This window comes from Niameybacter massiliensis (assembly GCF_001282685.1).
GTDB classification, from domain to species: Bacteria; Bacillota; Clostridia; order Lachnospirales; family Cellulosilyticaceae; genus Holtiella; species Holtiella tumoricola.
The window spans coordinates 2,027,672-2,258,357 of record NZ_LN875035.1; the positions used below are offsets into that span (position 1 = coordinate 2,027,672).

A 230,686-nucleotide genomic window follows, 5' to 3' on the forward strand; every position below is an offset into this window, starting at 1 on the left:
GTATATCTTCTAAAGCTTCATTAACTAAAGCTTCTATTGTATAATCAATACCTCTTTGTATACAGTATAGTCCTACACTACGATACATTGCACCTGTGTCAATGTATGTACAACTTAATTCTCCCGCAATACGTTTAGCAATGGTACTTTTACCTGCACCTGCTGGCCCGTCTAATGCAAGAGAAAAAGTTGCAAGGTCTGGACGTAATTTGCAGGCTTCACCTAAATATTGGTGCCTTGCAGTTTTTTGTGTTACTATGCTGCTTGTACAAATGAGTGCAATACGGATGCAGTGTTCAAGTGAACCCACTACCTCCATCTCTTGCATACACATAAGTGCAGCTTCTGTAATACCTAACTCACGTGCTGCAATAGCTGGATAAGCTGCATCCAAATCTTTTGTGCAAGTAAATGTAATTTGTATAATTTCTTCTATTTTTACCTGATTGGCCATTAATACAGCTTCTAAGAGTGCTTTTGTCTGGCATAGAATAGACTCTCTTGTATTTTCAGCTGTAATAGCACCTCTAATGGCAATAGTATTATTCATCTTATCCCTCTCTTTAATCGCATTTTTCCTTAACTGTTGTTGGGGTCGTATAATGTGGTGTATTCACTTCCCTTGTATCATCATAAACTTCATATTCCATCCAAACTGTTTCAAGATTATCTAAGTTGGTTGAAATTTCATCTTTCATACGTAAGCTGACTGCAACAATAATTGCATTAATGATACTAAGTGGTGCTACAAGTGAGTCTACAAAAGATACCATCTCACTACGTCCAATTAAAGTATGCTCTGCGTATTGTGCAATCGGTGAAATATAACTATCTGTAATCGCAATGATACCAGCCTGTCTTGAGCGTGCATATTCTAATGCTTTGAGAATACGTTTTGAATATCTAGGGAAACTAATACCAATAATGACATCGTTTTCACTAATATGATGTAAAAGCTCAAAGATCTCACTAATACTATTTGTATTAATCACTTTAACCCTTGGGAAAATAATATTGAAGTAAAATCCTAGGAAACTTGCAAGACCTGCACAGCTTCTTACCCCTAAGATATAAATCGTGTCTGCTGCTAGTATCTTATCAATTGCCATATCAAAAGTTTCTTCATCTATTTGTTCAATGGTATATGCAATTTTTTCTTGATCTGTTTGAAGTACACTTTTCAGAACGTGATTCACATCAATACGATCTGTAGTAACTTCTAATCTTTGCATCGCAGTTAATTTGCTCTTTACAAGCTCTTCTAATGCGTCTTGGAACTTAGGGTACCCGTCATATCCTAATTCGTTTGCAAAACGTACAACTGTTGACTCACTTACCCCCACTATTGTTCCTAGTTTTGCCGCTGTCAAAAACACTGCTTTTTCGTAGTGTTCTAAAATATAATTAGCGATGAGTTTCTGCCCTTTGCTGAGTTTAGGCATACTTTTCTTAATGCGATGAATTAAATCATTATTCATATTCATTTCCTTTCAAATACCTTCTTTATCTTTTATCTAGTATCATTATATATTATATTTTACTTTTTACAACGATATTTTATGAATTAACGCATAAAAAGACTACAGGATAGGTATTCCTGTAGTCTTTTTGGCATTTTACTACTTACACTGGATAAGCTTTGTTCTTTTTGTCCGCAATTGTTGGGTCAACTTTCTTCCCCTGTGCTTCACGATACTTAAAGAAGTCCATTGCAACTTGTGGGAATAGAGCATAAGAAAGGATATCTTCATCTTGTTGTTTATAAATAGCCATTTCTTTTTCAAGTTTATCAAGTTCTGGAGTGAGTAAGTCAGCAGGTCTACAAGTAATTGGCGTTTCATCACCGATAATTTTTTTAACAATTTCTTCTTTGATTGGTACTGGTGTACAACCATACTCCCCACGTACAATCCCTTTAGATTCTTTAGAAACCATTTTGTAACGTTCGCCTGCAAGTACGTTTAGTACAGCTTGTGTTCCTACAATTTGGCTTGTTGGTGTTACAAGTGGTAAGTAACCAAAGTCTGCACGTACTTTTGGAATTTCTTGTAATACTTCATAGTATTTATCTTCTGCATGTTGTTGTTTTAATTGAGATACTAAGTTAGAAAGCATACCACCTGGTACTTGGTAACGAAGTGTATTAATATCTACAGCTAATACTTTTGTATTCATAAGACCGCTTGCAAGTGCTTCTTCACGCATTGGTCTAAAGTACTCAGTGATTTCACTTAATGCTTCTGTATTAATACCTGTATCATATGGTGTACCTTTAAATGTTTCAACTAAAACTTCTGTAGCTGGTTGAGATGTACCCATAGCAAGTGGTGACATAGCTGTATCAATAATATCACATCCTGCTTCAACTGCTTTTAGGTAAGTCATTGAAGCAACCCCACTTGTATAGTGTGTATGAAGTTGAATAGGAAGATTTGTATTTGCTTTTAAAGCTTTTACTAAACGTTCTGCTTCATAAGGTACTAAAAGCCCAGCCATATCTTTAATACAGATAGAATGTGCACCGATATTTTCAATATTTTTAGCCAGTTTAATATAGTATTCCAAAGTATGTACATCACTTAATGTATAAGAAATCGCAACTTGAGCATGACCATTTTCTTTATGTGTAGCCTTTACTGCTGTTTCTAAGTTTCTCATATCATTTAAAGCATCAAAGATACGGATAATATCAATACCATTTGCAATACTTTTTTGTACAAAGTATTCTACTACGTCATCTGCATAATGACGATAACCTAAAATATTTTGTCCTCTAAAAAGCATTTGAAGCTTTGTATTTTTAACTTCTTTACGAATTTTACGAAGTCTTTCCCATGGGTCTTCATTTAAGAAGCGAAGGCAAGCATCAAATGTTGCGCCGCCCCATACTTCCATTGCATGGAAACCAATTTGGTCCATTTTAGAAGCAATTGGTAAAATCTCTTCAGTTGTCATACGTGTTGCAATAAGTGATTGATGCGCATCACGTAAGGTTGTATCCATTATTTTAACAGGTCTTGCAATATTCTCTGACATGTAAATGTGCCTCCCTTATTAACCGTAAATTGATAGTAGTACACCCGCTGCAATCGCTGATCCAATAACCCCTGCAACATTTGGACCCATTGCATGCATAAGTAAGAAGTTTGTTGGGCATTCTTCTTGACCCGTTTTTTGAACAACACGTGCAGCCATTGGTACAGCTGATACCCCTGCAGCACCAATAAGTGGATTAATTTTCTTACCACTTGCATAGTACATAATCTTACCAAAGAGTACGCCACCTGTTGTTCCCACGATAAATGCAAATAAACCTAAACATAAAATACCAAGTGTATTCATGTTAAGGAACTTCTCTGCACTTGTTGAAGCACCAACTGAAAGTCCTAATAAAATAGTAATAATAGACATCATTGCATTACTTGCTACATCCGCTAAACGATTTGTAGAAGCAACTTCTTTTAATAAGTTACCAAACATAAGCATACCTACTAAAGTGCCTGCTGATGGTAAAATAAGAGATACAACGATTGTAACAACAATTGGGAACACAATTTTTTCTATTTTAGAAACGGGACGGAGTTGTTCCATCTTGATCATACGTTGTTCTTTAGTTGTAAACAATCTCATAATTGGTGGTTGAATAAGTGGTACAAGCGCCATATATGAATAAGCAGATACTGCAATTGCTCCAAGTAAGTGTGGTGCAAGCTTTGTTGCTACGAAGATAGATGTAGGACCATCTGCGCCACCGATAATACCAATTGATGCAGCTTCTGGACCTGTGAATCCAAGTAAAAGTGCACCTAAGAAAGCTACGAAAATACCAAGTTGGGCTGCAGCACCTAAAAGTAAGCTTTTAGGATTGGCAATAAGTGGACCAAAGTCTGTCATCGCACCTACACCAATGAAAATAAGTGGTGGGAAGATTCCTAACTCTTTACCCATACCTATGTAGTATAAAAGTCCACCTGGTTCTAATTTACCTGTTACCTCATTCATTGCATCATGTGCTGTAATGCCCACGCCTGGTAAGTTAACAAGTAACATCCCAAATGCAATAGGTACAAGTAAAAGTGGTTCAAAGCCTTTTGCAATGGCTAAGTAAAGTAATACACAGGCAATAATAATCATGGCTGCATATTTCCAGTCCATTTGCGCAATACCCGAACTCATGCAGAATTCTTTGACCGCGTCTACGAAGACATTCAATATATTCATTTTTGTTTCCCCCTCTATAGCGTTAGGTCAAAAGATTAGTTAATAGAAACAATCACATCGTTTGCTTCTACCATAGCACCTGAAGATACATTTACAGATGCAATAGTACCTGATGCAGATGCAAAAACTTCATTTTCCATTTTCATAGCTTCTAAAATAGCAACAAGATCACCTTCTTTAATAACTTGACCTACTTTAACTTTTACATCTACGATTTTACCTGGCATTGGCGCAACAACTTTATTTTGACCTGTTGCCGCTGGAACTGCTGGTGTCACAGGTGCCGCTGCTTTTGGCATTGCTACTGGTGCCACTGGTCTTTGAGCTACTGGCGCTGCTGATGTGCTTACACCTGCACCTAATTCTTCAACTTCTACCTCGTATGTATTCCCATTAACTGTTACTTGAAATTTTCTCATTTTTGAACCCTCCCTATTTTCTTATGCTCTATGTCTGTTAATTTGTCTTAATGAACGAACTTGTAACTGATCTGCTGTTGTACCAAGACTTGCTGCAATAGCTGCTGTAATCACAGCAACAAGTTCAAGCTCTGAAGTTTCATCTACTGCTTCTACAACAGGTACTTCTTCTTGTACTACTGTAACTGCTACTTCTTTATTAGTATCCTTCTTACTCTCAATTGTTGCAACGATCATACCTGTTACTTTGATTAAAGCAATTAATATAAGAAGCACTACGAATACCATTGACACACCGATTAAGAAAACACTTAATCCATCTACCATGGCACCAAAATTCAAACTAAATTCCATTTGGCTCACCTACCTTATACTGTTGGGTGCTTTTTAAGTGTACTTGCCACTTGTTTTGTATAAAGCACTTCAAGGGCAGCAATAACGCGTTTTCTTGTTGCAGCTGGTTCAATAATATCATCAATGTAGCCATGTGCAGCTACTGCATAAACACTACTATGAGTTGCTTCAAATTCAGCAATTTTTTCATTCATTACTGCTACTTTATCTGTAGCTTGTTCAAGTTCTTCCCCATACATGATTTTAACAGCACTTTCACTATTCATTGTAGAAACTTCAGCTGTTGGCCATGCATAAACATAGTCCGCACCTAAATGTTTACTATTCATGAGGGTGTATGCCATTCCATAAGCTTCTTTTAAGATGACATTGACTTTAGGTACAGTGGCATTTGCAAAAGCAAAAGCTAATTTACTAGCTGCCTTAATAATACCCGATTTTTCTGTTTCAACTGTGGATTCAATACGTTCAATTTGAGAGAGGGTTACTAGTGGAATATTGAATGCATCACAGAAATTTACAAACTGAGTTATTTTTTCTATTGCTTGAAGATCAACAGTTTTTTCTGTATTTGCAATCATACCAACTGTTACACCATTCATTCTTGCAAACGCTGTTAAAGCTTTTGCACCGTATTCTTTACTTACTTCTACATATGTACAGTCATCTACAATTGAAGTTACAATGTCTTTGGCATTTGCTACTTCAAAGTCAAATTGATTAAGTGCTTCGTCTACACGATTTAAATCATCCACACATTGATAACAAGGTGCTTCATCGTCACTATTTGCAGGTAAGTAACTCATAAGGTTACGTACTTCTTCAATTAACACCTGTTCATCAGCTTGGCCAAAATGTGCAAGTCCGCTTTGACTTAAATGTACATTTGATGCTGCTACTGTATCAAACGATGCTTTTTTATCTTCAAGGGTATTAGGACTATTTAAGTACATCTGTCCATTTTTAGTTGAGATAAATGTAAAGTCAGATAATCCTGTTATAAAGGAAACACCACCTGCACAATCTCCGCATACTACTGAGATTTGTGGAATAAGCCCTGAAGCTTCTGACATTTTACCAAAAATCATTCCATACCCATTTAGTGCTTCAATACTTTCTTCTAGGCGAAGTCCTACTGTATCAATAAAGCCTACAACAGGTGCACCCATTTTGATTGCATCATCATATGTTTTAACAATCTTTTTCGCATGCATTTCCCCTATTGATCCACCTAATACAGCTGGATCTTGGCTATATACATAAACAAGATTGCCTTCGATTGTACCATAGCCACATACTACACCGTCTGCTGGTGCTTGTACTTTTTCCCCTTTACAAGCTGTGGTTTTACTTGTAATGAAAGCACCAATTTCAACGAAACTATTTTCGTCAAGTAAATGTGTAATTCTGTCTCTAGCAGTTAGTTTACCTTTATCTAAAACTGCCTTTTTAGCTGCTTCATCATAACCATTTTGAATGGCTGATTTGTGAGCTTCCAGTTCAGATAATTTTTGTAATGTGCTCATCTGATACCCTCCAATTAGTAAAAAAATTTGAAAAACTAAGTATAAAGATTGCCAATTACAGTATACTAAACAAAAATATAATATACAATATATTTTTATATTATATATTATATTTTGTGACATTTAACTCGACTTTTCAAACAAATCGTTATTTTTTTCTCAAAATTAAGAAACAATTAGGACAAGGCTTTTTTACATTCATTACATTCAAATGTAAAATAGAAAATTCCCTAACATGATAACTTTGCAAAAAGGTTTCAATATGTTCATGTTCATTACGGCCTTCCTCATGCCCTGGATAAGTCATAACAGCTAAAAGGCCACCATCTGATAGTTTGTCCATTACCTTTTGTAAGGCTTCTAAAGTGGTTTCTGTATGAGTCACAACACCCTTATCTGCTCCAGGCAAATACCCTAAATTAAATACGGCTAAATCAATTTCGCCTTCTATATACTGCTCTAAATGATGATGAGAATCTAAAATAAGATGTACTTCCTTTGTAGAACTAACTATTTTCTCTCTACTATTATCTAAGGCTTGCTGCTGTATATCAAAGCCATAAAGGGTTGAAACCTGTTCTTGACTATGCAAAAACTCTAGGTCATAACCATTACCTAGAGTTCCGTCCATTGCTGTTAAATTTTGTTTCCCCCACATTTTGAGGTGTTGTTCAATAAGAAGATGTAAGTTATTGGTCATATTACGACTGAGCATTTTATTCACCTAATCCTTTTAAATAATTAACCTCTTGTCTGGTCAGTGGTCTATAAGATCCTGATTCTAAATCGCCAAGTTCAAGTGATCCCATAGATACACGTGTTAAACGTAGGACATCATAACCTACTGCTGCACACATTTTTCTAACTTGTCTATTACGACCTTCATGTATAGTTAAACTGAAAGTTGTTGTTGCACCATTTTGTCGAATAACTTTTGTTTTTGCTGGTGCTGTTAAATAACCATCAATGACTACACCTTGTTGAAGCTTTTGAAGTGTTGATGGACGTATATCACCTTTTACTTTAACAACATAAGTTTTATCTACATGGTGTTTTGGATGTGTGAGGGCATAAGTAAGCTCTCCATCGTTTGTTAAGATAAGAAGTCCTGTTGTATTATAGTCAAGACGTCCTACTGGAAAAATACGATAAGGAATGTTTTTTACTAAGTCTAAAACTGTTGGACGATCTTTTTCATCTGCTACAGATGTAATATAACCTGTTGGTTTATTAAGTAAGTAATATACTAATTGTTCTTCTTCTTGTACAGGCTGATTTTCAAAGAGGACTTCATCCCCTTCCTCTACTTGTACGCCTTGTTCAGTTACAACTTGTCCATTTACTTTTACTTTACCTTCTGCAATATACTGCTCACATTTTCTTCTTGATCCAACGCCACATTGGGCTAAATATTTTTGTAGTCGCATAAATCTACCCTTTCTTTTGTTACCTACTATTTTGTCTGTATTGTATGTCTATGTTATTAGGGTTGTTGCCTATTTATTCTGTGTTTATACCTTTATTTATCTTCTATATTGAAAAACTTCTTGATTTTATCCATCAAAGTAGCCTTCGCTATACTGCGATTTGCTAAAAGCTCTGTTTTTTCAATAATAGTATTGCCACATACCACTTCTAATTTACCTATCACTTGATTTTCTACAATAGGTGCTTCTATTTCATTTGGAAGTGTTTTTTTGATTTCCACACTTGCTTTTTCTTCTGCTGATAATGGCAAAATAATATCTTCTTTTGGATGCACTTCAATTTGTTCTTCTTTTCCTTCTATAACAGGAACAACACCGTAGTTCTCACCATCTTCAATAACTTGATACTTTTTATAGTTATCAAAACCATAATTCATTAATTTGATCACATCTGTATACTTACGTGATTTACCTTTATCATTCCAACCTGCCCCCAGTGCAACACCAATAAGCTCCATACCATCTTTTTTAACGGCACCTACAAAACAGTGACCTGCTTTGTTTGTAAATCCTGTTTTAACACCTTCTGCACCTTGGTATTGACTTAAAAAGCGATTTTTATTTCTAAGTTGATGAGGTTTGCTTCCTTCAACTGTTTCTGTTGGAATGCTTTTTTCAGGTGTTGTAATAATCTCAACAAATTTTGGATTTTCTAAGGCATATGCTGCAATAAGGGCCATATCATAAGCTGTTGCATGATGATTAGGACCATCTAAACCGTTAGGTGTTTCAAAACAAGTATCTTCAGCACCTAATTCTTTTGCTTTTTCGGTCATCATTTCACAAAAGCCTTCTACACTTCCGCCTACATGTTCTGCTACAGCTATAGCTGTATCGTTATGTGATTCTAACATAAGTGAATAAAGTAAGTCACCTAGTTTTTGTTTTTCACCTGTTTGAAGGTTTAATTTTACTTTAGGCGCACGTGCCGCACGGCTAGATACTGTCACAATCTCATCTAATTTACCTGATTCAATGGCTACAATACAAGTCATAATCTTTGTTGTACTCGCCATAGGAAGTGGTTCATGTGCATTTTGTTCATATAAAATACGCTTACTATCTTTCTCTATTAAAACAGATCCTTTTGAATAGATTGTTCCTGGACCTTCACTCGCATAAACACATTGTGTCATTAAAAGTGTTAACGCAACGATACTTTTAAGTCGTTTTTTCATTCTAATCGTCTCCTCAAAACCAATGTATATTCTATGATTCAGCATACCTCATACTATTCCATTTTATACATTTTAATAGGTTTATTAGAGCTTATTCTTTATCGTTTGCATCTGTTTCCTCACTATTTTCTAGCTCATTCTTTAATTGTTCATTGGCTGTTTCTTCAGAAATATAATTCATTTCTTCCTCTATTTCTTTTTTAAAACGCTCAATTAACTCTTCCTTCACTTTAGGAAGTTCTTCAATGTTTTTAAAGCCGAAGTGACGTAAGAAGCTGGTTGTGGTACCAAACAAAATAGGACGTCCAATAACATTGAGCCTTCCTACTTCTTCAATCAAATCATATTCTAAAAGTTTACTAACAGCGTGCTCACATCTTACACCACGAATATCCTCAATTTGTGCCTTTGTAATCGGCTGAGAATAGGCCACAATTGCCAATGTTTCAAGCAAGGCTTGGGTAAGTAGCTTCTTCACTGGCTTTTGCTTGTAGCGTTGAATATAACCAATATTTCGTGGTACTGTACACATTTGATAACCATTGTCTACTTCTATGATTTCAATGCCACTTCCTGTCTTTTCATACCATTCATTTAGCCTGTAAATTGCCATATGAATGGTAATTTCTTCTGCTTCACAAATTTCTGAGAGCTTGCCACTTGGCACACTATCACCTACATAAAAAAGAATGGATTCTAATGCACTCTCAAGTTCAGTCTTTTGCATCTTCTTTCACTCCTGTAATAATAATATCTGCCAAAGGCTTTTCCTGTACAATTCGAATTTGTTTTTTATGTACTAATTCTAAGATGGACATAAAAGTTACAATACGTTCTACTTTTGGCATACTTACTGTACACAACTCAAAAAAAGATACTCTTCCATTTAACTCTAATAAGTTTAAAATGTAGAGTGCTTTCTGCTCAATTGTATAGGTATCCTTTTTTAATATAGAAGAATCAATTTTCTTAGATTTTTGATGCACCAAAATTTGCTTTTGCTTCATTAAGTTCTGAAAAGCTTCATAAAGTTGCTCAAGGGTAACATCAATTAAGATATCTTCTGTAGTTGGTACGGGTACTTCTATCTTATCGTTACTTTCATGATTTCTAAAACAGAAATCTGAAGAACCATTTTGGCGTTCATCTAATTCATGAGAAACGTACTTAATCTTTTTGTATTCTAATAGCTTTCTAATTAATTCTTCCCTAGGGTCTTCTTCGTTAACCTCTTCATTTTTAGGAGGCTTAGGTAAAAGCATTTTAGATTTAATATAGAGTAAAGTTGCCGCCATCACGATAAATTCACTCATTTGTTCTAATTCAAGTGTATTTGAACTTTCTATATAAGCTAAATACTGGTCTGTAATAGAAGAAATTTCTATATCACAAATACTCATTTTGTTCTTTTCGAGCAAATAAAGGAGTAAGTCCAGAGGACCTTCAAAATCTTCTAATTTAAATGTTACACTCATTCATTTTCTCCTTACTGACAACAATCTATTAACAGTTTAAGCTATTTCGACACCATATTGCAAGATAAACTATAAAAAAGGTAGAGACCTTTTGTTTAGTCTCTACCTTCTAAGGCATATTTATCTAGCTTAATCTGAAATAACGCATCGCCATATAAGGGAGCATATCATTAAATTTAGCTTTACCCACATCAAAAGCTGCTACAAGAGGTGCTTCACCCACCACTTCACCATCTAAGCTATAAACAATGGTTCCAAGCTTTTGATTTTTATAGACTGGTGCGATGACATTTTCATCATCATATTTGATTTCATATGAAAATTCTTTTTCTGTACGATCTTTTGGCACGACAAAGGCCATAGAGTTTTCTATTGTAAGCTCTACTGCTTTCATATCACCTTTTTTAACTTTCATACTACCAAGTACTTCACCTACTTCTGGGCCCTTTTTAACTTTGTAGTTTGCAAAACCAAAATCTAAAAGTTGTGCTGCTTCACGGAATCTAATTTTACCATCTTGAGACCCCATAACAACAGCGATTAAGTTCATATCATCACGATTTGCTGTTGCACTTACACAGTGTTTGGCTTGTGGTGTATAACCTGTTTTAAGACCAGTAAGACCATTATACCATTTAATCATTTTATTTGTATTTGTAAGACCAAATTCTGTATCACCTTTACGTGTATGGTGTGTAATGGTGTCCATCCATGTTGTAAGTGTTTTAGAAATCTCTGGGAATTTGCTAATAAGTTCTCTAGACATAAGTGCAACATCATGAGCAGAAGAAACATGTCCATCTACATGTAAACCACAAGCATTTTTAAATGTTGTATGTTCCATACCAAGTTCTTTTGCACGTGCATTCATCATATCTACAAACTGGCTTTCACTTCCACCAATATACTCTGCCATTGCAACAGCAGCATCATTTGCAGATGCAATACATATTGCTTTGACAAGGTCACGTACAGGTTGTTGTTCGCCTTCTTCCATGAAGATTTGAGAACCACCCATACCAGCAGCATGGCTACTTACTGTTACAGGGTCATCCCAATTAATTTTCCCTGCTGCTACTGCTTCATGAATGAGTAAAAGCGTCATAACTTTTGTAATACTAGCAGGTGGAATTTCATCATCCATATTTTTTTCTAGCAAAATTTTGCCACTACTTGCTTCCATAAGTACATAACTTCTAGCTGTTTCAGCCATACCAGCTCCAGTTGCTGCTGGTTCTGCATATACGCTAAATACGCTAGCAAGGGATGTAAGAAGTAGTATGGTAGCAATGATTTTTTTTCTTAACATCTTTCTACCTCCTTACAATTTATTTCTATTATTTGTTATTTACGTCAAAATATACTATGTATTGTAAGAAATTAGTCTACATTTATAAAATAAATATTTTCCCCCTTTCACTTTTGCTTAAATGGATTAAGAATGTGTAAACTCCTATTCAGTTAGAACACGTGAAAACTCGCTATCACTCACACACTCGCATAAACCCTTCCTTCATATTCGTTAACACATTCTAAGTCCATTCTGGAAAAAATCTACATGGAGATCACCTACCCATCACCGTACTTTTCTACTCAGTTAGGTAAGTTTTCACTTCCAGTAGTACACCGTGGTGAAGAGATAGAAGTAAATGTTTCTTCTTAGAAGGCAAAACCTTCAAGCATGTGATAAGATCACCTACACGCCCTTACACCTAACCAAGTATTTAATTGATTAAAGGGTATACAAAAAGAGAGAAGATTTTACTCTTCTCTCTGCTTGTATCCTAACGGATAGTTGTATAAATAAGTTGTGGTTTTTCCACTTTATCTTGACTGAATTTATAAGCTTCATAGATGTAACGCATTGCGCCTTCTGTATTAGATTGGTCACTGTAGTAAAGTGTTGCTAGTGAATCACCAGCTTCTACTTGATCACCAATCTTCTTATGCATAATAAGGCCTACACCTAAGTCAATAACACTTTCCTTATTTTCTCTACCTGCACCAAGTACTAAAGCCGCTTTTCCAATAAGCTCTGTTTCAATACTTTCTACAAAACCTGCTTGTTTTGCCACAACTTCCATGTCTTTTGAAGCTGATGGTAAAAGGCTATAATCACGTACTGAATCTGGATTGCCTCCTTGTGAGGCTACCCATTCACAAAGTTTATCCATGGCTTTACCTGAAGCAATAAGTTCTTCTGCAAGTTGAATACCTTCTTCTAATGTTTCAACACGATGTGCTAAAAGGAACATATTTGCTGCAAAAGTCACTGTTAAAAGTGTTAAGTCTTCTGGTCCTTCACCTTTTAATGTTTCAATGGCTTCAATAACTTCTAGGCTATTACCAATGGCGTTACCTAAAGGTTGGTTCATATCTGTTACAATACCAATTGTATCACGACCTACTGCTTTACCAATACGCACCATCGTATCTGCAAGTAATTTAGCATCATCTAGTGTTTTCATAAAGGCACCACTTCCACATTTTACATCCAGTACGATTGCATTAGAACCTGCAGCAATTTTCTTAGACATAATAGATGCCGCAATTAAAGATACATTGTCCACAGTTGCTGTTACGTCGCGAAGAGCATAGATTTTTTTATCAGCTGGTGCTAAGTTACCAGTCTGTCCTACAACTGCAACACCATGTTTATTCACATTATTAATAAAGTCATCTAGACCGAGTTCTACTTTGAAACCTGGGAAAGATTCTAATTTATCTACCGTTCCACCTGTATGTCCAAGACCTCTACCTGACATTTTGGCAACTGGTACACCTGCTGCTGCAACTAAAGGTGCAAGTACAATCGTTGTTGTATCACCTACACCACCTGTACTATGTTTATCCACTTTAATACCAGAGATAGCTGATAAATCTAGCATTTGCCCACTTTTAGCCATGCATTCTGTTAAGTGAGCAGTTTCATCATCGTTCATACCTTGGAAGTAAATGGCCATTAAAAGGGCTGACATTTGATAGTCTGGTATGCTTCCATCTGTATAGCCTGTTACAACAAACTGAATTTCTTCATGGTTTAAAGTACCACCTAATTTTTTCTTTTCAATAATGTCATAAATTCTCATGGAATCCTCCCCCTCTTATTTAGATAGTTGTGAATAGAAACTTTCACCAATTTTAAGTGGTTGTAATCCAAAGATTTCGCATACTGTTTGACCAATATCTGCAAAACTATTACGTGTTCCTAAATCACGACCTTCTTTAAGTTGTTTGCTATAAGCAAGTAATGGAACATATTCTCTTGTATGGTCTGTTCCTGGGGTTGTTGGGTCACAGCCATGATCAGCTGTAATGATTAGAAGGTCATCTTCTTTCATTGCAGCCATGATTTCTGGTAAGTAACGGTCAAATTCTTCTAAGCCTTTACCATAGTTTTCCCAATCATTACGATGGCCCCACTTCATATCAAAGTCAACTAAATTTGTAAAGATAAGTCCATGACTATCTTTTTTGATTAAATCAATCGTTTGTTTAATCCCATCTTCGTTTGATTTGGTATGTGTTGCATAAGTTACACCTTGACCTGCAAAAATATCTTCTATTTTACCAACTGCGATTACATCTAAACCTTTTTCTTTAGCATAAACAAGTAAGTTGTCTGCTGGTGGTGTCACTGCATAGTCGTGACGGTTAGGTGTACGTGTAAAGTTGCCTGGTGTTCCTAAAAACGGTCTTGCAATAACACGAGATACTTCGTGCTCACCTTTTAATAGGTTTCTAGCGATTTCACACATTTCATATAATTTTTCAAGTGGAATAATTTCTTCATGTGCAGCAATTTGGAATACACTATCTGCTGATGTATAAACAATAGGATATCCTGTTTTCATATGTTCTTCACCAAGTTCATCTAAAATCGCTGTTCCCGATGCTGTACAGTTTCCAAGTGTTTTAGTACCAATAGCTGCTTCAAAAGCATCCATAATTTCTTTTGGGAAACCATTTGGGTAAGTTGGGAACGGTACTTCAGTATGAATACCAACCATTTCCCAGTGTCCTGTTGTTGTATCTTTTCCTTTTGAAAGTTCACCAAGTCTTGCATAAGTCCCAATAGGTTGATCAGCCTTATCGAGTTCTTGCATCCCTTCAATATTACCAAGTCCTAATTTTGTAAGGTTTGGTAAGCTAAGACCTTTATTCATATTATAAACATGACCAAGTGTATTTGTATCCACGTCACCATATAAATGGGCATCTGGCATAGCACCCATTCCAACACTATCTAAGACAATCCAAATAACTCTGTTCACGTCAATCACATCCTTATCCATATATTTCAATTATTTGGTTATAGTCGTATTGTATACCAAATAACAAAAAAATAACAGGGTTTTATCCCTGTTATTTTCTATTTTATAGTTTATTTAGCTATATGAGTATAAACTTGTGTTGTTGAAATATCCGAATGCCCTAACATTTGTTGAACGGATTTTAAATTTGCCCCATGTTGAATAAGGTGTGCTGCAAATGAATGCCTCAGCATATGTGGTGTAATTTCTGCTTCAATATGTGCATTCTTTGCATAGGTTTTTAATATTTTCCAGAAGCCTTGACGCGTTAATGGTAATCCATTGCAATTAACGAAAAGTGCTTCTTCATGCTGATCGCGAATCATAGCATATCGTACATCTGTTAAATAATTTTTCAATGCAGTAATGGCTGGTTTGCCAATTGGTATACAGCGTTCTTTATTTTGATCCCTACAAATAATATACCCTTGATTGAGGTTAATATCAGTCACCTTTAATGTAATGAGTTCTGTCACTCTTATCCCCGTTGCATAAAGGAGTTCTAGCATGGCTTTATCACGTATTCCTTTAATATCTGTTGTATGTGGTTCATTTAGTAATACAGATATATCATTTTCAGATAAAATTTTCGGCACCTTTTTTGTTATTTTTGGCATTTCAATAGCAACTGCTGGATTTTCATAAGCTTTACCTTCTTTAATGAGATAGAAAAAGAATGCTCGAATAGAAGCTAAGGTTCTTGAAATAGTAGATGAAGATTTATTCAAACTTCTCATATAATCTAAGTATGTTTGAATCCATTCACAACTAATTTCATTCACTTGATCAATTTGATGTTCACTTAAAAATTTAAAAAAATATTTTAAGTCACGCTCATAAGATTGAATGGTATTGACAGATGAATGTTTAACATCATTCAAATAGGATAAGAACAAAGCTAATTCATTTTGCATAAATGTGACCCCCCCTTGTCTATAATATTATTTATATATAGTATAAATATAAATTATTATGTATACAGTAATTATATCTAAAATGATTTTTTTTGTCTAGTAAAATTCATTTTTTTTATAAATTACGCATTATATTTATAAATCTCTATAGGATTTATAGTATTTATAACAATGTGCAATAAATACTTTTATTCAACCTAACTAATTATTCAGAAATTTATAGTCCTGTATTCAAGAAATTGCATAAAGTTTTTTCTACCTCTAAAACTTAAAAGTATAAGTATTAAAGTTATTCTTTTGCAAACTTTTTAAACAATAAAAAAGAGTCTAAGGCTAAATGCCTAAGACTCTTAATCATTTTATATTATTTTTTAAGCTTGTTTAATTCTTCAATTAAAGCATCATTTAATACTTTAATGTATGTTCCCTTCATACCAAGAGAACGTGATTCGATTACACCAGCACTTTCAAACTTGCGAAGTGCATTAACGATAACTGAACGTGTAATACCAACTTTATCAGCAATTTTACTTGCGATAAGTAAACCTTCTGTTCCATCAAGTTTTTCAAAGATGTGGAAGATTGCTTCAAGCTCTGAGTATGATAATGTACCAATTGCAGATTTAACAACTGCGATTTTACGAGCTTCTTCATCTGTTTCATCTTTAAGAGATGTAAGCATTTCAACAGCTACGATTGTTGCACCATATTCAGCAAGAATCATATCTTCTGTTGCATAGCTTCCTTGATTTTTTTGTTTGTAAAGTACGAATGTACCAAGTCTTTGTCCACCTGCTACGATTGGTACAACACACCCAATGTAATTTCCGCTATTTGCACTATCTGCAAAAATAGTTTCCATAGAAATGTTATCTCTTACGTCCATCATAGAGATAAGTTGGTCATTAATTGCATAACCGATATATTGTTCTTCATTAACAATGTCATTTGCAAATAGGTTATGAATACCTAACACCTTGCTTTTATTGCTAATTACTAATACGTTTGATTGAACTACATCACTGATTACTTCGCAAATATCTGAGAAGATTACGCGATCTGATCCTACACGTTGTAATAATCTATTCACTTTGCGCATTTTTTGTAGTAATTCCATTGACATAAATATTCCTCCTTAATAGTTTCTACCGTTAGTATGTTCGAAAAATTTAAACACTATACACTTTATACATTTATCTCCACTAAAAAGACAAAGTTGAATATTCAACTTTGTCCCCCCAAAAAATCATCATTTACACATAAATCATAATATCATAAATAAAAAGAAAACTCAACCCTTTCTTTTACAAAGAATTACATAAGTTTACATTTTTTCTTGTGCATTTTGTTCATTTGTCACTTGTTGACCTTTTTTTCCATAATTACAAGTGTTATTTCGACAAACTACGTGTTTATTTTTGGCTGAACCTTTTTCAATGAGTACATCACCACATACTGGACACTTATCTCCTGTCGGACGTTGCCAAGACATAAAATCACAATTATCAGAATTGTTCTCACACCCATAATAGGTACGGCCTTTTTTCGTTTTCTTAAGGATAACTTCTCCTCCACAAAGAGGACATTTTACGCCAACTTCTTCATACCATGGTTTTGTAAAATTACATTCTGGGAAATTCGGGCACCCTAAGAACTTACCATACTTTCCATAACGTACAACCATATGTGCACCACATTTATCACAAGGAATATCTGTCACTTCTGTTAAATCAATATTTTCTATTTCTGCTTCTGCTTTTAAAACAGTTTTTGCAAAGTTTGGATAGAAGGCTTTTATGATTTCTTTCCATTGTACATTTCCAGATGCAATCTCATCTAATATTTTTTCAAGTTGTGCTGTGAACTCAACATCTACAATTTCATCAAAATGAGAAAGCATAATATTATTTACGACTTCACCAAGTTCAGTTGGATAAAGTACCTTATTTTCTTTTGTTAAGTAGCCTCTTGCAAGCAGAGTGGTAATAGTTGGTGCATAGGTACTTGGACGACCTACCCCATTCTCTTCTAACGTTTTTACAAGACTCGCTTCTGAGTAACGTGCTGGTGGTTGTGTAAAGTGTTGATTAGGTGTGAGTGTAATGCATTCTAATTGATCACCTACATTCACTTTAATCGTAGTAACCTTACCGCTTTGCTCATTTTCAAGTGCATATGCTTTTAAATAACCATCAAAAAGTTGTACAGAGTAAGTTGCTTTAAAAGTATATTCACCATTTTTAATATTAATTGCATGTGATTCATAACGTGCTGGTGTCATCTGACTTCCCACAAATCTACTCCAAATCATTTGATACAGACGATATTGGTCACGGCTTAAATATTCTTTAATTTCTTGTGGCTCATACGTAATATAAGTTGGACGAATTGCCTCATGGGCATCTTGAATCTTAGCTGCTTTAACTTGCTTCTTTGCTGTTCCGTCTTGTACGTACTCTTTACCAAATTTAGATGTAATGTACTCTACTGCTTGTTCTTTAGCTGTTTCTGAAATTCTTACGGAGTCTGTACGGATATAAGTAACAATACCGACTTCCTTCTTACCTATTTTAACCCCTTCATAAAGCTGTTGGGCAATATTCATAGTTTTTTGTGTTGAAAATCCTAAGTGTTTTGCAGCATCTTGTTGCATTGTACTTGTTGTAAAAGGTAATACTGGATTTTTAACACGTTCTGATACTTTTGTTGAAATAACTTCAAAAGGTTGATTCATACAAGCATCCACAATTTTTTGGGCTTCTTGTTCATTTTTGATATCAGCTTTTTTATCACCTATTTTATCAAGTTTTGCTTCAAAACCTTTAGTTTTCCCTTGTTTAAATAAAGATTCTATCGACCAATATTCTTGTTCAATAAACTCTTGAATTTCCTTTTCTCGGTCACAGAGCAGACGTAATGTAACAGATTGAACACGTCCTGCACTTAGACCTTTACGGATTTTCTTCCATAATATCGGGCTAATTTTATACCCTACTAAACGGTCTAGCACCCTTCTAGCTTGTTGTGCATCTACTAGGTCCATATTTACTTCACGTGGATGTTTAATTGCTTCCTTTACAGCTTGTTCTGTAATTTCGTTAAAAGTAATACGGTAAACTTTTTTTCCTTCTAATTTTAAGGCATGATATAGATGCCATGAAATCGCTTCCCCTTCTCTATCGGGGTCAGTTGCGAGATAAATACATTTTGCAGCTTTAGCTTCTTTACGTAATTTTTGGAGTAAGTCCCCTTTACCACGAATGGTAATATACTTTGGATCAAAGTTATTTTCTACATCAATACCAAGTTGGCTCTTAGGTAAATCTCTAACATGTCCAATAGAAGCTTCTACTTTATAAGTTTTCCCTAGGAATTTACTTATTGTATTTACTTTGGCAGCTGACTCCACAATAACCAAGTTATTTGCCATAATAACCTCCTAATACTCTAATTCAAACGAACATATCGCCTACCAGGTAGACGCATAATAATTCCTTTTATCTCTAATTTTAATAAGATTTTTTCTATCGTTATTTCTGTCATATTCATTTGATTTGCAATATTTACTAATTCTTTAGGTTGCCAACTTAAGTAATCATATACCATTATTTCAACTTTATCAAGTATTTGTGTAGGAATCTTTACACAATTATTTGTAAAATTGGTCATATGAATCGATATTTGAGGCATAATTTCCTGTACAATATCACTCCCACAAGTGACCAATTTCGCACCTGATTGAATAAGTCTATGACTGCCTTTACTCAGTGCACTGTTAAAATTCCCAGGCACTGCAAAAACTTCTCTATTTTGCTCTAAAGCTAAACGTGCAGTGATCAAAGACCCACTTCTTTCAGAAGCTTCTACTACGATCGTACCTAACGTCATTCCACTAATAATGCGATTCCTCTTAGGAAATTGATATGCCCTTGGTTCTGTCGGGGGTACAAATTCTGATACGACACATCCTGTATGCAAAATATCTTGATATAACTTATAGTTTTGCTTAGGATAACAGATATCTACGCTAGTGCCTAAGACTGCTAGTGTCTCTCCTATTTTTAAAGCACCTTTATGTGCTGCTTCATCAATACCTCTTGCCATACCACTTACTACTAAGAAACCTGCTTTAGTCAATTCATATCCAAGTTCTATAGCTGCTTGATAACCATATTCTGAACATTTTCTTGAACCCACAATTGCAAGTGCTGGTTTATTGATAAAAGTATTTCCTTTCCAAAATAGAACAAAGGGTGGGTCAACAATCTCTTTTAGATAAATAGGATACTCACTTTCATCTATACCTATGACATGAATTTCTTGTTCTTGTATACTTGTATAGAGTTGTATAACAGTTTTATGATTTTCCTTAGTTGCTTCTATCATGTGTATATTTTCTAAATCTATGCCTAATTCTATATAAATGTTACTATCTGCTTCAAAAAAATTTTTACAACTACCTGTTTCTTGCCACCATTTATATTTGATCTTTTCACTTATTGGTAGTAGATGAAACCATAGGCAATACATCAAAACTTCATTCATTCTATTTTCCATTCAAAAAACTCCTTTAATAAATCTCTAAAAATATGATAAAGATGATTAAAACTCTAAATTTTGGGTTAAAGCTTTAATAGTAATTTTTAGAAAGGATACCCTTATGTTTTGCAAATTAATCAGTTATTGTTTAAATGGTTTAGAATCTGTACAGATGGGAGTAGAAGTTGATCTATGTGACGGGCTCCCTTCTTTTGATATTGTCGGTCTACCTGATAGTGCCGTTCGGGAATCTAAAGAACGTGTTAAAAGCGCTATTAAGAATAGTGGTTATGAATTCCCCATTAAACGCATTACCATAAATTTAGCTCCTGCTGATATTAGAAAAGAAGGAAGTCTTTACGACCTTCCCATTGCTCTTGGAATTTTAGGGTGTATGGGTATCATTGATCCCCTTCATTTTGAAAACAAAATCTTTTTAGGCGAACTTGCTCTAGATGGCACTCTAAGACATGTAAGCAGTGCTATTCCTATTGTTTATGGCAAGGCTCATACACTTCCTTATATTCTCCCCTTTGAAAACGCCTCTGAACTTCAAATTGCTAAACACCAGACTCTACTTTATTTTCATACTTTAAAAGAAGTCGTCGATTATTTATCTAGAAATATACTTCCTACCCAACCACTTCCTAGTTCTCAACTTTCTCCATCTCATTCCTCACTTGATTTCTCACTAGACTTCTCTGATGTACATGGACAAGAAAATGTTAAAAGAGGCTTAATGATCGCTGCTGCTGGTCATCATAACACACTACTTATCGGTCCTCCTGGCTGTGGCAAAACAATGATGGCTAAACGTCTTCCAACAATCTTACCACCTCTTACTGAATCTGAACAAATTGAACTCACTAAAATTTATAGTTTAGCTTCCTATTTGGACGTATCTCTTCCTATTATAAAGCGTCCTTTTAGAGCACCTCATCATACAGTTACTCTAGCCGGCCTTGCAGGTGGAGGCAGGCACCCAAAACCTGGAGAATTAAGCCTTGCCCATTTAGGCGTACTCTTCTTAGACGAACTCCTTGAATTTAATAAAAAGACTTTAGAAACTTTACGACAACCACTAGAGGATGGTTGTATTACTTTAGCACGCTCTAATGATCACATGACTTTCCCTGCTCATTTTCTCTTTATTGCAGCTACAAACCCTTGTCCATGTGGTTATTACCCTGATACAACAAGATGCCATTGTGATGTTCCTACTATTAGACGCTATCTAAGTAAATTGTCTGGCCCTCTCTTAGACCGTATTGATTTACATTTAGAAATACAACCTGTCTCTTTCTTATCGCTAAAAAAAGGTTCTTGTCTTTCTTCATCCCAAATTCGTGAGTCCGTAAAGCAAGCCCAGGCACGCCAAGAAGAACGTTATAAAGGTGAATCCTTTACTTCTAATCACCAAATCCCTACTCATCTTCTTAGTAAATACTGTCCGCTTGATTCTGATGCAGAGCGTCTTTTAGACCACTGGTTTCAATCCGTAGGTGCAAGCGCTAGAAGCTATGCTAGAATTCTGCGTATAGCTCGAACTATTAGTGATTTAGAAGATAAAGCACTAATTGACGAAGATGTTATGTGTGAAGCCATTGGTTATAGACTACTTGATCGCAAGTTTTATTAAATTCCTTCTATATAAATAGGGAACTATTTCATTAATGAAATAGTTCCCTATCAATCACCTTATTTATCATGTCTTACATCTCTTGATACCTTTTCAACACCTTTTGTAATTGCTGCAATCACGTCAATTTCCATTTGTGAACTTAGTAAATGACTTTTAGCGATAACTTCACCCTTTTTTGTTGATCCATAATAAGTCGGTAAACTATTTAAAGCAATAGCAGCAATATCCCTTTTACAATAATCACATTTACATATATCTTTATATTCATCTAATACACTATTTAATATTAACTCTACAATATCTTCCGTATAATTTTTTATCCCTTCCATTAGTTCTCCTTATATTATGTATTTAACAACTACCTTCTTAGTATACTAAGAATGACTTAGCATATTTTTTATATTAACCATTACATGATATAACATATTAGATAATAATGCAAATCCTCCCTAATTAGACACAAATAAAAAGAGCTATGCATTAAGATGCAATAACTCTTTTTATTTGTGCTTTTTCTTTTTAATATTTTCAAGTTCTACTATAAATTCATCAATATCTCTAAACTTCTTATAGACTGAAGCAAATCTAATATAAGAAACTTCATCTACTTGCTTAAGATACTCCATAGCAATTTCACCTATTTCAGATGAACTTATTTCTTTTCGTTCAGATGCATAGATTTGGTTTTCGATTTCACTTACCATTGCTTCTATTTGCTCTAAACTAATATGACGCTTATTGCAGGAACGTAAAATACCCTTGAGTAGTTTATCACGGTCAAAAGTTTCTCTTGTTTGGTTAGATTTAATCACCATAATAGGCATACTTTCAATCTTTTCATACGTGGTAAATCTACGCTCACATTTTTCACACTGTCTTCTTCTTCTTATTGACTTATTGTCCTCAGTAGGTCTTGAATTAAGTACTTTAGACATAGCATATCCACAAAAAGGACACTTCATAGGTTATCCTCCTACACATGTATTATACTTTAACATAACATATGTATCTTATTAAAGTCAATATTCATCTGACTTAATTGGCATGCTACCCTGAAGTTCAACCAGTATAATATCTTCTCCGATTTTCTTAATATTTTCCCAAGGAATTAAATATTCTGTTTCTCGTCCAAATAAGCCCATTACTTTTCCTGGTCCAGGTACCACTAATTTTTTAACCTGTCCTGTTGTCCAGTCAATCTCTACGTCACAGATATAACCTAATCTTGCTCCATCTAACGTATTAATAATTTCTTTGTGCTTCATATCACCTATACGCATTCGCTAATTCCCCCTCTACTCTTTTATATATATTTCTTCATATGTTTAAGTGCTGTTTTTTCAAGTCGAGAAACCTGTGCTTGAGAAATACCAATTTCATCAGCAACTTCCATCTGAGTTTTTCCTGCAAAGAAACGTAAAGTTAAAATATGTTTTTCTCTATTATTAAGACGTTTCATTGCTTCTTTTAAAGAAATATTTTCGAGCCAAATATCATCTTGACTCTTCTCGTCACTTACTTGATCCATAATATAAAGGGCATCACTTTCATCATGATATACAGGTTCAAACAAAGAAATAGGATCTTGTATTGCATCTAATGCAAATACAACATCTTCTTTTGGTATACCAAGTTCTGCAGCAATCTCTTGTATATTTGGTTCTTTTGCATTTTGTTTTGTAAGTCTTTCTTTTGCCTGTAAAGCTTTATAAGCCGTATCTCTTAATGAACGACTAACGCGAATAGAGTTGTTATCTCTTAAATAACGTCTGATTTCCCCTATAATCATAGGTACTGCATACGTGGAAAATTTAACATTTTGTGTAACATCAAAGTTATCAATTGCTTTAATGAGCCCAATACAACCGACCTGGAAGAGGTCGTCAACATGCTCTCCCCTGTTGTTAAAACGTTGAATCACACTGAGTACTAGTCTTAAATTTCCGTAAATATACTCTTCCCTAGCGTGTAAATCACCTTCTTCAATGAGTTTAAAAAGGATTTCTTTCTTTTCATTGGAAAGGATGGGTAATTTTGCTGTGTTTACACCACAGATTTCTACTTTATTAATAGCCATGCAGATTCCTCCTAGTCATACCATTAAGTATTACATAAGCATATAAATAAGCATTTCCATCCCATATTATTTTATTCATCCAATTAACTCATTCTAGTTATTTCCTTTTTTAATCTGGATATAATCTTCTTTTCTAATCTTGATATATAAGATTGAGAAATTCCCAGTAAATCAGCAACTTCTTTCTGTGTCTTTTCTTTACCTTGAGTATTAAATCCAAATCTAAGTTCAACAATTTCACGTTCTCTAGAGGATAACTTCTCTAGTGCCTGCTTTAAAAGCGCCTTATCTACTTCATCTTCAATATTACGATAAATAATATCTGATTCCGTTCCCAGAATATCTGATAACAGCAGTTCATTTCCATCCCAATCTACATTAAGCGGTTCATCAATAGAAATTTCTATTTTTAATTTATTGGTACGACGTAAATACATTAAAATTTCATTTTCAATACACCTTGATGCATAAGTTGCTAACTTAATTTTCTTTTCAGGATTGAAAGTATTAATTGCTTTAATAAGACCAATAGTTCCTATAGATATTAAATCTTCCATACCAATACCTGTATTTTCAAATTTTCTAGCTATGTATACAACAAGTCTTAAATTTCTTTCTATGAGTACATTTTTAACATGCCCTAAAGTTTTTAAATCATCTTTGTATTTAGTAATACACATTACTAAGGATTCTTCTTCTTCTTTTGTAAGAGGTGGTGGTAAAACTTCACTTCCTCCAATATAGTGAACAGGTTGTTTTCTACTTATTATAAACCGTCCAATTATCTTATTTATCCAACCTTTACATTTTGTTAAAAACTTATTCCAAATCATTTTCTGCCCCCTTAAGATACCATCATATAATCAGGATGAATCAATGCTTTATAATCTTGTCCTCCAAAAAGTTCGTGAGATACAATACCTACTACACAATGATCTAATGTCTTTTGAAACATCCCCTTTTCCAAAATAATTTTTTCCATCATAAAGCCTACTAAGATATCTGATTTACAGCCCACACTTTCATAAGGAATGAGATATACTTTTTCATGTCCTCTCTTTTCTAACAAGCCTTCTATGCCTTGTGTCTGGTATATCTGTATCAATTCTTTTTCTTTTGTAGATAAGAGTTCACTCGCTGCCTCATAAGTCATTACTGTAACAGGTTTATGGGTTGTAAGTGTATAGAGACAGTTTCCTGAATCTAAAAATCCATTTACACAGATTTGCTTTCCCTTATGGCTAAGTGTCATTATATATTCAAAATGTGGCATTATAAATCGCCTTCTAATATAAGCACTCATGCCATATAACATCATCAAAACTAATGTACCTATTCCTAAGACAAGTACAAGAGATAAGTTTTGATCTTTACCTTGACTTAGAAACATATAGTAACCATTCCAAATCGCTCCGCCTATCAAAAAAGAAGCAAAATGACATGCAATAAAAGTTTTGAAAAATTCCTTATAGTTTTTTACCTTATATATAATCACAATAGGTATAATAGGAATTAAAAAATCATAAATATAAAATGGTAGTTGACTAAGTATGGGTACCAAGATACTTAAACAATAAAGTAATGCTGCGATAAAACCTCCTACTAGAAAGCGTATTTTAGAAGGAGATTTATTTAGGAAGATAGCAGCACTCATAAAGATCATGCAATCCATTACAAAATTAACTATAAATAACACATCTAAATATATAACTTGCAAGACCCTCCCTCCTTACAGCACTATTGTATAGTATTCCCCTTACAAATTTTGTAAAAACAAAGAAAAGTATAAAAAAAAGATACGACAATTATCGTATCTTTTTTCGTGATTATCTAGATCTTCTTAAGAAGTGTGGAATTTCCACTTGAACTTCTTGTGTTCTACCATATTCTTCTCTTCTAGCTGGAGCTGGTTCTTCTGCTCTTACACGTTGAACTGGTGCTTCTTCAGCTTGTTTTGGTTGTTCAAAACGTTGAGGAATAATTTCTTTATTGTGGAAATCTGTTGCAATAACAGTAATGATAATTTCATCACCAAGTTCTTCATTAATAGATGTACCAAAGATGATTTCTGCATCTGGGTCAACACATTCACAAATAAGGTTTGCTCCCATATTTGCTTCCATAAGGCCAAGTGATTCACCACCTGCCATGTTGATAAGTACACATCTTGCACCGTCAATTGTTGTATCAAGAAGTGGACTGCTAATTGCTTGTTTGATCGCTTCTTCAGCACGATTTTCACCTGAAGCACGACCAATACCCATATGGGCAACACCTTTGTTATTCATAATTGTGCGTACATCGGCAAAGTCAAGGTTGATAACACCTGGATTTGAAATAAGGTCTGCAATACCTTGTACACCTTGTTGAAGTACATCATCCGCCTTGCTAAAAGCTTCAAGCATTGTTGTTTTCTTATCAATAACTTGAAGAATTTTATCATTTGGAATAATTACAAGTGTATCAACTGATTTTTTAAGTTCTTCAATACCTTTTTCAGCATTGAGCATACGTTTTCTACCTTCAAAACCAAAAGGTTTTGTTACAACACCTACAGTTAAGATCCCTTGTTCTTTTGCTATACTTGCAATAACTGGTGCAGCACCTGTACCTGTACCACCACCCATACCAGCTGTAATAAAGAGCATATCTGTTCCTTTAATAGCTTGGATAATTTCTTCACGGCTTTCTTCGGCTGATTTTGTTCCTATTTCTGGATTAGCACCTGCACCTAATCCTCTTGTCATTTTCTCACCGATTTGAATTTTTGTTGGTGCTTGAGAACGTGCTAACGCTTGATGATCTGTATTAATTGTAATAAAGTCTACACTTGCAAGACCTTTTTCGATCATTCTATCTACAGCATTGTTACCACCGCCACCAACACCTATTACTTTAATTTGCGCCCCTTGGCATTCATTTTCCATACAAAATTCGAGCACAACTGACTCCCCCTCTGCTAATTTCTCTTCACTATATTAAGGTTCAATATAATTCAACTTTATGTAGGATAAAAAGTCGTATTAGTCTAATGGTGTAAGTACAGCTTGTCCATGTGCGATAGATGTTAAATCTAATATACCCATAGAATACCCATCATTTACCTTTACTAACCATTTTACCTTTTTGTCAAAATCTCTGATATTACCAATTATAACATCTAATTTATCAACATACAAGTGGATTTCTTCTAGATTTGAAAGGTCTATGCTCGTTACCTTCTCTGTAAAACCATATTTATCCAATACACCCATCATTTCATTCATAGTACTGACCTTTTCTGCATTCTCTGTACCTAGTTTTTCCCCTAACACAAAGTACTCAAATTGTAACCCTTCTAACACTGGAAGCTTAAGTCTTTTTTCTTTACTTTGTTCTAAAACAGTCCCATCTCCGTTAATACATAAATAACTATCATGAAAAGCTACATAACCTAATGGTCTTTTTTCATTCACTTCTACTCTAAGTGTATTCGGAAATTGATATTTTACATTTGCATGTTCTATAAAAGGTAAGCCTTCAATAGCTTTTTTTGCATCCTTTGTATCAATACTTAAAGGATGCATCCCTTTATCCAGTGCCGCTACCTTTAAAATTTCATTTCCATTATAATAATAGTTTCCAACAAGCTCAATCTCTTGAATATACCATACTGGTAAAAAGAGAATAATAACTACAAATAATATAATTGCTCCAATGCCATAAAGCCATTTAGTAAATTCTACTGTCTTATATTTCTTCATAAGTCCCTCCTCTACTTATCTTAAGTTTTTTTAAAGGGGTTGTTCCACTATAAAACTAGTGTAACAACCCCTTTATTTACTTACTCTTTCGGTTTGCCAATCGCTGACGTTCTCGATATATTAACCAAGATCCCTAAAGATCCTAATAAAATCAAAAGAGCTGTACCACCATAGCTGACCATGGGCAGCTGCATCCCTGTTGTTGGTACGGTATTTGTATTTACGGCTACGTTAATGAGTACTTGTACAGCAATCATTCCTGATATGCCTGTTGCAACAAGTGCACCAAAGAAATCCTGCGCATGTGCTGCAATACTAAATCCTCTTAAAACGAGTACACCATATGCAAGTAAAAGTAATGCCGCACCTACAAGTCCTAATTCTTCACAGATAACTGCAAAGATAATATCATTGTGAGGCTCTGGTATAAAGCCTAGCTTTTGGATGCCTTGCCCAAGCCCTGTTCCAAAGAGTCCACCTGAACCAATAGCATAAAGGGACTGAATTGGCTGATAGCCCCCTCCTACGGGATCGATCCATGGATCTTGCCAAATACGTATACGTGCAAGACGATAAGGTGCTAAAATCTCACCTAATGGTCCTTCAAACTGTACGTTATTTACGGCTATGTAATATACTGCAAATACCACTACGGTACCTACTATAACTAACGCTATGTAATACCACCATTTAGGCGTTGAGATGAAAATAATTAAAAAACCTACAAAAGCAATAACAATTGCAGAACTTAAGTTTTCTTTTGCAACAAGTAATGCCGGAATACCTACAAGTGCAAATGCACCAATAACATAACTCAATTGATCCATCTTCTTACGGTATTTCATAATATAAGTCGCAAGCATAATAATAACCGCAATCTTAACAATCTCTGAAGGTTGGAATTGAATTGGTCCAAGGTTAATCCATCTAGAGGAACCATTAACCTCTGTACCAAATACATAGGCACATCCTACTAAAATCATAGACACCACATAAAGTATACTTGCTAACTTAATATTAGCTAACATACGATAGTTGAAGAAATAGGTTACAAACATCATAGCTCCTATCCCTACAATTCCAAAGATTAATTGCTTTTTAGCAAAATGAAATGCATCTCCAAAGTTTGTCATTCCATGGTAGTGACTGGCACTATAAACCATAACCACTCCAAATCCTACAATGAGCACAATCATTGCAATAAGTAAATAGTCCGGTGAATGCTTGACCGGTGGCTTTTTTCTTTTGGTAAGTGCTTTAGATGTTTCCATTTACATCACCCTTCCAAATGATTCACTATTTCTTTAAATAAATCTCCTCTTTGTTCGTAACTTTCAAACATATCCCAACTTGCGCAAGCTGGTGATAAAAGGACACATTCTTCTTTTTGTGCTTCGCTATAAGCCGCTTTAATCGCTTGTGCAAAAGTTTCATATGCTTCATAAGCTATGAAACCTTGTTTGTTACACTCATCTATAATTTGGTCTTTACATTCACCAATTACGTAAAGCTTCTTAACACGTCCATCAAAAAGTTTTACCCACTCTTCGAAGGAAATCTTTTTATCCATTCCTCCACCAAGTAAGTGAATTGGCTTACTCATTCCTAAAAGACCACGTATAGCAGCATCTACATTAGTTGCTTTTGAGTCATTGTAATAATCTACACCTTTTTTAGTACACACATATTCCAAACGATGTTCTACACCCATGAAGCATTTAAGTTCATCTATGATAATAGAACGTGGTACTCCAAAAGCTGTACATATTGCAATCGCCGCTAGGGCATTTTCTATATTATGCGCCCCAACAATTTTTAATTCTGATACTGCACAAATTCTTTCAGTTTGTTGCCCAATATTTTCATAAAGTGCATCTGCTTCTTTATAAGCCCCTTGTGCTGTTTGCACATCACTATTGAAGGTAATCACATTTGAAGGTGCAAGTTTTTTTGCCTCTTCAAAATAAGGATCTTTTTCATTTAATACAATAGTATCTGCCACCGTCTGATTTTTGAATACATCATACTTGGCCTGACAGTAGTTCTCCATTGTTTTATGTCTATTTAAATGATCTGGTGTAATATTTAAGATAGCAGCCACTTTAGGATGAAAAGTTTTGGTTGTTTCTAATTGAAAACTACTTACTTCCGCTACAACAATTCCATCTTCCGGAATATCTAGTACATCTTCACTAAAAGCTCTACCAATATTACCAACCACATAGGTATGTTTGTTATAAGCTTTCATTATTTCACCAACAAGTGTTGTTGTTGTTGTTTTTCCATTTGTACCTGTAATAGCTACAATAGGTGCTTTACAAAAAGTTGAAGCATATTCTAATTCACCTATAATGTTTTTACCCCTATTTCTTGCTTCTTCCAAGAATGGTAGATCAGTTGGCACTCCTGGGCTTAAAATAATAAGATCATAATCTAAGAGTGATATATTTTCATCCAATTTAAATTGAATGCCCATTGCTCTTAAATCATCAATATCTTGTTGTACGTCTTGGTGGAAATTGCTATATGCCTTTTGGTCATAAACGGTCACTTCACATCCATTACGTTTTGCAAGCTTGCTTGCTGCAAGACCACTTCTTGCGCACCCCACAATAATTACATTTTTATTTTCCATCATCTATGCCCCCTATTATAGTGCAATTAAACCAATTAAACATAACATAGCTGTAATAATAGAAAAAACTGTTACAACCTTTGTTTCTGGCCAACCTGATAACTCAAAATGGTGGTGAATTGGTGCCATTTTGAAGAAACGTTTTTTAGTTTTCTTGAAGTAAGCCACTTGAATAATAACAGATAAGTTTTCAATTACGTAGATGAGTCCTACAATTAAAATAAAGAGTGGCATTTTCATAACAAAAGCCGTTGCAACAACAAAGCCTCCTAAAGCTAATGAACCCGTATCACCCATAAATACTTTTGCCGGATACGTATTAAAGAGTAAGAAGCCAAGTAAGCTTCCTACTGCTGCTCCTGCAATAGGTGTCACTTCACTCAATGTAACAAATGCTACTGCTGCAAAGAATGTCGCTACAAGAACAGTAACACTTGATGCTAGACCATCTAATCCATCTGTTAGGTTAACCGCATTAACTACTGCAATGACACCTACAATAAGAAGTGGCCAATATAAAATACCAACATCTAACATACGTCCATTTGTAAAGGGTAATAAAATTTGAGTGTCTATACCTACATAGAAGTATAATAAGTATGCAAAAATAAAAGTTACTGCAAGCTGACCTATAATTTTCTGCATAGGTGTAAGACCTAAAGAACGCTTTTTAACAATTTTGATGTAGTCATCTAAAAAACCAATAAATCCAAACCCAAGTGTAACAAACAAAATAGTTTGTAATGATTTGTTACCACTTATGAAAAGTAAACTTGTAAGTGTCATACTTATCAAAATAATGATTCCACCCATTGTTGGTGTACCTGATTTTTTAAGATGAGTACTCGGTCCATCATCTCGTACATTTTGCCCAAATTTCAGTCGTTTTAAAAACGGAATGACAAATGGACTGATAACGATGTTTAATAAAAATGCAATAATAACTGCATAAAAAACTTGATTATTCATTATCATTCACCTTTCCTATTGCTTTCACAATCTCTTCAAATTGCATGCCACGTGATGCCTTAAGTAACACGACATCTTCTGATTGAAGAATATTATGAAGGTCAAGAATTAAATCTGTTTTGTCTTTATAGTAGTTTACTATTAAAGTATCTTTTTTATGTTTATTTGCACCATCTGCAATATATTTTGCAAGGTCGCCTACTGCGTAGAGGACATCAATTGGAAGCTCTGCCACATAGTCACCAACTTGTGCGTGAAGCTCTGGAGCAAATTCTCCCATTTCAAACATATCTCCTAAAATTGCAATTTTTCTTCCTTGTGATTCGTATTCAGCTAAAACTTTTAAAGAAGCACACATAGAGTCCACGCTAGCATTATACGCATCATCTAGTACAGTAATACCATTTTTTGTCTTAGAAATATTCATACGCATCTTACTCGGTGTATATAACTTAAGACCTTCTTTAATTTCATCTTGTGTCATACCTAATTTTTCAGCAATAGCAATGGCTACTAAACTGTTATAAACCATATGAATACCAAGTGTTGGTATCACTACATCATATTTGTCATGTGGTGTAATAATCGTTGCATAAGTATCATGTCCCTTTGCTGAAACATTTTCACAACGATAATGGTTGTTTTCTCCTTCACCAAATTTAATCATTGGCCATTTAGTCACTTCTACTTGACTTAATAAATCATTATCTCCATTTAGACAAAGTAACCCATTTTCTTTTAAGCCATCCAGAATTTCCAGTTTAGCTTTTAAAATGCCTTCTCTTGAGCCTAAATTTTCAATGTGGGAAGTTCCTACATTTGTAATAACAGCTACATCTGGTAGTGCTGTAACACTTAAACGATGAATTTCATTAAAATGATTCATTCCCATTTCAATAACTGCTACTTGGTGTTCAGGTCTTAAATTAAATAATGTAAGTGGTAAACCTATCTCATTGTTAAAGTTACCTTGTGTTTTTAAAACATTAAATTTTGCACTAAGAACTGCAGCAATCATATCTTTCGTAGAAGTTTTACCAACACTCCCTGTTACCCCAATAACCGGAATTTCAAATAAACTTCTATAATATGCCGCAAGATCTAACAATGCCTTCTTGGTATCTGCAACAAAAATATGTAACAGACGCTCATCCCTAACTGTTAATTCCTCTGTCAACGTTGCAGTTGCACCAAGTTCTGCCACTGACGTAATAAAGTCATGTGCGTTAAAGCGTTCCCCCTTTAAAGGAACAAATAAGCTTCCTTCTTTTACTTTTCTTGAATCTGTTTCAATGGCTGTTATAAAGTTATTGCCATCAGGAGGAGTGTTTAAACATCTCCCCCCAATAGCGGCAATAATATCTTGTAAAAGCAGTTTCATTACTCTTCCCCCTGTATAAATGCGCGCACGATTTCTGAATCATCAAAGTGAATAATACGTTCTTTCAAAATTTGATAATTTTCATGTCCCTTTCCTGCAATCAATACAACATCATCTTTTCCTGCACGGTTTAATGCATGGTAAATTGCTTCTTTACGGTCTTCCATTTTAATATAGTCTACTTGATGACGCTTTACGCCTACTTCAACTTGATCTAAGATGGCAAAGGGATCTTCACTTCTTGGATTATCTGATGTAATGATGACTTCATCAGAGTATTTCGCTGCTACTTCTCCCATGAGTGGACGTTTTGTATTATCACGATCACCACCACAACCAAATACTGTGATAATACGACCTTTTGCAAATTGCTTGATGGTTTCAAGTACATTTTCAAGTCCATCTGGTGTATGTGCATAGTCTACAAGTACACTATAGCCTTTTGGTGAAGTGAAAGATTGTACACGACCTGGTACGCCTTTTACACCTTTTAAGTGCTCTACAATAAAGTCCATTGAAAGACCTAATTGTCTAGCAGCACAAATCACTGCAAGTGTATTATAAACTGTAAACTTACCTGGAATTGGAATTTCTACTTTGAACGTTCCTTCATCTGTTGTAAGTGTATAGGTTACACCCTGAGCTGTAATATGAATGTCTGAAGCTCTATAGTCTGCAGGATGATCAATACCATAGGTAATAACTTTACATGTTGCATTCTCCTTCATTACTTGAACATATTCACTATCTTCATTGAGAATACCTACTTCACAACGGTTAAATAATAAAGCTTTCGCTTTTGCATATTCATCCATTGTTTTATGAAAATCTAAATGGTCTTGTGTTAAATTTGTAAACATACCTACTTTAAAAGCACATTCATCTACTCTGTGAAGGGCAAGAGCGTGAGAAGATACTTCCATTAAACAATGACTTACTTCCTCATCTACCATTGTAGCAAGAAGTTTTTGTAGATCTGCTGATTCTGGTGTTGTATGTTGTGATTTTAAAATGGTGCTACCGATACGATTTTCAATGGTACCAATAATACCAATCTTCTTATTGTAAGCTTCTAATAATTGACCAAGTAAAAATGTAATACTTGTTTTACCATTTGTGCCTGTTACCCCAACAAGACTAAGTTTCTTAGAAGGATTGTCATAGAAATTCACTGCAAGACGTGCCATTACAGTACGTGTATTATCTACCTTAATCACTGTAATACCTTCTTTTTTAATTTCTACTTCATCTTCTACCACAATGGTTTTGGCACCATTTTCAATCGCTGCATCAATGTACTTATGTCCATCCGTACTAAACCCCTTAATAGCAATAAAGAGCCCGTTTGTTGTCTTAATACGTGAGTCATATATGATTGAATCAACTTCTTGATTAGGCTGACCCATAATCAAGTCGTAGGAAATATCTTTTAATAACGTTATGAGCTTCATAATGTCCTCCTCATGTAAATATACAAATATCTTAGTTATTATACCATGACTTGCTAGGATTAAAAAGAGAAGTTACTCTGTATATAGAAGAATTTTACTATTTTTATTAATCTCTTCTCCTGGAAGTGGGAATTGGTTAAGCACTAAGTCTCCAGAACCAATAAATTCTACTAAAACTTGTGATGAATTTGCTAAAATTTTGGCATCTTTCAAAGGTAGTGTTCTAAAGTCAGGTACTTTTACTTTTTGAGTCTCATCTAACTTAAGTTCTGCTTCATTATAGACTGGCTCAATACCTAAGTAAGGAAGCGTATTTGCCATAATTGTTTGCATAACTGGACCAGCTACAGCACCACCATAGTAAACACCTTTAGGTTCATCAATCAGAACAAGCCCTATCACTTGAGGGTCATCTGCTGGTGCAAATGCCATAAAGGAAGCAATATATTTTCCAGAACCACGAGGTAATTTTTGTGATGTGGCTGTCTTACCACCAATACGGTAACCTGGAATATAAGTTTTGCTACCTGTTCCTTCACTTACTACACTTTCTAAGATAACACGCATTTGATCACTGGTTTTAGTTGAAATAATTTGTTCTCCTTTATCATACTCAAATGCCTGTAAGACGTTTCCAGAATCATCTACAATTTCTTTCCCAAAATGAGGTGTAATAGTGTATCCACCGTTGATAATGGCTGATGCAGAACTCAGAAGTTGAAGGGGTGTAATTTGAAATGACTGACCAAATGACATAGTTGCAAGTTCTACTGGCCCCATCTTATCTGCTGAGTACATAATACCTACAGCTTCTCCTGGAAGATCAACACCTGTTTTCTTTTTAAATCCAAATTGGACCATATAGTCATGGAATCTAGTTGCACCGATTCTTTCACCTACTTCCATAAATACAGGGTTACAAGAATTCTGTACGCCTTGTACGAAAGTTTGATGTCCATGATTCCTTGGACTTCTCCAACACTTAATCGTACGTCCACCTACTACTTTACTTCCATTACAGTTAAATTCACTTTCTGGTGTAATAACACCACTTTCTAGTCCCATAGCTGATGTAAATACTTTAAATGTAGAACCAGGCTCATAAGTATCATTAATCGTAAAGTTACGCCACATTGCATTTAAGTAATCTTGCTTTTCTTTATATGTATATGTATGCCAGTTGGCAGAAAGCTCGGGATCATTAATGGTAAAAGGTTCATTAAGATCATATGTAGGATAGTTGGCCATTGCATAGATTTCGCCATTTTGAGGATTCATCAATACAATACTACCACGTTTGGCTTGTTTCTCTGTTACAACTTTTTCTATTGCTTGTGCTGCATATTCTTGAAGGGTAACATCTAGTGTGGTTACTAAATTAGTACCATTTTCAGGGTCAATACGTACTTCTACTTCTTCTTCTCTTCTTTCTCCATGTCCATTTGTCTCCATTAAGATTTTACCTTCTGTACCTTTTAGGTAAGAATCATATTGAACTTCTAGGCCTACAATACCTTGGTTATCTTTTCCTACAAATCCAATAACTTGTGCTGCAAGTGAGCCATATGGATAATAACGTTTTGAGTCTTCATCTACTTTAACCCCTGGTAAATTCATATTTCGAATTTCATCTGCAATATCTTTATCTACTTTAGTCTTAATACGTTCAAATGCCACACGCTTGGTAACCTTTTTGTACACTTCGTCATAGTTCATCTCCAGTTTCTCGGATAGAATTTTTGCTACCATTGCAGGGTCTGTTATTTGAGCATGTACGACACCAATAGTGGATACAGAACCACTTTGTGCAAGGACCTTCCCTGTTCGATCGTAAATTGTTCCTCTTGTTGGTGAAATTAATCGGTCCCTTGTATGTTGTTCAAATGCCTTATCTTGTAAAAAGCCCCCCATGCCAATTTGCACATATCCTAGCCTTACAATGAGAGCAATTAAAGCCACGGCAAATAGAACACTACAGATCATAATACGCTTTTTAATCGTTGTTGGTACTTGTTTTTTCACTGCAAAAGCCTCCCTTATAAAAATACATCTTCTATTAAATGTATTTTTATAAGGGAGGCTTTATGCTCATTTATTGCATTGTTTGTACAATTATTTTACTACCCTTTTCAATTTTGGTTCCTGCTTTAGGTACCTGATGGCTAATTGTACCATCGGATGCCCCTTCTAAACTAAAGACACCATCTACTATACGCCTTGCTTCATCTACTGTTAAACCTTCTAGCTCTGGAACAAGAGAAATTTCTTTTCCTTCTTCCGCTTCTAGATAAAGTTTAACTGTATCCTCTAATGGAAGCTTCGTTCCTTCTACTGGATATTGGTTGACGATTTTATTTCCTACCCCTATCACTTCATAGTTAAGGTTTTCAACTTCTAGACGTTTAATACCATCATATAGATCTAAATCTACAACACTTGGCACAATTGACATATCTACAATTGGAAGACTATCATCCCCTGTTGGTTCAATGCCTAAGTAAGGGAGTACATTTTCCATAATCTCTTTAAATGCCAATTTAGGTGTCGGATCTGTTTCTCCAATCTCATCAAATAAGACGAGTGCAACTACTTCCGGGTCATCTGCTGGTGCATATCCCATAAAGGATAAGATATGCTTTCCTTCACCACGTGGTAATTTTTCCGCTGTACCTGTTTTACCCCCAACGGAGTAGCCTGGCACAGCAGCTGCCGCACCTGTACCTGTCTTTACTACTGATTCCATATACTGCTGAACTTGACTTGTTGTCGCATCTGAGAAAATTTGACGTCTTACTTGAGGTATTGCCTCACTTAGTACATTGTTTTCATTATCAATCACTTTAGAAACAATATAAGGCTGCATTAAGTTCCCGCCATTAAGTAATGATGAAAATGCCGTAATAAGCTGAACCGGTGTCACTGTAAAAGTCTGTCCAATAGAACTTGTTGCTTTTTGAACTGGTCCTAATCCATTTAAGCTATGAATCATCCCTGCTGCTTCACCTGGTAAAGTAATCTGTGTTGTTTCACCAAATCCAAATTTTACAAAATACTCATAAAAAATCTCATCGGGAATATGTTGACTAATTTCAATCATCGCCGAGTTACAAGAGTTTGCAATAGCTTGTTCTAATGTCTGTACACCATGTCCTTGTCGTTTCCAACATCTAATTTTATCTGGTCCTACTTGACTTACGCCCGTACAGTTATAGTGTGCGCTTAAATCAATCAATCCCTCTTCTATAGCTTCTCCTACTAGAAGAGGTTTAAATGTGGACCCTGGTTCATATGGAATTTGAATATTGTAATTCTTCCATGCACGGTTTAAGGCTGCAGCTTGTTCTTCACTTGTTAGTGCATCCCAAGCCGCTTTACCCATTTGTTCAGTTAAATTAGTATATGTATTAGGGTCATAGTATGGATAAGAATACATACTATAGATTTCGCCTGTTTTAGGATTCATAATAATTGCTGCAGCATTAAGTGGTTTAACCTCTTCTACATACTTATTCATAGTTTGCTCAACATATTGTTGAATCACCTCATCTAAAGTAAGTACAATTGTATCTCCCTTTTGTGGTGCAGCTACTTCTGTTGTCACAATACTTTCCTCTTGTAACTTAGAATAGATACGCCCAGGTTTCCCTAGCATTTCTTGATTATATGCTTGTTCAATTCCATATTGACCTTCCGTCTTGTTGTAAAACCCTATAGTTTGAGCTGCTAAGCTACCTTTTGGATAATTACGCACAAAACTTTCTTCAAAATAAATACCTTTTACTTTAGCATCTTTAAGCATCATCATATCTTCTGCACTAATATCTTTCATCAATATACGATAATGACTATCCGGTGCACCTTCAACAATAGCTTTAATATCCGCTACACTCTTCTTACTATATTCAGCAAGGGTATTATAAGTATGTTCCTGTTGCTCATCTACTAGCTTCAAAATGTTAATCGGATCTAAAATAACATGATAAGAAAGCATACTTGTTGCAATCGTCTTATTATTACGATCTACAATACTTCCTCTTAGAGCATCTACTTCTTTTTCTGTACTCATTAACCTTGATCTTACTTGCTTTTCAAACTCTTCCCCTTTAACAATCTTAAAGTATCCAATACGGTATACTAAAAGTGCTACGCAAAAAAGCATCAGTCCTTTGACCCACCTCATACGTATTTGCATACGTTTCATATAATCTGATTGCTTTGTTCCATAGACGTTTTTCTTCTTTTTGTTTACTTTTTTACTCATTTTCTAGCCTCTTATTCATCATAAACCGTATAACTTTCCTGATCTAAACTTAGATAAACCACTTGATGTGGAAGTGGCTCAGACATATTAAGTTGCTCTTTTGCTACTTGTTGAATATGTTCTAAGTTAAGATTTGCCGCAATTGTAGCTTGTACACTATTGATAGCGCTTTGTGTTTCACGTAACTCCGTATTAATAAGCTTTAACTCACGCTGCTTAATAGCTAAATCTGAAGTTACGCTTACAAAACAAAAAGCGCCTACAAATAGAACAAGTCCACATACAGACATTTTACATCCAAAAATAATATCTTCTTTTGAACGTTTTTGTGGCTTTGGACGTTTTAACGGTGTAGAATCTGGTTTCGTTTCTGGTAAACGATAAGGTGAGTCTAAATAGTTAGGTGCTTCAGATCCGTATTGATAATGATATCTTCGTTTTGGATAGTCAGCCATCTAAATTCCCTCCCGATACTCTATTTTTATAATTTCTCTATAATTCTTAATTTCGCGCTTCTTGCTCTAGGGTTAAATTCAAGTTCTTCTTCTGATGGTAGAATAGGTTTTCTTGTAATCACGCGCACTTGTGGTGTCTTACCACATATACACATTGGTATATTTCTTGGGCATGTACAAGGGTCTTCTAATTCTTTAAAAGTGTGTTTTACAATCCTGTCTTCAATAGAGTGGAATGTAATGATACAAAGTCTTCCACCTTTTTTCAAGTAAGGTACTACATCTAAAATAGTAGGTCTAATAATATCTAATTCTTTATTTACTTCAATACGAATAGCTTGGAATGTACGTTTAGCTGGATGTGGACCGTCTTTACGTGCTTTTGCTGGAATTGCTCTTTTGATGACATCCACAAGTTCATGTGTTGTTTCAATAGGCTTTTCTTGTCTTGTCTCTACAACAAATTGCGCAATACGTCTAGCCCAATTTTCTTCACCATAAGACTTAATTACTTTAAAGAGTTCATCTTCGCTATATTCATTGACCACTTCATAAGCTGAAAAATCACTTTCCTGATTCATACGCATATCAAGTGGTGCATCATGCATATAAGAAAAACCACGAGAAGGTTCATCTAATTGATGAGAAGATACACCAAGGTCAATAAGCATCCCATCTATTCCGTCTGGAGCATGCTCTTTTAAAATTTCTGCCACCTCTGAAAAGTTATTATGAACCAATGTAACTTGTGGTTTCACATGTGCTAACCTTTCTGTTGAAGCTTTTAGTGCGTTTGTGTCCTGATCGATGCCAATAAAGTGTCCCTTTTCACTTAATCTCTTGCATACTTCTCCAGCGTGTCCAGCACCACCTAGCGTGCCATCAGCATAAGTGCCATCTTCTTTAATATCAAGTCCTTCTATACATTCATTTAATAATACTGATACATGTTCAAAATTCATTGTCATTCACCTCTATATTCCTAATGATTCCATTTGTTCTGCTAAGGCATTTGCATCAAAAGCATCGTCATTATAGGCATCCCACTGACTACTACTCCAAACTTCTATGCGATTTCCCATACCTATAAATACTATGTCTTTTTCTATACTGGAATATACTTTCAAATGACTAGGAATTAAAATTCTTCCTTGTTTATCAGGTGTACATTCTACAGCTCCCGCTAAGAAAAATCGTACAAATTTACGGGCATTCGTATTCGTTAAAGGAAGTTCCTTTAACTTTTGTTCAAAGCTTGTCCATTCATCTTGGGGATAAACAAATAGACATCCATCTAAGCCTTTTGTAAGTATAAAGCTTGTTCCTAGTTGTTCCCTATATTTAGCTGGTACGACAACTCTACTTTTGTCATCTAAACTATATTGGTACTCACCAATGAACATGCCCCACTTCTCCCCCTTTATTCCCCACTTCGAACCACTTTCAACCACTTTCTTCTATTCTATTGCTTTCTAGCTAACATTTCAAGTCATTTTGATTAAAAGATAAAAAAAAACTAGTGCCTAAGGCACTAGTTTAAGCTTTATATTCTCTATAATATCTTACAATTAATTCATCTAGTTGTTGACTGACCTTATAAAGTTCAATCATATCATCTGTATAAGCCGAACTGTTCTCTACTAAACCATTTAGACGTACTTGTAGGTCTACGATTTGTCCTTGTGTTGTATTCATTTTTCAATCCCTCCAAAAGTAAATATTTCTCTGTTTTTCTCTTTATCTCTCTCTATATGTTTTATTATAGTCCTACTTTTGGAATTAATCAACATTAATTTACATTTTTTTGAATTTAATTTTAGATTTATTTCGACACCAAATGATTCCAATAATTCCAGCAACTATAGAAAAGACTGCTACAATTTGTGATGCTGCAATGTTAATACCCGGTACAACCAGTTGGTCTGTTCTAAGTCCTTCAATCCAAAGACGCCCCACACCATAACCAGCTATATAAAGGAAGAAAATCTCTCCATGAGCTTTTTTATACTTCCTATAAATAAGTAAAATAATGAGTAATACAAAATTCCAACATGATTCATAAAGGAAAGTTGGATGTACTTGAATAAACTCTACTCCATTTCTTATAACTGCATTATCAAGCATTGTCTGTGTTATACTTGTCGCTGCCTCATCTCTCATAATCTGCATTGCAAAAAGATTATCGGTGTAGTCACCAAAAGCTTCCTTATTAACAAAGTTACCATAGCGACCAATGGCTTGTCCTACTAATAAACCATAAGCTGCAATATCACCAAACTGCCATAAGTTAATGTGCTTCATACGTGTATAAATGACTGCTACTATAAAAGAAGCAATAATAGCACCGTAAATAGCAATACCTCCTTGTCTCAGATTAAAGATTTCACCTAAGTGTTGACTATAGTACTCCCAATTAAATGCTACAAAGTATGTCCTCGCTCCAATAATGGCAAAAACAATATCATATAGAAGAAAGTCGAAAATATGATCTGGTGAAACACCTTCTTTCTTAGCTATATACATACTGATTGCCAGCCCTAGTAATATTCCTGATGTTAAAATAATGCCATACCAGTAAATTGGAATTCCAAATACAGTAAAGGCAACCTGGTCAATATGAAATGATAGATTTAAATACGGAAAATAAATATTTGGCATATGTTTCCTCCTGTCCGCTTTTTACTTATTATATGCCTGAATAAACATTCTGTAAACAGATGGCTTGCATATTTTCATCTCTTCTTTCCTATAATATACTAATGAATAAGCGTTTAATTCATTGGATTGGAGGGCTAATTATGGCACAGTCAAAACGTCATTACCGTGTAGCAGAACGTACTAAAGAATTAGAGAACCAAGATTTAATCCTTACAAAAGACTCTTTAAGAGAAATGTCATTTTTATTTGGACTTATTTATATCTCTAGTATTTTACTCAGTTTTGCCGTAGGTTATTTTGTCGGAAATAATGATTAAACCCTAAAAACTGCACACTGTTGCAGTTTTTTTCTTATAATCGCCATTGCAACCTCATTCCATATCCTTTATAATTTAAAATTAGTGCAATAAGCCATTTATACTTCGGTATACACATAGAAAGGATGAAACAAATGAAATTAGGGATTGTAGGACTACCAAACGTTGGTAAAAGTACATTATTTAACGCACTTACAAAAGCAGGTGCTGAATCAGCAAACTACCCATTCTGTACAATTGAACCAAACGTAGGTGTTGTAGCCGTACCAGATAAAAGATTAGATGTCTTAAAAGAAATGTACAACTCAGAGAAGATCTTACCAGCTGCTGTAGAATTCGTAGACATTGCAGGTCTTATTAAAGGTGCAAGTAAAGGTGAAGGTTTAGGTAACCAATTTCTTTCACACATCCGTGAAGTAGATGCTATCGTACAAGTTGTAAGATGCTTCGAAAACGACAATATTATTCACGTTGACAAAACCGTTGATCCACTTCGTGATATTGAAACAATCAATTTAGAACTTATCTTCTCAGATATGGAACTTATTGAACGTCGTATTGCTAAAACAAAAAAAGTTGCTAAAAACGACAAAGCATTAGCTGCTGAACTTGTTATTTTAGAAAAAGTATATGCAACTTTAGAAGAAGGACAATCAGCACGTAGCCTTATGGGTGAAGATGCTGATCAAGATGCATTTATTGAATCACTTGGTCTTATCAGTGCAAAACCAGTACTTTATGCTGCAAACGTATCTGAAGACGACTTAATTAGTGGTGAAGATAACGAGTACGTAAAAAAAGTTAAAGCGTTTTCTGCTAGCGAAGGCTCAGAAACATTCGTAATCTGTGCTCAAATCGAACAAGAGCTTGCTGACTTATCTGACGAAGAAAAAGCTGTATTCTTAGAAGACCTTGGCCTCCACAATACTGGTTTTGATCTTCTTGTTGCAGCAAGTTACAAGCTTCTTGGTCTTATCAGCTACTTAACAGCAGGTCCAAAAGAAGTACGTGCTTGGACAATTACAGAGGGTACAAAAGCACCTGGTGCTGCTGGTAAAATCCACTCCGACTTTGAGCGTGGTTTCATCCGTGCTGAAATTGTTAACTTCCATGACTTAGTAGAAGCAGGCTCATACAATGCTGCTCGTGAAAAAGGTCAAGTACGTCTTGAAGGTAAAGAGTACGTTGTTAAAGATGGGGATATCATCCTATTCAGATTCAACGTATAATCTTAATATAAATAAAAAGAGAGGTTACATCATGTAACCTCTCTTTTTATTTATTTATCCATGTGATGATATTTATCTTCTTGTACTTCTGGTGTTCCACCTTTATTGGTAAACTTAGATAATGTATCTGGTAAATTTGAAACAATACCTGGAACCATATCAATAAGTTTTGACAAACTATCTTGAGCTTTGATATTAATAAGTTGTGTTGTACCATTTTGGATAACAAGCATTGCACTTGGTGTAATACGTGCACCTAAGCCGCCAGCACCTTTATCTGAGTTTCCATCAATACTTTTTTCTTTATCTTTGTTACGTTCTTGTAGTTTAGTTGCAGCTGCCGCACCTGCTCCTACACCAAAGCTTACATCTACAAGTGGTACTAGAATTGTATCTCCAATATGAATAGGTTCACCTACTACTGTTTTTGTATTAATAAAGTGCTCAAGTTGACCTAATAATACTTCTAAATTATTGTTGAGTTTTGAGTCCATCTTCATCTTCCTTTCCAAAGTTCATTATCATTTTAATCATAGTTCTTACTTCTTTATTTAAGATAAATACAAGCATAGGATATAGAAACTTAAATAAGTTTGTGCGCCCTCTCATTTGGATACACCCTTCAAATATAGCTTCTTCAAAATTACCCATAATATTCCCATACGGTGCATAGAATGGATAGAGTGCCATAAGCTTAGCAATCCACAATCCTGTTTCTGATGGATCTTCAAGTCCAAAAAGCACTTCAAAATAAAAACCCCTAGGCTTTAAGGCATACCACCAGCTTTTGAGTAATTTCTTGCATGCTCTAAAGAATGGCCTACGACTATCCGCATACCATAAAGCTTTTAGTTCACTCCATATATCTTTTACACCAATAGGCTTTGTTATTGTTGGATGTTTTTTAGGCTTTTTTTTAGATTCCTTATTAGCCTTTCTATCTATATTTTGTCGTTTCTGCTCTTTGCTATCCACATTTGTAGATATTTCTTTTTGTGTTTTAGTTGAAGTATCCTCTTGTATCTGTGATGCTTGTCCTTCTATGCGGTTTTCTTCGTTTGTGACTGTGTTCTCAGCTACTTCTTCTGTTTGATCTACAGCTTCTTTCCCTATGACTTTGCCTAGATGTACAGCTTCTTCTTCTAAATCATCAGCAGCACCTAGTAACTTTTTAGAAAGCTTCGGTGTATAGATGCCAAAAAGCTTTAGCTTTAGTTGCTCTTCTCGGTCAGTATCATAATCAATCTGTACAACCCCAAACAGATTCAAACGTATACGTCCTATAAGTTCTTCTCGTTTTTCTCCTTCTAACCAATAACTAATAGGTAAAAAGAGCAACCCTAAAATAATCAGTAGAATAAGCCCAAATAAAATAGCTATAATCCATAATATAATTTTTAATATAAGCCATAATATAGTCATTACCCACCTCTTTACTCTGACTGTAACATATCATAAGATAAGTTTTTAGTGTTATAAAGCTGATCAATCAATGTAACAGTATAGTTAACGAGCCAGGTTTTATCTTTACTAATACCTAAGATAAAACTATTATTATATTTTTTACCAAGTTGATTACACGTAATGATTTCAAATAGATTACCTTCACCTGGTGGTGTACAAAGCACATATATACTTTTTGGCCCTTTATTCTTTTTAATTAATTTAGGATAGAAACGTTTGTAAGGAAGATTAGGGTCTATTTGAATATACCTTGACGTTTTCATGTTCCTCCTCCTTAATTTTAACTAGCATATAGTTTTAGCTAATTATAAATGATTATATCATAAACCATCATATTTTGACTATATGATGCTTTTCATATTTGCAAAATTTTACTATAATAGATAAGGACACTCTAAGTTTTACATCATGGAAAGGAATATTGATATGAAATTATTTGATTTATTTTCTATACCTAAACCTTATCAATTCTACATTCATTTAGGTTTAGCTTTATTTGTAACTTTAGCATTGCTCTTACTGAGCAAAACATTACGTAAAATGATTATTAAATTTTTTACGCACTTCGATAACAAAATCCCTAACTTTTTAGAAGAACTGAATATGGCCATTGCTAAACCACTTGATTACTGGCTACGCTTAACCAGTATTTATATTGGTTTATTGATGTCGCCCTTTGTCATCTATACACATTTCACTCAGACTGAACTGTATATCAACGAAACGCTCCAACTTAGCTTTGCCATTTTCCCAACTACCTTAGTACATACCCTCTATGGACTTATTTGTATCGCTCTAATTACTTGGGGAACCTATAATAGTGTCAATCTCTATGAAATGGCCCTTGTTGGTATTGGTTCAAGATTTACCACACTTGATCATACCTTACTCATTCGCTTTACTTCTAAAATTATTCGTTTAGCCATCATTATATTAGGTGCTATGCTCATGATTTCTCAACTTAATATAAATATTGCTGGTATTCTTACTGGAGTTGGGTTAGGAGGAGTTGCCTTTACATTTATTGCAAAAGATACTTTAACCAATATTATGAGCGGTGTTGTCCTTATGGTTGATAGGCCTTTCACCATAGGTGATTGGGTACAATGTGGTTCTATTGAAGGAATCATTGAAGATGTAAGCTTTAGAAGTACACGTATTCGTACTTTTGAGCAAGGTTTAGTCATTGTGCCTAATGCTACTCTTGCTAACGATAACATTCTCAACTGGTCTACTATGCCAAAAAGACGTGTTCGCTTTTCTTTAGGTGTAACCTACTCAACATCAAGACAGAAGTTAGAGCTTCTTATGAGCAAGCTCAAAGAAAGTCTAGCTCAATTTGATACAATTGAAAAGGATACTAGCCTTGTTTACTTTGATGACTTCGGCGACTTCTCTTTAAATATTATTGTCCTTTTCTACACTTTCCAAACCGATTTAAAAAGTTATTCTGCTCTCAAGCAACAAGTTAACTTAGAAATCATGCGTCTGGCTGAGGAACTAGATGTGGATATTGCTTTTCCAACACAAACTATTCAAATTCAAAATTCAGAACAATAATAAAAAGCTGCCATTGGCAGCTTTTTATTATTATCATTTTTATTTAAGTTTACTTCTTCTCTAAAAAGCTATTACACCAACACTCAAAAGTTTTATGCATATGGCAAGCGCTATCCCCCTGAATGAGTATAATGATATAGTTGATTATAGATGATACATTACATTATTTCAATAAATCGCCTCTAGTATCTTGAGTATCTCTAAGTATTTAATTTGTATCCCTTTATCTGCTGCTTCTTCTTCAAAAAGTGCTGTTTGCTGATTAATTGCCTCTAAGACGTCCACTGGTAACTTACTTATACCAAAGCCGTATACAACCTCATTTTCTTTAGCTATATGTCTTTCTAAAAGATGGGTATAACTCACTGCATTGGCAATCACATCTAATTTACTCTCTTCATTGCCCTCTTTAACACGTTCTAGCCCCTCTCCTAATTCTTTCACATATAACCTTCCTAGATCATGCTCCACATACATGCCATTACGAATCAGTTTACTTCCTAATGGCCCTAAACGATTCTCCATTTCTGCAAATAAGAACTTCTCCTCTTTACCATGATGATGACTATCTGCATAATTCATAATAAAATCAATGATCATCTTAAAATGCTCAAAATTAATAGGTTCACCTTGTAAAATTCTATTGCATGCTTTACGGACTATTTTTAGCATACGCCTAATTTCTTCGTGTTCTTGTTTCATGATCTCAATACTTGTTATCACTTGATTATCATTTATCTTATTCATATCATTCTCCTTTTCTTACTTTCTATGTGTAATATGCATCCATCTTACATCATTCTTGATGAACAGGAGGTAGCCATAGCTACATTTTGAACACGTTCTTTTCTTTGGCATGTCCTATGACCCCCATTTAACTACCCTATCTTCTCGTCACATCTTCTATTGGATCATGTCATATTTTGCTCTTGTCTCCCGTATATTTTATTATTAATGATTAAAATAAATTAATATATGGAGTATTTATGAAGAAATTAAGTAATGATTTATTAAACTGTACAAAAATAAGCGATTTAGAAAAGCTCATTCACACCACCATTAAACCTGGTAAAGGCTACCCAGCCAATACAGCTTATTGCGTCTTAAAAGATGCCGATACTGTACTCTTTCCTCAAGTAGGAAAAAAGTGTAACTTAAGTAACTTGTTGATTAAAACAGGTCTTGATCATCACGGTAATCCACTTCTTCTTATTTGTGAATATGATTCTACAGGTACCGATGACAATGTTTATTTGAGAGTATTTTGGGGAAAATATTACGATACCCTTTCTTATGTTCGAGCACAATTTACTTCAAATAGCTTTTTTACAACTATAGATGGTAATATTCAGGCCTATTACCCCCATTATGAGCCCATTAAAGGACATAGCGAACTTTGCTTCCTAGATATTATCGCCAAAGACATTTCCATGACACGTAGAGGTATGGGAAGTTTTTTAGTACAAACTCTACTCAAAGAAATTATTCCTTATCTCAACACCCATCATAGACCTATTAATGATCCTATAAAATATGTTTTAGTTAATGCTGTACCTTATGGTATTCTTCAAAATGCTTTAACACAGCAAGACCGCATTCATTTCTACGAAAAAAATGGTTTCATCCTATTGGGTAACAAGGGAATTTATGAAATTTAATTTTTTGATTGTACTACAGGGAGAATTTTATTTCTCTATTTGTTAGTTTGTATACTTTTCTATCTTTCACTTGTGCACTTTGTTAGTCTTTCCTCATTTTATGTCAAATCTAGAAATTAACTTTCCTGATTTCGAAGAAAGTTTTTCGAAAATACAATCTTTTTATTAGACAAATCCTTGAAAATTATTTTATATATTTAGTCAATTGCAACAAACCTTCCATTCACATATAATAAATTTATCAAAATATAAAAGTATAGAGTGACTACATTCTAGATACTAGTCTCCTATACTACTAGGAAAGAAGCTTGAAAACTTTTGTCTCCCCTCCCAAAAGCAAACAACTTTTTCTTAGACATCCCTACTTTGACGGTGACATCACAGTAGCCGGATGAATATGTTTTACAAGAATTCATGTTTATACAATTAACAACACTTACTTATTTAAAAAGTTTAAATGAAACGGATAGCCAACTTATGGGTTACAAACTACTAGATCATGAATGGTGTAAAGTCCTATGACCTCTTTCATCAACCAGATACTAGTTACTTTAGTAAGAACGAGAACTGGCTAGGAAGGGACTAAATAACTATTTACATACCCGTTGTTGTTGATTACTTATTTCATGTATTCTACATACATTTGTCACCTATAAAAGCCAACTTAAGTTTGCCTGTATTCTGGAGGGGAAAAGGCAGCTTAGGTTGGCTTTTGTTGTGTAAACTAATGTTATATTTCTTGTTCTGTCATCAAATAATCCATAGAAAAATTTAAAGATACAGAGGTTACATTTCTGCAACCTCTTTTCTTATGCCGAAAATAAAAAAGGCAAGTTCATGATTTTCCTCAATCTCTTGCCTATTAAATCCTTATTAAGTTGTTAACCAAGTCTATACGCCGGGTTCTGTATTTGACGGTCATCTATCTCGACATACAGTTACCTGCATGCTCTAGCAACCTACCTAAGACGTGACGAGCAGCCACATATGTCTTGATCCGGTCTTGCTCCAGGTGGGGTTTACATGGCTATCTTAGTCACCTAAGACACGGTGAGCTCTTACCTCACCTTTCCACCCTTTCCTACTGAAACCAGCAGGTGGTTTATTTCTGTTGCACTTTCCTTAGAGTCGCCTCCACTGGGGGTTACCCAGCACCTTTGCTCTATGGAGCCCGGACGTTCCTCATCTACAGCCTTTCGACTTTGTAGACGCGACCATCTGACTTACTTAACAACTTTAATACAATACCATATTCCTTAACGTGTGTCAACTAGTGAAAGCAACTTCCACCAATAAATTCACGAATAATAGATGTTCTTGGAATATCTTCTGTGTCTGCTGTTAAGAAATACTCTAAGAATTTAAGCAGACGTTTCGCTTCACTATAGTATGGAGACTTGCGATCAATACCAAATAAAAGTGGTTCTGCTTTTTGTTTGAGAACGGCTAGCTCATAGATTAAAACCGTATTAAACATGACATCTGCTTCTTCTTGGAATGGGAAAATATTGCGATTTTCACCACGTCTTACAGAAGACCATTGTGCAAGGGTTTGTTCCGCACTCATGCCACGATATTGGTTATCACGGATCATACGACGGATTAAACGTGTATCTGTAGTTGGAATACGATTATGGTAATCTACATTAAGCTGTGTTAAACAACTTACGTAAATTTTAAATTTATTCTCTCTTGGAATGGCATAGCTTAAACGTTCATTTAAACCATGAATGCCTTCTATCACCAATACATCTTCTTCTCCAAGTGCAAGTTTATGCCCTTTGTATTCACGTTGCCCTGTCTTGAAGTTAAACGTAGGAATTTCTACAGTTTCACCTTTTATCAATTTAGACATATGCTCATTGAATAACTGGATATCAATAGCTTCTAGAGCTTCAAAGTCGTATTTTCCATCTTCATCTAATGGTGTCTGATCTCGGTTAACAAAATAATCATCTATAGAAATCACATGTGGGTTAAGCCCATTTACACGTAGCTGAATACATAATCTTTGAGCAAAAGTTGTTTTACCTGAAGATGATGGCCCTGCTATCATGACTAATCTTACATTAGATTGCTTCGCAATTTGATCTGCTATTCCTGCTATTTTCTTTTCGTGTAATGCTTCTGATACACGAATCAAGTCTGGTAAGCGCCCCTGGGTAATAACCTTATTTAAAGAAGCTACAATATCCACATCTAAAATACGTGCCCATTTTTCAGATTCACGGAATACTGCTGATAATTTAGGTTGTGGTACAAACTTAGCAAGCTCTGTTGGATTTGCTTCGTCTGGGAATAGAAGAATAAATCCATGTGCATAAGGTTGAAGTTTGAAACAAGTTACTTGCTCTACAGATGGCATCATATAACCATAGAAATAATTATCTACCCCATCTAGATGATATACATTAATCGTAGATGTTCTTCTATATTTAAAAAGTGCTTCTTTGTCTGGCATCTCTAAGGTATTAAATAACTTTAATGCTTCATCAATAGGTACTGTAGTCTTTGTAATAGGAAGTGCTTTGGCCACCATTTCTCGCATACAAGCTTCTATACGTGCTAAATTGGTAGGTGTGCAATCTGCCATTTGGTCAAATTCGCAGAAGTATCCACCTGTAATATGATGATTAACAAGTACGGTAACATGTGGGAAACATTTCTGAGTTGCTGCAATTAATAAAAATGTTGCCGTACGTTGATAAATGCGCATCCCATCTTTTTGTGAGAGATTTACAAAGCTTACATTTTGTAAGTCTTCTTCTATCTTAATGTAAAGTTCACGAAGTACATTACCTACACGTGCTGCCACAATCGGCGTACTACTCTCTAGCTGATATGTTTTTGCTAAGGTTGCAAATGTTGTGCCTTTTTGAACTTCTATACTACGACCATCGTTAAATTGAATTTTTACCATCTTCCATGCCCCCTTTTATCGTCTTTAAACTGTTTTAAAGGTTTCACCATCTACTGTAGAACATAATATTTCTAACTTATCGCAATGTATTTCTAAATAATTTTTAATTAATGGCATTGCAACATTTTCTGAAGCATAATGCCCTACATCTATAACAGTAAGTCCTCTATTTAATGCATTTTGTGCTTCATGGAAAGTGACATCTCCTGTAATATAAACCTCAGCTTTCGCTGCTGCTACACCAATAAAAGAGGAACCACTTCCTGAACACAATGCAATTTTTGATACTTTCCCTTCCATCTTACCTGTTAATCTTACATAGGGAATATTGAAAACTTGTTTGAGTTTATTAATCAGTGCTTCTATCTCTATTGGTTCACACATACCTACTCGGCCTAAGCCTTCTGTCTCGGCAATATTTTCAAGTGTAAATACGTCATAAGCGATTTCTTCGTAAGGATGAACTTGCTTCACTGCGTCCATAATAGAAGATAAGTCTTTTGGATGAATCATACATTCTATTTTAACCTCTTCTACCGTTTCTAAATCACCTTGTGAGCCAATATAAGGCTTACTACCTTCTAATGGCATAAAAGTACCTTTACCTTGTGTACCAAATGTACAGCCTTTATAGTTGCCTATTGTACACTGATTGGTGTTTACAAGAGCATCTCTTACCACATTATAGTGGGTTTGTGGTACATAAATAACTAATTTTTGAAGTGAGGTACGTGCAGTTGTTGCCAATGCACTTACACTTTTTAGTTCAAGCTGTTTAGCTAAATAGTCATTGATACCACCTTTAGCAATATCTAAGTTAGTATGCATCGCATACACTGCGATGTCATGTTTAACTAACTTTTGAATCATCTGACCCATAACGGTGTCATAGTCAATCCCTGTGATGGGCTTAAAGAAACAAGGATGATGAGTTACAATAAGCTCTACGCCCTTTTCTATTGCTTCATCTATAACATCAAGATTTAAATCTAAAGCACAAAGAACACGTGAAATCTGTTGTCCACGCCCACCAATCATCAGTCCAACATGGTCCCATTTTTCTGCTAAATGAGTAGGCGCTAATTGTTCAAGACATGTCATCACATCTTTTAATGTATACATTTTAATGCCTCCTCTATTAAAGTATTCACCTCAGTCAATTCTGCTATACGTTCTGTAGCCTGGTCGCCCTCAATTTTTTTAAGTTTTTCAATAATATCAGTATACCCTTTACTTTTATGTTGTAACCAATCTTTATATAAACTTGATCCTTCTTCTAAAAGATATTTCCCATATTCATAGTCCACAATGTTGTTATAGTTTTCTTCACCTGGCACTGCTACAATAATGTTATAGTACTTACCTTCTTCTTCTAAGAACTTTTCTTGTTCAATTTTAAAACCAATTTGATGAAGATATCTGCGTATTTCAGGAATATTATTTTGTGGCTGTAAAATTAAAGTTTTCATTGTTTTTACAAGTTCTAAGTCTAACTCTAAAATATCATGAACTAAGTAACCGCCCATACCTGCAATAACAACCGTATCCATTCCATCTTCTATTTTAATAGTTTGAAGGCCACTTCCCTGTCTTGTTTCAATGGTTGTTAGGCCGTATTTATCCATATTACGTTTGGCGCTTTCTAGTGGACCTTTGTTAATATCACTAGCAATGGCATAACTTACTTTTTTATTAAGTGTTAAATAAATTGGGATATACCCATGATCTGTTCCAACATCTACAAGTCTAGCCCCTTCTGGTACTAAGCTTGCAATAGCTCCTAATCTTTTTGATAATTGCACATTTACACCTCTTTACTTTATGTCTGTTTATTTAAGTCAATAGAAAATAGAAGTTGAAGACTCAACTTCTATTCTAAATAATCTTTTAGTTTTTTACTACGACTTGGATGACGTAATTTACGAAGCGCTTTTGCTTCAATTTGTCGAATACGCTCACGTGTTACATTAAATTCTTTCCCTACTTCTTCAAGGGTTCTTGCCCTACCGTCATCTAAGCCAAAGCGAAGTTTGAGTACTTTTTGTTCTCTTTCAGTTAATGTATCTAACACTTCTATCAGTTGTTCTTTTAGAAGAGTGAAGGCTGCAGCCTCAGAAGGAATAGGTACATCGTCATCTGCTATAAAATCACCTAAATGGCTATCTTCTTCTTCACCAATTGGTGTTTCTAAAGATACAGGTTCTTGTGAAATCTTCATAATGTCGCGTACTTTACTCACTGACATATCCATTGCTTGTGCAATTTCTTCTGGTTGTGGGTCACGACCATATTCTTGTAAGAGTTGTCTTGAGACACGCATTAAGCGATTGATTGTCTCAACCATATGTACTGGAATGCGAATCGTACGAGCTTGATCCGCAATTGCCCTTGTGATGGCTTGCCTAATCCACCATGTTGCATAAGTACTAAACTTATAGCCTTTGCTGTAGTCAAACTTTTCTACCGCTTTAATAAGCCCTAAGTTTCCTTCTTGAATAAGGTCTAAAAATAGCATACCACGCCCTACATAACGTTTGGCAATGCTTACAACAAGCCTTAAGTTGGCTTCGGCTAATCGCTTTCTAGCTTCTTCATCCCCTTCTTCCATACGTCTTGCCAGTTCAATTTCTTCTTCAGCTGATAAAAGAGGTACTTTCCCAATTTCCTTTAAGTACATCCTTACTGGATCATCCATACTGATACCTGCAGGCAAAGTAAAGTCAAGACTCGCTTCTTCGTCTAAATCACTCATACTTCCCATGATATCAATATTATGAGCTTCTAAAAACTCATATATTTGTTCAACTTTGCTAGCTTCTAACTCAAAATCTGTAAAGGCATCTGCAATGTCTGATTGCTCTAAAACGCCTTTTTTCTCCTTAGCCAGTATCATCAGTTGTTCCAGTCTCGATTTAAAAGTCACTTTTTGCTCTGTAGCCTCTTTTACTATCATTTATCCTTCTCCTATTCTAACCATTTATAAAATCAATATGCAGTTTATCAATGCCACGCTTCTTGATAAGTAACGCTTGCACTTCTTGGATATCTGCAGTTGTTTTAAGCCTTTTTTCTATATAGTTACTATTTAGCCTTTTAATGGTCTCAACTAACATCTTATGCATCAAATCTTCATCTTCATACCTTGCATCTTTTTTCATAAATACAGTAGAAATAATTTTTTGCTCTTTAACATCTGTATAACGATTGTTAAAGTAACTTGCATCTACTTCTCTTCCTTCACTGCGGGCTTTTAATAAAGCTGCTGCAAGTTCACGGATAAGTCCTTCTTCAAACAAATCTGCCTCAATATAGGACGCGATATATGAATAGATATTAGGATAGTTATAGACTGCACATAAGAACTCTAGTTGCATTGGAATTGTACCTGTTCCTAGTTGTTCTTTTACTTGTGGCGCTTGTTTGACTGGGATATTCCGCTTTGCCACAAAGTATTTTTTGATTTCAGCTTCTAAAGCATCTAGACTAACTTGATACTTCATCGCAATCTCTTTTGTATAAATGTTTTGCTCAATACTACTTTCTAAGTTTCCAAGTAACTTTGCAATTTCTTGTAAAAACTTCACCCGCTCATCTGGTAAATCAAGATGATATTGGCTTTCGATTTCTTTAATTCTAAACCAAACATGACTTTCTGCTTCCTCTAGGAGCTTGCGCATTTCATCTGCTCCATGCTTTTTCAAGAATTCATCTGGGTCTTTACTATCTTCAAGCTGTAGAACTTTAACTTGGATACCTTGTGAACGCAGTATTGGAATGGCACGTAATGCGGCTTTCTTACCTGCCCCATCACTATCATATAAAATAACCACTTGCTCTGTATGGCGTTTCAAAAGCCTTGCATGCCCTTCTGTAAAAGCTGTACCAAGTGAAGCAACCGTTTGTGTAAAACCTGCTACATGCATGGCGATAACATCCATATAACCTTCTACTAAAATGTAATACGGGTGTTTTTCTTGTCTTGCAATATGAAGCCCATAGAGTGTACGACTTTTGTCAAAAAGTAGACTTTCGGGTGAATTTAAATACTTAGGCTGCCCTTCTCCAAGAATACGCCCTCCAAAAGCTACAACTTTTTTATTGATGTTAAAAATAGGGAACATGACACGGTCTGAAAAACGATCAAAGACGACACCTTTTGATTTACTTTTAATAAATAACCCACTTTCAACTAAATCTTCATCTTCATACCCTTCTTGCTTCATCATACGATAAAAGATGTTATAATCCGCAGGTGCGTAACCTAAACCAAAATGTTTAATTACTTCTTGTGAAATGCCTCTTTGATAGAAATAATTTAATGCATGCTCATTTTCTCTTTGATTTAAACTGTAATAATAATATCTTGCTGCTTTCTTATAGATTTCAAGAAAAAGTGCTTTTTTATTGGCTCTTCCTCCATCATCATATTGTTTTTCCATCCCATCAAGATCAATATGGGCTTTTTCAGCTAAAAATTGTACTGCTTCTGGAAACGTCATATTTTCCTTCTGCATCACAAATGTAAAAACATTTCCTCCTGCACCACATCCAAAGCAATAATACATTTGTTTATCATCACTTACAGAAAAAGACGGTGTTTTTTCATTATGAAAAGGACAAAGTCCTACATGTGAACTTCCCTTCCTTGTTAAGGCAGTATATTCGGAAATGATAGATATAATATCACTCTGTTCCCTGATCTTTTCGATAATCTCGTCAGAATAATACATCTAGCTTCCTCTTTTCTATATAATCTAATAAATATTCCACGATGTCGGGAAAAATAACTCACAATAAGTATGGAGTGCATAACGATCTGTCATCCCAGCGATATAATCACAGACAACTTTCATTTTATCTTCTCCGTCTTCAAGTTCTTTCAAGTAGTTTTGTGGTAGTTTATCAGGTTTATCCATATAATATTCATACAATTGTTTGACCACATGTTTCGCCTTTTGTTCCTGCTCTTTGGCTGCTGAACCTACATAGACATGCTTAAATAAAAAGGCTCTAAGTCCTTTAAAAGCAATCTCTACTTGTTCACTCATTCTAATTTGTGGCAAACCATAGCTATTTTCAATAATATCCTTGATAAGGGTATCAATTCTTTTAGAAGAGGTTTCTCCTAATACGGATCGGTACATTTCAGGTATATCTGATACTTCTAGTACTTGACCTCTTATAGCATCATCAATATCATGGTTCACATAGGCAATCTTATCGGAGATTTGAACAATTTTTCCTTCTAATGTAGCAGGGTTCCCTTTTGTTTGATGATTCATAATCCCATCTCTAACTTCCCATGTCAAATTAAGACCACGACCTTTATTTTCAATGTACTCTACAACACGTAAACTTTGATAATTATGATGAAATTGATGATTTGTAAGTTCTTGTAGCATAAATTCGCCAGTATGACCAAAAGGTGTATGCCCTAAGTCGTGTCCTAATGCAATAGCTTCTACTAAATCTTCATTTAATCTTAAAGCTCTTGCAAGTGTTCTCGAAATTTGCGCTACTTCCAATGTATGTGTAAGCCTTGTTCGATAATGGTCACCTTCTGGTGATATAAAAACCTGTGTTTTATGAGCAAGACGTCTAAAAGCTTTAGAATGCAAAATTCTATCTCTGTCTCGTTGAAAAGCTGTACGCACTTCACATTCTTCATCCATACGTACTCTCCCCTTTGAATAACGAGCCTTTTGACTAAACGACTGTAAGTAATCTATTTCAAACTGTTCTTGAATTTGTCGTTGACACACCTTTATCGCCTCCTTACACACTATAATTATACGACATAAACGACCCATTTCCTCTTTTTTTAATAATTTTCCTTGACAAAGGAATAAATTCTATAAATAAGGCGTCACCGCACCTATAGCTGTTGCAAAAACAGCATGCTCTGGAATAATAAATTGTATGCCATGAATCTGCCCAATACCATCTAAAATAGATTGTGCACTAGACAATGTAGCGAGTGAACCTGTTATGATAATGTGTTTGATTGGCGTATTTTGACAAGCAAACACTGCCATCATACCCACTGTTTGAAAAATCATATTCATAAGTCCAAGTGCAATATCCTCTTCTTGTACGTCACTTTTTACTAATCCAAAGTTAGATGCTGTAGCGTCTTGAGGCAAAGAAGGAATAAGTTCATGAGTAATATCTTGGATTACTAAATCAACCTTGCCTAAGTTTCCCTTTTCTCCCATTGTTGCAACCACATGACTATCTCTTTTGTCTATGAGCAAAGATGCTAATCCCATTAAGGTTCCACCTCCGACGCCACTTCCACCAATATGATTCACTTTGCCATTTTGTACACGTACAAAAGCTGTTCCTGTTCCCATACTTACAACTAAAGCCTCTTCAAGCTTGACAAGTTTTGTCCCACCCAACCCTATGGCTTCAAATTCTTTAACTTTATACGTTGGGATATCATAAATATTATCTTCTATAAAAGATGCACCTACACCTGTTAAAACAATTTTTACTACCTCTTTTAAAGAACACTGATAGGTCTTTAAAAAATTACCTATTGCACCATACAAAGAAGTCATTTGATCTGTTGCACACACTTGTAAAGTGCCTATTAGGGTCTTATCTTGTCTATATCCAACAATTTTCGTGGTTGTTCCACCTACATCTACACCTAATATAATTTGTGTCATCTTTTCAACCTCATTTCTTTATATGAAGCCATTATAGCATATAGAACTTGGAAAAGCCTATCTTTACATCAATTTAACAATCAACAAATGTATAATAACGCTTATTGGTTTCTCTTTCCTTACTCTATACAAAAAATAACCTAGAAAGGGATTATCCTTTCTAGGTTATTTCAATCCGATCTTATTTATTTTTAATAGCAGATTGAGCTGCTGCTAAACGTGCGATTGGTACACGGAATGGAGAACAAGATACGTAGTTTAATCCTACTTTGTGGCAGAATTCGATTGATGATGGATCTCCACCATGTTCACCACAAATACCAAGTTTGATGTTTGGTCTTGTGCTACGTCCTTTTTCTGCTGCCATTTGTACAAGAGCACCAACACCTGTTTGGTCAAGTCTTGCAAATGGATCTGATTCATACACACCTTTTCCGTAGTAGTCTTCTAAGAATTTACCAGCATCATCACGTGAGAACCCAAATGTCATTTGTGTTAAATCATTTGTACCGAATGAGAAGAACTCTGCTTCAGTAGCAATTTGATCAGCTGTTACAGCAGCACGTGGAATTTCGATCATTGTACCAACATGGTATTCAAGTTCTACACCTGCAGCTTCAATTGCTTTGTTAGCTGCTGCTACTACAACTTCTTTAACATATTTTAATTCTTTGATTTCACCAACAAGTGGAATCATGATTTCTGGAACAATGTTAAATCCTTTTTCAGCTTTTACTTGAAGTGCTGCTTCAATGATAGCACGTGCTTGCATTTCTGCGATTTCTGGATAAGAAACAGCAAGACGACATCCACGGTGCCCCATCATTGGGTTGAATTCATGAAGTGATTCAACTGTAGCTTTAAGATCTTCGAATGTGATACCCATTTCTTTTGCAAGTTCTGTGATGTCTTCATCTGAATGTGGTAAGAATTCATGTAATGGTGGGTCAAGAAGACGTACTGTCACAGGTCTTTCTTCCATTGCTTCATAAATACCTACGAAATCACCTTTTTGAAGTGGAAGAAGTGCATCAAGTGCTTCTCTTCTTTCTTCTTCTGTTTTAGCAACGATCATACGACGCATTTTCATGATACGATCTTCTTCAAAGAACATATGCTCTGTACGGCAAAGACCGATACCTTCAGCACCAAATCTTACAGCATTTTGTGCATCTTTTGGAGAGTCAGCGTTTGTACGTACTTTAAGTGTACGATATTTATCTGCCCATGCCATGAATGTTTCAAAATCACCTGTGATTTCTGGTTCTACTGTATCTACATCTTCTCCATAGATATTACCTGTTGAACCATCTAATGAGATATAATCTCCTTCACCAAATGTCATACCACCAAGTGTGAATGTTTTAGCTTCTTCATCAATTTTAATTTCTCCACATCCAGATACACAGCATGTACCCATACCACGAGCAACTACAGCTGCATGTGATGTCATACCGCCACGTACTGTTAAGATACCACGAGCTGCTGCCATACCTTCAATATCTTCTGGTGATGTTTCAAGACGAACAAGGATTACGCGTTCTCCTCTTGCTCCAGCTTCTTTTGCCTCATCCGCTGTAAAGTATACTTTACCAGCCGCTGCACCAGGAGATGCAGGAAGTGCTTTTCCGATTACTTTAGCTGCTTTAAGTGCTGCACTATCAAACATTGGGTGAAGTAATTGATCAAGTTGTTTTGGTTCTACACGAAGCACTGCTGTTTCTTCTGTGATTTGACCTTCAGCAACTAAATCTACAGCAATTCTTAAAGCTGCTGCTGCTGTTCTTTTTCCATTACGTGTTTGTAAGAAGTAAAGTTTACCATCTTCAACAGTGAACTCCATATCTTGCATGTCGTGGAAGTGATTTTCAAGTTTATTTGAAATTTCCATGAACTCTTTATATACTGCTGGCATATCTTGTTCAAGTTGTGAAATGTGGTTTGGTGTTCTAATACCAGCAACTACGTCTTCACCTTGAGCATTGATTAAGTATTCGCCGTAAATAGCATTTTCTCCAGTAGATGGGTTTCTTGTGAATGCAACACCTGTACCTGATGTTTCACCCATATTACCGAATACCATCATTTGTACGTTTACTGCTGTACCCCAATCTGATGGATAATCATTCATTCTTCTATAAACAATAGCACGTGGGTTCATCCATGAACGGAATACTGCTTTAATAGATTCCATTAATTGTGTTTCAGGTTCTTGTGGGAAGTCTACCCCTTTAACTTCTTTGTATAAAGCTTTGAAACGAACAACCATTTCTTTTAAGTCGTTTGCATCAAGATCTGTATCAAGTGTAACGCCTTTTTCTTCTTTCATTCCATCAATGATTTTTTCGAAACGTGGTTTTGGAATTTCCATTACTACGTCTGAGAACATTTGAATGAAACGACGGTATGAGTCATATGCAAATCTTTCATTTTGAGTTTTAGTTGCAAGGCCAACTACAGCTTCATCATTAAGACCTAAGTTAAGAACTGTATCCATCATACCTGGCATTGATACTCTAGCCCCTGAACGAACTGATACTAAAAGTGGGTTTGTATTATCACCGAATTTTTTACCAGAGATTTCTTCAAGTTCTGTTAAAGCAACTTTAATTTGATCTTGAATTTCTTCTGATAAACTTTGGTTATTGTTATAGTATTCTGTACAAGCTTCTGTTGTAACAGTAAATCCTTGTGGAATTGGTAATCCTAATTGTGTCATCTCTGCAAGATTTGCACCTTTACCACCAAGAAGATTTTTATTTTGACCATTTCCCTCTTTAAACATATATACCCATTTTTGGCTCATGTATGTACCCTCCTAGATTTTCATTAGAAATTGTTATAACTATTTTTGCGACGAATAGTAAATAACTAATTTTTCTGGTTTCGGTATCATTATATCATAAAATATTGATTTTAAAATAGTTTTTTATTATTTTATAATCAATTTTGTTATTTTGATAATTTGTACACAAAAATAAAATATTTTTTTATCTATATCTGCTGATTTTTTTCATTATTATTCTACTTTTTTAACATATATAAATAAATAAGTACTTTTTATTTACTTTTATAAATTTTATGATTATTTTAGTTTAGTTTAAAAATAATAAACAAAAGTCCTAGAACAGAACGTTCTAGGACTTTTGTTTATTATTTTTAGGAATTAAAATTCCATTTTACTTTCAATATAGTTTACAAGATCTGCAATTGCTACACGTTCTTGTGCCATTGTATCACGATCTCTTACTGTTACCATTTGGTCTTCTCTAGAATCGAAGTCAAAAGTAATACAGAATGGTGTACCGATTTCATCTTGTCTTCTATAACGTTTACCAATCGAACCACTTTCATCGTACTCTACGTTGAAGTGTTTAAGTAATGTATGGTAAACAGCTGTTGCTTCTTCTGATAATTTTTTAGAAAGTGGAAGGATAGCAGCTTTTACTGGTGCAAGAGCTGGATGGAATCTAAATACTGTACGTGTATCGCCATCTTCAAGTGTTTCTTCGTCATAAGCTTCACAGAGGAATGCTAATGTTACACGGTCAGCACCAAGTGATGGTTCAATACAGTATGGAACGTATTTCTCATTTGTTGTTTGATCGAAGTAAAGCATTTCTTCACCTGAATGTGCACTATGTTGTTTAAGGTCATAATCTGTACGAGATGCAATACCCCAAAGTTCTCCCCATCCGAATGGGAATAAGAATTCGATATCACTTGTTGCATTACTATAGTGTGAAAGTTCTTCTGCTGAATGGTCACGCATACGCATATTTTCTGGTTTAACACCTAAGTTAAGGATCCAGTCTTTACAGTAATTTTTCCAGTAATCAAACCATTCTAATTCTGTACCTGGTTTGCAGAAGAATTCAAGTTCCATCTGTTCAAATTCACGTGTTCTAAAGATGAAGTTACCTGGTGTAATTTCATTTCTAAATGATTTACCAATTTGACCAATACCAAATGGAATTTTCTTTCTACTTGTACGTTGTACATTTTTGAAGTTAACAAAGATTCCTTGAGCTGTTTCTGGTCTTAAATAAACAGTATTTTTAGAGTCTTCAGTTACACCTTGGAATGTTTTGAACATAAGGTTGAATTGGCGAATGTCTGTAAAGTCGTGTGCACCACATGTTGGACATGGAATTTGATTATCAGCGATAAATTGTTGCATTTGCTCATTTGACCAACCATCAACAACAAGATCTTCACCTTTTTCATGCATGAAATCTTCAATAATTTTATCTGAACGGAAACGTTCTTTACATGCTTTACAATCCATAAGTGGGTCACTAAATCCACCTACGTGGCCTGAAGCTACCCATACTTGTGGATTCATAAGGATTGCACAGTCAACACCTACGTTATATGCACTCTCTTGGATAAATTTTTTCCACCAAGCTTTTTTAACGTTATTCTTAAGTTCTACACCTAATGGGCCGTAATCCCAAGTATTTGCAAGTCCTCCATAAATTTCTGAACCTGGATATACAAATCCTCTAGATTTTGCTACAGCAACAACCTGTTGCATTGATTTTTCTTGCATAATCTTATCCTCCTAATAAAAATAAATATAAAAAAACCTTCCGTCCTTGCTTAACGCAAGGGACGAAAGGTAACTTCCGCGGTTCCACCCTAATTGGATAATAAATATCCCACTTTCATATATTGCTCCAAAGCGCCTTCATAAAATGAACTCGTAACTGGCTTACACTCTCCCAGTCTCGCTAAAACGTTCTTCTTCTATTACTCCTCTTTATCATTGCAACCATAAATATGCATTTATGACTATAATGTAACAAAAAGCCTCTTATGTGTCAAGTCTCCTTTATTCTTTTATAGTCACAATTAGGTGAAGTTGTGGTTCTTCACCTGGATTTACAATGTCTATATGCTCATTATCTTTCATCTGTGCCATAAGTGTTTCTTTGAAATTCTCTTTAGATAATGGCTGTAACGTATAATGGATAATGGCATTTTCTTGCCAACTGGTGAATGTTATTTGATTCTCTTTACAATAACCTGTTATAAATTCACCAAACTGTTCTAAATCCTCGATTGTAATATTCCATTGTTCTTCTTCAAGGGACATTGGCATCACTTGACTCTCCATGCTAAATGGCGCAATTTCTTGTACTGGTGCTACTTGGTTTTTTACTAAATCTTCTGATTGCATTCTAGAAGATGCAACTTGTGGTGCTTGTTCTATTGGTGCACCATCAAGTTCTTGCCCTGTTCCCCTAGGTACAAGTGCAATGCCTATAATAAGTGCAGCAGCAAGTCCTGAAGCATAAGTTAAAAATCTGTAAGGATGTTTTTTATTTTTAGGTAGTTCTGTAACTACTGTAGTTGTTGCTGCAGTTTGCTTATTGGTTATAGCTAATTCATCCATTAAATTTTCATGTAGTCTTTCATGGAAGCCTTCTGGTAATGGAGCTTCCTCCATCTCATTTAATCCTCCCATTATGAGTTGCATCATTTCTAACGTTTCCTGACATGTAGGGCAAGCTTTAAGATGTGCTTCAAGCTGCATTTTTTCGTCATATGATAAGGCATCATCTAAATAAGGGGATATTAATTCTTGGTAATCTTCACATTTCATATGTTGCCCTCCTTCTTAATAGTTTGACGAAAGAAAGACTTATAAGGTTCCTTATTTTGCATTAAAATCTCTTTCATTGCTAAACGTGCTCTTGAAAGCCTAGATTTTACGGTCCCTTTATTCATTTCCAATGTTTCTGCTATTTCATCATAGCTATAGCCTTCTACATCTCTTAAAATCAGAATCTGTTTATACTCTTCTTTAACCTCTTTTAAGGCTTGTTCCATAATATCCTTTAAAGCGAGCTGATCTACATGCTCACTCATTACATCATGTTTAGGGGCCTCATCTAATACCCATTCATTTTCTGAATCCTTAGAAGGCTGATACAAAGACACTTCACCTTCTAAACGACTTTTTCTTTTTCTAATTAAATCTAAGCACTGATTAGTAGCAATACGATACATCCATGTACTAAACTTAGAGTTCCCTTCAAAGGTTTTAAGCTGTCTCCAAAGCTTCACACAAACTTCTTGCGCACCATCAAATGCTTCCTGTTCATCGCCTAGCATTTTTAAACAAATATTATAAATATGCTTTTCATAACTTAGCATCAACGTTTCAAAAGCTGCAACATCACCCTGCTTGGCTTTCTCAATTAAGTTTCTTTCTATTATTTCATCCAAAAGACTGACTCCTTTCCTACCCAAATCATAGCCTTTTTCGCATCTTCACTATCATATCATATTTCCATATTTATTACATCTTATTCTCAATTTTTTAGATAACAGCATCATTTATTGGTAAAATATGCTTGCACCACTTTTCAATTTATGCTATACTAAACAAGCATCAAGCGGATGTGGCGGAACTGGCAGACGCAGCAGACTCAAAATCTGCCGATGGTAACATCGTAAGGGTTCGATTCCCTTTATCCGCATCATTTAAAAAAGAGGTTATAGTTTTGGACTATAACCTCTTTTTTTATTAGCTTTCTGTTGTTATACTTAAATGAAAATGGTCTAAATGTTTTATAAAGTTAGTTGGACATAATCATACACATTTAATATAAAAATGAACTGCTGATAAATTTATTACCAGCAGTTCATTTTTATCTCTTTTCTTTTTTGATCCCACATATTATCTTTTCTTAAATCCAAATACATCTGATACCCTTTTTTCAAGATATATTTTTCATCGGAAAACTTCATGAGATGATACGCTTCATGAAATTTGTAATATCCACTATCCATAAAATGCTCTTCTCTTTGTGGTTTGCTATAAAAGCTCTGTGCACGCATTAAATACCAATGTACAGTTTTACTTACAAGGTCTTCTTTCCCTTGAAAAGTATATTGAGTAGACCCAATGTACTCTACTATTTCTGCATCCACACCTGATTCTTCCTTTACTTCTCTAATTGCGGTCATTTCATTGCTTTCGCCGTATTCAACAGTTCCTTTAGGAAGTACCCAACCAACATACTTATATTCCCTTCTCCCTTTGAAATCTTTATAAAGAGCAAGGACTTTCCCCTTATGCACGACAACGCCACCGCAACTGACAGTTTCAATCATAAAGCCACCTGTCTTTCTTTTATACTCTAGTTGATTTTAGTATAGCTTGTTTCTTCTTATTTTTCAACCAAATCCAAATGGCTATTCATTTTTATAAGCATTTAAAATCTCATTACTTACGTTTAACGCTTTAGCACCTTGGCCACCTTGTTCTACAACAACTGCAAATACAATACTTTCCTTATTGCCTTCTTTAGGTTCTGCAAAGCCGACAAACAGTGAATGATCTGCACCTGTTTCATTTTGAGCTGTACCTGTTTTCCCACCAATTACCAAATCGTTTCTATAAATTCGATTTCCTGTACCATTTGTTACTACATTAATCATCATTTCTCTTAAAGTTTTACAAAGCTTTTCGTCTAAATAAGTTCCTTCATATTGTGGAAGGTTTTTAAGACCTACATTCCCTTTATTATTAAGGGAATAATCTATAATATATGGAGACATGAGCACACCATCGTTATAAACAATAGAGGCAATCATTGCTAAATGAAGTGGAGATACAAGTGTCTCACCTTGTCCCATATAGGTAGCCATTTTGTTGAATGTATCACTTTGGTCATTTAATTTAAATAAACTTTGCTTGTAATCTATTTGAGCACCAAGAGCACGATTGAATAATAACTCTGTTGCAACTTTTCTTAGTTCACCTGCAGAAATTTGCTCACTTAAAGATACAAAATAAGTATTACATGAAACAGTAAAGGCTGATTCTAAGTTTACCTTTCCATGAACCTTTCCATTATTACATTTAATCTCATGGCCATCTTTTGAGATAACGCCCTTACACTCATACTCATAATCAAAAGCACTATCACCAAGTTGTTGCAGATACGCAATGGTTGTAAGTATTTTAAAGGTAGAACCTGGTGGATATAGCCCCTGTGTTGCTCGATTAAGAAGTACACTGCGATCTGTATCTTCTACTAAATCATTCCAGTTCTCACCAATTGTATTCGGATTAAAGCCCGGATTAGAGTAAAGTGCTCTAATCTTACCTGTGCGTGGTTCAATAACAACTGCTGCTCCACGATAATCACCTAGTCCATCACGGCATGCTTGCTGCAACTTATGGTCTAGTGTTAAATACACATCATGCCCTTGAAACTTTTCCTCTGCAAAAGCAAAGGCAAAAATTGATTTAAGATTGTAGTTAGGATAAAGAAGCTCTACATTAGCTCTCGACTCAACACCTGTTTTATCATGGCCTACATAACCTACAGCATGGGCATAAGTTTTTCCATAAGGATATTCCCTTATTCCATTTTCACTGGTTGCAAGCACAACACCATTTGTATCTAAAATCTTTCCTCTTACGACTTCGTTTTCTAGATGGTCTAATCTTTTATTATATGGATTTACAATAAGCTTCTTACTTTCTACGACTGTAAAATAGCCTACATAAGCTGCTACCCCTATAAAAAGTAGGATAAAAACAGCAGCTACACGGTAGATGTAACGATTATTCTTCAATTTCTTTCCCTTCCTTTCTTGCAAACTTAAGTGTTTTGCGTACAAAGTAGGTGACGATCCCCATCATGCCTAAGCATACAAACAAAGATGTTCCACCATAACTCACAAAAGGTAGGGTAATTCCTGTTAAAGGAATGAGCTTAAGTACACCGCCTACAATAATTAAAGTTTGTAAGCCAATAATTACAACAAAACCAATACATAAAAACTTTTCAAAATCATGTAATTGAATAAGTGCACCTTTTAGGCCTTGTAGTATAAGACCTAAAATGGCTAAAAGTACAACAATTCCTACTATGTTCCCCAACTCCTCGCAAAGGGCCGCAAAGATATAATCTGTTGTAACAATTGGGATTTTATTAGGAATACCACGGGTTAATCCACTTCCAAACCATCCCCATGTCCCAATTGCAAATAGCCCTTGTACAACTTGATAACCATTTCCTGCAATATCTGCCCATGGATCAATCCATGCTTCAACCCTGACACGTACATGCCCAAAACAAAAATACGCTAATATTGATGCTACGGCGCCTCCTGCTATACCTATTAACGGTAAAAATGCATTTTTAGTTCCAATATAAAGCATAATTAGGAAGGTTAATCCGTATAAAAGTGCGCCGCCTAAATCTCTTTGAAAAACAAGCATTAACAAAATAGCACCTGTAAATACAATAGACTGAAAGATTATGGTTAACTTATGACTCTTAAACTCGAATTCATCAAAATGAGCAGCTAAAAAGAGAACAAAGGTAACCTTCCCAAACTCAGAAGGCTGAAAACCAAAACCTGCAATTTCTACCCAGTTCATGGCACCATATTTAGATTCTCCAAAGATAAATGGTAATATAATCATACCTAGTGTCAAGAACATATACAGTAATTTATATTTAGGTTGTAGCATTTTTCCAAAAATAGTTGGTAAAAACATAGCAATACACATACCAAGTATAAACCATACAATTTGTTTAGTTGCTTCAGCATGATTAAGACGTTCTAACATAATATAGCTTATGTCTACTAAGAAAAAGATAATATACCAGATAACCATTTCATCTTGTCTTTTAAGTCTTTTAAGTAACCACTTAATAAAGATAAATGCAGCAGCTAAAATCACACTGTTAAAGATGATCCCCTGTCTCATAGCAAGACTCGGCGCCTTACCAAATAAAATAGCGGTTCCCCCTAAGTGGAAAAAGAGGATGCATGAAAACATAAGTGAATGCTTATAAATAGGCTGGCCAAGTGAATAACTGATAAATGGCTTCATAAAACTAAAAATCAGCACAATAAAAAGTATTGCAAATCCTGCAAATACAAATCGACTCAGTAAAATCATCAACTCTAAATAGGCCATTTCATCACCTCTTTTTCTTTAGTCTATAGGCTTTAAGAAACTTGCTTTTTGACTAGCAAAAGTTACTTTTTTACCATTCAATAAACTTTCTAAAACTTCTTTTGTTTCCTTGGCATTTTCTTCAGTGAACCAAATACGATAAACCATTAAAGACATATTTTGTAAGTACTTTTCTGGTTCTATAAGAAGCGGTTCATGCATTAAAATTTGCATTTTACAACCTACACAATCTGTTGTAAGTGGCCAGATAGCCCCTTTACGATCACGCAAACTATATTTTCCAGTTTGTTTTTTCTTTTGACAAAGCTCATGGTTACCTAGTACACATTGTTCTGTTGTCATTACAGGCAATCTACCATAGATAATGGTTTCAAGTGGACCTTCTAAGGATTCTAACTCTTCTTTTGCAAGTTCTGCTGAAGTAGTTATACGTGTTACGCCATTTTCACTCCATTGATAAACCGCTTCATTATTCATTACATTTAAATTATAATCAATGACCTTCTCTTTGTGACTAGACATCAATATATAAAAGACTCCTAATGTACGAATGACATAGCCTGTTAAGCCACTTGCTTCAAAGCTTGGCAAGCTTTTTTTAATTCTCTCAAGTGCCTTTTCTTTTGTAATTGCCGGAAACACAATATACATTGGTTTCCCCTTTGCCTCACAAAGCTCTAAAGCCTCTTGCATTTTTCGATCATTATATTGCCATTCCCAATACACTGCTTGAAGTTGTGGGTAATCAAGCACTACTTGAAGTTGTTCTATGGTACGTACTTGTGCATGGTAACTTGGCTTTCCTTCATAACGCTGATTGCTATCTGGTGTATAAGGCGCATAGGTTTTTTGCGTACCACTTTCACAAATTAAAGCCTCTAAATGAGCCACTGCTTCGCGGCGTAATTCATTCAACTTACTAATGGTCATATACACATCATCATCCCACTCTGCATCTACATGAGTAAGCTCAAAAGATGTGGTCCCAAGTTTTGAAAGTTTCTCTATTGCTACTTCTTTTGTAAGAGGTGCACTTTGAGCCGCTTCTAAGATTTCGCCTAGGGCTGTTGCCTCAAGCCCTTCATAAAAGAGTGTAAAGCTTACTGGCTCACCCAATTTTCCAACAAGTTTTCCTTGTACAGGTACTTTACGTTGTGCCTTTTCATAGGTTTTTCGTAAAGCTTTAAGAAGTGTATTATTTTTAGATAGGTAAACTGGACTTTTCTCATCTACCCAATCTTCTACACGTACAGTAAAGGTCTGCCCACCTGGATAGACTTTTGAAATCCCTGTTCCTGTATGTTTTTTCTTATTCCAAATTTCAAGCCCATCTCCTGGGTTTAATGTTTTTTCTGTATAAATGGTTGCAAGCTTATTACGTTTATCGTATTTTACAATATGTCCTACGCGAAGCCCAATATTTTTTGGTGTCTTCTCTGTCATCATATCAAGGCCTGCTTTTTTAAAGTAGTAGCCTTCTGAGAAACCACCACGGTTAAATATTGATTGAAGCATTTCAATATCTTCTTGTTCTACTTTATAGTGTTTTGGATCCTTTAAAGCTAGATCCACATATTTACGATAAACACGTGTGACAGATGCCACATACTCTGGAGACTTCATACGCCCTTCCATTTTGAATGAATCAATACCTATCTCAATAAGTTGTGGTAAGAAACTAAGACTATAAAGGTCCTTCGGGCTTAAGAAATAAGTGGATTTAATCTTTTCTTCACCATCTTCTAATAAATCGTATGTCATGCGACATGGTTGTGCACAGCGCCCACGATTTCCACTTCTTCCTCCTATTTGACTGCTAAACAAGCATTGTCCAGAGTATGAATAGCAAAGAGCACCATGGATAAATGTTTCTATTTCAATATCTACAGCATCTTTTATTTGTTTAATTTCTTCAAGTTGCATTTCTCTTGCAAGTACAACACGTTTAAAACCAAATGCTTTTAAGAAAAGCACATCTTCTAAACTATGTGCACTCATTTGTGTACTTGCATGGAGTTCAATCTGTGGGAAGTAACGCTTAACAAGATAAGCAACTCCAAGATCTTGGACAATCACCGCATCTACACCAAGTCTTGCTAAACTTTCTAAGTACTGCATCAGTTCAGGAAGCTCGTCTTCTTTAATTAAAGTATTTACTGTAATATGTGTTTTCACTCCACGAAGTTTGCAATAGTTTACGATTTTTTCGAGTTCATCTTCATCAAAGTTATCTGCAAATTGTCTTGCATTAAAAACTTTTCCTCCTACGAAGATAGCGTTGGCCCCATTCTCAATAGCCGCTAAAGCATTTTCAAACTTGCCAACTGGTGCTAATAATTCTACTTGTCTCACACTGTGTCCTTCTTTCTTTTTTCATCATAAAAGGGGTAACTTAACAGCACCCCCTTCAATAAGTTCTATTTTCTTCTTTTCATGATTTTAAGCCTGTTCATTTCAAGTGACATTTCTTCAATACGTTCGAGAAGCGCCAAATTTTCTGCATTACATTTCTCTAATTCTTGACTAAATCTTTCTAAATCTGTTTTCATTTTTAAATACTCATCTGCCATATTCAGTGCTGCCATCATATGCTTTTGAGCAGAACTAAGCTTGTGCATGGGATCTTGTTTATGAATTTCTAATACTTTTTGATCTAATACACTTGCCACCTTTTGAATATGTTCTTGTGATTCATTTCCTTGTAATGCAAAAACTTGTCCCCCGATAATGACCTCTACTTTATTCTTTGTCATATTGAACACCCCATTATAAATGGCTATGCCTATTAGTATTTTTTGTCATTATAACATATCTATATTCAAAAAACTATCTTAACTCCTCTGGAATTTGCAAAAAATTCTTTGCACTTTCTGTCAGCATACGTCCTCTAGGCGTACGCTGGAGCAAGCCTTGTTGCATCAGGTAAGGTTCATACACATCTTCTAGTGTTTCTCTTTCTTCCCCGATAGTTGCTGCAAGGGTCTCAAGACCAACTGGCCCACCTTTAAATTGATTCCAGATTGTATTTAGAATGCGTCGATCGATTTCATCTAATCCCTGTGTATCAATATTTAATAATTTTAAAGACGCAAGTGCAGTTTCTTCAGTAATCATGCTGTCGTATTTAATACTTACAATATCACGTACACGTTTTAAGAGACGGTTTGCAAGCCTAGGTGTGCCTCTAGAGCACTTTCCAATTTCTCTTGCACCTTCTGTAGTAATCCCCACCCCTAAAATACGTGCTGTACGCTCTACAATTTGCATGAGTTCCTCTAAAGAATAATACTCAAGACGTTGCACTATTCCAAAACGGTCACGAAGTGGAGAACTTAACATCCCTGCTCTTGTTGTCGCACCAACTAATGTAAATGGTGGCAAAGAAAGACGGATTGACTTAGCTGTTGGACCTTTCCCCACAACAATATCTATATGATAATCTTCCATTGCAGAGTAAAGTACTTCTTCTACCTGACGTGGCATACGATGAATTTCATCAATAAACAGCAAATCACCTGGTTGTAGCCCATTTAAAATCGCTGCAATATCTCCTGGTTTCTCAATGGCAGGACCCGCTGTCACTTTAAGTTTAACACCCATTTCATTAGCTATAACCCCTGCAAGTGTTGTCTTCCCTAGTCCTGGTGGTCCATAAAGTAGTACATGATCAAGTGCTTCTCCCCTGCCTTTTGCTGCCTCAATAAAGATTTTAAGATTTTCTTTAATGGTACTTTGCCCTATATATTCATCAAGTGTCAGGGGTCTAATATTATTTTCTATGTCTGTGTCTTCAATGTGTAAGTCCGCTGACATCATACGTGTTTCCATTTAATCGCCCCCTTAATTTGTAAGTAATGCTAAAGCCTTTTTAATTATCACTTCAGTTGTATCATTGTAATCAAAGATTGCTTGAACAGCTTTTCTCGCTTCAGTTAATGGGAAGCCTAAAGCCTCAAGTGCTTCAATGGCTTCTTCTTTAGCTTGTCCTGTTGATGCTGGTAAACCTTTTTCTAAATGAGATAAATCTGGCATTGCAAGTTTTTGAACCACATCTTTAAGTTCTAAAATAATACGCTGAGCAGTCTTTGGCCCAATACCACTTACCTTACCTAATGCCTTATGGTCTTGCATCATAATAATTTCAATGAGATGATCTACATCATATAAATTCATCATTTGCAACGCTGTCTTTGGCCCAATACCATTTACGCCCACTAACTTTTTAAAAAGTTCTTTCTGCTGCACCGTTACAAAACCATATAAATCATGAGCATCTTCTTTAATATTTTCATAAATATAAAGCTTAACATTTTTGCCTCTTTGTAACGCACTGGCATTTTGCTCATAGGGTACAAAAACTTCATATCCCATTTGTCCTACTTCTATCCATATATCATTATCATGTATCTCTGTAATTTCACCTTTTAAATACGCAATCATAACTTCTCCTTCAAAAAGAACATTTGTTCTTATTGTACACCAATCCACCTTAATAGTCTAGCCTTGTTGCATCTCTCATCCCCTGTTATATATGAAAAGGCCGTTGCAACTTGTGTGCAACAGCCCCCTTCATTCTATTTGTCAGTTGGCATATATTTAAGTGGATGTAACTTGCCATCTGGTGTTTGAATTTTTGTGTTTGATAATTGACCTTTGAAATTTGATCTAAAGATTTGTAAGTATTGCTCACGTAATTTAGCTTGTTCATCAAGTTCAGTTGGTGTTAAACCTTCTTCTTTCTTTTTCTTCGCAAGTTCATTAATACGTGCAATAAGTTTATCCATTTCCATTTTTCATTACCTCTCTTATTTGGCTTTAAACCATGTCCCTACTTCTTCACCATCTAGAATATTGTAGAGTACATTGATGTCATCTCCTAAAGCAACAACTGTATGTGTCTCATTTGCTTTAGCTATCTTAGCGGCTGTAATCTTAGTTGTCATACCACCTGTTCCAAATTTAGAACCTGTATCTTTGCCTAATCCTTCAATATCTGAAGTAATTGCTTCTACTTCTTTGATTAAAGTCGCATCTTTATTTTCTTTTGGATTATCTGTATAAAGACCATCAATATCTGTAAGTAAGATAAGTAAATCCCCATCTACTAATTCTGCAACCATAGCAGATAAGGTATCATTATCTCCAAAGCGATAACCTTCAATTTGAGCTGTAGAAATACAGTCATTTTCATTAATGATTGGTATAACCCCTAATTTTAATAGAGCAAACAAAGTATTTTTAGCATTTTGATTTTTAATTGGATCTTCAATCACATCTTTTGTAAGAAGGACTTGTGCAATAACCTGATTATATTCCCCAAAGAATTTCTCATAGATTTGCATTAAAATTGCTTGCCCTACTGCTGCTGTTGCTTGTTTCATCTCAAGCTCTTGCGGTCTTTCTGTAAGACCAAGTCTTCTTGTTCCTACACCAATAGCACCAGATGATACTAATATGATTTCCTTACCTTGATGATTTAAATCTGTTAAAACACGTGCTAATTTTTCCATTTTGTTAAGATTGGTTTGACCATTTGGATGTGTGAGTGATGATGTACCAATTTTAACAATAATACGATTGCTCTCTAAAAGATCACTTCTCATAATTTCCTCCCGCTACTTCCTGCCTATCTATAGTTTCGCTTGAGCTGGCAACGAACTAGCTGCTAATTTTTCTATTTCTTCAGTGCCTTCATTTAGGCATGTCAGACTTGCCATTGTATGTTTCTTTGTAATTGTAATTGCTTGAATCCCCGGTGTATCACGTTTTGCCTTTTCTTCAATCAATGTTGTTGGAACAATAGCTGAACGTCCATCTGTTCTAACACATTTTATAAAGGCTTCTTCGCCAATCACGCACATACCTACACATGCACTCTTACCATAATAAGCTTTCACAAGTTTTTTACGGTTTGTCTTTGTCTCATAAACATTTAAAGGTACACGTGCAATCTTGCCTGTTTCAAATCCAAATAAAATAGATCCTGTATAATCTAAGGTTGGATGCACATACATAATCGTTTCATCTGGTTCTAAATCTAAAATATTAGGTAAGTATACACCAAACTGGCTGGCTTTACAATCTTCGATTTCATACGTTTTTATTTTATACACATTACACTTATTCGTAAAGAATAAAAGCTCACTCTTATTGGCTGTTTCAACTTCTTGGATAATTGTATCGTTATCCTTCATTTTTTGTTCACCACTACTACGTAAAGAAGCTAATGAGATTTTTTTCAAATATTGATGTTCTGTAAAGAAGATTTTTAAGTTGTAGTCTTCAATGAGTGCATCACTTGGTAAGGCTTCTTCTTTATTAGGCTCAATAAGTGTTGTACGTCTTGGTGCACTGTATTTTTTCTTAGTTTGTTTAAGTTCGTCACTAATAACTTTTTTAAGTTTTTTATCACTTTCAATAATCTCAGATAAACGTGCAATTTCTTGCTCTAATTTATCAACATCTTGTAAGGTATTTAAAATATATTGTTTATTTAAGTGGCGTAATTTGATTTCTGCTACAAACTCTGCTTGAAGCTCTGTTAAATCAAAAGCGCGCATCAAGTTTGGAATAACTTGATTTTCTTTTTCTGTATGCCTAATAATTTCAATTGCTTTATCAATATCAAATAAGATTTGTTTAAGACCTAATAAGAGATGATGTCTCTTTTGCATCTTCTCAATATTAAAGGTAAACTTACGAATGAGACAATCCTTTCTAAATCTTACCCATTCTTCAATAATACTTTTAACACCTAGTACTTTTGGTGCACCATCAATAAGAACATTAAAGTTGCAACTAAATGAATCTTCTAATGTTGTAAGCTTAAAGAGTTTTTGCATAACTATACTTGGGTCTGCTGAACGTTTTAAGTCTACAGTCAGCTTAAGACCTGATAAGTCCGTTTCATCACGTACATCCGAAACCTCTTTGATTTTACCCACTTTAACAGCTTCTTCAATTTTATCGATAATAGCTTCTACTGTTGTTGTATAAGGAATCTCTGTAATCTCAATACAATTTTCCTTTTTAACATATTGATATTTCCCACGCATTCTAAAAGAACCGCGTCCACTATTTAAAATATGGCGCATATCTTCTTTGTTATAGAAAATTTCTCCACCTGTTGAAAAGTCTGGTGCTAAAATGTAATCTGCAATATCTATATCTTGATCTTTAAGATAAGCAATCGTTGCATCACATACCTCTTCTAAGTTGAAACTACAAATATTGCTTGCCATCCCTACTGCAATCCCCTGATTTGGATTGACTAAAATATTAGGAAAAGTTACAGGTAAAAGTGTTGGTTCTTTCATCTTACCATCATAGTTGTCTACAAAGACAACTGAGTTTTCTTCAATATCTCTAAACAGTTCTTCACAAATATCACTTAATTTTGCTTCTGTATAACGTGAAGCCGCATAAGCCATATCACGTGAATAAACCTTACCAAAGTTTCCTTTTGAATCTACAAATGGGGTATTCAGTGCTGCATACCCTTTTGTTAAACGTACCATCGTCTCATAAATAGCAGAATCTCCATGAGGGTTAAGCTTCATTGTTTGCCCTACAATATTGGCTGACTTTGTCCTTGCTGATTTTAGCAATGACATTTTATACATCGTATAGAGTAACTTACGATGAGATGGTTTAAATCCATCAATTTCAGGCAGGGCACGTGAGACAATAACACTCATGGCATAAGGCATATAGTTAGACTCTAACGTCTCAGATATATTCTGTTTAATAATCTTTTCATCCATCATAGACCCTCCCTTCTTAACTCATATCCAATTGATCTAAATATTCGTGCCCTACTTCTGCAATAAAGGCCTTTCTTGCAGCTAAGTTATCACCGAGCAATCTTTCAAAGACTTCTTGTGTACGCTCAGCATCTTCTGGCATGACTTGAATCAGTCTTCTTGATTCAGGATTCATAGTTGTTTCCCACATCATCTCAGGATCATTTTCACCTAGTCCTTTTGAACGTTGAATGGTATATTTAGACTTAATTTTATCTAGGATTTGTACTTTTTCATAATCAGAATACGCAAAGTATGTTTTATCTTTTGTATTGATTTCATACAATGGTGTCTCTGCAATAAATACTTTTCCCTCTTTAATGAGTGTTGGTACAAGGGCATAAAGCATCGCCAAGATAAGTGTACGAATTTGGAATCCGTCCACGTCGGCATCTGTACAGATTACGACTTTTTGCCATCTTAAATTATCTAACTCAAAAGTATGCAATTCTTTATTATGTTTGCTTGTAATTTCTACTCCACAACCTAAAACTTTTAAAAGATCAATAATGATATCACTTTTAAAGATTTTGTCATAGTCGGATTTTAAGCAGTTAAGAATTTTCCCTCTTACAGCCATAATCCCTTGAAATTCTGCATTTCTTCCAAGTTTACATGAACCAAGAGCTGAATCACCTTCTACGATGTAAAGTTCACGTTTTGTCACATCTTTTGTACGACAGTCTACAAACTTTTTAATACGATTTGTAATATCAATTGTCCCACCTAATTGTTTACGCACATTAATGCGCGTACGTTCTGCTTTTTCACGACTACGTTTATTAACTAAGACTTGCTTAGCTATACGTGTTGCTTCGTCTTTGTTTTCAATAAAGTAAATGGCTAAATAATCTTTTAAGAAGTCTTGCATTGCTTCTTGAATAAATTTATTAGTAATTGCTTTTTTGGTTTGGTTCTCATAGCTGGTAATGGTTGAAAAAGAATTTGTAATTAAGATTAAACTATCTTGAATATCTACAAAAGTAATCTTCTTCTCATCTTTGTTATAAAGATTTTCATTTTTTAAATATTGATCGATACTGTAGACAAAAGCATTTTTGATTGCTTTATCTGGTGCACCACCATATTCTAAATAACTAGAGTTGTGATAGTATTCAAGTAAGGTTGCTTCATTACAAAATGTAAAGGCTATTTCAAACTTCACACGATACTCTGGTCTGTCTGGACTGTCTTGTCCTCTTGTTTCTTGCTTAACAAGAACCATTTCAGTAAATTGCTTGCCATCTGCTACTTCTTTAACATAACCTAAAATACCATCTGGATAAACATAGGTACTCTTTTCTTCTCTAATTTGATCATCAAAATTAAAAGTAATTCCTTGATTGACAATCGCTTGTCTTTTTAAAACATTATGGAAGTACTCACTACTAATATGAATATCTGCAAAAACATCTTTATCCGGTTTCCAGTGAATACGTGTTCCTGTTGTTTTATAGTTGGCTTTTTGTTTGCGAAGTCCCCCTATATTTTCACCCTTCTCAAAGTGAAGTTCATAAGCATAGCCATCTACATGTACTTCTACATCCATGAACTCAGAACTGTACTGTGTTGCACATGCCCCAAGACCATTGAGGCCTAAACTAAATTCATAATTTTGACCCTCGTTATTGTTGTATTTTCCCCCTGCATAAAGCTCGCAAAAAATAAGATCCCAGTTATAACGGCCTTCCTTCTCATTGTAATCAAGAGGCATACCACGGCCATAGTCTTGTATGATAATAGAGTGATCTTTGCAAAGTGTCACATCAATCACATTGCCATATCCCTCTTTTGCTTCGTCAATCGCATTGGATAAAATCTCAAATACGGAATGCTGACATCCTTCAATCCCGTCAGAACCAAATATAACGGACGGACGCAATCTAACTCTGTCTGCACCTTTCAGTGAGGAAATACTTTGATTTCCATAATTATCTTTTTTCATATTTTATCACCTGCACAATTATTCTCATTTTAATACTGTAAAATATGCTTTAAATCTTGTCAAGTTTTGCTTCCGATAAAAAAGTAGCTATAGTTACGATTTTACCACACCAAACACTTGTTCTATCTACATATTCTACCGGATAAAAAAAGAGGCTAGGGCGCCTCTTTTTCATCTAGATCTAAACTTACATAAACTGTAAAGCATACAGCTATAAGTAAAAATCCTGTTATAATTTCATACATAATTAAGCCCCTAGCCAAAGGATGTACGGGGACATAATCTCCATATCCAACAGAAGCTATTGTAATTAAACTTAAGTAAAGCGCTGTAAAAGGACTTTTTAATGGTTGATTAAATAAGCCACTTGTTAGTCTATATTCTAGATAATGTGTATCGAGTAAAAAGTATAAAATAGCATATTGAATGGTTAGCTCAATAAAACTTCTAAATGCCATACTCACCCTCTCATGATACTCTAAACCATTCTTTTGACGTTTAGAAGGGATAAGCTTATCAAAAACATCTTTAATAAATGCCATAAAAATTTCATTGACTCTTGAGAGTGACCATAAAGGTATGATAATCAAAAATACTTTTTTTATTCCTGTATAGTTTAGCCATCCATTTTCAGCAATCAGTAAGAGTAACATAACGATGGAAATGCCAAAATAGGTTTTATTGAGACGTCTTACACGCCTTCCCCTATCTTGCTGATGAATGGCCTTTTGTTTGTAGCGCTCACTAAAAAATAAGGTTGGAGAAAGACACCATTTAAGGACATGTTGAAATTTAGTCATTTTGAGCCATAACTTCTTGAACGGTTAAAATCTCTGGTGGATTATAACACGCTTCATAATTTTGAACTTCAATATTTTCAATGTATACAGGCTCTATAAGTGAATACTCACCAGATACGCCTTTGTCTTGTAACGTATCTAGTTGCTCCATACCTTCTAATACGCGACCAAACGCTGCAAACTTACCATCCAATTGCCAATCATCTTCTAATAAAACAAAAAATTGGCTACCCTCTGTGTTAAAGTTACGTCCTCTTGCCATAGATAATGTACCACGTTTATGCTTTAAACGATTATTTACCCCATTGTACTTACACTCACTTTTTATATAGTACCCAGGAAATCCTTTTCCATTCCCAATAGGATCACCTATTTGAATAAGATAATCTGGGATCACACGATTGACTTGAGTGCCAATATAATAATCAGATAATGCCAAATAAATAAAGTTATTGACTGTATTCGGTGCTTCCTCTGGGTACAATTCAACTTTAAACTGAGTATTATTACTTAAATATATAGTTACAATAGGGTGTTCTTCCACATTAGAACTACTAACCTCTATTGTACGATTCATAATAAATAACGTTAAACATATACACACAATACTTAAACAAAATACTATCTTCTTCACTTCAATCCTCTTTCATCTGTATTTTGTTATAGTATTGGAGATTGTTTGAATTTTTATACTTCTATGCGATGCATTTTTCGTTCTATAAAGCTATAAAGAATCTTGATTTCATCAATATTTTCTTTATGAATATTAAAAATTTCTTTTTCTTGTTGACTGTTCTTATAGGCTCTTAAAGCTTGAATAATCTCATTTTCTTCATAAAGCATACCTACTTTTGTATAGAGAATACTTCCATTTATAATTAAGTAATACTTATAAAATAGTGTGCCTTCAATAGGGAGTCTCCCTATGACATTTTGCGAACATAGTTTATTCGTCATTTGCTCTATACCACGAATATAATTTATAGATTTTAAGTAACCATAAAACTGCTGTGCCTTTTCAAATTCCCACTTTTCAGAATAGGTTTCAATTTGCTTCATAAGCATACTTGGCAAAGAACTTCCGGGACTAAGTAACTCATGGATAAACTCTATGCGTTTCTTCCGCTCTGCTTCTTTGCAATAGCCTTGACACTTATTAAAAACAACTTTCGCACATGCCTCTTCTTGTATTTTGCAATCCATAAAAGGGTATTGGCTTTTAAAGAATTCCTCTGCTTGCCTACTTAAACTGGGATGGGTAAGTGGTCCAATAATACGTAGCGCTTTATCTAGTTTTGTTCTGCTCCATCTCAATCTATAATGAGGCCCATCTTCTAATATAAGATACCCATATCGCTCGGTCTGCATCAGTGCTGTATTGTACAATGGGCGATATGCTTTAATCCATTTACATTCTAAAAGCAAAGCATCTAGTTCTGTATCTGTATAAAATACTTCTACATCCCATAGCCATGCAAGCATCTGCTTAATTTTATTATTTCTTTTAATTTCTTTGGCTAAATAAGAGTTTATTCGCTTTTTAAGGGCAATAGATTTCCCAATATACAAGATATTCCCCTTTTCGTCAAGCATTTTATAAACCCCTGGTCTATCTAAAATGGTCTGAAGTTTATTTTTTATATTTTTTCGGTTCATCATAATATTAGTATGTACAATGTAGACGTAAAAAAACAGGATGACGTATCATCCTGTTTTTATGTGTATTATTCTTGTGTTTCGTCTTCTAAGTCACCGAAGAATAAATCGTCGAATTCACCAGCTACTTTTTCGTATTCTTCGTCTGATGTAATTTCATCTAATTTGATGTCTTCTCCATCTTCTGAATAACGGTAGATAAGAACTTCTTCTTCATCTTGTGGTGCTAAAGCAATATATTCAATATCGTCAACTTCGAAAATACCTAATACGTCACATGCAACTTCTTTGTTTTCATCTTCGAATGTTACGTAGATTACTGGTTCTTCGTGTCCGCCACAACCGCATCCTTCATGAGCGTGATCGTGTCCGCCTCCACAGCATCCTTCATCGTGTGAACATCCACATGTTTTGTTTTCTTCCATTGTACTAGTCTCCCTTCTTGTTTAAAAGAACTATAGTCCCATTATAGCATTAGAGTGAAATTTTTCCAACTAAAACTTTACAAGTTCTCGCGGATTACACGCTCTGCATTGCCATAACAGATTTTATCAATGATACGTGAACTAAATAAACGTGTCATACTACTTTTAAGTTTATCCATTTCTTCGCAGTTACATACATCTAAATTGCAACTTATTCCATCAAAATCTGTTCCTAGTGCTAATACATCTTCTCCAACTTGATTATAGATATATGCCATATTAGCAATCATATGGTCTATCTTACTATTATCTGAGTTATTTAAGAAATAGCTATAGAAGTTGGTTCCAACTATTCCACCACTATTTGCAATAATGCCTAGCCCCTGATCAGTCACATTACGCGTATGATTATAGTAACCTCTTGCATTAGAGTGAGAAGCAATGATTGGCTTTTTGTAAAGCTCAGTTATATCTTTAAAAGCTGCTTCTGATAAATGAGAAATATCAAGCAAAATAGGTACCTCATTTAATCCACTAATTAGGTCACGCCCCTTCTGTGTAAGCCCTTTATCAATAGAATGAGGTGCACCTAAGCGATTTTCATAGTTCCACGTTAAAGTCATTAACGTAATCCCCATATTCACCAATGTTTCAATAGGATTTTCTAAACCTGCAATTGCTTCTCCTTCTTCAAGAGATAAAAAGGCAGCAATCTTCTTCTCCTCTTTGCAGCGTAAATAATCTTGATAGGTTCTAGCTATACTTATATCTTTTTCATTTTTCTTAACTTCTTCTATGAAGTAGTCATACATATTCTTAAAATAACTAAAAAGATCTTCTTCACTATCTGGTTTCATTTCAATAAAGAAAGCAAACCACTGTGCGAGATAGTGGCTTGCTTTCATCTTTTGAATGTCTACATGATAGTCATTGTGAAGAAGAGAAGTCTTATTTGCATAAATAAGGCTTGCTGTATCACAGTGCAAATCAATATATGACATTAATTATTCACCTACTTTTTCAGGCGCTTCGTATGTTTTTCCTTGTGTATCTACTGTCATTGATTTAATGACAACTGGACTAAGTGGTTTATCCATATGATTTGTTTTTGTTGTAGCAATGTAATCTACAACATCTAATCCTTCAATCACTTTACCAAAAGCTGCATATTGACCATCTAAATGTGGTGAGTTTTCATGCATAATGAAGAATTGTGAACCTGCTGAGTTAGGACTCATTGCACGTGCCATAGAAAGAACACCTTTAGCATGTTTTAAATCATTTTTAAAACCATTTCCACTGAATTCACCTTTGATGCAGTAGCCAGGACCACCTGTACCTGTACCTTGTGGGCAACCACCTTGAATCATGAATCCACGGATAACACGGTGGAATGTAAGACCATCATAGTATCCTTTTTGCACTAAGCTAATAAAGTTATTTACAGTGTTAGGTGCAACTTCTGGATAAAGTTCTGCTTTCATTACACTGCCATCGTCCATAGTAATTGTTACGATTGGATTTAAATTTTCCATGTTAAACACTTCCTTTTTTCTTATCTAGTTAATTATTATGCATTAATTAGGAACGCAATATACGCTTTTCTCATTTCATAAAGATCCACTTTACTTGTAATTTCCCATGGTGCATGCATGCTATGAACTGGTACACCACAGTCAATAACATCCATACCATAGCTTGCTAAAATATATGCAATTGTACCGCCACCACCAAGGTCAATACGACCAAGCTCAGCTGTTTGCCAAGTTACATTATTTTCAGCCATAATTTTTCTAAGGTATGCCATGTACTCTGCATTGGCTTCATTTGAACCAGATTTTCCACGAGAACCTGTATACTTCATGAATACAACACCTTTACCAAAGTATGCTGCATTATTTTTTTCAAGTACTGATGGATAGTTTGGATCATGTCCTGCAGTTACATCTGAAGAAAGCATTTTTGAACGTGCTAAAGTTCTTCTTACAAGAATATTTGAATCACCTTCTGTTAAAGCAAGTAATTCTGCTACTGTGTTTTCAAAGAATTTAGATTGCATACCAGATGCACCTACGCTACCAATTTCTTCTTTATCTACAAGGATTGTACCTGTTGTACGTTTTGGATTTGTTACTTCAAGTTGTGCTTCAAATGATGCATAACCACAAACTCTATCATCTTGGCCATATCCCATAACCATACTTCTATCTAAGCCATAGTCACGAGCAGGACCAGCTGGTACGATTTGAAGTTCTGCTGATACGAAGTCTTCTTCTGTAATGTCGTATTTGTCATTAAGAAGTTTTAAGATATTTGCTTTAACTTTATCTTTTTCTTCTCCATCAAGTGGTAATGTTCCTAAACAAATGTTAAGATCTTCCCCTGCAATCGCATCAGAAAGTTTCTTTTGCATTTGTTCACCTGAAAGGTGGATAAGTAAGTCTGAAATACCTACAACTGGATCTGTTTCATCTTCACCTATACAAACATTTACAACTTCGCCACATTGTTTTACAACTGTACCATGAATAGCTAATGGTAATGCTACCCATTGATATTTTTTAACACCACCATAGTAGTGTGTTTTGAACATTGCAAAGTTTGAATCTTCATAAAGTGGATTTGGTTTAAGGTCAAGTCTTGGTGAGTCAAGATGTGCACCAAGTAAGTTCATACCATTTGATAATGGTTCACTACCCATACAGAACATAAGTAATGTTTTGTCACAGTAGTTTGCGTAAACTTTATCCCCTGCTTGAAGTTTTTGGCCTTTTTGAATACATTCTTCAAGATCTACATAACCATGTGCTTTTGCTTCTTCAATCATTGATTTTACACATTCACGTTCTGTTTTGTTCTCAGAAATGAATTTTCTATAGCGTTCACCATAAGCAAAAAGTGCTTTTTTGTCTTCTTCAGTATACGCATCCCATGCACACTTATATTCTTTTTTTAAGTCTGACATTTTCGTTCCTCCTTGAGTTTTTCTAAATGTAATTGTCTTCATTATTTTATCATATTACCTATCATATTCCAAATTTAATTTAGATTTAATTTTGTTCGCTAGTTAATCCAAACAGATGTTCCAAGAGGCATTGTTTCATAGAGCCATTTGCTATCTTCTGGTGAAAGTCTCAAGCAACCATGTGAAGCTCTTTCACCTAATGATTCCATACCACTTATTATATATTTTCCTTCTACATCATAGAGTACAGAATGGTAGAGATAATCTCCAAATAAAAGCAACGCATTTTTACACCTATAACCTTTATTCATTCCAAAAGCAGGTACATAAGCACTCACTTTAAATTCCCCTGTAGGTGTAGGCGTTTTATTAAGCCCTGATGAAGTTGCCATTCTTCTAATCAGCTTCCATTCTCCACTTTGCTTTTTAAAAACATAGGTTGTTTGACGATAAAGATCGGTCCATATATAGTAAGGGCTACTGCTTGTTTTACTTAAACTATTAAAATAGGCTTCTATGACTTCTGTAGGCACTTGCTCTTTACAAGCTTTAGGTGATGCAGGTATAGATACACTACTCCAAGGCACTGTAATCTTTTTACCATTTTTTATGAGATGATAAGATTGTCCATCCTCAGCTGCCCATACCACAACTTTTTCACCTTTTTCAAACCCATTTGTTGCGTATTTCATAGTCCCAATAATTTGTGTCGCTGGGAAAAGCTGACTTACGAAAGTATTTACATCACTGTTTTGATTCTTTACGTAATTACTCATCACATTTGTAATATGTTGTCCATAGCTTTTATAAGGGATTGTTAAATTTAATTTTTCCCTTTGTATAGCTTTTACCATTGTACTCGTATGTATAACCTTTTCATCTAAACCATATAATTCCTCGATCAGAGGATAGGTTTCTCCTGGCTGTAAATCCTCAATTTTCAAACTTTCTTCTATAAAGTTTTTTCCATTCCAAAATACACTAATTATTTCTACATTCACAGGTAGAGTAGCTGTATTTGTTATTTTGTTTGGTGCAAGAGATACTCCTTCTGATCTATAAATACCATTAGGTACAAGGGTACATTTATTCTGCTGAACAACTAAGTCAAAATACTCGCCTGTACTTCTAAGTGGTACTAAAACTTCATCTCCCATTTTCAAGCTATATGTAAGTACATTTCCTATATACACTTTTTGCCCATTATACTTAGCAATTTGAGTAGTTAATGCTTTTGACTTATTTTCTGGTTCTCCTACTTGTTGCCCTAAATATTCGTATTCTAACTTCAGTACACCTTCTTGTTCTGAAATATTAAATCCCATTGTTCGTAGATCGGATAAGCAAATATAATTCACATCACCTAAAGTATATAACGTATAAATACCATTTTTATCATAAGCTTGTAGACTACTTTTCTTTATAAAACCTGCCGGTACTTCTTTTAAAAATGGATGAGTCATCTTACTCCTATTAAATTGTGCAACTAATTCCATTACGCTTTCATATGCTACATTAGAAACCGTCTCTAATTTTTCTAAATCATTGATCCACAATCCTTCATATTTAAGACGTTCAATATATCCATTACTTTGTTCAATTTTTATAGGTGATAAATTTAAACGATAGCAAATCATTTGAGCAAATAAGGGCGGTGTTAAAAAGCTTTGTTCTCCTTTCATTGTATCTAAACGTGTTATATAAGGCTGCCATCTTACATCTTGTCCCACATATTCAAATGTCATAGGCCATTCATTTGATGGCTGTATCACTTCTTTTATTTCTTCTGAATTTTCTATAGATGGATCTTGGGTAACCCCTTCAAATGAATCATCTATTTGATTTTGATGGGTATCTTCTATGGTTTGTACCACTACATTTTGAATATTTTCCCCATACACCCACTGAATTGGCTGAATCATGAGTGTACCTGTCAAACTCCATAGCATAAATTTTCTATAGTTCATTTTACTAACTCCTTATCCCATTTTTTTCCATTTTAGTATAACAAAACTAATTCTCCTCTTCAAGTTGTATACAAAATTAAAATGATTGAATTATAGAGTCAAAATAGTTATAATTTTATATAAATATATAAAGGAGGAAAAAGATGAAGAAACACAAAATAATACGGCGTAAAATGTACAATTTACTCCTTTGCCTATTTCTTATTATTTTGGCAGCCTGTGGAGGCATTCTAGCTTTTTCAAAAACTTATAGCTATAGTTTTCATATTATTGATGAAAATAATATGCGCCCTATGTCTTCAACCATTCGCGAATTATCTTTGACTATCACCTCTTCTACTACCATGGATGATGTCGCAAGCAAGTTATATGCTGAAGGTTTTATTGGAAATAAATTTTGGTTCAAACTAGAATCTAAGCTATATAGCTATGACGATTGCCTTATACCGGGTACTTATCATATTGCTAGTACTATGACAAATGTTGAAATGCTTAAACTCTTTACAACCATACCAAAAGCTGAAGACGAAGTTCAGTTTACAATTCCTGAAGGCTTTAGCGTCTTACAAATTGCTAATCGATTAGATGATAAAAATATTGTTTTAAAAGAAGACTTTCTTGATGCAATCAATAACAAAACTTTTGATTATCCTTTTTTAAGAGATCTTCCAGAAAATACACAATATCGTCTAGAAGGTTATTTGTTTCCCGATACCTATACCATCCATAAAGGTGCTTCAGCGGAAGAAATTATTATGATGATGCTTAATCGCTTTGCAGAAATCTCTAGTCGTTATACCCAGTACTTATATAGTTCTAACTATACGTTGTACGATATTTTAACCATTGCTTCTATTATTGAACGTGAAGCAAAACTTGATGAAGAAAGAGCAACAATCTCTGGCGTTATTTATAACCGTCTCAACAATGAAATGCCTCTTCAAATGTGTTCAACCGTACAATATGCTATGGAAAAACGTAAAGTTACTTTAACAAGTGAAGATTTAACGGTTGATTCTCCTTATAATACTTATCTTTACTCTGGCTTACCTGTTGGGCCTATTTGTTGCCCTGGTGAAAACGCTCTAGAAGCTGCATTTATACCTGAAGAAAATGACTTTTTCTACTTTGTACTAAAAAATTCTTCTGAAGGTTCACATGCTTTTAGCAGTACCGCTGAGGAACATGCAAGCTATAAAGCTCAGTACAAGCAATCCCAAGATGTAAATTTTATTGATTAGATGCATAAAAGAAGAGGCAATAAAGCCTCTTCTTTTATGCATCTACACACATCTAGCAAACTTATTTTATTACCTTGTTTATCTACTTCTGATAAGGCCTGACAGCTATTTCTTATTAAGTTCTTGGAATAATTTTTTAAGTGCTTTCTTCTCAATCCTTGATACATATGACCTAGAGATACCCATTTCTTCCGCTATTTCTCTTTGTGTTTTTTCCTCTGTATTGTCTAATCCATATCTTAATCTTAATATGAGCTTCTCTCTAGGCTTAAGTACGTGGCCAATTTTATCATACAATTTTTTTACTTCTATTCCAAAATCAACTTGATCAAAAATAGATTCATTCTCTGTACACAATACATCGAGTAAATTTATCTCATTTCCTTCTTTATCTACTCCAATGGGAGAATGAAGAGATGTCTCATTTTTCTGTTTCTTCGTTGAGCGAATGCTCATCAAAATCTCATTTTCAATACATCTTGCAGCATAGGTTGCAAGTCTTGTTCCTTTTGAAGTATCAAAAGAAGTAATTCCTTTAATTAAGCCAATGGTACCGATAGAGATTAAATCATCCATATCTTTATTCAAATTGCTATACTTCTTAACAATGTGTGCCACTAAGCGTAAATTACGTTCAATGAGAATATTCTTTGCCTGGTCGTTTCCTGCACTTAGCTCATCCAAATAGTATTTTTCTTCTTCAGCTGTTAAAGGTTGCGGAAAAGAAGAAATGCTACTAAAATAAGAAAAACAAAAAAAAGGCAACATTTCGGCACACCTCCATAAAAAATGGGTTCATACTTATTGTATGAAGGTGTTACCAAAATGTGCCCGTACAATTTGATTTTTATTTTTTCTAGCTTATACTTTTTTTAAGACTCTTTTTAAAGAGGTTGTTCTTTACGTAAAAGAGCTGGTACACTTATTTCTTCTTCTACTTTAAATTTCACGATTTGAAGTGGATGTGGTGCAGATTCTATTGTATTTCCCTCTTCATCCCACATTTCTTCAATTTTAACACTAATAAATGGTCTATCTGGTAATAAAATTTCCACTGTATCCCCTACAGAGAATTTTCTACGTTGCTCAATAGTTACCATTTGTGTTTCTTTATCGTAATCAATAACCATTCCTGAGAAGTCATAGTTACGTACATAAGAGTTATGTGTATACGTTTGATCCTCTGAAGTAGGTTTATGCTCATAGAATCCTGTTGAGAACTCTCTATGGCTTGCTTTACCTACTTCTTGAAGGAAGTAGCCTCTTTTCGCTTCAAAAGCTTCTGGATTTTCTAAGTAAGTATCTATTGCTTCACGATATGCTTTTATCACTGTTGCAACATAAAGTGGTGTTTTCATACGCCCTTCAATTTTAAAGCTATAGATACCACTTTCAACAAGTTCTGGAATATATTCGATCATACAAAGATCACGTGAGTTGTAGATGTAAGTACCACGCTCATTTTCTTCTACTGGCATATACTCACCTGGACGTGTTTCTTCTACTACATGGTATTTCCATCTACATGGTTGTGCACATTCACCGTGGTTTGCATCACGATTTGTCATGTAATTACTTAGAAGACATCTTCCTGAGTATGCCATACACATTGCACCATGTACAAAGGCCTCAAGTTCAATACTTTCTGGTAAATGATCATGAATTGTTTTGATTTCTGGGAAAGATAATTCACGTGCAAGTACAATACGTTGTGCACCTTGTGCTGCCCAGAACTTAGCTGTATGGTAGTTAGTATTGTTTGCCTGTGTTGAAATATGAATCTCCATATTTGGAACAGCTTCTTTAGCTATCGCAAATACCCCTGGATCTGCTACAATAATCGCATCTGCACCCATTTCTTCAATTTCCATGAAGTATTCTTTCATCCCTTCAAAGTCATCATTGTGAGCGAAAATATTGGCTGTAACGTAAACTTGTACATTATGGTCATGAGCAAATTTAATTCCTTCACGCATTTCATCTGGTGTAAAGTTTTTAGCTTTAGCACGTAGGCCATAGCTTCCTCCACCCATATAAACTGCATCTGCTCCATATAATACTGCTATTTTTAAAGTTTCTAAACTACCTGCTGGTGCAAGTAATTCTACTTTTTTCTTTTTCATTATTGTTCCTCCTGCTTTTTATAACTTAATGCTACACCGTCTCCAATAGGAATAACACTGCTGGTTAGACGATCATCATGTGTGATGGTATAAAGAAAATCTCTTAATCTTGCATGAGTTGTACGTTGTCTACGATCAATTAAATATCTTGACCTTGCTACTGTACCTTTGTGAAGTACATTATCAGTAATGAGTATACCGCCTGGACGTAATACACGAATACAGTGAGGCAAGAAATTAATATATTGTCCTTTAGCACAATCCATAAAAACAACATCATACTTTTCATCTTCTAATGTGGTCAGTACTTCTGCTGCATCGCCTTCTATAATTTGAATTTTATCTTCTAAACCGGCGCGTTTTATATTTTTTGAAGCTGTTTCATACATATATGAAAAACGTTCAATTGTTATAATTTGACCTTCCTCTTCTAAAAACTGGCTCATAAGCATTGCCGAATAGCCTACTGCTGCCCCAATCTCAAGAATTTGTTTAGGTTTATGCATGGTTAAAAGTACTTTCATAAAATCTGCTACTTCTGGTTTTATAATTGGCCATGTTTCCTTTTCACATGCTGTTAACTGTTCAATTTCTAGCAACACACCCTCTGGTGGTGTATGTAGTGCACGAATATATTGAACGATATAATCATAATTGATTTCACTCATTGTTTTATCCTTTCTAATGCCAAATTAGGCAGGCTCAACTAGTCCTTCTCTATTCTATAAAAAAACCTAGCAAAATGCTAGGTTTTTTTTATACTTCCATTATAATCGGTAAAATCATAGGACTACGTTTTGTTTTTTGCCATACAAATTCTTTTAAATCATCTTTAACAATGGTCTTAATTTGTGACCATTCTACAATGTGTTTTGTCTCACAGCGATCTAATGCTTTACGAACAACTACTCTCGCAGCATCCATAAGATTTTCTGCTTCTCGTACATACACGAAACCACGTGATATAATATCTGGTCCTGCTACCACTATACCTGATTCACGTTCTAGTGTCATGACAACAATTAATAAACCATCTTGAGATAAGTGCTTACGGTCACGTAAAACGATATTTCCTACATCACCAACACCTAAGCCATCTACTAATATTTGACCTGAAGGTACAGTACCTGTTATCTTACAACTTTCACGAGTAAGCTCAATTACATCACCTACTGAAGCAAGTACGATATTGTCTTTGGGCATCCCCATTTCTACTGCGAGTTCTGCATGTTTTTGTAAATGCCTATATTCCCCATGAACAGGAATAAAATACTTTGGTCTTACCAATGCATGAATCAATTTTAATTCTTCCTGAGCCGCATGGCCTGATACATGTGTATCCTCTTGTATAACTGTTGCACCTTTTTTTGCTAGTTCATTGACTACTTTTGAAACTGTTTTTTCATTTCCTGGAATAGGTGTAGAGCTTAAAATAACTACATCACCTGGTTTAATTTCAAGTTGACGATGCTCTGAGGCTGCCATACGTGATAAGGCTGCCATTGGTTCACCTTGACTACCAGTCATAATAATAACAATTTGTTCATCATTATAACGTTTTACATCATTGACATCAATTAAAGTTCCTTCTGGAATATCTAAATAGCCTAATTCACCAGCTGTCTTTGCTACATTCACCATACTACGTCCTATTATAGCAACTTTACGTTTGAACTTATCTGCTGCATTAATAATTTGCTGAACACGATCTACATTAGAAGCAAAGGTTGCAACCATGATACGTTTATCTTGAGCTTTGTTAAAAATATCTTCAAACCTTAGTCCAACCATCTTTTCTGATTGAGTAAATCCTAAGCGTCCTACATTCGTACTATCTGCTAATAATGCTAATACACCTTTCTTACCAAGCTCTGCTAAACGATGAAGGTCAATACTTTCTCCGCGGATTGGTGTATAGTCTACTTTAAAATCTCCTGTATGGATAATAGTACCTACTGGCGTCCAAATAGATAACATCACTGCATCTGCAATACTATGATTTGATCTGATAAATTCTATTTTAAAACTATTACCTAATTTAATTGTTTCACCTTGTGTGACATTGTGACGTTCTGTTGTGCGTAATAAATTGTGTTCTTTAAGTTTATTTTCTACTAAACCAATGGTAAGGCGTGTTCCATATAAAGGAACATTAAGCTCTTGTAAAATATAGGGTAAAGCACCAATATGATCTTCATGTCCATGTGTCAGTACAATCCCTCTAATTTTTTCATAGTTTTTAGTTAAATAAGTCACATCTGGAATCACTAAATCAATTCCTAGCATTTCGTCTTCTGGGAAAGCTAAGCCACAATCGACAACGATAATATCTTCTTCATATTCAAACGCTGTCATATTTTTACCTATCTCACCCAGACCACCCAGAGGAATAATGCGTAACTTATTTTTTGCTTTTCTGGGCACCAAAACTACACCTCCATTTTACATATTTTTTGCACACGTTTCACAATAACCATAAAAAGTAACATTATGATTCATTACTTTAAAATTGTATTTATCTTCAATATGGGATTCGATTTCAGCAAGCAAATCATTTTCTACCTCAAATACTTTATTACATTTTGAACAAATCAAATGATGATGATGATGGTTTTCTTGATGACTTAGCTCAAATCTACTGCATCCTTCATCAAAATAAAGTTTATCGATAATGCCCATTTCCTCAAAAAGTTGTACTGTACGATAAACGGTTGCAAGGCCAATTTCAGGATAGCGTGCTTTAACTAAGGTATAAAGTTCTTCAGTAGAAAGATGCTTTTCACAATTTTCTACTAAAATATCTAATACTGCCCTACGTTGTGTTGTTAGCTTACAACCTTTTTCCTTAAGTCTCTCTTTAAATGTTGCTGCATTCATCTTATTCGCCCCTCTAACCAATTCTTTTCCTTAATGTGTTTTATTAAATTTCGATATCGTATTCATCACTTTCCATAAGCGTTAAAGCTGCTTTTTGGAATTCATTATCATCTTCTACTAGCTCATAAGTAATCTCGTCACCATCATCAATAATTTCTTTTAAGATGGTTGCGTTATCTTCTTCATCAGCTACTAATAAGTATTTGTGACCATCAATTACAGCATAATCAACGAGCTCAAATAAAATTGTTTCACCTGTTAATTCATCAAAAAATTCTATTTTTTCCATAGTAATCCCCTTTTAGTAATGTGCATCTAAATAATTTTGTAAAATTAGTCCAGCTGCCATTTTATCAATAACTTTTTTCCTCTTTTGCCTACTCATATCTGCACTAATCATAAGATTTTCTGCTTCCATTGTTGTAAGACGTTCATCCCATAATTCCACAGGTAAATTTAAGCTTGCTTCTAGTTTTTTCTTAAAGACAACTGTATGCTCACATCTTTCACCTTCAGTGTTATTCATATTCTTTGGATAGCCTAATACAATCTTTTCTACTTTATATTCTATACAAATCTCTTGTATTCTATTTATGGTTGGTTTGAGATTATAAGTATCAGTTCGTCTAATAATTTCTAAGCCTTGTGCTGTTAAACCTAAAGGATCACTTACAGCTACGCCTGTCGTTTTTGTTCCAAAATCTAGTCCTAATATGCGCAAATTCGAATAACCTCCTATACGTGGTCCTTCATCTTATTTTTTTAAATAATAAGCTACAAGTTCCTCTAATATTTCGTCTCTTTCTAGTTTTCTAATCTTATTGCGTGCTCCATTGTGACTTGTAATATAGGTAGGATCTCCTGACATAATATATCCTACAATTTGATTAATAGGATTATATCCTTTTTCATTTAATGCCATATAAACATCCATTAATATATCACGTGTTGATGCCTTTTCAGGCATATCAAAATGAAATTGCACAGTTTCGTTAAAATTCTTCATTTGCATCACCTTCCAATATTTACACTTTCTATCTTAGCTATATGATAATACAATCCTAGCCTATATGCAAATACAAAATCATCGTATTAATCGATACATTTTCCTTCTAAAGCTTCTCCTACTTTACATTCAACATGTACAGTTTTTAAAGTATTCACGAGGTTGTCTGATGTCACTACTTCTACCTTAATGTAATTACTTGTATAACCATGTGCCTTACCTGCTTCTGACTTTTCAAATAAGACTTCCATATTTGTTTCTACAAATTGTTCCATAAAAGCATGTTGTGATGCATCTGTTATCACTTTTAGTGCTTTAAGGCGCTCATCTTTTGCTTGACTATCTAATTGCTCTTTCATCTTTGCTGCTACTGTGCCTTCACGTACTGAGTATGGGAATAGATGAACTTGAGCAAAACCTATTTCACGTGCAAATTGAGCTGTTTCTTCAAATTCTTCTTTTGTTTCTCCAGGGAACCCTACAATAATGTCCGTTGTAATCGCTACATCTGGCCAGATCCTTCTCAGTTCTTCAACACTTTGTCTATATTCTTCAGTTGTGTACTTACGATTCATACGTTTCAGTACGGTATCCGAACCACTTTGTAAAGAAAGATGGAAATGATGACAAAGCTTAGGAAGTTTTGCGATAGCTTCTAAAAATTCCTGTGTAACAACAACTGGCTCAATAGAACTTAATCTGATACGTTCCAATCCTTCTAAATCATGAATAGCAGAAATAGCCTCAATAAGCGATGTATTACCTAAATCTTTCCCATAAGAAGCTACATGTATTCCTGTTAAGATAATTTCTTTAAAACCAGCTTCTATAAGTCGTTTAGCCTCTTGAATTACATTTTCTATTTTACGGCTACGAATTTTTCCTCTTACATAAGGAATAATACAGTAAGTGCAATAATTATTGCAGCCCTCTTGAATTTTTAAATAGGCCCTTGTATGTTCGCCCATATTACTAATATGCAGTTCTTCAAATTCTTCTACATCCATAATATTACCAACAAAGTTATATTCTTCTTGATTCATCTTATAGTTTTCTACAAGTTGAATAATTTCATTTCGCTTATTAGTTCCTACAATTAAATCTACCTCTGGTACATCTATTTTAATTTGTTCACCAGCTGCTTGTGCATAGCATCCCATAGCAATTAAAACACTATTAGGATTCAATTTTTTAGTTTTTCTAAGCATTTGTCTACATTTACGATCACTTAAGTGGGTTACTGTACATGTATTAACAATATAAACATCTGCTTTTTCATCAAATGCAACTTCTTCATAACCTTCAGCTTTAAATAATTCTACAACTGCTTCTGTATCATATTGGTTAACTTTACATCCTAAAGTAAATGTACTAATTCTTTTTGGTTGGAAATCCATATATTTGCCTCCATCTATCTCTTTAAATAATTTTATATATTAAGGAAGTAACTTATTTTTATAATCTACTTTTATCCTTTTATTCTTTATTAGTATACTATACATAACACTCTTGTCAAAGGCAACAAAAGGTAGAGTTTATCCTCTACCTAATCTAATAACCTTATTTAGATTTTTCTTCTTTTTAATCATAATTATATACTTTTATATTTATAGGATATTATTTGCATGTTTTGTGTATTTAATTATGCTTATATTACTCTTTATATAGAAGGTTACATACAAAAAAAGAGACTAGCTCCCCAGTTAGTCTCTTTTTCTCGCTGATAATCTTCTTTACCTATTAATATCTATTTATGTAACCCTTACTTCCCCTACACCTATTAAAACATAACATATGTTATTATTTCAACGTTTTTTATTTAATAATATTAATTTCAGTACATTTTTATTACTGTTTACTACATTTTTTGTCCATTTATACCCTTTATATTATATTCTATTAATGTTATCTCTTTATCTCTATATCTTTTGAAGAGAGTAAACCCTTATTCAAGGCAATGTGTCCCCTTAACAACCCTTTTTTTAATGCACATTGCCTTTCTTTTGTATTTTTACACATAAGATATTTTTTAGGACTACTTTTTCTATACTTTTTTTATATAATCTATTCTTTTAATAAACTACTTTTTTCCATATATTTCATACCATTGACGACATTTAATTAATTTATACCCTTTATTTAGGAGTAGAAATCAACTGATGATTCATTTGAATCTCTTACAAATAGATTGTCTATAGTATTTGTTTTATCATTATCATGTTTATATCCTTGCTCGTCACTACATACTTTTGATATTGCTTCTTTTAAGAGATCGGCATATTGCTTATTATATTTAGCTACTGCATTTGCCTGAAAACTAGCTTGTTCTATAAGTTTCTGAGCAGTCTGCTTATCTTTTGCATTCTTTAGTTGATTTTTCAGATTTTCTGCCTCTTGTTTTGCTTTCTCAGCATCTTTAAGCAATTGTGGATTTACTTTTTCTAAATATGCTCTTTCTTCTTTTGTTAAGCTTTCTCCCTTAGCTAGCTTTTTCGCTAGATTTTCTGCTTTAAATTGTTCTTCATATACTTTAGATAAGTCATTAAGGTATAGAGCCCTGTCTAGTGCTTGATTATTTGCTCGTTCATTCCAGAGTTTATCTTGTTCCTCTGTAGTTTTATTCACTTTATTATGTAGATTCAATGCTTCTGCATAACTCATATTAGTACTAATTTTCATATCTAATTTCTCCTCTTTCAAATTTTATATTGATATTTGTTTACTAATACTATCGGTTTTATCATAAAATAAATATATACCTTTGTACTTCTACATAATAGTAATTATTTTATTTTATCGTTTAAATTGATAATTAAAAAGAAAGGTAACTTGGATTTTATCAGGTTACCTTTCTTTCTATAGCATATTACATTGTTGTATTTTTAATAAGGAGGAATTTGTTCTAGTTTTAAATACAGCCCTAGCAATTATTTAATAAATTAAGAAGGGTTCTCCTAACCTACTTCTTAGTTTATCTACGGTTTTATATTTATCCTCTTCTGTTGTTACAGTGTCTATTGCACCAATTCCAACAATCCCAATGGCAGTCCCAATTCCAGTCATCATCCCCTGAATTTACGCCTCTAATACATCCTCTATCTTCTAACTCATCAAATTTACGATCTAATGCTTCGGCGTCTTCTCTGATATCTTTAATAAGTCGATTTATGTCATTAACTAATGGTCGACAATTACGTACCCCTCTTACACTTTCTCCTCTTACTCTTTCTTCTCTTACTTCTTCATTACGCCAATCGTTACATCTTCTACAATTACAAGCCATTATAACATCTCCTTTCTTAAATTGTTTTACAATAATAATTTATGCAACACTGGACAAGGATGTTCCTAAAATATTTAGGTAAAAAAATAAAAGGTAGGGCCAAGGCTCTACCTTTTATTTCTATTTGCTTCTTAAATAACTATTTGGTTAGATGACTTTTATTATAGTTAATATTCCATTTGAATGACCAGGGCTTATTTTTTTCTGTTGTATAGTGCTTTTCAGTGTATTTATTATATGTATTTTATGTAATTTAAAAATGCATTTTTGTCAGTTAAACTTTTTAGTTCCATAATAGTACCACATATTTTATCATACTTCAACAAAGCCTATAGACAAAAACAACTTGTAAACAAATACAATCTACGTATATAGCAAACGTTGCGAGCGTATTCTATGCATAGAAGTCTACTAATTACTAGTAGGACTTTTTGTTTTGTATTATTGTGCTTTTACTTTGATAATAGGTACACCGTCGTAGCTAATATCAATCTTCTCATCTCTGATGTCTTGCAGCTTCACATAGTTGTGCCCATCTTTTTCTATAGCATCAACATCTTTCTCTACACCATTAAGTTTAATTTTAACTTTTTTAATCACTTCTTCTTCCTCCTCTAAAAATAGTTTTCTTTCAGCTTCTCTTCTTCTTACTAGACCAGGGAGTACCTTTCCTCCTCCTTTATTCCAACGTAGGAACTCATCTGCTGTACCTAACACATCTCCTTTATTAATTCTGTTAAGTAAATCACTTTTTTGAAGTGCGCCAGCTCCACAGTTATATGTAAAACTTACAAGAGCATCATATTGATTTTGATTTAATTTAGAGTAAGTTACATATTTATTTACTGCATTTTCATATGACTTAAGATTTTTAATAAGAAGATCATCAGCCTGTTTCTGAGTAATAACCATTCCTTCATGTGGTTTAATCCCATTAATAGGTTCTGTAGTTCCCCACCCAATAGTCCAAACACCTGCCGGGCATTTATATGCTTTAAGGTAACATCCCTCAAATGATTTTATTAAATCAATACCTACTTTAGATATTCTCATATTAAGCACCTACTTTCTGTTTAATTTCTTTTACATCATCTTGAATGTCATCTAACTTACTTGCATAAATAGCAATTGTCTCTATTGCTTTCTGGTTGACCATCCGACTCTCAGCAAGTTCAACATAAAGCTTATCCTTATCAGCCACTTGCTGTTGCCATAATTTCCATACAAAAAAGCCACACGCTACCATTACAAAAATAGGAACGCCTAAACTTGCTATTAAACTTTCTACTGTTGATATGTCCATAACAAACCTCTTTTCTCTTATATAGTAAAAAAGACATAAAAAATACAGCCTTTAAGCTGCTCTCTATGTCTTATCTCAAATCATTCTTTTATTTACTCTATGTTATTTTTCTTTCCATTTTTTATATTAAGCACGTACAACCACCTCCATATTTAACATAAAGATGGTTGTAATCCATACTACTTTAATAGATTTAAAATATTAGCTACATACGGTATATTAAAAATTACAAATGATACTCCAAGTGATAGCATCACAGCTATTATTCCAGATGCTATTTCTAGTTCGTCTGAATATCCTAATATTTTAAATATTGCTCCTGTGAATATTTGAAATATATCTGCTAGTATTAGTACAATAGTCATAATTATAGTCATATACGCTATATTTTTATATTCATGCGTCTGTGTTAAATCTTTTGGTAACTGGTTTAAAATAAGTATAAAAACATTCAAGATTAGTACTAATAAATTAATTAATCGAATCATCATACTCTCCCCTTTCAAAACAAATTGCTAATATTTATATCGGATTGATAACTTCATTTCTATACTCTACTCAAACTATCCTTTACTTTATGCTGGTACTTCTTCTGAAGTTGGTGTAAATTGTTCCTGTGCATATCCTAGAACCTCTGCAGCTTCATCTGCATTAATCCATCCCATAGCTAAATATAACGCTGCCAATTCCTGCATACCTACTAAATCTTGTGTTTTTTGATCTGTTGCTGCTACTGCAATTCTTACAAAAATGTTCTTCTCTACCATTCCTTTTAACTTTTCACTCATTATCTAATTCCTCCATTTAATAAAGTATTTTTTGCTGTTTGTGTTGCTAACATTCCTATTGCTTCTTCTTGCTGTTTTAGCTGTTGTTTTAGGATTTTCATTTCATCTATTGGCGCATCTATTACTGGCTTTTCTCCTTCTGTTAATTCAACTAATCTACCATCTACTAGCTTATAGTTATCAATAATCTGCACTTTACCTAAATCTAGATTAGTTTCTACCTCTACACTGTTTTCAATAGGAATATGATCTGCTGATAGAGGTTTTCCCCAAGATTTAACAATAAAGTTACTATCTATTAAAACATAGATTTTCATTATACATCACCTCTCTTAATTCCTATTAACCTTGTTATCTTAATATTATTAGGGTTATGCATTATTGTAAATGTTGTTCCGGAACATCTAAACTGAACATTCCCTACACCAAATAATAAATATCCACTTTCTCCATCAGCAAGTTTACTAAAAGTGAAGCTATTATATGTAAATTGTGAGTGCGTATATGATTCTGTATATCCCATTACTTTAAACTCATCATAGCCAACCAATGATTTTAAGAGATTAAATGTGGTTGTGGTAGAACCATCAAACAAAATATCTACTTTACTTGTAGTTCCTATATGATCCCATTCTTGCCAAGTCCCATTTAAGCATGTTCTATAATACATCTTTCCCTTACTCAAAGCACCATAATAGCTTGAAGCTATCTGAGTTAATGAACCAGCTGTGCCTTTTTTCACATCAACAATATAAGCACAATCAGTTCCCTTTGCTGTAGGGCAATTATCTACATAGTATGAAGATACTAGATACAACCCTGTTGTGGTTAAACTATTACAACTTCCCGAATTAATATCTTTTGGTAAATCCCATATCCCTCTGTCATTTAACCCTGTAGAAAAACCATTGATTTGTTCTTCTACTGTTTTACCATCCGGGCCGAATACAACATCACTCGATGTATGAGGATATAATTCATCCCCATTATCTGCTTGAAATGCTCCCTTTAATCTTGCCATCCTTTCGCCTCCTATCCCATTACCTTAAAGAATATTTTTCTAGATACTGCATTCTCTGTACTCGTTCCTACTTTTATTGAATCCCCTGGATCTCCTTTGTCACCTTTAGCACCCTGTGCGCCTGTTTCCCCTGGATCTCCTTTTTGGCCTTGTGCGCCTTGCTGACCTGTTAGTCCAGTATCACCTTTAGCGCCTTGTGGACCTTGTGTGCCTTGTGGACCTTTAAAGTTTCCTCTTTTAGTCCATGTTGTTGATGCTGTTTTTTCATACATATCACCATTTGTAGTATTTAATGCCCAATCCCCAACTGATCCTAATGAATTTGCAGGGGCTGCTGTGACATTGTGCAATTTACTTCCATCTGGTCCTCTAGTACCTGTTGCGCCCTGTGCACCAGTATCCCCTTTTGGCCCTTGTTGCCCTGTGGCTCCAGTATCACCTTTTGGCCCTTGCACTCCTTGTGGTCCTTGCTGACCTGTTGTTCCTGCTTGCCCTCTTAGACTTCCATCATTGAGTTTATCTTGAAATGTCTTACCATCTGCAAACCGGACACATTCTGCTGTAGTTAATACATCTACATCTTCTATTACTGCCCCTGTTTTTTCATCTAATAATTGTACTTGTACCTTTTTATTTGCCATACCTTACAACCTCCTTATTGTATCTTAAGTCCCATTGTTGGACTTACTTTTATAGCTTCACTCGTTCCCCCTGTGATCTGCCTACTTGAAACCTTAAAATACATCTTCCCTTCAACCCTATCTTTTACTGGTATATCCGTACCTTCAGGAATAACATAAGCACTTGATATTTTACTTAACTCTTCTTCTGTTTTCCTTATGTTTCTGTTATGTACTTCTATATCATAAAAATCATCTTCGGTTGGCGTTTCAAACCCATACTTTTGTGTGCGTTCTGTATTCATTTAAGTACCTCCTCCCTAATATGTTTATGTGTCATTGCCTTAAGCTGTCTATGGGTATATCGTTTTAATGTACCATGTTGATTGTATCTAAGTTCTACGTTTATAACTAAATTCGCCGGGGCCATTTTTCTGATTAAATTTCTAGCTTCATCTTCCATTCTTTTTACTGTGAGTTCTACTCTAACAAGCATTGTATATTCATTAGAATTAAGTTGTACGCTAAATCCATCTTCACCACATAGTTGTGTAAGACGTTCTATCATGCTCCTATATGTATAAGGCAATCCGTCCCCCCACTTACTAAGCACTCTAAAGCGCCTACTTTCTAGCGTATCATCTGCAAATGGTGTAAGGTTAAGTATCTTTTCCCTACGTGCAATACCTTCTTCTGTAGCTGTTTGTATAAACTGGTCATTTATAATATTGCTTAGTTCATCATTTACTTTTTTTATTTCTCCATCTTCAATAATACCTATTGATTCAAATTCTTTTATATTTTGTATAGCTTCAATCCAATAGTCTTTTATCATACCTTTGTCACCGCCCCAAGCTTCGGTATGCTGTTAGGTTGTAAGATTAGGTTATTTAATGAACTATTTATCTTAGTAAACTGAACATCTAATACGCCAGTAACCTGAAGGATACGTGTTTCTATGTGCGCAATTCTTACTACTATATTTTCTGCATTCTCCCATGTACTAGATAACTGTATTAGATATTCATCTATAGCCTTATCTATATACGGTTTTACATCTTCCCAAGTATGTGTATCTAGAAGAGTAATATTGCTTTCAACATTTACAACCATTTCATCTACTGGCTGAACAGTTACAACATGTCCTATAGGTGCTATCCCTACTCCTTTGCCTTGATTCTGTGTAGGATCTATAAGCGTTTGCACCTGGTTAATTAATTCATTGTTAGGCTTCTTATATTCTGAGTTAATAACTACTAGCTTAACAGTTCCGCCACCGTTCCAAGTTGGATAAACCTTTGTCCCACCTATCCCTTTAATTTGGTTTGTTCTTTGCTTATAATCAGCAATATTGCCTCCAAATGATTCATTTTCTATGCTGCTAAAATAGCGTTTACGCAATTTTTCATCATCTTCTATATCCTCACCCGGGATAATTATGTCTGATAGCATAGCACTTGTTAAACCTTCTATATTATCTAATGGAATCAACCAACCCGAATATATATTCCCGACTCTACCAAGCTGCTCACACTTTAATTCATATTCAAAACCTACTAAATGCTTAATTACTTGATATGTAGTATCTTCAAATGCAAATCTCTTGCCTATAGGGACTTCAACATTAAACACGCCTTTTCTAATCGCATTAGTTGCTTGACCTCTATACACGCCACGTTCGCTACATCTTTTTGTTAGGAAATCGCCAAAACTAGTATCCACATAAGTTAGATTTAATACATTTTGAAGTTCTAAATAAACTTGCACTAGTTCAAAACATGCCGGGGCGATTGCATCATAGATTAATGTACCTTCTCCTTTGTATATTTCATCCGGTACTTTGCTTAAGCATCTATCAAGTAATTCTTCATAAGTTGGAACGTTTATCATGTATATCTACCTCCCCAAACTCTGTGACTACTGTAAAATCACACGTAAGTAATTTTTTATTGAATGTTACACTAAAGTTATTCACTCCTTTTATGTAGTCATTAACTAATAGTGCTTCCTTGATATATCTTTGCACTTCACTTTCTATGAATGCCCTATCAAAATTCTTATTAATTAATTCCTCTAACTCTACGCCATGATCCCAGGTATAAATAAGATATTTATATCTTTCTGTCATAAGCGCTTTATAAATCCATACTTTAATCGCTTCTTTTCCTTTTACTGTTCTGCCTGTTAACTTGCCTGTTTCAAAGTCAATTTCATACTCTACAGGAATTTTATTTTCCTCTATGATTGCTTCTTTCTTATCCTCTTGATCTATAAAAGGGAATAAACTCATTCAATACTCACCGCCTTGCATAACACAACATAAAGCTGCTCCCCATCCATAGGCATTAATGCTAATATATCTCCCTTTTTCAAATAGCCTTCATATTCAACTTCTGATTCACCCTCTAATGTATATTGACCACTTGCTTCACATGTACCATTTAAAGTTGCTTGATCATTGATAGTATGATTATGACTAGCAAAAGAATCATCACCTGATCCACCCGATGTATTCTGCGTACTTGATAATAAAGTACCATTCATGCTTGATTTACCGTTATTTGTAATAGTCCCTTTTGATGATACTTTTAGGCTTCTTTTATATCCCTCTAATAAATAATCAGCTATTAGGAAATCGTCTGGATATAATATCAATTCATCAACCTTTATATTTAAAGGCGATACGGACACGACTTCCCCCAAGCAAAAAGAAGGTGGATTAAACTTCGCACCTTCTGATTGCATTATTCCTAATAACCCTTCGTACGGATCTTCCGTCATGCATCCACCTCCTACTTTTCATCCATGATATTTTTAAAGTTTAAATTCAGCTTCATAATATGCTGGCCATTGGACCATGTATGTGTATCGCTATCAATATAGAATACGCCTGTTAGCCCACTGGCACTATCTTTAAGTTGAATACCATTCCCTGTAACACAATCAACATAGCCTAGTGCTGTAACATTAACAGTTTTTTGAACATCTACCAGCATTGATTGTGCAATAGTTTTAGCTTGCTTGTCTTTTTCTTTCGTATAAATATTTTGCAGTAATCCATACTTTTTGATCCATTCAGCATTTTCAACCATTCCAATAGCGTTACCTTTGCCATCATAAATGTGTACTCTATTCACCATGTTCTCAATACTTTCAGTATAGCCACTATCAATAATATTACTTTCGTCCGATAACATGAACGTACTCATAACAGCACCAATTTCTATAACGTCTAGTTTGCCATCTCTCATTTTAGCCATATACTTTTTATTATTCTGCTTACTTGCTCCTGTGTAGGCACTCATAAAAATATCATAAATATATTTGTTATTTGATTTTATATCTTGCTTAATTCCTGTCTTAACAATGTTACCTATAGGTATTGAGAAGTCATTGCATATGGTTTTAGTAATTTTTTCTGCTGTTTTCTTTTTGAAATTATATACCCCTCTATTTTTAATAGCGTATATTAAATGATCATAAGCTGTAACATTGACTGTACTTGCTTGCCCTGCCCTAGTATTTAAAAAAACAAACCCTTTAAATAATAGTTTTCCATCATCATTAAAGAGTTTTAATATGCTTCCGTTCTTAATATAAAGGTCTGGTATATTTTTATCTAACACACTATTGATTAAATCTATATCTAATCTTCTTGCAACTTGATTCTTACTTCCTGCCCAAGTTATTTTGCCTATATAATGCGTAATATCACTATATAAATCCTCTTGATGTAAATATACTTTTGGCATTAGATCAGCACCACCGTTCCTTTAATTAGGTCCATGCCCTTATGCTGGTCTACTTTATTCGTTTTTGCTATGGCATTGGCATTACTCATGCTACCAGTAGCTTTTTTCGCTATCGTATACATGTTATCTCCCTTTTGAGCTTTTTGTGTAGAAGATACAGGTTTAGTTTCTCTTTTAGTAGGTGGAACAATAACTTTAGTACCATTTGAAGTTGTAATCTGTGTAGGTTTAACTTGCTTTGTAAAAACATATTCCCTAAGTTCTAGTGTAAAGTAAACATCTCTAGTTCCATCTTGTTCTGAAAATGTAAAGTTCTCAATAGTCATGGCATAATTGATCGGTGTCTCTGTAATAATTAACCGGATAGGCTTACCTGAATCTCTCCACTTTTGAATCCTCTTTACACATTCATAAGGATTAGGAAACCCTGTATACTTGCAAAAATAATATTCTTGTGCCGGGAAAAAGCTTGATAAGGAAATGGATGCAAGGCCTTTTTTACCTATCAAATTTATTTCTCCTAGTGAATTTATATTGATAACCGTATTATTATGTCTTTGTGTTAGTTCAAATTCACCAGGTATAACAGGTAATCTTAATTGTTCTTCATTGTTGTTATATGATAAATAAAAATCCATATGCTCCTCCTATCCCATTGATGTATTCATTGAATGCTTTGCTAGATTCATATACAAAAGATTTGCTACCTTCTCGATATCGGCTTCTTCTCTTACAGTCATTGAAGCTATGTTAATATTAACTCCACCTGAAACTTTTGCATTATCTTCTTGATCTGCTTGAACTTTTGTTTTTATTCGTTCACCTTCATGTACACGCACAAGCATATCATTTCTTGGTACTCTATCTAATCCTGTTGCATATCCAGCAACTGCCTTAGTGTCTATACCTCCAAATGTATTTGTCCCATTACCTGTAAATTTATCTTTAAACTTTTGCACAAATGTTCCATGCTCTTTGGTGAGTTCAGAAACCTGTGGGGAATAGAGTCCAGATGCTGTTAATTTTTCAATAACACTTGCATAACCCTCAGAAAATTTCTCAGCCATCTTTTCTCCAAATATAAGATATTCATTATTAAGTGCTACATCCTCTTGTATGTTTTGAATAACATTCATTTGTGATTCTCTTAACTTCTGCATACCCTCGCCTTTTTGATAATTCACTTCGGCTTCTGTCTTTGCATTAAAGATAATTTCACCCATTTTGGCACCATTGCCAGCAGCTTCTGCTTCTGAGAATTCACTTGTTTTCATAGCATTATTAATAGCATCTACAATGCTTTTTTGATGTTGATTCTCTACATCTGCTTGAAATTCACCTATTAAATTATAAGCTTTTTCCATTTCTTCCCGCATGGGACCATTTAATATCCCTAGTTCTTTTTCAATGCCCTCTTTACGTTTTTCTGTATAACCTTTACCCATTGCACTATCTAATTGTGCCCATGAATCATTTAACGTAGATACCAAACCTGAGTAAGTTTCTGATTGCTTAGCCATATTACCTTCAAACTCTTTACCCATAGCCTCTACTATGATTTGAGAAGCTTTAGCGCCATCTATAGATCCTTTACTAATCATTTCATAAATCTGCCCATTGGATTTACCAAGTGCCTCTGCTAGATAGTCTATAGCCGGAATTGCCCTTTCAGAAAGTTGATTAATATATTCTAAGCTCGTTTTACCACTAGATTTCATACGACCTAACGCTGTTGCTACAACATTTTGTCCCTCTTTATCTATACCTAAGGCACTTGATGCATCTCCTATCTTTGTCATGAAAGGTATAATTTCTTCTTGCTTATACTTATAACTTAGTAATACTTTCGATGTATCTAATAAATCATTCATTTCAAAAGGTGTCTTTGCACTAAATTGTTGAATGTCTTTTAAAAACTTATCTGCATGCTCAGCCCCACCCAGTAATGTACCATATGAAATCATATCGGTTTCACGTTTTGCTGCTAGATCTCTACCATTTGTTAAACTTTCTTCTTGTTCACCTTCAAATTTTTGATAAATGCGTTGTACTTCTTCAGTAAAGTTTTCATCTTGCCTTTGTCGTTTCTCCGTTCCAGATGTTATGCCTCCAGCAAGTCCGCCTACTGCAGCTCCTATTGCGATACCAGCTGGTCCTGCTACTGATCCTAGTGCAGCCCCTGTTGCAGCACCCCCAACCACACCATTAATCATGCTACCTGTGTTCGCACCGAACATAGAAGTTATTTCTTGACTGATTCTTCCAGTAAAAGCATTTCCTATCATACCTGCTAGACCAGCACTCGCTATACTCTTCAACCAAGAAGACTGTTGGCCCTCCATTGTTTTATTAAAATTCTTGGACTTGTTCATATCATCCATTAGTTGCTTTTCCGCTTTACTTGCTTCTTTAGCTGCTTGTGATAACCTTCTGTACTCTTCTTGTAAATCTTCAAGAGCACGTTGCTTCTCTTTAAAAGCTTGTTCCGAACCTGAGACATTCTCTTTTACTGCTTTTTCAAGTTCCTTAAGCTCTTGCTTTGCTTTAGTCATATCAAATTTAACTTCAGTTCTTTTATCAAATGCTTGTGATTGTATTTTCCTATACTCTGATACATCTCTAGATAATCCACCTACAGACTTTCGCATAGATTGAACTGAATGTGTCAAATTATCACTGGCCTTAAATGCTATCGATACATCTTTACTCATTTTCTCCCTCCTTTCTATAAAAAAGAAGCACATAACCAAGTTATGCACTTCTTCTTATTTGTCCCTTTACAAGATTTAATTCATTTTTAATAAATAAAATAACTATCTTATCTATTAAAAATGAAAATTCTACGCAATACTAAATAGAATTATAACCACATCAATCATTGATTGCTTCTATCCCCAGTTTTTCTAATTTATTAAGGTTCTCATGCATATTTCGAATCAACTCTTCAGAATGACCTTCCCAATTCAAAACTTCGCCAATTACTCTCAATGGCTGCTTGGTACGGTAGGACCTAGTAGGATTCCCTGGAAACTTTTTATCTGTTAAATTAGGGTCGTTCTCAATATTACCTAGTGGTTCTACACAGTAGATTCGACCAGTAGCATCTCCTAATGCAAGTTCTGCTCCCCAAATAGCGGCATCCATTGTAGCTGTCAAATAGACGTAATTTGCTTTTTTTTGTTTGCCATAGTTGGATTTATATCCAGGTTCTAACAAATCACCTAATTTTAGATTGGCCTTTGTACCATGATAAAAAGGACCTGTGTCTAAAACGTTATTACTTTGTAAACTATTAAGTTCACCTGACTTTTCTTCATTTTTATTTTTGGCACTCATAAAACTCCTCCTAAATAGTTGCTAAGATTAATGATGTTAACCTCACATAATAGTCTGTATACGTTATCCTAGATACCAATTTTATCTTACTTTCTGAATAATTAACAGTCTGGTAATAATCTTAATATTATTATATAATAGAGATGGAGAGAGAGGAGTCACAATAGTGACTCCTCTCTTTAGTTCATTTTATTATTTTTTTGTAAACAATAATATATCCATTTCTTTACTTGAGCATATCATACATAGATTCAATTATCTTTAATTTCACATAACAGAACCTTTTATATCTATCTATTCTGTTGCTTACCTTCAATTTCTATTATGTACATTGCTCTTAAAATCTTAAGTTCACCGTCTGACATATTGTATACTTTGGAAGGCTCCCATCCATGCTTTACCCATGCGTAATACATGAGATTTGCTATTGTATCGCCTTCCTCTAGGAGTTTTTTACTTCTTTTACTACATCTCTTCCATATCCACTTAATGTGTTGATTTCTAAGTAAAGTGAGTATACTTCCCCTGGCTTTAATATTTTTTTAAGCAAGTCTTTCGGTGTATATACACCGAACTTATCCATTAATTCTTTGTTATTTAACCTCTTACCTTCTATTCTACACGATTCAATTACGGTATTATATTTTGTCTCTGAATGATTACTGCTGATTTCACCGACATGGTCAACCTGTTCATCTGTAAGTGCATGACACGTAATCATGAACTTTTCACCAAGTAACTCAGATAACCTTTTAATTTCATAGTCCTTCTTATTGTTTTCTTCAAACTTTTTTGGATCTGTCTCTAATAGTAAATCAATAATACTGCTCATATTGCACTCCTTTTATATGCGAATTTTCTCTTAACATTTGTTCCTTTTATTGTGGTTCAATCATATCTAAGTACTCCCAATCGGTAAAAGTAAAGTTCTGTGTAATGCTGCCAATTTGATTGGCTGTCCAGTCTGCAAGTGTAAGTGTACTAAACTGGCAATTTTTAAGTACGATACGTTCTGCACCGTAGGCGTCTGGATCATCTAATTCAGATATAATTGTAAATACTGGCGTTTTCCCTTTTTTAATCATATCTGATAATTTAATGGCCATACGTGAATTGGTCTTTGTCATGGTAATAGATCCATTACATGATAAACCACTTACTTTTTTATGTTCTGCCAAACTTCCACACATAGGTACATCTAAGTACTTTAACCCTACTTCTGCTTTTAATGCTGTTGCTTCACGCACAACATCGCCTTCAAGCGTTACTGTACCAAACGTCCCATTAATGGCTTTTCTTTCATCATATCCTTTATTCATCTGTGCTCACCTCATTAAATATTGAAATTAATATTAATATCTTCAATCGCATCTAAGATTTTAAATGACGATTCAATGAATACTAATTTTTGTGTATTCGCTTCTTTGATTTCTTTTTCTGACATATCATCTACAGGCTCACCTTTACCTTTTAAGTAATTAATCTGTGCTTCCATATCAATGCCCGTTTTAATATTTTCATCTAGCAATTCATCATTTCTAAGCGATTCTAAGTAAGCTTGAATAGATACAATTAAATTACACTTGTTACCATAGTTGTTAGGATATTTACCAATGTAACTATCTTGGCATGTTCTGTGAACATCTGAATAAATAAGGTCCATAATATCTACAATCTTAATAGACTGATAATCCTCACTCTTAGTTGCACCTACAGTTGTCAAGCTGTTTACTGCTCTACCTACTTTTACTTTTTCGCCATCATGGAAAATAATAAATTCTCCCGCATTAATTTTTTCATCTAATTCTGTTTTTGTAAACTTTGGCACATCGTCAACTTCTGATAGATGATAATAGGTAGCACTTTGTTTTAATGGCGTACCAGCTAATAGTCCCGCAATACGTGAACAATATTGTGCTGTTGTAAACGTACTCTTTCCTACTTCAATACCATCTGTTGTAAAGTTGATGATACCCTCGTGATCTGCTTTTGTATTTGGCAAAATAGCTTTTACTTTAATACCTTTATTATCTCTTAATCCTTTAATAAAAGTAGCAACCTTTGTTGCATTCTCAGCTGTAATATCATGCGGACCTACCACATAATCAAACTTAAGAGGCTCTAATGTATTCAATCCATTTTCAATAGTATCTGTTACAATTAGCACCACTCCCTTTACAGGCTTAATGCCTCCTAAGAATGTTCTTTCGATATATGCCTTGTTATCTTCTGTAAGTGCTTTTGGAATCTGTGTAGCATCTTCTAGCTTCGTTACGCCTACCTCACTATCTATAACAATAATTGCTACAATCCCACGATCACCACGTTTAATAGCTGTACTTGCTTTTGATTTAAACTGAATCAGTATATTTGGTAAACCCATTATACGATTTCCTCCTTGTTTATATAAATTTTCTGCATCATTTCTCTAGCCTGTTCTTCGTCATACTTAATGTCTATTAAGCCATCTTTAAACTTAAATAACATATTTGTAGTCAACTGGCCATCTGCTTCTCCAAATGAATACTCAAAGTTTAGATACCTATCTCCAACTTGAATAAAAAAGCAACTCAGAAATCCTCTAAGCTGCTCCATTACTTTTAATTTTTCTTCATAATCACTTATTCCATAGAGATCTTTATCACCAAAATAAATAATCTGCAAATCTAGTTTTACATCTTTTGTATACTTTGTTTTCCTGGTGTCGCTATTGAATACCATTCTATACAAAAAACATGGCGGACTATAATCTTCAGGTAGATTAAAATAATGTTCAGATTGTGGTACTTGTTCCCTAATCTTCTTAATGATTGCATAAATAACATCTAGTACATTAACCAAATATCTCACCTACCAAATTATTTATCATTTCTTCACCACTTCTTTCTAGTTCATCGGCCAGTTCATTGATTGCATTTCTATACATATGCTTTCCACTTACCCAGCCTACTACTTTCCCATTTCGTACAATCTTATGTCCATTTTCTATAAGATGCATATGGGGCGCTCTTAAGTGGTTACATCTAACAGCTACATAACCACCACCAGAACCCTGTACCTTTACAACGCCTTTTTTAAGATCGCCACTTTTTTCATCTACTGCTGCTTCAATATTTGCGATTACTTTTCTATAGAGTCTATCTCCATTTCTAACAATAAGCTTTTTTCTGGCTTCTGGAAATTCCTTTAGTAGCCTTTCAAATTGTTTGTCTAAACCATCTAATTCCATTAAATCACCTCAGTAGCTTTAATCTTTAGTGTTTCATTCTTATAAAGCACATTGTCAACGTGTACGATATTAAAAGCCCTACCCTTGTATATGATTCTGTCTTTTACTGTTAGGTCCTTGCATGATCCATACCGAATAATAAATACTACTGTATTTTCAGCATTATAGCTTTTGGCTGTCCAATATTCCTTGCCTGATAAGCCATTCATAGAACACCATATTGTTTTTAAATCATACCATCCGGCCTTAGTAATACCATTAATATCTTCTTTCTTGTCGGCTCTTTGGATTGTAATCCGTTTGTTTAGTTTCCCAAATTGCATTATACTACCTCTACGCTGACATTCTTAAGTTGAATAATAATACTTGTTAAGCTATGTTCTAGTTCTTTTGAAACAGTACCAGTTATTACTGTGCTTCTATTCTCGTACCAGCTACCAACTATCATAAATACCGCCAATTTGTATAATTCATAGTTGTCTACATCCTTTTTAACTACTTCTACTTTTATACCAGCGTTTTTTAAATAAGCGAATGCCGCTTTCATTTGTAGCGTGATAATACGATCATCTTCATTATCTTCTACTTTTAAGTATTCTTTCAAATAGTTATTTACTTCTATTTCTGGATCTATTGCTTGCTTTGCATCTTCCATATATCTACCTCTTCAAAACTATTCTTTAATGGTTATTTCAACATTACTCTTGCTTCCATCGTCCATAACAAACTCGATCATGTTGTGGCCACTTTCTAATGTCTCTAAATAAGTGCTTTCAAACTTAACGCTTTCTTCTGACGTTACATAGTTTCCTGTCTTATTAATTTTTTTACCATTTACATTGATAGTCTTAAGTTTCGCCCCATCCTTCTGATCCACTGTAAAAGCTACATCCTCCGGGGCATTCCTAGTGAATGTAGCTTGAATTGTTGGTATTACAGTGTTATCTATTTTTTTTTGATAATAACTAGGCCATTATCATCTGCCATTTTACCATCAACGATCATAAGTGATTTATGTACATACTTGTTTGCTTTTTCATCAAAATACTTCTTGTAAGACATTGCTAAGTTTGAGTTTAAGCAATATTCTTCTAGGTCCACTAATACGACGAATACATCGCCCGCAACTGCTGCATCAAATGACTTCATATATTCAACTGTTTCAACTAATCGACCATTTAAACGTTTTTCACCACGTTCATTGATTCTACCAAGACCAATTTTTTGTCCTGTTGTATCTGTCATTGCATTTAAGTATTTTTCCCATGTTTTCTTATTCATAAGATAAATACCTTTATCTTCGTACGCTTCAGGAATAGCACTCTCAGGTTCAGCCCATTTTTTAACTGTTCCAATTTCATCTAATGTCATTTCTACTGTACGTTCTGCTGGTGCTGTAATTGTAGTAATCCCTTTTGGTTTGCCTGTACCATCACCTGAAATAATTGCCGCTTCAATGGCTCTAATCATAGCAGCTTTAAGGCATTTGATGATTGTTGATTCAAATACTGGCAAGCTTACAACTGAACTTACAAGTGATAATGCAATTTTTGCTTCTAATAAGTGGTATCCAAATGAAATAGTTGCGTTTGCATCTGCTTTTTGTTCATCTGAAGATACTGTTTCACTTACCCATGTGGCAACTGGTTTTAAGTCTGATTTAGGAATTGAAACGCCGCCTTGGAATGATGTTTGTGTTACTCTTTGTAGGATTTTACCTTCTTTTGTAGCTTCAGTGATAACACGATTCATAATGGTTGTTGGAATAACTGCCCCGATGTTATCTGTTACTGTGAGTTGATCCGAACGCATTTCTTGAGTAGGTGCAAATTTATCTGGAATAGGTGTCCCTTTTGTTACATAATCCTTAAATGCATTACGATATTCTACTGTATCGAATATATCATCTGTTGTTTCTGTTGAACGTTGTGTGAAGTCTGCTGTTCCTAAAGGTGTGAACCCTGCTCCTGGTGTAAAGCTTCTTTGTTCTGACCCTGTAATTGGTTCAGCAACAAATCCATTAACAATATGTGTTCTTTCTGACTGGCCATCATCTAATGATCTTTGCTCTGCTGCTACTTCAATTTCTAATTCTTTGATTTCAATATCTGCTTTTCTAAGGTCTAATTCAATTTTATCAAGTTCTTCTTTTGTTTCTGCATTTGTAATCTTTGCTACTAAACTTTTTCTTACTTCTACTGCTTTTGCTAATCTTTCTGCTAATGTCATATGGTTTTACCATCCTTCTTTAATTTTTTTAGTTGTTATATTGGTACTGCATTTGTAACTTACGCTTTTGCAATTCAAAACTATCCTGTTTTGCTTGTAAGTTGTTATCCAACAACTCAAAGCTTCTTGCAAAAACATTTGTAGAATCATAAAACGGTGTATCCACAACGCTTACGTCATACAACTTTTTAATGTTTGTTACTTCACGATAGGTTTCATCATCTCCATAAGTCCACGTATCACCTTTATCTGCTACTGAAAAACAAAAAGACATACCATCAATCAATCCTTCCTGAATTGACTTGTATATGTCTTGGTTGCTTTGAGTATCTATTAGTTCAGCTCTTATCAAAAGACCTTTTGCATCCTTAATAAGCTGTAGGCTATTATTTCTAGTTCTAGCCATAATGCACCAGGTGTCATTATGATTGTATCTTAATGGTACATCTTTCATATCTGTATAATCAAGTGCACCTCTTTTGATAACTTCAGTAAATTTTCTGGTACCGTATTGATGTGTTGCTGGTTGATCGTAGACAATGGCATAACCTTCAATAATCATTTTGCCATCATCATTGTCAACTGCTCTGAACTCTATAAAGCGTTGTTCGCCTTGTAGCTTTTTATTCATCCTTTTCTATACCTACCTTTCCTAATTGATATTTATCTACTAACTCTACATTTGAATAATTTAGAGATTGTATTCTTCTATTTCCAGCTTCTGAAGGTGGTAATCCGAACATGTCGCATACATCATTTAATGATATTAAGCCTGTATTCGTAGCAAGTTCAGCTATCTTAATTTTGTTCTCTGTACTCAGATAGGACACTCTGTTGTAATAGCCTTTTACTCTATGCCCTACGTCTTGCTCTCTCTGTGAAAATAATGTGCTACTCATTGCTTGCTCAAGCTCTATGATGAAATCTTCTATACACGATTGATAGAAAGCACTATGCTGTTCCCCGTTATAGTCTCCACTAACAATGCATTCACTAATACCATAGCGTTCACGTAAGATAGCTTTTAAGAACTTGAATATATTTTCATTAACTGTAGCTGGCTTAATATTCACTGGCGTAAACTCTCCCGATAAATCAGTGGCTACAATACCAGCATTGCTACTAAAAATATGTTTTTCAAAACTATCTCGCTCAGCCGCTAGTTTATCAGCATCAATAAGTGATTTAGCACTGTATACGCCTGTAACCTTTAAACTTGCTTCTATAGACTTAGGCAATCCTTGTATAACTTGATCTAACACCTTAACTGACTTTAATAAGTCTCTCGTGTCCGGTGATCCGGAATCATCCCCACCGCCTATTATAGTATTTTTACCTCTTCGCCACTTTAAATGGATAATGTCTGCATAGGGTATGATGTCCCAGGTACCATCTTTCCAGTAGAATTTTATTTCCCATGTTTCACCTGTATCACCATTAACCCCTATTTCTATTTGAGTTGGGTTTAATGGATAGAATGCTGTATACTTCTTAAACGTCTTTCCATTAGCGCCTCTTACAAGCGTATATTGAGGATAGATGAAACAGTTATAATCTTTTCTTCTTAACCATTCACAACACGCTAAGAAGTCCTTTGTTGTCTGCAACGGGTTAGGTTGGAATCTAAATAACTTTGTAATATCGTCATTTTGTGGCGCTACACTGTCTATTTGTTGAACAACTGATATAACATTAATCTTACTGACTTCTGTCGCTATACGGTCAATACAGTTATTAACAAAGTCTGATAGATAAACATCTTTTCCGAACTCACTGAATACTGCTTGCCCATCGTTCATAATTGAAACTAATTCTTTATGTACCTTTTGCTGCTTATACTGTTTTAATAGCTTATTAAAATAATTTTCACCTAGCACCCACTTATCACCTCCTAATTCTGTCTAAATAGTCACTTTTAAACTTACTCAATGTTGCATAGGCTATGATAAACCCAAGGCTACCATCAATCCTGTTCTTACTTTGCCCTTGTACCTTAACAGGCATAATTAATCCTAAGTTATTGGTCTTATAGGAAGTATTCTTTAAACACCATCTGTCAATCTCATGGTTGTTATAGACAAGACGTTTCGCTTTTAGATCTGCTTCTACAATACGCATAGGTCCTGATAATTGTAAGAAGTCCATATTGATACGTTCTAATATGCCTTCTCCAAAATGACTGGCCATAAGCTTTTTAAAGTCTGTAGCGTGCCAGTTGTCATATCCTACTTTAAATGGCAGCATACCATAGTCTTTATAGAGGCTATAAAACCATTGAACAATATAGATAGCATCTACTTCGCTACCAGGGCAAACGGTTACTAACCCTTTTGCTGCCCAATTTCTATAGTTTTTCTTTTCAGGATTTAGGTCGTTATCTTCTAATATTGCATCTGCTTTTTCTTCACAAATGAAATACATTGTAAGGGTTTCCACCTTCATGGTTAATGGATCTATAAATAAAGCTTTGGCATTACATAAGTCTGTCGTCTCTGCATAATCTAGTGAACCGATATACATCTGTCCTCTATACTTCTCAGGATCAAAAAATTCTGTATTGGTATATTCAGCTTCAGATAGCCATGCACTTGAGGCATTTTGTTTAAGATTAAAGTCTTTAGCTAATACAAAGGCTCTTGTACTATTATCCGTTTTGGCTTCATCAATCATTTGCCTCATGAATGACCATTTCTTAATAGTCCCTATGCCCGGATTACTCTTTGACCATGACTTTTCATCTTGCCAAACTTCCTCTTCACTATCTTGTGTGTAAAGCCAAATAAGCCAACGTGGCCTATCCAGTTCACCTTTTAATACTTTTCTAGCATCTATAAGCCTTTTATCTAGATAGCCATCATAAGTAAACCCTTCTGTTGTTAATTCAAAATATAGGGGTTCATCCTGTGTAGAAAGTGCCTGACGAATAGGCATGACTGTTCTATCATCGACCATTTCAAATACTTCATCTACTGCACCAATCCCTATATTCCTACCTTCTTTAGCGCCTGTTTTAGCTGATAGCTTTCTGATATTACCTTTATTTTGATAGCTAAACTTTCCTTTTTTGGTCTTTTGTTTTGGATTGCCAAAATAAATCCCTTTTATATTTTTTCTTGTACACTTCGCAAGACTTCTACTTTCTTCACGCATAGAGTTGATAGCCTGGAACATTAGATCTGCTTGCTCATAGTCATTACTTGCACAAAGCACCTTTTTACCTTCTTCACCACAAAACCATTCAGACAAGCATATTGCTCCTATAAGTGGTGTCTTACCATTTTTTCTTCCAACTAAAAAAAGTATGTCTTGATATTTCCTAACATACTTCCCTAATTCTTCATCGAATATCTTAATCGCAAATATAGTTTCTATAAAAGCCTTTTGCCATAACATAAGCTTAAATGGCTTTCCAGCATGGGGCGCTTCATAATGCTTACATTCTTTTTCTATGAATTGTATCCGCTTATCTGAAGCCTTGTAATCTTTTTGGACAAATGGATTGTTCAAGTCCTCCATAAGCATTTCTAACTGGCTCATTAACTCCTTGCCTATAATACAATTTCCTGATTTACATTCCTTGTAATATGCTTCTATCCACATCTTTAATCCTCATAGTCTGATAAGTCATTATCATCATCTTCAATGTTCTTACCTAATATGTTAGATAGCTTTGCAATGTAGTTTAGATAGTTGGCTCTTACTTTTATAATCATTTTTGATACCGGAAGTTCTTTTTGCATAGACGGGTTCTTCGTGCTAACAGCTACCAGGCCACTCTTTTTAACAATCTCGTATAGATCATCCAACTCAACTCTTAATCTAGCAGCTTCCCAAATGGTCCCATCTATTAATTCAAGTTGCTTTTCATCTATTCCAGTAAATAATGCTTTGATTCTTTCGTATTCTTGTTTGACTTCCATGTGAATCACTCCTTTTTCAAACGTCTTTCAAACTTTCTAAGAAAAAGTCAAATTTTTAGTGTGTGTGTAAATCATGTAGCCACCCGGTTCCCGGGTGTATGATCCTCTGAAGTACCCTAGGGGGGATATTATTCTGTGTATTCATCAAACCATTTGTCAATGTACTTGCACCATTGACCGCCTCTGCCACTAACAACTAATCTTTCATAACATTCTTGTCTGCTAGCATCACAATAAATAAGCTCTGCATTTAATTCTTTCTGCAGACGTTCTCTTTCTGCTTTACTCGGATAGCCTCCCATAATATAAGCATCGTACCAATTACCGTATCTTGTCTTAATCATGTCTAAGATCTTATCTCTTATACTAAATACATTGAATCTTAGGTTATTAGGATTGTGATACATCTCCTGGCCACTAATGCATTGATAGATACTATCTAAATCAAGTATTAAATCACCGTACGTAGAAAGTTGATTGACTAAAGCACGTTTTCCACTTAAAGGTGGACCATAGATAATATAAATCTTTCTTGCTGATTTGCCCTCAAATCTTCTATGCTCTTTGTTATGGCAATCACTACAGATAATCTCTATATTGATAGGATTAAATACAACGTCTAGATCATGAACATTCTGCTCCGTTAATTCTATCTTGTGGTGTCCTACTAACTTGGATGTATCTAGGCATACCTTGCTACATCGTTCACACTTTGGCGTACGTTCTACTATCAAGTTATGACGTAACTCTCTCCATTCTTTTGACGTATAAATACGTTCTGCAAACTCTTGTGCCATGTTAAAACTCCTTTGCCTCTGCTTCTTTCTTCCTTAGTTTGAGTGTTTCTCTGTCATTCTCAACCTTATGAGGATTGTCTTGCCATGCTTTTTTTGCCCTGTTCTGTAGGAAGAACTTAGCTGCTCCTATGTCCGCTGGTACATGCACAATCTCTTCTGCCATTACTACTGTTTCCTTCGTGCACTTCTTGCCATCTTTGTTGTAGTAATCTTCCTTTACCTTGATAGGCGTCTGCTTCGTGTAGTTATATCCTTTTGCTCTTTCAAACAATGAAACTTCTACAGATTTAACCTGCTCTTCTATTACTTTCTTTCTTGTATTAGCGCACTGTTTCAAAACCGCTATAAGCGCTACATTTTGCTTCTTTATCTTCCTAAATGTAGATTCTCCGATTCCGAGACATTCTGCCATTTCTTTTTGTGGCATTCCCTGTAACGCCCATTCCTCAATGGTTTTAAGGTTCTGCATCACTCTTTCCTCTGCCGAATCTGCCACCTTTTCACCTCCTAATTTTGTAGCGTTTTCAAGTCGAGACGCTATTTATTTTGAAAAATGTTGCACAAAAAAAGATTTAGATGCATTTTTTTGATGTTTCACACTAAATCACTACCTGTGCTTTATGTATCAAGGCTTTAAGCCCTATTTTTTTATATTTTAAAATGCACGTTATAACTAAGGTCTATTGCATTTTATAAAACCTTGCCTAGCCTTTGATTTCTTTGACTTTTTATACTTTCTAATTTACTACTTGCATCTCATAACTGAAAATGATGCATTTAAAAAATTCCTTCCTATTAAATGCGATTTTTCTTTCTCCTTTCAGTTAAGTTATCCATTTTCTTAATAGAACGCTTTCTAAGCACCTTATTAAGTCCTAAATACTTAGCCGTTTCAGTAGGTGATACGTGCCCAGCATAATTCTGTGCTTCAGCTAAGTCATTATCTTTTTCATAGACCATCGTAATACTAGTCTTTCTAAGAACATGTGTAGCCATATCATAAATCCCTACTGCAGCACCTGCTGTTTTTAACCTTCTATTGGCTTGTGAATAAGATAGAGGTACATTTCTATCTCTAGGACTTGGAAATAAGTATTCACTATTTGATTTACCGTATGTATACTCTTTAAGTATTCTTTTTAAATCCGGATGTATATCTATCTCTCTTGGAGGCTTAGGTTGTCTTGGTCTTTTCTTGCCTTCTTTTAAATCGTTTTTATGCAACCTACTCAGATACTTTGTTTTGCTCTCTTCAATTACAAGTGTATCGCCTCTTACATCCCTCACCGTTAGCTGCAAAACATCACCTATTCTAAAGGCTGTGTAAAGCATAATAGATGAAAGAACATAAATCATTATGTCATTTTCTTCTAAGTAATCTAATAACCTAAATAATTGCCTTTCATTATCTATGGGTTCGGTTCTTCTTCCTATGCTCTCACAACCTTTCTAATAATTTGTAATGATTAGTTCTCCATACTCTTTCCTAGCCTTTTGTTCTTTGGCTATTGAATAGGATACTTGTACTTCTTCTATGTTAAAACCTTTGTACCATTCTCTTACTTGAGGATGGTCATTGATTGTAACCATAAACTTACCTTTTATCTGAGATAATGTATCCCTTAACAAAAGATGTTCTTGCTCTCCAAATTCATTACCATAACCTGCAGTTTCAAAATAAGGTGGATCGCAAAAGAAAAAGCTGTGAGGTCTATCATATCTTTTGATAATATCCTCAAAGCTTTTATTCTCAACATATGTATTTCTAAGTCTTTCTTTTATATTACCTAGCACATCTTGATAAAATATCTGTGGCGCTGGCTTACTTGTTGTTCCATAACCAAAGGTCTCACCCTTGCTTGCAAAGCTTTGTGAGATAAGATAAAGAAAACGTACTGCCCGTTGAATCTCGGTAAGATATTCAATAGTACAGCGCTTATATTCCTCAAACATATCTCTTCCTGAGAACTCATACTCTAATACTCTTTCTATCTCTGGCGCATGGTACTTGATGATACGAAACATATTTATAAGTTCTTTATCAACGTCATTAATCACTTCAACTTTACTAGGCTCTTTTCCAAAGTATACCCATCCTGCTCCAAAAAATGGCTCTATGTAACAAGTATGCTCAGGTATTCTTTCTAAAATAGTCTTTCTTAATTTTGATTTTCCTCCCATACGAGGTATTGGTGGTTTCATCATTTGTTATATTCTCCTTTACAAAACAGTTTTTGATTGGGTTATTACACACCGTTTTGAACAAGGATTTTCTTACTATTTCATTGCCTATTCACCTATTTTAATAATTGGTATTGATTCACTTTGTACCATAGGCAATGATCCATTCCATTTTTGAAGTTCTTTTAACCTTAATACCTTTTCATCCAATGATTCAGATACTAATGTATTTGCTTTTTTCTCAGCCTCAGCTTTAATAATTTGTGAATCTGCATTTGCTTTAGCTTTGATTAGCTCAGCCTCTGCCTGGGCGTTTGCTTCTACAATTTTCTTTTCTGCCTCAATTTTCACCTGTTCAGCTTCAATCTTTTGTTGCTCTAGCTTTTGTTGTGCATCTACTTTTTGTTGGATGGATAATAATGTGTTTTCATCTGGTTCAATTCTTGTAAAGTTAAATGTCTCTATGACAATTCCATCTTCAACTAATGTTTTAGATAATTGCTCATATACCTTTTGATTAAGTTCTGTACGCTTTTCTCCGTATACATCCATAACACCGTATTGGCTAGTTACTTCATTTGCTACCGATTTAATACGTGCTCTAATATATGTATCTTCAATTTCAGTTGGTGACTTACCTCTCCACTTTGTATATACTTCATCTACTTTGTCTTGATCGTATCTATAACTTAATTCAACATCAACATTGACTGGTTTGCCATCTTTAGTTGAGATATTAAAGCTATCATCACCTTTTGAACCTTCTACCTTATCTTTTGAAAGATACATTGTTTCAGTTGATACTGGATACTCTGCAACATGTTCAAATGGGCTAATAAAATGCATACCCTGGCCTAATACCTCTCCTGTCACGCCACCATTTAAGCTATAAACAACACCTGCATATCCTGCTGGTACCTTTTCTAAACATGTAAATGTTGCTACTGCTGCACAAACTAATAATAAAGTTAATATACTTGCTCCTACTTTTCTTGCTTTCATCTCTCATTCTCCTCTTCTTTAAAGAAATTAATAATGCTACTTATAAAATTGCCTACATGATCTGCTGCATAGTAGATAAGTAGGCCTAACATAATAGCCAATCCTATGAATACTATAAAAGCTAATGCCATCCTTTCACCTTTCTATAATTAATCTAAAAACAAAAATACACCTAGCAATATACTAGATGTATTTCTGAAACGGATATTTGATAGGTTGCCCTATCTTTTTAATATTGGGGGAATTAGGATGAACTCAATATTTAGGATGATTTCTTTCGTTCACCCATTAACATCTTAACATGTAAAACAGGTCAGTAGCAGGTCAACATCAGGTCAAAACAGGTCATAATCGGGTCAAAGTAGGTCACAAACAGGTCACGATTTTTCGCAAAAAAATAAGGTGAGATTTCTCTCACCAAATGATATTTTTATTTACCTTTAATATCCTTTTTATCAATTTCAATTAAAAACTCTATTATTTCTAAAAGTTTATCTAAATCTACCTCATCAATAATCTCTATGAATTTCTTCACAGCTAAATACTTTAAATCATTTATATTATCTTCTCTAATATTCTTTATGCCTAATAAATCGTCCATAGAACACTGAAAATATTGTGCGATATATCGTACTAATTCCAAACTGGGCATTCTTTTATCATTTTCACACAAAGATAAGGTCGCTACATTAATAGGATACTGAAATTTACTAACTAATTCATTTACTAGTTGCTCTTGTGTTAACCCTCTTTGCAACCGCAGTTCTTTTATTGTATGTCCAATACTATTCAAACCTATCACCCCTTTATATTTATCCACAATTAATTTACATTTTAATGATTTACTTTATTATTTATAAATTTTTCACCACATTTATTTTTTATATGGTATTATCATACTAATATTAACTCAATCATATATCACTCTAACTGGATAAGTATATTTATTTAACTTATTACCAATACTTATACCATACATTTTATAATTTATAATTAAGGAGATGTATACTATGAACATCCAAGATATCCAAGCATTATATGACAAATTAAATATCAAATATGATAATAATGAGTGCTCAAACTTTACCATTAATAACTTCCAGTATCCAAGTGCCTATGAAAATGTGCCTACTAAAACAGCCATTAATACTAACGACAATTATTAAATACAAGAATTTACACAAAAATAAAACACTCTCATAGAGTGTTTTATTTTTGTGTAATAATATAAGGCATTCCTATATTACTTTCTATAATTTTTATACACCCTGTATTAGAAAACGTATGCGTATATGCATGATGAAGGCTTAGTACTAAATCTTGGAGATTCGCATCTTCCTCTAAATCTTCAATCTTTAACCCTAAATTTTTACAAAAATCAACATTATAATGTCTTGAATGATTTTTAGAATTTTGATTTTCATTTAAGCTATTTACAATATTTTGTATCGTTGATACCTTATATTCATCCTTAAACATTCCAGTCTCAAGCCATCCAGTTACCAACTCTGATGACAGTTTAATAGCATTATCACATTGTATAACAAAAGCTGGAGGGTATTTATTTAGTTGCATACTCCAATAATTAACATTTACACCTTTGTCTAAATCTTCCTTGGCTTCTTGAAATTCATTAATAATATTATATGCTGGTATTCCATTGATCTGTGGATCTATTGGGCCTAAATTTGAATGTTTTCCCATTACTATTGTTTTACATGCAAGTGAAATCATGGTCCCTGCTGACATAGCCATTTGTGGAATTATTGCTCGTATATCATCCCCAAATTTACTTCTAAGATATGCTACTATTGATTCTGTAGCCGTTATATTACCACCAGGTGTATGTAAAATTAAATCTAACCCTTTACTAGGATCCATCCCATTTAGACAATTCATAAATCCACACATATCTTGATCATTTATAGAAGTATTTAAATCATTTAGCCCATTTAAAAAACATGAATAATATGCTATAGTATTTCTTCCTGTATACTCTGATAATCTCTCTAAATACTTGTGTCTAACTATATCAAGTTTGCTAGGTTGTTTTTGAATCTCTTCTAAAATTTGACTCCAATTTGGCATTTCTATCTCCTTTTGTATATTTGTCTTAACACATTTTATCATATTTTATACAATACTACAACTTTATCTGATTACAAAAGAATATATTATCTATTTAATAGATAAATTTAATAAAATCAGTATTTGGTCAAAAATAAAGGCTAAGTCCTAAGACTCGCCTCACTTAATTTTCTATTAAATAACTATTCTATATTTCAAAAAAGATATGCTATATGTACATCTAATAATAATACTCCCATCTCTCTACATCTGACATTTTATATACCTTTATCTTTACTGCAACATTATTACCAATTCTTTCTTTAATCTTTAGAACGTGTGAATTTATCTTAACATTTTTATATCTAGCATCTAATACTTGATTATTTTTAAGAAATATTTTCATTTTACTAGGGTATTTAATTTTTACACCATTATAAAATAGCATATATATTAATAAACCTATTATTCCTATTCCGGTAACCCATTGAAACATTTGTAAATTAATTAAAATACCAATATAATTTACTGCAAATAATATTCCTACACCTCTAAACATATTTTTTATTTTCTTTTCCATTTTTACATATATGTATAGTATATTTACCAATACTTCAGATAGTATTATGTATATAATAATAATCCCTATCCATATAATTTCTTTATTTAAATTTTCGATAAATTTTATATGATATATTAATAATACAGCATATATAACTACCAGTATAAGTGCTGCTATAAATATACCTATTATCGCAAATATATAATATATAAATATCGCTCTCTCTATCTTGTCATTTTTTTTATTAATAATTACTTTTATATCACACAAAAATAACTTTTCACCATCTAGAATATTTTCTTGTATTGGCTTAAAAAATATACCTACTAATATTCCAATTATGCATATGCCCCCTAGATATTCACCTGGTATCATTTCTAATAATGGTTTTATAAATGTTGATAACATATTATCTTCCCCCTTTAATCTTAGTTTAAAAGACTATTAGGGCATTTTCAAGTATATCTCTCTAGATACATATCTCTAAATAAAGATAAATCTATGTAATTTTTTTAAATCTAAAAATTTTTTTAATGTGTCCTAAAATCATAATTTGTTTCGTTATGTAAGTGTAAGTGAATAAGATGATAAAAATATAAACCATATATAACAGATGAAAATAATTTCAAAAAATCATCATTCATTACATAAAAATATATATGAAAATAAGGGAGGATTTAAAAATGAAAAAATTTAAGAAAGTTTTAGTTTTAGGATTAACATGTTTAACTTTATCAAGTGTAATGATACCTGTACTTGCAAACACACCTCTAACAATTAATTTTGTAGAGAATGAAAAACTATCTAGTGAAATAATTATAATGGATGGAAATCGATTATATGATAAAAATGAAATACAAACTAGAGATATTGTATCGGATGTTTTACATCGTGATGCAGATGGTGATACTAATGGTTCATTTAGTGTATCCGATCCAAAAATAAGAATTTTTATAGATAATACTGATGGTAATAGCTCTGTTGAATTCACATTACGCAAAGCAGGTAATTCATCTCATGGAGCACAAACATGGCCTAAAGTAACTGTTTCAAAAGGTAGCAGTAAAACAATAGAACTTACATCAGGGGCAGGAAGTTATTCTTATTATTTATGTGCGACAGATGGTTCTCCACTGTATACTGGTATAAGAGTTCGTGAAATGCAAAACTAAAATAATATAAATTCATAAAGCAATAAAATGAATAAAAGAAGACCGCTAAATTAGCGGTCTTTTTTAGAGAATATATTCGATTAAATTATGTTTTGTTCAGTTCATTTGGATAATGTCATGGCGCATCTCAATACAGTAACAGCTATTCTGAACATAAAATTTTTTTGGGGTTATTTAAGATTTTAAAGAATGCAAAATCATTTCTTTTTATTTCTATTCCCCTACTACCTGCCCTAAATAAATATCTCTAAATAGAGGCAAGTCTATGTAACTTTTTTGCCCTGCCAACTTATCTGCTAACGCTTTAATCCCTTCTTTTGCATATCTTTTACATGTTGATTCACTTAGTCCAACTTTCCTTTCTGTGTTCGCCCATGTATACCCTTCTAGAAACTTTAAAACTAATACCTCTCTCCATTCTGGCTTAATCTCTTCTAGTCCCATGTCAATGCGATTCACATAATAACTTAATGCTTCTATCTTCTCTTCAAGATCTAGTTCAAGTTGTGCATTCTTGATTGCTATCTCTTCTACCTTAGATGTAACTTTATTGTTCTTCGCTGGTATCACATCATATCTAATCCCTGTTACTCCTGTTTCTCCCTCAACTCTGTTCTTACGATTTTCCTTTAATCTCTTTAATGATTTTATATTTGACTCTAGCATATCCTTATTAGCTTTGTATTCCTCTAAACATTTCTTTGTCTCTTGTAAATAATCTTTCATCCTAATCCCTCCTATTAGTCAAACTGTCATTTGTTTGCTTGAATAAGCACCAAAACACATGAAATAAACTATAAAAATTTACTTCATGTGTGCTGGTCATTATTCAATTAGTCCTCATCAAAGAAGCTTGCAGCCTCAACTAAATCATTATCCTCTTCTTTATCCTCGTGTTTCACTTGAAGTATTGGCTGAAAATCTTCAAGATACTTCTTAACAATCTTTTCTATCCTGGTGTCCAAGTCTTTTTCACTTGTTAATACTCTCCTTTCTTCCATCATTTCTTTTCTAATACAGTAACGGATAAATTCTGATTTATTCCCATTACATTTAGATTTCACATACTCATGTAGCTCTGGATCATTATCAAATCCGACTGGAACGATATCTCTTGATTTGCTCACTTAAACTTCACCTTCCCTATTTCAAGAAACCCTGCAACATTTGTCCATTGTGTTTCAGCTACTGTCTGCACATGTGGAATTATTTCTTTAAGTGCATCTTTAACCAATAGGCTTGTCCCACCAGTAACAACGATATCCATTAAGTCTAAAGGAAACTCCTTCTTTAAGTCTGCAACAACTTCTTGCACATAACCCCTATAGATTTCACTTAATGCCTTTTGACTTTCTAGTTCAATCTTCCCTTGATATTTAATGCCACCATTTGAAATAATATCCTCTATATCTCTTGAAGTAAGCCCTCGCTTATACATTGCTTCAAATTTCCTCTTAATCATTGCTTCTATATGCATAGACCCTTGATTAGTTGTCATCATCGAACTTGGTTGAGGTATAAGGTTGTCATAAATGCCAAAGTTCATATTCCTTCCACCCAGATCTATAACACCCACTCTCTTCTCTATAAAAAGTTCTTTATTGGTATAAACTACTCCTGATGATTCTGGCATAATTAAAACCCTAGTAAATTGGATATTTTGAAACTTTCCATCTACTACAAATTTCTTTGGTTGCTCTTTAATATTCTCTTGAAATGCTTTGCGATTTTCTTTGCTCAAATAAATATTAGTAGGACATCCAATAACAGCTGCTATTTCACCTTTGCATCCTAATCTATGTGCTGCTGTATAAATAGCTAGCTTGTGAAGTAATGTGTTCTTTTCAAGGCTATAATCTACTTGCTCGCCTTGGTCTCCAATAATATATGTATCTTCTTCATAAATCACTTTATTGCTATTCCCAGTTGCTTCAATATCTAGGCTGGATGTAAGTTGTGTACTCTTTGTTCTAAATAGAGTTTTCTCTCCACTTGCTCCTAACCCCTTTGTTGCATGCTTTCCTGCATCAATTGCTATTACTTTCATCCTAATCCCTCCAAATTTCATAATTTGTATTACAATGTATTACTTGTAATACCGTTTCATCTTCATATGTATTACAATGTAATACATTGTAATACATAACCATGCTTTAACTGCTTAAAACACATTCTAGAACGGTAAGTCATCATCTTCTTCTATATCTGGTGTTGGGCATTCACTTAATGTTTGAGTATTACTTGAAGTTGGCGTCCCTTCTTCAACTGATTTCTTACTCTCTGCAAAATGTTGCTCTTCAACTACAACATCAACTGATGTATGTGTGATGCCATCTTTATCCCATCTATTCGTTTGAAGTCTGCCTACTACTGATACCATTTGGCCCTTCCTAAAGAACTTCTCTGCAAATTCTCCAGCTTTACCAAATGCTACAATATTGAAGAAGTCAACATCTGGTTCTCCTTGTTTAGCAAATGGCTTTCTAACAGCTAAACCATATCTTGCTACGGCAACTGGATTCGCTGACAGTGAGTAGCGCACTTCTGGATCACGTGTTAAGCGTCCCATTAAAATCACTTTATTCATGTCTAAACTTTCCTCCTATTATGTACTCTTGAGATCTCATCTTTTTTCTATGTTGGTAATCTGCAAATGCTTTATCAAACATCCTGCGTTGCTCTTTTTGTTTAAGCTCTTCAGCGCGCTTCTGTTTTTCAATGACTTGTGCTGCTATCCTTTGTTGTGTATTCATCGTTATACCCTCCATACTTCTAGCCAAAAGTAAATTTTATTCAATGTCTTGAATACATCTTATTAATTTTATACATAATAATTAATGGATCTTATACTTCATGTAGTTAGCACCATTTGTTGATTCATCCTTATGGAATAGCCTAATTTTTCCCTTATAGGCTATTCCATGAATTTCAAACTACTTTTCCAAATGTTTGACAATTTCATCATATATTTTATTAGCATCAACTTTTCCTCGTGTTACTTCACAATTTACATTCGCTACATACTCTTGTGGTTGATTTTGTTTCTCTAATATATATTCCAACTCATTGACTATAGGGTTACACATTACAACCTTATATCCTTCTTCCAACAAATTCTCTAGCTCCTTGTATGCCCTATTTTCATTTCTTACCATTCCCACCGTGTGATTAGTTCTTACTACTTTTTGATTTCCCATTGTTTTCTCCTCTCAAAATCAATTTTTATTAAATGCTCCACCAACTAGTCCAATCATTGCTATCAATATGTAATAATGACTTGTTGTTAATTCTATATTCATAAAAGGCTGGATTACTTCTAGCATCATAATATCCACATCAAACCATGTTAAAATCCATGCTACTAGCAACCCTCCTACAAATCCATCTAATATAAATTACACCTCCCAAAAACATTTTTTATTTAGTTCCTCCTATACATTGTGTTATACTAAAGTTCTACATAGTCCATAAAATAGGGGGAATTTTATGTCTAGTTTTTTACTCACCGTTGGTATTATCTTAATCTCTTTGACTCCATTAGTAGGTAATATATTATTACCAGCTATTGGTATACTACTTATAGCATTATCTACTGTCATAGAGAATCAAAAAACACTTATAAACAAAAGTGATATAATTATAGAACACTTAAAATTAAATCGTTCTCTATTACAAATCCAATCTGATAATTCTAGTAGTAATACGTCAGATAATGAAGTTTAGGCTATTTAAGTACCATCCATTGGATGGTATTTTTTATTAAAAACTGATTTTATTAAATTGTCCTTCTCAAACAATTATGTTAATATTTATACAAACATTAATTATTCAAAAAAGGGGGACTACTTATGGATATTAAATTCAAACACTTATGTGGAACTATAATTGCCATCTACATTACAGGTCTTATCTTACTGTGTTTAGGAGTTGGAAGCGGTTCTGATATAGCTACACATTTAGCCATATTCTTAAACCTTCCACACATTAACTCCTATCTATTTCTAACTTTAGTTGTTTATACCTTAGTAATTACTGGCTCTATACTTATATTATTTTCTTTTGTTTTAGCTATAATCATCTTCATTAAGCATATAAATATCAAATTTTAATGGAGTATAATTTCACTTTAAGGGATATTTACACTATCCCTTTTTAACACCCTTCTCTACAAAAACTAATTTTATTGTCATACATACTATATTCTTTTATAATAGAACCTGAATATATTAAAAAAATAAAAAGGGTGGTTGCTCTGCTAAAAATAAATCTATTTAAACATTTTTTAACATGCTTATTTACTAAACCAAAAGATAAAAGACTTAGCAAAATTTTCTTCTATTACTTTTATACCCTAAACCTTATATGGGGGTTAATTGGATACATTTATAATTTATTTGTAGGAGTTGGATTTTTAGTAGCTACTAGTAACCTATTGCTATATGCCATACTCCTGCATCTTTTTAGACTTGATGTAATAATCAAGTTCTTTAAAGATATAAAGAAAAGTAATAAACCATGAAAAAACTATTTTATTGTGTGTATTTCTTAACTTCTGTATAATTATTTTAAAACATATAAGGAGTGCTTTTATGAGAACTACTATTTTTCTTATCTTAATATTACTTTTCCCCATTCTTATGTTTCAATCTGGTCTTAAATTTCTATATAGCTTACTTGACTCAATTAATGCTAGGATTAAGGAAGATGCCAGTATGACGACATATCATGCAAAAAGATGTGTTGCATTGTTTATTATCTTTTTCTTCCTATGTGTAATAGGTACATTTCTTCTTCCTATACTAATTTCCTTGATTCTTTCTATTGGTTCTAGCCTTTTTTGAGAAGAATATATGTTCTTCTCAAAGAATTATTTTACTATCCACCATATTAAAATGATGCGTTTATAACATAATTAATGTATTTCATTACATTATCATCCATAATATTCCATGCATACTATATACTCCCTTTTAGAGTTTTGTTTTAATAGATTAAAGGTGCTAGATTACTATCTAGTGCCTTTTTATTTTTTTATATCATTTATTTATCTTCCAAAAAATTATTTTATTGTGTTTGAATTGTCCTCTCTTTTATGTTTAAATATATATATATAAGGGAGGTTAGAGTTTTGTTTAAAAACATTAATAATTCCAATTTAATTTACTACTGTTTTTTAATTCTTATTGTAATAGCAAATATCTATTTAACATTCTTCTTAGATCTTGATAGAGACCTCTGGTATTCAATTGGAGGATTTAGTATATCTGCTATATATGCACTACGTGCTTACCAATTTCATAAGCAGAATAAAGCTATCGGAGAAAAAATCTTTTACATATTTTCTTGGTTGATAATTGCTACTATTGCATTAATAAAATTTCTCCTATAAAACTTATTTTCACTATACATTCAAAAAATTATTTGTTTAGTCGAATACTCTTTATGTGTATGTTAGGATTCAATTATCTATATACTAGGAGGAACTATCATGCATTCTCGTATAAAGCAATTACTATTTAATATCATCCCGTATATTTTAGTACTCATTTTCTTTAGTTACATAAATTATATAAACTTAAAATTAATTAGCGAATTTTATTTACCTATATTTTTATTATCAGCTATAGCAATCTTTTTTAAAAAATATTATTTTGGTCACATTTTTCTTATTGCCTCCCAAATCGGCTTAATTGCAGATTACCTAGTAAATTTATCAAACGCAGATACACCAAATATGTTTGGCGGATTCTTAAACGTATTTATCGTAGTTATAGGGGGGATTATAGGAGCTATTATTCAAGTTATAAGAACTATTATTGGAGTTATAATAACAAAAAAGCGTCAACTATAATTACACTCTTTTCCCTTAAGACCTCACTCATTTAAGTAGTGAGGCTTTATATTATCATTTACCCTCATCCAAACAAACTTAGATTTGACCTGCTCACTACTCTATTTTTCATTTATTAATTGCTCACTATATGATTTAATTAATCTATAGAGAGGAGGAACTATAATGTCATTTTCACTTATAATGCTACCTATTGTTTTATTAATTTACGGTACCATCGGTTATATAGTCTTTCTACTAATAAAATCCTTACGTAGATTAATAAAGGCTCTCGATATCTACATATCCAAAAATAGTTAGATGTGTGGTAATAATTTGTTGGTACTGGCTTAAAGTCGATACCAGCAAATTATCTTCTACTTATTAATTAATGTCCCTATATTCTTAAGCCTTACTTCAACTGTCCCATCTGGATTATTAACTATCTCAAACTTATCTGGATCATTGAGCATCTCTGTAGGTAATTTAACTTCAATCCCTGTATTAGTTTTAATTTTATGTGAGGTATATTTTTTACCTACTTTTTCAGCATTAGGTATTTCAATGACCCCTTCTGCAATGCCTTGTTCCTTAAATATAGATAAGCACTGCTCTTTAATGTGCTCATGTTCTCCAAAGGTTTCCTCTAATACATCATTAACACAAATACTACTTGTATGATCTATGCTCTTGGCAATATTTGCTTTAGCAAAAGCTAGTCCCTCTAACTTATTATCAAAGTTTTCTTCAATTGCTCCTGTAATGACTTGCTCTACTAACTTAATTTTTTGCTTAGTAGATAGTGACGTTGTTGTCCCAAGTAAATTATGTAAGTAGTGTTCTTTATGCCCATCTAAAAGAAGAATTTCACACGTCTCTAAATTAATAATGGCAGCTTCTTGAATCTTACTTGAAGTCTCTGGGAAAATAGTCTTATGCTTGATAATTTGATTAACAGGACGTTCCACATTTTGATCTATAACATGTGTATATGCTTCTTTATAGTTCAGTTTAAAGAATGCTAGATACGGTACCTGGTCACGTTTAAACTTTGTAACGATTAAATCACCATTAGGAATGTTTTCTAACGTTTGCATGTAAGCAAAGAATTGACGTGCTAATTCACAAGAAAAACTATAGAAGTCGGGTACATTGGCTCTAATTGTTTCTTCCCAAGATGAAGTTTCTTCAAAAATAGCATGTGAAACACTATGACTATTAAATAAATCTACTATGTACGTTGTGATATATGCCTCTACCTCATCATTTAGTGCTAAACACTCTTTTGAAAGTATAGGCTGACCATACCCCATATCTAGGGTATGCATAATGACTTTATCAAAAAGAATACTCACTCTAATTCCTCCTCTTAGTGCCAGCAATCAATGCTAGCACCACCAAAAATTATTTTTATTTAACTCTAAGAATACAAATATGTTTTCCCGATAATACTAGCTATAAATTACTTTAATTTAATGAGGTTTCATATTATGTTTAAATTAAACTTAAGATATAAAGTTACTCTACTTACTTTGATATGTTCTATCCTTTTAGCAATTTCTGTATTTGGCGCAAGTACATTCTCCTATGCAGATAAATTAGAAACAGCTTACACATCCTTATCAAATATTCAAAGACAGTTTTTTGGACTAAGTGAAAATATTTATATCAATGCTGTTAATGGAAAATCTACTGATGAATTTAAAAAAGAACTGTCTGCATTTACTATACAGTTAGATTCGATAAAAAAAGATTTGAATGACATTTTATCAACTAAATTAACAGATAACGAAGCTATCCAGGTACAAACCTTATTAAATATAACTTCATATTTGTTATATAATGAAAATCAATTACAAAACTTAACAGATTCAGTAACCCCTCGTGATCAGTATATTTATCTAATTAATTCTTCAGCTATTAATTCTTTAATATATCAATTGTTCTCGTATTATGATTTTACACAAGTTATTTTTTAAAACTATAATCAAGTAAGAATATACTTATGTTTTTATTTGATTATTTCTTAGTTACTTCTTAAAGTAAGTATATTGCTATTAGGAGTAACTATTTTTCTATCTATATTTTTTTCTCAATAGTTACTTTTATTCTATTAATCCTTAGCTAATCCCCAATATCTTCTTCATTCCTCCAATAATTATTTCCATTATGTTTATACATTCAAAGTAAATAATATATGTATAATTGCTTGGCTCTTTTCATATCCTACTTTTAACTACTATGATAGGAGATAATAAATGAAATTTAATTCTAAAGTTTTAGTTGTATTTATCCTTATTTCATCAATGCTAATGACTAACTATTTATTAGCTTCTTCACCCAACCTAACAACTGCACAAACTGATGAAATACTCAATTATGTTCAAGCATTAACCGATTTACAAAATCAAATATATACCTTTTCTCAAAATTTTATTTGTTCATCTGAATTCAATACTTCTACACTTGATAATTTCGAGGATACAGGAAATTCCATAGAAGTTGCATTATCTAAAGGATTAGTAAAATATAAAAATGATGCCTATCTCTATAGAGATCTATTGCTTTTAAAAAATGTCATAAACTATATGAGATGTGCTATTTGTGAGTTGAAAATTCTAGCTGATCATATATCTTCATCTGAAAAAGCAACTACACTAGAAAGATTTTATTATTTTAGACTTCGCGCTAGACAAACTCTTAATTTATTTGACCCACTCTTATCATAAGATAAGAGTGGCTTATTCTTTTAATCTAATACCATTCTTCATAATTAGGGCAACTGGTACATTCAGATTTATTCTTAGTACACTCTTCACAATCTAGTTCTTCACGTTCATGGATGTACCCAGTGTTACCGCAATTACGGCATGTAGCTTTATCTGCTATTTTTCTGAATCCTATTGTTACATCTTCTTCTAGATCTATCTCCTTAGAATTGCATTTAACACATTGTATAAATCTAACCATCTTCTCACCTTCTAACTTATCTAGATTCTTACTGGTATACCCTCAAGGTCATATCCTGATGCAATTACTTCTGCTGATTCATTACGACTCTCTATCCAACATCTACCACTTTCATTTCTGAATCTTACATCAGTCCATTCACCATCAATATTAACTTCCACTTTATCCATATCACGTAAGCCTTGTAATACCCATAAGTCCATTTCCAGTATCCCGTATGTGTATAATTTCCCATTACGCCCTAGATACATGCCATCCCTCCTATCCTTTTGTTTTACTCAATTTTCATTTGCCCCGGCATAATTGCCATGAGCTTTTTGATATCTGTAACAGGCTTATAAAATTTATTAGCCCCTTCTATATAATCTATTTCTATCAATCCATGACTTTTAAGATTTCTAATATATCTATCTGTGTTATTCTTCATGCATCCAAGTTCTTTAACTAACTGTGAAGATGTACAAGGTTTTACTAGGAGCATGAGGATAATTCTGTATTCTGTTGCCTTTAATTTGCATTTTGCTAAATAGTTATAATACTGCTTATCCATACTTTCTCCTTAGTTAGTCTTTTTTGACTAATCAATTAGTCTGTTTAGACTAATCTTGCTTATCATCCCAACATGTATTTAAATCTCATTCCAAGACTTGGTACAAATCCATTCCTTGTCCTAATAGCTATACCTATTGTCTTTTCTGTTACATAATGTTCTATAGCTGCTTGCTCTGCACTGTTGTATACTTTTACAACTTCACCTGCATCATTTAATTTTCCAACTTGGTATCTTTGAAGTGGTTTATTTACACCATCACCATATCTAAACCATAGTTTTTTATCTGGGAACTTTCCATCGTGCCCCATAAATGCTAGTCTCATTTTTGCCCTATCTATTCCGTGCTCTTCTAATGCCTCTTTGACAGTTCTATATCTCTTAATCACTTCACCTGTCTCATAATCTAGTTGTTCAAACTCTCTGATTTTACCCATTAGCTGATACCTCCCAGCATCAATTGCCCACTTTCTTTTCTTGTAAGTTCATGTTTAAACTTAGGTTTTACTCGTTCTCTCTTTGCTACTTGCTGTACATCTGCACAATATTTAGCAGCATAAACATGCAATGCTACATCCTCAATGGAATCTTTTTTATTCCATAACTTGATGGTGTTCATAATCTTATTTAGAGCCTGTTCGTTCCCATGCTCTTTGATATGCCTTTTAACAATGCTTGTCCATTCTTCTTTGGTTAGCTTAGTGCCATCCATGAGGTAATAAAACCACGCTTTGTTTACTTCTTCTCTGCATCCCAATTTCATATTCATGCGCCTACACCTACGCTGCTAGTCTTATTGCTTATGCTCTTTGCAAATATATCTCTAAGGTTTGCTATATGCTCTTTGTTGTTAGCAATCTTTTCATCATTTAATTCTGCCATCTGTCTACTTTTTTCAAGCTGTAGTATATTCTTAGCTTCTAGCTCTACCTTGTTTTGGTACAATGATATCTGCTCAAATAATGTATTTCCAAGAGTAGCTTCTGACCTTGTTCGTATATTCACAGATGCCATTGCCTTGTTAAACTGTCCTCGTATGACTTCTTTTTTCTCTGCCTCACATATGGATTGGAATCCTCCCATGTATGTGATAGCTTTTTGTACCTGTACTGGCAAACTGTTCATTGCTTCATCTGAACGCATGTACCCATAGAGCCTTATCGCTTTTTCTACTAGCCCCCAGCCTTCTTCATTATCAATTTGAACTGGCATGTCTAGTTCTGCATAAGCTTGTTTAATATTCTTTATGGTTACAAAGTCACATGTACCAATCACTTTTTTTACTGCAAGAACTGCTTTAGCATCATCCATGTAAGCTAACTCATTGAACCAAACCTCTACAAGATCTTCGTCCTCGATGTTAAACTTAAAGTTCATAAAAGCTTTTTCAAGTATATTGATTAATCTCTCAAATGTTCCAACTGTCATTGTTGCACCTACTCTCCATACTTTTCTCGTAATTTGTCAAAAGCACTTTTGCTTTCAACTTGTCCAGTTTCTACAACAGTGCCATCATCTAGTTGAATGGATTGCATTGCTGGTAACGCATAACCTTGTGGAAGTTCAAATATCCCTTTCCAGTTGTTTTGGATACTACGGTTTAGAATGGCTATCTTGGTAACTCTATCTGTACCTAACTTATCTAATTCTTTTAACATGAGCTCAGCTGCTCTTTGTGTCATCTTCCCATTCTTTAACCCGTTTCGCATATCGTTAAAAGCAATTAATGTTTCAAGAAGTTCTACATCTTGTCCTGCATATGTACCAAAAAGATTCAAAATGTATTCCTGCACCTGTGCAGGTTTATTTTTATTTGTTGTAGTCTTCTGTTGTAATCTACTGTAGTAATCTACTGATATATGAGGAAACGGGAAATTCCCATCTGTGGAAATCGGGTTTTCTTGTTTCTGTAAATCAGAATTTCCTGTTTCCAGAGGTTGGTTTTTATCCTCTACACAGATTGTATTTTCCTGTTTGCTAGAAATCGGAATTTCCTGTTTCTTAGAAATAGCTTTTTCACGTTTCTTAGAAATGGGAATACTCTCTTTATTAGAAATCCACTCTTCTAATATTTTGTCTACAAAGTCATTATTTCTAAAATAATATGTAAGTCGCTTCTGACGATCATAGTAAGATGCATATAATTTACCTTCAAATAAGTTGCCATCTTTTTGACTTACAAATTGGCTCTTGCTCTTATAGCACTTGCCAATCCTATTGAATGCACCTTTAAATTCTTCCTTACCAAAGTTAAGTTCTTCTAACCAACTATCACCTTCACGGTATAAGTCATGTTCACAAGGCTCTGTAAATTTGAAGAACATTCCACCTTCTTGCTTTGCAAACCAATATTCCAGCTGCATCATTAAAATGCTAGCTGTTACAGAACCCGTAATTTCATTTAAGCCTGGGTAATAAGGGATTACATTCGATACTTTTGCAAGTATGTAATTCTTCATTTTAGACATTGTATATACCCCCTCATATCAAAGCCTCCTTTTAATATTTATTAAATACAGCACCAAAGATAAATCATGAAGCTTGTACTGAGTCCAACGATTATCATCAACTCAAATAACCCTTTCATTGTTTGGTCAAACCATCTGCTGAGGTTATTTTTAAGTGCTCTTTTTTCTCTGACTGTCATTATTCAATTCACTCCCTTTGACACCAATATAAAAACATGCTATACTGATGTCACCAATTTAGTTTTACTAAGCATTTGCTCTTACAAGACTGCAATCTTGTGAGGGCTTTTTTATTTCTGTGAGTAACAAGGACATACCTGCTCCTACAACTTCTTCTATTTCCTTCGTTGAACTCCTCCAATCTTCTTCCTCATCTTCTGTGATTTCATCATCATATGCCATACGTACTAAATCACGTTGTATATCCTCTAGATCATCACACTCCTTCTTGAACATCAAAGTTAAATGCCCTACCTTGCGCCTATAGATTGGTGGCAAGATTGCTTTACCTATCTTTGTATAAGTTCTTAAGTATTCATACCCTAACCACTTTGCCCCATAGGCGTGCATCATTTGGAACACCATATCATCATTGGGTACTACTTGGTCATTTTCATATCTTCCAAGTGTTGTTCTGTCCTTAATGAGTAATAACCCTGTTGCCACTTCCTGTGTTAACCCAGCCTCTTTACGTGCCAGCCTAAAAATATTGCCATACTCCTTGTTCATCTACTTGCCTCCTTATATGTAATTGATCCAGTCACATTCTAAATAAAAATGTGTCTCTGTCAGCTCTTCTTTTATCAGTTACTTCCAGTTATACTAGTCCTAACTTCTTTTGATACGCATTTAAATATGTACTAATCATTAGGCACTTCTATATCCATATCCTCACTAAGAGGTGTTGTTAAGAAGCCAATTCTAAAGAGACCTCTTTCCCTGGCTTCTTTAACAGCTTGTCTTGCTTGTTCCTCTGTGTAAATACCCATTTTTGCTAGTTCTTGACGCCTAGCCTCACGTTTCACTAAGTCTACTTGTTTAGGTTTCACTGCTACCTCCTGTTGCAAGTGTCCTTCGAATAATTTGTTCGATTAACTTGCAAAAAAAATTTCATCTACTGTTCTATTTAATATAATTGCTATTTTCTTTGAAAGAGCAAATCCTGGAGTCCTTTTACCGCGTTCAATCATAGAAATATAATCTTTATGAACCCCTACTTTTTCTGCTAATTGTTCCTGTGTTAATTTAGATTCTACTCTAAATTGCTTTAATCTACATTCTTGCAATTCATCACCACCTTTTTAGTCGAATATTTTGTTCTGAGACTATAATAACAGAACATATTGTTCGTTGTCAATCTTTTTAAGAACATTTTGTTCTAAAATATTTTAGTAATCGAACAATATGTTATACTTTTTGTGAGGTGATAGAATATGTTATTCGGAGATATTTTAAAAAAACTACGTTTAGATAAAGGCATTACTCAAAAACAACTTGGAGATATAATTGGTATATCAGATAGAGTTATTGGTTATTATGAAGCTAATAATCGATTCCCAAAAGAAGAAAAAATAATCAAAGATTTAGCCAATTTCTTTGGTGTATCAACAGATTACCTCTTAGGTAGAACTGAAGATAAGAGTAATACTCAAATTTTAGATGCTGTTTCTAATAATCCTGAGTTAGTAGATTTTACGAAAGAACTCATGGAACGTGAAAGTATGCAACTTTTATTTAAGCAAGCTAAATCATTATCTGATTCAGATATAGGTAAGATAATAAAAATTATTAAAGCCATTGAAGATGAAGAAGATAAACAAAATGGAGTTGATTAACTCATTATGTCATTCGCTGATATATTGAAAAAGCAACGTAGCATTAAAAAAATTTCTCAACGAAATCTAGCTGAAATGATAGGTGTTTCCCAACAAACTATTGGTTCATGGGAAACGGAAAGAACAGAGCCTGACCAAGTATCTCTAAATAAACTTGCAGATTTTTTTAGTATATCAACTGATTACCTATTGGGTAGAACTGAAGATAAGAGTAATGCTCAAACTTTAGATAGTGATATAATCCAACTCCCTACTATTAGGATAAAAAGTCTAAGGATTGAAAAAGGATTATCCCAAGAGGAACTTGGTAGTCTTCTTAATATCCAAAAATCTGCAATTTCTAAGTATGAAAGAGGTGCTCTTGAACCAGGCAAAAGCATGTTGATTAAAATGAGTAGCATATTTAATTGTAGTGTTGATTATTTGCTAGGACTCAGTAGTGTTCGTAATGAAAATAACGATCAACGTTCTATAGATAACGATAAAGATCCCCTAAATTTTACAACTCAGTTTATTAAACGTAAAAGTATACAGCTTTTATTTAATCGTGTTAAGTCACTATCAGATTCAGATATAGAGAAAATAATTAAATTTATTGATATTATAGAAGATAAAGCGAACTAAATGAAATCGTACAAAAGAAGAAGCAAGGGGTTGCTAATAATGGATAAAATACAATTACTAGATGAGCCATTGATACGCTCATTATTAGATGAAACCATATCTTTTTATGAAGTAATGAATGCTTACAATATACAAACACAGGTCGCCTTTGTACTCCCTCCCAGTGTATATGGGTTTGTTTTCCTAAGCAAAAATTCAAATTATTATATTATACTAAATGGGAATATCAATTACGAAACACAGGTCAGAACCTTTGTGCATGAAGTTAAACATATTGTTGAGGATTGTCCAAAACATAACTACATAATAGGTATTGATATGCAACACACTGAATTAGAAGATGATTCAGACTTACAAAAAATATTTAATTTATAGATAGAGCCTATAGGGCTCTTTTATTTTAGAAAGGAGTTATAACATGAAAGCTGCATTATACGTCCGTGTATCTACACACTTTCAAATAGATAAAGATTCTTTGCCATTTCAGCGCCAAGAATTAATTAACTACAGCAAATACGTTCTTGGTAATGACAACTATGAAATCTTTGAAGATGCTGGGTACTCTGCTAAAAATACAGATAGACCTTCCTATCAAGCTATGATGTCTAGAATTAGATCTGGTGAGTTCACACATCTTATTGTATGGAAAATAGATAGGGTATCTCGTAACCTTTTAGATTTCTCTAGCATGTACGAAGAACTTAAAAAGTATAATGTTACATTTGTTAGTAAGAATGAGCAATTTGACACTTCTTCTGCTATGGGCGAAGCCATGCTTAAAATCATTTTGGTCTTTGCAGAGCTTGAAAGAAAGCTTACTGCTGAACGTGTAACTTCTATTATGCTCTCTCGTGCAGAAAAAGGCCTCTGGAATGGTGCCACTGTACCTTTAGGCTACAAATGGTCAGATGAAATTAAATTCCCTGTAATAGATGAAAATGAAGCTTCTACAGTGCGATTGATTTATGACCTCTATCTTCAGCTACGTTCTACTACTAAAATTGCTCAGCATCTGAATACCAATCATATTCCTACTAAGCGTAATGGAACATGGGTAGCAAAAACAGTTAACGATGTCTTACGTAATCCTTTTTATATTGGAACTTATCGCTATAATATGAAAGATCAAAAACGCAAACTCAAAAAAGAAGATGAATGGATTATCATTGAAGATAATCATGAGGGTATTATTGATAAACCTATCTTCGAACAGGTTCAACATATCTTAGAGGATAATTATAATGGGAATAGCCAATACCAAAGAGAAAACATACATACTCATATCTTCTCTAGTCTTGTTTACTGTAGTAAATGTGGCACTCGATTTTGGGCTGGATTAGATAGCCCTCGAAAAAAAGATGGCTATAGACCTAGCCGATATGTATGCTATAAAAATAATAATGGCTGCCAAAATATTATAAGTGATGTAACACTCTTACCTTTTATCCTTAACTTCATTGCTAATTTTATTAGACTTAATCACTCTACTTTAAACAATCTATCTCTAAAGAGCATTGAAAAAACACTCTTAAGAGGTAAAGCATTTGTGGATGTTATAGGAATTGATCACTTTGCACTTGAGAGCACCTTTAAACGTATGGCTACTGGTTTACATGATGAGCTAGAACTAAATAGTGACACTGCTACAGAATCAAAAGTTATCCAAACAGATGAAATGGAATCACTTGAAAAAGAAAAGAAAAAATATGAGAAAGCATTAGAACGTTTAGAATCCTTATACCTCTTCTCTGAGGATAGCATGAGCCAAAAGGATTTTATCTTTAAGCAAAGAGATTTAAAACAACATCTTGAACAAATCAATGCCAAATTAGCAGCTCTTAATATCCCTCAGGCAAAAGATAACCTTGCAGATCTATCCTGGTTAGATGATATTCAGTACTTTATCCTTATGGATAAGATACAAAATACTATAGGCATTGATTATCGTGAAATATTAAACCTTATTGATATAGAAGTGTTAAAAGAATTTATTAGTAAGATCGTGGAAGAAATCCACGTACAAGATAAAAAAGTAATGTCTCTAAAACTTTCTAATGGCATTACCTACAAATTTGCTTATAAAGAACATACACAAATTCGGACCAGAGAACATTTACTCTATAGAAAATATGAAGATACACTATTAGAACTTTTGAATACAAAAATTCAAGTGACAAGAAAAGATGTAGAAGAAACTATTCCACTGGGACGTGTAACCATTGGCAAGCTTATTAATGAATTTATTGAACGTGGCATTATTGTACGCTGTGGTGCTTCTACTGCTACTTACTATACTTTAGTAGAAAATAAGGATTTTCCTAGAGAAATACTATAAAATAAAAAGTCGTCTATCCATTATATATCAATGAATAGACGACATCATATGTACTTTCACTTTATGTCACCCTAATGTATACGTCGCTATATATTTATTTTCAGTATTTTGATTCATTTTTTTCTCCTCTTAAAAACTTATTCTACGATTCACTCATTACATATTGACACTCTACCATATTCCATATATGATACAATTAACATTGTAAGGAGGAATAAGCATGACATCTGTAACCATTAGTTTAAACTCAATAGAAAAAGTAAAACAATTTGTTAATCTAATCAGTAAATATGATGGGGACTTTGATTTAACCTCTGGTAGGTACGTCATTGATGCAAAATCTATAATGGGTATTTTCAGTCTTGACTTAAGCAAACCTCTTAAGCTTGATATTTATAGCGATCAAACAGCGAGTGTGCTTATGATGCACCTAAAAGAATTTGTGGTTTAATCTAAAAAAGATAACTATACATTAAAAGTCTACTTTTTCAAGTAGACTTTTAATTTTTTGCTCAAAATCTTTAGAAATCTGCTTATACAGTAACAACTTCTGTATCGTCAATTGCTTTTTGAATCATTTCTTCGATACAATCTGCAAGCTGAAGTTCTGAGTGTTGAATAATCTCAAGTTTTGGTTTTGTCTCAGGATGCTTTGGTACAAAGATTGTACAACAGTCTTCATATGGTAAAATAGAAGTTTCATAAGTATCAATCCTTTTAGCAATTTGAACAATCTCTTCTTTGTCAAAACCAATAAGTGGTCTAAATACTGGCATACTACTAGAATCATCTGTTACAACCAAACTATGCATTGTTTGACTTGCTACTTGCCCAATACTTTCACCTGTAATAAGCGCTTGACTGCCACCTTCACGTCCAATGCGTTGTGCAATTTCCATCATAATACGACGCATAATAATTGTAAGTTGTTCATGTGGACATTTTTCATAGATTGCCATTTGGATATCTGTAAACGGTACAACATGTACTTTCATTTGACCAGTATAAAGCGCTACTTTTTTTGCTAAGTCAATAACTTTTTGTGTTGCACGTTCACTTGTGTATGGTGGGCTATGGAAGTAAACTGCATCAATTTCTACACCACGTTTTGCAATCATCCAACCTGCTACCGGACTATCGATACCACCTGAAAGAAGAAGTGTGGCGCGACCATTTGTACCATAAGGCATACCACCTGCACCTTTGTAAGTTCCCGCATAAACATAAGTTTCATTTCTAATTTCAACATTTAAAAGTACATCTGGATTGTGTACATCTACGGTTAATTGATCAGGAAATGTATCTAATAAATAGCCACCAAGTTCAGCATTTACCTCCATAGATGATACTGGGAAACGTTTATCTGCTCGTTTTGTATTTACTTTAAAAGTTAAACGTTCTTTTGTTTCAAACTCTTTTTTCATATGCGCTACTGCTAAAGTTTGAATAGCTTCCATAGAACGTTCATTCATTTTAATCCCATATGAAATACCAATAATACCAAAGATACGGCTTAATCTTTCCATAATTACTTCTGGTTCAATACTATTATCCGCAGGTTCTACTGTAATACGCCCTTGTTCTTTTCTAACCTCAAATTTCCCAATCGGTTTAAGATTTTTTCTAATTGTTGCTACTAATCTATTTTCAAAAATAAATCGGTTCTTACCTTTAATGGCAAGTTCCCCGTATTTGACTAAGAAAACATTTGTCATCTTTTCTTTCCTCCTAAAGTAAATTTTCTAAGTAAAGCTACTTGTTTCTTAAGTATATCTATACAATAATCTAGGTCTTCTTTTGTAATATCCTTACTAAAGGAAAAACGAATGGCACTATCTAATGCTTGATCCTTAAGACCTAAAGCTGCTAGCGTACCGCTTTTAGCTACTTTATTTGAAGCACATGCTGAACCTGATGATACATAGATTTGATGTTGCTCAAGTGCATGTAAAAGCACTTCTGCACGTACATCCTTAAAACCAATATTTAAGATATGTGGTGCACTTTTATCAATTGTATCTCCATTTAAATAAGTTTCTTCGATTTCACCTAGAATATGTTCTGCTAAATAAGTTTTTGCCTCTAAATAACTTGCAAGAAGGGTTTGTTGATTTTCCATTGCATAGCGTGCGGCCACATACATCCCATAAATAGCTGGAACATTTTCAGTTCCTGAACGTAAGTTCTTTTGTTGGCCACCTCCATGTAATTGATTGAGTACACGTACCTTCTTACTTTTATAGAAAAGGCCTACACCTCTAGGGCCATAAAACTTATGACCACTTATAGAAAGTAAATCAATTTGAGCTTTGCGTACAGAAATTGGAACTTTGGTAAATGATTGTACAGCATCTACATGAAAGAATGTCTTTGGATTTTTTGTTTTAATGAGCTTTCCAATACGTTCAATATCTTGTATCGTACCAATCTCATTGTTCACATGCATAATGCTTACTAAAGTCGTGTCTTCATTAATCGCTTCTTCTAAAAACTTCTCATCAATGTAGCCTTTTTCATCTACTGGAATTACTAATACTTCAAATCCTTGTGTTTCTAAATGTTTAAAAACATCTCCAACAGAAGGATGTTCGATTGCTGTTGTTAGAATTCTTTTACCTACTTTATGATAAGCCCAAGCTGTTCCTAATATGGCTAAATTATTACTTTCTGTACCACCAGACGTATAGTATATTTCATCTTCTGTACAACCTAATACATTTGCAAAATAAGTTGTACATTCTTTTATCTTATTTTCCGCTTCAATGCCCTTTTTATGCAAAGAAGATGGATTTCCATAATAATCACGCATAACAGTAGACACAGCTTCTATGGTTAAGTCTAACGGCTTAGTTGTTGCTGCATTATCTAAGTATACTTCTTTCATCCTTTTTCCCTCTTATTCCGTTAAAATCATTTTTATTCCATAAAAAATGGGGGAAGTATTCCCCCATTTAAAGATTTTTTACATTTTCAATCGCTTGAAGAACTCGTGCTTTTTCAAAAGGCTTCACAATAAAGTCTTTAGCACCTCTTTTAATGGCTTCAACTACTCTAGACTGTTGTCCCATGGCAGAGCACATAATAATCTTAGTATTTGGACTTACTTGTAATATAGCTTCAATTGCTTGAAGCCCATCCATCTCAGGCATCGTAATATCTAAAGTCATCATGTCTGGTTGAAGTTTTTTAGCTAATTCAATGGCCTCTAAACCATTTCCCGCTTCTCCCACAACCGTATAAGATGCCTCAACTAACATCTTTTTTAGTACTGTGCGCATAAATACAGCATCATCTACTACCAAAAACGTGAGTTCACTCATTATCCCATCTCTCCCATTTCGTACATTATATTGGTAAGTGTTACTAAACTTGCCGTTTCACTACGTAAAATACGATTACCTAAGCTAACTGAGTGAACATGATTGCGAATTGCTTCTTCAATTTCCTCTTCTGTAAATCCACCTTCTGGACCAATATAAAGCCCAAAATTCGTAGATGATGTATTTTGTAAAACTTGTCTGATACCCTTTTCATGTTCCTTTTCATAAGGAATGATGGTAAATAATTCGTTGCTAGCAGCAAATGCAAGTGCTTCTTTAAAGTTCATAGGAGCAATGACTTCTGGTACAATTCCCCTACCACTTTGTTTAGCTGCTGATTCTGCTATCTTATTCCATCTTTCGATCTTAGAGGCCATTTTTTTAGGACTATCTAACTTTACGACACATCGTGTTGTACAAAGAGGTACAATCCTAGTCACTCCTATTTCAACAGCCTTTTGAATCACCCATTCCATCTTTTCCCCTTTAATAAGAGATTGAAAAAGGGTGACTTCAGTAGAAGGTTCACTAGATGAATCCACTACACTATTGATACAAGCTATAATTTTACTACTTTCTATTGCACTTATTATACACTTATAGTCGTGACCTTGTCTATCATTTATTATAATTTCATCGCCCGTTTGTAATCTGAGCACATTTTTCATATGATTAACATTTTCGTCATCAATAATAATTTCTTTTTCGAATATATTTGCAGGTTTTACAAAGAACTTTGGCATTTTACTTGCTCCTTTTACTTACAATCGCTAACCATTCTCTTTGTTGTTGGATTTCGACAATCTCAAAATGGTTCTTCTCAATTGCAGCAATAACATCTTCTTTTCTCATTTCAATGATTCCAGAAGCAATCCAAAGTCCATCATCTTCCATTACTTCATTTACTTCTTCTGCAAGCATAATAATTACATCTGCAATAATATTTGATACAACAATATTACCTTTTTGCTTAACAACATCTATTAAATTACCTGCATGTACTTCCATTTTATCTTCTACGTGGTTATATTCCACGTTTTCTTTTGCAACTTTTACAGCTACTGGGTCGATGTCTACACCAATAACACGTTCTGCACCCATTTTTGCTGCAATGATGCCTAAAATCCCACTACCTGTTCCAATATCAACGATTGTTTGATTTGGTTGCATATATTTTTCCACAAGCTCTGCACACATAGCTGTTGTTTCATGTGTTCCTGTTCCAAATGCCATACCTGGATCCATTTCGATTACTAAATCTTGTGCTTGTGCATCGTATGCTTCCCATTTTGGTTTAATAACAATATGATCACCCAGTTTAACTGGTTTATAGTATTTTTTCCATTCATTTGCCCATTTTTCTTCTGGGATATCTAATAACGTCATTTTACCTGTTCCGACATTTAAAAACTCACTAATATGTTTTAAATGTCCTTTAATCGCTTCTACTTTTTCTTCTATATTAATTTCAGTTGAAAAATAAGCTTTTACTACCACAGTGTCCATATCCTCACTGATAAGGCTGTCATCAATTAAATCAAAAAGTACTTGGCTACGATCTTGTGTTAATACATCTTGTGGATCACAAATCTCCACTCCACCTGACATTTCCTCTACTAAAAAATAACTGATGGCCTCTACTGCTTCTCTTGTTGTTTCAATAGCTATTTGAATATAATCCACTGGGTAATCCTCCTACTTGTTCTTCTTTAGTTTTTACCAAAGAACTTCTCTAGTTTTTTCTTAAAATTCATTTGTTCAGGCTGATGGTCAACAGTACCATCTGCAAATTCTTTCAATAACTCTTTTTGTTTAGTTGTAAGATTTTTAGGTACTTCTACATAGACTTCAACATATTGGTCACCACGTTGTTTCTTATTACGTAAGCTTGGAATACCTTTACCTTGTAATCTAAATGTTGTACCTGTTTGTGTACCTTCACTAATATTAAACTTCACGTTTCCATCTAATGTTGGGATAGAAAGTTCTGCCCCTAATGCAGCTTGAGCAAAGCTGATTGGCATACGCATATAAACATCCATTCCACGACGTTCAAAAAGCTCATGTGATTTAATATATACAGTTAAAAGTAAGTCACCGTTTGGTGCACCCACATCTCCTGCTTCGCCTTTACCTTGAATACGTAAAGTTTGACCATGGTCAATACCTGCTGGAATACTTACTGTAATATTTTTACTTACTCTTACTTTACCCTGTCCATGACAATTTGGGCAAGGGTCACTTACAACTTTTCCTTCTCCATGACAGGCATCACATGTTTGAACACTTTGCATCGCACCTAAAATCGTACGTTGTGTTACACGCACTTGACCTGTACCATTACATTTTGTACATGTTGTAGCACTTGTTCCTGGTTTAGCTTTTGTCCCATGACATGTTTCACAAGTTTCTGATGTTTGAATTTTAATTTCTTTTTCTACGCCAAAAGCAGCTTCTGCAAAATCAACTTGAATGGTTTGTTTGATATCGTTACCTGGTCTTGGACCACGAGGACGACGTCTACCGCCTCCACCAAACATATCACCAAATACACTGCCAAAGATATCATCCATATCAAAGTCGAAACCGCCGCCAAAGCCACCTGCTCCACCAGCGCCACCTTGTTCAAATGCACTATGTCCAAATCTATCATAGGCACTTCTTTTTTCTTGGTCACTTAATATTTCATAAGCTTCACTTGCTTCTTTAAATTTAGCCTCAGCTTCTTTATCTCCTTCATTTGTATCCGGATGATATTGCTTTGCTAATTTTCTATAGGCTTTTTTAATTTCTGCGTCCGATGCACCTTTTTGTACACCAAGCACTTCATAATAATCTCTTTTTGCCACGGTTATCACCATCCCATCTCATTAACATATTCCATTATACTGACTGTTGTGCCTCTATACAAGCATAACGTAGAAACAGTCAAAGAGAAATCTCTTTGACCGTTCTACTTGGTTGTTCACTTTTTATTATTCTTCTTTGAAGTCTGCATCGATTACATCATCGTTTGCATTGTTTGTAGCACCTGCTCCATCCATTCCTGGTTCACCTTGTGGTGCTGCTTGTGCGTACATTTTCTCAGAAATTGCGTAGAACGCTTGTGTTAAAGCTTCTTTAGCTTCTTTAAGTTCATTTACTTCAGCATCTGTGATTGTTTCGATATTTACACGGTTGTTGATTTCTTTTAATGCATTAAGTTTAGCCTCAACATCTGCTTTATCTGCTGCTTCTAATTTATCTTCCATGTCTTTCATCATTTTTTCTGTTTGGAATACCATGCTATCTGCTTCGTTTTTCACATCGATTGCTTCTTTACGTTTTTTATCTTCAGCTGCATATTGTTCAGCTTCAGCAACTGCTTTGTTGATTTCATCATCACTTAAGTTTGTACTTGCAGTGATTGTGATGTGTTGTTCTTTACCAGTACCAAGGTCTTTAGCAGAAACTTTAACAATACCATTAGCATCGATATCAAATCCAACTTCGATTTGTGGAATACCACGTGGAGCTGGCATAATACCATCTAATTTGAAGTTACCTAAAGTTTTGTTTTGGTTGGCCATTGGTCTTTCACCTTGAACAACATGGATATCAACTGCTGGTTGGTTATCTGCTGCTGTTGAGAATACTTGGCTTTTCTTTGTTGGGATTGTTGTATTTCTTGGAATAAGAACTGTCGCTACCCCACCTAATGTTTCAATACCTAATGAAAGTGGTGTTACGTCAAGAAGAAGGATATCGCCTACCCCTGCTTCACCTGAAAGTTTACCACCTTGAATACCTGCTCCAACTGCAACACATTCATCTGGGTTAATACCTTTGAATGGTTCTTTTCCTGTAATACGTTTAACAGCTTCTTGAACAGCTGGAATACGTGTTGAACCACCTACTAATAATACTTTATCAAGTTCAGATGCATTAAGACCTGCATCGTTAAGTGCTGTTCTTACTGGTCCCATTGTACGTTCTACAAGATCACTTGTAAGTTCATCAAATTTAGCACGTGTAAGTGTTACATCTAAGTTTTTACCTGCTGCACAGATGAATGGAATTAAGATATTCGCTGTTGATTTTGAAGAAAGTTCTTTTTTAGCTGTTTCAGCTGCTTCTTTTAAACGTTGCATAGCCATTTTATCAGCTGATAAGTCTTCGCCTTCTTGTTTTTTGAATTCTTCTACTAAGTAGTTGATAATACGTTGGTCGAAGTCATCTCCACCTAAGTGGTTATCTCCACTTGTTGCTAATACTTCGATAACACCGTCACCGATTTCGATGATAGATACGTCGAATGTACCACCACCAAGGTCATATACCATAATTTTTTGTTCTTGTTCATTTTCAAGACCATATGCTAAAGCTGCTGCTGTTGGTTCATTGATGATACGTTTTACATCAAGACCTGCAATACGACCAGCATCTTTTGTTGCTTGTCTTTGGCTATCTGAGAAGTATGCAGGAACTGTAATAACAGCTTCTGTTACTGCTTCACCTAAATAGCTTTCTGCATCTGATTTAAGTTTTTGAAGTGTAATTGCTGAAATTTCTTGTGGTGAGTAATCTTTACCATCGATTGTTACTCTATGGTTAGTACCCATATGGCGTTTAATAGATGCTACTGTACGATCATGATTTGTAATTGCTTGACGTTTTGCTACGTCCCCTACAAGTCTTTCACCTGTTTTTGTGAAACCTACAACTGAAGGTGTTGTTCTATTTCCATCTGCATTTACAATAACAACTGGTTTTCCACCTTCCATTACTGCCACACAAGAGTTTGTTGTTCCTAAGTCAATACCAATAATTTTACCCATTTTACTTTCCTCCTAATTTCTATTTACGATTAATTAGCTACTTTTACCATACTGTAGCGAATAACTTTTTCTTTATATAAATAACCTTTTTGAAGTTCTTCAGCAACGATATTTTCACCTAAACTATCATCTTCTATGTGTAAAACTGCATTATGATAATCTGGATTAAATGTTTCACCTGCTGCTTCAATTGGTGTTACATGTAACTTTTCAAGTGAACTTATAAGTTGTTTATAAATCATAGATACGCCCTCATAGAAAGATTTATCTTCACTTTCTTGTTTAAGCGCACGTTCTAAATTATCAACTGTACCTAAAAGTTCTGTAAGTGTAGAGCTTACTGCTAAGTCATAAATATTTTGTTTTTCTTTTTCTGTACGTTTGCGGTAGTTATCAAACTCTGCCATTAGTCTTTGGAGTCTTTCTAAGTTTTCATCCGCTTTTGGTTTTTCTTCTGTTTCTTCTACAACTTCCCCTTCACAAGTGCCAGTAGTTTCTTCAACTACATTTTCTTCGTTTGTTGTTTCTACTGTTTCATCTTGCATAGTGGATGTTTGCATTTCTTTATCTTCCATGAATCAGCATCCTTTCTCTCTCTACTCTTTTGCTTCAATGAGCATATTTTGAATATGGTAAGAAATATGATCAAGTAATGATACAACCTGCCCATAGTTCATACGCTTTGGACCAATAATACCTATTGTTCCTAAGTTATACTCACCTATATCATAGCTTGTTGTAATAACACTACATTCACTCATAGGTTCTAGGCCATTTTCCTCACCAATACTAATACTGACTTCTTTTGTTGGTTTAGCTTTTAACATCTTTACAAGATATGGTTTTTGTTCAAGCACTTCTAGAAGTTTTTTAGCCTTTTCAATGTCATTAAACTCTTGGAAGCTTAAAATATTCGTCATACCTCTTGTAAAAATGTTTGGTACATCTTCCATTTCTAATGTATCAATAATGGCATTCATTAAATCAACTGAGATATCTTTATAGCCAAACATACGCTCTTCTAGGATGCGTAGTTTATCAACACTTAGTTCATCTAGTGAAGTACCAATTAAGCTCTCATTAATAATATTTGTTAAGATACCGCAAAGTGAATAATCTATTAACTTCTTAGTACGAATAACATAATGTCTAACAATGTTTGTGTCGGTTACAACAACGAGTGCAACACTTCTGTCATCTACGGGTACCAACTGCAGATGTTTAATCTTTGTTTGGTTAATCGTTGGTGGGGAAGCAATAGTTGCATAGTGTGTAACTGCCGAAATAAGCTTCGCAGTTTCCTCTAATAATTTGTCTATCTTGTCAAACTTATTATTGATCACCTCTGCAATAAATTGTTGTACATCAGGTGCAATATCAGGACACTGCATTAAATTATCTACATAAAGTCTGTAGCCCTTGTCTGAAGGTATACGCCCAGCGGAAGTATGTGGTTGCATGATTAAGCCTAAATCTTCAAGATCGGCCATATCATTACGAATCGTTGCAGAACTTACACCTAAGTCATATTTCTTAGATATGGTTCTAGAACCTACTGGATCCCCTGTTTGTATATAATCATGAACAATGGCTTCAAGAATCTTTCGCTTTCTTTCATTTATATCCATGATATCACTTCCTTTTGCATTGTTAGCACTCACTAAACTTGAGTGCTAACTATAGATTTAAGATATCACTCTTTAGGTGATATGTCAATAAGATTCTTTAAACATATTTTGAACAATTTGATAACGTTTTTTGTATATAATATGCACTACTCTACTTCTTCATCTAATAGGAATGAGGCGAAGATTTGATTGGATATATCTTTACCTTGTTCTGTTAAATAAAGTCTATCGTTATTATGAACCAATAGTGCTTTCTTCATCCATTCATCCAGCTGTTTCCCATAGATATCAAAAATTGAATACTTAAAGCGTTGCTGGAATTCTTGTGTACTTATTCCTACACATAGTCTTAATCCTAAAAACATAAATTCTTCCATAGCCATTTTTTTTGTAATCTTTTCTCTTGCAACAATAATTTTATTTGTGTCACCTTGTGCAGCTAGATAATCTTTAAAGTCTGTTGTATTACTAAATCTCTCGTGCATCATATAACTATGGGCACCTAGTCCAATACCTAAATAGGGTTCACAATTCCAATAAACTTTATTATGCTCACATTCATAACCAGCTTTTGACCAGTTTGAAAGTTCGTATTGATGATACCCCTTCTCTTTTAAATAACCTTTTACATATTCATAGAAGCTTCTGTCTAATTCTTCTTCTACTTCTTTTAAAGTACCTTGTTCATAACGATCACCAAATACAGTTCCGTCTTCTATGATAAGTGAATAGGCTGATAAATGTGGTAATCCAAGATTAACCACTTTTTGTAGGGTTTCTTTCCAATTTTCTAATGTTTGATCTGGTAAGCTAAACATAATATCTGTATTCAGATTAGTAATCCCTACCTTTTTCAACCTTTCAATACTTTGCTCCCACTCTTCATAAGTATGAATACGCCCTATACTCTTTAATAAGTTATTTTGTGCAGCTTGTAGTCCTAAGCTTACACGATTCACACCATGCTTTTTAAATACATGAGCATGCTCTTCTAATATAGTTCCTGGATTAGCCTCTATTGTCCACTCAACATCTTCTTCTAATATAAAATGCTTACGTAGGGCTTCACACAATTTGTCTAATAAAAAAGGTGAAAGTACCGTTGGGGTACCTCCACCTATAAATAGACTTTTTATTGTGTGTACACCCGCAAAATCTTTACCGTAATTTGCAATCTCTGCTATCAACGCTGTAATATACTCTTCTTCTTTCTCACGTTTTGGGAAAGATAAAAAGTCACAGTAATAGCATTTAGAATGGCAAAAAGGTATGTGTACATACAATCCTATTTTCATAGTCGTCCTCTATTCGTCTAATTTTAAAACGCTCATGAACGCTGCTTGTGGTACTTCTACGTTACCAACTTGGCGCATACGTTTCTTACCTTCTTTTTGTTTCTCTAGTAGTTTACGTTTACGTGAAATATCTCCACCATAACATTTAGCAAGTACGTCTTTACGCATCGCACTAATTGTTTCTCTGGCAATAACTTTATTTCCAATTGCAGCTTGGATAGGAATTTCAAATAAATGTTTTGGAATTTCTTTTTTAAGTTTTTCTACAATCTTTCTCCCTTTTTCAACGGCATTAGATTCATGCACAATAAGAGAAAGGGCATCCACCATTTCTTTATTTACAAGAATATCAAGTTTTACAAGCTTAGATTCTGTATAACCTGAGAGTTCATAATCAAATGATGCATAACCGCGTGTTCTTGATTTAAGTGCATCAAAGAAGTCATAAATAATTTCATTAAGCGGGAGCTCATAAGTGAGTACTGCGCGCGTTGCTTCTAAATATTCCATACCATGGTAAATACCACGTCTTTCTTGGCAAAGGTCCATAACAGCCCCTACATAATCTGAAGGTACAATAACTTGTGCTTTTACCATCGGTTCTTCCATATGCTTAATGTTAGATGGGTCTGGTAAGTTAGATGGATTAGAAAGCTCAAGCTTTTCACCATTTGTTTTGTAAACGTGATAAATAACGTTAGGCGCTGTTGTAACAAGATCTAAGTTATATTCACGTTCAAGACGCTCTTGAATAATCTCCATATGGAGTAATCCTAAGAAACCACATCTAAATCCAAATCCTAAAGCAATTGAAGTTTCAGGTTCAAATACAAGTGCTGCATCATTAAGTTGAAGCTTTTCTAAACTATCACGAAGGTCACCGTATTTTGCACCATCTGCTGGATAAAGACCACAGTATACCATTGGATTAACTTTTTTGTATCCTGGTAATGCTTCAGTTGCTGGATGAAGCGCATCTGTTACTGTATCTCCTACGCTTGTATCTGTTACATTTTTAATACTTGCTGTAATATATCCTACTTCACCTGGTTTTAAATCATCCATAGGACGGAAAACACCTGCTCCAAATGTACCTACTTCTACAACATCAAACTCCGCTTTTGTTGCCATCATACGAATTTTCATGCCTTTTTTCACAGTGCCTTCTTTAACTCTACAGAAGATAATAACCCCTTTGTATGGGTCATATAATGAATCAAAGATAAGTGCTTGTAATGGTGCTTCTGGATCACCTACTGGATGTGGTACCTTGGCAACGATTTGTTCAAGTACATCTTCAATGTTAATACCATTTTTAGCTGAAATAAGTGGTGCATCGTGTGCTTCTAATCCAATAATATCTTCAATTTGGTGTTTAACTGCGTCTGGATCTGCACTTGGTAAATCAATTTTATTAATAACAGGCATAATTTCAAGGTTATGATCAAGTGCTAAATAAACATTAGCCAATGTTTGAGCTTCTATCCCTTGGGCTGCATCCACAATAAGTACTGCACCTTCACATGCTGCTAAACTTCTTGAAACTTCATAATTAAAGTCAACGTGTCCTGGAGTATCTATAAGGTTGAAGATATATTCTTCACCATCGTTAGCTTTATAAACAAGTCTTACTGCTTGAGACTTAATTGTAATCCCACGTTCACGTTCAAGATCCATGTTATCTAGAACTTGTGCTTGCATTTCCCTTTCTGTAAGGGTTCCTGTCATTTGTATAATTCTGTCGGCAAGAGTACTCTTACCATGGTCAATATGTGCTATAATACAAAAATTTCTAATTTTTTCTTGTCTTGAAAGAGACATATTGCTCCTCCTTATTATTTTCTCTAGTATTGATTCGTTTTATTATAGCATACCCTATTTAGGTCTATCAATCTTTTTCAAGTACCTTTGCTAATATGGTTGCAATAGGTTCTGCTGTTCTTACCGCTTCTTCACTGGTATCATTTTGTGAACCAATTTCAACAAGAAGTGACATAGGTTTCATATGTAAGCTGTAACGATAAGCCTTTAAATAGACTTTCCGCATAAGCTCTGGATAGTATTTCATCCCTTCAATCTGCGCTTGTAAAGAGAATGCTAAGTTATCTTCAAGATTAGGATTAGTAAGGGTTTTCATAGGAATATTTTCACCGTCTTGGTTCTTGAGCATTGTAAGCCCATTAACAAACATAATTTTACAAGCCTCTTCACCATTTAGATCTCCTACAACTTTGCCTGTACCTGCCACACCATCACGATGCAAGTCAATACATACCTGTATAGATGGGTTTTCATCTAAAATGCCTTGTATAACTGTCTCCATTCTTTCATAACACCCATTTGTGTCCTCACTTGTATCATTGATATAAAAATGGTCTGTCACATGAAGTGTTTCAATACCATATTTATTTTCTAAAATATTTTCTATTTCACTACCGACTGCTAAAATACCAGGATCACTCTTATCTTCATCTGCGAAACGCTCTTTCGCATGGGTATGGAAAATAAGTACCTTTGGCCCTTCTACAGACTCATCTAATCTAAATTCCTTTTTAGCAAGTGCTTCAAAATCCCATTTTGATAACATGTTGGTATCAATAGTTAATTCATCATGATCTCCTGTATAAATTTTACTGAGTAAGTAGTTTGGATCACTTAATTTGTTTAAATCAATTTCAGCCTTAACAGGTGTTGGTAAATTTGGCTGATAAACATTATCTTTTTCTAAAGATATCATTTCCTCTTCTTCTGGTATTTTAAAATATCCAGTAAGCTCTGATACTTCCGTAAAATGATCTATAAATTCACTATAGGGAAGTGTTTGAGTAAGTAACCTTAAAGGTTCCCAGTCAAACTGAAAACTCGGCTTTTCATACCATTCACTTCCCTCAGTTGTACTATATGCAAAGGGCATCGTTAAACACGTAATCAAAAAGGGTGTTTGATGACCAGGCATTTTATTAAAATGCTGATAAATATTATAACTCACAACAAGTCCTATCCCTACTAATACCAAATAAATTTTCATTTGCTTGGTTAAGGGTTTTAACTTTTGCATGCTTCTCCCCCTTTACAGCCTGTCTCTCACTATTGTATTAAATACCCCCCTTGTTTATGACTAATTTGAGTATTTATTAATGTCATCTAATCCAATACCTGGATGTACCGCAATGTTGATACTATTAAAAATAATTTCACTTAAATAAACCATAATCTCATCGATATCTTTTGCTGTAACAAAAAGATTTCCCAGCTTTGGTTCTAAAATCTCCTTAATCATAACGTATTTTTCTTCTTCACTTACTTGTTGTAACATTTGATAAAAAGCATGATTGGGTGCATTCTCAAGCATAGATTCAATAAGATGTTCAAATGTATCATTAACAAGTGTTGCTGTATCAATCACTGTTGGTACACCAATGGCAATAACAGGACATCCCATTGTTTCTTCATTAAGTTGTTTACGTCTATTACCAATACCTGCTCCTGGAGAAATGCCTGTATCACTCATTTGAATGGTTGCATTAATACGCTCTGGACTTCTTGCTGCAAGCGCATCTATAGCAATAATACAATCTGGCTTTGTATTTTCTACAACACCTTGTATAATTTCGCTTGTCTCAATGCCTGTAAGTCCCATAACTCCTGGTGTTAAACTACTTACTACATTAATTGATTCATCTATTGCATCTGGTGCATGCTCTTTTAAGTGTCTTGTTACAAGTACTTTACCAGATACATCTGGGCCTAATCTGTCAGGAGTCGCATAGCGGTTCCCAAGCCCTACAACCAACACATTTAATTTTTCTTTTTTAGGTAATAATTTTTGAAGTTGTGTAGATACTACATTAATAATTTCACGATGCGCATCTGGATCATTCTCTTTCATCATAGGAGATTCTATTGTGATATAATGTCCTATAGGTTTTCCCATTGCTTTAACACCTTGTTCATTTATGATTTCAATAGAGGTTGTTGTAATTGGATATTCTTGGTTTTTTTCTGTTTGAATATCGATACCTTCTATTGTTTGAGTTTGACTCTGTGCTTGCAAAGTTGCCCCAATTTCCAAGGCTAAGTCGGTACGTGGTGTCCATGTGGTTTCTGTTTTTATCATTACCTATCATCCTTCCATAGTTACTGAAAACTATTTTTACCATAAATTTAAAGACTATACATTGACTTGTCCTTGGACATACTATATAATGTAATATGATTAACCGTTCATAATTCCCCAAACCGTGTCCATAGAATATGAATGGAGGTGCCATACCATGGCAAACATTGAATCAGCAAAAAAACGTATCAAAGTAATCGCAACTAAAACAGCACGTAATCGTGCACTTAATTCAGCAGTTAAAACTTACATGAAAAAAGTTGTAGCTGCAGTAAACGCTAACGACAAAACTTTAGCTGAAGCTAACTTAAAAGTAGCTGTAAAAGCTATCGACAAAGCTGCTGCAAAAGGTTTATACCATGCAAAAACAGCTGGTCGTAAAAAATCAACTTTAGCTCGTTTAGTTAACAAAATGGCGTAATTCTTGATACGCAAAAACTACTAGCCTACGGCTAGTAGTTTTTTTTATTTATTCTCTTATTGATGGTTTAAAGTGATACACTTAATAATTAAAAATTCTACACACTTCACTTGTTCCATCTTCCCTGTTTTAATAGCTTCATCACTCTCAAGGCATAGTTCTAAAATATCTTGAAGATTTTTAAAGGTAAAGCGCTGTGCCTGCATACATAAATCCTGTGCAACATAATAAGGAATTCCTAATGTTTGTCCAATACTTTTTGGATTGGCATTATTCCTTTGAAGATACTTTACCTGTAAAAGCTGACGATATTGTCTTCCTATTAAAACAAGTACACCTATTGGTGATTCTTTACTTTCAATAAGCTTATTATAAATCCCCAGTGCCATTTGTGTCTGATTTTGGCTTACTGCTTTTAAAAGCTCAAATACTCTTTGTTCTAGAGAAAAAATACATACATTATCTATTGCTTCTCTCGTAACCTTTCCATCACCTACATAGCTTGCAAGTTTATCTAATTCCACTAAAATGTGACTAACCTGCTTAGGTAAATTCATAGCTAAATATTTAATAAGCCCACTGTCAATATTAAGCCCACGCTCTTTACATGCATTCCCTATAATTTTAACTAGTGCCTCATCATTAGGTGTATTCCCTTCTATTGCTGTAAAATCCTTTTGTATATATTTATAAAGGCTATTACGTTTATCTACATCTTGCTCTACAAAGACAATAAGAGAATATTCAGGTTTAACCTTCAGCCAATCCAGTAATTTTTGTGTATCATCCTTTTTTCCTACTTTAAAATAACCACTATTTTTAACAACGATTAATTTTTGCTCTGCAAAGAATGGCATAGTTTCACCAATATCAATAATATTTGCAACTTCTATATCTTTGCCTTCAAAGTAGCTATAATTCATTAAATCACTCTCATCTACTGTCTTAGCTTTTATGGCTTTTAAGGCTTCGTTTTTTACCCATTCATCTTCTCCATAAATAAGCGTAATCCCCTGTTTCTCCACGTCATTTATCCTCCTGCAAATTGTTTTCTACTGTATACGTTAAGCCATCTGTTACGACTTTTATGGCACCTTGATCACTTGTGGTACATATTTTAATCTCCTGCTCCTCTAATCGTTCTAGTGTAAATATATGAGGATGCCCGTACCTGTTCTTAATACCAGAACTTATCATACCATACTCTGGATTAAGTTTCTCTATAAATTTTAAAGAAGTACTATTTTTTGAACCATGATGGGCAACTTTTAGTAAATCCACATCCGGAAGCTCTTTTAATAGCTGCATTTCTGTTTGTATACCAATATCACCTGTAAAGAGTTCTGTTACGTTGTTATACGTCAACAGGCAGACTAAAGAGTTTTCGTTCGGATCAGAAGTTAATCTTCCTTGATCAGGCCATAAGATATCAAATTGTAATCCTTCTACTTGAATTTTTCCCCCTTTATAAAGGTTAATAAGCGGAATAGCATTTTTCTCACAAAGATTGATGAGCTTCGTTCTATATTCGTCTTCCGTCTTTGTATCTGCCCATGCCACTTGCCCAATAGATACTCCTTCTTTTATTAATTCTAATAGTCCCCCTATATGATCTTCATGAGGATGTGAGAGTATGGCTAAATCTATCCTTTTTGCTCCTTTATACTTTAAATAACGCTGGAGTGTTGTCGCACTTTTTTCTGTTCCAGCATCTATTAAAATAGTCTGACCTTTGGGCGTTGTAATCACACAGCAATCACCTTGGCCTACATATAAATGCATCAGCTCAAGTTGACTAGGGATTTGTGCAATTCCCCATATTAATACTAAGCTGAATACGCTTGCTATAACAAAGTACTTTTCTGGTTTATAGTTTCCAAGTTGTCTCTTTTTAATTACTAATTGTTTGCCTAAGTATACTCCTACCCACAAAAAGCCTAAGCTACTATAATATAAAACTAAACACCACGATGTAGGTTGTCCACTTATATAGGTCGCATAAGGTAACTGAATAAGATAACTGCCCATCCACTCTATACATTCTAATAGAGCAACTATTCCCATCCCCATTATCTGACTAATAGCTGGTACTATAAAACTTATTCCTATAATTAAAAATAAAATGGGAATCATTAAAGAAAATAGCGGAATAACTAAAATATTAAGAAAGACACCTAATACAGGAACTTCGTAAAAATGATACGCTAAAATAGGGCTTAGTATAAGGGTTAGCACAATAGAGGGCAAAACCACTCTGCAGGCTCGTAATCGCTTCTTAGACCACTTCAGCACATGTTTTATATAGCTATAAATGACCTCTTGGTAGGCCACACCGACTATCGCACCAAAGGAAAGTTGAAAACCTATTTGAAATAATGCAAAAGGATTCATTCCTAAAATAATAAAGGCTGCCAGTGCTAAACTACTTAATAAGTCATCTTCTTCCCATATACTGCGTACCAAGAGCATTGCTGTAAGCATAATAGAAGCACGTACAGTGCTTAGTCCCATTCCTGTTATAATGCAATACAACCATATTCCTATCACCGAGAATTGATTACGTTTACTATATTCTAGCCCTAACCGCCCTAATAGCTTCCATATGACCATGCTAATAACTGTTAAATGAAGGCCAGATAAAGCTAAGACATGTGCAATACCTAATGTTTGATAAAGGGTTTTAACGTCTTCTTCGATATTTTTCTGATTACCTAATAGAAGTGCTTCTACTAATCCCTTGTCCTTATGATTAAAAATCTCCTCTATTTGTGCTTTTAAACTCGTACGTACTTGATGAATGATCGTTGTCCTTGGTATCACTTCTTTTAATTGGATAAGTTCGATTTGAGCGACAATCCCTTGTCCTTTTAAATACATCCCATAATCCATATCTGAAGGATTATAAGGCTTTGTAGATGGCTTTACTTTACCTATAAGCTCTACTTGATTGCCACAAACTATGGGGTAGACTTGATCATAGAGGACTTGCACTTTACTTTTTAGTCCTATCTGTTTTCCTTCTTGTTCGTAACTGACATCTTTTATTACCATTCTAGAATTAAAACGCCCCTCATCTAAACTTTCAATTGTACCTTGTAAAGTAAGAACACCTTGTAATTTTTCTTCTTCAACTAATACAGGATGGCTTAAGACTCTAATAAGTCCTATAAGTACCAGCCCCACTAATATACCCATCTTGTCAGTCTTTGTGAATGTGTATAAAATGCCTAGCCCAAGTACTACTAGCAAGATAACAACAAAAAAGGAACGATATGAACCTCTAGTCCACATCGTTCCCCCTATTACTCCTATACAATATGCTCCAATAGCCCAAACCAAAGGCCTATGGAGTTTGTAAAATAAGTTCTTCATTTCTCTCAAATACACCACCTGATTGATTAGGAATATTAAATTCTGTTTGTTTTTTTCCATCTTTTAAGAAATTTACTTTTTGTATTTTTGAAATTTCTGTTAAAGAGTCAACCATCGAATAAATGATAAGCTCTTCTCTTACTGTATTCCCCACCTGCGGTATTTGTAAATCATAAGATAAATCGATTTGGCATACACCATCTTGTGTTTTAATATCATTAACCTTTGTATCAGCTGGTAATATACTTGACAAACCTTCTGTCATTGGTCCTTTTATCAATTCTGCAATCACATACTCTTCAAGAGGTGTATTGTTATTCACTCTAATTTCTCTTTGTTCTTTGTGCAATAACCCATCCGTATTACTTGGGAAATAAAGTGTTACAATTTGGCTGCTTGTTGGTGGTGTAGGATTTAATACATTAATTAAAATATCTTTACGCTCCACTGCATCCATCTTATCTCCATTACTATTTACAAGTGGTATATCATTGGCTTGAAACTCCACTTTATCAATAAAATCTAATTCTGTTAAAGTATAGACAAGCATTGCACGATGTGTAATTTGAGTAGGCACATCTAAAGTATTATAGGCAGTGCTAAAATTAATATAAGCGGTGCGTTCTTTTAAAATAGCTTGGTCAATATTAAATAAAATAGGTCTTGTCCCTTGATTGTTTACCTGTGGTCCTTTAGCCAATGCATCTAATACCGCAAGCATAGTCTTTTCTTTAGAAGCATCTTTTGGTAAGTCAATAGCGCGTTCTTCCATAATAAGCGTACTTTGATGCTCATCATAAAAGTATAATTTTATTTTTTGAGAAGATGATGATTGCTTTATATTTAATTCACATCCTGTCAAAACAAGCATGCATAACGCTAAGAGACTAATTCCTAATAACCGTATAGTTTGTTTCATTTGATCTACCTCCATCCTATAAATGCCTAATCGGAATTTGAACGGTGAAGATAGAGCCTTTACCTTCTTCACTTTCTACCTGAATAGAACCATTATGCATAATCACAGTACGATAAGTAATAGATAATCCTAATCCTGTACCACCTGTCTCACGATTTCTAGTCTTATCAGTACGGTAAAAGCGTTCAAATATTTTAGACTGTTCATCTTTTGCAATACCAATTCCTGTGTCTTCTACAGAAATCTGAGCATCTTGAAGGTCACTTTGTAAAACAACACGTACTTCTCCACCTTCTGGTGTATATTTAATAGCATTTTCTATTAAATTAGAAATAGCCAGTGTTAATTTTACTTCATCAATATCTACAAAAATTTCTTTGTGACTTTGATAAATAAGCTTAATATCTTTTTTCTTAGCAAGTGGAATCAAACGTTTTAAAATAGCCTGTGTCATATCATTCAAATTAGTTGTTTGAATATTCATAGGTACTTCTGTTTGATCTAATCTTACAAGTGTCAATAAATCACTAATGATATTATTAAGGCGATCTACTTCTGAGTTGATATCCATAAAGAACTCTTTATACATTTCAACAGGAACATTCTCCTGAAAAAGTAGTGATTCTGTAAGCACCTTAATAGATGACAGTGGTGTTTTCAGTTCATGGGACACATTCGATACAAATTCTTGTCTAGAATGTTCCACACGTTGAAGTTGCTCTGCCATGTGGTTAAAGGCGTTTCCTAGTTCTGCAATCTCATCTTTTCCTTTCACATCTACCTTTTGATCAAGCTGCCCATTAGTAATTTTTTGAACAAATTTCATAAGAACCTTCAAAGGTCTTGATATAAACGAAGATGTAAAGAAGCTTAATAGACCTATTAATAAACTGGTAAATAACGACAATAAGTACACTTGATTTTGCATTTCATCCAGTGAACGATAAATATCATCTATTTTAGCTGTTACAATAACTGCCCCTAAAACTTCATCTTTATTATCCTTATCTGTAATAGGAACAGCTGCACTCATAACCTTTTGATCTTCACGACTATAAGGCTCTGCACTATCTATTTTACGTAAGGCATCAAAGACTTGCTTACTCATAATGGTATGTCCTTTATCGGCTGCTGCAGAATCTGCAATAATATAGCCTAATTTATCTACAACAACAATACGTCCATTGCCATTAAATCCTTTTTCTTTTCCAAGCCCTCTAATATAGGACTCAAAATAGGTATAACTTGTATAATCCTTTAAGTAGTTTCCCTCAGATATTTGTGTTGAAATACGATTTGCCTGTCTTAGCCATTCTGCTTTGCTTTGTTCGATATATGAAGTCTCAATACGATCCATTACAATAGGCGCAAAGAGCATAAATGGTATAAAGCTAACTAAGAAGAATAAGACAAATAATCGCCATCTCAAGCTGTGAAACCACTTCATCTTAATCTTTAAAATAATAACCTACCCCCCATTTAGTATGAATATATTCAGGTTGTCCTGGATTTGGCTCAATCTTCTCACGTAAACGTCTTACATGAACATCTACCGTACGTACATCACCTGGATAATCTCTTCCCCAAATGGTATCAAGCAGTTGATCCCTACTATATACTTTACCTGGATGTGTTGCAAACAGTTCAAGCATATCAAATTCTTTTGCAGTTAAATTAATTTCATGATTATTTAAGAAAACACGCTTACTACTTAATTCTAGTCTTAAGCTTCCTACTTCTAAAAGCTTTTTATTTTGCTCTTTTTCACCTTGTACAGCACGTCTCAAAATAGCTTTAATACGTGCTTTTAACTCAAGGATATTAAATGGTTTTGTTACATAGTCATCTGCCCCATATTCAAGGCCCATAATCTTATCCATATCCTCACCTTTAGCAGTAAGCATAACAATAGGAATATTAGAAAATTCACGTACAATTTGACATACTTGTAAACCATCATACTTAGGAAGCATAACGTCTAAAATCATCACATCATAATGACCATTTTTTACTAAATTCAGTGCTTCCTCACCATCATAGGCCACATCTACTTCCCATCCTTCTTGCTCTAGGCTAAACTTTATTCCTTTAACGATAAGTTTTTCATCATCGACAACTAACACTCTACTATTCATCCTATTTCCTCCTACTCTATTGTAATTAATTCTTGTAACCCCTCATAAACTTTATCGCCTATTCCAGGTACATTCTTTATCGATTCTTTAGATGTAAAAAATCCACTTTGCTCCCTATATAAAATAATTTGCTGAGCCTTTACCTCTCCAATTCCAGGCAACGTTATAAGTTCACTCTCATTCGCTCTATTAATATTTATAAGAGAAGATTTTTGAGTCCTTTCTTCATTTTCATATGAACTTAGCATTTTGTCAATTTCTTCTCCAATTTTAGGTATATATATTTTTTGATGAGCATAAATGGGTTCTGCTAAATTCAGTTGATTTAAATCTGCTTCATCTATTAATCCTCCTGCTATTTCTAAAACATCCTTTAAAATAGCAGTTTTTTCTATATAATAGACACCAGGATTTATGACAGCACCACACAAATAAATAGGGACACTGACTTCTTCATCCACAAGCTGTGTTCCGTCCTTTATAGACTCTTCTTGACTTACAACACTAGCAGAATCTACTTGATCTATAATCTGAATGGTTTCTTGATTACTTTGTTGATTCATAAGAAGCAAACCTGTTACACTTAGTAATATAAGCACAAATATAATTTTATACTTACTTAATAATTTTATCACATAATCACCTCTAGTACAAAGTTTTAACAAATTTTGCACATCTTAGACAGGTTTGCCTTTACTAAAAGCTTTATTTTTAATATACTAGTACTGTTGAAAGGAGAATTTTTTTACTTATGAAAAAACGTATATTGAAACAATCAGTTCATATAATTTTAATTTTATCATTATTGTTCAGTTGTTTACCACTGTACGCAACTGAAGGGGATCCTGGCACATCTGTACCTACCATTGGTGCTGAAGCCGCTATTTTAATAGATGCAAAAACGGGAGAAATCCTATTTGAAAAAAATAGTCAAGATCGTCACTTTCCTGCAAGTATTACAAAACTCATGACAGCTTTACTCGTCATTGAAAATTTAAAACCAACAGATATGATTACTTTTTCCGAAGATGCCATCTATGGTATAGAACGTGGCAGTAGTCATATGGGAATGCGTGTAGGTGAACAAATTTCTGTAGACCAAGCTTTACGTTGTTTGCTCCTTATGTCCGCAAATGAGGTTGCCAATGGCCTTGCTGAAAAAGTGAGTGGTTCTATGGATAACTTTGCTGTTGCAATGACAAAAAAAGCTGAAGCATTAGGTGCAAAAGGTACAAGCTTCAAAAATCCTCATGGTTTAGATGATGAGCAACATTATACAACTGCTTATGATATGGCTCTTATTGCTAAAGAACTCTTTCATAATGAGTACTTTTTAGAAATCATGAAAGATGTAACCTATCAGATACCTCCTACAAATAAGGTAAATGAAATACGTTATCTTTCACAACAACATAAATTAATGAATCAGTTTAGTGACAGCAAGCTTTATCGCTCAGATGTTATTGGGGGTAAAACAGGTTATACAGATATTGCACGCCATACCCTTGTTACAATGGCAAAACAAGGAGATATTGAACTGATTGCTGTTATTATGAAAAGTGATACAAAATCTGGTATGTATACAGATACAACGAAGTTGCTCGATTATGGATTTAATGCTTATCAAACTTTTGATCTTCTCAAAGAAAATGAAGTCATTACTAAGCTTCCTATTTACTCTGTTAAAAGTGGTAAACTTATTGAATTTGCAACTTGTGATATTGTAGCTTCTAGTAATGAATCTGTACTTGTAAGTAAAAATATTAAGACACGTGATATTGTTACAAATATAAATGTTCCTGAGTATTTAGAAATGGGCGTCGCTTCAGATGCTATAGTAGGTTCAATTGAATATTTACACAATAACAAGGTATTAGCTAAAAGTGATTTAAAAATCTCTAACATCAATTATATTTCTTCTCCTTATACGGCTAATCAACCCGAAAAACCTACATTAACTTTTCCTATTTCATCTTTCCTTATTTTGCTCATTCTCCTACTCGTTATTTTAATCTTATTAACTCTCTTTATCAAACGTAAGCGCAAACGTAAATTTAAACATAAGAAACTTAAATTTTCTAAAACCATAAAATAGGCATATAGCAAACCTATAGTTTGCTATATGCCTCTATTTTTTTAAAATAATAATGTTGTTCCATCTTGCCAAAGACGATCTAATCCATAAAACTCAGCATCTTCTTTATAGAGTACATGAATAATCACACGTCCATAGTCCATTAAAATCCAATTCGCAGTTTGGTAGCCTTCTTTTTGTATAACTTTAATACCTTCTTCACTTAAAGCATCTTCAATATCATCGGCTAAAGCCTTCGTCTGCTTTGTATTATTCCCTACCACAATAACAAAAATATCTGCTAGTGATGTAATATTATGCACATCTAACACCTGTAGACTCTCAAACTTCTTCTTTTTCAAAATGCTAGCTACCTTTTGTGCTAGTAAAATGGATTCATTATTCAATATAAAAAAACCCCTTTCGTCTATGCCTTTTCTCTATCTCTAAAATAAGCTTCCTTATACTATTATAGTATGCATACTTACCTAGTGATTATCCCTGTCTAAAATATCCGAAAATTTCATCTATATATCGTAAGTCTTATATTCTTCTAACAATACATCTGTAATTGGATGCATTTCCTGTCCTCTCGACTTAACATATTCTTTCGATTTACTTAATGCAGTATACATAGCCTTATTAAGGTCATGTTTGGCTAAGCGTCTAATTTGTTCTAATGCTGGATATGGCTTTCTTCCTCTTTCAACCATATCAGCTAAATAGATAATCTTCTCAATATCTGTCATATGTGTACGTCCTACTGTATGATAACGTACACTATTAAGAATAGTAGAATCCGTTACACCCCAATCCCTTTCTAACAAGCAAGCGCCTAACTTACCATGTATTAAATGAGGATGTTCCCTTTCAAATTGATCGATTTCTACACTGTATTCCTTACATAATTTTAGGCTTTCCTCTACAGGAATCTCTTTGGCTAAATCATGAAAAAGTGCTGCAATAAAAACTTTATCCGTATCTACATTATAGCAGTTTGCAAGTTCTATAGCCATTTCTACTACACCTTTTGTATGTTCATAACGTCCCTGAGATAAACGTTCTTTTACATAATGACTCATTTTGCTCACAAGTTCCTGATTAAAAGAAACTGGATGTCTATAAAGGTTATGCTTAGAAATATAATTTTCTACAGCACTTGTCACTAAATATTTAATAGGTGAATCTTCCTTTACGCGTTTTCTAATATCTGATGAGGATATGGCAAGAGCTGGCACTTCAAGAAATTTAATACTTGAATGAAACTGTGCACGTAAATTTTCAATATGATTTAAGAGCTGTTGCTTTTGATATCCAGGTCTTGTTACTGCTACAAAAGTACAAAGTTGTAAAAGTTCTTCTGAGTTTTTCCAATTCAAAATTTCATGTACAGCATCAGCACCTGTAATAAAGTATAGTTGTGTATCAGGTCCATACATCCTACTAAGCTCTTTAATTGTATCTACAGTATAAGTAGTACCTTCTCTGTCTATTTCTATTCTAGAAACGTTAAAGTGAGCATTTGCTGCTGTCGCTAACACCGTCATCAAATAACGATGCTCTGCTGATGTAATTCCCATGCTCGCTTTATGAGGTGGGTTACCTGTGGGTACAAAAAGTACTTCATCAATATCAAATTCATGTCTTACAGCTTCTGCTGTTACTAAATGTCCCATATGTATAGGATCAAAAGTTCCACCCATAATAGCAATCTTCATGTGTACATCTCCTTTAAAAATTGTCCAATTTGTAATGAAGCGCTACCGAAGTAGCGCATGCATTAAGATGGTAATGTAATTTTTGAATTTTTCTTAGCTGGTTTATAAAGTATAATTTTTTTACCAATAACTTGAACTGGAATAGAATGTGTACGTTCACTTAAAACTTGACACATTTCTTTTGGATCTTCTAAACAGTTATTGAGTACACTAATTTTAACAATCTCTCTTGCATCAAGTGCAAGTAGAATTGCTTCTGTTACTTCAGGTGTTAATCCATTTTTACCTATTTGGAAAATAGGATCAATTGTTTGTGCTAAAGACTTTAAATAAGCACGTTGTTTACTTGTAATGTTCATAGACATTCTCCTCTATTTATAGTATTCAAATTCTAAATCATAAATACGTACAGTATCACCTTCTGCAATACCTGCATCTTCAAGTGCTTTAATAATACCACGTTCACGTAAATATTTCTGGAAGAATGCGAAACCTTTTTCTGTATCTAATGAAGTATAACCCATCATCTTCTCAACGCCTACACCTTCAACAACGAAGTAACCTTCTTCATCATTTGTAATCGTATAAGCTTCATGGTCAATTTTTTGTTCTTCTTCAAACTCTGGTTCAAAAACAATAACCTCATCTGGTACTGTTGCAAGAAGCGCTGAAATATCCTCAAGTAAAACCTGTAAATTATCATTTGCAGCAGCCGAAATTGGAATAACTTTGATTCCTTGTGGTTCAAAGGCTTTTTTAAGTGCTTCTAAGTTCTCTTTGGCACCTTCAATATCCATTTTATTAGCTGCTATAATTTGAGGTTTAGTCTCTAAAATTTCTGGGTTATATTGATCTAATTCTTTTTGAATTGCATAAATATCCTCTACAGGATTTCTACCTTCACTACCTGCTGTATCTACAACATGTACAAGCACTTTTGTACGCTCAACATGTCTTAAGAAATCATGTCCAAGTCCTACGCCCTCTGCTGCCCCTTCAATAAGTCCTGGAATATCTGCCATTACAAATTGTTTACCGTATTGGTTAGAAACAACACCTAGGTTTGGAGATAAAGTTGTAAAGTGGTAGTTAGCAATTTTAGGTTGTGCATTACTTACCATTGAAAGCAAAGTTGATTTTCCAACGTTTGGATAACCTACTAATCCTACGTCTGCAATCATCTTAAGTTCTAGAATAACCCAATATTCTTTTGCTAGACGTCCTTTTTCTGCATATTTTGGAGCTTGTCTTGTAGGTGTAGCAAAATGTTGATTACCACGACCTCCATGACCGCCTCTAAAGATTACTTGTTTGTCATCTGGCTTATGAAGGTCAGCAATTACTTTGCCTGTTTCCGCTTCACGGATAATTGTTCCCTGTGGAACTTTTATAGTTAAGTCTAATCCATCTTTACCATGGCATTTCTTCTTACTACCGTTTTCTCCATCTTCTGCCTTATAGTGTCTTTTATGTCTAAAGTTCATTAAGGTATTCATTCCTGGGTCAACTTGGAAAATGATATGTCCTCCACGACCTCCATCTCCACCATCTGGACCTCCATTTGGTACGTACTTCTCGCGTCTAAAAGAAACATGGCCATCGCCACCTTTACCAGACTTAACGAAAATCTTCACTTTATCGACGAACATATTCTCACTCCTTTCATCTTATAGTGTATGTCATTTTGTTTTTTTCTATCGCAACTTGTCTCATTAATAAAAAGAAGGTTTCAACAGATGTTGAAACCTTCCAAGTATATCGATTACGCTTCTTGTGCTACTGGATATACAGAAACTTGTTTTTTGTCTCTGCCTTTACGTTCGAATTTAACTCTACCATCTACTAATGCAAATAAAGTATCATCTCCACCACGGCCAACATTGTTACCTGGATGAATTTTTGTACCTCTTTGACGATATAAGATGTTACCAGCTTTTACGATTTGTCCATCTGCTCTTTTAGCGCCTAAGCGTTTTGATTCAGAGTCACGACCATTTTTTGTAGATCCTACCCCTTTTTTATGAGCAAAAAACTGAAGGTCTAAACGCATCATTTAATCCACCTCCTAAGTTTTAGAATGATTTATTTTTTATTTCAATGTATTCTCCGTACATTTGTTTGACAGACTCAAGGCCTATCTGCATTGCTTCTAAAAGAAGCGTTGCTTCTTGATTTGGCATTCCTTGTTTGCGCTTGTTAAAAGTACAATCAATAACACCTTTTTTAGAATTAATCTCATCAAGAGAAAATTCTTCTTCCGTTAACGCCTCTAGAGCATTAATGGTATTAATAACTAAAATACTTACAGCACTGCAAACAATATCTTCACCATGGTCAGCATAGCCAGCATGTCCAGATAATTTGAAGCGATATAAAACATCTTTGTTATAATAAAGGTCTACTCGAATCATAATAATTATGCTTCAATAGCAGTAATTTTCACTTTTGTGAAAGGTTGACGATGACCTTGTTTTTTATGGTAAGATTTTTTTGATTTGTATTTGTAGATAATAACTTTTGGTCCTTTACCTTCTTCAACAACATCAGCTTTTACAGTTGCGCCAGCTACTACTGGGCTACCAACTACCATTTTGTCATCTTTAGATACAACTAATACTTTGTCAAAGCTTACTGTTTCACCAGCTGCTACGTTTAATTTTTCAACGTAAAGTGTTGTGCCAACTTCAACTTTGTATTGTTTGCCACCTGTTTCGATAATTGCGTACATGTGTACACCTCCTTAAACCGTAAACTCGCCGAATTCGGTACTATCAAATAGTTTAAAAACCTCTTCGTGCGGCTAAAACACTTCATTAATATATCATACTCCATAACACATGTCAACTCTATTTATTGTTTATGGAACCTTATGTCAAAACTTGTTTGGTTTTGCTTTTCATCTTCATAGAGATTAAGTTTAATATCGTAAATTTCTTCTAATTTTGCTGGTATAGAACTTTTTATTAACTCCGTATAAAACGTCTTTCCACAGTATACAAATACTTGTTTCATATCTGTTGTTGCTACTATTTGTTTGATTTCATTTTCTACTTTAAAAGCAAGATAGCTCATACTAGGTACAGTAAACTGACAAGTATATTCATTTTCTTTTCCAAATAATCTTTGATAAATAGGTAAGTACTTCTTCGTTCTTGTTATTTGTAAAAGATCAAGTTCAGTTGGTGGAAAAACCTTTGACCTTGTACCATCTATACTTGCAATAAACTGACGTGCCCATTCATAGACACTCTGCCTATCTTCCTTAGATATAAAGTCGACTAAGTCAATAATAATAATTCCTGATAAATTACGTCTAACAATTTGATAAATACTTTCTTCTATCGCTAACTTATTAAGTTCTTTAATTGTTTTACCTATTTGCTTACCAAGAATAGCTTTGGCACTATTTACATCAATAATGGTCATCGCTTCCGTATAGTCTATGACAATGTTCCCACCATTTTTTAACCAAACCTTCCTTTTGAGTGTTTCCAAAAAATCTTTTTCTATACTCATTAATCTAAATAAATTTTCATAACATGGATAATTCTTATACTTGGCTTGTAAACGTGGCAAGAAAAGTTCTACTTTTTCTTGTAGTTGCTGACTTGTTTCTTCATTATTACATAAAAATATAATTTCTTCATCTTCTTTGATATGCTCTTTTACCACTTCCCAATAAAGGGGTTCTGCTTTTAAAAGAATCGTCCCTTTTTGTACATTAGCTTTCATTTCATGAAATTGCTTCACTTTTTCAGCTAAATAGGTTGCTTCATTGAAAATTTCCGTATCTGTTGCTTCTTTACCATTAGTACGTACAATAAAGCCTAATGCCTCATTTACAAAAGGCATAAGTAATGTTTTGAGCTCATCTCTTCTTTGGCTACTTTTAATTTTCTTAGAAATTTGTATACCTGGTTCATAAGGTAAGGCAACAAGGTAATAACCTGGAATATTTACAAAACTAGTTAGACGATTGCCTTTTTCACCTGTATTTTCTTTTTGAATTTGTACAGGGATACGCATACCTAGTTGTATTTTGTTCTCATAAGCGCTTGGTATATTTTTAAAATGTAGTAAACCATTCTTTTCTTTTCCAAAGTCTATAAAAGCACCTTTAAGATTTTTTACTACTTGTTGAACTTGACCTTGCAAAACATAGTTTTGCAAGGTCTCTTCAACATGATCTTGAATATAAAGATGAATAAGCTTTCCGTCTTCTAACAAGGCAATCCTTGTTAATGCACAGCCTTCATCAATAATAACTTGCTTAAGCATGAGAAGCCCCTACTTGAATAAGAGGCACTATAGCGTTTTCTTCTCCTGCATAAAGTTCTAGTCTTTCAACACTATAATCTAATGTTTCAAGTTCTTTCTCTATTAAAGCTTTTAGTAGTAAATCAACGCTTAAGTTACTTGCACTACCTGCAGCTACTTGCATATGGATTTCTACTGTACCCTCTTGTTCTACAATTTCAAAAGCTTTAACAAGTGGCTTAATATCCACTTCTGAAGTTTTCTTTTTGCCCTTTTTAAGAACAACTAAAGACTCTGCGTTTATTCTTTCTTGAATATGTGCCATATCTTCACTTGTTAATGCACCTTGTGTAAACACAACTTTATAATCTGCAGTTGTTACTAAACTCATTAAAGATGGCGTACCTTCTGTAATAGCTGTAGCTTCTAAGACACGAATACCTTCTGGTAAAATTGTATTAAGTACCTCCTTAGCTTTTGTAACATCAACATCTTCCTTAGTAATAATATCAATATATTCTCCTGTACTTCCTACACCAACTGAAAGTGGCATAGCAAAGTATACTTTAGCATGAGGATTAAAACCTTGGGAGTAAGCAATTGGAATACGTGCAACACGTATTGCCCTTTGGAACATTCTTACTGTATCTAAATGACCTACAAACTTTACATAGCCTAACTTTGTAAATTTACATCTAATTCTCATAACAAACTCCTTTATTGAAAGTATTTGCTCCACATCCAGAACATTTCACACGGCATTGAGGGGTTGTAACAGCTTCATGTGCTTTTTTACTTTCACGAATTAAGAAGTTCTTTGTTACGCCAATATCGATATGGTCCCATGGTAAAACTTCATCATAGTCACGTCTTCTGTTTGCATAGAATGCATAGTCTACACCTGAAATTTCACTCGCTTTTGCCCATTTTTCTTCATCAAAGTGTTCGCTCCAACTATCAAATGTAGCACCTAATTTATATGCTTCTAAAATTAAGTTTGCAACACGTCTATCCCCTCTTGCAATAACAGCTTCTAATACGCTTGTTTTTGCATCATGGTGATTATATTTAATTTGTCTACTTTTAATTGCATGTTTTAACATCATATGCTTTTCAATAAAGCTTTCACATGTATCTTGTGGTTCCCATTGGAAAGGCGTAAAGGCTTTTGGAACAAAACAAGATGTACTTACAACAAGTTGTACCCCACCTTGACGTTTAGATTTATCAATTTGGTAATATTCATGTACAATATTTTCAGCTAATGCTGCAATACCTTCTACGTCCTCTTGCGTTTCACCCGGTAAACCTAGCATAAAGTAAAGTTTAACACGGTTCCACCCACCATTGAAAGCAAGGTTACATCCTCTAAGGATTTCTTCTTCTGTAATATTTTTATTAATCACATCACGCATACGTTGTGTACCTGCTTCTGGAGCAAAAGTTAAACTACTTTTACGTACTTCTTGTACTTTTTGCATTAAGTCAACAGAGAATGCATCAATACGAAGAGATGGTAATGAGATATTTACACACTCTTTTTCACATAATTCTAGAAGTTCATTAGCAAATGGCTCTAAATCTTTATAGTCACTTGTACTTAATGAAGCTAAACTAATTTCTTCGTAACCTGTAGAAGCTAAAAGTTTTTCTGCATAATTAATAAGTACATCTTTTGATTTTTCACGTACTGGACGATAAATCATACCTGCTTGACAGAATCTACATCCTCTTAAACATCCTCTAAACATTTCAAGTGTTACACGGTCATGTACTGCTTGAATCCAAGGAATAACTTGTGTTGTTGGATAGTAGACTTCATCCATATCTGTCATAATAACTTTACGAATCTTTGTTTTAGCTTTTGGATGTAATGGTCGCTTTTCTAAAATTGTTCCATCTTCTTTATAAATCTCTTCATAGAAACTTGGTACATACATACCTTCAATATCAAGAAGTGCTTCTAAAAATTCAGCTCTTGTACGCCCTTCTTTTTTATAGGCTTTGTATAAGTCTAGAATTTCGTCATAAGCAAATTCACCTTCACCAATATAGAAGAAATCAATAAATGGTGCTAAAGGTTCTGGGTTATAGGCACAAGGTCCTCCTGCTACAACAATCGGATCCTCTTCTGTACGATCTTTGCTAAGAAGTGGAATACCTGCTAAATCCATCATATTTAAGATATTTGTATAACTCATTTCATACTGAAGTGTAAAGCCTAAGAAATCAAATTCTTTAAGTGGTGTATGTGTTTCTAATGAAAAAAGTGGAATATTCTTTTCACGCATAATTTTCTCCATATCAATCCATGGTGAAAATACGCGTTCACAATAAGTATCTTCTCTTCTATTTAAAAAGTGATAAAGGATTTGCATACCTAAATGGCTCATTGCTACCTCATAAACGTCAGGGAAAGCAAAAGCAAAACGCACATCAATGCTACTTAAATCCTTTTCATAAGCATTCATTTCACCACCAATATAACGTGCTGGCTTATCTACCTGTTTTAAAATCTGCTCTGATAAAATGGTCATTATAGTCCTCCAAATTTATTCTTCACCCTCAATGGGAATGTTTTTATATTAGCCTTTTCAATGTCTTGGATAAATATCCATAAAAAAAAGACTTATGAAAGTCTTTTTTTAACGGATTACTTCTCTCCAACTTAAGTCGCCTCTTTCTAAGGCTTTTACTAAAAGTTCAGCTGTTGCAAGATTTGTTGCAATAGGAATATTGTGGATATCACATAATCTTTCTAATGCACCTACATCTGGCTCATGCTGTTTTTGTGTTACAGGATCTCTTAGAAAAATAACCATGTCTAATTGGTTATGTGCAATTTGTGCACCAAGTTGTTGCGCCCCCCCTAAGTGTCCTGCTAAATATTTATAAATATTTAAATTTGTTGCTTCCTCTACTAGTCTTCCAGTTGTACCTGTAGCATACAAAGTATGTTTTGCTAGTATGTGTCTATAGGCAATTGTAAAATTTTCCATGAGTTTCTTTTTAGCATCATGCGCTATAAGTCCTATATTCATCACTTACCTCCTAAAACATCGTATTTTCTTTTCTCATCCCAACATTTAATACAAGTCCTAATCCCATCATGTTTGCCCATAATGAACTTCCTCCATAACTAATAAACGGAAGCGGAAGGCCTGTATTAGGTAATAAACTTGTTACAACCCCCATATTTACGAAGGTTTGCATCGCTATCATACCCATATAGCCAGCTATAATAAACCGGCCAAAGTCATCAGGGGCCGAATGGGCTATCCATAACCCCCTTGCAATCATAAAAAGAATAATTCCTAGTACTATTAAAATCCCAACAAAGCCAAACTCTTCAGCAATAATGGCTACAATAAAGTCATTATGTGATTCTGGTAAATAGTTTAATTGGCTAATGGCACCTTGATAAAGTCCCTTTCCTTCTAAACCACCTGAACCAATCGCATGAACTGACTGATTGGTCTGATAGTTTTCATCTAAATTATCTCCACCATGTACTTTAGTAACAATACGATTACGTTGATAATCCGGAATAATCTTTTGATAAGGATTGGTAATAATATAGACTAGTATAATACCTGCAGTAGCAACTGCTATTGCTGCTGTAGAAATCATAACTTTCATATCCAATTTGCTTACAAATAATTGTATCACTAATATGCCCAAAATGACAAGGCTAGTCGATAAATTCGGCTGTCTATTTACAAGTATGAAAGGAATAAAATGAAACAGTCCTACAATCATAAGAGATTTGAAAGAATTAATTTTATCATTATATTTATCTAGTAATTTAGCTGTACATAGGATAACTCCAATTTTAGCAAACTCTGATGGTTGGATAGTCATCGGACCAATCTGAATCCATCTTGTTGCACCATTTACATTTTTCCCTAGAAAAAATACAGCTATCAGCAATAGATTAAAGGCGATATATATAGGAATATACCATTCACCTAAAAAATGATAATCTATAGCCATTACAAATAGCATAAGTACAATACCTGTTGCAAAAAACAGGAGTTGCATCTTTAATACTTCTGTATCACCAGAATAAGTTGTAGCACTACTAATAGCAAGAATACCTATACCTATTAGAGCACACATACATAAAACCATCCAATAATCAATATTCTTTAGATGTTCTTTCTTTAAACTGAACATATATTAAATTTCCCTTTCCTGCTTCTAAAAAGTAATTAGCCTCTACTTACTTTTTTTAAATTTTTGATGGGTATGTTAGCTGATAAAACTGGTGCTTTGTTTCCACTTTTATCACATTCCATCGAAGAAACTTCAATATTAAAATCGTCTGTATCGATATCTACATATTTAGAAATGACTTCTATAATGTCAGAACGCATCATTTCTAGTAATTCTGTAGAACAGTTCATACGGTCATGAATTAAAACAAGTTTTAACCTATCTTTTGCTACGTTACTTGACGAATTTTTTCTACCAAACAATTGACTAAAATCTAGCATCCCTCTCACCCTCTTTAGCTATTAATTATTAAAACCAAACATTCTCTTTATTTTATCAATAAAGCCATTCCCCATTTCGAGATCTAAGAAAGGTACTTCATTTCCTTCAATACGATCTGCAATGTTTCTAAAAGCTTTCCCTGCTAGTGCACTTTTATCTGCTACTGCAGGCTCACCTTTATTTGTTGTAATAACAATATGTTCATCATCTGGTACAACACCAAGAAGATCAATCGCTAAAATTTCTACTACATCATCCATCGCCATCATATCACCACGTTTAACCATGTTCATACGTACACGATTGATAATAAGTTGTGTATTTGAGATACCGTTTGCTTCAAGTAATCCAATAATACGGTCTGCATCACGTACTGCTGATACTTCTGGAGTAGTTACAACGAGTGCACGGTCAGCACCTGCAACTGCATTCTTAAATCCTTGTTCAATCCCTGCAGGACAGTCTACAATAACATAGTCAAAGTCTTCTTTTAAACTATCACAAAGCTTTTTCATTTGCTCAGGACTTACTGCATCTTTATCACGTGTTTGTGCTGCTGGTAATAAGAAAAGCCCTTCAAAACGCTTGTCCTTAATTAAAGCTTGTTTAATACGGCATCTACCTTCAACAACATCAACTAAATCATATACAATACGATTTTCTAGTCCCATAACAACATCTAAGTTTCTAAGACCGATATCTGCATCTAATAATACGACTTTTTTACCTAATAAATTTAATGCAGTACCAATATTTGCTGAAGTTGTTGTTTTTCCTACACCACCTTTGCCTGATGTAACGACAATTACTTGACTCATACTTATCCCCCTTATATCTTTTGTTCTAATTATTCTATCATATGATTGAGTGTTTTAAAATCTATTTCTTCAACATAGATTTGATCATTATTCACATATGCAATTTGTGGCATGTGTATTTTATTGCGACTTACCACTTCATCTTCTGGCGGTTGTGCAATAACATTACGGATACCAATTTGCATAGGATGCATATTGGTGGCTAAAATAAATGGATTTTTAAACTGTTCATCAAGTCCTGCATGAACTTTGCCATTTAATGTACCCATTACAATAATATTGCCATCTGCTGTAATGACCCCACCAGGATTAATATCTCCTATAACAACAACACTCCCCCTAAAATCGATGTGTTGTCCTGAACGAACAATTCCATAGTGATATTTGGTAAGTGAAACATTGGGTTTTTTCATTTCTTCTAATATTGCTTTCACTTGATCATCAGATTTCGCACTTGCATTTTGCTCAAAGTCATGAATAAATGCAACATTAAGGATATTTTGATGTGCCAAGAGGCACATCAATTCATCTTGCTGCTCTTTAGAAAGCTTACGCCCTTTAAAACGCATATTAACTTTTGCACCACTAAAAAACTTCTTCGAGCTTTCTAATTTTTCAACAAAATTATTAATGACTGCCTCAAAAGGTGCAATTTCATCTAAAACAACTGTTATTCCATCTACAGAACCTTTAAATACAACAAGATTATCCATATTCAGCCTCCCCCACTATTCAACAAACATATTATCCAGTGTTGTTTTAGGTGCTTCTTTTCCTAAATTAAAGTACTCGGATAAAATGTCTTTAGTAATTTCTTGACCATAAGTACCTTGGCCGTAAGCATTATATACCGTTGTAACAACTGCAATTTCAGGATTTTCATATGGTGCAAAGCCCACAAACCAACTGTGCTCATCATTATTTTCTTGCGCTGTACCTGTTTTACCAGCTACAGGAACCTCAAAAGTTTTAAAAACATTTCTTGCGGAACCTAATGTACCATGTGTTACTTGATACATACCTTCATAAACGCTTTTTAATGTAGATTCTTTAATATTAAGTTCATTATAGATACTTGGTTCAGTTGCTACATAGCCTTGATTCGTTTTAGTATGATTAATACCATCAATAATACGTAAATTATAGACATACTCTCCATTAGCAAGTGCAGCAATATATCTTCCCATTTGAATAGGTGTAAATGCATTATCTCCTTGTCCAATAGCTGTACGTACTGTCGTACCATCTGTCCACTCTAATCTTAAACCGGATAGTATTTCATTTGCAATATTATTGATTAAACTTGTCTTGAATTTTTTGAGCATATCTTGTTTATAAAATTCTTGACTTTCATCAAGGGTTTCTAACCGCTTCTTAAGCTCTGTAACAACTTCTGAATCTGGTGCTTGCTTGATTTGTCTATTGTATAAAGTATTATAAGCATGTTCATAAGCATCCAATATTTCATAAATATCAATTTCGTTGATTACAGTACTAATCTGTTCATCTAAATGCTCACCTATCATATTATTAAGTGCAATACTTAATTGGGATTTTGCCTTATTACGTAATGAGCGTTCTTTAGTATCATGCATTGTACCTTCAAGAATTTGTTCTAAATAAATTTTTGAATCTGATTGTAATGCAAGTTGCATCTGTTTATAAGCACCTTCAATTACTTTTGATAAGTCATCATCAAAAGCTTCTTGGAATACTGGCTCAAGATTACGCTTTAGTTCATACTGTGCTAAATAACTAATCTGCTCATCAACTGATTCTCCTGCAGAACTTTCAATAGGGTAGATTCCCTTTTCCATAACCTCTACAATTTCTTCAATATACTTTTTAAGTTTATCTTCATCTAACTTACGAATAGCTGAAAATTGCTCTGCAATTTGATTTTTAACCAAATTATATGGCGTAGAAATATTAGGTGGTGATTCTGCTAATTCAATACCTGTTTTTTGATCTAAACCAAGCATTTCAACATATTTAGTCAGCATATCAATGCCTCCATATGGTGCGCCACCTTTTAAACCTAATCGATATGCAAGTTCATAGAAATAGTAGTTACATGATACTTCGATTGCTTTTGATAAGTTTACGTTACCATGTCCATGTCCATTGTTTGTATAAATCCAACAACGTGGTGCAGGATTACCTGCCTTTTCAAATATCCCAGAGTCATAAATCAATGTATCTGGAGTAATAACACCTTCTTCTAATCCAGCAATAGCACTAATCATCTTAAAGGTTGACCCAGGTGCTTTTGCAGTCATTAATGCTCTATTCCATAACATGCTACGATTATCAAATAACGTATTATAGTATCTATTAAAGTTTGTAGTCATCTCATTACTATTATAAGATGGATAACCTACTAACGCTAATACTTCTCCTGTTGCTACATCAATGACAACTGTTGATGCACTTGATGGTGTCACAGACATTTGATTTGGCTTAAGTGTCCCTTTTTCAAACTGATCAATTAACGTATACTCTGTTGTTCCATTTCTATTGGTCTTAAATGCCTGTACAACATCTTGGGATAAATCTATTGCACCTTGTTCATCAAAAACAAGTAACATATCCTTTTCAGTAAATTCTCCTGTATTTTCTTCTAATAATTGAGTAAGAAGCTGTAAAGGTGTTAGGGTTTCTTTTACAACAGCATCTAAGTTGTTATATTTACCCATAAGTTTTTGATAAATTTCATATTGAATAGTACCTTCTTCTGCTTTCTCCAGTTTTCTCATATCAAGTTGGCTACTGTTTAGCATAGAGATGATAACTTCCTTGCTTGTTAAAGAAAAAGCTTTTGGATTGGTTCCTTTTAATTTTTCTACAATTGCTTCACTTAAGTTCTTTTCAGTACTTTCATAAGCTACACGTTGTAAATCTAGGTCAATAGTAAGAAAAACATCATTTCCTGGAATAGCTTCTTCTTTTTCAATGGTATGGACACGTCTTCCTACGTTATCTACTTCTACACGTTCTAGACCTTTTTGTCCACGTAGTTCGCTTTCCATTGTTTTTTCTACGCCCTCATGACCTACAATATCATCTTTGTCATAACCTTGTTCTTTCATTTCCTCATATTGAGCTTCAGTAATTGTACGTGTATATCCAATTAAGTTTCCTAAAATCTCAGGCTCATTATAATAACGAACTGCCTCTACATCTACAATCACACCAGGAAAATCATCATGATGTTCTTCTAAGTAAGCTATTGTTTCATTTGACACGCCTTTTGCTACTTTAACTGTTTTGTACTTACTATACGCAACTTTATAAATCTCCGTACGTAGTGCAATAACCTTTCTAGCTTCTTCATCTGTCATAGTTTCATCGATATCATATTTACCTCGTAAATACTCAATGACTTCACCAGCTGACATTTGTAATAGCTGTTGTCTATGTTCTTCGTTATTATAAGGAATGGAATACATGAATTGGTTAATCCCTGTTTTACCTTCTGTATACTCAAAAGGTGCATCTTTTGTAATAGGAATTTCATCAAGGTAAGTGTCTCCATTCTTCTCAAGCAAATTTACAACATCTAAAAGAATGCGATTGAGCTCTGACTTTTTCATCTGTACCTGTTGATCAATACTGATCACATTATTAGGTTTATTTACCGCTAGTGGTCTGCCATAGCGGTCATAGATTAACCCTCTTGGTGCCTCAACCTGTATACTACGCTCTACACTCGCTCGTAAGTTATTGGCGTATTTATCATGTTCAATAATTTGAAGCTGATAAAACTTTCCTGTTATAACAATGAATAATACACATATCCCTGCAAACAATACAAAAAGTCTATCTGAAAAAATGTGGAGGATACTGTTTACTTTCTTCTTCATGTCACCCTCCTAATTAAAATATATTCCTTGTTTTCTTTTCTCTTATTTCAAGTTTTTCATTAATTAAATAAATCAGTTGATAAAAGACTAGAGATAAAGTAACGGTATAAATCACTTCTGGAATAGCAAGTGTCTTAAGGAAAAAGAAAAGATTGACCTTTCCCCTCATGATATAGATGAGAACTGATACAAGGCTTACAAAGAAGCTGCTAAAAAGTGTACAAAAAAATGGCATAATAAAATTTTCTCGATAAAAATTCTTATTAAACTTGCCACAAATATAACCTACTAGAAAGTAAGGAATGGCTTGTTGACCTAAAAACATACCAAATGTTACATCATAAAGGAGACCAGCACCTGCCCCAATAATAGCTCCTTCTTTACTTCCTCTAAGAAGTGCAAAGGAGACAATAATCATAACCATAAAGTTAGGTGCTACTGCTCCAATACGAATGGTATCAAAAAGTGTCATTTCTAAAATATGTGTTAGAATGAGTAACATTCCAATTACGACTATTCGCATTTGTCTACCCTCTATTCTTCATCATCTGTAGAAATAATGAGTACACTTTCTAAATGCTTGAAGTCTACAAAAGGTTTAATGTAGGCATATTGGGTCAATCCATTTTTACCTGTTGTCACTTCTTCCACTGTTCCAATAGGAATACCTGGTGGATAAATATCACTTAGATGAGACGTTATAATTTGGTCTCCTTTTACAACCTCAGATTCTACATCTATTTCTAACTTGCATAAGCCATCATTACCAAGTTCAACATCACCTCTTAGTATGCCTGTATCCCCTGTTCTTACGACTTTTACACTAATGGAACTTCTATCATCGATAATGGAAAGAGCAACTGAAGTAAGTGGATTTACTTTCGTTACATGCCCAACTAGTCCACCATCTGCTAAAAGTACATCATCTTCTTTAATATTTTGTATAAGCCCTTTATCAATATTAAAGGACTTATACCAATTACTTGTATCTTTGGCGATTACATTTGCGCCAAGTGTTGGATATTCTTCATATCGTTGCTTTAATGAAAGAAGTTCTTTAAGACTTTCATTTTCACCTTTATACTGAGTAAGCATTGTATTTTGGTAAACAAGACGATCATTTTGCAACTTAAGTTCTTCATTTTCCTTAATAAGGTTTTCAACATTTACAAAATAATCGCCAACTTCTTTCACTTGATTTGATATAAAATGAATACCTTGTTTAAATGGGTACGTTACAACGTCTGCTATACTGCTCAATATAGAGATATTATATTTAACACCTAATACTACAGTGACAGAGAGAGCCGCTACAACACTTATACCCACTATAATCATTTTCTTTTTAGCTTTTTGAGATAATTTCAAGGCCCCTCTCTCCTTGTCTATTTATCGTCGGCAAATAGTCCTGCCCACTTTTCAATATTTTCAAGCGCTAAGCCAGTACCTTGCGCTACACAGTCTAATGGATTTTCCGCAATATTAACAGGCATACCTGTTTCTAAACTGATTAGTGTATCTAAACCTGTAAGAAGTGCACCACCACCTGTAAGCATAATACCACTTTCCATAATATCTGCTGATAATTCTGGTGGTGTTTTTTCTAAAGTAAACTTAATTGCTTCTACAATGGCATTAACAGGCTCTTTAATTGCCTCTGTTACCTCTTGAGAAGTGATTGTTAAGATTTTTGGAAGTCCTGTTACAAGGTCACGACCTCTAATTTCCATTGTATTGTTTTCACCTGTTGGATAAGCTGCACCAATTGTAAGTTTAATTTGTTCTGCTGTACGTTCACCTATCATAAGGTTATATTCTTTTTTAATGTAAGATACAATATATTCATCAAATTCATCTCCAGCAATACGAAGAGATTTACTTGCTACAATACCACCTAATGAAATAACTGCAACGTCAGTTGTACCACCACCGATGTCTACAACCATATTACCTGTTGGCTCTCCTACTCTAAGATTAGCCCCAATTGCAGCAGCCATTGGTTCTTCCATAATAAGTGCTTGTTTTGCACCTGCTTTAATTGTTGCTTCCTCTACTGCACGTTTTTCAACTGATGTAACACCTGATGGTACACAGATAATCACACGTGGTTTTGGTGAAAATAATGATTGCTTGTAAGCTTTACCAATAAAGTAACGAATCATTGCTTCTGTTGTTCCAAAGTCTGCAATAACCCCATCTCTAAGTGGACGAATTGCTACAATGTTACCTGGTGTTCTACCGATCATTTTTTTAGCTTCATCACCTACAGCTAAAATTTGGTTTGTTTTTTCTTTTATTGCTACTACTGAAGGTTCGTTGACTACGATACCTTTACCTTTTACAAATACAAGTGTATTTGCTGTACCTAAGTCAATTCCCATATCTCTTCCGAACATAATTAGTTCCTCCTACCATGTCAATTTCATCTTCTGATCCTATTTGAATTCAATTAATTCATCTAATTTATTCATCATCCTATAGAATTTGCATAAAATCCCACTGTTAACATGATACAGTCTTTTTCGTTGTTTTTCAACATAAAAACTGCATTTACTTTATAAATATTTTAGAGATAGCCCTGCTCTTTAAAACTAATAAATAAGCCATCTCCAATAATAATGTGATCTAGCAACCCTATTCCTAACATTTCTCCAGAAGATTTTAACTTATTTGTAATTTGAATGTCTTCTCTACTTGGTGTTGGATCACCACTCGGATGGTTATGCAAAGCTATGATACTATATGCAGATTTTAAAATAGCACCTTTAAATACTTCTCTTGGATGAACAATTGAAGCATTTAAACTTCCTTTAGATATCGCTTCATACCCCAAACACTTACATTTGGTATCTAAATAGACAACTAAAAATTGCTCTATCTTTTTATGCCTTAAGTCTTCCATAAAATAATTGGCTACATCTTTTGGTGATTGCCACTTCATTTTATGACTATACGTTGTTTGTGATAGTCTTTTACTCATTTCTAATAAAGTTAAAATCTGGATTGCTTTAACTTTTCCTATACCTTTAATACGCATTAAACGTTCTAGATTATTTTCATAAAGTCTAAGCAAGTTAGTACGTCCTTTTTCATCGACTAACAGCTCTCGAGCTATATCCATACTGCTTTTTGTTTGAGTACCTGTACGTATAAGAATAGTCAAAAGTTCTAGATCACTTAAGCTTTGCTCGCCATATTTCAAAAATTTTTCATATGGTCTTTCTTCTAATGGAAAATCTTCAATCTTCATAATGGTAACTCCTTTTATAACCTATTAAATGATTACCGATTATTTTCAGATTTATACTAATTTTTAAGATTTTATTTCAGAAGACCTTACTTTTTATAGGTTAATAATACCTTGACTTCTTAATATTTTATACACTGTAGATATAGGCAAGCCAACTATATTAAAATAATCACCTTCTATTTTTTCTATAAAGTTACTTGCATATCCTTGTATACCATATGCACCCGCTTTGTCAAGTGGTTCACCTGTTGCTATATACCAATTCATTTCAGCTTCTTCGATATTTCGCATATAGACACTACTACACACTGCACACTGAATATGAATATTTTTGTTGATGTGATAAAGACTTATTCCAGTATAGACCTCATGCTTGTCACCGCTAAGAGCAGCAAGCATCTCTTTAGCATTTGAGGCATCTTTAGGTTTTCCTAATATCTTATTTTGATGTACAACAACTGTATCACATCCAAGTACCCATTCTTCTTTAAAACTTTCGGCTACTGCATATGCTTTTTTACTCGCTAAAGTCTTAACATTTTCTTCAGGTGTTAAACGGGCATCTATACTTTCTTCTACTTCTTTTGTTTCTATTTTAAAATCAACAGGAATAAGTCCCATTAATTCCTTTCTTCTCGGCGATGAAGAAGCTAAAATCAATTTACACATATGACTCTCCTTAATCAAATCTTTTTATAAATAACTATACCACCAATCATTCCTAACACACCTGCTAAGCTGATTTTAATTTGCACTTTAATAACTGCTGCTAAAATACCAAAATCCACACTAACAGGTTGCTCTAAGCCAAATACTTGACTATAGTTAAGGAAATCTAAAAACGGAACTCTTGCACATAAATCTCCTATAAAATACCCCACTGTTAACCCTGCTAACATACAAAGTAATAAAACCCAAAAGCTTTTTGTTTTCATTTAGTGCCCCCCTCACTTTTATCTTTTGTTCATTCAAAAATCTTCTTTATTGTACCATATTTTAATTCTTATACATAGGTACTAAAAATAAGATTCTAGAAGATTATCTACACTAAAAAAGAGATTGTTTAAACAAACAATCTCTTTTGACTTAACATTATAAATTATGAACAACTAATGCATGTGTTGGACATTTACTTACACATTTTCCACATCCAATACATAAGTCTGCATCAATGGTTGCAAGTGCATTTTCAAGTTTGATGGCGCCTACTTCACATTGTTTAAGACAAAGTCCACAACCAATACAACCTACCTCACATACAGTCTTTACATTCTTCCCTTTATCATGAGACATACATTTGACTTGATACTTTGTTTCGCTCTGACCTATGTATATAAGATGTCTTGGGCAAGCTGCAACACATGCACTACATGCTTTACATTTTGCCTCATCCACAGTTGCTAAGCCATTTTCTATAGTAAGTGCATCAAAAGGACATGCCTTTACACAACTTCCAAATCCTAGACAACCATATGCACAACCTTTTGGTCCATTGCCTACTAAATGTGCATCTTCACAACTTTCAATACCTTCATAGTTATATTTAAGCTTAGCTTTATCCATTGTGCCTTGGCATCTTACAATGGCAACTTGTTTTGCACCAACTTCATTTGTAGCTCCCATAATTTCTGCAATAGCAGCTTTTTGTTCATCACTACTTACAGGGCAACCATTTGTTTTTGCTTCTCCATTTGCAACTGCTTTAGAAAAAGCGTCACAACCTGCAAAGCCACAACCACCACAGTTAGCCCCTGGAAGTTGATCACGTATTGCACTTACACGTTCATCTACTGGTACTGCAAATTTCTTCGAAGCAATACCAAGTCCTACACCAAATAATAATCCCATACTTCCTATTGCAAGAATAGGATTGACTATTTCCATGATATTCATCTTGTTTCCCCCTTCTATTTAATAAGGTTTTGAAAACCTAAAAATGCTATAGCCATAAAACCTGCTGAAATAAGTGTAATAGGGAAACCTTTTAAACAAGGTAATATATTGTTTTTTTCAATACGTTCACGAATTCCCGCAAGAAGTACAATACTAATAGTGAAACCAGCAGCTCCACCTACACCATTAACAACAGACTGAACAAGTGAATAAGATTTTTGCATATTGATAATGGCTACCCCAAGTACAGCACAGTTAGTCGTAATAAGTGGTAAGTATACCCCTAATGCTGAATATAAAGATGGGCTTGTTTTTTGAATAACCATCTCTACAAACTGTACAAGTGAAGCAATAACTAAAATAAATGCTACTGTATACATATACTCTAACTTAAGTGGTACAAGAATAAATTCAAATACAACATAAGAAATTAATGATGCAAGCCCCATAACGAAGGTTACTGCCATTCCCATTCCTAATGCGGTTTCAATTTTTTTAGATACACCCAAGAAAGGACAAATCCCTAAGAATCTTGAAAGTACAAAGTTATTTACTAGTGCAGCACTTAAAAATAATAGTAATAGTTCCATATTCCGCCCCCTACTTCTTCTTTGCTCTCAGTGCATTTAAAATAGCCATAATAATCGCTAAAGTAAAGAATGCACCTGGTGCCAAAATCATAATAATAGCTGGGTCATAACTTGCAGGCATGACTTGTAACCCTAAGATCGTTCCCGCTCCTAATATTTCTCTTACAACACCAATCATCGTAAGAGCAATGGTAAATCCAAGTCCCATACCTAAGCCATCCCAAAGAGAAGGTAGAACTTTATTTTTAGAAGCATAAGCTTCTGCTCTTCCTAAAATTAAACAGTTTACAACGATTAGAGGAAGGAATAATCCAAGTTGTGCATGTAATGCTGGAATATAAGCCTGTAAAAGTAAATCAATCATTGTAACAAAACTTGCAATGATTACAATAAAGGCTGGTATACGCACCTTAGAAGGAATACATTTTCTAAGTAAAGAAATAACTGTATTAGAACAAAGTAAAACAGCAGTTGTTGCAAGTCCCATACCTATAGCGTTATTGGCACTTGTTGTAACAGCAAGTGTTGGACACATACCTAATACTTGCATAAATGCTGGATTATCTGTAATAATCCCCGCTTTTAAGCGTTCGATAAGCGTTTTCATCTTAATATTCCCCCTTTTCCCAGTTAGCTTGATGCGCTTTCATATATTCAGTTGCCACATTAACGCCATCTACAACTGCACGTGTTGTAATCGTTGCGCCTGTAATTGCCATAATTTCTCCTTGACCACTAGAAGTCTTACTTACTTCAAGAGGCGTTACTTGCCCTGGAAATTGCTCTTTAAAGCTATCAAGAGTCATATTTGCGCCAAGACCTGGTGTTTCAGCATGACTTAGAACTTGAATACCTGCTAGATTTCCATCTGCTTGCATACCTACTAAAAGTTCAATACTTCCACCAAACCCATCAGGATACACTTTTGCTACTGCACCTGTATACGTACCATTGTCATATGTTACAAAAACCGTTTCAAGACTTGGTGTATCTGTAACTATTACTTCTTCCATTTCTTTTGCACTAGGTAAAAGTTGTTGTACAGCTTCTTGCTGTGACTTTTCTTTACCCTGTGCAATAATAGGTGATGTTTTTGCATTAATAAATCCAAGTAAACCACCACAAATAGTCGTGATAATAAGCAAAACTGCTCCAAGTTTTAATGGTTCTCTCATGCTTTACCACCTCCAAAACGTACTGGCTTAACAAATTTATCAATAATAGGTACAACTAAATTCATAATTAAAATACTGTAGCTTACACCTTCTGGATAACCACCAAAGAGTCTAATAACAGAAGCAATAATACCTGCACATACCGCAAAGATAATCTGCCCCTTTAAGGTCATAGGGTTTGTTGTATAATCTGTTGCCATAAAGAATGCACCAAGCATTGCCCCCCCTAAAAATAAAGAAGTAAAGCTTGCTTGTACCCCTACTCCTCCAAAGAGCAATGTCATTACAAACATTGTAACTAAATAGCATACAGGAATATGCCAAGTAATTACTTTTTTATAAATGAGGTATAGGCCTCCTAATAAAATAGCAAGTGCTGATACTTCACCTAGACAACCTCCAATATTTCCCACAAAAGCATCTAACATAGTTGGCATGGCTAATACATTTTGTGTTTTTAAAGCTACTAGAGGTGTTGCACCTGCTAAGGCATCAACTGCTGTGGCCGCACCTACTACATCGGATACAGGCGCTACAGTTCCAATAAAACGTTCTGGTATTTCAAAACTTGTCATAGCTTGTGGATAGGCTGCAAGTAAGAACGCACGTGCAGCTAATGCTGGGTTAATGAAGTTTTGTCCAATACCACCAAAACATTGTTTAGCTAAAATAATTGCTACAAAAGCACCTATAATAGGCACATAAATAGGTGCAGTAGCTGGTAAGTTGAAAGCTATAAGTATACCTGTTACAACTGCGCTTAAATCTTTAATCGTTAATGGTTGATGGGTAAAGTGTTGCCATATGGCCTCAAATGCCACACAAGATGCAACTGATACAACCGTAAGTAATAATGCTCTCATCCCAAATAAATATGTACCTACCAAGAGTGCCGGTATTAAAGCAATAATAACATCGCGCATAATACTAGAAACACTATGGGCTTGGCGTTGATGTGGTGATGAGGATACACTTAGTAATTTATCCATGTCTATTTCTCCCCCTGGCTATTTTTGTCTCACTCTATTTTTTGCTGTACGTATTGATTGTACTAATTGTCTTTTTGCAGGGCACACATAAGAACAACTACCACATTCTATACAATCCATTCCATAATACGCTTTAAACTCATCATCCTCATGGTGTAAGGCTGCATGATGTAAGGCATTAGGTACCAGACGCATTGGACATGCCTGTATGCATTTGCCACAGCGTATACAATTAGATGTTGGTGTTGCATCTACTTCATCTTCCGTTAAACATAAAATAGCTGAAGTTCCTTTACCAATAGGTACATCTACTGAACTAAGAGCTGCCCCCATCATTGGCCCTCCTGAAATGACTTTCACAGTTGCTTGTTCATCCCACCCTGCTGCTTCTAGTACATCTCTAAAACTCATACCCAATCTTATTTTAAAGTTTGTTGGATTTTTAACACCATTTCCTGTTACAGTAACGATTCGTCTCATAATCGGTCTACCCTTTGTAACCGCTCTCCAAATGGCTACAATGGAATCTACATTAAGAACAATAGCTCCGACATCTGCTGGCAACTTCCCACTAGGTACTTCTAAACCTGTTGTCGCATAAATCAGATGTTTTTCTGAACCTTGAGGATATTTGGTCTCAAGGACTTTTACTTCTATTTTTGATTCTTTTTCACATAACCTACTCATATTTTCTACTGCATCCATCTTATTGTCTTCAATACCAACAAATGCTGTTGCATCTTTGAACATATGCAATAAAATTTTCAGTCCTGCTATAATGCGCTCACCTTCTTCTAACATTACCCTGTGGTCAGAAGTGAGATAGGGTTCACACTCAGCACCGTTTACTATAATATGTTTAATTACCTTATCTTTTGGTGGTGATAACTTAATGAACGTCGGGAAAGTTGCACCACCCATCCCAACTAAACCAGCTTCTTTAATAATAGCTACAATCTCTTCACTGGTAAGTTTTGTATAGTCCTCTACTCCACCATCTTTTAACTCTAATATCTCTTCATATGTAAAATCATTTGTTACAACAACGCACATTACAAGATGCCCTTGATGGTTCACTCTCTCTTCTACCACTTTAACGGTTCCTGATACACTACTGTGAATAGGGGCACCCACAAAACCTGTTGGCTCACCAATTTTTTGTCCAACTAACACCCGATCTCCTTTTTTCACAAGTGGCTTACATGGGCTACCAATGTGTTGTTGCATTGGATATACTAATTCTTCCTTAGGCAATAAAAGCTCAATTGGTTTGGCATTAGTAAGTTCTTTGTGATACTTAGGGTGTATACCCTTTTTAAAACTTAAGTGCTTCATTGTACTCCTCCCTTTCTCTGTCTTACTTTTAGTAAAATGTGAGTATAATAACTATAAGAATAAGACAATTTTTGACCTATCCTATAAAAATTATAAACTTAATAATCCGTTTTCTCAACCAATTTGGGATAAGTTTATTATTTATCAATGTTTACACTATTCTTCCAACATTCATACAATGCCTCTACATTATTTTTAATAAAGTTCTCGACCCACTCTAGAATTTCTAAATCCTGTATAGGCACCCCCTCTAGCATCCCTTTAATTTCTTCAGTATCACATATAAAAATTTGCTTCCTATAATGATGCTCATAAACATAGTGAATATCTGATTTAGCCAGAATCAGTGTTTTCATTGTACTTGCCACATCCCCTATAGGTAAACGATCAATATGATCGTAGCGTAGTTTTCCAATAATACAAGTTCCCTTCCCTTCTTCACTTGTAACCTTTAGCTCTCCTTCACACTCTACACATAATTGACTAAATAAAGGAAGACCTAGCCCTACCTTCCTCAATGTTCTTGTTGTCGTAAATGGATTGGTCACAGTAGCCTTAATACCTTCTGGTATCCCTTTACCATTATCCTCAATCGAAATAGTCAGCCAATTACTCTCAGGATCTTCATCTACAATAACCTTAATCCAATTTGCCTCTGCCCTAATACTATTTTGTACAATATCTAAAATATGTAGTGATAACTCCTTCATCTTAAGCACCCTTTCTCCCTGATTAGTTTATACTTTTTCAACTATTCTCTCTATAATATCAGAACCTCATTCCTATTTCATCTCTTTTATTATTCCAAATAATGATATAGCTACAAAAAAAAGAGACTGTCCTGTAACAGTCCCTCTTTTCACCTATCTATTTTGAAAGGACTCTCACATTAATAATGTCATCAATATCTAAGATATTTTGAACATTTTGATCGGTTACTTTTGTATCCGTATCAATCATTGTGTATGCCCATTCTCCTTTACTCTTGTTAAGCATATCTGAAATATTAATGCCTTCTTCTGCAATAATATTTGTAATCTTTCCAATCATAGCAGGTATATTTTTATGTATAATTGTTAGTCTAAATGCAGCATTCCATGACATCTCACATTGTGGGAAATTTACTGAGTTTACAATATTACCATTTTCTAAGTAATCTTTCACCTGTTTAACAGCCATCACTGCACAGTTTTCTTCTGATTCAGGTGTTGAGGCTCCTAAATGTGGAATGATTAAAATATTAGGATGACCAATAAGTCCATCTACCGGGAAATCTGTTACATATTTTTCAACAATTCCCTCTTGAATTGCTCTTAGTACGGCTTCGTTATCTACTAAAGTATCACGTGAAAAATTAAGAATACGCACACCTTTTTTCATTTTTGCAAAAGCTTCATCATTAAACATATTCTTAGTCGTTGGTGTAAGGGGGACATGTATCGTAATATAATCTGCCTCTGTTAAAATTTCTTCAAGTGAAAGTGCATGATGAATATGACGTGAAATCCCCCACGCTGCATCAACAGATATATATGGATCATAACCTATAACATCCATCCCAAGCGCTTGTGCTGCATTAGCAACCATAACACCTATTGCACCAAGTCCTATAACCCCTAACTTTTTACCTAGAATTTCTGGTCCTATAAAAGCACTTTTACCTGCTTCTACTTCCTTAGCTACATTTTCTGTTAATGTCCCTGCCCAGTTAATGCCTTCTACTATTTTTCTAGAGGAAAGCAGAAGGCCTGCAATGACAATTTCTTTAACCGCATTTGCATTAGCACCTGGTGTGTTAAAGACAACGATTCCTTTTTCTGCACAACTTTCAACGGGAATGTTATTCACACCAGCACCGGCTCTTGCAATAGCTTTAACATGGACTGGTAGTTCCATATCATGCATCTTGGCACTTCTTACTAAAATTGCATCTGCCTCTTCTAATGAATCTTGAACAAGATAATTTTCTCCAAATAACTTTATCCCCTTAGAAGAAATTTTATTTAAAGTATAGATTTTATTCATTTCATCGCCTCCTTATGCTCAATCTCAAATGCTTTCATAAAGTCGACTAATGCTTTTACACCTTCTATAGGCATTGCATTATAAATGCTTGCACGCATACCACCTACACTCCTATGTCCCTTCAAGTTGACAAGTCCACAAGCTGTAGCGGATTTAACAAAGGCTGCGTCAAGTACTTCATCTCCTGTTACAAATGGTACATTCATTAAGGAACGATCTTCTATTGCTGCTGTTCCTTTAAAAAGTTCAGATTGGTCTAAGAAGTCGTAAAGAAGTGCTGCTTTTTCTTTGTTACGTGCTTCAATAGCAGCAACACCTCCTTGTGCTTCTACCCATTCAAATACAAGTTTAAGCATATAAATAGCATAAGTTGGTGGTGTATTAAACATAGAATCATTATCTACATGTGTTTGGTAGTTCAACATAGTTGGTATAATCTCATCTGCTTTTCCTACCAAATCCTCACGTATAATGACAACTGTAACACCTGCTGGCCCTAAATTCTTTTGAGCACCTGCAAAGATTACACCATATTTTGTGACATCGATAACTTCAGACATGATGCAAGAAGATAGATCCGCTACTAATGGTACATCACCCGTTTCAGGTAATGTTTTAAATTTCGTACCATAAATGGTATTATTTTCACAAATGTAAACATAGTCAGCATCTTTGTCAAATTGACTCTTCTTATAAGTTGGTATATGGCTATAAGTATCAGATTTGGAGGATGCAATCACATTAACCTTCCCAAATTTTTTAGCTTCTTTAATGGCTTTTGATGACCAAACACCACTATCAATAAAATCTGCTTTTTTTGAACCCACCATCAAATTCATAGGTACCATTGCAAATTGAAGTGAAGCACCACCTTGTAAAAAAAGCACTTTATAATGATCCGGTATATTCATCAGACTACGAAGCTTTGCCTCTGCTTCTTCAATAATCTTCATATACGCTTTGGACCTATGGCTCATCTCCATTACACTCATTCCTGCATCTTCAAAGCATACAAGTTCTCTTTGTGCTTTTTCTAATACTTCAAGTGGTAATACAGCAGGTCCTGCTGAAAAGTTATATACTCTCATCTTGACATCCTCCTCTTAGATTCTTTTACACTTTAGTGTAGTATAATGTTAAATTATAGATAATTTCTATTAATTAGTCAATAATTTTCTGAAACTTTTAGAATAATGATGCCAAGTTTTATTATTTTTTCATTTTAGCTTAATGTCGCTACCATAACAGCTTTTATAGTATGCATACGATTTTCAGCTTCATCAAATACAACAGAATACTTAGATTCAAATACTTCCTCTGTTACTTCATTTTCTTTAACTGCAGGCAAGCAGTGCATAAAAATCACATTTTCATTTTCAGTCTTAGTAATAAGATCCATATTAATTTGGTAAGGCTTTAACATTTTAATACGTTCTGACGCTTTTTCTTCTTCACCCATTGAGCACCATACATCTGTATAAAGTACATCTGCCCCTTTTACACTATTAAGATCTTCTGTTATAGTTAAACTCCCCCCACTCTTCTTAGCATATGCTGTACAAGTTGTAACTAGACCTGACTCAGGCCATAAACTTTCTGGTGCAATAATAACCATATGCATACCCATTTTACAACACCCAATCATAAGACTATTGGCCATGTTATTACGTCCATCTCCAATATAGATAAATTTCTTTCTTTTTAAGCTCCCTAAGTGCTCCTTGACAGTAAGGAGGTCTGCTAAAATCTGTGTAGGATGATACATATCTGTCAATCCATTGTAAACAGGTACACCACTATACTCTGCTAACTCTTCTACTGTTTTTTGAGAAAAACCTCGGAATTCAATAGCATCAAACATACGGCCAAGTACACGCGCTGTGTCTTTAACACTTTCTTTATAACCTAGTTGGATATCATTTTTACCTAAATACTCTGGATGTGCACCTTCATCCGTACATGCTATTGTAAAAGCACAACGTGTACGTGTGGAAGGTTTTTCAAAAATAAGAGCTACATTTTTTCCGTTTAAAGTCTCTCCTTTAATTCCCATCTTTTTCTTTGCTTTAAGTACTGCTGCTAGTTCTAGTAACTCTCCTATTTGCTCACTTGAAAAATCATGTAAAGTTAAAAATGATTTACCTTTTAATCCAAACATATCATCACTCCTAATTTATATTTATTTAATAATTTGTATTTTTATAAATATTATACTTCAATATTTATTTAAATCAATAGTTTTATAAAAAAATCCCATGCAAATTTTATGCATAGGATTTTTTATGTTCTGATTCATAATACTCTATAATTTGTTTGTAGTCTTCAACAAAATAATCTGCTTCCTGCCTAAGAACTTCTTCCATTTCCGCTACTTGACGGTCACGAATTGCACAGATAGTCATCCCTGCTCTTTTTGCCGCAAGTACGCCATTAGGTACGTCTTCAAAAGCTAGACAGCGTGTAGGTTCAACGTCTAAATCCTTTGCAACTTGCTGATATACATAGGGATAAGGTTTTCCTTTTTCTACTTCACAAGAGGTACGAATACTTGCAAACTTTTGACGCATACCATGTGCCTCAAGTACAATCTCCACTAATTCATGAGAATTACTTGTTGCAATGCCCATCTTAATATCTTGTGATTCTAGATATTCCAAGAACTCACGCACATGTTTTTTTAGTGGCACTTGTGCTCTATAGAAGTCAGATGCCATCTGATTCCAATCTGCTTTAATCTTTTCTACACTATCTTCAAGCTGAAAACGGTTTTTAACATATTCAGCCGTCTCTGTAAAACTCATACCTTCAAGTTCTGATTCAAGCATCTCATCTACTTCTATACCATAACGACCTAAATAATCTTCATCAATTTTAGACCATACCCACATAGAATCTACTAATGTTCCATCTAAATCAAAAATCACTGCATCAAATGTACGTTTCATACCATTCCCCCTCAAGCTAATATTTTTTATCTAGTTATTCATTGTTAACTGACCAAGTTCTTCATCTGTTAATTGACGATATTCACCAATTGCTAATGCCTCTGGTAATTTAAAATCCCCCATACTTACACGTTTTAAATAGGTTACTTCCTTACCTACAGCTTTCATCATACGCTTCACTTGATGGAACTTACCTTCTCTAATTGTAATATAAACCTTAGAAGTTTCTTCATTTGCCTCTATAATTTCAAGTCCTGCTGGCATACAAGGTTTTGCTTCACCAATCTCTACACCTGACTCAAAAGCTTCAATATCAGCTTCTACTACCTTACCATTTACCTCAGCATAGTAACATTTATCTACATGCTTCTTAGGTGATAAAAGACTATGTGCCATTTTTCCATCATTGGTTAAGAGAAGTAATCCTTCTGTATCTTTATCTAACCTTCCAACAGGTGCTAAACTTCTCCCTTTTGTTACAGGGTCTAAAAGATCCATCACCGTTTCTTGTCTTGGATCTTCGGTTGCAGTAATATAGCCTGCTGGTTTATTTAAAATATAGTAATAAAAAGGCTTATAGTCTACTACTTCCTCACCTAGTGTAACAACTGCTTCACTAGGGCTAATACTACATTCTGGACGTTTTTCAACTTCCCCATTCACTTTGACCTTTTTCTTTTTTATAAGTTGTTGGACTTCTGAGCGAGAACCATATCCTGTATGCACTAAATATTTATCAAGTCGCATTTTCTTTTCTATCATTTTATATCTACCATCATTTCTTATTATATTTGTCTCATGTAAAGCATCTATCACATCATACGCCAATTCGTAGCATATAAGTTTTTAAGTGTTCCATTTTGACTTTTTACCCATCCTAAAGGATGTCCCATTACGCCTATTACATTAAAACCTTTTGGTGCTTCTATAAGTAGAGTCTCACCTTTTAAGTATTTTATCACATTTGCATCTTCTATTTGTAAGTCGATATAATTTTTAAACATTTCTTTTGGATAGGCTAAAGCTAATACTTGTGAAGGATCAAAACGTTTATTTTTAACCTCACCTAAATACATCCCACTGCGTATCACACGAAGCCCTTCTAAATCCGGTGCATCTTCTGTTTGTAAGTAAATTTTATTTTTAAGTTCAATAATCGGTGTATTAATATCTAGATGTGTATTTGTTTCAATAAACTCTTTTAAAATAGGAATATCTTTAATACGCTTTTTAATAGATAGACGCTTAGTTTCGTCAAAAGCCTCACCTAATTTTTGAATAAGACATACAAAATGCCCTTCACCCTTTAAATGATGTGGCCACAATCTTAACGCTCCACTTAGAGTATCTTTTTTAGAATCACTCCATTCTGGTCTGCCTTGTTTAATGCCACCAACACCTGTTAAAGGTATAATCTGACAATCAGGATGTTTTTCTAAAAATGCTTCTATCATTCCTTCATTTTCTTCTGGTGAAAAGGTACAGGTTGAATACAGCATCATCCCATCAGTTTTAAGCATTGTGTAAGCATCTTCTAATATGATACGTTGAAGGTTGCAGCAATGTTCAATACCATGAGTCTCCCAACTCTTTACTGCATTTTCATTTTTTCTAAACATTCCTTCACCTGAACAGGGCGCATCTATTAAAATTTTATTAAAATAACCTTTGAACTTGGTTGCTAAACGTTCAGAGGTTTCTGCTGTAATCATGCTATTACGTATACCAAAGTTCTCAATATTTTTCATCAAAGCCATAGCACGCGTCGCACTAATATCATTACTTACAAGTAGTCCTGTTTGACCTAACCTAGCACCTACTTGTGTAGATTTACCTCCAGGAGCAGCACAAAGGTCTAGTACTTTATCTCCTTCTTCAATTGGAATATAAGCACCTGGTGCCATCGCACTTGGTTCTTGCATATAATAAAGCCCTGCATGATAGTATGGATGCTTCCCTGGTCTATCCCCTTCTTGATAATAGTAACCTTCCTTACACCAAGATACAGCTTCTAGCCCTTCAAAAGGACAAATGTTATCCCATGCTTCTTTCCCTAACTTTAATGTGTTTATGCGAATGCCTTGATATTCTGGGAAGCTATAACTGTCTAAATACGCTTCAAACTCATCTTGTAGAAGTCCTTGTATCTTTTCTTTAAACTTAACTGGTAATTCCATTTTATGTCCTCTTTATCTTATTCTGTAATTTCTAATATTAATTTAGGGCAAAACTCCAAGTAATCTGCAGCAACTAAGTGGTACATTCGTTCATTGTAGCTTCCTTTTAAGGCTTTTTCCCATCCTGTTTCATCATGAAGATGACCATACATTACTTGTCGCACTGGATACTGCTCAATAAGCGCAGTAAAGGGTGAATCTTCTCTTTTGTCATTGGTAGGAGGATAATGAAGTGCCACTATTATTTCTTCTGCACCTTTTTTAATTCCATCTTGAAATGAAAGTTTTAAGCGTTCTTGCTCTCTTAAATAAATCTTTTTATCTTCCTGCGAAGCATCATCAAAGTGCATCCATCCTCTTGTACCACATATAGCATATCTACCTACTTTATAGGCGGTATTTTGAATAAAATAGATGGAATCATAGAGTGTATTTAAAACACCTATTTTCTCCCACCAATAATCATGATTACCTTTGATACATACCTTTTTGCCTGGTAACTGATCAATAAAATCCAGGTCTACCTTTGCCTCATTTAGTTTCATAGCCCAAGACAGATCTCCACAAAGAATAACAATGTCTTTATCCGTTACGAGCTGTTTCCAGCACGCCGTTAACCTAGTCACATGATTTTCCCATTTAGGTCCAAAGACTTCCATAGGCTTATCTGTACTCAATGCTAAATGCAAATCTCCGATTGCATAGATTTTCATTTTTTTACTCCTTTATATGATCGCCTTCTTAAAAAGTATCTTGAGCTATTATAACATAAGTCTTTATCTATTCCAATGTCCCTCACAATCCATCCCTCTAGGATTTTTGTTCTAAATATTGCAAAATACTATAAGGATTAATCCAAAATTCTACATTATCAGGTGTCTTCACTGCAATCCCTATATGAAGATGAACTGGAAATTGGCCAGTAGTTCCTTCTTCACCATAGCCACTATCTCCCATAAGACCAATTACTTCTCCTGCTTGTACCCGGTCACCTTGCTTTAAATTCTTCGCATAGGAATGAAGATGTGCATAGTAAAAATAGGCACCACTTTCACTCCGAATACCTACCCTGTATCCTCCTGTCTGATTCCATCCTATATTTTCAACAGTACCATCCGTCATACTTCTTATTTTAATTTGTCCAGATTCATTGGCTTTAGACATAATATCAATACCATAATGTAACCTATTTCCATTATAAGTTCTAGAGTCTTTCCATCCATTTTCATAGGTATACACATTTTTCTCCCTAATTGGAAAAGATTTAATATCATAGATAAATTGCTTGTACACATCTGTAGCATTGTCATACATTCCAAATTCATCTAAGAAATTCGTTGTATCTTTTTCTTTGATAGATTGTTCTATTTCAGCTAAAGGTGTCTCCTTATAAGACTCTACTGCCCATACAGCAAGTGTATGGGCATAGTCCTTTTTGTATTGAATAGAAAGTTCCATCAATCGCTTTAACGTGTCTCCACCTATTTCGAAATCTTGAATATGTTCAGTATAAGCTGATGTTACTTGTATAGTCGCTGGCGTTTTACTATCTACTTCTGCCTTTTTACTCCCCCCCCCAAAGCTTCCTGCACATTTCGTTAGGATTAATAGGATTCCTACTGCAATCAATAAAATACCTATAAACTTCTTTAAGCTCTCTGTTCCCTCTATCACTGCAAACTGCGTTCTACTTTGTCTAGTATTTGTTGTTGACTTAGATGCCGATCTCATCATAGATGGTCTATTAACTTTTGTAGCAGATCTCACTGGTGTCCCATAAGATCTTTCACGTCTATTCTTAGAAACTTGCCTTTTTCTCCCCATATCATAAGTCATTTGCCCTATAACCCGTTCAAATTTATTCATATAATCTCCCCTCTCTCTATTTATAAAAAAATAAAGAAGCATAAATACTATGCTTCTTCTTTAGTCATAAAACGTTGCAAAGCCCTTCCATTTTGATAATGGCATAAGTCTCCTTGCACAAAGCCTTCCTCACCCATCTTGGCGATAATTTCATCATGAATTTTCCACCAACTTGTATTCCAGTTAGCAAATAAAGTATATTCTTCTGGTGCTCTACCAATAATACGTTGCACTACAACCTTATCTGATAAATAACGTAAGAAAGTTATAACACGCTCTTCATATTCTTCTTTTGAAATCATTTCAAATTCACCTGCTTCATACTGGCGTCCCATCTTCGTATTCTTGGTAATGTATAAAGCATGTAACTTAATATAATCTATCCCTAAAACACTCATAAGCTTTGCATTTTCAATAACATCATCCATATTATCCCACGGCAAGTTTAAAATGAGATGGGTACAGATTTCAAATCCATAACGTTTAATACGTAAAACAGCATCTAGGTACTCACTTAAACCATGTCCTCTATTAATCTGCTTTAATGTATGATAATTCATTGTTTGCAAACCTAATTCAATACATACATCATAGCCTGTTTCATCTTGCCATTCTTTGATTGCCACTAGGTAATCTTCATGGATACAATCTGGTCTTGTTGAAATACTAATTCCAACTAACCCATCATATTTAATTTGGTCGAGTACCCCTTTAAATTGCTCGAGAGGCATATAAGTATTACTAAAATTTTGTAAATAAGCAATAAACTTATGTGCTTTATAACGCTTCCCTATATAGTCAATATTTTGCTTGAGTTGGTCCTGTATGTGTATCTTTGTATCAAGAAGTTCATAACCTATCCCTACTTCACTACAAAATGTACACCCTCCTGTGCCACAGTTACCATCACGATTCGGACACGTTACAGGTAAGTTTACAGGTATTTTATATACCTTTTCACCATATTTTTCTTTTAATGTATCTGCATAACGTCTATAAGCCATAACATTCTAGCTCCTTCGTTTTTCCTTTTATGGTAAAACGACTGACCTTGTTTGTCAAACAAGCCTTACATTATATATATATATACAAATTGGTTATATATTCCATGTTAGCTTATTTTGTATAAAAAAAAAATTTTTATCTATACTATTAAACATAGATTTTATCAATTCTCTAAAAGAGGTGGAAGTCATGGATACAAAAGCTTTAGATTATATTGCACTTACTTTAGTTATTATCGGTGCTATTAACTGGGGTCTTATTGGATTTTTCCAATTTGATTTAGTTGCTATGTTGTTTGGCGGAATGGCATCATGGATTAGTCGTGTGATTTATGCAGCAGTGGGTATTGCTGGTCTTTACGCACTCACTATGTTTGGAAAAATATCTAATAGTCGTATGAATAGTTAATTTTTAGATAACTAGATAGAATATCTATCTAGTTATTTTTATACCAATTTTTATTGAAATTTTTATAAAACTTTTTTTAAATTTAAAGGATATTTTAGGCAATATGTTGAATATGTATATTAATAAATCATATTAGGGGTGATAACCATGATACAGATTATTACAGGTCAAACAGGTGAAGGTAAAACAAAACAAATGATTGATTTAGCAAACGAAAGATGTCGATCATTAGATGGTCATATTGTTTATATTGATAGTACAACCCAGCATCGTTTCGCACTTTCTCATCACATTCGTCTTATCGAAACAACGTCTTTTCCTATTAATGCCCATGATTTCTTCGGTTTTCTATGTGGTATCTTATCTAGTAATCATGATATTGAACTTGTCTTTATTGATGAACTTATTCAAATCACCCAATTCGGTATCGATGAATTAGCATGTTTCATTGAAAAACTTAATAAGTTATCTGATAAATATGATGTTAATTTCGTCGTTGGTGCTTCTTGCTCAAGCAAAGAAATTCCTGCTGCACTTTCACCATATCTAGTAGCTTAATACGCTCATTATAAAAATAGTAGGGTCGTCATTATAATACTTTATAATGACGACCCTACTATTTTGTACAACATCTAAAAACACATATTGTAAATGGATTCATACAATATCTTGTTTCTTGAACTTTAAGGTGACATCCTATAAAACTTTGGGATTGTGATGTATCAATAATCAGTTGCCAACCTTGTTCTTGTTTTGGTAAATCAAATACAAGAGGCTCAATATAATTATTCATCATAATATACAGTTTTTCTGAACCTACTTCTATTTGCTCAGCTAAGCTACAAGAATAATACGACCAATCTGGTTCGTTATAATTGACCCCATGAAAAGTAATTTTTAGTTGTTCTTTATTTATTGCTTTAAAACAATTACTTTCTTTCCTAAATTTAATCATTGATTTTACAAATTCTAGAATTTCTTTATTTTTCTCCGTTAAGCTCCAATCTACCCATGTGACTTCATTATCTTGACAAAAAGCATTATTATTACCTTTTTGCGATCTTCCCAACTCATCTCCCATCAAAAGCATAGGTATTCCTTGTGAGAGTAACAATAAAGCAAAATAATTTTTTATACGTTTTTTTCTTATCGAGATAATTTTCTCATTCTGTGTTTCGCCCTCTTCTCCACAATTGTAGCTATAGTTATTATTATTGCCATCTCTGTTTCCTTCACCGTTTAACCTATTTTGTTTATATTGATAAGAAACAAGATCCCACATTGTAAAGCCATCATGTGCAGTAATAAATTGTATCGTATGCGTCTTATTTTTCCTAGTATCTTGAAATTGTATTTCACTCCCTGTTAAACACTTTGCAACTGCATTAGTCATACCTTGGTCGCCTCTTACAAATCGACGCATAGTATCTCTATAACAATCACTCCATTCTGCTATAGGGTATGGCATACGCCCTACATCATAGGCACCTTTTGCATCCCAACATTCAGCAATAAGCTTTACATGTGATAAGATAGGATCATTGGCAATATCCTCCATAATCGAACCAGCATACCAATTACCAACTTCATTTTGCATTAAAATAGATGCCAGATCAAATCTAAAGCCATCAATCCCCATACACACAACCCAATAGCGCAGACTATCTAGAATAAGTTGCTTTGTCACAATATGCTTATTATTGAGTGTATTACCTGTACCAGCATCATTACGATGATAGCTCCCATTCCATTTATAATATACTTCTGGAGCTAATGCCTTAAAATTAAAGACTTTCCCGTCTTGTCCCCCTTCACCTGTATGGTTATATACTACATCTAAAATAACTTCCATACCATTTTGATGAATAGCCTCTACAAATTTCCTAAATTCTTTAACTTCTCCAAGGGCCCCTCTATCCATTGCATAGACTTCTTGAAGGGCAAAAAAGGAAATACTATTATACCCCCATTCATCTTGTAAAGTTTCTTGAGTAATAGGATGTTTATTAGAAAGTGTATGCTTATTCCATTTAAAAATTGGCATTAATTCTAAACTAGTAACACCCAACTCTTTTAAATAGGGTAATTTTTTTAATAAGCCTTCAAAAGTTCCTCTTTCCCTATTTTCAATTTGACTTGTAGGACTTTTTGTAAAAGCACCTACATGCATCTCATAAATGATTGTTTCTTCCCATGGAATAAAAGGACGTTCTCCTTTATATACTTTATCATTGACAACGATATTCTTATAATGATTACTCCCTTTAGGAAAAGCTGACAAACTTCTAGCATAGGGATCAATAAGAGGTATACTCATCTCTCCTTTTTCTGTAACTGTCTGCCAGGTGTAAGCAAATCCCTCTTCTACACCTTTGATACTTATACAAAAAACATCCCCCATGCAAGAAGTCTCACGATCAAGAATTACTTCTACTAGTGGTACTTCTTCGTAAACAAATCTATAAATTTTAAGGATCATACAACGTGCAGTTGTTGCGTAGATTCCAAAATTGCACCGATCTCTAATTAGCTTACACCCCAACAAGGGAAAACCCTTCTCTATTTCAAACATAAGCTCCCTCCCTACTTGTGTGTTTAGAAAATATAAATCATTATATAGTCTACCATATTCTGGTAATTTTATACAGATAAAATTCAAGTCTTGCAAATTTCTTTCGCTATGTTATAATAATAACCAATTATATAGTCTAAAAATGTTGATAAAGATTGAGTAGTAATAGACTTGCCTTTTCAGAGAGCATACGGTTGGTGCAAGTATGCAGGAATCTATTATGAATTACACCTTTTGAATTGCACATATGTGCCGGTTACATACCGTTATCATGTTAGAGGCAATGTATTTTGCGAACAAAGGTGGTACCACGGGTGATCTCGTCCTTTTTATAAGGCGAGGCACCCTTTTTTTATTAACTTTTTTAATTACTCTAGACAACTTATTAGGAGGATTTTAAGAATGAACGTATTTGATACCTTAATGGAACGTGGATTTATCCAACAAACAACACATGAAAAAGAAATTAGAGAACTGTTAGAAAAAGAAAAGGTAACTTTCTATATTGGTTTTGACCCTACTGCTGATAGTTTACACGTAGGTCATTTCGTAACAGTTATGGCTATGGCTCACATGCAACAAGCCGGACATCGTCCAATCGCCCTTTTAGGTGGCGGTACAGGTATGGTTGGTGACCCAACTGGTAAGACAGATATGCGTAAAATGCTTACTCCTGAAATTATTAAACATAACGTAGCTTGTTTTAAAAAACAACTTTCTCGTTTTATTTCTTTTGATAATGAACAAGCAATGATTGTTGACAATGGAGATTGGCTTCTTAATTTAAACTATATCGAATTCCTTCGCGAAGTTGGTGTACATTTCTCTGTAAACCGTATGCTTACAGCTGAATGTTTCAAACAACGTCTTGAAAAAGGTCTTTCTTTCTTAGAATTTAACTACATGCTTATGCAATCTTATGACTTCCTAGAGCTTTACAGAAAATATAACTGTAAATTAGAACTTGGCGGTAACGACCAATGGTCAAATATCCTTGGTGGTGTTGAACTTGTAAGACGTCTTCATGGCGATACTGCATTTGGTATGACTTTCTCTCTTCTCACAAACAGTGAAGGTAAGAAAATGGGTAAAACAGAAAATGGTGCTGTATGGCTAGATGCTGAAAAAACATCTCCTTACGACTTCTACCAGTATTGGAGAAACGTAGCTGATGCTGACGTTAGAAAATGTCTATGCCTTCTTACCTTCCTTCCAATGGATGAAATCGATGCACTTTGCAGCGTAGAAGGTGCCGAAATTAATAAAGCAAAAGCTAAACTTGCTTTTGAAATTACAAAAATTGTTCATGGTGAAGAAGAGGCTGCAAAAGCACAAGAAGCTGCTCAAGCTGCTTTTGCTGGTAAAGGAGCAAGTGGTTCCCTACCAACTACAAATTTAAATGCTGACCTTTTTGCTGAAGGTCTAGATATCATTAGCCTTCTTGTAGACCATACAGGAATTGTTGCAACACGTTCTGAAGCACGTCGTCTCCTTACACAAAACGGTATTAAAATTGAAGGAAAACCTGTTGAAGCCATTGACTTCAAAGTAACTACTGATTTATTCAACGATGGTGCTTTAATGATTCAAAAAGGTAAAAAAGTATTCCATCAAGTAAATCTTGTTTAATCTTAATCTATAGATAATAAGAGGGCTACCCAACTGGTGGCCCTACTTTATTTTATTCAATAACTTTATTCTAGGAAGCTTCTTCAAATGAGTTATTTTATATCTCTATTTAAAGAATGAGGTGATAATTATATTTAATGATGTAGATTTAAAAATAAAAAAACATAATAAAATACTTTTTACACGAGATAGTGACTGTTTACAAGAACTTCGAAAACTTATCTGCCTCCAAAAACATACCACGCTCATCATGTGGATATTTGACTGTCTACAAATCCCTCTAGATGAAATAAAGACAGCCTATCCAAACGAATCTGAGTCACAAGCGGCTTTTATGCTATCCGATTTATGGGCAAGAGGTGAAGTCAAAATGCCTGTTGCTAAAAGAGCTATCTTAGATTGTCATGCTGTTGCAAAATCTATAGATAATGATTACTTTATTGCACTCTACCATGCTGTTGGTCAAGGATGTGCAACTGTCCATGTAGAAACCCATGCCTTAGGTCTTGTTTTTTATGAGCTCACTGCTATTGTCATCAAAAATAACTATCAGAACTATCAATATGAGGTTACTAAAAAAATACAGTACTATATGAATCGCTTACTATGGTGGCAAGAAAACATTGAGGTATTTGAGCACCAGAGAAGTTGGGCAAACTTCTTAGTTAAACCTAATAAACCAAATAAAGAAGCTTTATTATATGTTAAGGATACTCATGCTAAAGGTAAGCTTTAAAATAGCAAAAAAGGATCGATTACACTTTCACAAGTGATCGATCCTTTTTTGCTTAGTATCTTTTAGCACTCTTCTCCATTAAATAGATCCCCCATATATCGCATAATCAATAACCTGATAAATGCCACCGTTGGGACACCTAATAGAATACCAACCAAACCAAAAAGTTTCCCCCCTATAACAATTGCTAAAAGGACTGCTATAGGATGAAGCTTGACAGTTTTACCCATTACCTTCGGCACAATGAACCAGCCATCTATTTGCTGCAAGATCATTACTGCAATTACCGCATAGACACCTCTAATAGGATGTGGACCTATAAAACCAATAAGACCTGCTAAAATAAAGCCTACAACTGGTCCAAAGTATGGAATAAGATTAAATATTCCTGAGATAACACCGATGATAATCGCAAAATCTATGCCTATTACCATTAATGTCACACTAATCAACGTCGCCATAATAACTGCATCAATTAATTGCCCTCTAATATATCCAGAAAAAACATAGTCTATATCACGTCCTATATCTCTTACTTCACTTTCCATTTTATCTGGCACAATTAAACTTAAAAAGCGATTATATATACGAAGCAATTTAGTTTTATCTTTAAGGGTATAGAAGGCAATGACAAAGCCAAGGCCAAGGTTAAGCAAGTTGCCCCCTAAATTTGTAAGGGTATCTACCCCCTTGCTACTAAGCCAATTTACAAAACTATTAATACCTTCATAAACACGTCCAATCAAGTCTCCCCCATTTTGTAAGAATGGTAACTTTGATGTTGCAAAATCCATATTTTGAATCATACTTGTAAAATACTGTGCATATCCAGTCAAACTATCTTGTAAATTCTGAATTGCCCCTCCCCCTATAACCTTTCTTACATTCATCACAATGACTAAAGTAAATAGTAAAACAATAAGGATAAAAGTAAGTAAAGTAAATAGCGTTGGCCAGCTACGATTCACAGACTCTTTGTGAAAAATTCTTTTAATCCATCTTTCAAAGAAATGTGTAAGTGGATCTAAAAGATAGGCTATAATTATACCAAATATAAGCGGTTTAAATAAGTCAAACAACCACTTTACAAAAGTCGCTATATATCCCCCCATGAGTTTGAAATTAATAAGCAAGAAGGCACCTAAGATGGTGACAAGTATACTTACAACAATATAAACACTAATTGTAAAATACTTATTATTTTTTTCAAATTTCATCGGGTTACTCCTTCTTAGTAATTTTTCATTTCTTTAAGAAGGTCTAAAAGGAATTCAAAAACACGTTCCATAGAACTAATACTTGCACGTTCTTCTGGTGAGTGAATATCATAAGCATTTGGTCCAAAAGCAATCATATCTACACCTGGCATCTTCTCAAGTAAGAAACCACATTCAAGCCCTGCATGAATCGCTTTAATTTCAGGTTTTTTATCATATTTTTGTTCAAATACTTGTGTTGCTAATTCACGGATTCTAGAATTTGGTGCATATACCCATGCAGGATAATCGCCTGCTACCGTACATTTTGCCCCAATGTTTGCTGATACACGTTCAATCTTACGAATAATATTTTCTTTCTTAGTTGGTACTGAACTTCTTACAGCTAATACAATATGCATTGCATCTTGTTCTAATTGTACTACACCAATGTTTAATGAACTTTCTACAAGCCCTGGAATCTGCATACTATAAGCCATAATCCCATGTGGAAGTGTCATTAATAAATCAATAATTTGTTGAGTTTGTCCTTCTGTAATACATGCTTTTGCTTCAGTTTCTACATGAGTAAACATTTTAAGCTCTGGATCTTGCTTTTCATATTCTGTCTTAAAAGCTTGCTCCATTGTTTGAAGGATGCTTTCTACTTCTGATTTTTTATCCACTGGTACATAGAAAGAAGCTTCTGCTTCACGTGTTATAACATTATCCTTGCTACCACCCACAAATGTTGCAAGACGTATAGGCATTGTTTGACGCACACGGTCTAATACACGTCCTACAAGTACGTTTGCATTGGCACGTTCTTGGTGAATATCTGCCCCTGAATGCCCACCTGTTAACCCTTTAATATTCACATTGAAAAGTGCAAACTCTGCTGATGTAGCTTCATAAGATACTGGTAAATCTACATGTGCTTTTGCCCCCCCTGCACAGCTTACAAGAAATTCTCCTTCAATGTCTGTATCAAGGTTTAATAAGACTGTACCTTCTAAGTATTCTGGATGAAGATTTGCAACACCATCCATACCTGTTTCTTCTGCTGTTGTCATAAGTGCTTCAATAGCTGGATGTTCGATTGTATCATCTGCAAGTACTGCCATTTGATAAGCAATAGCAATACCATTATCAGCTCCTAATGTTGTACCATCTGCACGAATAAAGTCACCATCTACAACAAGTTTAATGCCTTCAGTTAAAAAGTCATGGTTCGTATCTTTGTTTTTTTCACATACCATATCTAAATGTCCTTGTAAAATAACAGTTGGTGCATTTTCATAACCTTTTGTTGCTGGTTTCTTAATATAAATATTATTCGCTTCATCTTGCTTAACATCTAAATTAAGGCTTTTTGCAAATGCCACCATATAATCACTAATTGCTTTTTCATTACCAGAACCTCGTGGAATACGGCTAATTTCTTCAAAATAATACATTACCTTTTCTGGCTTTAGGTTTTCTAATACTCTAGTCATGTTAAAACCCTCCTTAGTCTTCTTTATTTATTATTGTACTTAATTATTCTAAATTTATCCATTCTCTTTTACTACTTTTTTAAGTAAATGTAAGAAAATAGATAAATCACGTTCCTATTGTTCTCATTATTGCAGAAATCAGAATGGTGTTAGTCTATAAAATTGGGGGCAAATTTTATATTTTGCCCCCAATAAATTCCTTTAGTTTTTAAAGCTATGGATAGGTGCTGGCACTCTACCCCCTCTTGCAATAAAGCGTTCACAACTATAGCGATTCACTGGCATAATGGGTGCACGACCTAATAGTCCACCGAATTCTACACTTTCACCTACATCTTTACCACATACAGGAATAATACGTACAGCTGTTGTCTTAGCATTGATCATACCAATAGCCATTTCATCTGCCAAAATACCACTCAATGTAGCTGCACTTGTACTTCCTGGTACAGCTACCATATCAAGTCCTACCGAGCATACACATGTCATTGCTTCTAATTTTTCAAGTGTTAACGCACCTACTTCTGCTGCTTTAATCATGGCATGGTCTTCACTTACAGGAATAAAAGCACCACTTAACCCACCTACATAAGAAGAAGCCATAACACCACCTTTTTTAACACAGTCATTTAAAATGGCAAGGGCTGCTGTTGTTCCTGGAGCACCTGCCATTTCAAGTCCCATCTCTTCAAATATTTCACCTATACTATCTCCAATTGCTGGTGTAGGCGCTAAAGATAAGTCGATAATACCAAATGGTACACCTAGTGTATCAGCAGCTTCTTTGGCTACCATCTGGCCTGCACGTGTAATTTTGAACGCTGTACGTTTAATCGTTTCACACATTGTTTCAAAATCTGCTTGTCTTACATGCTCTAAAGCTTTCTTTACAACACCTGGTCCACTTACGCCCACATTGATAACTGTATCATGTTCTCCAACACCATGAAATGCACCTGCCATAAATGGATTATCTTCTGGTGCATTACAGAAGATTACAAGCTTCGCACAACCAATACTTTCTCTCTCTGCTGTATACTCTGCCGATAGTTTAATAATCTCACCCATACGTTTAACTGCATCCATATTAATCCCTGACTTGGTACAACCTACATTAACAGATGCACACACATGTTCTGTTACACTTAAAGCCTCTGGAATGGATTCAATAAGTACTTTATCTGATGGTGACATCCCCTTTTGTACAAGTGCAGAAAAACCACCAATAAAGTTTACACCAACAGCTTTTGCTGCACGATCTAACGCTTTGGCAATAGGTACATAAGAATCTGCTTTTGTTGCACCACCAATAAGAGCAATAGGTGTTACTGAAATACGTTTATTAACAATTGGAATACCATATTTCTTAGAAATTTGTTCGCCTGTTTCTACTAAATCTTTGGCACAAGTTGTAATTTTGTTATAAATATTTTCACAAAGTTTATCCATATCATCTGAGATACAGTCTAAAAGACTAATCCCCATTGTAATCGTACGAATGTCTAAATTGGCCTCTTGAATCATCTTATTCGTTTCTAATACTTCTAATCTTGAAATCATTGTTTTTCCCCTTCCTGAGCTTAAATACGGTGCATAGAGTCAAAAATATCTTCATGTTGTAAACGAATATCAACTTCTATGGCTTTACCAAGTTCAGTAAGCGCATCTACAACTTCATTAAACGAAACAGTACAATTTGTAAGGTCTACAATCATCATCATATTAAAATAACCATGTAAAATAGTTTGTGAAATATCTAAGATATTCACTTGTTTTTCACTCAAAAGTGTACAAACTTTGCCTATAATCCCTACTTTATCTTTTCCTACTACTGTAATAATCCCTTTCATTGTGAGCCTCCTTATTTTTTCCAATAAATTTCTATTTTATCGTTTTCTTTAATTGGGTCGGTCACTGCAGCCTTCATACCGTTAAGTATCAGTTGAATCGTACCTTTAGGCTGACTGAGGTCAAAATCTATATAATCAAATATGTTAACAAATACATACCCTGCTTCTTTATAAGGTAATTCTATAAGTTCTCCATTAACATATAAGCGTATAGCTGAATCATTTTGCTGTTGTAAGAGTTGTTCAAGTAATTCCATATGATTATTTTTTTGTTCTTCTACTTTATTTGAAATATCTATATGGTCAAAGGGTTGTAAAAGGTATTCACCATTTACTTCATTTCCATTTACTACTATCAATTTTTCTTCTATTTTCATCTGTAACAGTTGACACAATTCTAAAAGGGTATGAATCGTTTTAACTTCTATTTCATCTCCATCTTGAATGATTTCTTCTTGTGAACGCATATCTCCATTAACGAGTATCATAGGAAGATATATTGGTTCTCCATTGACATAAAGGGTTATTGGCTCTTTAAGTAAATGGATATAATCTTTCACGTAGCCTGTGCCATCTACTCCTGGCTTAGCAAAAATCATATGAATACGATCACCTTCACTAATGGCATCTTCTAGGCTAGCTATTTGATCATTTAAGAAAATAACAGCAGCTTCTCCACTTCCACCCTTTATCCTTATTCGTTCTCCATTACATTTAAACATTAAAGTTCTACCTTTAGTGGGAAAAATCTCAGTATGTGCAATACCAGCATGCATGAGTACATCCAAGATAGTCATTTTTTTTGTATTCATTAGTGTAATTTTCTCACCATTGAAGTTCACATTTAAAAATTGTTGCTGCATACTCTTAGCTGCTGTCATTGCAATCCCTAATGGGGTAATCATTTCTGGTCCTTTTGTCATCTCACACTCATATACAACATCAGGAATTTGATCTGCAAGGCGTACTGCCACACGTGCTTCTGGAAGTTTGAGCTCACTTGAAAGATTTTCAATAAGCCCTGGCATCTGGCTCCCACCACCTATACAAAACACTGCATTCGTTGACTTCTTGCCATTAAGTTCTAAAATCTTCTTACCTATTTGCTTAGCTAGTTGCCCCATAATAGGTTCTATACATGCTTTTAATTCAGCACTACTGATCTCATTTTTAAATCCTATAATATCTTCATAGGTAATGATCTCCTGATAATTCATTGCCTGCTTCATTTTTTCTGCAGTATTAAAATCGACTAAATACTTGTGTACAATTGCCTCAGTTACTTCATCACCTGCCATAGGAATCATGCCATAAGCTACAACACTACCTTCTCTTGTAATAGCAATATCTGAAGTCCCAGCACCAATGTCTACAAGTGCTAAGTTAAGAAGACGTAAATTTTCAGGGATCACCGCATTAATAGCTGCGATAGGCTCTAGAGTCAAATGAGAAACATGTAAATCAACTCTATTGGTTACTGCATATAAACTATCTACTACACTTTTAGGCAAAAATGTTGCTAAAATTTTAGCACTTAATACTTCACCTTTATGGCCCTCTGGATTGGATATGACATAGTCATCTACAAAATAGTTAATTACCGTATGGCCTACACAAAAATATTCCGTCGCCTTTATTTTACGTTCACGTTCTAACATTTCTTTAGCAAGATCAATCCCCTCTACCTGGAGATTTTGCATATCTAACGGCCCTATTTCATGTACTTCATCAAAGCTTTTAGTTACATAAGCCATTTGCGTATTGAGAACACGACCAGCAGCTGCAATATTTACTTCTTTTAATGCATAACCAACTTCTTCTTCTAATTTTTCTTTAATACACCTTACAATATTGGCAACCTTTTCAATATCATGCACTTGCCCATCTAACATGGCACGTTCTTCGTGCTCCATACATATATGATGCTTAACATGCCACTTCTTCTCTTTGATATAGCCTAGCGTTCCTATTACAGTACGCGTACCAATATCTAGTCCAAATATTAAATCACTCATTCTGCCTATAGTCCCCCTTTTAAGTCTAATAAATACTTTTTCATTATATCTTTTTGTGTTTTGGGATTGACCACATTAATTGTACATCCAGTTGCCAGTTCAAATCCTGCAAACTGACCTGTCCTTGGCAAAATCTTGATGAAGAAATGATAATGCTCATCCTGCTCATATCTACCATTCATAAAACACATATTATAACTTATTTCTCCTAACATCTGCCTATTCATCTTTATGGCTTGCTCTGTGATATAAGCCAAAGCTTCCAAATCTGCTTCGTCCATTTGTCCAATATTGGAAATATGCTTCTTAGGAATAATCCACGTTTCATATGGTACACTAGCACCTTCTGGTACACATAGTTGCCATCCATCTTGTTCCAATACACTTAAATCTTTATCTTCTATTTCTTTACATATTCTACATTTATCCGTTTGTCTGAAGTATGCTTCCATTTTTTTATAATGTTCTTCTATTGTACAAGGCACCTCTTCTAATGCAATAATCTGAGAATGTGGATGCCCTATACTTGCCCCAGCCCGTTCACCTTCATTTTTAAAAACTTGGACAAAGTGAATTCTGGGCATTTTAGATAATGTTATCCACCTATCTCTTATCACTTGCAATAAAACTTTCCAATGTACTTTCGTAAAGTGTTCGGGCTTTTTATGGTGATCTTGTGTTTCGATAATCACATCATGTATTCCATAAACTATCCCTTCTTCAGAACAAGCTGGATATTTATTATTTACTATTTGAATCTTATCCCCTTCTTCTGTCACTATTGCATTTCTTACAATTTCTATCTCTGATGCATTTTCCAGACAGAAAGGACATAATGAGGCCCCTAAAAATTGATTAGGTCTAGTTCTTCTATTTTCTGACAAAATGCTACTTATACCTAGTACTTCATCATTATACATCATCCCATCATTCACCTCGTATTCATCTTAGGTTTTATTGTACTATATCCTTTTCTAAAATTAAAGAGACATCTAGACAATAAAAAAAGACTAGTTCTTAAGAACTAGTCCACAATTTGCCATTCTTCTACATTTGAATAAATATTAATAGGACTTGGTTGTATATTTCCTCCAACCTTTTTCTTCGTAATTAATGCCCCATTTTTAAAATATAAACTGATATAAGGGTTTTGTTCCGCAATATATTGTTGTAACTTACTATATGCCTCTACAATTTTATCAGGATGACTACTAAAGGCTGCTTGAATATATTGATCCATTGTTGGATTATTATAACTTACAAAATTATCTCCACCTGTAATTTGACTAGAATGAAGTGCAAACGTTACATCTGGAACGTAAGATAACTTCCATCCACCTAAGAAAGCTTCAAATTGTTTATTATAGATACGCTCTTTAAAAGTAGTTGCATCTGTCTTCTCAATAGTTACCTCAATCCCTACTTCTTGATACATCTTTTTGATACTTTCTGCTACACGTACACGTTCATTATTTTCTTCATTTACAAGTAATGTAAAGCTTAATGGAATATTATTCTTCATAAAAAGCTTTGTTTTTTCATCGTAAGTATAACCTTCTCCTACTAGAAGTAATTTTGCTTTTTCAACATCATATCCTTTAATTTGTAGCGTTGGATCAAATAAATAAGAATGAGGTGCTATAAGTGTATCTGTAATAACAGAATGTCCTAAATAATAAATTTCTGACATCTTTTGTCTATCAATAGCATACACAAGAGCATTACGAATATTTGCATTTTGAAAAATAGGTTTGTTATGGTTAATACCCATAAATTCATAACAATTAGTACCTAGTTCGTAAATATTAGCAGACTTATCTTTAGCATATTTACCCCAGTCCATTACATCTGTATAAATCACATCAATCAGGCCTTGTTCAAATGCATAAAGTAAACTTTCTTCATCTGGAATAATCATAACTTTAATTTCTTTGATGCTTGGGGCACCCATAAAGTAAGATTCATTGGCAACTAAAGTTGCCTCCTTATGAGAAATACTTTCAGCATATTTAAAAGCTCCAGAACCTACCGGTAAAATAGCTTTTTGCTCTGTCTCAGTTCCTGTATAAATATGTTTTGGAACAACAGGGAAAAATAAGGTTTGATAAACACCACTAAATGCTTGTCTATAATAAATCTTTAAAGTATAGCGGTCTACAACTTGTATATTGGCTATATTTTTAGTTGTAAGTTTATAAGGTGACTCACTAGCCTTTTGTATAAGTTCTAAAGTATAAGCCACATCATCTGCTGTTAAGTTTGTACCATCATGCCACTTCACATCTTGTCTTAAGTCAATACGCATGCATTTTTCTGCTTCACTATAAACATAATTTTGAGCTAAATTGGAGCTTACACTTCCATCTTCATTAAGATTTACAAGTGTATCAAACATAAGATAAAGATTTTGTTGTACACTTTTGTCCATATTGTAAATAGGATGGAGTGTAGTAGGGTTTTGCATTCCTATAGTAAGAACAGATGAAACATCTGTGTTTTGGTCAGTTGTTACCTCTTCTTTTGTAGGCGGCTTTTCTCCTTGCTCACTCTCATTTGAACCCGTTACCGTACCGCAACCTACTAGTAAAACGATACACATCATGAGTGCAAGTATTTTACCGAACTTATGAATCATTCTTTTCCTCCTTAGTGATTGTAAAGCAACTTATAAATGGCATAATGAAAACTTACCTTTTTAACATAGCGATCTGTTTCCTTGAAGGGAATAGTATGTAGTACTCTACCATCTTTGCTATAAAGGGTATTTTCACGCCACTTTGCTACATTGCCTGAACCAGCATTGTAAGCTGCTAATACTAAGTTTTGATCCCCCTCATATTGATTCATTAGCTTTGCCAAATACCAACACCCGATTTGGATATTAATCTCTGGATCAAATAATTTATCATTAGAATAATAGGGGATCTCGCACTCTGTAGCGCCCCAACTGCCTGTCTTATTCATAATTTGCATAAGTCCCTTTGCACCACTTCTTGAAAGTGCTTTGGGTTCAAACCCACTCTCTGCCTTCATGACAGAATAAACAAAGAGTGGATCCACACCATATCGTGTACTATAAGTATCTACAACCTCTTTATAAGGTCTACGATACAGCACAAAAGGACTTATACATAATATACAAACCATTAATAACCCACATATTAATATCTTTAAATATCTTTTTACCTTCACGCCAATACCCCTTTATAATTGTTCTAGCATTTTGACCATTTGTTCTTTTGTATGTTGACGTGTATAACGGTTATCAATGACAAAGTCAGCGACTTTTTCTAATTCTTCCCATTTTTTTTGCTTATTAATCCGTTCTAACACTTGTTCTTTAGTAAATTCATCACGTTTCATCAATCTTTCTACACGTGTTTTTTCATCTGCATAAACAGCTATGACGTAATCGGTAAGTTCAATTAATCCAATTTCTATTAAAAGTGCTGCATCAATAATGACAATATCCCACTTCTTCTGTTCTTTACATTGTTCTAGCAATGTTTTAATCTCATTAAAGATAATAGGATGTGTAATTGCATTAAGGGCTTTAAGCTTCTCTTGATCGCCAAAAACAATTGCACCTAACTTTCTACGTACAATGTTGCCTTCTTCATCTAAGATTTCTCTTCCAAAGGTTTCTATCACTTTATCATAAGCTAAGTCGCCCTTTAAAAGAATTCTATGTCCCATCTCATCTGCTCCAATAACGAAGCACTTTTTCAACTCTGTTAGCAAAGAAACAACTGTGCTTTTCCCTGCCCCAATTCCACCTACAATTCCTATTGTTCGCATCACTTTCTCCTATTTTGCAGCTAACCAGTTAGAGCCGCTGTGTACATCTACAGATAGCGTAACTTTTAAGTCCACTGCTTGTTCCATTTTTTCTTTAAGTAGTTTGGCTACTTGTTCTTGTTCTGGTTTATATACTTCTAATAAAAGTTCATCATGTACAGTTAATATAACTTTTGAACGTAAACCTTCTTCTTGTAGCGCACGGTGCACATTAACCATTGCAAGTTTAATAATATCTGCTGCTGTTCCTTGAATTGGTGTATTCATCGCTTTACGCTTACCAAACTCCCTCAAATTAAAGTTCTTTGCGTTAATTTCTGGAATATCACGTTTACGATTAAAGATGGTTTGAACATAACCATGATCACGTGCAAAAGACACACATCCATCTAGGTAATCTTTAATTTTTGGATATTTTTCAAAATACCCTTCAATGTAAGCTGCTGCTTCTTTTTGTGTAATCTTTAAGTCTTCTGAAAGTGAAAATGCCCCAATACCATAAACAATCCCAAAGTTAACAGCCTTTGCATTACTTCTTTCAAGTGGCGTAACCTCTTCAAATGGTACATGGAATACTTCTGAAGCAGTTAATGTATGAATATCAATATTTTGATTAAATGCATTGATTAACTTTTCATCATCTGCTAATGAAGCAAGAACACGCAACTCAATTTGTGAGTAATCGGCATCTAAGAAGATATAATCTTCGGATGATGGTATGAATAACTCACGAATACGTTTACCCATCTCAAGTTTGATTGGAATATTTTGTAGATTGGGTTCTGTTGAACTAATACGCCCTGTCGCTGTAATCGTTTGATTAAAGCTAGAATGAATTTTATGTTCATCCGTCATAACTGAAAGTAATCCATCTACATAAGTAGATTTTAATTTAGTATATTGTCTATACGCTAAAATATCTTCTACGATTGGATAACCATCTTTAAGTTTTTCAAGGACTTCTGCAGCTGTTGAATAGCCTGTCTTAGTCTTTTTAACAGCTGGAATATCCATTTTCTCAAATAGAATCACACCTAATTGCTTTGGTGAATTAATATTAAATGCTTCTCCTGCTGCTGCATATACTTTCTCTGCAACATTTTCAATCAACGCATCTAATTCTTTACCATAGGCTTTAAGCTTTTCTACGTCAACCTTAATGCCTTCTACTTCCATATCGAAAAGCACCTTTACAAGTGGCATTTCAATATTGTAAAACAGTTCTTCCATATGGTTGTCTTCAATTTCTTTTTTGAGTACAGCATAAGCTGCATCTAAAACATGAGCACGTTCAGTTAAAAACTTTATACGTACTTCATCTTCAAGGGTAAGCCATGCTTTCATGCTCTTGCCTTTTCCTAGAAGTCCTTCAGTACTTTCTACATTTTGTACCCCTAAGAAACGATCTGCTATTTCACTTATTTCATAAGTTTCATTAGTAGGCTCGATTAAATACGCAGCAATAAATGTATCAAATACCTGTCCTTTTATCTCTATGTGATAAGGATAAAGAATATGTCTAAGCTGTTTGCTATCATGAATAACCTTAAGCCCTTCTTCATTACCAAAGAAGTTTTGTAAGGTTTGTACCTCTTCTGTATTTGTTAAGTTAAAGCTTAAACGACCTACTTTACTATCAAAAGCCAGTCCAAGCTCTAATGTATCTGCTTCATAGGCATAAGTCATGGCACAAACTTGTCCGCCTGTTACTTCTTCTAAGCCGTTAAATGTATGCACTTCTACTTGCTCTACTGGCTTATTGGCTGAAGCTCTTGGAAGCCTTGCAATAATCTTCTTAAATTCTAAGTTTTTCATAAGTTCTTCTGCTTCTTCTGTAAGTGTAAGATCTAAGTTAAACTCATCCCATGTATACTCAAGTGGTACATCACATACAATGGTTGCAAGCATTTTACTTTCTAGTGCTTGATCTTTATAAGTTACAAGATTCTCTTTTAATTTCTTTTGAGTAATCTCATCAATATGCTCATATAGATTTTCAATAGAACCATAAGTTTTAATAAGCTTAACAGCAGTCTTTTCACCTACTCCAGGTACACCTTTAATATTATCTGAAGCATCTCCCATAAGACCTTTGACATCAATAAACTCTAATGGCGTCACTTCATACTTAGCTTCTACATCTTTGGCATAGTAACTTTCTATTTCAGTTCCTTGTTGTTTAGTCTTTGGAATTTTAAGTTCAATCGTCTCACTTGTAATTTGAAGCAAATCGCGGTCTCCTGATACAACAACCATGCGATAACCATCTCGTTCTCCACTCTTAGCTAATGTTCCAAGTAGATCATCTGCTTCAAACCCTTCTTTCTCCATCATATGAATATTCATAGCACGTAACACCGTTTTGAGTAGTGGAATTTGCTCACGTAACTCCTGTGGCATACCTTTTCTTGTGCCTTTGTAATCTTCACACTGAATATGTCTAAAAGTAGGCGCACTGACATCAAATGCAACACCTACTAAATCTGGTTTTTCCTTTTCAATAATGCTTAACATTATATTTAAGAATCCATAAACCGCATTGGTATAGCGACCTTCTTTATTAGTTAGTAGTGGTATACCATAAAAGGCTCTATTAGCAATACTTAAACCGTCGAATAACAGTATCTTTTTATTCATTCTACACCTCCTAGTTTTAAGGATACCCTAAAATATTCCTATTTATTATAGCATAGTTTGTTTTATAAGCGAAGAAAGAGCTTAGAAAATCTAAGATAAATTTTCTAAGCTCTTAATAAACTCAAGGGTTTTAAAAGGTTTCTCTATGTAATAAGCAACCAGTGCATCACAGACTAAACCTATTTCTTTTAATACGTAAGGTTTAATTTCAAAGTGATAAAGTACCTTTATTGGACTTCCTAGTATATAATGCAAAACATACCAACTCGTATAACTTAAGGTTATACCAAATCCTACACCTTTACACTTATCACAAACAATACCACCTTCTCTTATTACAAAGGTATAACGTTTGTTAGGATCTTGTACAATTTCTGTTGTGCAATTCACACAATGGTCAAGTTCTGGCATAAATCCAAGTACACCTAAGGCACGCATTTCAAACGTTCGTCTAATACGCTCACATGCCTCACTTCCCATTTTCTCTAAACTATGTAAAGTATATAGCATTAGCGTCAAAAGGTGTTCATTACCACTACCTTCCACTGCTACTTCACTTATAAATTCAGCAATATAGGAAGCATAGCTTAAGGTAAATAAATCTTCTCTTAAATGATGAAAAGTGAAGATAGGCTCTACACCAACAAGCTTATAGGTATGTTTATAACATGTCATTGTAAATTCACCATATACAAACATCTCTGTTCCTGAAGCTAAACCTTTATCAAACTTTTTAGCTCGTGGTGCACCTACTTGAATCTTACCTAATTCTTTTGTAAAGAGAGTGATAAATTTATCACTCTCTCCAACTACATACTCTTTAAGAATAATTCCTGTTGCTTTAATTATCATAATTTTCTATGTCTCATCCACTCTCTTCTCTAATAAGCTTGATCTGGTTTTTTCATACTCCTTAAACTCTAGATAGGTTGCAATATCTCCTGTAGTCTCAAAACATTTCCATAAATGATTTAACATATGAATGCCCCCTTTAAGCTTAATACTATTAGCATATACAAGTTTAGATTTACAATACTACAAAAAAACTTCCACCTCTTAAACCCTTGACTTATTAATATTCGTCGTTATTAAATCCGAAGTTTTTAAGTAAAAATTGGCTATCTCTCCAGTTTTTCTTAACTTTCACCCAAAGTGTTAGATAAACTTTGGAGCCTAAAAGTCTTTCCATATCATAACGTGATTTACTACCAATGTCTTTAATCATTGTACCATTTTTACCAATGATAATACATTTATGTGAATCGCGTTCACATACAATCGTTGCTTCTATGTCCACTACATTACCTTTTGGACGTGCTTTCATTGTATCAATTTCAACTGCAATACCATGAGGAATTTCTTTATCTAAAAGATGAAGGGCTTTCTCACGAATCATTTCTGCAACAATTTGTCTTTCTGGTTGATCTGTTAACATATCACCTGGGAAGAACTGTGGTCCTTCTGGTAAATATTTCTCAATACATTTTAAAAGAGCATCAACATTGTTACCTTCGTAGGCTGAGATTGGAATAATCTCTGCAAACTCTACCTCTTTTTTAAACTTATCGATTGTTTCAGCTACCTCTTCTTTAGATACACTATCAATTTTATTAATACAAAGGAAAATTGGTGTTTTTACTGTTTTAAGCTTTTCAAGAATGATGGCATCATTTTTCCCAATTACTGGATGTGGCTCAATTAGATAGAAAATAATATCTACTTCATTAAGTGTTGTATTGGCAGTTTTAACCATCATTTCACCTAATTTATTTTGAGGGGTATGAATACCTGGTGTATCGATAAAAATCGCTTGGAAATCATCTGTTGTTAAAACAGTTTTAATACGATTACGTGTTGTTTGAGGTTTGTTAGACATAATCGCAATCTTTTCTCCGATTAAACGATTCATAAGTGTAGATTTCCCTACATTGGTTCTTCCAATAATTGAAACGAACCCTGATTTAAATGTATCTTTCATAATAATCTCCTTATTTGTTCAATTCTTCTTGTCCAAAGTGGTGAGGTAATAAATCATTAAAAGCATAAACTTTTATTTCACCTTCAGCATTTTCAAGGATAATTTCACCTTGCTTCATAAATTCACCAATAACTTGGCGGCAAATTCCACATGGATACGTAAAATCTGTGCTACTGCTTACAATTGCAATTGCTTTAAAACGTGTTACACCTTCAGAAACTGCTTTGAAAATAGCTGTACGCTCTGCACAGTTTGTTGCTCCAAAAGAAGCATTTTCCACATTACATCCTGTATAAATTTTATCGTCTTCAGTAAGTAAGGCTGCACCTACCTTAAATTTTGAGTAAGGTACATAGGCATATTCCATTGCTTCTCTCGCTTTTGCCACTAACTCTTTGTACTTTTCCATAAAGACATCTCCTATCTTCCTATATTTAAAGCAGTTAGAACTTCTTCTTGCTTTGAAATCATAAGTTTCTCATCACTATCATTCATATGATCATAACCCAATAAATGGAACATACTATGTGCTACTAAAAAGCAAACTTCTCTTTTTAATGTATGTCCATATTCTTCAGCTTGTTCTTTCGCTACTTCATAGCATAATACTATATCTCCAAGTAGAATGTCTTTAGTATCATAATTCATGATTGACGCTTCGTCAAGATTCTTCCAATCAATGACACCATTTGAAATCGGGTCAATTTGTGGGAAAGATAAAACATCTGTCGGCTTATCTATATCTCTATGTTCACGGTTAATCTCTTGTATTTCTTCTTTATCAACAACAGTTAAACTGATTTCTGCTTCATAAGGCACCTTCTCAATTTCTAAGCATTGATTAATAACAGCCTTTACTGTTTCTAATAAGCCCTCTTGTTGTTCAAAAAAATCATAGTCATCTTCTAAGTATAAATTCATGTCATTTAACCTTTCTATCTGGGTATTCAATACGTTCATGATACATCCCTTTTAGCATGCGTGTAAAGGACTCAATAATTTTTTCAAGATCTGATATATACAAAGGACATTCATCTAACTGGCCTTCATCAAACTTTTGCCTTACCATTTTTCTTACGATATCTTCTACGCTTAACTCTTTTCCTATCTTGTTTTGCATAGAGCGTACAGTGGCTTCTACCACATCTGCTAGCATAATAAGTGCTGCTTCACGACTTTGTGGTTTTGGACCTTTATAAGAGTAGTCCATAGGATCTACTTCATCACCTTCTATATTTTTTGCTTTTACGTAAAAATATCCAGCCATGCTTGTCCCATGATGTTCCACAATCATATCTTTTACACACTTGGGAAGCTTATAGGCTTCTGCAAGTTCAAGCCCTGATGTTACATGTGATAAAATAATATCTGCACTAGACTTTGGATCAAGATAATCATGTGGGTTATCTAATACTTGATTTTCTTTAAAATAATTACTACACGTTAGTTTACCTATATCATGATAGTATCCACCTACCCTCGCCATTAAAGCATTGGCTCCAATCTCATCTGCTGCCGTCTCAGCAAGATTAGCTACAAGTAAACTATGATAATATGTACCTGTCGCTTCTATTAAAAGACGTTTTAAAACAGGTTGATCTGGATTGGTCAACTCTAAAAGTTGAATAGGTGTAATAAATCCAAACGCAGCTTCCCATAGTGGCAAACTTCCCACAACTAAAATAACAATTATAAGTCCAACCAAGAATGCTTCTGCCCCCTTAAATAGTAGCTTACTAGATATATTCATACCAACAAGTAAGTTGAGACTTACAAATAGTGCCGCTTGGATCCCACCAATAAAAAGTGCATTGCGCATGGTCTGCTTACGTTCTTGCATGGATGTAATAATAGAAATACTTAACAATCCACTAAGCAGATGATAGATCATAAACACTAAATCCGCTTTGTGCGAAACGCCTGCCACAACAAGTAAAATAAGATGCATTACAATAGCAATATCTTTACTAATTAAGATCGATATGAGTAATGGTGCTACAGCAAGGGGTATATAAATATAATCTCCTGTTATCATCACTCTTATCAATCCTAAAGAAATCACATATAAAATAAAGATCAAACTGGCTTGTCCTCTTGTTAAAGCCATAATACTCTTATCTATGCGAATTGTACGATATAAAAATAGCAAGATTAGAAATATAAGTACGAATAAGCCTATAAATTGGCTATAATTTTGAGAGTCATCTGTATTTAAATAACCGATTGTATTTAAAATAGCATAGGCTTCTTCTGTTACCCGTGTTCCCTGCTCCAATACACGTTCACCTTGCAAAATATATATAGGCTCTACATGGTTTCTCGCTTCTTCTTTGGCTAGTGCTGTTGCCTCTTTATCTATTACGAAATTTGCCTTAATTTGAGTATAAATTATTTCATAGGCAATTTTTTGCTGGAGTGTGCTTAAATCTGTACGTTCTAATTTAGTCCGTATATCTAAAGATTTATTTTCATTTTCCTTTACGCCTGCATCCATAATATTAGTTAATAAATTAATACAAATTTGTTCTAAACTATCTAACTCATTTAAACTTGTACCTAGTAAATTTTTATATTCATCTTCATACAGAGGAATAGGTGATTTACTTTGTAAAATTTGTACAGGTGAGGTCCCAAACTCTTCTGGTATTCCTGATGTTTTTAATGCCTCAACATAGTTAAAAAGAAGTTCAATATTAGCAATACCCTTTTGTAGTACTTTATCGTCCATTTTATAGACATCAGGTGTTGTATTTTCAGCTAATATCCTTTTACGTTCTGTTGCCAGTTCATTTTCCACTTGAAAAGGTGCTTCAATTGTCTGTTGAGCTATTTGACCTACTTCTATTTTAATTTTTTTACTAAAGCAATCGCCCGAAGTAACCACTAAGCAGGTTAGTATAATTGCAATGATACAGTATAGTACTTCCCACCGAAATTTTTTCATCCCCTACCTCCATCTTTCAAAAAATGCCGCTAGAATTAGCGGTCATTTTTTGAATGCTTTTGTATTTTTTTTTCATAATCATCGTAAGCATCTACAATCTTTTGAACTAATGGATGACGCACAACATCATTACGATCTAAATAACTAAATGCAATGCCATCTACATTAGCAAGTACTTTACCTGCTTCTTTTAAGCCACTCTTTTGATCTGCTTGTAGGTCAATTTGTGTTAAGTCACCTGTAATGATTGCTTTACAGTTAAAACCAAGTCTTGTTAAGAACATTTTCATTTGAGGTGGTGTTGTATTTTGTGCCTCATCTAATACGACAAAAGCATTATTCAAAGTACGCCCTCTCATATATGCAAGTGGTGCGACTTCAATAAGTCCTTTTTCCATATTTTTTTCAAATTGTTCTGGTCCCATAATCTCAAAGAGTGCATCATAAAGTGGACGTAGGTATGGGTCTACTTTACTTTGAAGATCGCCCGGTAAAAATCCTAACTTCTCTCCCGCTTCAATAGCAGGGCGTGTTAAAATAATCTTGCTGACTTCATTTTTTCTGAATGCATTGACAGCCATTGCCATAGCCAGGTATGTTTTCCCTGTACCTGCTGGTCCCACACCAAAGACAATCATATTTTTTCTAATATTTTCAATATATTTTTTTTGTCCCATTGTCTTTGCTTTAATTGGCTTACCTGCTTGAGTCATAGTAATTAAATCTTGGCTTGCAAGTGAGAATTCTTTTTCTTGATTTTTCTTGATGAGATCTACGGTATATTCTACCATCTGTGTATCAATAACTTCACCTTTTTCAGCAATACTCAAAAGCTCTTTGAAAGTTTTTACCGCTAGATCTATTTGAGCTGGTTCACCTGAAATTTTAATATCTTCATTTCTAAGTACAACTTTAATATTAAAGAGTTTTTCCAGTAATTTAATATGCTCATCAAATTTACCGAAGATCCCTGCTATATAACATGTTGGTATTTGAATTTTCTTTTCATCTAAACCCATTATTCATTTTCTCCTTCTACTTTATTCTGGGGCATTATTTCTTCTAAAGACAAGCCTACATGCTCGCTTACATCCTCTTCGACTATTGCCTGTAAAGTTGCTACAAGCTTTCCTTCTTCTTGTTTATAGCTTACCTCATGATAAAGTACATTGGATCCTTCACCTAATTTTTCTAAAAGAGCGTCATAAAGCGCACCATATAACTTTTCTTTTGCAGTCTCTTCCTCTACCACTTGTTGCTTCGGAACATACTCTACCTTTTGTGTACATTCATAATAAAATGGAAGTGGAAACTTATCTGTTAACTTAAATTGCTTAACGGTTACAATTTCATCAAAATGATTATAGACATCTTTTGAATGACTTTTCCAAATAGGCATTTTGAAATTAAATAATCTTAAGTTATAGCGTGAACTCACGCGTTCTGTATAATCCTTTTTTACACTTTCAAGAGGCATACTTGCTGTAAGTGCATAACCTGTCTTTGCCAAAATCTGCGCTTTTGAATGTGCGAGATAGAATGCACCAGACTCATCATTATAGGGAATACTACCGGAAACTAAAAGGTCTCCTTTTTTAACAGTATCTCCTTTTTTAACTTGTGGCATTCCTTTATCTGTTGCGATATAAGTAATCAGTGCATCTCTTTTTGCAACTAAATTACATGGTTCTGTTTCTTCTACTAACTTTGGCTTTGGTACAGATTCACTAATTTGTACCACCAGCTTTGTCCCTTCGTACTTCACACCTGTCCAAATAATTTCTGGATAAGCATCAATTAAGACTTGCTCAGCCTTTCTTAAATCAAGACGTCCTTTAAACCTACCTACTTCATATCCATTCTGCTCTAATGTTTCAATGACTTCTGTCTCATTAAGGCGTTTGCAGCCATCAACTTCAACTAGCCAAACAAAAGAACATAATAGATACATAAGACCTATAAAGATTAAACTCCCATATGCTAACATCCATCTTTTGCGATAGCGAAATTGGAGGAATGGTAATCCTCTTTTTTCTACAATACGTATATGACATTTTGACTTTTTTGCATAAGGTTTAAGCTTTTTAAAACCTTTTGTAGTTGTATACAAATACATTTTATTATTCTTACGTGTAATATTCCAAAAATATTGACTGTCTTTTAGGGCTAAATTCATAAATTTTTCAAGTGCATATCCACTTACTTCTACTATAACATAACCTCTCAAATAATTCCATATCGTTAAAAACAAATCACTCACCCTTTCTGTCCATAGCTCACAGATTGGATTTTACCTTTAATATGTATTTGTTCACTATCCATACTCTTTGCTTCTAAGTTCTTCCCTTCAATAGCAAGTTCTCCACACGTTGTGTTCAGTCTGATAATATCTTCTTCATACTGGACAATACTAATAAAGTTTTCTATTGCTATTTCACGATTACCAATGAATGAAATAATTGGAATATCTAATACCGTTTCTTGAGGTACCTCCAAGCTACTCATTACACCTAGTACCCACTCTTTCTTTTTATCTTTCATATCTTTTTTCATGGTGTTCCCCTCCTTATCATTATTATATTTATGCACGAATAAGGACAGGTATAACTTGTATCAAAAAGAAAGATGAGAATAACAAAAAATCCTAGAAATGCATAGCATTTCTAGGATTTATATCTTTGCTCAAGGTAGCCCTTGATTATAGCACAGCTTAGTCGCCTCCTAGACCTCTAAAGAGATCTCAGGCAGACATCACTAGTTATTAGTATTGTCTATTTTTTTTGCGTGCTGCTTCTGATTTCTTTTTACGTTTCACACTTGGTTTTTCGTAATGTTCTCTTTTACGAATTTCTTGCATGATACCTGCTTTAGCACAATTTCTTTTAAAACGACGAAGAGCGCTATCTAAAGATTCATTTTCGCGAACAGTAACCTCTGACATTTCTTTCCCTCCCTCCGGGCTGCAGTATCGTGCTTTATGCATTTGTACGGAGAAAAGATTAAAGCACTACCATAAATTATAATTGACTTCTAGGATTACGTCAATAGGTTGTCGATAACTTTTACTTATTTAATTGTTGATTTATGATTTCTTTTGCTGTTTCAAGTGCTTCTTTTACCTTTGTTACATCTTTTCCACCAGCTTGAGCCATATTAGGGCGGCCACCACCGCCACCGCCTACAACTGCTACTGAAGTTTTGATAATATTTCCACAATGGATACCAGCATTTACCGCTCCATTTGTAGCCATACCTACTAAGCTAACCTTTTCATCCATACAACTTGCAAGAACAACAACACCTTCACCTAATTTATCTTTAAAAGTGTCACCCATATTACGTAAGCCATTCATATCCATAGCAGGAAGTTCAGCTACTAATACTTTAAACCCTGCCACTTCCCCTATTTCATCTAAAATGTTTTCAGCTTCTGCTTTAGCCATTTCAGCTTTAATACGTTCGTTTTCTCTTTGAATTTCTTTACTTTCAGCTAAGATATGTTCTACTTTTTTAGCAACAGCATCTTTTTTAGTTTTTGTAAGTTTTGCAACTTCATTCAATTCTTTTTCAATTGCTTGATAATAATGAATTGCACCGCGTCCTGTAACAGCCTCAATACGTCTAACACCTGACGCTACACCTGTTTCAGAAACAATTTTAAAAGTACCAATTTGAGCTGTATTTACAAGGTGAGTACCACCACAAAGTTCGATTGAGTAACGTCCCATATCTACAACACGTACAACTTCGCCGTATTTTTCACCAAAGAGTGCCATTGCACCAAGCTTCCTTGCTTCATCAATAGAAGTTTCCATTGTTGTAATATCAAGTGCTTCTAAAACTTTTTCGTTAACAATTGCTTCTACACGTTCAATTTGCTCAGCTGTTAAGGCTTCAAAGTGTGTGTAGTCGAATCTTAAGCGTTCATTTGTTACATTAGAACCAGCCTGCTCTACGTGTCCACCAACTACTTCACGAAGTGCTTTTTGAAGAAGGTGTGTTGCACTATGGTTACGTGCTGAGTCAAGACGTACTGTACTATTTACTTTAAATGTTGCAGTTTCACCTTGCTTTACAGTACCTGCTACAACTTTACCATGGTGAGCAAATTTACCACCTACTACTTTTGTTGTATTCGTTACTTCTACTGTACCATTTGCTGTTGTAATTGTACCACTATCACCCATTTGTCCGCCACTTTCAGCGTAGAATGGTGTTACTTTAGATATAATATTTACAGCCATACCTTCTGTAGCTTCGCTAACGATTGCCTCATCTGTTGTTAAAGCATCGATTGTACTTTCAACTTCAAGCTCTTTGTAACCTACAAATTCTGTTGTAAGTGTGTTTGGAAGTTCATCGTATACATTTTTGTCACGGCCTGAATAATTTGTCTCACCACGTGCTTCACGTGCACGTTTTCTTTGCGCTTCCATTTCTGCTTTGAAACCTTCTTCATCAATACCTAAGCCTTTTTCTTCTAATATTTCACTTGTTAAGTCAATAGGGAAGCCATAAGTATCATAAAGTTTAAAGCTTGCTTCGCCGCCAAGTACTTTTTCACCTTTTGCTTCAAGTTCTTCAATGTAACCATTTAAGATGCTAAGGCCTTGTTCAATTGTTTTATTAAAGTTTTCTTCTTCTACTGTAAGAAGTTTTACAATGTAATCAAACTTATCTTCAAGCTCAGTATATTCATGTTTTGAATTATCGACTACTGTTTTCACAAGTTCTTTTAAGAATAACCCTTCAATCCCTAAAAGTTTACCATGTCTTACAGCACGACGAATCAATCTTCTCATAACATAGCCACGGCCTTCGTTTGATGGAAGTACCCCATCAGATGCCATAAATGTTGCTGAACGGATATGATCTGTGATAACACGGATAGACATATCAGTTTTATCACTTTCACCGTATTTTACATTTGCAAGTGCACAAACATGGTTACGGATTGCTTTAAATGTATCTACATCAAATACAGAACTTACACCTTGCATCATTGCTGCAAGTCTTTCAAGTCCCATACCTGTATCAATATTCGGATTTGGAAGTGGTAAGTAAGTGCCATCTTCTTGTCTATCAAATTGAGTAAATACTAAATTCCAGAATTCCATATAACGATCACAGTCACAACCTACGCTACAAGTTGGCGAATCACAACCATATTCTGGTCCTCTATCAAAATAGATCTCTGAACATGGACCACATGGACCTGTTACCCCTACTTCCCAGAAGTTATCTTCTTTACCCATAAATACGATATGATCTTCTGGTACGCCCATTTTATCATGCCATATTTTTGCTGTTGGTTGATCTTCTTCGTATACAGATACAAAAAGACGATCTTCTGGAAGTTCAAGTACTTTTGTTACAAACTCCCATGCCCAGCTAATGGCTTCTTCTTTGAAATAGTCACCAAATGAGAAGTTCCCAAGCATTTCGAAACATGTTAAGTGACGTGCTGTTTTACCAATGTTTTCGATATCACCAGTACGAATACATTTTTGACATGTTGTCATACGTTTGCTTGGTGGTACTTCTTGACCTGTAAAGTAAGGTTTAAGTGGTGCCATACCTGCATTGATTAAAAGTAAACTGTTATCATTTTGTGGTACAACTGGAAAGCTTTTTTTACGTAAATGTCCTTTTGACTCGAAGAAGCTTAAGTACATTTCTCTTAATTCATTTAAACTAAATTGTTTCATGAGTATTCCTCCTTATATTGTTCATCTTTAATGTGAATAAAAGGCTTCATAGTATTCATCTAGACAAAGATTAAGTTTCTCCATTTTCTTAGCATGCCCAATGCCCACATACCTATAATGCCAAGGTTTATATAACATCCCTGTAACTTCTTCTTTTTCTTTTGGATACCTCAATATAAAGCCATATTCCTTAGCATATTTGTTAAGCCATAAAAACTGATTTGTTGCTTCAAACTTTAACGGATCATTAGGCATTTCTTGCTTATATAAAGTAAAATCCATAGAAAGTCCTAACTGATGTTCACTACAACCAGGTGGCGCAATATGCGTTTTAGCTTTTTCATAAGCATTGATACTCTTTTCCCCAAGCCTTATAAGACGTTGAACTTCATTTTGATAAAGTTTCTTCTGATAAGCAAAACACTGATAACCTCTAGCCCCTAATACTGGTGAGAGTCCACTATCTTGCATATCACGACTTAATCTATAAAACGCTTCATACGCCTCTTTCACAAGCCAAATATGCATAATTGGCTCACATACTAAAGGTGTAGGAATATAAAGAGCATCTAATGGTTTTTGTTCACTCACTATACTAAGTTTATGCATCGAATCACCTCGGCCCATTTTTTGGACAAATAAAAAAACCTCGTTCCCAAATAGGGACGAGGTTGCTCGCGGTACCACCCTAGTTATACCTAAAAATAGGTATCACTCACAACTTCTAACGCAGTCACCCGTACATCCCTACTCAGGTTCAAGATGTATGCTCAAAGGCTGCTTCAACAAACAGGTATTAGGAAACTCTCAGCAATGTTTCCCTCTCTGAAAACCCTTATCTATTTACTACTCCTTATCATCGCATGTTACTTATTCTATTTATATACCTAGTATAGCTTTTAATATGCTTATTATGATAATGATTATATGAAATTCGGATAAATTTGTCAATGGATAAGCCTATTTGTCAAAAACAATGTACAAAAAGCCCACTCCTAAGCTTAGGTTCAAACCAGGTAGACTTGGGTGGCATAAGTTCATTTGCATCTGCAACAGCTAATAATTCCTCTATGGACGTAGGATATAAGGTAAATGCAATATCCCATTCTTCCTCTGTCAACGTATTTAATACATCTAAACCTTTAATGCCTCCAACAAACGCTATCCGCTTATCTATTCTTGGATCTTGTATATGAAAAATAGGTTCTAAAACAAGCTTTTGCAAAAGTGAAGTGTCTAATGCACCTACAACATCCTTTTTATAATGTGCTAGAACCTCATCTCTTATACTTAAAGCATACCAACACTTTTTATAACCCATCCCAAATACATGTGGTGTTTCTGGTTTAAAATAGGCTTCATCTATTTTAGTGATCTTAAAATTCACCTCTAACCTTTTTATAAGCTCTTCCTTATTCAAGCCACTCTCATCTTTTAAAATGCGATTATAATCTAAAATACTAAGTTCAGACTTTGGAAATACAACACCTAAGAAATAGGCGTATTCCTCTTGTGCTTGATTACCATTACGTCCACTTTGTTCCTCTTCTTTTCTGCGTGATATGGCATAGGTAGAAGCAGCTTGTAAACGATGGTGTCCATCTGCTACATAAAGTGCTTCTAGATTTGCAAATAGCCCCTTTAGTACCTCTATATCTTTCTTATCTGAAATATTATAAGCTACTTGTCTAATTCCATATTCATCTTCGAATTTATAAAGCACTTGATGCGTTTTACAATACGCCTTTATCCAACCTTGAAGTGCTTCTTCTTCCTTACAAGTAAGAAAAATAGGTCCTGTATGTGCCATACAACTTGCCACATGCCTTATTCTGTCTGCTTCTTTATCTGCTCGAGTCTTCTCATGCTTTTTTATTTTCCCCTCAACATATTCTTGGCACGAAAAACATCCTACAATACCATATTGCTTTCCCCACTGAGATTCTAATCCATAGATGTACAAACTTTCACATTCCTCTTGAATCAAGATATGCTTATCCATTAGCTCCTGCAAAGCACAGTCTGCTGCATCTGCAATATCTTCCTTATTCCTCTCTTCACACCATGCCTCTGGTTTATCTACTTTCAAAAAAGAGTATGGATGCTTTTTCAGTCTCTCCTTAACCTCTTCATTCGTTACAACATCATAAGGTAAATCTGCTACTTCACTTACAAGTTTTTCATCTGGCCTCCACGCCCTAAAGGGCTTAATTGTAATCATAAAATTGATCCCCTTTCTAAGTGAACTTCCTCTTTCATAAAACATATTCGCATATCGCCAATGTCACCATTCATTCTATCTGATTATATACCTATTCCTTAACATCAAAATATATATCTTACCGCTTCTAAAAATAAAAGGGAGCTATATAATAGCCCCCTAGTCATTGGTATTAAATTCTATCTTTCTTTGCATAGTGTGTATGCAATAACTCATGTGCTTTATGACTCATTGGATGTCCAAAATAATCTTCATACATTTGAAGTACTGCTTGATTTTCATGTGATTTACGTACTGGTTTACCTGCATCTTCTGCAAAGAGTGCATCACGGCGTTTTTGAACGACTTCGATATTGCCACCATGATAGGGTTGACCACCACCGCCTACGCAACCACCTGGGCATGCCATAACTTCGATTGCATGGAAGTTATTTGGATTTCCTGCCTTAATTTCTTCCATTAACTTTCTGGCATTGCCAAGTCCATGTGCAATACCAATATTAAGTTCAAGATCCCCTACTTTAACTGTTGCCTTTCTCACTCCATCAAAACCTCTTAATGATTCAAATTCCACCTTTTCAAGGTTTTCTCCTGTAATTTTTTCATAAGCAGTACGTACTGCTGCTTCAATTACACCACCTGTTGTTCCAAAGATAACAGCTGCACCAGTAGATTCTCCTAATGGATTATCAAAATCTTCTTCTGGTAAACTATTAAAATCAATGTTTGCCTGTTTAATAAGTGCAGCAAGCTCACGTGTTGAAAGTGCAATATCTACATCCTTTTCAAATTCTGGCCTGTCTGCTTCATACTTTTTAGCAAGACATGGCATAATAGATAC

General features: G+C 34.3%; 248 protein-coding genes, 1 tRNA gene, 1 other RNA gene and 2 other annotated features (2 of these 252 cut by a window edge). Of the genes, 25 read left to right on the forward strand and 225 right to left on the reverse strand.

The window, feature by feature from the left end; translation table 11 throughout:
• The 19 genes from cmk to dprA form a co-directional block, all read right to left on the reverse strand.
• On the reverse strand, nt 1–550 hold the 5' portion of the coding sequence (cmk, locus tag BN2390_RS22350; RefSeq protein ID WP_082238805.1) for a (d)CMP kinase. 473 nt of this gene lie to the left of the window's left edge; 550 of the gene's 1,023 nt are visible here — the first part of the coding sequence; it begins with the start codon at nt 548–550; the stop codon falls past the left edge of the window.
• 13 nt (nt 551–563) lie between these two features.
• Nucleotides 564–1,478, reverse strand: a complete 915-nt coding sequence (locus tag BN2390_RS15040; RefSeq protein ID WP_330373802.1) for a MurR/RpiR family transcriptional regulator — start codon at nt 1,476–1,478, stop codon at nt 564–566.
• Between the two features lie 145 nt (nt 1,479–1,623).
• A complete protein-coding gene (locus BN2390_RS15045) occupies nt 1,624–3,036 on the reverse strand; it encodes an oxaloacetate decarboxylase subunit alpha (RefSeq protein WP_053985135.1) in 1,413 nt (470 codons plus the stop codon).
• An 18-nt stretch (nt 3,037–3,054) separates the two neighbouring features.
• Nucleotides 3,055–4,176, reverse strand: coding sequence for a sodium ion-translocating decarboxylase subunit beta (locus tag BN2390_RS15050; RefSeq protein WP_334291895.1), 1,122 nt, complete (start codon nt 4,174–4,176; stop codon nt 3,055–3,057).
• Nucleotides 4,177–4,256: 80 nt separating this feature from the next.
• Nucleotides 4,257–4,640, reverse strand: a complete 384-nt coding sequence (locus BN2390_RS15055; protein ID WP_053985137.1) for a biotin/lipoyl-containing protein — start codon at nt 4,638–4,640, stop codon at nt 4,257–4,259.
• 21 nt (nt 4,641–4,661) lie between these two features.
• Nucleotides 4,662–4,994 carry an OadG family protein gene (locus tag BN2390_RS15060; RefSeq protein ID WP_053985138.1) on the reverse strand — a complete coding sequence of 111 codons (333 nt, stop codon included), beginning with the start codon at nt 4,992–4,994 and terminating at the stop codon, nt 4,662–4,664.
• A gap of 14 nt (nt 4,995–5,008) precedes the next feature.
• Nucleotides 5,009–6,520, reverse strand: a complete 1,512-nt coding sequence (locus tag BN2390_RS15065; RefSeq protein ID WP_053985139.1) for an acyl-CoA carboxylase subunit beta — start codon at nt 6,518–6,520, stop codon at nt 5,009–5,011.
• A 148-nt stretch (nt 6,521–6,668) separates the two neighbouring features.
• Entirely contained in the window at nt 6,669–7,235 is a 567-nt protein-coding gene (locus BN2390_RS15070; protein WP_053985140.1) for a tRNA 5-(aminomethyl)-2-thiouridylate-methyltransferase MnmM, read from the reverse strand.
• Nucleotide 7,236: 1 nt separating this feature from the next.
• Complete coding sequence (locus BN2390_RS15075; protein ID WP_053985141.1) at nt 7,237–7,947, reverse strand: pseudouridine synthase; 711 nt, start codon at nt 7,945–7,947, stop codon at nt 7,237–7,239.
• Between the two features lie 92 nt (nt 7,948–8,039).
• Nucleotides 8,040–9,185: a D-alanyl-D-alanine carboxypeptidase family protein gene (locus tag BN2390_RS15080; protein WP_053985142.1), complete on the reverse strand. Its 1,146-nt coding sequence runs from the start codon at nt 9,183–9,185 to the stop codon at nt 8,040–8,042.
• A 91-nt stretch (nt 9,186–9,276) separates the two neighbouring features.
• A complete protein-coding gene (scpB, locus tag BN2390_RS15085; protein WP_082238808.1) occupies nt 9,277–9,912 on the reverse strand; it encodes an SMC-Scp complex subunit ScpB in 636 nt (211 codons plus the stop codon).
• Nucleotides 9,899–10,660, reverse strand: coding sequence for a segregation and condensation protein A (locus tag BN2390_RS15090; RefSeq protein WP_053985143.1), 762 nt, complete (start codon nt 10,658–10,660; stop codon nt 9,899–9,901). Before BN2390_RS15090 ends, scpB begins: the two co-directional genes overlap by 14 nt.
• A gap of 124 nt (nt 10,661–10,784) precedes the next feature.
• On the reverse strand, nt 10,785–11,969 hold the full coding sequence (locus tag BN2390_RS15095) for a D-alanyl-D-alanine carboxypeptidase family protein (protein ID WP_053985144.1): 1,185 nt from the start codon (nt 11,967–11,969) through the stop codon (nt 10,785–10,787).
• Nucleotides 11,970–12,444: 475 nt separating this feature from the next.
• The gene (locus BN2390_RS15100; protein ID WP_053985145.1) at nt 12,445–13,749 is read right to left on the reverse strand and encodes a pyrimidine-nucleoside phosphorylase; all 1,305 of its coding nucleotides are present in this window, start codon (nt 13,747–13,749) and stop codon (nt 12,445–12,447) included.
• A gap of 15 nt (nt 13,750–13,764) precedes the next feature.
• Nucleotides 13,765–14,934, reverse strand: a complete 1,170-nt coding sequence (locus BN2390_RS15105; protein WP_330373803.1) for a phosphopentomutase — start codon at nt 14,932–14,934, stop codon at nt 13,765–13,767.
• 110 nt (nt 14,935–15,044) lie between these two features.
• Nucleotides 15,045–15,887, reverse strand: coding sequence for a site-specific tyrosine recombinase XerD (xerD, locus tag BN2390_RS15110; RefSeq protein ID WP_053985147.1), 843 nt, complete (start codon nt 15,885–15,887; stop codon nt 15,045–15,047).
• Nucleotides 15,888–16,251: 364 nt separating this feature from the next.
• The gene (gene codY / locus BN2390_RS15115) at nt 16,252–17,010 is read right to left on the reverse strand and encodes a GTP-sensing pleiotropic transcriptional regulator CodY (protein WP_053985148.1); all 759 of its coding nucleotides are present in this window, start codon (nt 17,008–17,010) and stop codon (nt 16,252–16,254) included.
• A 201-nt stretch (nt 17,011–17,211) separates the two neighbouring features.
• On the reverse strand, nt 17,212–19,317 hold the full coding sequence (topA, locus tag BN2390_RS15120; protein WP_053985149.1) for a type I DNA topoisomerase: 2,106 nt from the start codon (nt 19,315–19,317) through the stop codon (nt 17,212–17,214).
• A 17-nt stretch (nt 19,318–19,334) separates the two neighbouring features.
• Nucleotides 19,335–20,444 (reverse strand): DNA-processing protein DprA, encoded by a 1,110-nt coding sequence (gene dprA, locus BN2390_RS15125; RefSeq protein WP_053985150.1) that lies wholly within the window; start codon nt 20,442–20,444, stop codon nt 19,335–19,337.
• Between the two features lie 103 nt (nt 20,445–20,547).
• On the opposite strand from dprA, the gene BN2390_RS15130 reads away from it, so the two are divergent.
• Nucleotides 20,548–22,065, forward strand: a complete 1,518-nt coding sequence (locus tag BN2390_RS15130; RefSeq protein WP_053985151.1) for a YifB family Mg chelatase-like AAA ATPase — start codon at nt 20,548–20,550, stop codon at nt 22,063–22,065.
• Nucleotides 22,066–22,124: 59 nt separating this feature from the next.
• Here BN2390_RS15130 and BN2390_RS15135 read toward each other — a convergent pair whose 3' ends face one another.
• From BN2390_RS15135 to lgt, 20 genes are all read right to left on the reverse strand, one after another.
• On the reverse strand, nt 22,125–22,397 hold the full coding sequence (locus BN2390_RS15135) for a late competence development ComFB family protein (RefSeq protein WP_053985152.1): 273 nt from the start codon (nt 22,395–22,397) through the stop codon (nt 22,125–22,127).
• 171 nt (nt 22,398–22,568) lie between these two features.
• Nucleotides 22,569–23,030 carry a transcriptional regulator NrdR gene (gene nrdR / locus BN2390_RS15140; protein WP_053985153.1) on the reverse strand — a complete coding sequence of 154 codons (462 nt, stop codon included), beginning with the start codon at nt 23,028–23,030 and terminating at the stop codon, nt 22,569–22,571.
• 57 nt (nt 23,031–23,087) lie between these two features.
• A complete protein-coding gene (locus BN2390_RS15145; RefSeq protein ID WP_053985154.1) occupies nt 23,088–23,348 on the reverse strand; it encodes a YlmC/YmxH family sporulation protein in 261 nt (86 codons plus the stop codon).
• Nucleotides 23,349–23,371: 23 nt separating this feature from the next.
• Entirely contained in the window at nt 23,372–24,145 is a 774-nt protein-coding gene (sigG, locus tag BN2390_RS15150; RefSeq protein WP_053985155.1) for an RNA polymerase sporulation sigma factor SigG, read from the reverse strand.
• A gap of 83 nt (nt 24,146–24,228) precedes the next feature.
• Nucleotides 24,229–24,978 (reverse strand): RNA polymerase sporulation sigma factor SigE, encoded by a 750-nt coding sequence (sigE, locus tag BN2390_RS15155; protein WP_053985156.1) that lies wholly within the window; start codon nt 24,976–24,978, stop codon nt 24,229–24,231.
• Between the two features lie 11 nt (nt 24,979–24,989).
• Complete coding sequence (locus BN2390_RS15160) at nt 24,990–25,862, reverse strand: sigma-E processing peptidase SpoIIGA (RefSeq protein ID WP_053985157.1); 873 nt, start codon at nt 25,860–25,862, stop codon at nt 24,990–24,992.
• A gap of 109 nt (nt 25,863–25,971) precedes the next feature.
• Nucleotides 25,972–27,087, reverse strand: a complete 1,116-nt coding sequence (ftsZ, locus tag BN2390_RS15165; protein ID WP_053985158.1) for a cell division protein FtsZ — start codon at nt 27,085–27,087, stop codon at nt 25,972–25,974.
• 81 nt (nt 27,088–27,168) lie between these two features.
• Nucleotides 27,169–27,888: a cell division protein FtsQ/DivIB gene (locus tag BN2390_RS15170; RefSeq protein ID WP_053985159.1), complete on the reverse strand. Its 720-nt coding sequence runs from the start codon at nt 27,886–27,888 to the stop codon at nt 27,169–27,171.
• Nucleotides 27,889–27,968: 80 nt separating this feature from the next.
• Complete coding sequence (locus tag BN2390_RS15175) at nt 27,969–29,159, reverse strand: FtsW/RodA/SpoVE family cell cycle protein (RefSeq protein WP_053985160.1); 1,191 nt, start codon at nt 29,157–29,159, stop codon at nt 27,969–27,971.
• Between the two features lie 5 nt (nt 29,160–29,164).
• Nucleotides 29,165–30,523 carry a UDP-N-acetylmuramoyl-L-alanine--D-glutamate ligase gene (murD, locus tag BN2390_RS15180; protein WP_053985161.1) on the reverse strand — a complete coding sequence of 453 codons (1,359 nt, stop codon included), beginning with the start codon at nt 30,521–30,523 and terminating at the stop codon, nt 29,165–29,167.
• A gap of 15 nt (nt 30,524–30,538) precedes the next feature.
• Nucleotides 30,539–31,492, reverse strand: coding sequence for a phospho-N-acetylmuramoyl-pentapeptide-transferase (gene mraY, locus BN2390_RS15185; RefSeq protein ID WP_053985162.1), 954 nt, complete (start codon nt 31,490–31,492; stop codon nt 30,539–30,541).
• Nucleotides 31,485–32,873, reverse strand: a complete 1,389-nt coding sequence (locus BN2390_RS15190; RefSeq protein WP_053985163.1) for a UDP-N-acetylmuramoyl-tripeptide--D-alanyl-D-alanine ligase — start codon at nt 32,871–32,873, stop codon at nt 31,485–31,487. The genes mraY and BN2390_RS15190 overlap by 8 nt, the downstream gene beginning before the upstream one ends.
• Entirely contained in the window at nt 32,873–34,324 is a 1,452-nt protein-coding gene (locus BN2390_RS15195) for a UDP-N-acetylmuramoyl-L-alanyl-D-glutamate--2,6-diaminopimelate ligase (protein WP_053985164.1), read from the reverse strand. The genes BN2390_RS15190 and BN2390_RS15195 overlap by 1 nt, the downstream gene beginning before the upstream one ends.
• Nucleotides 34,325–34,396: 72 nt before the next feature.
• A complete protein-coding gene (locus BN2390_RS15200) occupies nt 34,397–36,346 on the reverse strand; it encodes a penicillin-binding transpeptidase domain-containing protein (protein ID WP_330373804.1) in 1,950 nt (649 codons plus the stop codon).
• 70 nt (nt 36,347–36,416) lie between these two features.
• Nucleotides 36,417–38,585: a penicillin-binding transpeptidase domain-containing protein gene (locus BN2390_RS15205; RefSeq protein ID WP_053985165.1), complete on the reverse strand. Its 2,169-nt coding sequence runs from the start codon at nt 38,583–38,585 to the stop codon at nt 36,417–36,419.
• Nucleotides 38,586–38,596: 11 nt separating this feature from the next.
• A complete protein-coding gene (locus BN2390_RS15210) occupies nt 38,597–39,040 on the reverse strand; it encodes an FtsB/FtsL family cell division protein (RefSeq protein ID WP_053985166.1) in 444 nt (147 codons plus the stop codon).
• Nucleotides 39,041–39,066: 26 nt separating this feature from the next.
• The gene (gene rsmH, locus BN2390_RS15215) at nt 39,067–40,002 is read right to left on the reverse strand and encodes a 16S rRNA (cytosine(1402)-N(4))-methyltransferase RsmH (RefSeq protein WP_053985167.1); all 936 of its coding nucleotides are present in this window, start codon (nt 40,000–40,002) and stop codon (nt 39,067–39,069) included.
• Nucleotides 40,003–40,014: 12 nt separating this feature from the next.
• Nucleotides 40,015–40,443 carry a division/cell wall cluster transcriptional repressor MraZ gene (gene mraZ / locus BN2390_RS15220; RefSeq protein ID WP_053985168.1) on the reverse strand — a complete coding sequence of 143 codons (429 nt, stop codon included), beginning with the start codon at nt 40,441–40,443 and terminating at the stop codon, nt 40,015–40,017.
• Nucleotides 40,444–40,576: 133 nt separating this feature from the next.
• Nucleotides 40,577–40,735: an aspartyl-phosphate phosphatase Spo0E family protein gene (locus tag BN2390_RS21475; protein WP_082238809.1), complete on the reverse strand. Its 159-nt coding sequence runs from the start codon at nt 40,733–40,735 to the stop codon at nt 40,577–40,579.
• Between the two features lie 99 nt (nt 40,736–40,834).
• On the reverse strand, nt 40,835–41,698 hold the full coding sequence (lgt, locus tag BN2390_RS15225; RefSeq protein WP_053985169.1) for a prolipoprotein diacylglyceryl transferase: 864 nt from the start codon (nt 41,696–41,698) through the stop codon (nt 40,835–40,837).
• Between the two features lie 140 nt (nt 41,699–41,838).
• Here lgt and BN2390_RS21760 point away from each other — a divergent pair, with 140 nt between their 5' ends.
• Together BN2390_RS21760 and ychF are read left to right on the forward strand one after the other, a co-directional pair.
• Nucleotides 41,839–42,015, forward strand: a complete 177-nt coding sequence (locus tag BN2390_RS21760; protein ID WP_154668839.1) for a hypothetical protein — start codon at nt 41,839–41,841, stop codon at nt 42,013–42,015.
• Nucleotides 42,016–42,149: 134 nt separating this feature from the next.
• On the forward strand, nt 42,150–43,244 hold the full coding sequence (ychF, locus tag BN2390_RS15230) for a redox-regulated ATPase YchF (protein WP_053985170.1): 1,095 nt from the start codon (nt 42,150–42,152) through the stop codon (nt 43,242–43,244).
• A gap of 50 nt (nt 43,245–43,294) precedes the next feature.
• Here ychF and BN2390_RS15235 read toward each other — a convergent pair whose 3' ends face one another.
• From BN2390_RS15235 to BN2390_RS15245, 3 genes are read right to left on the reverse strand one after another with little or no spacing between them, the layout of a single operon-like run.
• On the reverse strand, nt 43,295–43,738 hold the full coding sequence (locus tag BN2390_RS15235; RefSeq protein ID WP_053985171.1) for a GerW family sporulation protein: 444 nt from the start codon (nt 43,736–43,738) through the stop codon (nt 43,295–43,297).
• Nucleotides 43,716–44,666 (reverse strand): hypothetical protein, encoded by a 951-nt coding sequence (locus BN2390_RS15240; protein WP_053985172.1) that lies wholly within the window; start codon nt 44,664–44,666, stop codon nt 43,716–43,718. Before BN2390_RS15240 ends, BN2390_RS15235 begins: the two co-directional genes overlap by 23 nt.
• Before the next feature lie 11 nt (nt 44,667–44,677).
• Entirely contained in the window at nt 44,678–44,971 is a 294-nt protein-coding gene (locus tag BN2390_RS15245) for a hypothetical protein (RefSeq protein ID WP_053985173.1), read from the reverse strand.
• 145 nt (nt 44,972–45,116) lie between these two features.
• Here BN2390_RS15245 and BN2390_RS15250 point away from each other — a divergent pair, with 145 nt between their 5' ends.
• Complete coding sequence (locus BN2390_RS15250; RefSeq protein WP_082238810.1) at nt 45,117–46,268, forward strand: mechanosensitive ion channel family protein; 1,152 nt, start codon at nt 45,117–45,119, stop codon at nt 46,266–46,268.
• A 168-nt stretch (nt 46,269–46,436) separates the two neighbouring features.
• Here BN2390_RS15250 and BN2390_RS15255 read toward each other — a convergent pair whose 3' ends face one another.
• Nucleotides 46,437–47,015: a hemerythrin domain-containing protein gene (locus BN2390_RS15255; RefSeq protein ID WP_053985175.1), complete on the reverse strand. Its 579-nt coding sequence runs from the start codon at nt 47,013–47,015 to the stop codon at nt 46,437–46,439.
• Nucleotides 47,016–47,254: 239 nt separating this feature from the next.
• Between BN2390_RS15255 and BN2390_RS15260 the strand changes: the two genes are divergently transcribed.
• Nucleotides 47,255–47,926: a hypothetical protein gene (locus tag BN2390_RS15260; protein WP_053985176.1), complete on the forward strand. Its 672-nt coding sequence runs from the start codon at nt 47,255–47,257 to the stop codon at nt 47,924–47,926.
• 878 nt (nt 47,927–48,804) lie between these two features.
• On the opposite strand, the gene rnpB is transcribed toward BN2390_RS15260, so the two are convergent.
• The 12 genes from rnpB to BN2390_RS15315 all read right to left on the reverse strand — a co-directional run bounded on the left by rnpB (nt 48,805) and on the right by BN2390_RS15315 (nt 63,754).
• Nucleotides 48,805–49,156, reverse strand: an RNA gene (rnpB, locus tag BN2390_RS21260) — RNase P RNA component class A.
• 40 nt (nt 49,157–49,196) lie between these two features.
• Complete coding sequence (locus tag BN2390_RS15265) at nt 49,197–50,846, reverse strand: nucleoside kinase (RefSeq protein WP_053985177.1); 1,650 nt, start codon at nt 50,844–50,846, stop codon at nt 49,197–49,199.
• 24 nt (nt 50,847–50,870) lie between these two features.
• On the reverse strand, nt 50,871–51,968 hold the full coding sequence (locus BN2390_RS15270) for a Nif3-like dinuclear metal center hexameric protein (protein WP_053985178.1): 1,098 nt from the start codon (nt 51,966–51,968) through the stop codon (nt 50,871–50,873).
• Nucleotides 51,956–52,648: a tRNA (adenine(22)-N(1))-methyltransferase gene (locus tag BN2390_RS15275; protein ID WP_053985179.1), complete on the reverse strand. Its 693-nt coding sequence runs from the start codon at nt 52,646–52,648 to the stop codon at nt 51,956–51,958. The genes BN2390_RS15270 and BN2390_RS15275 overlap by 13 nt, the downstream gene beginning before the upstream one ends.
• A gap of 68 nt (nt 52,649–52,716) precedes the next feature.
• Complete coding sequence (gene rpoD, locus BN2390_RS15280) at nt 52,717–53,799, reverse strand: RNA polymerase sigma factor RpoD (protein WP_053985180.1); 1,083 nt, start codon at nt 53,797–53,799, stop codon at nt 52,717–52,719.
• A 16-nt stretch (nt 53,800–53,815) separates the two neighbouring features.
• A complete protein-coding gene (dnaG, locus tag BN2390_RS15285; protein ID WP_053985181.1) occupies nt 53,816–55,576 on the reverse strand; it encodes a DNA primase in 1,761 nt (586 codons plus the stop codon).
• Nucleotides 55,577–55,600: 24 nt separating this feature from the next.
• The gene (locus tag BN2390_RS15290) at nt 55,601–56,656 is read right to left on the reverse strand and encodes a deoxyguanosinetriphosphate triphosphohydrolase (protein WP_198524925.1); all 1,056 of its coding nucleotides are present in this window, start codon (nt 56,654–56,656) and stop codon (nt 55,601–55,603) included.
• Between the two features lie 42 nt (nt 56,657–56,698).
• Complete coding sequence (gene coaW / locus BN2390_RS15295) at nt 56,699–57,520, reverse strand: type II pantothenate kinase (RefSeq protein ID WP_053985182.1); 822 nt, start codon at nt 57,518–57,520, stop codon at nt 56,699–56,701.
• A gap of 181 nt (nt 57,521–57,701) precedes the next feature.
• Nucleotides 57,702–60,326 (reverse strand): pyruvate, phosphate dikinase, encoded by a 2,625-nt coding sequence (gene ppdK / locus BN2390_RS15300; RefSeq protein ID WP_053985183.1) that lies wholly within the window; start codon nt 60,324–60,326, stop codon nt 57,702–57,704.
• A gap of 360 nt (nt 60,327–60,686) precedes the next feature.
• Entirely contained in the window at nt 60,687–62,072 is a 1,386-nt protein-coding gene (locus BN2390_RS15305; RefSeq protein ID WP_053985184.1) for a glycine--tRNA ligase, read from the reverse strand.
• A 282-nt stretch (nt 62,073–62,354) separates the two neighbouring features.
• Complete coding sequence (locus tag BN2390_RS15310; RefSeq protein WP_053985185.1) at nt 62,355–63,128, reverse strand: anti-sigma factor family protein; 774 nt, start codon at nt 63,126–63,128, stop codon at nt 62,355–62,357.
• Nucleotides 63,125–63,754: an RNA polymerase sigma factor gene (locus tag BN2390_RS15315; protein WP_242847683.1), complete on the reverse strand. Its 630-nt coding sequence runs from the start codon at nt 63,752–63,754 to the stop codon at nt 63,125–63,127. Before BN2390_RS15315 ends, BN2390_RS15310 begins: the two co-directional genes overlap by 4 nt.
• 170 nt (nt 63,755–63,924) lie before the next feature.
• Between BN2390_RS15315 and BN2390_RS15320 the strand changes: the two genes are divergently transcribed.
• Nucleotides 63,925–64,008 (forward strand) — tRNA-Leu (locus tag BN2390_RS15320).
• Nucleotides 64,009–64,162: 154 nt separating this feature from the next.
• On the opposite strand, the gene BN2390_RS15325 is transcribed toward BN2390_RS15320, so the two are convergent.
• From BN2390_RS15325 to BN2390_RS15415, 19 genes are all read right to left on the reverse strand, one after another.
• On the reverse strand, nt 64,163–64,645 hold the full coding sequence (locus tag BN2390_RS15325) for an NUDIX hydrolase (protein WP_053985186.1): 483 nt from the start codon (nt 64,643–64,645) through the stop codon (nt 64,163–64,165).
• Nucleotides 64,646–64,726: 81 nt separating this feature from the next.
• Entirely contained in the window at nt 64,727–66,118 is a 1,392-nt protein-coding gene (locus BN2390_RS15330; RefSeq protein WP_053985187.1) for a penicillin-binding transpeptidase domain-containing protein, read from the reverse strand.
• Nucleotides 66,108–67,475, reverse strand: a complete 1,368-nt coding sequence (locus tag BN2390_RS15335) for an FtsW/RodA/SpoVE family cell cycle protein (protein ID WP_053985188.1) — start codon at nt 67,473–67,475, stop codon at nt 66,108–66,110. The genes BN2390_RS15330 and BN2390_RS15335 overlap by 11 nt, the downstream gene beginning before the upstream one ends.
• 18 nt (nt 67,476–67,493) lie before the next feature.
• Complete coding sequence (locus tag BN2390_RS15340; protein WP_053985189.1) at nt 67,494–69,827, reverse strand: U32 family peptidase; 2,334 nt, start codon at nt 69,825–69,827, stop codon at nt 67,494–67,496.
• A gap of 65 nt (nt 69,828–69,892) precedes the next feature.
• Nucleotides 69,893–70,228 carry a cell division protein ZapA gene (locus BN2390_RS15345; RefSeq protein WP_053985190.1) on the reverse strand — a complete coding sequence of 112 codons (336 nt, stop codon included), beginning with the start codon at nt 70,226–70,228 and terminating at the stop codon, nt 69,893–69,895.
• A 73-nt stretch (nt 70,229–70,301) separates the two neighbouring features.
• Complete coding sequence (gene ruvB / locus BN2390_RS15350; protein ID WP_053985191.1) at nt 70,302–71,303, reverse strand: Holliday junction branch migration DNA helicase RuvB; 1,002 nt, start codon at nt 71,301–71,303, stop codon at nt 70,302–70,304.
• A gap of 12 nt (nt 71,304–71,315) precedes the next feature.
• Entirely contained in the window at nt 71,316–71,963 is a 648-nt protein-coding gene (gene ruvA, locus BN2390_RS15355; RefSeq protein ID WP_198524926.1) for a Holliday junction branch migration protein RuvA, read from the reverse strand.
• An 86-nt stretch (nt 71,964–72,049) separates the two neighbouring features.
• Entirely contained in the window at nt 72,050–72,265 is a 216-nt protein-coding gene (locus BN2390_RS15360) for a DUF896 domain-containing protein (protein ID WP_053985193.1), read from the reverse strand.
• Nucleotides 72,266–72,280: 15 nt separating this feature from the next.
• On the reverse strand, nt 72,281–73,078 hold the full coding sequence (proB, locus tag BN2390_RS15365) for a glutamate 5-kinase (RefSeq protein WP_053985194.1): 798 nt from the start codon (nt 73,076–73,078) through the stop codon (nt 72,281–72,283).
• Between the two features lie 27 nt (nt 73,079–73,105).
• Entirely contained in the window at nt 73,106–75,238 is a 2,133-nt protein-coding gene (locus tag BN2390_RS15370; protein WP_082238812.1) for a DNA gyrase subunit A, read from the reverse strand.
• 16 nt (nt 75,239–75,254) lie between these two features.
• Nucleotides 75,255–77,222: a DNA gyrase/topoisomerase IV subunit B gene (locus tag BN2390_RS15375; RefSeq protein ID WP_053985196.1), complete on the reverse strand. Its 1,968-nt coding sequence runs from the start codon at nt 77,220–77,222 to the stop codon at nt 75,255–75,257.
• 155 nt (nt 77,223–77,377) lie between these two features.
• Entirely contained in the window at nt 77,378–78,022 is a 645-nt protein-coding gene (locus BN2390_RS15380; RefSeq protein WP_053985197.1) for a potassium channel family protein, read from the reverse strand.
• A complete protein-coding gene (locus BN2390_RS15385) occupies nt 78,015–78,656 on the reverse strand; it encodes a peptidylprolyl isomerase (RefSeq protein ID WP_053985198.1) in 642 nt (213 codons plus the stop codon). Before BN2390_RS15385 ends, BN2390_RS15380 begins: the two co-directional genes overlap by 8 nt.
• A 53-nt stretch (nt 78,657–78,709) precedes the next feature.
• Complete coding sequence (locus tag BN2390_RS15390) at nt 78,710–79,681, reverse strand: GIY-YIG nuclease family protein (RefSeq protein ID WP_082238813.1); 972 nt, start codon at nt 79,679–79,681, stop codon at nt 78,710–78,712.
• 65 nt (nt 79,682–79,746) lie between these two features.
• The gene (locus tag BN2390_RS15395; RefSeq protein WP_082238814.1) at nt 79,747–80,103 is read right to left on the reverse strand and encodes a DUF1292 domain-containing protein; all 357 of its coding nucleotides are present in this window, start codon (nt 80,101–80,103) and stop codon (nt 79,747–79,749) included.
• A 77-nt stretch (nt 80,104–80,180) separates the two neighbouring features.
• Nucleotides 80,181–81,104: a dipeptidase gene (locus tag BN2390_RS15400; protein WP_053985200.1), complete on the reverse strand. Its 924-nt coding sequence runs from the start codon at nt 81,102–81,104 to the stop codon at nt 80,181–80,183.
• Between the two features lie 3 nt (nt 81,105–81,107).
• On the reverse strand, nt 81,108–81,638 hold the full coding sequence (locus BN2390_RS15405; protein WP_053985201.1) for a peptidylprolyl isomerase: 531 nt from the start codon (nt 81,636–81,638) through the stop codon (nt 81,108–81,110).
• Between the two features lie 35 nt (nt 81,639–81,673).
• Nucleotides 81,674–83,068, reverse strand: coding sequence for an aminopeptidase (locus tag BN2390_RS15410; protein WP_053985202.1), 1,395 nt, complete (start codon nt 83,066–83,068; stop codon nt 81,674–81,676).
• A gap of 98 nt (nt 83,069–83,166) precedes the next feature.
• Complete coding sequence (locus BN2390_RS15415; RefSeq protein WP_053985203.1) at nt 83,167–85,035, reverse strand: L,D-transpeptidase; 1,869 nt, start codon at nt 85,033–85,035, stop codon at nt 83,167–83,169.
• 143 nt (nt 85,036–85,178) lie between these two features.
• On the opposite strand from BN2390_RS15415, the gene mltG reads away from it, so the two are divergent.
• Complete coding sequence (mltG, locus tag BN2390_RS15420) at nt 85,179–86,276, forward strand: endolytic transglycosylase MltG (protein ID WP_053985204.1); 1,098 nt, start codon at nt 85,179–85,181, stop codon at nt 86,274–86,276.
• Nucleotides 86,277–86,381: 105 nt separating this feature from the next.
• Here mltG and sigK read toward each other — a convergent pair whose 3' ends face one another.
• The 48 genes from sigK to BN2390_RS15650 form a co-directional block, all read right to left on the reverse strand.
• Nucleotides 86,382–87,044: an RNA polymerase sporulation sigma factor SigK gene (gene sigK / locus BN2390_RS15425; protein ID WP_053985205.1), complete on the reverse strand. Its 663-nt coding sequence runs from the start codon at nt 87,042–87,044 to the stop codon at nt 86,382–86,384.
• A gap of 116 nt (nt 87,045–87,160) precedes the next feature.
• The gene (locus BN2390_RS15430; protein WP_053985206.1) at nt 87,161–88,399 is read right to left on the reverse strand and encodes a peptidase U32 family protein; all 1,239 of its coding nucleotides are present in this window, start codon (nt 88,397–88,399) and stop codon (nt 87,161–87,163) included.
• The gene (locus BN2390_RS15435; RefSeq protein WP_053985207.1) at nt 88,399–89,067 is read right to left on the reverse strand and encodes an O-methyltransferase; all 669 of its coding nucleotides are present in this window, start codon (nt 89,065–89,067) and stop codon (nt 88,399–88,401) included. Before BN2390_RS15435 ends, BN2390_RS15430 begins: the two co-directional genes overlap by 1 nt.
• An 88-nt stretch (nt 89,068–89,155) precedes the next feature.
• On the reverse strand, nt 89,156–90,823 hold the full coding sequence (locus BN2390_RS15440) for a ribonuclease J (protein WP_330373806.1): 1,668 nt from the start codon (nt 90,821–90,823) through the stop codon (nt 89,156–89,158).
• A gap of 18 nt (nt 90,824–90,841) precedes the next feature.
• Entirely contained in the window at nt 90,842–91,276 is a 435-nt protein-coding gene (locus BN2390_RS15445) for a Fur family transcriptional regulator (RefSeq protein ID WP_053985209.1), read from the reverse strand.
• 43 nt (nt 91,277–91,319) lie between these two features.
• Complete coding sequence (locus BN2390_RS15450; protein WP_053985210.1) at nt 91,320–91,565, reverse strand: DUF1292 domain-containing protein; 246 nt, start codon at nt 91,563–91,565, stop codon at nt 91,320–91,322.
• 12 nt (nt 91,566–91,577) lie between these two features.
• Nucleotides 91,578–91,997 carry a Holliday junction resolvase RuvX gene (ruvX, locus tag BN2390_RS15455; RefSeq protein WP_053985211.1) on the reverse strand — a complete coding sequence of 140 codons (420 nt, stop codon included), beginning with the start codon at nt 91,995–91,997 and terminating at the stop codon, nt 91,578–91,580.
• Between the two features lie 33 nt (nt 91,998–92,030).
• Nucleotides 92,031–92,282 (reverse strand): IreB family regulatory phosphoprotein, encoded by a 252-nt coding sequence (locus tag BN2390_RS15460; protein ID WP_053985212.1) that lies wholly within the window; start codon nt 92,280–92,282, stop codon nt 92,031–92,033.
• 86 nt (nt 92,283–92,368) lie between these two features.
• Nucleotides 92,369–93,679, reverse strand: coding sequence for a tRNA (N(6)-L-threonylcarbamoyladenosine(37)-C(2))-methylthiotransferase MtaB (gene mtaB, locus BN2390_RS15465; RefSeq protein WP_053985213.1), 1,311 nt, complete (start codon nt 93,677–93,679; stop codon nt 92,369–92,371).
• Nucleotides 93,680–94,421: 742 nt separating this feature from the next.
• Nucleotides 94,422–94,961, reverse strand: a complete 540-nt coding sequence (locus BN2390_RS15470; protein WP_053985214.1) for a hypothetical protein — start codon at nt 94,959–94,961, stop codon at nt 94,422–94,424.
• A 310-nt stretch (nt 94,962–95,271) separates the two neighbouring features.
• A complete protein-coding gene (locus BN2390_RS15475) occupies nt 95,272–95,565 on the reverse strand; it encodes a hypothetical protein (protein ID WP_053985215.1) in 294 nt (97 codons plus the stop codon).
• Between the two features lie 441 nt (nt 95,566–96,006).
• Nucleotides 96,007–96,618, reverse strand: coding sequence for a lysozyme (locus BN2390_RS15480; RefSeq protein ID WP_082238815.1), 612 nt, complete (start codon nt 96,616–96,618; stop codon nt 96,007–96,009).
• A 1-nt stretch (nt 96,619) separates the two neighbouring features.
• A complete protein-coding gene (locus BN2390_RS15485) occupies nt 96,620–96,868 on the reverse strand; it encodes a hypothetical protein (RefSeq protein WP_053985216.1) in 249 nt (82 codons plus the stop codon).
• Between the two features lie 179 nt (nt 96,869–97,047).
• A complete protein-coding gene (locus BN2390_RS15490) occupies nt 97,048–97,359 on the reverse strand; it encodes a hypothetical protein (protein ID WP_198524927.1) in 312 nt (103 codons plus the stop codon).
• An 84-nt stretch (nt 97,360–97,443) separates the two neighbouring features.
• Nucleotides 97,444–97,656 carry a hypothetical protein gene (locus BN2390_RS15495; RefSeq protein WP_053985218.1) on the reverse strand — a complete coding sequence of 71 codons (213 nt, stop codon included), beginning with the start codon at nt 97,654–97,656 and terminating at the stop codon, nt 97,444–97,446.
• Nucleotides 97,656–97,973 carry a hypothetical protein gene (locus BN2390_RS15500; RefSeq protein WP_053985219.1) on the reverse strand — a complete coding sequence of 106 codons (318 nt, stop codon included), beginning with the start codon at nt 97,971–97,973 and terminating at the stop codon, nt 97,656–97,658. The genes BN2390_RS15495 and BN2390_RS15500 overlap by 1 nt, the downstream gene beginning before the upstream one ends.
• Nucleotides 97,973–98,677, reverse strand: a complete 705-nt coding sequence (locus BN2390_RS15505; protein WP_053985220.1) for a pyocin knob domain-containing protein — start codon at nt 98,675–98,677, stop codon at nt 97,973–97,975. Before BN2390_RS15505 ends, BN2390_RS15500 begins: the two co-directional genes overlap by 1 nt.
• An 11-nt stretch (nt 98,678–98,688) precedes the next feature.
• Nucleotides 98,689–99,318 carry a collagen-like domain-containing protein gene (locus BN2390_RS15510; RefSeq protein WP_053985221.1) on the reverse strand — a complete coding sequence of 210 codons (630 nt, stop codon included), beginning with the start codon at nt 99,316–99,318 and terminating at the stop codon, nt 98,689–98,691.
• A 14-nt stretch (nt 99,319–99,332) separates the two neighbouring features.
• Complete coding sequence (locus BN2390_RS15515) at nt 99,333–99,602, reverse strand: hypothetical protein (protein WP_053985222.1); 270 nt, start codon at nt 99,600–99,602, stop codon at nt 99,333–99,335.
• The gene (locus BN2390_RS15520; RefSeq protein ID WP_053985223.1) at nt 99,599–100,132 is read right to left on the reverse strand and encodes a putative phage tail protein; all 534 of its coding nucleotides are present in this window, start codon (nt 100,130–100,132) and stop codon (nt 99,599–99,601) included. The genes BN2390_RS15515 and BN2390_RS15520 overlap by 4 nt, the downstream gene beginning before the upstream one ends.
• Nucleotides 100,129–101,187, reverse strand: a complete 1,059-nt coding sequence (locus BN2390_RS15525) for a baseplate J/gp47 family protein (protein ID WP_053985224.1) — start codon at nt 101,185–101,187, stop codon at nt 100,129–100,131. Before BN2390_RS15525 ends, BN2390_RS15520 begins: the two co-directional genes overlap by 4 nt.
• On the reverse strand, nt 101,165–101,587 hold the full coding sequence (locus tag BN2390_RS15530; RefSeq protein ID WP_053985225.1) for a DUF2634 domain-containing protein: 423 nt from the start codon (nt 101,585–101,587) through the stop codon (nt 101,165–101,167). Before BN2390_RS15530 ends, BN2390_RS15525 begins: the two co-directional genes overlap by 23 nt.
• A complete protein-coding gene (locus BN2390_RS15535) occupies nt 101,584–102,078 on the reverse strand; it encodes a DUF2577 domain-containing protein (RefSeq protein WP_053985226.1) in 495 nt (164 codons plus the stop codon). The genes BN2390_RS15530 and BN2390_RS15535 overlap by 4 nt, the downstream gene beginning before the upstream one ends.
• An 11-nt stretch (nt 102,079–102,089) precedes the next feature.
• The gene (locus BN2390_RS15540; RefSeq protein ID WP_053985227.1) at nt 102,090–103,049 is read right to left on the reverse strand and encodes an XkdQ/YqbQ family protein; all 960 of its coding nucleotides are present in this window, start codon (nt 103,047–103,049) and stop codon (nt 102,090–102,092) included.
• A complete protein-coding gene (locus tag BN2390_RS15545; protein WP_053985228.1) occupies nt 103,049–103,687 on the reverse strand; it encodes a phage baseplate protein in 639 nt (212 codons plus the stop codon). Before BN2390_RS15545 ends, BN2390_RS15540 begins: the two co-directional genes overlap by 1 nt.
• A 9-nt stretch (nt 103,688–103,696) precedes the next feature.
• On the reverse strand, nt 103,697–105,760 hold the full coding sequence (locus BN2390_RS15550) for a tape measure protein (RefSeq protein WP_053985229.1): 2,064 nt from the start codon (nt 105,758–105,760) through the stop codon (nt 103,697–103,699).
• A gap of 160 nt (nt 105,761–105,920) precedes the next feature.
• Entirely contained in the window at nt 105,921–106,385 is a 465-nt protein-coding gene (arr, locus tag BN2390_RS15555) for an NAD(+)--rifampin ADP-ribosyltransferase (RefSeq protein ID WP_053985230.1), read from the reverse strand.
• A 290-nt stretch (nt 106,386–106,675) separates the two neighbouring features.
• Nucleotides 106,676–106,801, reverse strand: a complete 126-nt coding sequence (locus tag BN2390_RS22295; protein WP_278308273.1) for a hypothetical protein — start codon at nt 106,799–106,801, stop codon at nt 106,676–106,678.
• A gap of 26 nt (nt 106,802–106,827) precedes the next feature.
• Nucleotides 106,828–107,217, reverse strand: a complete 390-nt coding sequence (locus BN2390_RS15560) for a phage tail assembly chaperone (RefSeq protein ID WP_053985231.1) — start codon at nt 107,215–107,217, stop codon at nt 106,828–106,830.
• Nucleotides 107,218–107,263: 46 nt separating this feature from the next.
• A complete protein-coding gene (locus tag BN2390_RS15565; protein ID WP_082238817.1) occupies nt 107,264–107,704 on the reverse strand; it encodes a phage tail tube protein in 441 nt (146 codons plus the stop codon).
• A 14-nt stretch (nt 107,705–107,718) separates the two neighbouring features.
• Complete coding sequence (locus BN2390_RS15570; protein WP_053985232.1) at nt 107,719–108,768, reverse strand: phage tail sheath subtilisin-like domain-containing protein; 1,050 nt, start codon at nt 108,766–108,768, stop codon at nt 107,719–107,721.
• Nucleotides 108,768–109,235, reverse strand: a complete 468-nt coding sequence (locus tag BN2390_RS15575) for a phage tail terminator family protein (protein WP_198524928.1) — start codon at nt 109,233–109,235, stop codon at nt 108,768–108,770. Before BN2390_RS15575 ends, BN2390_RS15570 begins: the two co-directional genes overlap by 1 nt.
• Nucleotides 109,219–109,614, reverse strand: a complete 396-nt coding sequence (locus BN2390_RS15580; protein WP_053985234.1) for a hypothetical protein — start codon at nt 109,612–109,614, stop codon at nt 109,219–109,221. Before BN2390_RS15580 ends, BN2390_RS15575 begins: the two co-directional genes overlap by 17 nt.
• Entirely contained in the window at nt 109,614–109,937 is a 324-nt protein-coding gene (locus BN2390_RS15585) for a phage head closure protein (RefSeq protein ID WP_053985235.1), read from the reverse strand. Before BN2390_RS15585 ends, BN2390_RS15580 begins: the two co-directional genes overlap by 1 nt.
• Nucleotides 109,937–110,269, reverse strand: a complete 333-nt coding sequence (locus BN2390_RS15590) for a head-tail connector protein (protein ID WP_053985236.1) — start codon at nt 110,267–110,269, stop codon at nt 109,937–109,939. Before BN2390_RS15590 ends, BN2390_RS15585 begins: the two co-directional genes overlap by 1 nt.
• Before the next feature lie 18 nt (nt 110,270–110,287).
• Entirely contained in the window at nt 110,288–110,563 is a 276-nt protein-coding gene (locus BN2390_RS15595) for a X2-like carbohydrate binding domain-containing protein (RefSeq protein ID WP_082238818.1), read from the reverse strand.
• Nucleotides 110,560–111,843: a phage major capsid protein gene (locus BN2390_RS15600; RefSeq protein ID WP_053985238.1), complete on the reverse strand. Its 1,284-nt coding sequence runs from the start codon at nt 111,841–111,843 to the stop codon at nt 110,560–110,562. The genes BN2390_RS15595 and BN2390_RS15600 overlap by 4 nt, the downstream gene beginning before the upstream one ends.
• Nucleotides 111,844–111,871: 28 nt before the next feature.
• Nucleotides 111,872–112,474, reverse strand: a complete 603-nt coding sequence (locus tag BN2390_RS15605) for an HK97 family phage prohead protease (protein ID WP_053985239.1) — start codon at nt 112,472–112,474, stop codon at nt 111,872–111,874.
• A complete protein-coding gene (locus tag BN2390_RS15610) occupies nt 112,467–113,720 on the reverse strand; it encodes a phage portal protein (protein ID WP_053985240.1) in 1,254 nt (417 codons plus the stop codon). Before BN2390_RS15610 ends, BN2390_RS15605 begins: the two co-directional genes overlap by 8 nt.
• A gap of 7 nt (nt 113,721–113,727) precedes the next feature.
• Nucleotides 113,728–115,443, reverse strand: a complete 1,716-nt coding sequence (locus BN2390_RS15615) for a terminase large subunit (RefSeq protein ID WP_053985241.1) — start codon at nt 115,441–115,443, stop codon at nt 113,728–113,730.
• Nucleotides 115,444–115,445: 2 nt separating this feature from the next.
• Nucleotides 115,446–115,763, reverse strand: a complete 318-nt coding sequence (locus BN2390_RS15620) for a hypothetical protein (protein ID WP_053983817.1) — start codon at nt 115,761–115,763, stop codon at nt 115,446–115,448.
• Between the two features lie 128 nt (nt 115,764–115,891).
• Nucleotides 115,892–116,560: an HNH endonuclease signature motif containing protein gene (locus BN2390_RS15625; protein ID WP_053985242.1), complete on the reverse strand. Its 669-nt coding sequence runs from the start codon at nt 116,558–116,560 to the stop codon at nt 115,892–115,894.
• 1 nt (nt 116,561) lies between these two features.
• Entirely contained in the window at nt 116,562–117,056 is a 495-nt protein-coding gene (locus tag BN2390_RS15630) for a hypothetical protein (RefSeq protein ID WP_053985243.1), read from the reverse strand.
• Between the two features lie 299 nt (nt 117,057–117,355).
• Nucleotides 117,356–117,994 (reverse strand): tyrosine-type recombinase/integrase, encoded by a 639-nt coding sequence (locus BN2390_RS15635; protein ID WP_082238819.1) that lies wholly within the window; start codon nt 117,992–117,994, stop codon nt 117,356–117,358.
• Nucleotides 117,995–118,009: 15 nt separating this feature from the next.
• On the reverse strand, nt 118,010–118,765 hold the full coding sequence (locus BN2390_RS15640; RefSeq protein WP_053985245.1) for a DNA adenine methylase: 756 nt from the start codon (nt 118,763–118,765) through the stop codon (nt 118,010–118,012).
• 84 nt (nt 118,766–118,849) lie between these two features.
• Complete coding sequence (locus BN2390_RS15645) at nt 118,850–119,743, reverse strand: prohibitin family protein (protein ID WP_053985246.1); 894 nt, start codon at nt 119,741–119,743, stop codon at nt 118,850–118,852.
• A complete protein-coding gene (locus tag BN2390_RS22300) occupies nt 119,740–119,874 on the reverse strand; it encodes a hypothetical protein (RefSeq protein WP_278308274.1) in 135 nt (44 codons plus the stop codon). The genes BN2390_RS15645 and BN2390_RS22300 overlap by 4 nt, the downstream gene beginning before the upstream one ends.
• A 299-nt stretch (nt 119,875–120,173) precedes the next feature.
• Entirely contained in the window at nt 120,174–120,536 is a 363-nt protein-coding gene (locus tag BN2390_RS15650) for a helix-turn-helix domain-containing protein (RefSeq protein ID WP_053985247.1), read from the reverse strand.
• A gap of 217 nt (nt 120,537–120,753) precedes the next feature.
• On the opposite strand from BN2390_RS15650, the gene BN2390_RS21765 reads away from it, so the two are divergent.
• Nucleotides 120,754–120,909, forward strand: coding sequence for a hypothetical protein (locus tag BN2390_RS21765; protein ID WP_154668840.1), 156 nt, complete (start codon nt 120,754–120,756; stop codon nt 120,907–120,909).
• 43 nt (nt 120,910–120,952) lie between these two features.
• Here the strand turns inward: BN2390_RS21765 and BN2390_RS15655 are convergent, their stop codons facing one another.
• Nucleotides 120,953–121,831 (reverse strand): SDH family Clp fold serine proteinase, encoded by an 879-nt coding sequence (locus BN2390_RS15655; RefSeq protein WP_053985248.1) that lies wholly within the window; start codon nt 121,829–121,831, stop codon nt 120,953–120,955.
• Between the two features lie 220 nt (nt 121,832–122,051).
• Nucleotides 122,052–122,780 (reverse strand): hypothetical protein, encoded by a 729-nt coding sequence (locus tag BN2390_RS15660; RefSeq protein ID WP_053985249.1) that lies wholly within the window; start codon nt 122,778–122,780, stop codon nt 122,052–122,054.
• Nucleotides 122,781–123,055: 275 nt separating this feature from the next.
• Here BN2390_RS15660 and BN2390_RS15665 point away from each other — a divergent pair, with 275 nt between their 5' ends.
• On the forward strand, nt 123,056–123,544 hold the full coding sequence (locus BN2390_RS15665) for a hypothetical protein (protein ID WP_053985250.1): 489 nt from the start codon (nt 123,056–123,058) through the stop codon (nt 123,542–123,544).
• Between the two features lie 213 nt (nt 123,545–123,757).
• On the opposite strand, the gene BN2390_RS15670 is transcribed toward BN2390_RS15665, so the two are convergent.
• The 7 genes from BN2390_RS15670 to BN2390_RS21775 all read right to left on the reverse strand — a co-directional run bounded on the left by BN2390_RS15670 (nt 123,758) and on the right by BN2390_RS21775 (nt 126,912).
• Nucleotides 123,758–124,270, reverse strand: coding sequence for an RNA polymerase sigma factor (locus tag BN2390_RS15670; protein WP_053985251.1), 513 nt, complete (start codon nt 124,268–124,270; stop codon nt 123,758–123,760).
• Nucleotides 124,271–124,377: 107 nt separating this feature from the next.
• Nucleotides 124,378–124,671: a hypothetical protein gene (locus BN2390_RS15675; RefSeq protein WP_053985252.1), complete on the reverse strand. Its 294-nt coding sequence runs from the start codon at nt 124,669–124,671 to the stop codon at nt 124,378–124,380.
• On the reverse strand, nt 124,668–125,591 hold the full coding sequence (locus tag BN2390_RS15680; protein WP_053985253.1) for a ParM/StbA family protein: 924 nt from the start codon (nt 125,589–125,591) through the stop codon (nt 124,668–124,670). The genes BN2390_RS15675 and BN2390_RS15680 overlap by 4 nt, the downstream gene beginning before the upstream one ends.
• A gap of 126 nt (nt 125,592–125,717) precedes the next feature.
• Entirely contained in the window at nt 125,718–126,131 is a 414-nt protein-coding gene (locus BN2390_RS15685; protein ID WP_053985254.1) for a single-stranded DNA-binding protein, read from the reverse strand.
• A complete protein-coding gene (locus BN2390_RS21770) occupies nt 126,124–126,297 on the reverse strand; it encodes a hypothetical protein (protein WP_154668802.1) in 174 nt (57 codons plus the stop codon). Before BN2390_RS21770 ends, BN2390_RS15685 begins: the two co-directional genes overlap by 8 nt.
• A 180-nt stretch (nt 126,298–126,477) precedes the next feature.
• The gene (locus BN2390_RS15690) at nt 126,478–126,741 is read right to left on the reverse strand and encodes a hypothetical protein (protein WP_053985255.1); all 264 of its coding nucleotides are present in this window, start codon (nt 126,739–126,741) and stop codon (nt 126,478–126,480) included.
• 18 nt (nt 126,742–126,759) lie between these two features.
• A complete protein-coding gene (locus BN2390_RS21775) occupies nt 126,760–126,912 on the reverse strand; it encodes a hypothetical protein (RefSeq protein ID WP_154668841.1) in 153 nt (50 codons plus the stop codon).
• Between the two features lie 118 nt (nt 126,913–127,030).
• Here BN2390_RS21775 and BN2390_RS15695 point away from each other — a divergent pair, with 118 nt between their 5' ends.
• The 3 genes from BN2390_RS15695 (at nt 127,031) to BN2390_RS15715 (ending at nt 129,395) form a co-directional block, all read left to right on the forward strand.
• Complete coding sequence (locus tag BN2390_RS15695; RefSeq protein ID WP_053985256.1) at nt 127,031–127,267, forward strand: hypothetical protein; 237 nt, start codon at nt 127,031–127,033, stop codon at nt 127,265–127,267.
• 125 nt (nt 127,268–127,392) lie between these two features.
• Entirely contained in the window at nt 127,393–127,653 is a 261-nt protein-coding gene (locus BN2390_RS15700; protein ID WP_053985257.1) for a hypothetical protein, read from the forward strand.
• A gap of 1,379 nt (nt 127,654–129,032) precedes the next feature.
• Entirely contained in the window at nt 129,033–129,395 is a 363-nt protein-coding gene (locus BN2390_RS15715; protein ID WP_053985260.1) for a hypothetical protein, read from the forward strand.
• A gap of 356 nt (nt 129,396–129,751) precedes the next feature.
• Here the strand turns inward: BN2390_RS15715 and BN2390_RS15720 are convergent, their stop codons facing one another.
• A complete protein-coding gene (locus BN2390_RS15720) occupies nt 129,752–130,729 on the reverse strand; it encodes a nucleoid-associated protein (protein ID WP_053985261.1) in 978 nt (325 codons plus the stop codon).
• A 135-nt stretch (nt 130,730–130,864) separates the two neighbouring features.
• Here BN2390_RS15720 and BN2390_RS15725 point away from each other — a divergent pair, with 135 nt between their 5' ends.
• Nucleotides 130,865–131,353, forward strand: a complete 489-nt coding sequence (locus tag BN2390_RS15725; protein ID WP_053985262.1) for a hypothetical protein — start codon at nt 130,865–130,867, stop codon at nt 131,351–131,353.
• Between the two features lie 279 nt (nt 131,354–131,632).
• Nucleotides 131,633–132,103, forward strand: a complete 471-nt coding sequence (locus BN2390_RS15730; RefSeq protein ID WP_053985263.1) for a hypothetical protein — start codon at nt 131,633–131,635, stop codon at nt 132,101–132,103.
• Between the two features lie 25 nt (nt 132,104–132,128).
• Here the strand turns inward: BN2390_RS15730 and BN2390_RS15735 are convergent, their stop codons facing one another.
• From BN2390_RS15735 to BN2390_RS15780, 11 genes are all read right to left on the reverse strand, one after another.
• Nucleotides 132,129–132,344 carry a hypothetical protein gene (locus BN2390_RS15735; RefSeq protein ID WP_053985264.1) on the reverse strand — a complete coding sequence of 72 codons (216 nt, stop codon included), beginning with the start codon at nt 132,342–132,344 and terminating at the stop codon, nt 132,129–132,131.
• Between the two features lie 20 nt (nt 132,345–132,364).
• Nucleotides 132,365–132,595, reverse strand: coding sequence for a hypothetical protein (locus BN2390_RS15740; protein ID WP_053983837.1), 231 nt, complete (start codon nt 132,593–132,595; stop codon nt 132,365–132,367).
• Between the two features lie 23 nt (nt 132,596–132,618).
• A complete protein-coding gene (locus tag BN2390_RS15745) occupies nt 132,619–132,894 on the reverse strand; it encodes a helix-turn-helix domain-containing protein (RefSeq protein WP_053985265.1) in 276 nt (91 codons plus the stop codon).
• Between the two features lie 62 nt (nt 132,895–132,956).
• Entirely contained in the window at nt 132,957–133,331 is a 375-nt protein-coding gene (locus BN2390_RS15750) for a hypothetical protein (protein ID WP_053983839.1), read from the reverse strand.
• On the reverse strand, nt 133,331–133,663 hold the full coding sequence (locus BN2390_RS15755; RefSeq protein ID WP_053985266.1) for a hypothetical protein: 333 nt from the start codon (nt 133,661–133,663) through the stop codon (nt 133,331–133,333). Before BN2390_RS15755 ends, BN2390_RS15750 begins: the two co-directional genes overlap by 1 nt.
• Entirely contained in the window at nt 133,660–134,322 is a 663-nt protein-coding gene (locus BN2390_RS15760) for a hypothetical protein (protein ID WP_053985267.1), read from the reverse strand. The genes BN2390_RS15755 and BN2390_RS15760 overlap by 4 nt, the downstream gene beginning before the upstream one ends.
• A gap of 8 nt (nt 134,323–134,330) precedes the next feature.
• Nucleotides 134,331–135,362 (reverse strand): hypothetical protein, encoded by a 1,032-nt coding sequence (locus BN2390_RS15765; protein WP_053985268.1) that lies wholly within the window; start codon nt 135,360–135,362, stop codon nt 134,331–134,333.
• A 41-nt stretch (nt 135,363–135,403) separates the two neighbouring features.
• Nucleotides 135,404–135,541: a hypothetical protein gene (locus BN2390_RS21780; RefSeq protein WP_154668842.1), complete on the reverse strand. Its 138-nt coding sequence runs from the start codon at nt 135,539–135,541 to the stop codon at nt 135,404–135,406.
• 67 nt (nt 135,542–135,608) lie between these two features.
• Nucleotides 135,609–136,091 carry a helix-turn-helix domain-containing protein gene (locus BN2390_RS15770; protein WP_053985269.1) on the reverse strand — a complete coding sequence of 161 codons (483 nt, stop codon included), beginning with the start codon at nt 136,089–136,091 and terminating at the stop codon, nt 135,609–135,611.
• Between the two features lie 131 nt (nt 136,092–136,222).
• Complete coding sequence (locus tag BN2390_RS15775; protein WP_053985270.1) at nt 136,223–136,411, reverse strand: hypothetical protein; 189 nt, start codon at nt 136,409–136,411, stop codon at nt 136,223–136,225.
• A gap of 42 nt (nt 136,412–136,453) precedes the next feature.
• Nucleotides 136,454–136,648: a helix-turn-helix transcriptional regulator gene (locus BN2390_RS15780; protein WP_053985271.1), complete on the reverse strand. Its 195-nt coding sequence runs from the start codon at nt 136,646–136,648 to the stop codon at nt 136,454–136,456.
• 147 nt (nt 136,649–136,795) lie between these two features.
• On the opposite strand from BN2390_RS15780, the gene BN2390_RS15785 reads away from it, so the two are divergent.
• From BN2390_RS15785 to BN2390_RS15805, 5 genes are all read left to right on the forward strand, one after another.
• A complete protein-coding gene (locus BN2390_RS15785; protein ID WP_053985272.1) occupies nt 136,796–137,197 on the forward strand; it encodes a helix-turn-helix domain-containing protein in 402 nt (133 codons plus the stop codon).
• 6 nt (nt 137,198–137,203) lie between these two features.
• Complete coding sequence (locus tag BN2390_RS15790; protein ID WP_053985273.1) at nt 137,204–137,821, forward strand: helix-turn-helix domain-containing protein; 618 nt, start codon at nt 137,204–137,206, stop codon at nt 137,819–137,821.
• A 39-nt stretch (nt 137,822–137,860) separates the two neighbouring features.
• Nucleotides 137,861–138,196, forward strand: coding sequence for a hypothetical protein (locus BN2390_RS15795; RefSeq protein WP_053985274.1), 336 nt, complete (start codon nt 137,861–137,863; stop codon nt 138,194–138,196).
• A 43-nt stretch (nt 138,197–138,239) separates the two neighbouring features.
• Nucleotides 138,240–140,156 carry a recombinase family protein gene (locus tag BN2390_RS15800; RefSeq protein WP_053985275.1) on the forward strand — a complete coding sequence of 639 codons (1,917 nt, stop codon included), beginning with the start codon at nt 138,240–138,242 and terminating at the stop codon, nt 140,154–140,156.
• A gap of 220 nt (nt 140,157–140,376) precedes the next feature.
• Nucleotides 140,377–140,607: an HPr family phosphocarrier protein gene (locus tag BN2390_RS15805; RefSeq protein WP_053985276.1), complete on the forward strand. Its 231-nt coding sequence runs from the start codon at nt 140,377–140,379 to the stop codon at nt 140,605–140,607.
• Between the two features lie 82 nt (nt 140,608–140,689).
• Here BN2390_RS15805 and thiI read toward each other — a convergent pair whose 3' ends face one another.
• From thiI to gpr, 13 genes are all read right to left on the reverse strand, one after another.
• Entirely contained in the window at nt 140,690–141,871 is a 1,182-nt protein-coding gene (thiI, locus tag BN2390_RS15810; protein WP_053985277.1) for a tRNA uracil 4-sulfurtransferase ThiI, read from the reverse strand.
• Nucleotides 141,868–143,040: a cysteine desulfurase family protein gene (locus tag BN2390_RS15815; protein WP_053985278.1), complete on the reverse strand. Its 1,173-nt coding sequence runs from the start codon at nt 143,038–143,040 to the stop codon at nt 141,868–141,870. The genes thiI and BN2390_RS15815 overlap by 4 nt, the downstream gene beginning before the upstream one ends.
• Before the next feature lie 67 nt (nt 143,041–143,107).
• Entirely contained in the window at nt 143,108–143,476 is a 369-nt protein-coding gene (locus tag BN2390_RS15820) for a response regulator (RefSeq protein ID WP_053985279.1), read from the reverse strand.
• Nucleotides 143,476–144,219 carry a 16S rRNA (uracil(1498)-N(3))-methyltransferase gene (locus BN2390_RS15825; RefSeq protein WP_053985280.1) on the reverse strand — a complete coding sequence of 248 codons (744 nt, stop codon included), beginning with the start codon at nt 144,217–144,219 and terminating at the stop codon, nt 143,476–143,478. The genes BN2390_RS15820 and BN2390_RS15825 overlap by 1 nt, the downstream gene beginning before the upstream one ends.
• A 1-nt stretch (nt 144,220) precedes the next feature.
• Entirely contained in the window at nt 144,221–145,159 is a 939-nt protein-coding gene (gene prmA / locus BN2390_RS15830) for a 50S ribosomal protein L11 methyltransferase (RefSeq protein WP_053985281.1), read from the reverse strand.
• Nucleotides 145,160–145,185: 26 nt separating this feature from the next.
• On the reverse strand, nt 145,186–146,337 hold the full coding sequence (dnaJ, locus tag BN2390_RS15835; protein WP_408633720.1) for a molecular chaperone DnaJ: 1,152 nt from the start codon (nt 146,335–146,337) through the stop codon (nt 145,186–145,188).
• A gap of 114 nt (nt 146,338–146,451) precedes the next feature.
• On the reverse strand, nt 146,452–148,293 hold the full coding sequence (gene dnaK / locus BN2390_RS15840; protein ID WP_053985283.1) for a molecular chaperone DnaK: 1,842 nt from the start codon (nt 148,291–148,293) through the stop codon (nt 146,452–146,454).
• A 29-nt stretch (nt 148,294–148,322) separates the two neighbouring features.
• Complete coding sequence (gene grpE, locus BN2390_RS21785; RefSeq protein ID WP_053985284.1) at nt 148,323–148,868, reverse strand: nucleotide exchange factor GrpE; 546 nt, start codon at nt 148,866–148,868, stop codon at nt 148,323–148,325.
• 21 nt (nt 148,869–148,889) lie between these two features.
• Nucleotides 148,890–149,921, reverse strand: a complete 1,032-nt coding sequence (hrcA, locus tag BN2390_RS21790) for a heat-inducible transcriptional repressor HrcA (protein WP_053985285.1) — start codon at nt 149,919–149,921, stop codon at nt 148,890–148,892.
• A gap of 146 nt (nt 149,922–150,067) precedes the next feature.
• Nucleotides 150,068–151,216, reverse strand: a complete 1,149-nt coding sequence (gene hemW / locus BN2390_RS15855) for a radical SAM family heme chaperone HemW (protein ID WP_053985286.1) — start codon at nt 151,214–151,216, stop codon at nt 150,068–150,070.
• 9 nt (nt 151,217–151,225) lie between these two features.
• Entirely contained in the window at nt 151,226–153,037 is a 1,812-nt protein-coding gene (gene lepA / locus BN2390_RS15860; protein WP_053985287.1) for a translation elongation factor 4, read from the reverse strand.
• 67 nt (nt 153,038–153,104) lie between these two features.
• Nucleotides 153,105–154,274, reverse strand: a complete 1,170-nt coding sequence (locus tag BN2390_RS15865) for a stage II sporulation protein P (RefSeq protein WP_053985288.1) — start codon at nt 154,272–154,274, stop codon at nt 153,105–153,107.
• A 60-nt stretch (nt 154,275–154,334) separates the two neighbouring features.
• On the reverse strand, nt 154,335–155,333 hold the full coding sequence (gene gpr / locus BN2390_RS15870) for a GPR endopeptidase (protein ID WP_053985289.1): 999 nt from the start codon (nt 155,331–155,333) through the stop codon (nt 154,335–154,337).
• A 157-nt stretch (nt 155,334–155,490) separates the two neighbouring features.
• On the opposite strand from gpr, the gene rpsT reads away from it, so the two are divergent.
• Complete coding sequence (gene rpsT / locus BN2390_RS15875; protein ID WP_053985290.1) at nt 155,491–155,754, forward strand: 30S ribosomal protein S20; 264 nt, start codon at nt 155,491–155,493, stop codon at nt 155,752–155,754.
• 56 nt (nt 155,755–155,810) lie between these two features.
• On the opposite strand, the gene holA is transcribed toward rpsT, so the two are convergent.
• Genes holA through BN2390_RS15905 form a run of 6 tightly spaced genes read right to left on the reverse strand, consistent with a single transcriptional unit; the run spans nt 155,811 to nt 162,815 of the window.
• Entirely contained in the window at nt 155,811–156,779 is a 969-nt protein-coding gene (holA, locus tag BN2390_RS15880; protein WP_053985291.1) for a DNA polymerase III subunit delta, read from the reverse strand.
• A 1-nt stretch (nt 156,780) separates the two neighbouring features.
• Complete coding sequence (locus BN2390_RS15885) at nt 156,781–159,045, reverse strand: DNA internalization-related competence protein ComEC/Rec2 (protein WP_198524929.1); 2,265 nt, start codon at nt 159,043–159,045, stop codon at nt 156,781–156,783.
• 52 nt (nt 159,046–159,097) lie between these two features.
• Entirely contained in the window at nt 159,098–160,045 is a 948-nt protein-coding gene (locus tag BN2390_RS15890; protein ID WP_053985293.1) for a GerMN domain-containing protein, read from the reverse strand.
• Nucleotides 160,046–160,061: 16 nt separating this feature from the next.
• Entirely contained in the window at nt 160,062–161,474 is a 1,413-nt protein-coding gene (locus tag BN2390_RS15895; protein ID WP_242847684.1) for a sensor histidine kinase, read from the reverse strand.
• Nucleotides 161,475–161,493: 19 nt separating this feature from the next.
• A complete protein-coding gene (locus tag BN2390_RS15900; RefSeq protein WP_053985295.1) occupies nt 161,494–162,180 on the reverse strand; it encodes a response regulator transcription factor in 687 nt (228 codons plus the stop codon).
• Nucleotides 162,181–162,191: 11 nt separating this feature from the next.
• Nucleotides 162,192–162,815, reverse strand: coding sequence for a helix-hairpin-helix domain-containing protein (locus tag BN2390_RS15905; protein WP_053985296.1), 624 nt, complete (start codon nt 162,813–162,815; stop codon nt 162,192–162,194).
• A gap of 116 nt (nt 162,816–162,931) precedes the next feature.
• Here BN2390_RS15905 and BN2390_RS15910 point away from each other — a divergent pair, with 116 nt between their 5' ends.
• Nucleotides 162,932–164,275 (forward strand): D-alanyl-D-alanine carboxypeptidase family protein, encoded by a 1,344-nt coding sequence (locus tag BN2390_RS15910; protein ID WP_053985297.1) that lies wholly within the window; start codon nt 162,932–162,934, stop codon nt 164,273–164,275.
• A gap of 41 nt (nt 164,276–164,316) precedes the next feature.
• Here BN2390_RS15910 and rsfS read toward each other — a convergent pair whose 3' ends face one another.
• The 38 genes from rsfS to BN2390_RS16100 all read right to left on the reverse strand — a co-directional run bounded on the left by rsfS (nt 164,317) and on the right by BN2390_RS16100 (nt 198,656).
• Nucleotides 164,317–164,661, reverse strand: coding sequence for a ribosome silencing factor (gene rsfS / locus BN2390_RS15915; RefSeq protein ID WP_053985298.1), 345 nt, complete (start codon nt 164,659–164,661; stop codon nt 164,317–164,319).
• A 120-nt stretch (nt 164,662–164,781) separates the two neighbouring features.
• Complete coding sequence (nadD, locus tag BN2390_RS22355; RefSeq protein WP_082238824.1) at nt 164,782–165,972, reverse strand: nicotinate-nucleotide adenylyltransferase; 1,191 nt, start codon at nt 165,970–165,972, stop codon at nt 164,782–164,784.
• 62 nt (nt 165,973–166,034) lie between these two features.
• Nucleotides 166,035–166,325, reverse strand: a complete 291-nt coding sequence (gene yhbY / locus BN2390_RS15925; RefSeq protein ID WP_082238931.1) for a ribosome assembly RNA-binding protein YhbY — start codon at nt 166,323–166,325, stop codon at nt 166,035–166,037.
• Nucleotides 166,326–166,343: 18 nt separating this feature from the next.
• A complete protein-coding gene (gene obgE, locus BN2390_RS15930; protein ID WP_053985300.1) occupies nt 166,344–167,621 on the reverse strand; it encodes a GTPase ObgE in 1,278 nt (425 codons plus the stop codon).
• 113 nt (nt 167,622–167,734) lie between these two features.
• Nucleotides 167,735–168,025 (reverse strand): 50S ribosomal protein L27, encoded by a 291-nt coding sequence (rpmA, locus tag BN2390_RS15935; RefSeq protein ID WP_053985301.1) that lies wholly within the window; start codon nt 168,023–168,025, stop codon nt 167,735–167,737.
• A 19-nt stretch (nt 168,026–168,044) separates the two neighbouring features.
• Nucleotides 168,045–168,383: a ribosomal-processing cysteine protease Prp gene (locus BN2390_RS15940; RefSeq protein ID WP_053985302.1), complete on the reverse strand. Its 339-nt coding sequence runs from the start codon at nt 168,381–168,383 to the stop codon at nt 168,045–168,047.
• Nucleotides 168,384–168,388: 5 nt separating this feature from the next.
• Nucleotides 168,389–168,700, reverse strand: a complete 312-nt coding sequence (rplU, locus tag BN2390_RS15945; RefSeq protein ID WP_053985303.1) for a 50S ribosomal protein L21 — start codon at nt 168,698–168,700, stop codon at nt 168,389–168,391.
• A gap of 122 nt (nt 168,701–168,822) precedes the next feature.
• Nucleotides 168,823–170,250 carry a ribonuclease E/G gene (locus BN2390_RS15950; protein WP_053985304.1) on the reverse strand — a complete coding sequence of 476 codons (1,428 nt, stop codon included), beginning with the start codon at nt 170,248–170,250 and terminating at the stop codon, nt 168,823–168,825.
• On the reverse strand, nt 170,243–170,935 hold the full coding sequence (locus BN2390_RS15955) for a TIGR03936 family radical SAM-associated protein (RefSeq protein ID WP_053985305.1): 693 nt from the start codon (nt 170,933–170,935) through the stop codon (nt 170,243–170,245). Before BN2390_RS15955 ends, BN2390_RS15950 begins: the two co-directional genes overlap by 8 nt.
• Nucleotides 170,925–172,766: a TIGR03960 family B12-binding radical SAM protein gene (locus BN2390_RS15960; RefSeq protein ID WP_053985306.1), complete on the reverse strand. Its 1,842-nt coding sequence runs from the start codon at nt 172,764–172,766 to the stop codon at nt 170,925–170,927. The genes BN2390_RS15955 and BN2390_RS15960 overlap by 11 nt, the downstream gene beginning before the upstream one ends.
• A 108-nt stretch (nt 172,767–172,874) precedes the next feature.
• Nucleotides 172,875–173,270 (reverse strand): methylglyoxal synthase, encoded by a 396-nt coding sequence (mgsA, locus tag BN2390_RS15965; RefSeq protein ID WP_053985307.1) that lies wholly within the window; start codon nt 173,268–173,270, stop codon nt 172,875–172,877.
• A gap of 10 nt (nt 173,271–173,280) precedes the next feature.
• Nucleotides 173,281–174,405 carry a rod shape-determining protein RodA gene (gene rodA, locus BN2390_RS15970; RefSeq protein ID WP_053985308.1) on the reverse strand — a complete coding sequence of 375 codons (1,125 nt, stop codon included), beginning with the start codon at nt 174,403–174,405 and terminating at the stop codon, nt 173,281–173,283.
• Between the two features lie 35 nt (nt 174,406–174,440).
• On the reverse strand, nt 174,441–174,725 hold the full coding sequence (gene minE, locus BN2390_RS15975; RefSeq protein ID WP_053985309.1) for a cell division topological specificity factor MinE: 285 nt from the start codon (nt 174,723–174,725) through the stop codon (nt 174,441–174,443).
• 21 nt (nt 174,726–174,746) lie between these two features.
• Nucleotides 174,747–175,544: a septum site-determining protein MinD gene (gene minD / locus BN2390_RS15980; RefSeq protein ID WP_053985310.1), complete on the reverse strand. Its 798-nt coding sequence runs from the start codon at nt 175,542–175,544 to the stop codon at nt 174,747–174,749.
• 29 nt (nt 175,545–175,573) lie between these two features.
• Complete coding sequence (locus BN2390_RS15985) at nt 175,574–176,257, reverse strand: septum site-determining protein MinC (protein WP_053985311.1); 684 nt, start codon at nt 176,255–176,257, stop codon at nt 175,574–175,576.
• Nucleotides 176,258–176,272: 15 nt separating this feature from the next.
• Nucleotides 176,273–179,407 carry a penicillin-binding transpeptidase domain-containing protein gene (locus tag BN2390_RS15990; protein ID WP_053985312.1) on the reverse strand — a complete coding sequence of 1,045 codons (3,135 nt, stop codon included), beginning with the start codon at nt 179,405–179,407 and terminating at the stop codon, nt 176,273–176,275.
• Between the two features lie 13 nt (nt 179,408–179,420).
• Nucleotides 179,421–179,930: a rod shape-determining protein MreD gene (gene mreD / locus BN2390_RS15995; RefSeq protein ID WP_053985313.1), complete on the reverse strand. Its 510-nt coding sequence runs from the start codon at nt 179,928–179,930 to the stop codon at nt 179,421–179,423.
• An 11-nt stretch (nt 179,931–179,941) separates the two neighbouring features.
• Nucleotides 179,942–180,775: a rod shape-determining protein MreC gene (mreC, locus tag BN2390_RS16000; protein WP_053985314.1), complete on the reverse strand. Its 834-nt coding sequence runs from the start codon at nt 180,773–180,775 to the stop codon at nt 179,942–179,944.
• Nucleotides 180,776–180,792: 17 nt separating this feature from the next.
• On the reverse strand, nt 180,793–181,803 hold the full coding sequence (locus BN2390_RS16005; RefSeq protein WP_053985315.1) for a rod shape-determining protein: 1,011 nt from the start codon (nt 181,801–181,803) through the stop codon (nt 180,793–180,795).
• A 170-nt stretch (nt 181,804–181,973) separates the two neighbouring features.
• Nucleotides 181,974–182,657, reverse strand: coding sequence for a RadC family protein (gene radC / locus BN2390_RS16010; RefSeq protein ID WP_053985316.1), 684 nt, complete (start codon nt 182,655–182,657; stop codon nt 181,974–181,976).
• A gap of 93 nt (nt 182,658–182,750) precedes the next feature.
• Nucleotides 182,751–183,326, reverse strand: coding sequence for a Maf family protein (locus BN2390_RS16015; RefSeq protein WP_053985317.1), 576 nt, complete (start codon nt 183,324–183,326; stop codon nt 182,751–182,753).
• Between the two features lie 14 nt (nt 183,327–183,340).
• Nucleotides 183,341–183,592 carry a DUF4321 domain-containing protein gene (locus tag BN2390_RS16020; protein ID WP_053985318.1) on the reverse strand — a complete coding sequence of 84 codons (252 nt, stop codon included), beginning with the start codon at nt 183,590–183,592 and terminating at the stop codon, nt 183,341–183,343.
• 157 nt (nt 183,593–183,749) lie between these two features.
• Nucleotides 183,750–184,550, reverse strand: coding sequence for an RnfABCDGE type electron transport complex subunit B (locus BN2390_RS16025; protein ID WP_082238825.1), 801 nt, complete (start codon nt 184,548–184,550; stop codon nt 183,750–183,752).
• A gap of 14 nt (nt 184,551–184,564) precedes the next feature.
• Nucleotides 184,565–185,140: an electron transport complex subunit RsxA gene (rsxA, locus tag BN2390_RS16030; protein WP_053985319.1), complete on the reverse strand. Its 576-nt coding sequence runs from the start codon at nt 185,138–185,140 to the stop codon at nt 184,565–184,567.
• A 10-nt stretch (nt 185,141–185,150) separates the two neighbouring features.
• On the reverse strand, nt 185,151–185,747 hold the full coding sequence (gene rsxE / locus BN2390_RS16035) for an electron transport complex subunit RsxE (RefSeq protein ID WP_053985320.1): 597 nt from the start codon (nt 185,745–185,747) through the stop codon (nt 185,151–185,153).
• Between the two features lies 1 nt (nt 185,748).
• Nucleotides 185,749–186,315, reverse strand: a complete 567-nt coding sequence (locus tag BN2390_RS16040) for an RnfABCDGE type electron transport complex subunit G (protein ID WP_053985321.1) — start codon at nt 186,313–186,315, stop codon at nt 185,749–185,751.
• Entirely contained in the window at nt 186,312–187,304 is a 993-nt protein-coding gene (locus BN2390_RS16045; RefSeq protein ID WP_053985322.1) for an RnfABCDGE type electron transport complex subunit D, read from the reverse strand. The genes BN2390_RS16040 and BN2390_RS16045 overlap by 4 nt, the downstream gene beginning before the upstream one ends.
• An 18-nt stretch (nt 187,305–187,322) precedes the next feature.
• Nucleotides 187,323–188,639, reverse strand: a complete 1,317-nt coding sequence (gene rsxC, locus BN2390_RS16050) for an electron transport complex subunit RsxC (RefSeq protein WP_053985323.1) — start codon at nt 188,637–188,639, stop codon at nt 187,323–187,325.
• 137 nt (nt 188,640–188,776) lie between these two features.
• The gene (locus BN2390_RS16055; RefSeq protein ID WP_053985324.1) at nt 188,777–189,349 is read right to left on the reverse strand and encodes an ATP-binding protein; all 573 of its coding nucleotides are present in this window, start codon (nt 189,347–189,349) and stop codon (nt 188,777–188,779) included.
• 157 nt (nt 189,350–189,506) lie between these two features.
• On the reverse strand, nt 189,507–190,664 hold the full coding sequence (locus BN2390_RS16060) for a phosphoglycerate dehydrogenase (RefSeq protein ID WP_053985325.1): 1,158 nt from the start codon (nt 190,662–190,664) through the stop codon (nt 189,507–189,509).
• Nucleotides 190,661–191,752 (reverse strand): 3-phosphoserine/phosphohydroxythreonine transaminase, encoded by a 1,092-nt coding sequence (serC, locus tag BN2390_RS16065; protein WP_053985326.1) that lies wholly within the window; start codon nt 191,750–191,752, stop codon nt 190,661–190,663. Before serC ends, BN2390_RS16060 begins: the two co-directional genes overlap by 4 nt.
• Nucleotides 191,753–191,886: 134 nt before the next feature.
• Complete coding sequence (gene argF, locus BN2390_RS16070; protein WP_053985327.1) at nt 191,887–192,822, reverse strand: ornithine carbamoyltransferase; 936 nt, start codon at nt 192,820–192,822, stop codon at nt 191,887–191,889.
• Between the two features lie 106 nt (nt 192,823–192,928).
• Nucleotides 192,929–193,609 carry an HAD family hydrolase gene (locus BN2390_RS16075; protein WP_053985328.1) on the reverse strand — a complete coding sequence of 227 codons (681 nt, stop codon included), beginning with the start codon at nt 193,607–193,609 and terminating at the stop codon, nt 192,929–192,931.
• A 30-nt stretch (nt 193,610–193,639) separates the two neighbouring features.
• Nucleotides 193,640–194,371, reverse strand: a complete 732-nt coding sequence (locus BN2390_RS16080; protein ID WP_053986349.1) for a pseudouridine synthase — start codon at nt 194,369–194,371, stop codon at nt 193,640–193,642.
• A gap of 50 nt (nt 194,372–194,421) precedes the next feature.
• Entirely contained in the window at nt 194,422–195,786 is a 1,365-nt protein-coding gene (locus tag BN2390_RS16085; protein ID WP_053985329.1) for an RsmF rRNA methyltransferase first C-terminal domain-containing protein, read from the reverse strand.
• Between the two features lie 17 nt (nt 195,787–195,803).
• Nucleotides 195,804–196,499, reverse strand: a complete 696-nt coding sequence (locus tag BN2390_RS16090) for a metallophosphoesterase (protein ID WP_053985330.1) — start codon at nt 196,497–196,499, stop codon at nt 195,804–195,806.
• 97 nt (nt 196,500–196,596) lie between these two features.
• On the reverse strand, nt 196,597–197,652 hold the full coding sequence (locus BN2390_RS16095) for a M23 family metallopeptidase (RefSeq protein WP_053985331.1): 1,056 nt from the start codon (nt 197,650–197,652) through the stop codon (nt 196,597–196,599).
• Nucleotides 197,653–197,699: 47 nt separating this feature from the next.
• Nucleotides 197,700–198,656, reverse strand: a complete 957-nt coding sequence (locus BN2390_RS16100) for a tRNA modification radical SAM protein MnmL/YtqA (RefSeq protein WP_053985332.1) — start codon at nt 198,654–198,656, stop codon at nt 197,700–197,702.
• 190 nt (nt 198,657–198,846) lie between these two features.
• Between BN2390_RS16100 and BN2390_RS16105 the strand changes: the two genes are divergently transcribed.
• Nucleotides 198,847–199,065 (forward strand): DUF378 domain-containing protein, encoded by a 219-nt coding sequence (locus tag BN2390_RS16105; protein ID WP_053985333.1) that lies wholly within the window; start codon nt 198,847–198,849, stop codon nt 199,063–199,065.
• Between the two features lie 147 nt (nt 199,066–199,212).
• Complete coding sequence (locus BN2390_RS16110) at nt 199,213–199,623, forward strand: hypothetical protein (RefSeq protein ID WP_053985334.1); 411 nt, start codon at nt 199,213–199,215, stop codon at nt 199,621–199,623.
• A 58-nt stretch (nt 199,624–199,681) separates the two neighbouring features.
• Here the strand turns inward: BN2390_RS16110 and BN2390_RS16115 are convergent, their stop codons facing one another.
• Nucleotides 199,682–201,637 (reverse strand): glycogen debranching protein, encoded by a 1,956-nt coding sequence (locus tag BN2390_RS16115; RefSeq protein ID WP_053985335.1) that lies wholly within the window; start codon nt 201,635–201,637, stop codon nt 199,682–199,684.
• A gap of 136 nt (nt 201,638–201,773) precedes the next feature.
• Nucleotides 201,774–201,968 (forward strand) — a binding site (T-box leader).
• 71 nt (nt 201,969–202,039) lie between these two features.
• Here BN2390_RS16115 and tyrS point away from each other — a divergent pair.
• Together tyrS and BN2390_RS16125 are read left to right on the forward strand one after the other, a co-directional pair.
• Nucleotides 202,040–203,266 (forward strand): tyrosine--tRNA ligase, encoded by a 1,227-nt coding sequence (gene tyrS, locus BN2390_RS16120; protein ID WP_053985336.1) that lies wholly within the window; start codon nt 202,040–202,042, stop codon nt 203,264–203,266.
• Nucleotides 203,267–203,387: 121 nt separating this feature from the next.
• Nucleotides 203,388–204,002 carry a putative immunity protein gene (locus BN2390_RS16125; RefSeq protein WP_330373807.1) on the forward strand — a complete coding sequence of 205 codons (615 nt, stop codon included), beginning with the start codon at nt 203,388–203,390 and terminating at the stop codon, nt 204,000–204,002.
• A gap of 62 nt (nt 204,003–204,064) precedes the next feature.
• Here the strand turns inward: BN2390_RS16125 and BN2390_RS16130 are convergent, their stop codons facing one another.
• From BN2390_RS16130 to BN2390_RS16240, 24 genes are all read right to left on the reverse strand, one after another.
• On the reverse strand, nt 204,065–205,219 hold the full coding sequence (locus BN2390_RS16130) for an AI-2E family transporter (RefSeq protein WP_053985337.1): 1,155 nt from the start codon (nt 205,217–205,219) through the stop codon (nt 204,065–204,067).
• A 14-nt stretch (nt 205,220–205,233) separates the two neighbouring features.
• Nucleotides 205,234–206,694 (reverse strand): aminoacyl-histidine dipeptidase, encoded by a 1,461-nt coding sequence (locus BN2390_RS16135; protein WP_053985338.1) that lies wholly within the window; start codon nt 206,692–206,694, stop codon nt 205,234–205,236.
• A gap of 201 nt (nt 206,695–206,895) precedes the next feature.
• Nucleotides 206,896–208,254: a PFL family protein gene (locus BN2390_RS16140; protein WP_053985339.1), complete on the reverse strand. Its 1,359-nt coding sequence runs from the start codon at nt 208,252–208,254 to the stop codon at nt 206,896–206,898.
• Between the two features lie 20 nt (nt 208,255–208,274).
• Nucleotides 208,275–208,544, reverse strand: coding sequence for an ACT domain-containing protein (locus tag BN2390_RS16145; protein WP_053985340.1), 270 nt, complete (start codon nt 208,542–208,544; stop codon nt 208,275–208,277).
• Nucleotides 208,545–208,555: 11 nt separating this feature from the next.
• On the reverse strand, nt 208,556–210,559 hold the full coding sequence (locus BN2390_RS16150) for a cell division protein FtsA (RefSeq protein WP_053985341.1): 2,004 nt from the start codon (nt 210,557–210,559) through the stop codon (nt 208,556–208,558).
• 5 nt (nt 210,560–210,564) lie between these two features.
• Entirely contained in the window at nt 210,565–211,494 is a 930-nt protein-coding gene (locus tag BN2390_RS16155; protein WP_198524931.1) for a galactose-1-phosphate uridylyltransferase, read from the reverse strand.
• A gap of 89 nt (nt 211,495–211,583) precedes the next feature.
• Complete coding sequence (locus BN2390_RS16160) at nt 211,584–213,194, reverse strand: peptide ABC transporter substrate-binding protein (protein WP_053985343.1); 1,611 nt, start codon at nt 213,192–213,194, stop codon at nt 211,584–211,586.
• 11 nt (nt 213,195–213,205) lie between these two features.
• Complete coding sequence (locus BN2390_RS16165) at nt 213,206–213,751, reverse strand: lytic transglycosylase domain-containing protein (RefSeq protein ID WP_242847685.1); 546 nt, start codon at nt 213,749–213,751, stop codon at nt 213,206–213,208.
• Between the two features lie 12 nt (nt 213,752–213,763).
• A complete protein-coding gene (gene coaE / locus BN2390_RS16170; RefSeq protein ID WP_053985344.1) occupies nt 213,764–214,357 on the reverse strand; it encodes a dephospho-CoA kinase in 594 nt (197 codons plus the stop codon).
• A gap of 9 nt (nt 214,358–214,366) precedes the next feature.
• On the reverse strand, nt 214,367–216,994 hold the full coding sequence (gene polA / locus BN2390_RS16175; protein ID WP_053985345.1) for a DNA polymerase I: 2,628 nt from the start codon (nt 216,992–216,994) through the stop codon (nt 214,367–214,369).
• Nucleotides 216,995–217,084: 90 nt separating this feature from the next.
• The gene (recO, locus tag BN2390_RS16180; protein ID WP_053985346.1) at nt 217,085–217,846 is read right to left on the reverse strand and encodes a DNA repair protein RecO; all 762 of its coding nucleotides are present in this window, start codon (nt 217,844–217,846) and stop codon (nt 217,085–217,087) included.
• A 6-nt stretch (nt 217,847–217,852) separates the two neighbouring features.
• Nucleotides 217,853–217,972 carry a YqzL family protein gene (locus BN2390_RS21490; protein ID WP_082238827.1) on the reverse strand — a complete coding sequence of 40 codons (120 nt, stop codon included), beginning with the start codon at nt 217,970–217,972 and terminating at the stop codon, nt 217,853–217,855.
• Nucleotides 217,973–218,066: 94 nt separating this feature from the next.
• The gene (era, locus tag BN2390_RS16185) at nt 218,067–218,972 is read right to left on the reverse strand and encodes a GTPase Era (protein ID WP_053985347.1); all 906 of its coding nucleotides are present in this window, start codon (nt 218,970–218,972) and stop codon (nt 218,067–218,069) included.
• A 10-nt stretch (nt 218,973–218,982) separates the two neighbouring features.
• Nucleotides 218,983–219,381, reverse strand: a complete 399-nt coding sequence (locus BN2390_RS16190; protein ID WP_053985348.1) for a cytidine deaminase — start codon at nt 219,379–219,381, stop codon at nt 218,983–218,985.
• 11 nt (nt 219,382–219,392) lie between these two features.
• Nucleotides 219,393–219,932, reverse strand: a complete 540-nt coding sequence (gene ybeY / locus BN2390_RS16195; RefSeq protein WP_242847686.1) for an rRNA maturation RNase YbeY — start codon at nt 219,930–219,932, stop codon at nt 219,393–219,395.
• On the reverse strand, nt 219,895–221,916 hold the full coding sequence (locus tag BN2390_RS16200) for an HD family phosphohydrolase (protein ID WP_053985349.1): 2,022 nt from the start codon (nt 221,914–221,916) through the stop codon (nt 219,895–219,897). The genes ybeY and BN2390_RS16200 overlap by 38 nt, the downstream gene beginning before the upstream one ends.
• Nucleotides 221,917–221,951: 35 nt before the next feature.
• Nucleotides 221,952–222,935 (reverse strand): PhoH family protein, encoded by a 984-nt coding sequence (locus BN2390_RS16205; RefSeq protein ID WP_053985350.1) that lies wholly within the window; start codon nt 222,933–222,935, stop codon nt 221,952–221,954.
• Complete coding sequence (gene yqfD / locus BN2390_RS16210; protein WP_198524932.1) at nt 222,935–224,143, reverse strand: sporulation protein YqfD; 1,209 nt, start codon at nt 224,141–224,143, stop codon at nt 222,935–222,937. The genes BN2390_RS16205 and yqfD overlap by 1 nt, the downstream gene beginning before the upstream one ends.
• A 29-nt stretch (nt 224,144–224,172) precedes the next feature.
• On the reverse strand, nt 224,173–224,469 hold the full coding sequence (gene yqfC, locus BN2390_RS16215; protein ID WP_053985352.1) for a sporulation protein YqfC: 297 nt from the start codon (nt 224,467–224,469) through the stop codon (nt 224,173–224,175).
• A gap of 208 nt (nt 224,470–224,677) precedes the next feature.
• Nucleotides 224,678–224,857 carry a 30S ribosomal protein S21 gene (gene rpsU / locus BN2390_RS16220; RefSeq protein WP_053985353.1) on the reverse strand — a complete coding sequence of 60 codons (180 nt, stop codon included), beginning with the start codon at nt 224,855–224,857 and terminating at the stop codon, nt 224,678–224,680.
• Between the two features lie 121 nt (nt 224,858–224,978).
• A complete protein-coding gene (gene alaS / locus BN2390_RS16225) occupies nt 224,979–227,624 on the reverse strand; it encodes an alanine--tRNA ligase (protein ID WP_053985354.1) in 2,646 nt (881 codons plus the stop codon).
• Nucleotides 227,625–227,651: 27 nt separating this feature from the next.
• Nucleotides 227,652–228,233 (reverse strand): M15 family metallopeptidase, encoded by a 582-nt coding sequence (locus tag BN2390_RS16230; RefSeq protein ID WP_053985355.1) that lies wholly within the window; start codon nt 228,231–228,233, stop codon nt 227,652–227,654.
• A gap of 49 nt (nt 228,234–228,282) precedes the next feature.
• Nucleotides 228,283–228,493: a binding site (T-box leader), on the reverse strand.
• A gap of 98 nt (nt 228,494–228,591) precedes the next feature.
• Nucleotides 228,592–229,845 (reverse strand): DUF1015 domain-containing protein, encoded by a 1,254-nt coding sequence (locus tag BN2390_RS16235; RefSeq protein WP_053985356.1) that lies wholly within the window; start codon nt 229,843–229,845, stop codon nt 228,592–228,594.
• 172 nt (nt 229,846–230,017) lie between these two features.
• Nucleotides 230,018–230,686 carry the 3' portion of an NADH-dependent [FeFe] hydrogenase, group A6 gene (locus BN2390_RS16240; protein ID WP_053985357.1) on the reverse strand. The gene runs 1,086 nt beyond the window's last position, so only the last 669 of its 1,755 coding nucleotides appear in the window; the start codon falls outside the window, past its right edge — the gene reads right to left on this strand; its stop codon occupies nt 230,018–230,020.

Bases quoted from the DNA above. Each gene is read 5' to 3' on its own strand.
- BN2390_RS16075 (WP_053985328.1), bottom strand. From the start codon at position 193,609: ATGAAACGTACATTTGATGCAGTGATTTTTGATTTAGATGGAACATTA.
- radC (WP_053985316.1), bottom strand. From the start codon at position 182,657: ATGAAGATTGAAGATTTTCCATTAGAAGAAAGACCATATGAAAAATTT.
- BN2390_RS15070 (WP_053985140.1), bottom strand. From the start codon at position 7,235: ATGCTCAGTCGTAATATGACCAATAACTTACATCTTCTTATTGAACAA.
- BN2390_RS15445 (WP_053985209.1), bottom strand. From the start codon at position 91,276: ATGAATGCAGCAACATTTAAAGAGAGACTTAAGGAAAAAGGTTGTAAG.
- sigE (WP_053985156.1), bottom strand. From the start codon at position 24,978: ATGATTTGGAATAAGTTTTTAACAAAATGTAAAGGTTGGATAAATAAG.
- BN2390_RS22300 (WP_278308274.1), bottom strand. From the start codon at position 119,874: ATGGCATTAGCTTTTATAGTATTCATAGGATTGGCTATTATGTTAGGC.
- BN2390_RS15250 (WP_082238810.1), top strand. From the start codon at position 45,117: ATGGAAAGGAATATTGATATGAAATTATTTGATTTATTTTCTATACCT.
- BN2390_RS21475 (WP_082238809.1), bottom strand. From the start codon at position 40,735: ATGAATACAACACAAGGACAAATCGTAGACCTACAAGTACGTCTAAAT.
- BN2390_RS15375 (WP_053985196.1), bottom strand. From the start codon at position 77,222: ATGAAAAAAGATAATTATGGAAATCAAAGTATTTCCTCACTGAAAGGT.
- coaE (WP_053985344.1), bottom strand. From the start codon at position 214,357: ATGCGAACAATAGGAATTGTAGGTGGAATTGGGGCAGGGAAAAGCACA.
- era (WP_053985347.1), bottom strand. From the start codon at position 218,972: ATGAAAGATACATTTAAATCAGGGTTCGTTTCAATTATTGGAAGAACC.
- BN2390_RS21780 (WP_154668842.1), bottom strand. From the start codon at position 135,541: ATGACAGTCAGAGAAAAAAGAGCACTTAAAAATAACCTCAGCAGATGG.
- BN2390_RS15750 (WP_053983839.1), bottom strand. From the start codon at position 133,331: ATGGGTAAAATCAGAGAGTTTGAACAACTAGATTATGAGACAGGTGAA.
- BN2390_RS15890 (WP_053985293.1), bottom strand. From the start codon at position 160,045: ATGAAACAAACTATACGGTTATTAGGAATTAGTCTCTTAGCGTTATGC.
- recO (WP_053985346.1), bottom strand. From the start codon at position 217,846: ATGATAATTAAAGCAACAGGAATTATTCTTAAAGAGTATGTAGTTGGA.
- BN2390_RS15800 (WP_053985275.1), top strand. From the start codon at position 138,240: ATGAAAGCTGCATTATACGTCCGTGTATCTACACACTTTCAAATAGAT.
- BN2390_RS15515 (WP_053985222.1), bottom strand. From the start codon at position 99,602: ATGAATACAGAACGCACACAAAAGTATGGGTTTGAAACGCCAACCGAA.
- BN2390_RS15410 (WP_053985202.1), bottom strand. From the start codon at position 83,068: ATGTCAGACTTAAAAAAAGAATATAAGTGTGCATGGGATGCGTATACT.
- BN2390_RS15645 (WP_053985246.1), bottom strand. From the start codon at position 119,743: ATGAAAGCAAGAAAAGTAGGAGCAAGTATATTAACTTTATTATTAGTT.
- BN2390_RS15540 (WP_053985227.1), bottom strand. From the start codon at position 103,049: ATGCCAAAAGTATATTTACATCAAGAGGATTTATATAGTGATATTACG.
- polA (WP_053985345.1), bottom strand. From the start codon at position 216,994: ATGAATAAAAAGATACTGTTATTCGACGGTTTAAGTATTGCTAATAGA.
- BN2390_RS15765 (WP_053985268.1), bottom strand. From the start codon at position 135,362: ATGTCTAAAATGAAGAATTACATACTTGCAAAAGTATCGAATGTAATC.
- rplU (WP_053985303.1), bottom strand. From the start codon at position 168,700: ATGTACGCAATTATCGAAACAGGTGGCAAACAATACAAAGTTGAAGTT.
- BN2390_RS15715 (WP_053985260.1), top strand. From the start codon at position 129,033: ATGCATTCTCGTATAAAGCAATTACTATTTAATATCATCCCGTATATT.
- BN2390_RS15985 (WP_053985311.1), bottom strand. From the start codon at position 176,257: ATGGATAATCTTGTTGTATTTAAAGGTTCTGTAGATGGAATAACAGTT.
- BN2390_RS15730 (WP_053985263.1), top strand. From the start codon at position 131,633: ATGAAATTTAATTCTAAAGTTTTAGTTGTATTTATCCTTATTTCATCA.
- BN2390_RS15785 (WP_053985272.1), top strand. From the start codon at position 136,796: ATGTTATTCGGAGATATTTTAAAAAAACTACGTTTAGATAAAGGCATT.
- arr (WP_053985230.1), bottom strand. From the start codon at position 106,385: ATGAGTGCCAAAAATAAAAATGAAGAAAAGTCAGGTGAACTTAATAGT.
- ppdK (WP_053985183.1), bottom strand. From the start codon at position 60,326: ATGAGCCAAAAATGGGTATATATGTTTAAAGAGGGAAATGGTCAAAAT.
- mtaB (WP_053985213.1), bottom strand. From the start codon at position 93,679: ATGGATTTCCAACCAAAAAGAATTAGTACATTTACTTTAGGATGTAAA.
- rpoD (WP_053985180.1), bottom strand. From the start codon at position 53,799: ATGATAGTAAAAGAGGCTACAGAGCAAAAAGTGACTTTTAAATCGAGA.
- BN2390_RS15480 (WP_082238815.1), bottom strand. From the start codon at position 96,618: ATGAGAATATCTAAAGTAGGTATTGATTTAATAAAATCATTTGAGGGA.
- BN2390_RS15960 (WP_053985306.1), bottom strand. From the start codon at position 172,766: ATGACCATTTTATCAGAGCAGATTTTAAAACAGGTAGATAAGCCAGCA.
- mraY (WP_053985162.1), bottom strand. From the start codon at position 31,492: ATGAATAATCAAGTTTTTTATGCAGTTATTATTGCATTTTTATTAAAC.
- BN2390_RS15060 (WP_053985138.1), bottom strand. From the start codon at position 4,994: ATGGAATTTAGTTTGAATTTTGGTGCCATGGTAGATGGATTAAGTGTT.
- BN2390_RS15760 (WP_053985267.1), bottom strand. From the start codon at position 134,322: ATGACAGTTGGAACATTTGAGAGATTAATCAATATACTTGAAAAAGCT.
- rpsT (WP_053985290.1), top strand. From the start codon at position 155,491: ATGGCAAACATTGAATCAGCAAAAAAACGTATCAAAGTAATCGCAACT.
- BN2390_RS15460 (WP_053985212.1), bottom strand. From the start codon at position 92,282: ATGAAGAATTTTAACGAAACTGTGCAATTTCATTTTGATATGCCTGAA.
- minE (WP_053985309.1), bottom strand. From the start codon at position 174,725: ATGCTAGATTTTAGTCAATTGTTTGGTAGAAAAAATTCGTCAAGTAAC.
- sigG (WP_053985155.1), bottom strand. From the start codon at position 24,145: ATGGCTATTAATAAAGTAGAAATCTGTGGTGTAAACACAGCAAAATTA.
- BN2390_RS15690 (WP_053985255.1), bottom strand. From the start codon at position 126,741: ATGGGAAATCAAAAAGTAGTAAGAACTAATCACACGGTGGGAATGGTA.
- BN2390_RS15660 (WP_053985249.1), bottom strand. From the start codon at position 122,780: ATGTTATCAACATTTATAAAACCATTATTAGAAATGATACCAGGTGAA.
- tyrS (WP_053985336.1), top strand. From the start codon at position 202,040: ATGAACGTATTTGATACCTTAATGGAACGTGGATTTATCCAACAAACA.
- BN2390_RS15265 (WP_053985177.1), bottom strand. From the start codon at position 50,846: ATGGTAAAAATTCAATTTAACGATGGTCGTAGTATAGAAGTTCAAAAA.
- BN2390_RS16190 (WP_053985348.1), bottom strand. From the start codon at position 219,381: ATGGAAAAGTACAAAGAGTTAGTGGCAAAAGCGAGAGAAGCAATGGAA.
- BN2390_RS16020 (WP_053985318.1), bottom strand. From the start codon at position 183,592: ATGAAAACAAAAAGCTTTTGGGTTTTATTACTTTGTATGTTAGCAGGG.
- alaS (WP_053985354.1), bottom strand. From the start codon at position 227,624: ATGAAACAATTTAGTTTAAATGAATTAAGAGAAATGTACTTAAGCTTC.
- BN2390_RS15990 (WP_053985312.1), bottom strand. From the start codon at position 179,407: ATGAAGAAGAAAGTAAACAGTATCCTCCACATTTTTTCAGATAGACTT.
- BN2390_RS21770 (WP_154668802.1), bottom strand. From the start codon at position 126,297: ATGAATACACAACAAAGGATAGCAGCACAAGTCATTGAAAAACAGAAG.
- coaW (WP_053985182.1), bottom strand. From the start codon at position 57,520: ATGACACAAATTATATTAGGTGTAGATGTAGGTGGAACAACCACGAAA.
- BN2390_RS15190 (WP_053985163.1), bottom strand. From the start codon at position 32,873: ATGAAACTGCTTTTACAAGATATTATTGCCGCTATTGGGGGGAGATGT.
- dprA (WP_053985150.1), bottom strand. From the start codon at position 20,444: ATGGAAAATAGAATGAATGAAGTTTTGATGTATTGCCTATGGTTTCAT.
- BN2390_RS15790 (WP_053985273.1), top strand. From the start codon at position 137,204: ATGTCATTCGCTGATATATTGAAAAAGCAACGTAGCATTAAAAAAATT.
- BN2390_RS15090 (WP_053985143.1), bottom strand. From the start codon at position 10,660: ATGAGTGTAACATTTAAATTAGAAGATTTTGAAGGTCCTCTGGACTTA.
- scpB (WP_082238808.1), bottom strand. From the start codon at position 9,912: ATGCAAAAGACTGAACTTGAGAGTGCATTAGAATCCATTCTTTTTTAT.
- rpsU (WP_053985353.1), bottom strand. From the start codon at position 224,857: ATGTCAGAGGTTACTGTTCGCGAAAATGAATCTTTAGATAGCGCTCTT.
- BN2390_RS15665 (WP_053985250.1), top strand. From the start codon at position 123,056: ATGAAAAAATTTAAGAAAGTTTTAGTTTTAGGATTAACATGTTTAACT.
- BN2390_RS15045 (WP_053985135.1), bottom strand. From the start codon at position 3,036: ATGTCAGAGAATATTGCAAGACCTGTTAAAATAATGGATACAACCTTA.
- BN2390_RS15255 (WP_053985175.1), bottom strand. From the start codon at position 47,015: ATGAATAAGATAAATGATAATCAAGTGATAACAAGTATTGAGATCATG.
- BN2390_RS16005 (WP_053985315.1), bottom strand. From the start codon at position 181,803: ATGTTCGGAAGAGATATGGGAATTGACTTAGGTACAGCAAATACACTT.
- BN2390_RS15400 (WP_053985200.1), bottom strand. From the start codon at position 81,104: ATGTCATATATTGATTTGCACTGTGATACAGCAAGCCTTATTTATGCA.
- BN2390_RS15725 (WP_053985262.1), top strand. From the start codon at position 130,865: ATGTTTAAATTAAACTTAAGATATAAAGTTACTCTACTTACTTTGATA.
- BN2390_RS15865 (WP_053985288.1), bottom strand. From the start codon at position 154,274: ATGCAAAAGTTAAAACCCTTAACCAAGCAAATGAAAATTTATTTGGTA.
- BN2390_RS15795 (WP_053985274.1), top strand. From the start codon at position 137,861: ATGGATAAAATACAATTACTAGATGAGCCATTGATACGCTCATTATTA.
- BN2390_RS16040 (WP_053985321.1), bottom strand. From the start codon at position 186,315: ATGAGAGAACCATTAAAACTTGGAGCAGTTTTGCTTATTATCACGACT.
- BN2390_RS15260 (WP_053985176.1), top strand. From the start codon at position 47,255: ATGAAGAAATTAAGTAATGATTTATTAAACTGTACAAAAATAAGCGAT.
- BN2390_RS15825 (WP_053985280.1), bottom strand. From the start codon at position 144,219: ATGCCAAAGTTCTTTGTAAAACCTGCAAATATATTCGAAAAAGAAATT.
- argF (WP_053985327.1), bottom strand. From the start codon at position 192,822: ATGTTTGGATTAAAAGGTAAATCATTTTTAACTTTACATGATTTTTCA.
- thiI (WP_053985277.1), bottom strand. From the start codon at position 141,871: ATGACAAATGTTTTCTTAGTCAAATACGGGGAACTTGCCATTAAAGGT.
- BN2390_RS15485 (WP_053985216.1), bottom strand. From the start codon at position 96,868: ATGGACATATCAACAGTAGAAAGTTTAATAGCAAGTTTAGGCGTTCCT.
- BN2390_RS15145 (WP_053985154.1), bottom strand. From the start codon at position 23,348: ATGCGTATAGGTGATATGAAGCACAAAGAAATTATTAATACGTTAGAT.
- BN2390_RS15095 (WP_053985144.1), bottom strand. From the start codon at position 11,969: ATGTTAAGAAAAAAAATCATTGCTACCATACTACTTCTTACATCCCTT.
- yqfC (WP_053985352.1), bottom strand. From the start codon at position 224,469: ATGAAAAAAGATATGAAAGATAAAAAGAAAGAGTGGGTACTAGGTGTA.
- BN2390_RS15545 (WP_053985228.1), bottom strand. From the start codon at position 103,687: ATGGATTTTTATTTATCATATAACAACAATGAAGAACAATTAAGATTA.
- hrcA (WP_053985285.1), bottom strand. From the start codon at position 149,921: ATGGATATAAATGAAAGAAAGCGAAAGATTCTTGAAGCCATTGTTCAT.
- BN2390_RS15380 (WP_053985197.1), bottom strand. From the start codon at position 78,022: ATGACTAAATTTCAACATGTCCTTAAATGGTGTCTTTCTCCAACCTTA.
- BN2390_RS15580 (WP_053985234.1), bottom strand. From the start codon at position 109,614: ATGGAATTAGATGGTTTAGACAAACAATTTGAAAGGCTACTAAAGGAA.
- BN2390_RS15940 (WP_053985302.1), bottom strand. From the start codon at position 168,383: ATGATTCGAGTAGACCTTTATTATAACAAAGATGTTTTATATCGCTTC.
- BN2390_RS15240 (WP_053985172.1), bottom strand. From the start codon at position 44,666: ATGACTATATTATGGCTTATATTAAAAATTATATTATGGATTATAGCT.
- lgt (WP_053985169.1), bottom strand. From the start codon at position 41,698: ATGCCAAATATTTATTTTCCGTATTTAAATCTATCATTTCATATTGAC.
- rsxE (WP_053985320.1), bottom strand. From the start codon at position 185,747: ATGAAAACGCTTATCGAACGCTTAAAAGCGGGGATTATTACAGATAAT.
- BN2390_RS15550 (WP_053985229.1), bottom strand. From the start codon at position 105,760: ATGAGTAAAGATGTATCGATAGCATTTAAGGCCAGTGATAATTTGACA.
- hemW (WP_053985286.1), bottom strand. From the start codon at position 151,216: ATGAAAATAGGATTGTATGTACACATACCTTTTTGCCATTCTAAATGC.
- BN2390_RS15910 (WP_053985297.1), top strand. From the start codon at position 162,932: ATGAAAAAACGTATATTGAAACAATCAGTTCATATAATTTTAATTTTA.
- BN2390_RS15755 (WP_053985266.1), bottom strand. From the start codon at position 133,663: ATGAATATGAAATTGGGATGCAGAGAAGAAGTAAACAAAGCGTGGTTT.
- BN2390_RS15585 (WP_053985235.1), bottom strand. From the start codon at position 109,937: ATGCAATTTGGGAAACTAAACAAACGGATTACAATCCAAAGAGCCGAC.
- BN2390_RS16200 (WP_053985349.1), bottom strand. From the start codon at position 221,916: ATGAAAAAATTTCGGTGGGAAGTACTATACTGTATCATTGCAATTATA.
- BN2390_RS15310 (WP_053985185.1), bottom strand. From the start codon at position 63,128: ATGAAATGTGAAGATTACCAAGAATTAATATCCCCTTATTTAGATGAT.
- rpmA (WP_053985301.1), bottom strand. From the start codon at position 168,025: ATGATGCGTTTAGACCTTCAGTTTTTTGCTCATAAAAAAGGGGTAGGA.
- serC (WP_053985326.1), bottom strand. From the start codon at position 191,752: ATGAGAGTATATAACTTTTCAGCAGGACCTGCTGTATTACCACTTGAA.
- BN2390_RS15195 (WP_053985164.1), bottom strand. From the start codon at position 34,324: ATGAAGCTCATAACGTTATTAAAAGATATTTCCTACGACTTGATTATG.
- minD (WP_053985310.1), bottom strand. From the start codon at position 175,544: ATGAGTCAAGTAATTGTCGTTACATCAGGCAAAGGTGGTGTAGGAAAA.
- BN2390_RS15805 (WP_053985276.1), top strand. From the start codon at position 140,377: ATGACATCTGTAACCATTAGTTTAAACTCAATAGAAAAAGTAAAACAA.
- obgE (WP_053985300.1), bottom strand. From the start codon at position 167,621: ATGTTCGTCGATAAAGTGAAGATTTTCGTTAAGTCTGGTAAAGGTGGC.
- BN2390_RS16045 (WP_053985322.1), bottom strand. From the start codon at position 187,304: ATGGATAAATTACTAAGTGTATCCTCATCACCACATCAACGCCAAGCC.
- BN2390_RS15100 (WP_053985145.1), bottom strand. From the start codon at position 13,749: ATGAGAATTTATGACATTATTGAAAAGAAAAAATTAGGTGGTACTTTA.
- BN2390_RS15490 (WP_198524927.1), bottom strand. From the start codon at position 97,359: ATGATGATTCGATTAATTAATTTATTAGTACTAATCTTGAATGTTTTT.
- gpr (WP_053985289.1), bottom strand. From the start codon at position 155,333: ATGATAAAAACAGAAACCACATGGACACCACGTACCGACTTAGCCTTG.
- BN2390_RS15080 (WP_053985142.1), bottom strand. From the start codon at position 9,185: ATGAAAAAACGACTTAAAAGTATCGTTGCGTTAACACTTTTAATGACA.
- BN2390_RS16160 (WP_053985343.1), bottom strand. From the start codon at position 213,194: ATGATTCATAAGTTCGGTAAAATACTTGCACTCATGATGTGTATCGTT.
- BN2390_RS15305 (WP_053985184.1), bottom strand. From the start codon at position 62,072: ATGCAAGAAAAATCAATGCAACAGGTTGTTGCTGTAGCAAAATCTAGA.
- BN2390_RS15430 (WP_053985206.1), bottom strand. From the start codon at position 88,399: ATGAAAAAGAAAAAAGTAGAATTACTTGCACCAGCAGGTAGTTTAGAA.
- BN2390_RS16060 (WP_053985325.1), bottom strand. From the start codon at position 190,664: ATGAATAAAATCTATACTTTAAATAAAATTTCTTCTAAGGGGATAAAG.
- BN2390_RS15565 (WP_082238817.1), bottom strand. From the start codon at position 107,704: ATGAATAAAGGATATGATGAAAGAAAAGCCATTAATGGGACGTTTGGT.
- ruvB (WP_053985191.1), bottom strand. From the start codon at position 71,303: ATGGAAACACGTATGATGTCAGCGGACTTACACATTGAAGACACAGAC.
- BN2390_RS16150 (WP_053985341.1), bottom strand. From the start codon at position 210,559: ATGAGTGATTTAATATTTGGACTAGATATTGGTACGCGTACTGTAATA.
- BN2390_RS15655 (WP_053985248.1), bottom strand. From the start codon at position 121,831: ATGCCAAATTGGAGTCAAATTTTAGAAGAGATTCAAAAACAACCTAGC.
- BN2390_RS15370 (WP_082238812.1), bottom strand. From the start codon at position 75,238: ATGGATGAAAAGATTATTAAACAGAATATATCTGAGACGTTAGAGTCT.
- BN2390_RS15525 (WP_053985224.1), bottom strand. From the start codon at position 101,187: ATGATAAACGTTCCAACTTATGAAGAATTACTTGATAGATGCTTAAGC.
- mraZ (WP_053985168.1), bottom strand. From the start codon at position 40,443: ATGTTCATTGGTGAGTACCAATATAGTTTAGATGACAAAAGTAGAGTT.
- BN2390_RS15075 (WP_053985141.1), bottom strand. From the start codon at position 7,947: ATGCGACTACAAAAATATTTAGCCCAATGTGGCGTTGGATCAAGAAGA.
- BN2390_RS16235 (WP_053985356.1), bottom strand. From the start codon at position 229,845: ATGATTACAATTAAGCCCTTTAGGGCGTGGAGGCCAGATGAAAAACTT.
- BN2390_RS15560 (WP_053985231.1), bottom strand. From the start codon at position 107,217: ATGAGCAGTATTATTGATTTACTATTAGAGACAGATCCAAAAAAGTTT.
- BN2390_RS15500 (WP_053985219.1), bottom strand. From the start codon at position 97,973: ATGAAAATCTATGTTTTAATAGATAGTAACTTTATTGTTAAATCTTGG.
- BN2390_RS15570 (WP_053985232.1), bottom strand. From the start codon at position 108,768: ATGGGTTTACCAAATATACTGATTCAGTTTAAATCAAAAGCAAGTACA.
- BN2390_RS15495 (WP_053985218.1), bottom strand. From the start codon at position 97,656: ATGAGTGAAAAGTTAAAAGGAATGGTAGAGAAGAACATTTTTGTAAGA.
- nrdR (WP_053985153.1), bottom strand. From the start codon at position 23,030: ATGAAGTGTCCTTTTTGTGGATATGCTATGTCTAAAGTACTTAATTCA.
- nadD (WP_082238824.1), bottom strand. From the start codon at position 165,972: ATGAAGATTGCTATTATGGGTGGAACTTTTGATCCTATACATATGGGA.
- BN2390_RS15245 (WP_053985173.1), bottom strand. From the start codon at position 44,971: ATGAAAACGTCAAGGTATATTCAAATAGACCCTAATCTTCCTTACAAA.
- BN2390_RS21760 (WP_154668839.1), top strand. From the start codon at position 41,839: ATGGCACAGTCAAAACGTCATTACCGTGTAGCAGAACGTACTAAAGAA.
- BN2390_RS15335 (WP_053985188.1), bottom strand. From the start codon at position 67,475: ATGGCCTATTTAGAGTTGATGATTTTACTGAGTCGATTTGTATTTGCA.
- BN2390_RS16140 (WP_053985339.1), bottom strand. From the start codon at position 208,254: ATGATTTCAAGATTAGAAGTATTAGAAACGAATAAGATGATTCAAGAG.
- BN2390_RS16015 (WP_053985317.1), bottom strand. From the start codon at position 183,326: ATGTGTAAATTGATTTTAGCTTCTTCATCGCCGAGAAGAAAGGAATTA.
- murD (WP_053985161.1), bottom strand. From the start codon at position 30,523: ATGGAAAATAAAAATGTAATTATTGTGGGGTGCGCAAGAAGTGGTCTT.
- BN2390_RS16105 (WP_053985333.1), top strand. From the start codon at position 198,847: ATGGATACAAAAGCTTTAGATTATATTGCACTTACTTTAGTTATTATC.
- topA (WP_053985149.1), bottom strand. From the start codon at position 19,317: ATGGCAAATAACTTGGTTATTGTGGAGTCAGCTGCCAAAGTAAATACA.
- BN2390_RS15510 (WP_053985221.1), bottom strand. From the start codon at position 99,318: ATGGCAAATAAAAAGGTACAAGTACAATTATTAGATGAAAAAACAGGG.
- BN2390_RS15640 (WP_053985245.1), bottom strand. From the start codon at position 118,765: ATGATGAAACCACCAATACCTCGTATGGGAGGAAAATCAAAATTAAGA.
- BN2390_RS16205 (WP_053985350.1), bottom strand. From the start codon at position 222,935: ATGGGTTTAGATGAAAAGAAAATTCAAATACCAACATGTTATATAGCA.
- BN2390_RS16110 (WP_053985334.1), top strand. From the start codon at position 199,213: ATGATACAGATTATTACAGGTCAAACAGGTGAAGGTAAAACAAAACAA.
- proB (WP_053985194.1), bottom strand. From the start codon at position 73,078: ATGAGAAGTGATCTTTTAGAGAGCAATCGTATTATTGTTAAAATTGGT.
- BN2390_RS15475 (WP_053985215.1), bottom strand. From the start codon at position 95,565: ATGGCTTGTAATTGTAGAAGATGTAACGATTGGCGTAATGAAGAAGTA.
- sigK (WP_053985205.1), bottom strand. From the start codon at position 87,044: ATGTTGCCTTTTTTTTGTTTTTCTTATTTTAGTAGCATTTCTTCTTTT.
- BN2390_RS22295 (WP_278308273.1), bottom strand. From the start codon at position 106,801: ATGTATTACGCATGGGTAAAGCATGGATGGGAGCCTTCCAAAGTATAC.
- BN2390_RS15685 (WP_053985254.1), bottom strand. From the start codon at position 126,131: ATGAATAAAGTGATTTTAATGGGACGCTTAACACGTGATCCAGAAGTG.
- BN2390_RS15235 (WP_053985171.1), bottom strand. From the start codon at position 43,738: ATGGACTCAAAACTCAACAATAATTTAGAAGTATTATTAGGTCAACTT.
- BN2390_RS15505 (WP_053985220.1), bottom strand. From the start codon at position 98,677: ATGGCAAGATTAAAGGGAGCATTTCAAGCAGATAATGGGGATGAATTA.
- BN2390_RS16100 (WP_053985332.1), bottom strand. From the start codon at position 198,656: ATGGCTTATAGACGTTATGCAGATACATTAAAAGAAAAATATGGTGAA.
- BN2390_RS15735 (WP_053985264.1), bottom strand. From the start codon at position 132,344: ATGGTTAGATTTATACAATGTGTTAAATGCAATTCTAAGGAGATAGAT.
- BN2390_RS15050 (WP_334291895.1), bottom strand. From the start codon at position 4,176: ATGAGTTCGGGTATTGCGCAAATGGACTGGAAATATGCAGCCATGATT.
- BN2390_RS15530 (WP_053985225.1), bottom strand. From the start codon at position 101,587: ATGAGTTTATTCCCTTTTATAGATCAAGAGGATAAGAAAGAAGCAATC.
- mreD (WP_053985313.1), bottom strand. From the start codon at position 179,930: ATGCGAATAGTCGTAATTGGAATGTTACTCATTCTAACACATATTTTA.
- BN2390_RS15270 (WP_053985178.1), bottom strand. From the start codon at position 51,968: ATGTATACATTAAAAGATGTGATGACATGTCTTGAACAATTAGCGCCT.
- rsmH (WP_053985167.1), bottom strand. From the start codon at position 40,002: ATGAATTTTGAACATGTATCAGTATTATTAAATGAATGTATAGAAGGA.
- BN2390_RS15395 (WP_082238814.1), bottom strand. From the start codon at position 80,103: ATGGAAGAAAACAAAACATGTGGATGTTCACACGATGAAGGATGCTGT.
- BN2390_RS15040 (WP_330373802.1), bottom strand. From the start codon at position 1,478: ATGAATAATGATTTAATTCATCGCATTAAGAAAAGTATGCCTAAACTC.
- BN2390_RS15885 (WP_198524929.1), bottom strand. From the start codon at position 159,045: ATGTGGACTAGAGGTTCATATCGTTCCTTTTTTGTTGTTATCTTGCTA.
- rsxA (WP_053985319.1), bottom strand. From the start codon at position 185,140: ATGGAACTATTACTATTATTTTTAAGTGCTGCACTAGTAAATAACTTT.
- BN2390_RS15700 (WP_053985257.1), top strand. From the start codon at position 127,393: ATGGATATTAAATTCAAACACTTATGTGGAACTATAATTGCCATCTAC.
- xerD (WP_053985147.1), bottom strand. From the start codon at position 15,887: ATGCAAAATGAATTAGCTTTGTTCTTATCCTATTTGAATGATGTTAAA.
- BN2390_RS15170 (WP_053985159.1), bottom strand. From the start codon at position 27,888: ATGAAGAAATATAAGACAGTAGAATTTACTAAATGGCTTTATGGCATT.
- BN2390_RS16135 (WP_053985338.1), bottom strand. From the start codon at position 206,694: ATGACTAGAGTATTAGAAAACCTAAAGCCAGAAAAGGTAATGTATTAT.
- BN2390_RS15175 (WP_053985160.1), bottom strand. From the start codon at position 29,159: ATGGAAACATCTAAAGCACTTACCAAAAGAAAAAAGCCACCGGTCAAG.
- BN2390_RS15360 (WP_053985193.1), bottom strand. From the start codon at position 72,265: ATGGAAATGGATAAACTTATTGCACGTATTAATGAACTTGCGAAGAAA.
- BN2390_RS15820 (WP_053985279.1), bottom strand. From the start codon at position 143,476: ATGAGTGAACTCACGTTTTTGGTAGTAGATGATGCTGTATTTATGCGC.
- mgsA (WP_053985307.1), bottom strand. From the start codon at position 173,270: ATGAATATAGGACTTATAGCGCATGATGCTAAAAAGAAACTCATGGAA.
- BN2390_RS16025 (WP_082238825.1), bottom strand. From the start codon at position 184,550: ATGAATATCATGGAAATAGTCAATCCTATTCTTGCAATAGGAAGTATG.
- BN2390_RS16055 (WP_053985324.1), bottom strand. From the start codon at position 189,349: ATGAAGGAGTTATCACTACATATTTTAGATATTGTACAAAATAGTATT.
- BN2390_RS15135 (WP_053985152.1), bottom strand. From the start codon at position 22,397: ATGGAAGGGATAAAAAATTATACGGAAGATATTGTAGAGTTAATATTA.
- BN2390_RS15625 (WP_053985242.1), bottom strand. From the start codon at position 116,560: ATGGCACAAGAGTTTGCAGAACGTATTTATACGTCAAAAGAATGGAGA.
- grpE (WP_053985284.1), bottom strand. From the start codon at position 148,868: ATGGAAGATAAAGAAATGCAAACATCCACTATGCAAGATGAAACAGTA.
- lepA (WP_053985287.1), bottom strand. From the start codon at position 153,037: ATGTCTCTTTCAAGACAAGAAAAAATTAGAAATTTTTGTATTATAGCA.
- BN2390_RS15345 (WP_053985190.1), bottom strand. From the start codon at position 70,228: ATGACAAAGAATAAAGTAGAGGTCATTATCGGGGGACAAGTTTTTGCA.
- ybeY (WP_242847686.1), bottom strand. From the start codon at position 219,932: ATGAACGTATTGAATACCCAGATAGAAAGGTTAAATGACATGAATTTA.
- BN2390_RS15205 (WP_053985165.1), bottom strand. From the start codon at position 38,585: ATGAGTAAAAAAGTAAACAAAAAGAAGAAAAACGTCTATGGAACAAAG.
- BN2390_RS15470 (WP_053985214.1), bottom strand. From the start codon at position 94,961: ATGAAAATTAGTACTAATATGAGTTATGCAGAAGCATTGAATCTACAT.
- BN2390_RS21490 (WP_082238827.1), bottom strand. From the start codon at position 217,972: ATGTTAAATCATTTATGGAAATGTTTTGAGACTACAGGAGATATTGCA.
- BN2390_RS16080 (WP_053986349.1), bottom strand. From the start codon at position 194,371: ATGATAGAAAAGAAAATGCGACTTGATAAATATTTAGTGCATACAGGA.
- dnaG (WP_053985181.1), bottom strand. From the start codon at position 55,576: ATGTATTATTCTGACGAGATTATCGAAAAGATCAGGGAACAGAGTGAT.
- BN2390_RS15520 (WP_053985223.1), bottom strand. From the start codon at position 100,132: ATGATAAAAGACTATTGGATTGAAGCTATACAAAATATAAAAGAATTT.
- BN2390_RS15065 (WP_053985139.1), bottom strand. From the start codon at position 6,520: ATGAGCACATTACAAAAATTATCTGAACTGGAAGCTCACAAATCAGCC.
- BN2390_RS15130 (WP_053985151.1), top strand. From the start codon at position 20,548: ATGTTTTGCAAATTAATCAGTTATTGTTTAAATGGTTTAGAATCTGTA.
- BN2390_RS21765 (WP_154668840.1), top strand. From the start codon at position 120,754: ATGAACATCCAAGATATCCAAGCATTATATGACAAATTAAATATCAAA.
- BN2390_RS15390 (WP_082238813.1), bottom strand. From the start codon at position 79,681: ATGATGAACCGAAAAAATATAAAAAATAAACTTCAGACCATTTTAGAT.
- ychF (WP_053985170.1), top strand. From the start codon at position 42,150: ATGAAATTAGGGATTGTAGGACTACCAAACGTTGGTAAAAGTACATTA.
- mltG (WP_053985204.1), top strand. From the start codon at position 85,179: ATGAAGAAACACAAAATAATACGGCGTAAAATGTACAATTTACTCCTT.
- BN2390_RS15620 (WP_053983817.1), bottom strand. From the start codon at position 115,763: ATGGAAGTCAAACAAGAATACGAAAGAATCAAAGCATTATTTACTGGA.
- BN2390_RS15415 (WP_053985203.1), bottom strand. From the start codon at position 85,035: ATGAACTATAGAAAATTTATGCTATGGAGTTTGACAGGTACACTCATG.
- BN2390_RS15815 (WP_053985278.1), bottom strand. From the start codon at position 143,040: ATGAAAGAAGTATACTTAGATAATGCAGCAACAACTAAGCCGTTAGAC.
- BN2390_RS15680 (WP_053985253.1), bottom strand. From the start codon at position 125,591: ATGAAAGTAATAGCAATTGATGCAGGAAAGCATGCAACAAAGGGGTTA.
- BN2390_RS15770 (WP_053985269.1), bottom strand. From the start codon at position 136,091: ATGAACAAGGAGTATGGCAATATTTTTAGGCTGGCACGTAAAGAGGCT.
- BN2390_RS15745 (WP_053985265.1), bottom strand. From the start codon at position 132,894: ATGGATAAGCAGTATTATAACTATTTAGCAAAATGCAAATTAAAGGCA.
- BN2390_RS16130 (WP_053985337.1), bottom strand. From the start codon at position 205,219: ATGAAATTTGAAAAAAATAATAAGTATTTTACAATTAGTGTTTATATT.
- rsxC (WP_053985323.1), bottom strand. From the start codon at position 188,639: ATGAAGCACTTAAGTTTTAAAAAGGGTATACACCCTAAGTATCACAAA.
- dnaJ (WP_408633720.1), bottom strand. From the start codon at position 146,337: ATGGTGATAACCGTGGCAAAAAGAGATTATTATGAAGTGCTTGGTGTA.
- BN2390_RS15670 (WP_053985251.1), bottom strand. From the start codon at position 124,270: ATGAAAGATTATTTACAAGAGACAAAGAAATGTTTAGAGGAATACAAA.
- BN2390_RS15535 (WP_053985226.1), bottom strand. From the start codon at position 102,078: ATGACGGAAGATCCGTACGAAGGGTTATTAGGAATAATGCAATCAGAA.
- rodA (WP_053985308.1), bottom strand. From the start codon at position 174,405: ATGTTCAGTTTAAAGAAAGAACATCTAAAGAATATTGATTATTGGATG.
- dnaK (WP_053985283.1), bottom strand. From the start codon at position 148,293: ATGGGTAAAATTATTGGTATTGACTTAGGAACAACAAACTCTTGTGTG.
- BN2390_RS15600 (WP_053985238.1), bottom strand. From the start codon at position 111,843: ATGACATTAGCAGAAAGATTAGCAAAAGCAGTAGAAGTAAGAAAAAGT.
- BN2390_RS15615 (WP_053985241.1), bottom strand. From the start codon at position 115,443: ATGTGGATAGAAGCATATTACAAGGAATGTAAATCAGGAAATTGTATT.
- BN2390_RS16095 (WP_053985331.1), bottom strand. From the start codon at position 197,652: ATGAATAAATTTGAACGGGTTATAGGGCAAATGACTTATGATATGGGG.
- BN2390_RS15955 (WP_053985305.1), bottom strand. From the start codon at position 170,935: ATGAGAATTAGATGTAAATTTACAAAGTTAGGCTATGTAAAGTTTGTA.
- BN2390_RS15290 (WP_198524925.1), bottom strand. From the start codon at position 56,656: ATGGGTCGTTTATGTCGTATAATTATAGTGTGTAAGGAGGCGATAAAG.
- BN2390_RS15950 (WP_053985304.1), bottom strand. From the start codon at position 170,250: ATGCTTAAGCAAGTTATTATTGATGAAGGCTGTGCATTAACAAGGATT.
- BN2390_RS16145 (WP_053985340.1), bottom strand. From the start codon at position 208,544: ATGAAAGGGATTATTACAGTAGTAGGAAAAGATAAAGTAGGGATTATA.
- BN2390_RS15450 (WP_053985210.1), bottom strand. From the start codon at position 91,565: ATGGAAAAAATAGAATTTTTTGATGAATTAACAGGTGAAACAATTTTA.
- BN2390_RS15435 (WP_053985207.1), bottom strand. From the start codon at position 89,067: ATGAGTGAAATCAATTATGATTATATCGTTCAATATATTCGTGCACTA.
- BN2390_RS16115 (WP_053985335.1), bottom strand. From the start codon at position 201,637: ATGTTTGAAATAGAGAAGGGTTTTCCCTTGTTGGGGTGTAAGCTAATT.
- BN2390_RS15405 (WP_053985201.1), bottom strand. From the start codon at position 81,638: ATGGAAAATTTAAATCCAATCGTAACAATTACTATGGACGATGGCAGT.
- BN2390_RS16085 (WP_053985329.1), bottom strand. From the start codon at position 195,786: ATGGAATTACCAGTTAAGTTTAAAGAAAAGATACAAGGACTTCTACAA.
- BN2390_RS16090 (WP_053985330.1), bottom strand. From the start codon at position 196,499: ATGAAAATCTATGCAATCGGAGATTTGCATTTAGCATTGAGTACAGAT.
- BN2390_RS15055 (WP_053985137.1), bottom strand. From the start codon at position 4,640: ATGAGAAAATTTCAAGTAACAGTTAATGGGAATACATACGAGGTAGAA.
- BN2390_RS16230 (WP_053985355.1), bottom strand. From the start codon at position 228,233: ATGCATAAACTTAGTATAGTGAGTGAACAAAAACCATTAGATGCTCTT.
- BN2390_RS15605 (WP_053985239.1), bottom strand. From the start codon at position 112,474: ATGAATAAAAAGCTACAAGGCGAACAACGCTTTATAGAGTTCAGAGCA.
- BN2390_RS15210 (WP_053985166.1), bottom strand. From the start codon at position 39,040: ATGGCTGACTATCCAAAACGAAGATATCATTATCAATACGGATCTGAA.
- BN2390_RS15900 (WP_053985295.1), bottom strand. From the start codon at position 162,180: ATGAATAGTAGAGTGTTAGTTGTCGATGATGAAAAACTTATCGTTAAA.
- BN2390_RS15740 (WP_053983837.1), bottom strand. From the start codon at position 132,595: ATGTATCTAGGGCGTAATGGGAAATTATACACATACGGGATACTGGAA.
- BN2390_RS15325 (WP_053985186.1), bottom strand. From the start codon at position 64,645: ATGATTGAAACTGTCAGTTGCGGTGGCGTTGTCGTGCATAAGGGGAAA.
- BN2390_RS15695 (WP_053985256.1), top strand. From the start codon at position 127,031: ATGTCTAGTTTTTTACTCACCGTTGGTATTATCTTAATCTCTTTGACT.
- codY (WP_053985148.1), bottom strand. From the start codon at position 17,010: ATGTCAATGGAATTACTACAAAAAATGCGCAAAGTGAATAGATTATTA.
- BN2390_RS15590 (WP_053985236.1), bottom strand. From the start codon at position 110,269: ATGGAAGATGCAAAGCAAGCAATAGATCCAGAAATAGAAGTAAATAAC.